Source organism: Rhodococcus sp. JCM 9793, from assembly GCF_055380405.1.
In genome coordinates this window covers 170,912-400,546 of record NZ_AP043721.1, presented here as the reverse complement: position 1 = coordinate 400,546, position 229,635 = coordinate 170,912, and the positions used below count along the sequence as shown (strand labels likewise).

The 229,635-nt window shown below is 65.7% G+C and carries 206 protein-coding genes, 3 tRNA genes, 2 rRNA genes, 2 pseudogenes and 1 riboswitch (2 of these 214 only partly in view); of the genes and pseudogenes, 112 read left to right on the top strand and 101 right to left on the bottom strand.

The window, feature by feature from the left end:
• The 6 genes from ACZ46K_RS03990 to ACZ46K_RS03965 form a co-directional block, all read right to left on the bottom strand.
• Positions 1-313: the 5' portion of a sigma-70 family RNA polymerase sigma factor gene (locus ACZ46K_RS03990; protein WP_464746788.1), read on the bottom strand. Its footprint begins 263 nt before the window's first position; 313 of the gene's 576 nt are visible here — the first part of the coding sequence; it begins with the start codon at positions 311-313; the stop codon falls past the left edge of the window.
• Positions 314-395: 82 nt separating this feature from the next.
• Positions 396-1,232, bottom strand: a complete 837-nt coding sequence (locus ACZ46K_RS03985) for a DUF1295 domain-containing protein (RefSeq protein ID WP_054810502.1) — start codon at positions 1,230-1,232, stop codon at positions 396-398.
• Entirely contained in the window at positions 1,229-2,536 is a 1,308-nt protein-coding gene (locus ACZ46K_RS03980) for a class I SAM-dependent methyltransferase (protein ID WP_054805253.1), read from the bottom strand. The genes ACZ46K_RS03985 and ACZ46K_RS03980 overlap by 4 nt, the downstream gene beginning before the upstream one ends.
• A complete protein-coding gene (locus tag ACZ46K_RS03975; protein WP_464746786.1) occupies positions 2,533-3,321 on the bottom strand; it encodes a DUF1365 domain-containing protein in 789 nt (262 codons plus the stop codon). The genes ACZ46K_RS03980 and ACZ46K_RS03975 overlap by 4 nt, the downstream gene beginning before the upstream one ends.
• Positions 3,279-4,592 carry an NAD(P)/FAD-dependent oxidoreductase gene (locus ACZ46K_RS03970; RefSeq protein ID WP_464746784.1) on the bottom strand — a complete coding sequence of 438 codons (1,314 nt, stop codon included), beginning with the start codon at positions 4,590-4,592 and terminating at the stop codon, positions 3,279-3,281. The genes ACZ46K_RS03975 and ACZ46K_RS03970 overlap by 43 nt, the downstream gene beginning before the upstream one ends.
• Positions 4,582-5,214: an alpha/beta hydrolase gene (locus ACZ46K_RS03965; protein WP_464746782.1), complete on the bottom strand. Its 633-nt coding sequence runs from the start codon at positions 5,212-5,214 to the stop codon at positions 4,582-4,584. The genes ACZ46K_RS03970 and ACZ46K_RS03965 overlap by 11 nt, the downstream gene beginning before the upstream one ends.
• Before the next feature lie 159 nt (positions 5,215-5,373).
• Between ACZ46K_RS03965 and ACZ46K_RS03960 the strand changes: the two genes are divergently transcribed.
• Positions 5,374-6,039, top strand: coding sequence for a fasciclin domain-containing protein (locus ACZ46K_RS03960; protein ID WP_054810829.1), 666 nt, complete (start codon positions 5,374-5,376; stop codon positions 6,037-6,039).
• A gap of 47 nt (positions 6,040-6,086) precedes the next feature.
• Positions 6,087-6,668 (top strand): lipocalin family protein, encoded by a 582-nt coding sequence (locus ACZ46K_RS03955; RefSeq protein WP_054807744.1) that lies wholly within the window; start codon positions 6,087-6,089, stop codon positions 6,666-6,668.
• Between the two features lie 41 nt (positions 6,669-6,709).
• Here ACZ46K_RS03955 and ACZ46K_RS03950 read toward each other — a convergent pair whose 3' ends face one another.
• The 3 genes from ACZ46K_RS03950 to ACZ46K_RS03940 form a co-directional block, all read right to left on the bottom strand.
• A complete protein-coding gene (locus ACZ46K_RS03950; RefSeq protein ID WP_464746780.1) occupies positions 6,710-8,209 on the bottom strand; it encodes an SDR family oxidoreductase in 1,500 nt (499 codons plus the stop codon).
• Positions 8,206-9,570 carry a TIGR01777 family oxidoreductase gene (locus ACZ46K_RS03945; RefSeq protein ID WP_464746778.1) on the bottom strand — a complete coding sequence of 455 codons (1,365 nt, stop codon included), beginning with the start codon at positions 9,568-9,570 and terminating at the stop codon, positions 8,206-8,208. Before ACZ46K_RS03945 ends, ACZ46K_RS03950 begins: the two co-directional genes overlap by 4 nt.
• Before the next feature lie 62 nt (positions 9,571-9,632).
• Positions 9,633-10,985 (bottom strand): cryptochrome/photolyase family protein, encoded by a 1,353-nt coding sequence (locus ACZ46K_RS03940; RefSeq protein ID WP_464746776.1) that lies wholly within the window; start codon positions 10,983-10,985, stop codon positions 9,633-9,635.
• Positions 10,986-11,027: 42 nt separating this feature from the next.
• Between ACZ46K_RS03940 and ACZ46K_RS03935 the strand changes: the two genes are divergently transcribed.
• Positions 11,028-11,252 carry an RNA-binding S4 domain-containing protein gene (locus tag ACZ46K_RS03935; protein ID WP_054807691.1) on the top strand — a complete coding sequence of 75 codons (225 nt, stop codon included), beginning with the start codon at positions 11,028-11,030 and terminating at the stop codon, positions 11,250-11,252.
• A gap of 12 nt (positions 11,253-11,264) precedes the next feature.
• Here the strand turns inward: ACZ46K_RS03935 and ACZ46K_RS03930 are convergent, their stop codons facing one another.
• The gene (locus tag ACZ46K_RS03930; RefSeq protein WP_054807690.1) at positions 11,265-11,717 is read right to left on the bottom strand and encodes a MarR family winged helix-turn-helix transcriptional regulator; all 453 of its coding nucleotides are present in this window, start codon (positions 11,715-11,717) and stop codon (positions 11,265-11,267) included.
• Between the two features lie 71 nt (positions 11,718-11,788).
• On the opposite strand from ACZ46K_RS03930, the gene ACZ46K_RS03925 reads away from it, so the two are divergent.
• Positions 11,789-13,051 carry a multidrug effflux MFS transporter gene (locus ACZ46K_RS03925; RefSeq protein WP_464746774.1) on the top strand — a complete coding sequence of 421 codons (1,263 nt, stop codon included), beginning with the start codon at positions 11,789-11,791 and terminating at the stop codon, positions 13,049-13,051.
• A gap of 41 nt (positions 13,052-13,092) precedes the next feature.
• Here ACZ46K_RS03925 and rraA read toward each other — a convergent pair whose 3' ends face one another.
• A complete protein-coding gene (gene rraA, locus ACZ46K_RS03920; RefSeq protein WP_054807183.1) occupies positions 13,093-13,581 on the bottom strand; it encodes a ribonuclease E activity regulator RraA in 489 nt (162 codons plus the stop codon).
• A gap of 134 nt (positions 13,582-13,715) precedes the next feature.
• Between rraA and ACZ46K_RS03915 the strand changes: the two genes are divergently transcribed.
• Positions 13,716-14,465: a FadR/GntR family transcriptional regulator gene (locus ACZ46K_RS03915; RefSeq protein WP_054807184.1), complete on the top strand. Its 750-nt coding sequence runs from the start codon at positions 13,716-13,718 to the stop codon at positions 14,463-14,465.
• Between the two features lie 17 nt (positions 14,466-14,482).
• Here the strand turns inward: ACZ46K_RS03915 and ACZ46K_RS03910 are convergent, their stop codons facing one another.
• Positions 14,483-15,733: an Nramp family divalent metal transporter gene (locus tag ACZ46K_RS03910; protein WP_464749231.1), complete on the bottom strand. Its 1,251-nt coding sequence runs from the start codon at positions 15,731-15,733 to the stop codon at positions 14,483-14,485.
• A complete protein-coding gene (locus ACZ46K_RS03905) occupies positions 15,709-15,837 on the bottom strand; it encodes a hypothetical protein (protein WP_464746772.1) in 129 nt (42 codons plus the stop codon). Before ACZ46K_RS03905 ends, ACZ46K_RS03910 begins: the two co-directional genes overlap by 25 nt.
• A gap of 121 nt (positions 15,838-15,958) precedes the next feature.
• Here ACZ46K_RS03905 and ACZ46K_RS03900 point away from each other — a divergent pair, with 121 nt between their 5' ends.
• Entirely contained in the window at positions 15,959-17,212 is a 1,254-nt protein-coding gene (locus ACZ46K_RS03900) for an IS256 family transposase (protein WP_054811053.1), read from the top strand.
• A gap of 18 nt (positions 17,213-17,230) precedes the next feature.
• On the opposite strand, the gene ACZ46K_RS03895 is transcribed toward ACZ46K_RS03900, so the two are convergent.
• On the bottom strand, positions 17,231-17,530 hold the full coding sequence (locus ACZ46K_RS03895; RefSeq protein WP_464746770.1) for a DUF5313 family protein: 300 nt from the start codon (positions 17,528-17,530) through the stop codon (positions 17,231-17,233).
• Between the two features lie 18 nt (positions 17,531-17,548).
• The gene (locus ACZ46K_RS03890) at positions 17,549-19,390 is read right to left on the bottom strand and encodes an AMP-dependent synthetase/ligase (RefSeq protein WP_464746768.1); all 1,842 of its coding nucleotides are present in this window, start codon (positions 19,388-19,390) and stop codon (positions 17,549-17,551) included.
• Between the two features lie 93 nt (positions 19,391-19,483).
• Here ACZ46K_RS03890 and ACZ46K_RS03885 point away from each other — a divergent pair, with 93 nt between their 5' ends.
• Both ACZ46K_RS03885 and ACZ46K_RS03880 read left to right on the top strand, forming a co-directional pair.
• Positions 19,484-19,852, top strand: a complete 369-nt coding sequence (locus tag ACZ46K_RS03885; protein WP_054807186.1) for a metalloregulator ArsR/SmtB family transcription factor — start codon at positions 19,484-19,486, stop codon at positions 19,850-19,852.
• Positions 19,849-20,478: an SRPBCC family protein gene (locus ACZ46K_RS03880; RefSeq protein ID WP_464746766.1), complete on the top strand. Its 630-nt coding sequence runs from the start codon at positions 19,849-19,851 to the stop codon at positions 20,476-20,478. Before ACZ46K_RS03885 ends, ACZ46K_RS03880 begins: the two co-directional genes overlap by 4 nt.
• A 6-nt stretch (positions 20,479-20,484) precedes the next feature.
• Here the strand turns inward: ACZ46K_RS03880 and ACZ46K_RS03875 are convergent, their stop codons facing one another.
• Positions 20,485-21,612: an FAD-dependent oxidoreductase gene (locus ACZ46K_RS03875; protein WP_464746764.1), complete on the bottom strand. Its 1,128-nt coding sequence runs from the start codon at positions 21,610-21,612 to the stop codon at positions 20,485-20,487.
• A 121-nt stretch (positions 21,613-21,733) separates the two neighbouring features.
• On the opposite strand from ACZ46K_RS03875, the gene ACZ46K_RS03870 reads away from it, so the two are divergent.
• The 4 genes from ACZ46K_RS03870 (at position 21,734) to ACZ46K_RS03855 (ending at position 28,167) form a co-directional block, all read left to right on the top strand.
• The gene (locus ACZ46K_RS03870; protein ID WP_464749230.1) at positions 21,734-22,345 is read left to right on the top strand and encodes a TetR/AcrR family transcriptional regulator; all 612 of its coding nucleotides are present in this window, start codon (positions 21,734-21,736) and stop codon (positions 22,343-22,345) included.
• Between the two features lie 737 nt (positions 22,346-23,082).
• Complete coding sequence (locus tag ACZ46K_RS03865) at positions 23,083-25,419, top strand: transketolase-like TK C-terminal-containing protein (RefSeq protein ID WP_464746762.1); 2,337 nt, start codon at positions 23,083-23,085, stop codon at positions 25,417-25,419.
• Between the two features lie 18 nt (positions 25,420-25,437).
• On the top strand, positions 25,438-26,493 hold the full coding sequence (locus ACZ46K_RS03860) for a 2-oxo acid dehydrogenase subunit E2 (protein ID WP_054810593.1): 1,056 nt from the start codon (positions 25,438-25,440) through the stop codon (positions 26,491-26,493).
• A gap of 120 nt (positions 26,494-26,613) precedes the next feature.
• The gene (locus ACZ46K_RS03855; RefSeq protein WP_464746761.1) at positions 26,614-28,167 is read left to right on the top strand and encodes a succinic semialdehyde dehydrogenase; all 1,554 of its coding nucleotides are present in this window, start codon (positions 26,614-26,616) and stop codon (positions 28,165-28,167) included.
• A gap of 4 nt (positions 28,168-28,171) precedes the next feature.
• Here ACZ46K_RS03855 and ACZ46K_RS03850 read toward each other — a convergent pair whose 3' ends face one another.
• Both ACZ46K_RS03850 and ACZ46K_RS03845 read right to left on the bottom strand, forming a co-directional pair.
• A complete protein-coding gene (locus ACZ46K_RS03850) occupies positions 28,172-29,719 on the bottom strand; it encodes an MDR family MFS transporter (protein WP_464746759.1) in 1,548 nt (515 codons plus the stop codon).
• Complete coding sequence (locus ACZ46K_RS03845; RefSeq protein WP_054807438.1) at positions 29,716-30,354, bottom strand: TetR/AcrR family transcriptional regulator; 639 nt, start codon at positions 30,352-30,354, stop codon at positions 29,716-29,718. Before ACZ46K_RS03845 ends, ACZ46K_RS03850 begins: the two co-directional genes overlap by 4 nt.
• A gap of 232 nt (positions 30,355-30,586) precedes the next feature.
• Between ACZ46K_RS03845 and ACZ46K_RS03840 the strand changes: the two genes are divergently transcribed.
• The 11 genes from ACZ46K_RS03840 (at position 30,587) to ACZ46K_RS03790 (ending at position 41,344) form a co-directional block, all read left to right on the top strand.
• Positions 30,587-31,963, top strand: coding sequence for an MFS transporter (locus ACZ46K_RS03840; RefSeq protein ID WP_054810645.1), 1,377 nt, complete (start codon positions 30,587-30,589; stop codon positions 31,961-31,963).
• A complete protein-coding gene (locus tag ACZ46K_RS03835) occupies positions 31,960-33,468 on the top strand; it encodes an aldehyde dehydrogenase (RefSeq protein WP_464746757.1) in 1,509 nt (502 codons plus the stop codon). Before ACZ46K_RS03840 ends, ACZ46K_RS03835 begins: the two co-directional genes overlap by 4 nt.
• Before the next feature lie 99 nt (positions 33,469-33,567).
• On the top strand, positions 33,568-34,497 hold the full coding sequence (locus tag ACZ46K_RS03830) for a VOC family protein (protein WP_464746756.1): 930 nt from the start codon (positions 33,568-33,570) through the stop codon (positions 34,495-34,497).
• Positions 34,494-35,288 (top strand): alpha/beta fold hydrolase, encoded by a 795-nt coding sequence (locus ACZ46K_RS03825; RefSeq protein WP_464746754.1) that lies wholly within the window; start codon positions 34,494-34,496, stop codon positions 35,286-35,288. The genes ACZ46K_RS03830 and ACZ46K_RS03825 overlap by 4 nt, the downstream gene beginning before the upstream one ends.
• A 13-nt stretch (positions 35,289-35,301) precedes the next feature.
• Entirely contained in the window at positions 35,302-35,808 is a 507-nt protein-coding gene (locus ACZ46K_RS03820) for a cupin domain-containing protein (RefSeq protein WP_054810292.1), read from the top strand.
• A gap of 2 nt (positions 35,809-35,810) precedes the next feature.
• Complete coding sequence (locus ACZ46K_RS03815) at positions 35,811-36,575, top strand: 3-oxoacyl-ACP reductase family protein (RefSeq protein ID WP_464746752.1); 765 nt, start codon at positions 35,811-35,813, stop codon at positions 36,573-36,575.
• Between the two features lie 19 nt (positions 36,576-36,594).
• Positions 36,595-37,377, top strand: a complete 783-nt coding sequence (locus ACZ46K_RS03810; protein WP_054806586.1) for an SDR family oxidoreductase — start codon at positions 36,595-36,597, stop codon at positions 37,375-37,377.
• Positions 37,370-39,037, top strand: a complete 1,668-nt coding sequence (locus ACZ46K_RS03805) for a thiamine pyrophosphate-binding protein (RefSeq protein ID WP_464746750.1) — start codon at positions 37,370-37,372, stop codon at positions 39,035-39,037. Before ACZ46K_RS03810 ends, ACZ46K_RS03805 begins: the two co-directional genes overlap by 8 nt.
• Positions 39,038-39,134: 97 nt before the next feature.
• Positions 39,135-40,085: a PDR/VanB family oxidoreductase gene (locus ACZ46K_RS03800; RefSeq protein ID WP_464746748.1), complete on the top strand. Its 951-nt coding sequence runs from the start codon at positions 39,135-39,137 to the stop codon at positions 40,083-40,085.
• Positions 40,086-40,097: 12 nt separating this feature from the next.
• The gene (locus ACZ46K_RS03795; RefSeq protein ID WP_054810291.1) at positions 40,098-40,313 is read left to right on the top strand and encodes a recombinase-like helix-turn-helix domain-containing protein; all 216 of its coding nucleotides are present in this window, start codon (positions 40,098-40,100) and stop codon (positions 40,311-40,313) included.
• Positions 40,314-40,315: 2 nt separating this feature from the next.
• Complete coding sequence (locus ACZ46K_RS03790; RefSeq protein WP_054806585.1) at positions 40,316-41,344, top strand: Rieske 2Fe-2S domain-containing protein; 1,029 nt, start codon at positions 40,316-40,318, stop codon at positions 41,342-41,344.
• A gap of 102 nt (positions 41,345-41,446) precedes the next feature.
• On the opposite strand, the gene ACZ46K_RS03785 is transcribed toward ACZ46K_RS03790, so the two are convergent.
• The 3 genes from ACZ46K_RS03785 to ACZ46K_RS03775 form a co-directional block, all read right to left on the bottom strand.
• Positions 41,447-41,968, bottom strand: a complete 522-nt coding sequence (locus tag ACZ46K_RS03785; protein ID WP_054810290.1) for a MarR family winged helix-turn-helix transcriptional regulator — start codon at positions 41,966-41,968, stop codon at positions 41,447-41,449.
• Between the two features lie 96 nt (positions 41,969-42,064).
• Positions 42,065-42,433 (bottom strand): RidA family protein, encoded by a 369-nt coding sequence (locus ACZ46K_RS03780; protein WP_464746746.1) that lies wholly within the window; start codon positions 42,431-42,433, stop codon positions 42,065-42,067.
• 76 nt (positions 42,434-42,509) lie between these two features.
• Entirely contained in the window at positions 42,510-43,319 is an 810-nt protein-coding gene (locus tag ACZ46K_RS03775) for a DUF427 domain-containing protein (protein WP_054806583.1), read from the bottom strand.
• Between the two features lie 88 nt (positions 43,320-43,407).
• Between ACZ46K_RS03775 and ACZ46K_RS03770 the strand changes: the two genes are divergently transcribed.
• From ACZ46K_RS03770 to ACZ46K_RS03760, 3 genes are read left to right on the top strand one after another with little or no spacing between them, the layout of a single operon-like run.
• Complete coding sequence (locus ACZ46K_RS03770) at positions 43,408-44,157, top strand: ABC transporter permease (RefSeq protein WP_464749229.1); 750 nt, start codon at positions 43,408-43,410, stop codon at positions 44,155-44,157.
• A gap of 52 nt (positions 44,158-44,209) precedes the next feature.
• Positions 44,210-47,422, top strand: coding sequence for an acetyl-CoA carboxylase family protein (locus ACZ46K_RS03765; protein ID WP_464746744.1), 3,213 nt, complete (start codon positions 44,210-44,212; stop codon positions 47,420-47,422).
• Between the two features lie 32 nt (positions 47,423-47,454).
• Positions 47,455-48,096, top strand: a complete 642-nt coding sequence (locus ACZ46K_RS03760) for a UdgX family uracil-DNA binding protein (RefSeq protein WP_054807699.1) — start codon at positions 47,455-47,457, stop codon at positions 48,094-48,096.
• A gap of 5 nt (positions 48,097-48,101) precedes the next feature.
• Here the strand turns inward: ACZ46K_RS03760 and ACZ46K_RS03755 are convergent, their stop codons facing one another.
• From ACZ46K_RS03755 to ACZ46K_RS03735, 5 genes are read right to left on the bottom strand one after another with little or no spacing between them, the layout of a single operon-like run.
• Positions 48,102-49,031, bottom strand: coding sequence for a CopD family protein (locus ACZ46K_RS03755; RefSeq protein ID WP_464746741.1), 930 nt, complete (start codon positions 49,029-49,031; stop codon positions 48,102-48,104).
• 5 nt (positions 49,032-49,036) lie between these two features.
• Positions 49,037-49,561 carry a copper resistance CopC family protein gene (locus ACZ46K_RS03750; protein ID WP_464749228.1) on the bottom strand — a complete coding sequence of 175 codons (525 nt, stop codon included), beginning with the start codon at positions 49,559-49,561 and terminating at the stop codon, positions 49,037-49,039.
• A gap of 14 nt (positions 49,562-49,575) precedes the next feature.
• Positions 49,576-50,262: a YcnI family copper-binding membrane protein gene (locus ACZ46K_RS03745; RefSeq protein WP_464746739.1), complete on the bottom strand. Its 687-nt coding sequence runs from the start codon at positions 50,260-50,262 to the stop codon at positions 49,576-49,578.
• 29 nt (positions 50,263-50,291) lie between these two features.
• Positions 50,292-50,786, bottom strand: a complete 495-nt coding sequence (locus ACZ46K_RS03740; RefSeq protein WP_464746737.1) for a hypothetical protein — start codon at positions 50,784-50,786, stop codon at positions 50,292-50,294.
• A 7-nt stretch (positions 50,787-50,793) separates the two neighbouring features.
• The gene (locus ACZ46K_RS03735; protein ID WP_054811026.1) at positions 50,794-51,480 is read right to left on the bottom strand and encodes a DUF6474 family protein; all 687 of its coding nucleotides are present in this window, start codon (positions 51,478-51,480) and stop codon (positions 50,794-50,796) included.
• A 112-nt stretch (positions 51,481-51,592) separates the two neighbouring features.
• On the opposite strand from ACZ46K_RS03735, the gene ACZ46K_RS03730 reads away from it, so the two are divergent.
• On the top strand, positions 51,593-53,188 hold the full coding sequence (locus tag ACZ46K_RS03730) for a TM0106 family RecB-like putative nuclease (RefSeq protein WP_464746735.1): 1,596 nt from the start codon (positions 51,593-51,595) through the stop codon (positions 53,186-53,188).
• A 44-nt stretch (positions 53,189-53,232) separates the two neighbouring features.
• On the opposite strand, the gene ACZ46K_RS03725 is transcribed toward ACZ46K_RS03730, so the two are convergent.
• The 8 genes from ACZ46K_RS03725 to ACZ46K_RS03690 all read right to left on the bottom strand — a co-directional run bounded on the left by ACZ46K_RS03725 (position 53,233) and on the right by ACZ46K_RS03690 (position 59,879).
• On the bottom strand, positions 53,233-54,045 hold the full coding sequence (locus ACZ46K_RS03725; RefSeq protein ID WP_464746733.1) for an alpha/beta hydrolase: 813 nt from the start codon (positions 54,043-54,045) through the stop codon (positions 53,233-53,235).
• Between the two features lie 74 nt (positions 54,046-54,119).
• Positions 54,120-54,887 (bottom strand): SDR family NAD(P)-dependent oxidoreductase, encoded by a 768-nt coding sequence (locus ACZ46K_RS03720; protein WP_054808017.1) that lies wholly within the window; start codon positions 54,885-54,887, stop codon positions 54,120-54,122.
• A gap of 71 nt (positions 54,888-54,958) precedes the next feature.
• Positions 54,959-56,203: an MFS transporter gene (locus ACZ46K_RS03715; protein ID WP_464746731.1), complete on the bottom strand. Its 1,245-nt coding sequence runs from the start codon at positions 56,201-56,203 to the stop codon at positions 54,959-54,961.
• A complete protein-coding gene (locus tag ACZ46K_RS03710; protein WP_464746729.1) occupies positions 56,200-56,661 on the bottom strand; it encodes a MarR family winged helix-turn-helix transcriptional regulator in 462 nt (153 codons plus the stop codon). The genes ACZ46K_RS03715 and ACZ46K_RS03710 overlap by 4 nt, the downstream gene beginning before the upstream one ends.
• Before the next feature lie 83 nt (positions 56,662-56,744).
• Positions 56,745-57,443 carry a TMEM165/GDT1 family protein gene (locus tag ACZ46K_RS03705; protein WP_054810808.1) on the bottom strand — a complete coding sequence of 233 codons (699 nt, stop codon included), beginning with the start codon at positions 57,441-57,443 and terminating at the stop codon, positions 56,745-56,747.
• Positions 57,444-57,696: 253 nt separating this feature from the next.
• Complete coding sequence (locus tag ACZ46K_RS03700) at positions 57,697-58,218, bottom strand: hypothetical protein (RefSeq protein WP_054810807.1); 522 nt, start codon at positions 58,216-58,218, stop codon at positions 57,697-57,699.
• Positions 58,219-58,310: 92 nt separating this feature from the next.
• Positions 58,311-59,159, bottom strand: a complete 849-nt coding sequence (locus tag ACZ46K_RS03695; RefSeq protein ID WP_464746727.1) for an SMP-30/gluconolactonase/LRE family protein — start codon at positions 59,157-59,159, stop codon at positions 58,311-58,313.
• Positions 59,160-59,255: 96 nt separating this feature from the next.
• Entirely contained in the window at positions 59,256-59,879 is a 624-nt protein-coding gene (locus ACZ46K_RS03690; RefSeq protein ID WP_464746725.1) for a superoxide dismutase, read from the bottom strand.
• Between the two features lie 246 nt (positions 59,880-60,125).
• Here ACZ46K_RS03690 and ACZ46K_RS03685 point away from each other — a divergent pair, with 246 nt between their 5' ends.
• The 3 genes from ACZ46K_RS03685 to ACZ46K_RS03675 all read left to right on the top strand — a co-directional run bounded on the left by ACZ46K_RS03685 (position 60,126) and on the right by ACZ46K_RS03675 (position 62,657).
• Entirely contained in the window at positions 60,126-61,271 is a 1,146-nt protein-coding gene (locus ACZ46K_RS03685; protein WP_464746723.1) for an acyltransferase family protein, read from the top strand.
• Between the two features lie 9 nt (positions 61,272-61,280).
• Entirely contained in the window at positions 61,281-61,949 is a 669-nt protein-coding gene (gene msrA / locus ACZ46K_RS03680) for a peptide-methionine (S)-S-oxide reductase MsrA (protein WP_054806765.1), read from the top strand.
• A gap of 114 nt (positions 61,950-62,063) precedes the next feature.
• Entirely contained in the window at positions 62,064-62,657 is a 594-nt protein-coding gene (locus tag ACZ46K_RS03675; protein WP_464746721.1) for an Rv1733c family protein, read from the top strand.
• 1 nt (position 62,658) lies between these two features.
• On the opposite strand, the gene ACZ46K_RS03670 is transcribed toward ACZ46K_RS03675, so the two are convergent.
• Positions 62,659-63,591, bottom strand: a complete 933-nt coding sequence (locus tag ACZ46K_RS03670) for an LLM class F420-dependent oxidoreductase (protein WP_054806766.1) — start codon at positions 63,589-63,591, stop codon at positions 62,659-62,661.
• Positions 63,592-63,855: 264 nt separating this feature from the next.
• On the opposite strand from ACZ46K_RS03670, the gene ACZ46K_RS03665 reads away from it, so the two are divergent.
• Genes ACZ46K_RS03665 through ACZ46K_RS03655 form a run of 3 tightly spaced genes read left to right on the top strand, consistent with a single transcriptional unit; the run spans position 63,856 to position 66,542 of the window.
• Entirely contained in the window at positions 63,856-64,848 is a 993-nt protein-coding gene (locus ACZ46K_RS03665; RefSeq protein ID WP_054806767.1) for a DUF4328 domain-containing protein, read from the top strand.
• Entirely contained in the window at positions 64,845-65,618 is a 774-nt protein-coding gene (locus tag ACZ46K_RS03660) for a glycerophosphodiester phosphodiesterase (protein WP_054810331.1), read from the top strand. The genes ACZ46K_RS03665 and ACZ46K_RS03660 overlap by 4 nt, the downstream gene beginning before the upstream one ends.
• A gap of 9 nt (positions 65,619-65,627) precedes the next feature.
• Entirely contained in the window at positions 65,628-66,542 is a 915-nt protein-coding gene (locus ACZ46K_RS03655; RefSeq protein WP_054807705.1) for a DUF5926 family protein, read from the top strand.
• Between the two features lie 76 nt (positions 66,543-66,618).
• On the opposite strand, the gene ACZ46K_RS03650 is transcribed toward ACZ46K_RS03655, so the two are convergent.
• The 5 genes from ACZ46K_RS03650 to ACZ46K_RS03630 form a co-directional block, all read right to left on the bottom strand.
• A complete protein-coding gene (locus tag ACZ46K_RS03650) occupies positions 66,619-67,170 on the bottom strand; it encodes a ferritin-like domain-containing protein (protein WP_054807704.1) in 552 nt (183 codons plus the stop codon).
• Between the two features lie 198 nt (positions 67,171-67,368).
• The gene (locus tag ACZ46K_RS03645; RefSeq protein ID WP_054807703.1) at positions 67,369-67,680 is read right to left on the bottom strand and encodes a hypothetical protein; all 312 of its coding nucleotides are present in this window, start codon (positions 67,678-67,680) and stop codon (positions 67,369-67,371) included.
• A 202-nt stretch (positions 67,681-67,882) separates the two neighbouring features.
• Entirely contained in the window at positions 67,883-69,184 is a 1,302-nt protein-coding gene (locus tag ACZ46K_RS03640) for an LCP family protein (protein WP_464749227.1), read from the bottom strand.
• A gap of 112 nt (positions 69,185-69,296) precedes the next feature.
• A complete protein-coding gene (locus ACZ46K_RS03635) occupies positions 69,297-70,103 on the bottom strand; it encodes a CPBP family intramembrane glutamic endopeptidase (protein ID WP_054807594.1) in 807 nt (268 codons plus the stop codon).
• Positions 70,104-70,146: 43 nt separating this feature from the next.
• Positions 70,147-70,914, bottom strand: coding sequence for a DUF2470 domain-containing protein (locus tag ACZ46K_RS03630; RefSeq protein WP_054810757.1), 768 nt, complete (start codon positions 70,912-70,914; stop codon positions 70,147-70,149).
• Positions 70,915-71,023: 109 nt separating this feature from the next.
• Here ACZ46K_RS03630 and ACZ46K_RS03625 point away from each other — a divergent pair, with 109 nt between their 5' ends.
• The 3 genes from ACZ46K_RS03625 to ACZ46K_RS03615 are packed head-to-tail and all read left to right on the top strand — an operon-like array spanning position 71,024 to position 73,330.
• Positions 71,024-71,701 carry a hypothetical protein gene (locus tag ACZ46K_RS03625; RefSeq protein ID WP_054807593.1) on the top strand — a complete coding sequence of 226 codons (678 nt, stop codon included), beginning with the start codon at positions 71,024-71,026 and terminating at the stop codon, positions 71,699-71,701.
• 37 nt (positions 71,702-71,738) lie between these two features.
• The gene (pheA, locus tag ACZ46K_RS03620) at positions 71,739-72,671 is read left to right on the top strand and encodes a prephenate dehydratase (protein WP_464746718.1); all 933 of its coding nucleotides are present in this window, start codon (positions 71,739-71,741) and stop codon (positions 72,669-72,671) included.
• Positions 72,668-73,330, top strand: a complete 663-nt coding sequence (locus tag ACZ46K_RS03615; protein ID WP_464746716.1) for a histidine phosphatase family protein — start codon at positions 72,668-72,670, stop codon at positions 73,328-73,330. The genes pheA and ACZ46K_RS03615 overlap by 4 nt, the downstream gene beginning before the upstream one ends.
• Positions 73,331-73,352: 22 nt before the next feature.
• On the opposite strand, the gene ACZ46K_RS03610 is transcribed toward ACZ46K_RS03615, so the two are convergent.
• Complete coding sequence (locus ACZ46K_RS03610) at positions 73,353-73,973, bottom strand: TetR/AcrR family transcriptional regulator (protein ID WP_054807180.1); 621 nt, start codon at positions 73,971-73,973, stop codon at positions 73,353-73,355.
• 135 nt (positions 73,974-74,108) lie between these two features.
• Between ACZ46K_RS03610 and ACZ46K_RS03605 the strand changes: the two genes are divergently transcribed.
• From ACZ46K_RS03605 to ACZ46K_RS03595, 3 genes are all read left to right on the top strand, one after another.
• Positions 74,109-74,351 carry a ferredoxin gene (locus tag ACZ46K_RS03605; protein ID WP_054807179.1) on the top strand — a complete coding sequence of 81 codons (243 nt, stop codon included), beginning with the start codon at positions 74,109-74,111 and terminating at the stop codon, positions 74,349-74,351.
• A 4-nt stretch (positions 74,352-74,355) separates the two neighbouring features.
• Positions 74,356-75,639, top strand: coding sequence for a cytochrome P450 (locus ACZ46K_RS03600; protein WP_054810404.1), 1,284 nt, complete (start codon positions 74,356-74,358; stop codon positions 75,637-75,639).
• Positions 75,640-75,733: 94 nt separating this feature from the next.
• Positions 75,734-76,573 (top strand): mycofactocin-coupled SDR family oxidoreductase, encoded by an 840-nt coding sequence (locus ACZ46K_RS03595; RefSeq protein WP_464746714.1) that lies wholly within the window; start codon positions 75,734-75,736, stop codon positions 76,571-76,573.
• A 43-nt stretch (positions 76,574-76,616) separates the two neighbouring features.
• Here ACZ46K_RS03595 and ACZ46K_RS03590 read toward each other — a convergent pair whose 3' ends face one another.
• Entirely contained in the window at positions 76,617-77,573 is a 957-nt protein-coding gene (locus ACZ46K_RS03590; protein ID WP_054807178.1) for a GlxA family transcriptional regulator, read from the bottom strand.
• A gap of 104 nt (positions 77,574-77,677) precedes the next feature.
• Here ACZ46K_RS03590 and ACZ46K_RS03585 point away from each other — a divergent pair, with 104 nt between their 5' ends.
• On the top strand, positions 77,678-78,316 hold the full coding sequence (locus tag ACZ46K_RS03585; RefSeq protein WP_054807181.1) for an HD domain-containing protein: 639 nt from the start codon (positions 77,678-77,680) through the stop codon (positions 78,314-78,316).
• A 282-nt stretch (positions 78,317-78,598) separates the two neighbouring features.
• On the opposite strand, the gene ACZ46K_RS03580 is transcribed toward ACZ46K_RS03585, so the two are convergent.
• Together ACZ46K_RS03580 and ACZ46K_RS03575 are read right to left on the bottom strand one after the other, a co-directional pair.
• Positions 78,599-79,081 carry an Lrp/AsnC family transcriptional regulator gene (locus tag ACZ46K_RS03580; RefSeq protein WP_464746712.1) on the bottom strand — a complete coding sequence of 161 codons (483 nt, stop codon included), beginning with the start codon at positions 79,079-79,081 and terminating at the stop codon, positions 78,599-78,601.
• A gap of 35 nt (positions 79,082-79,116) precedes the next feature.
• Positions 79,117-79,782 carry a FadR/GntR family transcriptional regulator gene (locus ACZ46K_RS03575; protein WP_464746710.1) on the bottom strand — a complete coding sequence of 222 codons (666 nt, stop codon included), beginning with the start codon at positions 79,780-79,782 and terminating at the stop codon, positions 79,117-79,119.
• An 11-nt stretch (positions 79,783-79,793) separates the two neighbouring features.
• Between ACZ46K_RS03575 and ACZ46K_RS03570 the strand changes: the two genes are divergently transcribed.
• Positions 79,794-81,011, top strand: coding sequence for an MFS transporter (locus ACZ46K_RS03570; RefSeq protein WP_054810403.1), 1,218 nt, complete (start codon positions 79,794-79,796; stop codon positions 81,009-81,011).
• Here ACZ46K_RS03570 and ACZ46K_RS03565 read toward each other — a convergent pair.
• From ACZ46K_RS03565 to ACZ46K_RS03550, 4 genes are read right to left on the bottom strand one after another with little or no spacing between them, the layout of a single operon-like run.
• Positions 80,948-82,858, bottom strand: a complete 1,911-nt coding sequence (locus ACZ46K_RS03565) for a bifunctional sugar phosphate isomerase/epimerase/4-hydroxyphenylpyruvate dioxygenase family protein (RefSeq protein ID WP_464746708.1) — start codon at positions 82,856-82,858, stop codon at positions 80,948-80,950. The two genes, ACZ46K_RS03570 and ACZ46K_RS03565, sit on opposite strands and share 64 nt — an antisense overlap.
• On the bottom strand, positions 82,858-83,724 hold the full coding sequence (locus ACZ46K_RS03560) for a shikimate dehydrogenase (protein ID WP_054807540.1): 867 nt from the start codon (positions 83,722-83,724) through the stop codon (positions 82,858-82,860). The genes ACZ46K_RS03565 and ACZ46K_RS03560 overlap by 1 nt, the downstream gene beginning before the upstream one ends.
• Positions 83,711-84,181: a type II 3-dehydroquinate dehydratase gene (gene aroQ / locus ACZ46K_RS03555; protein WP_054807541.1), complete on the bottom strand. Its 471-nt coding sequence runs from the start codon at positions 84,179-84,181 to the stop codon at positions 83,711-83,713. The genes ACZ46K_RS03560 and aroQ overlap by 14 nt, the downstream gene beginning before the upstream one ends.
• The gene (locus ACZ46K_RS03550) at positions 84,178-85,536 is read right to left on the bottom strand and encodes an MFS transporter (RefSeq protein ID WP_464746706.1); all 1,359 of its coding nucleotides are present in this window, start codon (positions 85,534-85,536) and stop codon (positions 84,178-84,180) included. The genes aroQ and ACZ46K_RS03550 overlap by 4 nt, the downstream gene beginning before the upstream one ends.
• Positions 85,537-85,640: 104 nt before the next feature.
• On the opposite strand from ACZ46K_RS03550, the gene ACZ46K_RS03545 reads away from it, so the two are divergent.
• Positions 85,641-86,663: a LacI family DNA-binding transcriptional regulator gene (locus ACZ46K_RS03545; protein WP_464746705.1), complete on the top strand. Its 1,023-nt coding sequence runs from the start codon at positions 85,641-85,643 to the stop codon at positions 86,661-86,663.
• On the opposite strand, the gene ACZ46K_RS03540 is transcribed toward ACZ46K_RS03545, so the two are convergent.
• The 7 genes from ACZ46K_RS03540 to ACZ46K_RS03510 all read right to left on the bottom strand — a co-directional run bounded on the left by ACZ46K_RS03540 (position 86,654) and on the right by ACZ46K_RS03510 (position 94,130).
• Positions 86,654-87,475 (bottom strand): SDR family NAD(P)-dependent oxidoreductase, encoded by an 822-nt coding sequence (locus tag ACZ46K_RS03540; RefSeq protein WP_464746703.1) that lies wholly within the window; start codon positions 87,473-87,475, stop codon positions 86,654-86,656. The two genes, ACZ46K_RS03545 and ACZ46K_RS03540, sit on opposite strands and share 10 nt — an antisense overlap.
• Complete coding sequence (locus ACZ46K_RS03535) at positions 87,472-89,214, bottom strand: FAD-dependent oxidoreductase (protein ID WP_464746701.1); 1,743 nt, start codon at positions 89,212-89,214, stop codon at positions 87,472-87,474. Before ACZ46K_RS03535 ends, ACZ46K_RS03540 begins: the two co-directional genes overlap by 4 nt.
• 1 nt (position 89,215) lies before the next feature.
• A complete protein-coding gene (locus ACZ46K_RS03530; RefSeq protein ID WP_464746699.1) occupies positions 89,216-89,509 on the bottom strand; it encodes a YciI family protein in 294 nt (97 codons plus the stop codon).
• A 36-nt stretch (positions 89,510-89,545) separates the two neighbouring features.
• A complete protein-coding gene (locus ACZ46K_RS03525) occupies positions 89,546-91,063 on the bottom strand; it encodes an FAD-dependent oxidoreductase (RefSeq protein WP_464746697.1) in 1,518 nt (505 codons plus the stop codon).
• A 75-nt stretch (positions 91,064-91,138) separates the two neighbouring features.
• Positions 91,139-91,972, bottom strand: a complete 834-nt coding sequence (locus tag ACZ46K_RS03520) for an IclR family transcriptional regulator (protein ID WP_464746695.1) — start codon at positions 91,970-91,972, stop codon at positions 91,139-91,141.
• A 37-nt stretch (positions 91,973-92,009) separates the two neighbouring features.
• A complete protein-coding gene (locus ACZ46K_RS03515; protein WP_054806373.1) occupies positions 92,010-92,741 on the bottom strand; it encodes an SDR family NAD(P)-dependent oxidoreductase in 732 nt (243 codons plus the stop codon).
• Positions 92,742-92,759: 18 nt separating this feature from the next.
• A complete protein-coding gene (locus ACZ46K_RS03510) occupies positions 92,760-94,130 on the bottom strand; it encodes an MFS transporter (RefSeq protein WP_464746692.1) in 1,371 nt (456 codons plus the stop codon).
• A 268-nt stretch (positions 94,131-94,398) separates the two neighbouring features.
• Between ACZ46K_RS03510 and ACZ46K_RS03505 the strand changes: the two genes are divergently transcribed.
• The gene (locus ACZ46K_RS03505) at positions 94,399-95,043 is read left to right on the top strand and encodes a TetR/AcrR family transcriptional regulator (protein ID WP_054806377.1); all 645 of its coding nucleotides are present in this window, start codon (positions 94,399-94,401) and stop codon (positions 95,041-95,043) included.
• 40 nt (positions 95,044-95,083) lie between these two features.
• Here the strand turns inward: ACZ46K_RS03505 and ACZ46K_RS03500 are convergent, their stop codons facing one another.
• Positions 95,084-95,878: an enoyl-CoA hydratase gene (locus ACZ46K_RS03500; protein WP_054806372.1), complete on the bottom strand. Its 795-nt coding sequence runs from the start codon at positions 95,876-95,878 to the stop codon at positions 95,084-95,086.
• A gap of 28 nt (positions 95,879-95,906) precedes the next feature.
• On the bottom strand, positions 95,907-96,878 hold the full coding sequence (locus tag ACZ46K_RS03495; protein ID WP_464746690.1) for an NADPH:quinone oxidoreductase family protein: 972 nt from the start codon (positions 96,876-96,878) through the stop codon (positions 95,907-95,909).
• Between the two features lie 169 nt (positions 96,879-97,047).
• Between ACZ46K_RS03495 and ACZ46K_RS03490 the strand changes: the two genes are divergently transcribed.
• From ACZ46K_RS03490 to ACZ46K_RS03455, 8 genes are all read left to right on the top strand, one after another.
• On the top strand, positions 97,048-97,848 hold the full coding sequence (locus ACZ46K_RS03490) for a crotonase/enoyl-CoA hydratase family protein (RefSeq protein ID WP_464746688.1): 801 nt from the start codon (positions 97,048-97,050) through the stop codon (positions 97,846-97,848).
• A gap of 104 nt (positions 97,849-97,952) precedes the next feature.
• Positions 97,953-99,146 carry a thiolase family protein gene (locus ACZ46K_RS03485; RefSeq protein WP_054806371.1) on the top strand — a complete coding sequence of 398 codons (1,194 nt, stop codon included), beginning with the start codon at positions 97,953-97,955 and terminating at the stop codon, positions 99,144-99,146.
• Between the two features lie 28 nt (positions 99,147-99,174).
• Positions 99,175-99,936, top strand: coding sequence for a 3-hydroxyacyl-CoA dehydrogenase (locus ACZ46K_RS03480; RefSeq protein WP_464746686.1), 762 nt, complete (start codon positions 99,175-99,177; stop codon positions 99,934-99,936).
• A 35-nt stretch (positions 99,937-99,971) separates the two neighbouring features.
• Complete coding sequence (locus ACZ46K_RS03475; protein ID WP_054806376.1) at positions 99,972-100,595, top strand: TetR/AcrR family transcriptional regulator; 624 nt, start codon at positions 99,972-99,974, stop codon at positions 100,593-100,595.
• Between the two features lie 25 nt (positions 100,596-100,620).
• The gene (locus tag ACZ46K_RS03470) at positions 100,621-101,604 is read left to right on the top strand and encodes an NAD(P)H-dependent flavin oxidoreductase (protein WP_054806370.1); all 984 of its coding nucleotides are present in this window, start codon (positions 100,621-100,623) and stop codon (positions 101,602-101,604) included.
• Positions 101,605-101,627: 23 nt separating this feature from the next.
• A complete protein-coding gene (locus ACZ46K_RS03465; protein WP_054806369.1) occupies positions 101,628-102,785 on the top strand; it encodes an acyl-CoA dehydrogenase family protein in 1,158 nt (385 codons plus the stop codon).
• Positions 102,786-102,808: 23 nt separating this feature from the next.
• Positions 102,809-103,567, top strand: coding sequence for an SDR family NAD(P)-dependent oxidoreductase (locus ACZ46K_RS03460; protein ID WP_464746683.1), 759 nt, complete (start codon positions 102,809-102,811; stop codon positions 103,565-103,567).
• Positions 103,568-103,651: 84 nt separating this feature from the next.
• A complete protein-coding gene (locus ACZ46K_RS03455) occupies positions 103,652-103,939 on the top strand; it encodes an antibiotic biosynthesis monooxygenase (RefSeq protein ID WP_054807193.1) in 288 nt (95 codons plus the stop codon).
• 44 nt (positions 103,940-103,983) lie between these two features.
• Here the strand turns inward: ACZ46K_RS03455 and ACZ46K_RS03450 are convergent.
• A pseudogene (locus tag ACZ46K_RS03450) lies at positions 103,984-104,391 on the bottom strand (enoyl-CoA hydratase-related protein); the annotation flags it as partial.
• A gap of 5 nt (positions 104,392-104,396) precedes the next feature.
• Here ACZ46K_RS03450 and ACZ46K_RS03445 point away from each other — a divergent pair.
• From ACZ46K_RS03445 to ACZ46K_RS03430, 4 genes and pseudogenes are all read left to right on the top strand, one after another.
• Positions 104,397-105,167, top strand: a pseudogene (locus ACZ46K_RS03445) (phosphotransferase family protein); the annotation flags it as partial.
• A 27-nt stretch (positions 105,168-105,194) separates the two neighbouring features.
• Positions 105,195-106,424: an acyl-CoA dehydrogenase family protein gene (locus ACZ46K_RS03440; protein WP_054807192.1), complete on the top strand. Its 1,230-nt coding sequence runs from the start codon at positions 105,195-105,197 to the stop codon at positions 106,422-106,424.
• A 61-nt stretch (positions 106,425-106,485) separates the two neighbouring features.
• Complete coding sequence (locus tag ACZ46K_RS03435) at positions 106,486-107,835, top strand: MFS transporter (protein WP_054807191.1); 1,350 nt, start codon at positions 106,486-106,488, stop codon at positions 107,833-107,835.
• Positions 107,836-107,859: 24 nt separating this feature from the next.
• Positions 107,860-109,398 (top strand): AMP-binding protein, encoded by a 1,539-nt coding sequence (locus ACZ46K_RS03430; protein WP_054810823.1) that lies wholly within the window; start codon positions 107,860-107,862, stop codon positions 109,396-109,398.
• Positions 109,399-109,408: 10 nt separating this feature from the next.
• On the opposite strand, the gene ACZ46K_RS03425 is transcribed toward ACZ46K_RS03430, so the two are convergent.
• Positions 109,409-110,365, bottom strand: coding sequence for an NAD(P)H-dependent flavin oxidoreductase (locus ACZ46K_RS03425; protein WP_464746681.1), 957 nt, complete (start codon positions 110,363-110,365; stop codon positions 109,409-109,411).
• Between the two features lie 389 nt (positions 110,366-110,754).
• Here ACZ46K_RS03425 and ACZ46K_RS03420 point away from each other — a divergent pair, with 389 nt between their 5' ends.
• Positions 110,755-112,593 (top strand): zinc ribbon domain-containing protein, encoded by a 1,839-nt coding sequence (locus ACZ46K_RS03420; RefSeq protein ID WP_464746679.1) that lies wholly within the window; start codon positions 110,755-110,757, stop codon positions 112,591-112,593.
• Positions 112,594-112,799: 206 nt separating this feature from the next.
• Entirely contained in the window at positions 112,800-112,961 is a 162-nt protein-coding gene (locus ACZ46K_RS03415; RefSeq protein ID WP_464746677.1) for a hypothetical protein, read from the top strand.
• Between the two features lie 31 nt (positions 112,962-112,992).
• Here the strand turns inward: ACZ46K_RS03415 and ACZ46K_RS03410 are convergent, their stop codons facing one another.
• Both ACZ46K_RS03410 and ACZ46K_RS03405 read right to left on the bottom strand, forming a co-directional pair.
• On the bottom strand, positions 112,993-113,331 hold the full coding sequence (locus ACZ46K_RS03410) for a metallopeptidase family protein (RefSeq protein ID WP_054807857.1): 339 nt from the start codon (positions 113,329-113,331) through the stop codon (positions 112,993-112,995).
• 13 nt (positions 113,332-113,344) lie between these two features.
• A complete protein-coding gene (locus tag ACZ46K_RS03405; RefSeq protein ID WP_464746675.1) occupies positions 113,345-114,394 on the bottom strand; it encodes a septum formation family protein in 1,050 nt (349 codons plus the stop codon).
• 47 nt (positions 114,395-114,441) lie between these two features.
• On the opposite strand from ACZ46K_RS03405, the gene ACZ46K_RS03400 reads away from it, so the two are divergent.
• Positions 114,442-114,834: an ankyrin repeat domain-containing protein gene (locus tag ACZ46K_RS03400; protein ID WP_054810610.1), complete on the top strand. Its 393-nt coding sequence runs from the start codon at positions 114,442-114,444 to the stop codon at positions 114,832-114,834.
• A gap of 11 nt (positions 114,835-114,845) precedes the next feature.
• Complete coding sequence (serS, locus tag ACZ46K_RS03395; RefSeq protein ID WP_464746673.1) at positions 114,846-116,108, top strand: serine--tRNA ligase; 1,263 nt, start codon at positions 114,846-114,848, stop codon at positions 116,106-116,108.
• A gap of 16 nt (positions 116,109-116,124) precedes the next feature.
• On the opposite strand, the gene ACZ46K_RS03390 is transcribed toward serS, so the two are convergent.
• Positions 116,125-116,622, bottom strand: coding sequence for a PaaI family thioesterase (locus tag ACZ46K_RS03390; RefSeq protein WP_054810609.1), 498 nt, complete (start codon positions 116,620-116,622; stop codon positions 116,125-116,127).
• A gap of 146 nt (positions 116,623-116,768) precedes the next feature.
• Between ACZ46K_RS03390 and ACZ46K_RS03385 the strand changes: the two genes are divergently transcribed.
• Positions 116,769-117,905: an MFS transporter gene (locus ACZ46K_RS03385; protein WP_464746670.1), complete on the top strand. Its 1,137-nt coding sequence runs from the start codon at positions 116,769-116,771 to the stop codon at positions 117,903-117,905.
• Positions 117,906-117,929: 24 nt separating this feature from the next.
• Entirely contained in the window at positions 117,930-118,889 is a 960-nt protein-coding gene (locus ACZ46K_RS03380; RefSeq protein WP_464746668.1) for a hypothetical protein, read from the top strand.
• 7 nt (positions 118,890-118,896) lie between these two features.
• On the opposite strand, the gene ACZ46K_RS03375 is transcribed toward ACZ46K_RS03380, so the two are convergent.
• The 4 genes from ACZ46K_RS03375 to ACZ46K_RS03360 form a co-directional block, all read right to left on the bottom strand.
• Positions 118,897-120,003 (bottom strand): alpha/beta hydrolase-fold protein, encoded by a 1,107-nt coding sequence (locus ACZ46K_RS03375; RefSeq protein ID WP_464746666.1) that lies wholly within the window; start codon positions 120,001-120,003, stop codon positions 118,897-118,899.
• Positions 120,004-120,009: 6 nt separating this feature from the next.
• On the bottom strand, positions 120,010-120,996 hold the full coding sequence (locus ACZ46K_RS03370) for an ABC transporter substrate-binding protein (RefSeq protein WP_464746664.1): 987 nt from the start codon (positions 120,994-120,996) through the stop codon (positions 120,010-120,012).
• Positions 120,997-121,094: 98 nt separating this feature from the next.
• Positions 121,095-122,690 (bottom strand): Rieske 2Fe-2S domain-containing protein, encoded by a 1,596-nt coding sequence (locus ACZ46K_RS03365; RefSeq protein ID WP_464746662.1) that lies wholly within the window; start codon positions 122,688-122,690, stop codon positions 121,095-121,097.
• 55 nt (positions 122,691-122,745) lie between these two features.
• A complete protein-coding gene (locus tag ACZ46K_RS03360) occupies positions 122,746-123,600 on the bottom strand; it encodes a hypothetical protein (RefSeq protein WP_464746660.1) in 855 nt (284 codons plus the stop codon).
• Between the two features lie 64 nt (positions 123,601-123,664).
• Between ACZ46K_RS03360 and ACZ46K_RS03355 the strand changes: the two genes are divergently transcribed.
• Positions 123,665-124,480, top strand: a complete 816-nt coding sequence (locus tag ACZ46K_RS03355; RefSeq protein WP_054807761.1) for a 1-acyl-sn-glycerol-3-phosphate acyltransferase — start codon at positions 123,665-123,667, stop codon at positions 124,478-124,480.
• A gap of 4 nt (positions 124,481-124,484) precedes the next feature.
• Complete coding sequence (locus tag ACZ46K_RS03350) at positions 124,485-125,306, top strand: HAD family hydrolase (protein ID WP_054810851.1); 822 nt, start codon at positions 124,485-124,487, stop codon at positions 125,304-125,306.
• 24 nt (positions 125,307-125,330) lie between these two features.
• Here the strand turns inward: ACZ46K_RS03350 and ACZ46K_RS03345 are convergent, their stop codons facing one another.
• Entirely contained in the window at positions 125,331-127,385 is a 2,055-nt protein-coding gene (locus ACZ46K_RS03345) for an N-acetylmuramoyl-L-alanine amidase (RefSeq protein WP_464746658.1), read from the bottom strand.
• A gap of 305 nt (positions 127,386-127,690) precedes the next feature.
• Here ACZ46K_RS03345 and ACZ46K_RS03340 point away from each other — a divergent pair, with 305 nt between their 5' ends.
• The 14 genes from ACZ46K_RS03340 to ACZ46K_RS03275 all read left to right on the top strand — a co-directional run bounded on the left by ACZ46K_RS03340 (position 127,691) and on the right by ACZ46K_RS03275 (position 151,015).
• Entirely contained in the window at positions 127,691-129,247 is a 1,557-nt protein-coding gene (locus ACZ46K_RS03340; protein ID WP_464746656.1) for a SpoIID/LytB domain-containing protein, read from the top strand.
• 174 nt (positions 129,248-129,421) lie between these two features.
• Complete coding sequence (locus ACZ46K_RS03335; RefSeq protein WP_054810234.1) at positions 129,422-130,177, top strand: TipAS antibiotic-recognition domain-containing protein; 756 nt, start codon at positions 129,422-129,424, stop codon at positions 130,175-130,177.
• Positions 130,178-130,251: 74 nt separating this feature from the next.
• Positions 130,252-131,472, top strand: coding sequence for a UDP-galactopyranose mutase (glf, locus tag ACZ46K_RS03330; RefSeq protein ID WP_464746654.1), 1,221 nt, complete (start codon positions 130,252-130,254; stop codon positions 131,470-131,472).
• Positions 131,469-133,391, top strand: a complete 1,923-nt coding sequence (locus ACZ46K_RS03325) for a glycosyltransferase (RefSeq protein WP_464746652.1) — start codon at positions 131,469-131,471, stop codon at positions 133,389-133,391. Before glf ends, ACZ46K_RS03325 begins: the two co-directional genes overlap by 4 nt.
• The gene (locus ACZ46K_RS03320) at positions 133,369-133,908 is read left to right on the top strand and encodes a phosphatase PAP2 family protein (RefSeq protein ID WP_054806580.1); all 540 of its coding nucleotides are present in this window, start codon (positions 133,369-133,371) and stop codon (positions 133,906-133,908) included. The genes ACZ46K_RS03325 and ACZ46K_RS03320 overlap by 23 nt, the downstream gene beginning before the upstream one ends.
• On the top strand, positions 133,905-134,810 hold the full coding sequence (locus ACZ46K_RS03315; protein WP_054806579.1) for a decaprenyl-phosphate phosphoribosyltransferase: 906 nt from the start codon (positions 133,905-133,907) through the stop codon (positions 134,808-134,810). Before ACZ46K_RS03320 ends, ACZ46K_RS03315 begins: the two co-directional genes overlap by 4 nt.
• A gap of 4 nt (positions 134,811-134,814) precedes the next feature.
• Positions 134,815-136,761, top strand: coding sequence for a flagellar motor control protein ZomB (gene zomB / locus ACZ46K_RS03310; protein WP_464746650.1), 1,947 nt, complete (start codon positions 134,815-134,817; stop codon positions 136,759-136,761).
• Positions 136,762-137,105: 344 nt separating this feature from the next.
• Positions 137,106-138,116 carry an alpha/beta hydrolase gene (locus ACZ46K_RS03305; RefSeq protein ID WP_054806578.1) on the top strand — a complete coding sequence of 337 codons (1,011 nt, stop codon included), beginning with the start codon at positions 137,106-137,108 and terminating at the stop codon, positions 138,114-138,116.
• 244 nt (positions 138,117-138,360) lie between these two features.
• Complete coding sequence (locus tag ACZ46K_RS03300; protein WP_464746648.1) at positions 138,361-140,280, top strand: alpha/beta hydrolase-fold protein; 1,920 nt, start codon at positions 138,361-138,363, stop codon at positions 140,278-140,280.
• A 136-nt stretch (positions 140,281-140,416) separates the two neighbouring features.
• On the top strand, positions 140,417-140,974 hold the full coding sequence (locus ACZ46K_RS03295) for a DUF732 domain-containing protein (protein ID WP_464746646.1): 558 nt from the start codon (positions 140,417-140,419) through the stop codon (positions 140,972-140,974).
• A gap of 47 nt (positions 140,975-141,021) precedes the next feature.
• Positions 141,022-141,978 (top strand): cutinase family protein, encoded by a 957-nt coding sequence (locus ACZ46K_RS03290; protein ID WP_464746644.1) that lies wholly within the window; start codon positions 141,022-141,024, stop codon positions 141,976-141,978.
• A gap of 631 nt (positions 141,979-142,609) precedes the next feature.
• Entirely contained in the window at positions 142,610-144,499 is a 1,890-nt protein-coding gene (fadD32, locus tag ACZ46K_RS03285; protein ID WP_464749226.1) for a long-chain-fatty-acid--AMP ligase FadD32, read from the top strand.
• Between the two features lie 50 nt (positions 144,500-144,549).
• Positions 144,550-149,466, top strand: coding sequence for a polyketide synthase Pks13 (gene pks13 / locus ACZ46K_RS03280; RefSeq protein ID WP_464749225.1), 4,917 nt, complete (start codon positions 144,550-144,552; stop codon positions 149,464-149,466).
• Positions 149,467-149,473: 7 nt separating this feature from the next.
• Positions 149,474-151,015 (top strand): acyl-CoA carboxylase subunit beta, encoded by a 1,542-nt coding sequence (locus ACZ46K_RS03275; protein WP_054806991.1) that lies wholly within the window; start codon positions 149,474-149,476, stop codon positions 151,013-151,015.
• Between the two features lie 88 nt (positions 151,016-151,103).
• On the opposite strand, the gene ACZ46K_RS03270 is transcribed toward ACZ46K_RS03275, so the two are convergent.
• Positions 151,104-151,514, bottom strand: a complete 411-nt coding sequence (locus ACZ46K_RS03270; RefSeq protein WP_054806992.1) for a RidA family protein — start codon at positions 151,512-151,514, stop codon at positions 151,104-151,106.
• Positions 151,515-151,584: 70 nt separating this feature from the next.
• Between ACZ46K_RS03270 and ACZ46K_RS03265 the strand changes: the two genes are divergently transcribed.
• Entirely contained in the window at positions 151,585-152,208 is a 624-nt protein-coding gene (locus ACZ46K_RS03265; protein WP_054806993.1) for a TetR/AcrR family transcriptional regulator, read from the top strand.
• A gap of 4 nt (positions 152,209-152,212) precedes the next feature.
• Here ACZ46K_RS03265 and ACZ46K_RS03260 read toward each other — a convergent pair whose 3' ends face one another.
• From ACZ46K_RS03260 to ACZ46K_RS03250, 3 genes are all read right to left on the bottom strand, one after another.
• Positions 152,213-152,854, bottom strand: coding sequence for a TetR/AcrR family transcriptional regulator (locus ACZ46K_RS03260; RefSeq protein ID WP_054806994.1), 642 nt, complete (start codon positions 152,852-152,854; stop codon positions 152,213-152,215).
• Between the two features lie 106 nt (positions 152,855-152,960).
• Positions 152,961-156,272: an arabinosyltransferase domain-containing protein gene (locus ACZ46K_RS03255; protein ID WP_464746642.1), complete on the bottom strand. Its 3,312-nt coding sequence runs from the start codon at positions 156,270-156,272 to the stop codon at positions 152,961-152,963.
• Positions 156,273-156,316: 44 nt separating this feature from the next.
• Entirely contained in the window at positions 156,317-159,607 is a 3,291-nt protein-coding gene (locus ACZ46K_RS03250) for an arabinosyltransferase domain-containing protein (RefSeq protein ID WP_464746640.1), read from the bottom strand.
• A gap of 82 nt (positions 159,608-159,689) precedes the next feature.
• Here ACZ46K_RS03250 and ACZ46K_RS03245 point away from each other — a divergent pair, with 82 nt between their 5' ends.
• A complete protein-coding gene (locus ACZ46K_RS03245) occupies positions 159,690-162,467 on the top strand; it encodes an FAD-binding and (Fe-S)-binding domain-containing protein (protein ID WP_464746638.1) in 2,778 nt (925 codons plus the stop codon).
• Positions 162,468-162,519: 52 nt separating this feature from the next.
• On the opposite strand, the gene ACZ46K_RS03240 is transcribed toward ACZ46K_RS03245, so the two are convergent.
• The 3 genes from ACZ46K_RS03240 to ACZ46K_RS03230 are packed head-to-tail and all read right to left on the bottom strand — an operon-like array spanning position 162,520 to position 165,097.
• Positions 162,520-164,505, bottom strand: a complete 1,986-nt coding sequence (locus ACZ46K_RS03240) for a hypothetical protein (protein WP_464746636.1) — start codon at positions 164,503-164,505, stop codon at positions 162,520-162,522.
• Positions 164,502-164,777, bottom strand: coding sequence for a hypothetical protein (locus tag ACZ46K_RS03235; RefSeq protein WP_054806171.1), 276 nt, complete (start codon positions 164,775-164,777; stop codon positions 164,502-164,504). The genes ACZ46K_RS03240 and ACZ46K_RS03235 overlap by 4 nt, the downstream gene beginning before the upstream one ends.
• Positions 164,774-165,097, bottom strand: a complete 324-nt coding sequence (locus ACZ46K_RS03230) for an SAV_915 family protein (RefSeq protein ID WP_464746634.1) — start codon at positions 165,095-165,097, stop codon at positions 164,774-164,776. Before ACZ46K_RS03230 ends, ACZ46K_RS03235 begins: the two co-directional genes overlap by 4 nt.
• 125 nt (positions 165,098-165,222) lie before the next feature.
• Between ACZ46K_RS03230 and ACZ46K_RS03225 the strand changes: the two genes are divergently transcribed.
• The gene (locus tag ACZ46K_RS03225) at positions 165,223-165,657 is read left to right on the top strand and encodes a DoxX family protein (RefSeq protein WP_054806169.1); all 435 of its coding nucleotides are present in this window, start codon (positions 165,223-165,225) and stop codon (positions 165,655-165,657) included.
• On the opposite strand, the gene ACZ46K_RS03220 is transcribed toward ACZ46K_RS03225, so the two are convergent.
• The 3 genes from ACZ46K_RS03220 to ACZ46K_RS03210 all read right to left on the bottom strand — a co-directional run bounded on the left by ACZ46K_RS03220 (position 165,635) and on the right by ACZ46K_RS03210 (position 169,823).
• Positions 165,635-167,515 carry a galactan 5-O-arabinofuranosyltransferase gene (locus ACZ46K_RS03220; RefSeq protein WP_464749224.1) on the bottom strand — a complete coding sequence of 627 codons (1,881 nt, stop codon included), beginning with the start codon at positions 167,513-167,515 and terminating at the stop codon, positions 165,635-165,637. The genes ACZ46K_RS03225 and ACZ46K_RS03220 overlap by 23 nt on opposite strands.
• A 122-nt stretch (positions 167,516-167,637) precedes the next feature.
• The gene (locus tag ACZ46K_RS03215; RefSeq protein WP_464746632.1) at positions 167,638-168,399 is read right to left on the bottom strand and encodes a decaprenylphospho-beta-D-erythro-pentofuranosid-2-ulose 2-reductase; all 762 of its coding nucleotides are present in this window, start codon (positions 168,397-168,399) and stop codon (positions 167,638-167,640) included.
• Entirely contained in the window at positions 168,399-169,823 is a 1,425-nt protein-coding gene (locus ACZ46K_RS03210; protein WP_464746630.1) for an FAD-binding oxidoreductase, read from the bottom strand. The genes ACZ46K_RS03215 and ACZ46K_RS03210 overlap by 1 nt, the downstream gene beginning before the upstream one ends.
• Positions 169,824-169,951: 128 nt before the next feature.
• Here ACZ46K_RS03210 and ACZ46K_RS03205 point away from each other — a divergent pair, with 128 nt between their 5' ends.
• A complete protein-coding gene (locus tag ACZ46K_RS03205) occupies positions 169,952-170,431 on the top strand; it encodes a GtrA family protein (protein ID WP_464746628.1) in 480 nt (159 codons plus the stop codon).
• 49 nt (positions 170,432-170,480) lie between these two features.
• On the opposite strand, the gene ACZ46K_RS03200 is transcribed toward ACZ46K_RS03205, so the two are convergent.
• From ACZ46K_RS03200 to rfbA, 3 genes are all read right to left on the bottom strand, one after another.
• Positions 170,481-171,329 carry a DUF559 domain-containing protein gene (locus ACZ46K_RS03200; RefSeq protein ID WP_464746626.1) on the bottom strand — a complete coding sequence of 283 codons (849 nt, stop codon included), beginning with the start codon at positions 171,327-171,329 and terminating at the stop codon, positions 170,481-170,483.
• A gap of 123 nt (positions 171,330-171,452) precedes the next feature.
• The gene (gene rfbC / locus ACZ46K_RS03195) at positions 171,453-172,034 is read right to left on the bottom strand and encodes a dTDP-4-dehydrorhamnose 3,5-epimerase (protein ID WP_054806167.1); all 582 of its coding nucleotides are present in this window, start codon (positions 172,032-172,034) and stop codon (positions 171,453-171,455) included.
• Between the two features lie 4 nt (positions 172,035-172,038).
• Positions 172,039-172,914 carry a glucose-1-phosphate thymidylyltransferase RfbA gene (rfbA, locus tag ACZ46K_RS03190; RefSeq protein ID WP_464746624.1) on the bottom strand — a complete coding sequence of 292 codons (876 nt, stop codon included), beginning with the start codon at positions 172,912-172,914 and terminating at the stop codon, positions 172,039-172,041.
• 33 nt (positions 172,915-172,947) lie between these two features.
• Between rfbA and rfbB the strand changes: the two genes are divergently transcribed.
• The 3 genes from rfbB (at position 172,948) to ACZ46K_RS03175 (ending at position 177,515) form a co-directional block, all read left to right on the top strand.
• Positions 172,948-173,955 carry a dTDP-glucose 4,6-dehydratase gene (gene rfbB, locus ACZ46K_RS03185; protein ID WP_464746622.1) on the top strand — a complete coding sequence of 336 codons (1,008 nt, stop codon included), beginning with the start codon at positions 172,948-172,950 and terminating at the stop codon, positions 173,953-173,955.
• 146 nt (positions 173,956-174,101) lie between these two features.
• Complete coding sequence (locus tag ACZ46K_RS03180) at positions 174,102-176,006, top strand: glycosyltransferase (protein WP_054806166.1); 1,905 nt, start codon at positions 174,102-174,104, stop codon at positions 176,004-176,006.
• 3 nt (positions 176,007-176,009) lie between these two features.
• A complete protein-coding gene (locus ACZ46K_RS03175) occupies positions 176,010-177,515 on the top strand; it encodes a glycosyltransferase family 39 protein (protein WP_464746620.1) in 1,506 nt (501 codons plus the stop codon).
• Here ACZ46K_RS03175 and wzm read toward each other — a convergent pair.
• The gene (gene wzm, locus ACZ46K_RS03170; protein WP_464746618.1) at positions 177,503-178,351 is read right to left on the bottom strand and encodes a galactan export ABC transporter permease subunit Wzm/RfbD; all 849 of its coding nucleotides are present in this window, start codon (positions 178,349-178,351) and stop codon (positions 177,503-177,505) included. The genes ACZ46K_RS03175 and wzm overlap by 13 nt on opposite strands.
• Before the next feature lie 149 nt (positions 178,352-178,500).
• Positions 178,501-179,631 carry an aminotransferase-like domain-containing protein gene (locus ACZ46K_RS03165; RefSeq protein WP_464746616.1) on the bottom strand — a complete coding sequence of 377 codons (1,131 nt, stop codon included), beginning with the start codon at positions 179,629-179,631 and terminating at the stop codon, positions 178,501-178,503.
• A 68-nt stretch (positions 179,632-179,699) separates the two neighbouring features.
• Between ACZ46K_RS03165 and ACZ46K_RS03160 the strand changes: the two genes are divergently transcribed.
• Positions 179,700-180,149 carry a MarR family winged helix-turn-helix transcriptional regulator gene (locus tag ACZ46K_RS03160; protein WP_464746615.1) on the top strand — a complete coding sequence of 150 codons (450 nt, stop codon included), beginning with the start codon at positions 179,700-179,702 and terminating at the stop codon, positions 180,147-180,149.
• 102 nt (positions 180,150-180,251) lie between these two features.
• Positions 180,252-182,495: a choline BCCT transporter BetT gene (betT, locus tag ACZ46K_RS03155; RefSeq protein WP_464746613.1), complete on the top strand. Its 2,244-nt coding sequence runs from the start codon at positions 180,252-180,254 to the stop codon at positions 182,493-182,495.
• A gap of 32 nt (positions 182,496-182,527) precedes the next feature.
• Here betT and ACZ46K_RS03150 read toward each other — a convergent pair whose 3' ends face one another.
• From ACZ46K_RS03150 to ACZ46K_RS03135, 4 genes are all read right to left on the bottom strand, one after another.
• On the bottom strand, positions 182,528-183,226 hold the full coding sequence (locus ACZ46K_RS03150; RefSeq protein WP_464746611.1) for a universal stress protein: 699 nt from the start codon (positions 183,224-183,226) through the stop codon (positions 182,528-182,530).
• A 49-nt stretch (positions 183,227-183,275) separates the two neighbouring features.
• Complete coding sequence (gene nhaA, locus ACZ46K_RS03145; RefSeq protein WP_464746609.1) at positions 183,276-184,568, bottom strand: Na+/H+ antiporter NhaA; 1,293 nt, start codon at positions 184,566-184,568, stop codon at positions 183,276-183,278.
• A 172-nt stretch (positions 184,569-184,740) separates the two neighbouring features.
• Entirely contained in the window at positions 184,741-186,525 is a 1,785-nt protein-coding gene (locus tag ACZ46K_RS03140) for an AMP-dependent synthetase/ligase (protein WP_054810281.1), read from the bottom strand.
• A 119-nt stretch (positions 186,526-186,644) separates the two neighbouring features.
• Entirely contained in the window at positions 186,645-187,757 is a 1,113-nt protein-coding gene (locus tag ACZ46K_RS03135; RefSeq protein ID WP_054806463.1) for a hypothetical protein, read from the bottom strand.
• A 140-nt stretch (positions 187,758-187,897) separates the two neighbouring features.
• Here ACZ46K_RS03135 and ACZ46K_RS03130 point away from each other — a divergent pair, with 140 nt between their 5' ends.
• Positions 187,898-189,334 (top strand): hypothetical protein, encoded by a 1,437-nt coding sequence (locus ACZ46K_RS03130; protein ID WP_464746607.1) that lies wholly within the window; start codon positions 187,898-187,900, stop codon positions 189,332-189,334.
• A gap of 36 nt (positions 189,335-189,370) precedes the next feature.
• Here the strand turns inward: ACZ46K_RS03130 and glfT1 are convergent, their stop codons facing one another.
• Genes glfT1 through ACZ46K_RS03115 form a run of 3 tightly spaced genes read right to left on the bottom strand, consistent with a single transcriptional unit; the run spans position 189,371 to position 191,731 of the window.
• Complete coding sequence (gene glfT1 / locus ACZ46K_RS03125; RefSeq protein ID WP_464746606.1) at positions 189,371-190,261, bottom strand: galactofuranosyltransferase GlfT1; 891 nt, start codon at positions 190,259-190,261, stop codon at positions 189,371-189,373.
• Entirely contained in the window at positions 190,254-191,093 is an 840-nt protein-coding gene (gene wzt, locus ACZ46K_RS03120; protein ID WP_464749223.1) for a galactan export ABC transporter ATP-binding subunit Wzt/RfbE, read from the bottom strand. The genes glfT1 and wzt overlap by 8 nt, the downstream gene beginning before the upstream one ends.
• 59 nt (positions 191,094-191,152) lie before the next feature.
• Entirely contained in the window at positions 191,153-191,731 is a 579-nt protein-coding gene (locus ACZ46K_RS03115) for a bacterial proteasome activator family protein (RefSeq protein ID WP_054807923.1), read from the bottom strand.
• Between the two features lie 155 nt (positions 191,732-191,886).
• On the opposite strand from ACZ46K_RS03115, the gene ACZ46K_RS03110 reads away from it, so the two are divergent.
• Positions 191,887-193,086 carry a cysteine desulfurase-like protein gene (locus ACZ46K_RS03110; protein ID WP_464746604.1) on the top strand — a complete coding sequence of 400 codons (1,200 nt, stop codon included), beginning with the start codon at positions 191,887-191,889 and terminating at the stop codon, positions 193,084-193,086.
• A gap of 16 nt (positions 193,087-193,102) precedes the next feature.
• On the opposite strand, the gene ACZ46K_RS03105 is transcribed toward ACZ46K_RS03110, so the two are convergent.
• Positions 193,103-194,089 (bottom strand): zinc-binding dehydrogenase, encoded by a 987-nt coding sequence (locus ACZ46K_RS03105; protein WP_054807700.1) that lies wholly within the window; start codon positions 194,087-194,089, stop codon positions 193,103-193,105.
• Positions 194,090-194,200: 111 nt separating this feature from the next.
• On the opposite strand from ACZ46K_RS03105, the gene ACZ46K_RS03100 reads away from it, so the two are divergent.
• Entirely contained in the window at positions 194,201-194,671 is a 471-nt protein-coding gene (locus tag ACZ46K_RS03100) for a MarR family winged helix-turn-helix transcriptional regulator (protein ID WP_464746602.1), read from the top strand.
• A 27-nt stretch (positions 194,672-194,698) separates the two neighbouring features.
• Positions 194,699-194,786, top strand: a tRNA-Ser gene (locus ACZ46K_RS03095).
• Between the two features lie 76 nt (positions 194,787-194,862).
• Here ACZ46K_RS03095 and ACZ46K_RS03090 read toward each other — a convergent pair.
• Together ACZ46K_RS03090 and ACZ46K_RS03085 are read right to left on the bottom strand one after the other, a co-directional pair.
• Positions 194,863-195,426, bottom strand: a complete 564-nt coding sequence (locus ACZ46K_RS03090) for a maleylpyruvate isomerase N-terminal domain-containing protein (RefSeq protein WP_464746600.1) — start codon at positions 195,424-195,426, stop codon at positions 194,863-194,865.
• 130 nt (positions 195,427-195,556) lie between these two features.
• On the bottom strand, positions 195,557-196,789 hold the full coding sequence (locus ACZ46K_RS03085) for an HNH endonuclease signature motif containing protein (protein WP_464746598.1): 1,233 nt from the start codon (positions 196,787-196,789) through the stop codon (positions 195,557-195,559).
• Positions 196,790-197,157: 368 nt separating this feature from the next.
• On the opposite strand from ACZ46K_RS03085, the gene ACZ46K_RS03080 reads away from it, so the two are divergent.
• Entirely contained in the window at positions 197,158-198,273 is a 1,116-nt protein-coding gene (locus ACZ46K_RS03080; RefSeq protein WP_464746596.1) for an LLM class flavin-dependent oxidoreductase, read from the top strand.
• Positions 198,197-198,616, top strand: coding sequence for an LLM class flavin-dependent oxidoreductase (locus ACZ46K_RS03075; RefSeq protein ID WP_464749222.1), 420 nt, complete (start codon positions 198,197-198,199; stop codon positions 198,614-198,616). Before ACZ46K_RS03080 ends, ACZ46K_RS03075 begins: the two co-directional genes overlap by 77 nt.
• On the opposite strand, the gene ACZ46K_RS03070 is transcribed toward ACZ46K_RS03075, so the two are convergent.
• Positions 198,520-198,936 (bottom strand): oxidoreductase, encoded by a 417-nt coding sequence (locus ACZ46K_RS03070; RefSeq protein ID WP_464746594.1) that lies wholly within the window; start codon positions 198,934-198,936, stop codon positions 198,520-198,522. The two genes, ACZ46K_RS03075 and ACZ46K_RS03070, sit on opposite strands and share 97 nt — an antisense overlap.
• Positions 198,937-199,210: 274 nt before the next feature.
• A riboswitch (SAM riboswitch) is annotated at positions 199,211-199,305 on the top strand.
• A gap of 183 nt (positions 199,306-199,488) precedes the next feature.
• On the opposite strand from ACZ46K_RS03070, the gene ACZ46K_RS03065 reads away from it, so the two are divergent.
• From ACZ46K_RS03065 to ACZ46K_RS03030, 8 genes are read left to right on the top strand one after another with little or no spacing between them, the layout of a single operon-like run.
• Positions 199,489-201,117 (top strand): ABC transporter substrate-binding protein, encoded by a 1,629-nt coding sequence (locus ACZ46K_RS03065; protein WP_054805319.1) that lies wholly within the window; start codon positions 199,489-199,491, stop codon positions 201,115-201,117.
• Positions 201,118-201,119: 2 nt separating this feature from the next.
• Positions 201,120-202,154, top strand: coding sequence for an ABC transporter permease subunit (locus tag ACZ46K_RS03060; protein WP_054805320.1), 1,035 nt, complete (start codon positions 201,120-201,122; stop codon positions 202,152-202,154).
• Positions 202,147-203,043, top strand: a complete 897-nt coding sequence (locus tag ACZ46K_RS03055; RefSeq protein ID WP_054809713.1) for an ABC transporter permease subunit — start codon at positions 202,147-202,149, stop codon at positions 203,041-203,043. Before ACZ46K_RS03060 ends, ACZ46K_RS03055 begins: the two co-directional genes overlap by 8 nt.
• Positions 203,040-204,647, top strand: coding sequence for a dipeptide ABC transporter ATP-binding protein (locus ACZ46K_RS03050; protein WP_054805321.1), 1,608 nt, complete (start codon positions 203,040-203,042; stop codon positions 204,645-204,647). Before ACZ46K_RS03055 ends, ACZ46K_RS03050 begins: the two co-directional genes overlap by 4 nt.
• Positions 204,637-205,746, top strand: coding sequence for an LLM class flavin-dependent oxidoreductase (locus ACZ46K_RS03045; RefSeq protein ID WP_464746592.1), 1,110 nt, complete (start codon positions 204,637-204,639; stop codon positions 205,744-205,746). The genes ACZ46K_RS03050 and ACZ46K_RS03045 overlap by 11 nt, the downstream gene beginning before the upstream one ends.
• Before the next feature lie 7 nt (positions 205,747-205,753).
• Positions 205,754-207,130 carry an NtaA/DmoA family FMN-dependent monooxygenase gene (locus ACZ46K_RS03040; RefSeq protein ID WP_464746590.1) on the top strand — a complete coding sequence of 459 codons (1,377 nt, stop codon included), beginning with the start codon at positions 205,754-205,756 and terminating at the stop codon, positions 207,128-207,130.
• On the top strand, positions 207,127-207,897 hold the full coding sequence (locus ACZ46K_RS03035) for a DUF1684 domain-containing protein (RefSeq protein WP_054805322.1): 771 nt from the start codon (positions 207,127-207,129) through the stop codon (positions 207,895-207,897). The genes ACZ46K_RS03040 and ACZ46K_RS03035 overlap by 4 nt, the downstream gene beginning before the upstream one ends.
• Positions 207,894-209,036, top strand: a complete 1,143-nt coding sequence (locus ACZ46K_RS03030) for an LLM class flavin-dependent oxidoreductase (RefSeq protein ID WP_464746588.1) — start codon at positions 207,894-207,896, stop codon at positions 209,034-209,036. Before ACZ46K_RS03035 ends, ACZ46K_RS03030 begins: the two co-directional genes overlap by 4 nt.
• Here ACZ46K_RS03030 and ACZ46K_RS03025 read toward each other — a convergent pair whose 3' ends face one another.
• Genes ACZ46K_RS03025 through ACZ46K_RS03015 form a run of 3 tightly spaced genes read right to left on the bottom strand, consistent with a single transcriptional unit; the run spans position 209,037 to position 212,099 of the window.
• Entirely contained in the window at positions 209,037-209,681 is a 645-nt protein-coding gene (locus ACZ46K_RS03025) for a hypothetical protein (RefSeq protein WP_054805323.1), read from the bottom strand.
• The gene (locus tag ACZ46K_RS03020) at positions 209,668-211,215 is read right to left on the bottom strand and encodes a hypothetical protein (protein ID WP_464746586.1); all 1,548 of its coding nucleotides are present in this window, start codon (positions 211,213-211,215) and stop codon (positions 209,668-209,670) included. The genes ACZ46K_RS03025 and ACZ46K_RS03020 overlap by 14 nt, the downstream gene beginning before the upstream one ends.
• Positions 211,212-212,099, bottom strand: a complete 888-nt coding sequence (locus ACZ46K_RS03015; RefSeq protein WP_054805326.1) for an ABC transporter ATP-binding protein — start codon at positions 212,097-212,099, stop codon at positions 211,212-211,214. The genes ACZ46K_RS03020 and ACZ46K_RS03015 overlap by 4 nt, the downstream gene beginning before the upstream one ends.
• Before the next feature lie 133 nt (positions 212,100-212,232).
• On the opposite strand from ACZ46K_RS03015, the gene ACZ46K_RS03010 reads away from it, so the two are divergent.
• The 3 genes from ACZ46K_RS03010 to ACZ46K_RS03000 all read left to right on the top strand — a co-directional run bounded on the left by ACZ46K_RS03010 (position 212,233) and on the right by ACZ46K_RS03000 (position 215,340).
• On the top strand, positions 212,233-213,567 hold the full coding sequence (locus ACZ46K_RS03010) for a sensor histidine kinase (RefSeq protein WP_464746584.1): 1,335 nt from the start codon (positions 212,233-212,235) through the stop codon (positions 213,565-213,567).
• Positions 213,552-214,223: a response regulator gene (locus ACZ46K_RS03005; protein ID WP_464746582.1), complete on the top strand. Its 672-nt coding sequence runs from the start codon at positions 213,552-213,554 to the stop codon at positions 214,221-214,223. The genes ACZ46K_RS03010 and ACZ46K_RS03005 overlap by 16 nt, the downstream gene beginning before the upstream one ends.
• Before the next feature lie 145 nt (positions 214,224-214,368).
• Positions 214,369-215,340, top strand: coding sequence for an alpha/beta hydrolase (locus ACZ46K_RS03000; RefSeq protein WP_054809715.1), 972 nt, complete (start codon positions 214,369-214,371; stop codon positions 215,338-215,340).
• A gap of 21 nt (positions 215,341-215,361) precedes the next feature.
• On the opposite strand, the gene ACZ46K_RS02995 is transcribed toward ACZ46K_RS03000, so the two are convergent.
• Both ACZ46K_RS02995 and hisC read right to left on the bottom strand, forming a co-directional pair.
• Entirely contained in the window at positions 215,362-217,050 is a 1,689-nt protein-coding gene (locus ACZ46K_RS02995; protein WP_054809716.1) for a bifunctional metallophosphatase/5'-nucleotidase, read from the bottom strand.
• A gap of 98 nt (positions 217,051-217,148) precedes the next feature.
• Complete coding sequence (hisC, locus tag ACZ46K_RS02990) at positions 217,149-218,228, bottom strand: histidinol-phosphate transaminase (protein WP_054809717.1); 1,080 nt, start codon at positions 218,226-218,228, stop codon at positions 217,149-217,151.
• A gap of 62 nt (positions 218,229-218,290) precedes the next feature.
• Here hisC and ACZ46K_RS02985 point away from each other — a divergent pair, with 62 nt between their 5' ends.
• The 4 genes from ACZ46K_RS02985 to ACZ46K_RS02970 all read left to right on the top strand — a co-directional run bounded on the left by ACZ46K_RS02985 (position 218,291) and on the right by ACZ46K_RS02970 (position 220,283).
• Positions 218,291-219,001, top strand: a complete 711-nt coding sequence (locus tag ACZ46K_RS02985) for a dienelactone hydrolase family protein (RefSeq protein WP_054805332.1) — start codon at positions 218,291-218,293, stop codon at positions 218,999-219,001.
• Positions 219,002-219,077: 76 nt separating this feature from the next.
• A tRNA-Ser gene (locus ACZ46K_RS02980) sits at positions 219,078-219,169 on the top strand.
• Between the two features lie 42 nt (positions 219,170-219,211).
• Positions 219,212-219,284: transfer RNA gene (locus ACZ46K_RS02975), tRNA-Arg, on the top strand.
• Positions 219,285-219,461: 177 nt separating this feature from the next.
• Complete coding sequence (locus ACZ46K_RS02970) at positions 219,462-220,283, top strand: class I SAM-dependent methyltransferase (protein ID WP_054805327.1); 822 nt, start codon at positions 219,462-219,464, stop codon at positions 220,281-220,283.
• Here the strand turns inward: ACZ46K_RS02970 and ACZ46K_RS02965 are convergent, their stop codons facing one another.
• Positions 220,284-221,180: a TIGR03619 family F420-dependent LLM class oxidoreductase gene (locus ACZ46K_RS02965; protein WP_054805333.1), complete on the bottom strand. Its 897-nt coding sequence runs from the start codon at positions 221,178-221,180 to the stop codon at positions 220,284-220,286. It lies immediately after the preceding gene.
• A gap of 295 nt (positions 221,181-221,475) precedes the next feature.
• Here ACZ46K_RS02965 and ACZ46K_RS02960 point away from each other — a divergent pair, with 295 nt between their 5' ends.
• Together ACZ46K_RS02960 and ACZ46K_RS02955 are read left to right on the top strand one after the other, a co-directional pair.
• Positions 221,476-222,708, top strand: a complete 1,233-nt coding sequence (locus ACZ46K_RS02960; protein WP_054805328.1) for an acyl-CoA dehydrogenase family protein — start codon at positions 221,476-221,478, stop codon at positions 222,706-222,708.
• Positions 222,708-223,862 (top strand): acyl-CoA dehydrogenase family protein, encoded by a 1,155-nt coding sequence (locus tag ACZ46K_RS02955; RefSeq protein ID WP_054805329.1) that lies wholly within the window; start codon positions 222,708-222,710, stop codon positions 223,860-223,862. The genes ACZ46K_RS02960 and ACZ46K_RS02955 overlap by 1 nt, the downstream gene beginning before the upstream one ends.
• Positions 223,863-223,899: 37 nt before the next feature.
• On the opposite strand, the gene ACZ46K_RS02950 is transcribed toward ACZ46K_RS02955, so the two are convergent.
• Together ACZ46K_RS02950 and ACZ46K_RS02945 are read right to left on the bottom strand one after the other, a co-directional pair.
• The gene (locus ACZ46K_RS02950; protein WP_054805330.1) at positions 223,900-224,313 is read right to left on the bottom strand and encodes a very short patch repair endonuclease; all 414 of its coding nucleotides are present in this window, start codon (positions 224,311-224,313) and stop codon (positions 223,900-223,902) included.
• A gap of 22 nt (positions 224,314-224,335) precedes the next feature.
• Positions 224,336-225,481: a DNA cytosine methyltransferase gene (locus tag ACZ46K_RS02945; protein ID WP_464749221.1), complete on the bottom strand. Its 1,146-nt coding sequence runs from the start codon at positions 225,479-225,481 to the stop codon at positions 224,336-224,338.
• A gap of 154 nt (positions 225,482-225,635) precedes the next feature.
• Here ACZ46K_RS02945 and ACZ46K_RS02940 point away from each other — a divergent pair, with 154 nt between their 5' ends.
• From ACZ46K_RS02940 to ACZ46K_RS02930, 3 genes are all read left to right on the top strand, one after another.
• Positions 225,636-226,202 carry an AAA family ATPase gene (locus ACZ46K_RS02940; protein WP_054719212.1) on the top strand — a complete coding sequence of 189 codons (567 nt, stop codon included), beginning with the start codon at positions 225,636-225,638 and terminating at the stop codon, positions 226,200-226,202.
• Between the two features lie 470 nt (positions 226,203-226,672).
• Positions 226,673-228,193: ribosomal RNA gene (locus tag ACZ46K_RS02935) — 16S ribosomal RNA — on the top strand.
• A gap of 304 nt (positions 228,194-228,497) precedes the next feature.
• A 23S ribosomal RNA gene (locus ACZ46K_RS02930) occupies positions 228,498-229,635 on the top strand (it continues 1,999 nt past the right edge of the window).
• Together the 16S and 23S rRNA genes form the textbook arrangement of a ribosomal RNA operon.

The window sequence follows — 229,635 nt, the reverse complement described above, 5'->3', positions numbered from 1 at the left end:
AGCGGGACTCCCGTTCGGCCCCGGACTGCTCGGCGCGCACCCGGTCGACGGCCCGGCGATGTGCCAGAGTGATCAGCCACGCGAGTGCGGACCCCTGCGTGCGATCGAACCCCGACGCGGTGCGCCACACCTGCAGGTAGACCTCCTGCAGCGTTTCCTCGCTGTAGCCGGGGTCGCGGAGTACCCGCAGCACCATGCCGTACGCCCTCGACCGCGTCAGGTCGTAGAACTCTGCGAAGGCAGCCGAATCCTCGGCCGCGACCCGAACGAGCAACGCCTCGAGTGTGTCGGTGCCGCCGCCGACGCCGGTCATGGGCTGTGTCCGCTCATCGGACGGAATCCTAGTCGGGCGAATCGGGCCGCTCAACCTGCCCCGGCAGAGATGGAGCCCGATGTCACGCCGAGGCGCCCGGGTGGGCACGCCGATCATCTCCCGAAACAGGGCGGGGTGGCCGCGGAAGGAAGTACGAGGTGCGCTCCTGATACTCCGGATAACCGGGCCGCTTGGACATCGATTGCTCGAGCAGCCGCGCGCCCGTCGCGTAGACCAGGAAGTAGGTCATGATCGCGGGTGAGGCCACAGTGATCGCTCCGGGCCATACGCTCGCCGCGATCAGCCATACTCCCCACCACACGGTGGCATCGCCGAAATAGTTGGGATGCCGCGTCCACGCCCACAACCCCCGGTCCATGATCCGGCCACGATTCGCCGGGTCCGACTTGAACCGTCGCAGTTGCAGGTCGCCGATCGCCTCGAACATCAGACCGGTGACCCACGCGGCGAGACCCGTCCAGAGCACTACCCAGCCGAAGCCGCGCGTCGGTCCGAGTACCGCCGAGACCTGGATCGGCAACGACACGAACCATTGCGCCGCGCCCTGGGTCACGAAGACCTTGCGGATGATCGTGGCGATCGAGTGGTCACCGGCGCGTTCGAGCATGTCCGTGTAGCGGGGGTCCTCACCTTTGCCCAGGGACTTGCGGTACATGTGCCACGTCAGCCGCAGACCCCACACCGTGACCAGTGCGAGCAGGAGGAACCGACGCGAGGCGTCACCGCTGCCGAGCACCGCTGCAGCTGCGGCCACCGCCACGAAGCCGAGACCCCACGAGACGTCCACGACGTTGTAGCGTCCGATACGGTGCCCGACGGTGAAGGTGATCGCCTGGATCAGCGTGAGCAGGACCAGGGCGGTCGCGGTGATGAGGAAGAACTCCGACCATGTGCTCATCGCTCGTTCTCCTTCCGGAACACGATCTGCTGGACGTCGAGATATCCCGACCGGAATCCGGCTTCCGAATAGGCCAGATAGAACTCCCACATGCGCCGGAACGTGGCGTCGAAGCCGATGTCCCCGACCCGGTCTCCGTGCGCCACGAAACGTTCGCGCCACAGCCTCAAGGTTTCCGCGTAGTGCTCGCCGAACCGCAACCGGTCGATGGTGCGCAGCGATGTCAGCGCGCGGGTGGTCACGTCGATCGATTCGGTCGACGGCAGCATCCCGCCGGGGAAGATGTACTTGTGGATCCACGTATAGGTGTCGCGGGTTTCCGTCATCCGATCATGCGGCATCGTGATGGCTTGCAGTGCAACGAGACCGCCGGGTCGTAGGAGCCGGTCGAGGCTACGGAAGTAGGTGGGCCAGTAGTCGTAGCCGACCGCCTCGACCATCTCCACCGACACGATCGCGTCGTATTCTCCGTCGACCGCGCGGTAGTCGAGGAGATCGATCTGCACCCGTTCGGACAACTTGGCCGCCGCGACACGCTCCCGTGCCAAGGTGCGCTGCTCCTCCGAGAGCGTCACCGAACGCACGACGGCACCGCGCTGCGCGGCGCGTACGCACAGTTCTCCCCAGCCGGTGCCGATTTCGAGCAAGCGCGTTCCCGGGCCCACGTTCGCGGCGTCGAGCAGGCGATCGATCTTACGGTCCTGAGCTGTCGCCAGCGCATCCCAGTGGGCGGGGAGCTCGTCGAACAGTGCGCTCGAATAGGTCATCGATCGGTCCAGGAACGTGTTGAACAACGCGTTCGACAGGTCGTAGTGACGAGAGATGTTGGATTGGCTATTCTGCTCGGTATTCCGTTCGGCCGCAGGCTGTTTTGTGACGAACAACCGCCGCAGGCGCTGAAGTCGAAGCGGGATCAGCGTGCCGATCTCGGCGGCGAACGGGGTGAGCACCGCGACCGGATCCGACGCGGTCCAATCACCCGCCATGTAGGCCTCACCGAAGCCGATGAGCCCGTCGTGGCCCAGTCTCCGGGCGAAGTTGTCGGGCCGGCGGATGATCATCCGGGGCAGAATCCGACAATCGGTGCCGGTGGTGCTTCCCGTCTCGCCGCCGGCTCCGAGCACGGTTCCGTCCGGGTATTCCACCCGCACGTCGAGACGGGCGGCGGCACGTCGGAACAATCGGTCGGCGACCACTGCCGCGACACGGGCGCGGAGTCCTCCGGGGACTCGTGCCACGTCGGGCCATCTCTGCGCGTCGACGCTCACCCGCGGGGCGGACAACTCGAGTTCGGGTGTGCTCATCGGGAAATCTCCTGGGGAAGTCTTGGGGAGGGGGCCGGATCCGGGTGCGGGACGAGTGGCAGCCTGCGCAACCACAGTTCGACGCCGTGCCTCCGGATACGAGCCGAAATCATCTGGGACGCGAGTGGGTGCGAGATCTGGGCGCGCACGACGGCGCCGATGGTGGCGGGCCTGCCGGACCCGCGCATCGTGGCGGTGAACGGCGGTTGTCCCTCGCGATGCAGGGCGACCTCGACATCGAGAAAGGGGCCTGGCTCCGCGACCCGCAGGGTGTAGCTGCCGGTGACCTCATTGAACGGGGAGACGTAGAAGACCTTGTCGGTCTCCGCGTAGCCCGAGGCATCCGGCCTCAGCAGATAACAGTGCCGGCCGCCATAGGTGTTGTGGACCTCTGCTACGACGCACACGAGCTCCCCGCCGGGATCGCGACACCAGAACAGCGTCAGCGGATCGAAGACGTGACCGAGTACCCGCGCGTTGAGCAGCGCGGTGACACGCCCGCCGCGAAGGTCGATACCTTCACTTGTGAGATACGCGTCGAGCCCTTCTCGGAGCGTCGTATCCGGGCGGGGGTCGTCGAAGTGATCGGCTGGGTCGAACCGAGCGAACGGGCGTAACCACCATGGCAGGACCGGCAGGTCGTCGAGGTCGATGTACCAGCTATAGCTTCGGTATTCGAATGCGTGCCGGATCGGTGCGCGCCGAACGTGTCCGATTCTGGTGCGGTAGATCCACGCCGTGGTCACGGGGACACCTCCGCCCTGATGGAGGAAGGCGCACCCCATTCGACGCCGAGCCGCCGAGCGGCCTCGACACCCGACCGGGCGCCGTCTTCGTGGAATCCCCATCCGTGGTACGCGCCGGCGAATGCGATTCTGCTGTCGCCGATCTCGGGCAGACATTCCTGTGCTGCGACCGATTCCGGGGTGTAGAGCGGATGTTCGTATGTCATCTCGGCGAGAACCGTGCTCGGATCGACGAGATGTGCGCCGCCGAGCGTCACGAGGAATCGCCGATCCGTCACATCGGTCAAGCGCATCAGCCGGGTCATATCGTAGGTCACGATCACCTCGCCGGAACCGCCACCCGCCGGGGTCAGGTAGTTCCACGAGGCTCGCGCACGTTCGGCGCGCGGGAGCAGCGAGATATCGGTATGCAATTGCACACGGTTCGTCGAATACGGCATCGCGCCGAGTATTCGGCGCTCCGTCTGCGTCGGCCGGGCAAGCATCGAGAGGGCCTGTGCGGGGTGCACGGCGATGACCGCGGCGTCGAACCAGCGCACATCTCCGTCGCCGTCGACCACGCACACACCGTCGTCGGTCCGTTCCACACTGTGTACCGGTGTATCCACGAGGACCTCGTCGAGCCGGCTCGCGAGAGCATCGACGTAGGTGCCGGATCCACCGGTCACTGTCCGCCACGTGGGGGAGCCGAAGACGGTGAGCATGCCGTGGTGGTCGAGAAATCGGAACAGGTACCGAGCAGGATAGCGGCCGGCAAAGGCCGGATCGCACGACCACACCGCAGCGACGAGAGGCGTCATGAAGTGCTCGATGAAGAACGGGGAGAATTTGTTCCGTGCGAGAAACGCCTCGAGCGGTTCGTCCGTCCCATGATCCCCGGCCTCGAGCAGCGCTCGCGCGGCGCGGTGGAAACGCAGGACCTCGCCGAGCATCCGCAGGTAGCGCGGTCGGGTGAGGGAACGCCAGGTGGGAAAGAGCCCCGAAACACCTTTTGCCCCGGCATATTCGAGTCCGGTGTCGTCGGATCGGATCGACATGGACATGTCGGATTCCTGCGTGACGACATCGAGTTCGTCGAACAGGCGCAGCAGCGTGGGATAGGTCCGGTCGTTGTGGACGATGAACCCTGTGTCCACCGACACCGGCGTTCCGTCTTCCAAGGTGAGGTGGTGGGTGTGAGCATGTCCGCCGAGGCGTGAGTCCGCCTCGAACAGGGTCACGCGGTCGTGCTGCGACAGCACGTGGGCAGCTGTGAGCCCCGCGATGCCGCTGCCGACCACGGCGATGGAACGGGATGCTTCACGCGTCATGGTTACCTCCGGTGTGGCTGGTCTCGGGTGTCAAGGAATCGATGAGGAAGTCGGCGGTGACGGAATGCCACCAGCAGGGGCGGGTCAGCATGAAATGCCCCGCGCCGGGCAGCGGACGCCACGTCGCGTCGACTCCGCGTCGCGATGCCTCAGCGGTTTGGGCTTCGGCCGAAGCGGGGTCCGTCCAGCGGTCTCCGGTTCCGTGCGCCACCAGGAGCCGACGTCCCGCAGGGATGAGTGCGGCGTCGTTGTCGGGCCACCAGGGGGCCAGTGCGACCACCGCTTCGACACCGTTCTGCGCGGCGAGATGTGCCGCGACCCGCCCGCCCATCGAATGCCCCACGAGGCCGATGCGTGTGTCGGGCCGCCGATCGAGTGTCGCGTCGAGTGCACGCAATGCGTCGTGCACCGGGCTCATCCGGTCGCCGTTCCAGCCGCGCACTCCGTACTGCACCTGGTCCACCGTGATGCCGTGACCCGTCAGCCTCGAACGTAACGCCTCGGTCAGCAGGGCCATTCGCACGCTCGTCAGATGCCACGGTCGTGTCCCCGCATGACTCGAGGGTTTGCCACCGGGCAGTACCAGCACGTGCGCGCGTCCCCGAGGTGAAGTGGAATCCATGCTCGGGCTTCGGTGCGGGCGCGATTTCGGATGGGTCACCGGCGCCGGAGAATTTTTCTTCCGATCGCACCCATCCCCCTGCCCCGCAGCGGCGAATGACTCTCCGACACACCTCATCGACGCGGTTCGAGGACCGCGCGTACCGAAGGGAACGAGACGATGGCGAATCGGACACGTAAGAGCTTGGCACTTATCGGTATCGGCGCTGCGGCGGTACTGAGCATCTCCGCCTGCACGTCGGACGACAGCTCCGACACCACGATGGATACGACCACCAGCACCATGACCGAAACCACCGCACCGATGGAGACGACCGAGTCCGCCGCGGCAATGCCGGCAGGCCTCGTCGGGCCCGGATGCGCCGCCTACGCAGAACAGGTGCCGACGGGCCCCGGTTCGGTCGAAGGGATGGCGCAGGAGAACGTGACCACTGCAGCATCGAACAACCCGATGCTCACCACGCTCACTGCGGCGGTCTCCGGGCAGCTCAACCCGGACGTGAACCTCGTCGACACGCTCAACGGCGGCGAGTTCACGGTGTTCGCGCCGGTGGACGACGCCTTCGCGTTGGTCGATCCCGCGACCATCGAGACGTTGAAGACCGATTCGGCACTGCTGACCGATGTCCTCACCTACCACGTGGTCCCCGGTCAGATCGCGCCCGCCGATATCGCCGGCGAGCAGACCACCGTTCAGGGCGGCAGCGTCGAGGTCGCGGGCTCCGGCGACGAGTGGACGGTCAACGACGCCAACGTGATCTGCGGTGGCATCGAAACAGCGAACGCGACCGTCTACCTGATCGACGGTGTCCTGATGCCGCAGTAGTCCGGATACTGCAGTAGCTCTGGCCTCGGCCGAAGAAGGGATATCTCGTGAGAAAGACGATCATCGGCCTCGCTGCGGCGCTTCTCGCCGCAGCGGGCTCGACGCTGGTGGCGGCGCCCGCTCAGGCCGCGCCACTGAGTCCGGTTCCGCAGCTCGATGTGAGCCGTTACCTGGGCGACTGGTACCAATTGGCCGCCAATCCGGCGCCGTTCAATCTCGACTGTGTGCGCGACACCACCGCGAACTACACGCTGATCGACGAGCAGAATATCCGCGTAGAGAATTCGTGCACCACCGTCGCCGGTGAACGACGGGGCATCGTGGGCAATGCCCGTGTCAACGACACCGCGGCACTTCATGTGTCGTTCCCCGGTGTGCCGTCACAGGATTCGCTCGACGGCCCGAGCAACTATGTCGTCGCGTATCTCGCGGACGACTACTCGTGGGCGCTGGTCGGCGATCCGAACCGGCTTTCCGGGTTCGTGCTGTCGCGGTCGCCGGTCGTGGATGCGGAGAGCTGGCAGGCGATCCGCGCAGTGGTGGAGGCACAGGGTTACAACTCGTGTCTGATGCTCACGTCGCCGACCACGGAAGGACTACAGGAGATCAAACCGCTCTGCACTGTGTGAGCTGAGCGGATCGAGACCCGGAAGACCGGTGGCGACGATCGTCACCGGTCCTTCCGCGCTGTTCCCGCGATGTTCTCGAGCATGCCGGCGAAGATGACTCCGTGGAACGGCAGCAGCGAGTACCAGTACAGCCTGCCGGCAAGACCTTTCGGGAAGAAGATCGCGCGCTGGTGTAGCCGGGTGCGGTCGGGACCGAGGGGTTCGAGCCGCCATTCGAGCCACGCCCCGCCCGGCGCGAGCATTTCCGCACGCAACCGCAGCAACTCCGGGCGGTCGATGCGCTCGACCCTCCAGAAATCGAGTGCGTCGCCGGTGTGCAGGGTGCGGGGGTTCCGCCGTCCACGGGCCAGCCCGACTCCGCCCACGAAACGATCGAGCCAGCCGCGAATCGTCCACGCCAACGGGAACGAGTACCACCCGTTCTCGCCGCCTATTCCCTCCACCACCTCCCACACTGCGGTCGCGTCGGTGTCGCAGTCGAGGCTGCGCTCGTCGACGAAGACGGCCTCTCCGGCCCAGTCCGGGTCCGATGGCAAGGGATCCGCGGGCGCCCCCACCGGTGACGCGTTCGCCCACGAGGTTTCCACCTCGCCGCGCTCGATGCGCCCCAGTGCCAGCCGCACGGCGTCGCGGTACCCGGTGAGTCCCTCGGACGGTGGCGCGATCACCTCGTCGACGTCGTGATCGTCCATCACCGCATCGTTTCCCAGGGATTCGATCAGGGAGCGACCCAGGGACGGTGGGATCGGTGTGACCAGCCCGATCCACAGGCCTGCCAGTTTCGGTGTGAGAACCGGAAGGACCAGGATCCTGCGACGATGCAACCCTGCAACGTCTGCGTAGACCTGCATCATCTCCCCGTACCGCAGCACGTCGGGCCCACCGATGTCGTAGATGCGACTGCGCGGCAGCGGGGCCGTTGCTGCCGCCACCAGGTAGTGCAGCACGTCGCGGATCGCAATCGGCTGGATCCGGTTGTTCACCCAGCGGGGTGTCGTCATCACCGGCAGACGATTGCTCAGATGGCGGATCATCTCGAATGATGCCGATCCCGAACCGATCACCACTCCGGCCTGGAACACCAGCGTCGGCACCTCGGACTCGAGCAGGATCTGCCCGACCTGCGCCCGCGATCTCAGGTGTGTCGACAACTTCGCGGACTTCGGGTGCAGACCACCGAGATAGACGATCCTGCCGACGTCGGCGCTGCGGGCTGCTACGGCGACGTGGTTCGCCGCGCGTCGTTCGGCGTCGAGGAACTCGCTGCGACCACCCATCGAATGCACCAGGTAGTAGACGACATCGATGTCCCGGCATGCTCGCTCGATCGATTCGGGATCGTCGAGGTCGCCGCGCAGCACCTCGACGTCGTCGGCCCACGGCACGTCGCGGAGTTTGTCGGGACTGCGCGCGAGAACCCGCACACGGTGGCCCGCTGCGACGAGGCGAGGTGCGAGTCGGCCGCCGATGTATCCGGTCGCGCCCGTCACGAGGATGTGCAGCGGTCGCCCGGGCGAGTGGGCGCGGCCTGTATCGGTCATGACGCCGCCAACAGGTGCCCGAGCTGATGGCGCAGGCAATCCTCGAGGGAGGCGCGGCGGAACGTGTGCCCCGCATCGAGTAGGCGCCGGGGCACGACGTACTGGTCTGCGGTGGCCAGCTCGCGGGCACCCTGCTCACCGAGCAGCAGCTTCGGGCCGAAGCCGGGCACCGGCAGCACGGCCGGACGACGCAGCACGCCTGCGAGAACGCGCGTGTATTCGTCGTTGCGTACCGGGTCCGGCGCGACGGCGTTGACGGGACCGGACAGTGCCGGGTCGTACAGGGCGCGATGGTAGACGTCGAGCAGGTCGTCGAGGTCGATCCACGACAACCACTGTCGTCCGCTGCCCAGGCGCCCGCCCAGGCCCGCAGCGAACAGGGGCCGCATCAGCTGCAGGGTGCCGCCGCGCGGCGTCTGCACCACGCCGGTGCGCACATTGACCACTCGCAGTCCCCCTTCCGAGGCGGGTGCGGTGGCAGCTTCCCACTCGGTCACCACGTCGGTGAGGAAACCCCCTCCACCCGAGGAGTTTTCGTCGAGCGGCTCGTCACCCCGGTTGTAGCCGTACAGGCCGATGGCCGACGCGCACACGAACGTGGCGGGTCCGTTCGCAGTACCGGCCGCGCATTCGGCGAGCCGTCGTGTCGGCCCGATGCGGCTGTCGCGTATTGCGGCCTTGTGCGACTCGGTGAACCGTCCGGCGATGGACGCGCCGGCCAGATGCACGACGGCGTCGACTCCCTCGAACAGGTCGGGGGCGGGTGACACGGGATCCCAGCGGCGCTCGTCTTCGCCGTGTGCAGGACGCCGCACGAGGCGGATCACGCGGTAGCCGCCGGTGCTCAGGAATGCGGTCAGCGCCGTACCGATGAGCCCGGATGCGCCCGAGATCGCGACGGTCACCGGTCGCACGCCCTGTTCGTGCGACCAGCGGTGGCTCGCGAGATCGTCGGCGAGTTGGCGGTGCCGGTACCGGAAGGTCTGGAGCAGCAGGCGCTCGGGGATCGGGGTGTCGACGAGATCGGTCACTCGGGTCCGGTGCCTGTCGACCTCCTCGAACCGGTGGTCGTGGCGCCAGGAGCGGATCAGCCCGGCCGGCAGCGACATCACGCCGTCGTGTCCGAGTGCATCGACGAAGCGTGACGGGGGATCGTAGGCGTCGGGTTGGTGATCGGCGATCCAGCGCAGGCCCCCGGGCAAGCCGAGTACGGCACGGCCGTCCGCGAGCGAGTCGGCCTCGGACACGACGCTCATGGGTTGCCACGGCGGAAGCAGCCGATGGATCGCGCCGCGCTTCGCGTGCCAGTCGAACACGTCGTCGCGGGTCGCCTCGACGACGCTGCTGTATTCGATACCCATGAATCCTCCGTGGATCGTGTTCCGCCTGCTCTTCATTCGGACCCCGCCCATCGGCGGATGGGTTATCGGCGGGTGGAGATCTCTCCGTATCGTGTCAGCGCAACCTGCCGTTCGTGGGCGTGATCGACGAGCGGTTCCGGATATCCGGCCGGCGGACCGTCCGGCAGCCGATGGACATTCCTGCCCGCGACGCCACGCAGTTCGGGTACCCAGCGGCGCACGTAATCACCCGCCGGATCGAACTTCTCTCCCTGCGAGGTCGGGTTGAACACGCGGAAGTAGGGCGCGGCATCGGTGCCGCACCCGGCAGTCCACTGCCATCCGTGCTGGTTGGATGCGAGATCGCCGTCGACGAGGTGTGTCATGAAGTGCTGCGCGCCCCACCACCACGGCAGGTGCAGATCCTTGGTGAGAAACGACGCGACGATCATCCGCAGCCGGTTGTGCATCCACCCTTCGGTGAGCAGTTGCCGCATGCCGGCGTCGACGATCGGGAATCCGGTGCGGCCCTGCTGCCATGCGGCGAAGGCGCGTTCGGCGTCGGTGCCCGTGTCGTAGCGGAGGGCGTCGAAGCGCTGGTTGTAGTTGCGGTACGCGGTGTCGGGGCGATGGTGAAGCACGTCGGCGTAGAAGTCACGCCAGCACAGTTCGCTGCGGAAGGTGGTGGCGCCCGAGTCGGAGCGGCCCCGCAGATCGTGCAGGAGGGTGCGGGGATGCACGCACCCGAACTTGAGGGCGGCAGACATGCGGCTCGTGCCGTCGAGATCGGGCCGGTCGCGGTCGGTGTCGTATCGTTCGAGCCCGTCGTCGAGGAACTCTCGCCACCGGCGCAGTGCGGCGTCCTCTCCGGCCGGTGGCAATGTGACGTCGGTGTCGTGCGGGATGTCCGGGATCTCGACGCGCAGATCGGCCCCGTCCGGGTCCAGCCACGCCGCGGTGGAAGCATCGGTCTTCGCGGGTGATCGCCACCCGTGGTCGAGCCACGCCCGCCGGAACGGCGTGAACACCCGATACGGTGTGCCGTCGTTCTTGAGCACACGCCCGGGTGAGACAGCGTAGGGCGATCCCGTCCGGACCATCGACACATCGCCCAGCGCGGTCTCGACCGCTCGGTCGCGGCGTGATCCGTACGGTGCGTGGTCCGCACTGACGTGTACGGCCCGCGCATCGAACTCTCGGGCGACTCTCGGTACCACGACGGCCGGGTCGCCGCGGACGACCAGCAGCCGACCGTCGAGGTCGTGGTCGAGCGCACGCAGACAGCGCAGCAGAAACGTCGAGCGGGGCCCGGGTGTGGCAAGCGTGTCGTCGAGCACGAAGAGGGCGACGACACGGTGTGCGTCGGCGGCACTCGACAGGGTGGGCAGATCATGTAGCCGCAGATCACGGCGGAACCAGACGACTTCTGTACTCACCCGTCCAGTGTGCGTGTAAGGGGATGGGTGACAATGGCGAACATGTCCGACGCGTTCGATGTCCCCATTCGTGACGACTCGATCAGGCTCGGTCAGTTCTTGAAACTGGCGAGCCTGATCGAGTCGGGTGCCGAGGCCAAAGAGGTGATCGCCGACGGTCTCGTCTCGGTCAACGGTGAGGTCGAGGTGCGTCGGGGCAGGCAGTTGCAGACCGGCGACATCGTCGAGATCGGCGGGATGAGCGCGCGGGTCGCGCGTTTCGACTGAGACGCCCCTGGGTCAGGATCCTGAGAATCCTTCTTTCAGCCGTTCGAGGGCGGGCGCCACGTCGAGGATCTCCGCCGCGTCGTCCGGATCCATGTCGGCGACGAGGCGTCGGACGCCGCTGATCCACATCTCGCGGATCTTCTCGCCGTTGTGTTCGGCCAGCGGTGTGCGGTGCAGCGTGTGCGAGCGCCGGTCGGTGGGGTTGGTCGTGCGTGTGACCAGTCCGCGTTGGATGAGGCTGCGGACGGTAGCGCTGACGTTGCTGCTCTGCAGTCCGAGCGTGCGGGCGATGTCCGACACCGTGTAGCCGGGGTGGTCGGAGAGGACGCGGAGAAGTTCGATCTCGGACTGGGGTAGGCCGGTGAGTCCGGCTTCCCGTTCGCCGAATCGTTGCAGCGTCCAGACGAGCGTTCGGATGCTGTCGGCGAGCCGTGTGATCGGTTCGTCGTTCGCGCTATTGGACACCCATCCATGATAGCGCGTACATTTATATATAAATTCAGATATATATTTGCATACAAGAGTGGGGTTTCTTCTTGGCACGATCAGACACGCCCGGCCTCACCGAGACGTCGGACGACACGCGGGCGACCGACGTCGAGGCGAACGGAGCCGACCGGAGATCCGTCGGCTCGCTGCCGATGGCGATGACCACGACACTCGCACTGCTCGCCGCGCTGGCGCCGCTCGCGGTAGACATGTACCTCCCCGGCTTCACCGGGATCGGTGAGGAGTTCGGTGCCACCGTGTCGGCGGTGCAGTTGACGTTGACCGCATTCCTCATCGGTATGGCACTCGGCAACCTCGTGATCGGGCCGCTGTCCGACAAGTTCGGTCGCCGGCCGTCGATGCTCGTGGGCACCTTCGTGTGCGCCGTCGCCAGTGTCGCGTGTGCACTCGCCCCGACCGTCGAACTGCTCGCCGTGTCGCGGTTCGCGCAGGGTTTCGCGGGTGCCGCCGGGATCGTCGTGGGCCGCGCTGTCGTCGCCGATCGCGTCGCCGGAGTCGCCGCGGCAAAGCTGTTCGGGCTGCTCGTACTGGTCAGCGGCATCGCGCCGATCGTTGCACCGTTGATCGGTGGTGCGATCGTGCTGTCGGTCGGCTGGCGCGCGGTGTTCTGGTTCCTCGCCGCGATGAGCGTGCTGATGCTCGTGGCCATCGTCGTCTTCGTCCCCGAGAGTCTCCCGGCCGACAAGCGCAAGGCCGGCGGAATCGGCGCGATGGCACGTGAGCTGGGTACCGTACTGCGCGACCGCGTGTTCCTGGGCAACATGTTGGCGCACACCTTTGCGTTCGGCGTTCTCTTCGCCTACATTTCGGCGTCGCCGTTCGTCCTGCAAGGCATCCACGGGCTGTCGACCGGTTGGTACACGATTGCCTTCGCGTTCAACGCGGTGGGCCTGACCGCCGCCAACATCGTCAACGCGAAACTGCTCGAACGAGTCGGTCCGCGGAAGTTGCTCGAGTTCGGTACCGGACTGCTCGTGGTGTTCGGCGCACTCCTCGTCGTCGATGCACTTGTCGGACCGGCACTGTGGGCAACCCTGGTTCTGCTCTGGTGCTCCGTCGCGAGTCTCGGTTTCGTGATCGCCAACGCCGCGGCGATCGCACTCGAACGGGTCCGCCACGCCGCCGGCACAGGCTCGGCGCTGCTCGGAGCTCTGCAGTTCCTTTTCGCTGCCGCCGTTGCCCCGATTGTGGGTATGTGGGGAGAGGCCACCGCCGTCCCCATGGCCGTCGCGATGGCCGCGAGCGCTGTGCTCGGTTGGGGCGCCCTCGTGGTAGCGCGACGTAGATGAGGCCGACCTGACCTGCCTGCGCAGACGTCCGTGTGCGGCTCTCAGTTCGCTGCGCGCACGACCACACCATCGCTGTCGCTGTAGACGATCTCGCCGGGGTTGAACGTCACGCCACCGATCTCGATCGGCACGTTCTTCTCACCCGACCCGGTCTGGGTGCTCTTGCGCGGGTTCGTGCCGAGCGCCTTGACTCCGATGCCGAGGGTGCGCAGAATCGCGGAGTCGCGGACGGCTCCGTTGACGATCACCCCGGCCCAGCCGTTGTCGACGCCGCGCCCGGCAATGATGTCGCCGACGAGTGCGGTGTGGATGCTCGCGTCGCCGTCGACCACCAGGACACCACCGTTGCCCGGCTCCGACAGGGTCTGCTTGACCAGCAGGTTGTCCTGGAAGCAACGGATCGTCGTGATCGGTCCGGCGAATTCGGCGTGCCCACCGAACTGAATGAACTGGGTGTCGCAGCTGCGGATGTCCGGGCCGATCTCGTCGGCGAGGTCGGCGGTCGCGGTGAATTCGATGGCTTCGCTCATGGGGCAGAGAATAATCCCTGCGCGTGCACCGCTCGACGATGGTGACGACGACCACGAGCCTGCGTCGCCGCAATTGGGTAGATTCTTGTATTCTTACGGGCCGGTTTCGACCATGACGGATACAGGACGGTGACATGCCTCTCGACGCCCGCCCGGCAGTTGTGCGCGTGCCGAAAGCCGGAGAGCTGATCGCTGCGAGCCTGCGTCGGCAGATCATCACGGGTGAGCTCCAGGCAGGTGAACCGTTGCCCAACGAGGCTGCGCTCATGGAGCGATTCGGTGTGTCGCGACCGACGCTGCGTGAAGCGTTCCGCATCCTCGAATCCGAAGGCATCATCACCGTGCTCCGCGGTGCTCGTGGGGGCGCCCGAGTGCAGGCCCCCGACGGATCGACGGCTGCACGCTACGCGGGCCTGCTCTTGCAGTACCGCGGTGTTCCGCTTGCCGACGTGTACCGCGCGCGCACCGAGCTCGAGGTCGCAGCAGTCGGGTTGATCGCCGCGAATCCCGACGACCGCATCGACACACTTGCCGAGGTCGTCGAACATGGCGGGGACGTGGTGGACGATCCACACGCGTTCGTGAAATATGTGAGCGAAGTGAACCGCACGATCATGGAACTCGGCGGCAATCGGACGATGTCGACACTCGCGAGCATGCTGCTCGACATCATGGACGCCCACAACGCGCTGTACCTGTCGACGCGGACCGAGCGGGACAGCCCGGGTGCTGCCGTCGCACTGCGTGCCAACCATAAACTCGTCGAACTGTTGCGCACGGGGGAACCGGGTGCGGCGCAAGCATTCTGGCGTCGTCATCTCGACAGTGTCGAGCGGTACATGACCGGTGATTCGACAACCACCCTCGTCGAAGTGTTGTCCTGAATCCGGCGCTGCCGTGATCAGCTGCCGGTTGCGGTAAGCCACACCAGCGCGCCGTTGAGCGCGACGATGAGGCCTGCGGTCAGCCACGCCGCCGCAGTGACCGGCAGGGCGTTGCGCATCCCGCCCATCACAGCGGGGTCGGACGTCAACCGCACGAGGGGAACGACCGCGAACGGGATGCACATGCTGAGCACTACCTGACTGAGCACGAGTGCGAACGTCGGATCCACACCGACGGCGAGCAGGATCAGGGCGGGAATCATCACGACCACGCGTCGGATGAACGGCCGGATCCGGATGTGCAGCAGGCCGGCCATGATCTCGGCGCCGGCGGCCGAACCCACCGCGGTCGACGCCAGCCCCGATGCGAGCAACCCGATTGCGAACACCGTTGCGACGGCGGGACCGAGTGCCCCCGAGATCGCGGCGTGTGCGCCTTCGATGGTGTCGGTGCCGGGAGTGTCGCGCAGGGCGGACGCGGCGAGCAGCAGCATGCCGATGTTGACGCTGCCTGCGACGAACAGGCCTCCGGCCACATCCCATCTCGTGGCGCGCATGACGCGGTCGAGCTTCGGTCCTGGTTCGACCTTGCCGTGTCGTCCGCGCGACAGGGCCGAGTGCAGGTAGATCGCGTGCGGCATCACGGTGGCGCCGAGCATCGACGCGGCGAGCAGGACGGTGTCGGTGCCTGCGAACCGGGGCACGAGACCGGCGGCGGCGTCGGCGGGGGAGATGTCGGTGAACAGCAGACCGCACAGGAACCCGATGGTGATGATCGCCAGCATGCTCACCACGACGTATTCGAAGGTGCGCTGACCTCGACGGTTGTGTACCGACAGGATCAGCATCGACACGGCGCCGGTGATGAGACCGCCGACGAACAGTGGAAGGCCGAACAACAGGTGCAGAGCGATCGCGCCGCCGATGACCTCGGCGACGTCGGTGGCGACGGCCATGACCTCGGCCTGGATCCAGAACGCGCGCCGCGAGGGGGTTCGGAGCCGGTCGCCGAGTAGTTCGGGGAGCGATCGTCCGGTGACCACGCCGAGTTTGGCCGACAGGTACTGGACGAGGATCGCCATGGCGTTCGCGACGACGAGTACCCACAGCAGCAGGTACCCGTAGCCGGCCCCGGCGGTGAGGTTGGCGGCGACGTTCCCGGGGTCGACGTACGCGACGGCTGCGACGAAGGCAGGGCCGAGCAGCGTGGCCAGACGCGGGGTTGTCGCAGTGCGCGTCGGCTTCAGCGGCCGAACCGACGCTCGTATTCGGCGCGTTCGCGGTCCGCGCGGGCGCGGGCCTTCGTGCCGAGGAGGGCGGGGTCGAGGCCGTGTTGCTGGAGGCGATGACGCTGCCAGAAGTAGTGCCCCATAGAGTGGTGTAACCCGGTGACCAGCACCACAACCGACAGCGTGTCGCTGCTGGACGTGAAACGGTCACCGCGTGATCCTTCGAGTCAACCTTCCACAGAATCCTCGAACGGAGTCATCACGATGACCGCACCCCACATTGTCGACCCTGCGGGCGTATTGCACCAAGCCCTGACCGACGCGTCTCCCGATCTGATGCGTGAACTGCTACAAACCATGATCAACGCCCTGCTGTCCGCCGAAGCCGACGCGGTCTGCGGCGCCGAATGGGGCCAACAGTCCACCGAACGAGTCAATCAGCGCAACGGATACCGGCACCGTCCGCTCGACACCCGTGTCGGCACCATCGACGTCGCCGTCCCCAAACTCCGATCCGGCACGTATTTCCCCGAATGGCTTCTCGAACGCCGTAAACGCGCCGAGGCCGCATTGATCACCGTGGTCGCCGACTGCTACCTGGCCGGGGTCTCCACCCGCCGGATGGACAAGCTGGTCAAAACCCTCGGTATCAACGCACTGTCGAAGTCCCAGGTCTCACGCATGGCCGAGGACCTCGACGAACAGGTCGCCGCGTTCCGGCAACGGCGACTCGATCACGCGGGCCCGTTCACGTTCGTCGCCGCCGACGCATTGACGATGAAAGTCCGCGAGAACAAGCAGGTCGTGAATGCAGTCGCGATGGTCGCCACCGGAGTCAACGCCGACGGGCACCGCGAAGTGCTGGGCCTGCACGTGGCCACCAGCGAGACCGGTCCGGCATGGAACACCTTCTTCGCCGACCTGGTCGCCCGCGGCCTGAGCGGGGTCCGGTTGGTCACCTCCGATGCACACCGTGGTCTGGTCGATGCGATCGCGGCGAACCTGCCCGGTACTGCGTGGCAGCGATGCCGGACCCACTACGCGGCAAACCTGATAAGTGTGTGTCCGAAGAGCATGTGGCCGGCGGTCAAAGCGATGTTGCACTCGGTCTACGACCAGCCGACCGCCGATGCGGTCGATGCCCAGTTCGATCGTCTTGTCGAGTACACCGAGGACCGGCTCCCGACGGTCGCTGAGCATCTGGGTAATGCTCGCCCGGATCTGTTGTCGTTCAGCGTATTTCCGAAGGATGTGTGGACTCAGGTGTGGTCGAATAATCCTGCCGAGCGTCTCAATCGAGAGATCCGGCGTCGGACCGATGCGGTGGGGATCTTCCCCAACCGTGACGCCGTCGTCCGGTTGGTCGGTGCTGTCCTGGCCGAGCAGACCGATGAATGGGCGGAGGGCCGGCGGTATCTCGGGCTCGAGGTGCTGGCTCGTTGTCGTGCTGTGGGCACCGCGCCGGAGAGTGTCGGGGAGGTGGTTACGGAACCTGCTGCCGCGATTCCTGCTGCATAGTCAGGACAGGAGAAGGGATCACCGTCCTACACCACCTTCTGGGGCTTGACCCTGCCAGATAGGCATGAGGGCGACCGAGAAGTAGATCCATGGCAGCAACAGGAGCAGCATCATCGACATCGGGATCCAGACCGGGCCGGGAATCAGCAGGAACAGGAGCAGGAGCGGGACGATGGGCAGGATCCATCGCAGCAGGTAACGCCTGGATCCCCCCGGACCGACGATGTCCTGACACACCCACTCGCGCATCTCGACGGGCAACGTGCGACCGAACATGTATCCGATTCTCTGGGGCAAATTAGGTCGCGCGCTACTCATATTGTCGAGGATAGAGTGTCACTCGTAGAGACGCATCAAGCTGTCCGAGAATGTATCCACAACCACTTTCCTGCGCAGCTTCATGCTCGGCGTCAGATCGCCCTCTTCCACAGTGAGTTCGCGCTCGATGATCGTGAACTTCTTGATCTGTTCCCATCGATTGAGCTGCAGGTTGAGTGAGTCGATGTCCTTCGAGATCAACTCGTGCGTCCTGTCGTGCTGTGCGATATCGGAGAACGACCGACCGTCGAGACCGTTCTTGCCCGCCCATTCGGTGACGGCCTCGGCGTCGAGTGCCACCAGCGCGACACAGTACGGCTTGCCCTCACCGTGGACGATGATCTCCGCCGCATACGGGGAGATGCCCTTGAACGTCGCCGCGATCGCCGACGGCGCGACGTACTTACCCTGCGACGTCTTGAACATGTCCTTCTTGCGATCGGTGATCCGCAGGTAGCCCTCTTCGTCGAGGCTGCCGATATCGCCCGTGTGGAACCAGCCGTCGGAGTCGAGTGCTTCGGCGGTCGCGTCAGGACGGTCGTGATAGCCGGTCAGTACACCCGGGCCCTTGATGAGGACCTCACCGTCGTCGGCGATCTTCACCTCGGTTCCGGGGAGTGGCCAGCCCACCGTCCCGAGCCGGTTGGCGTCGGGGCGGTTGACGCAGGACGCGGCGGAGGTCTCCGTCAGCCCGTAGCCCTCGAGGACGGGGATGCCGACGGCATCGAACCACTGCGCGACGTCGGGGTTCAGCGCCGCCGAGCCGGAAATGAAGAATCGCAACCGGCCACCGAATCGTTCGCGGATGGTCGAGAGCACCAATTTGTCGGCAATGGTGTGCTGCGCCTTGTCGAACAGGCCGGGCGAGCGGCCGTCCTGACGCGCCTTCGACACACTGGTGCCCACCCCCATGGCCCAGTCGAAGAGCGTCTTCTTGATGCCGCCTTCTTCCTTCATCATCCCTTCGACGCGCGCGTGGGCCTTCTCGAAGATCCGGGGTGCTGCACCCATGAATGTCGGGCGCACGACTGCGAGGTTCTCGACGATCTTGTCGACCCGCCCGTCGACAGCGGTGGGGAAACCCATCTGCAGAGGCAGCGTCAACAGAACCTTGCCGAACACGTGTGACAGGGGGAGCCAGAGGTACTGCAGATCGTCGGAGCCGAGCAGGCCGACGGAGTCGACTGCTGCCGCCTCGTAGGTCCACGCGGAATGCGGCAGCCGCACGCCCTTCGGTTTGCCGGTGGTGCCGGAGGTGTAGATGACGGTCGCAAGGTGATGCGGCTCGATGCCGTGGATGCGGTCGATCACCACACTCGAATCCTCGGCGAGGTGGGCCCGACCGAGTTCTGCGAGATCGTCGAATCCGATCACCCAGTCGCCGTCACCCGGGCCGTCGATCACGACGACCTTGGCGACATCCGGAAGCTCACCGCGATGCTGAAGGAGCTTGTCGACCTGCGCCTGGTCTTCTGCGATGACGACGCGGCTTCCTGAGTTCGCCACGATGAACGCGACATCCGGTGCGTGGGTGGTGGGATACACCGTCGTGGTTGCGCCGCCGGCGCACATCACCGCGAGATCGGACAGCACCCATTCGTAGCGGGTCGACGACGCCAACGCGACACGGTCTTCGCGGCCGAGTCCCAGCGACAGCAGCCCGGCCGCGAGGAGACGAACCTTGTCGCCCGTCTCTTCCCACGTGGTGCTCGTCCACCCGTCCTTGCCGTCGGGGTAGCGGAAGGCTTCTGAGTCCGGTGTCGCGGTGACGCGGTCGATGAACAGCCGGGCGACCGACGGTGCCCGATTCTCGATCTTGGTGTGATCGATCTTCTCCTCGGAAGCGCGCTTCGTGGTCATTGCCCCAGTCTAGGGAGAAGCGACGAAACGGGCAGTGCGTTTCCGGGGAGGCATTCCATTGCAAATATAAGCATCAACTTATATAGTGGCAACGTGCACGGATTCGAAGTACTCGCAGATCCCGTTCGGCGACGGATTCTGGAGCTGCTTGCAGCGGGTGAGTCCTCGGCGGGCGATATCGTTGCAGTGGTCGGATCCGAATACGGAATCTCACAACCGGCGGTGTCGCAACATCTGAAAGTGCTGCGCGACAATGGTTTCACGACTGTTCGTCGAATGGGAACCCATCGCATGTACGAGGTGGATCCGGCGGCACTCGTGGAGCTCGAGGACTGGCTGGCGCAGCTGAGGCCCCGCCCCGCTCCGGCGCTCGATGCGCTGGGCACCGAGATCGCCCGCGGAAAACGCGCGCGTCGCATGCATCCCGGCACTGCGGCCGACGAAACGAGGAGAACATCATGAAAGACGTGAAGACCAGGGCCGAGACCCTGCGTCGCACGATCGGGCATCGCATCGTCGACGGCAAGGACGCCGCCGTCATGACGGTGTCGCAGAGTTACCCCACCGACGCCGACGACCTCTGGGATGCCTGCACCGACCCCGAGCGAATCCCGCGCTGGTTCCTGCCGATCAGCGGGGAACTGCGTGTCGGTGGTCGATACCAGCTCGAAGGCAATGCCGGCGGTGAGGTCCTCACATGCGACCCTCCGAAGTCCTTCTCCGCGACCTGGGAGTTCGGCGGTGGCAAGAGTTGGATCGAGGTCGCGGTCATCCCCGAACCGGGCGGGTACGCGCGCTTCGAACTCGCGCACATCGCTCACCCCGAAGGCGACCACTGGGAAACGTACGGTCCGGGAGCCGTCGGCATCGGTTGGGATCAGGCACTTCTCGGTCTCGGCTTGCACCTCGATTCGGGTGCTTCGGTCGATCCAGCCGAGTTCGAGAAATGGTCCCTCTCGCCCGAGGGGCTCGCCTACGTCCGGGAAACGGGAAACGGCTGGTGCGACGCCGATGTGGCTGCGGGAACCGACCCGGATGCGGCACGCGCACGAGCCGATCGCACCATTGCTTTCTACTCCGGCACCTGAACGACACTACTCGAGGGTGCTGCTGAAGGCCTCGATGAATCCGAACGGTGCGCGGTCGCCGAGGCAGAGATCCAAAATTTCGTGCGCATCCGCGTAGTAAGTATCGCTGCGCAGAAAGAGCGCCTCTTCGTAGGAGGTGAGTGCAGCTTCGATGTCGTCGGGGTGAGCGGCGATCGCCTTGCCGAGCTCGGCGCCGTCGAACATCGCCAGGTTCGCGCCGTCGCCGGACGGCGGCACGAGGTGCGCGGCGTCGCCGAGGAGCGTCGCACCGGGCACGCGGTCCCATCGGTGTCCGTCCGGGAGTGTGTGGATCATGCGCGCAGTCGGAGGGGTCTCGCCGTCGGTGATCAGTGCTGTGAGCTCCGGAGCCCACCCTTCGAACTCGGCCGCGATCCGGGCGCTCGCAGCGGCGGGGTCGGTGAAGTCGATGTCGGCGATCCACTCTGCGGAGCGGTTCAGCTCGACGTAGGTGTGGAGGATGTTTCCCGACTCGCGGTGGGCGACGATTCCCTTTCCCGGGGTCAGTGCATACATGGCACCCTGGCCGACGGCCACGGCCGTCGCGGGATGCTTCTCGTCGGCGTCGTACAGGTAGGTCTCGACGAATGTGGTGCCGGCGTATTCGGGGGTGTCGTCGGAGAGTAGGGGGCGGATCTTCGACCAGGCGCCGTCGGCGCCGACGAGGAGGCCCGTCGTCACGTGTGCGCCGTCGGAGAGAGTCAGTTGGTGCCGGCCGTCGCCGAGAGGCCGGACATCCGCGACCTTGCGTCCCCACTGGACTGTGCCGTCGGGCAAGGAATCGAGCAAAATGCGGCGCAGGTCTCCGCGGAGCACTTCGGGGCGCGCCGTCGAGTCGTTGCTGGGCATGTCGAGGAGCAGGGTGCCGTGCTGGTCGAGCAGGCGTGCAGCGTCTGCGCCCTCGTGGATGATCGCATAGAACTCGTCGGTGAGTCCGGCTGCTTCGAGCGCACGCTGTCCATCCTGCTCGTGGATATCGAGTTGGCCGCCCTGCGTTCGGGACTCGGCCGAAGGATCGGTCTCGTAGATGGTCGTGGGGATGTTGTGGAGGTGCAGCACACGGGCGAGAGTGAGGCCGCCGAGGCCTGCGCCGACGATAGTGACTGGTGTCGTCATCGTGTCGAGTTCCTTTCAAGTGATCATGGAACGCTGTTCCAAATGTGTCAAGATGGTCCTCATGGCGACCAGAACACGGCGGACCGATCGGCGCACCGATGCTCTTTCGAAGGAGCGAATCGTGGAGGCGGCGATCGAGATTCTCGACGCCGAGGGCGAGAGCGGGCTGACGTTCCGAGCGCTCGCGGCTCACCTGGCCACGGGGGCCGGTGCGATCTACTGGCACGTCGCCAACAAGAGTGAGCTACTTGCGACGGCTGCCGACGACGTCATCGCCCGCGTCATGACCGATGTGGAGGAGGGCACGGAACCGCGGGAGGCGATCCGATCCATCACTTCCGGAGTGTTCGATGCGATCGACGCGCACCCCTGGGTGGGCACCCAACTCTCCCGTGAGCCTTGGCAATCCGCGATAACACAGATCCTCGAAGGTGTCGGCGGACAAGTCCAGGCGTTGGGTGTTCCCGAACGAGCGCAATTCGACTCCGCGTCCGCGCTCGTGAGCTACATTCTCGGTCTCGCTGCGCAGTACGCCGCTGCCGCTCGGCTCCTCGCGGAGGATACGGATCGCTCGGCGTTCCTCGCGACCGTCGCCGCACGGTGGGCTCAGCTGGACCGGGCGAAGTATCCCTTCGTGCATCAGGCGGCGACACAGATGCGCGACCACGACGACCGCGAACAATTCCTTGCCGGCATCGACCTCATCCTCGACGGCATGACCACCATCAGGTAGCGCTCCGATCCGAAATCCCGGTCGAGAGACCGCTGCTGCGGTGTCGTCCGTCGTGATGGATGCACGGCGGGCGGGCGAGTTGCCAACTCGAGGGAGGTGCTCCACCGGGTCTGCTGTGCACGCCGCCATGCCTGCGGCCACTCGTGTTCAGCGTCGTTCTCGTCGTCGAACAGAGGGCGAATATCCTTGGCCGCCATGATCTGATCGTTGATCTCCCGCGCCTGAGCGATGACACTGTCGATGTCTTCTTCACGCTCGCATTGCATCGCAGAGCTGCGCAGCCCAGTGCGTCGGCCAGCTTGACGAAGTCCGGGATCCGGCGTGAGTGAGCGTGTGCTCGGCGGTGGCGAGCTCGTGAGAAGGAGTCAAACACGACCGACGATCACCGGCAATCTGCAGCGATCTCATTCAGCATCTTGCCAACGTCTGAGAGCGAGCCGCAGGTAAAGATACGCAGAATGCTCAAATTCCGCTGGCGGTATTGCGTAAGTGTGCGTCGATAGTCGACTGTAATGAGAGAACTGCATAGTCGGTTCATCCGCTTCACTCACGACCTGAGCACGAGCGACCTGAGGACGAGCGAACACCATCACCGTCAGCCCACCCCTGCTCGCCCCCATCCCCGGCGAGCAGGGGCAATGGGATGCGGATCGTCGTCTGCGCAGGATTGTCGCCACAACATCGTGATGGCACTCTCCGGCCGACCAATCCACTCAGCTACCCCAGGAAGTGATGTCATGACTGCGAGTACCTCGTCCGCTGATCTGCACGCACCGGTGTCCGGTGTCAGCACGGACACGCTGGCTGAGATCGAGCAGCGTGTGCTGTGGCTCTCGACCTCGATAATCCACCACGCCAACCGTATTCGACCGAATCCCACTGGCCTCAAGGTCGGCGGTCATCAGGCGTCGTGCGCGTCGATGGTGTCGATCATGACGTCGCTGTGGTTCGAGCAGTTGCGACCGGGCGATCGGGTGTCGGTCAAACCACATGCCTCCCCGGTGCTGCACGGCATCAACTACCTCCTGGGGGAGCTGGACGAGAAGTACCTGACGACGCTGCGTGAGTTCGGCGGATTGCAGTCGTATCCGTCCCGGTCGAAAGACCCGGATCCGGTGGACTATTCGACCGGGTCGGTCGGCATCGGGGCGACGGCTCCGATCTGGGGTGCCATCGCCCGCCGCTACGTCGACACCGCCATCGGTGGCGCCGGGACGGGCAGGCAGTACTCCCTCGTCGGTGACGCCGAACTCGACGAAGGCGCGGTGTGGGAAGCGGTCCTCGATCACTCGGTCGCCGAACTCGGCGAGATCGTGTGGATCGTCGATCTGAACCGGCAGTCCCTGGACCGGGTGGTGCCGAACATCGCCGCCGGCCGGCTCGAAGCTATGTTCGCGGCCGCCGGGTGGCAGGTCATCACCGTGAAATTCGGGACCCTGCTGGAATCATTGTTCACCCGCCCGGGCGGCGCAGCGCTGCGTACCCGGATCCTGGACATGCCGAACCCCGAGTACCAGCGGATGTTGCGGCGTACCGCCGACGAGGTGCGCACGAGACTACCTGGTGACGGACCCGACGCCGCTGCGGTGGCGTCGCTGATCGCCGAGTTGGACGACGACACCCTGCTGCAGGCGATCCGCAACCTCGGTGGACATGATCTCGACGCACTGCGCGCAGCGTATGCGCAGATCGACGACACCCGTCCCACGGTGATCATTGCCTACACCGTCAAGGGCCGCGGGCTGCCCACCGAGGGCCATCCACAGAACCACTCGTCGCTGCTGACCGTCGATCAGTACACGCAGCTCGCAGCAGAGCTCGGCATGGATCCGACCGACCCGTGGGCGCGTTTCGGCGCCGGCAGTGCGGCCGACCATCTCTGCCGGGCCACTGCGAGCAGGTTGGCCCGCGACACGGTCGAACTCGGTACACCACCGGCCGTCCCGGCCGACATCGGACGCACCCCGTCGGGGACGTCCACCACCCAGGCTGCTCTGGGTCGGACGTTGCTGGATTTGAGCCGTGAAGCTCCGGATGCGGCGAAGCGCGTCATCACCGTCAGTCCCGACGTCTCGTCCACCACGAACCTGGCGGGCTGGTTGAACAAGGTCGGGGTGTGGTCGCCGAACGAACGCCGCAACTGGTTCGACGACGACGCCGAGACGATCATGCACTGGCGGGAGAAGCCCACCGGGCAGCACATGGAACTCGGTATCGCCGAAACCAACCTGGTCGGATTGATGGGTGAGCTCGGCGCCACATGGAGTCGCTGGGGGCAGCCTCTGTTCCCGATCGGCGTGATGTACGACCCGTTCGTCGAACGGGCACTCGAGCCGTGGTCGTACGGAATCTACGCGGGTGGCCAGTCGATCCTCGTGGGCACTCCCTCCGGTGTGACGCTTGCCGCGGAAGGTGGTGCGCACCAGTCGATCAAGACCCCGTCGATCGGATTGGAGCAGCCGGGGTGTGTCAGTTACGAACCGGCATTCGCGATCGACACCGAGTGGACGCTGCTCGACAGCATCTCCCGGCTCGGTCGGCCCGATGGATCGTCGTCGTATCTGCGACTGTCGACTCGCCCGGTGGATCAGACTCTGGCGAATGTGCCGACGGATCCCGCTGCCCGAGAACGTCGTCGTCGGCAGGTGGTCGCGGGCGCCTATACGCTTCGGCGCACCGAGGATCCGGCGGTGTCGCTGGTCGGTATGGGTGCGGTGATCACCGAAACTCTCGCTGCTGCTGACCGGTTGGCTGCGCAGGGTATTGCGACCGATGTCATCTGTGTCACGAGTCCGGGACGGCTGTTCGAGGCGGTGCAGGCGCGTCGTGGGCTTGCCGACGGGGCGTCGTGGATTCTCGATCAGGTGTTCCCCGCCGACCGGGCAGCACCGATGGTCACTGTTCTCGATGGTCACCCGCACACGTTGGCGTTCCTCACCGGCATCAACAATGTTCCGGGATCTGCTCTCGGCGTCAGTACTTTCGGGCAGGTCGGGTCGCTCGAGGATGTGTACAAGTACCACGGGATAGATACCGACAGCGTCGTCGGTGCTGCACTCGACCTCATCGCCTGACCCAAGGAAGACGAAGAAATGACGACGACACAAACAGGTATCTCGGTGACGTTGCCGTCTCTCGGCGAGAACGTCACCGAGGCGACCATCACTCGATGGCTCAAATCGGTGGGCGACAGCGTCGTAGAGGGTGAGGCGCTGCTCGAGGTCGCTACCGACAAGGTTGACACCGAGATCCCGTCACCCACTACCGGCACCCTCGTCGAACTCTTGGCCGCAGAGGACGCGGTCGTCGAAGTCGGTGCAGCGCTCGCGTCGATCGGCTCTGCAGATCCCGAGCCGCCCGCACCGGAAGTACCGACGCCCGCACCCGCTGCCCCGGTGGCTGCGGCGGTGCCCACTGCGCCGACAGACTCTGGGGACCGTGTCGAGAAGTTGCCCCGGATCCGGCAGACCATTGCGCGTCGCATGCTCGAATCTCTGCAGACCTCAGCGCAACTGACCACAGTGGTCGAGGTCGACATCACCGAGATCGCCGGACTACGTACCGCACACAAGGAAGAGTTCCACCGCCGGACCGGTACGAAACTTTCGTTCCTGCCGTTCTTCGTCGCCGCTGCCGTCGGCGCGCTCGCTGAGCATCCGGTGGTCAACTCGTCGCTCGATACCGACTGCACCGAGGTCACCTACCACGGGGCGGTGCATCTGGGTATGGCCGTCGACAGTGACAAGGGACTGATGGTGCCCGTCATCCGTCATGCCGACAGGTTGAGCATCACCGAACTCGCCCGTGCCATCGGCGATTCGGCGGACCACGTGCGGTCGGGAACGATTCGGCCCGACGATCTGTCCGGGGGCACATTCACGATCACCAACACCGGCAGCCGCGGCGCGCTGTTCGACACCCCCATCATCAACCAGCCCCAGTCCGCCATCCTCGGCATCGGGACCGTCGTCGAGCGCCTCGTTCCCTCTCGCGGCGTCGGCGGATCACTCCAGATCGAGGTGCGGGCGATGGCCTACCTGTCCCTCTCCTACGACCACCGCATCGTCGACGGCGCCGACGCGGCCCGGTATCTCGGTTCCGTCCGGCAGCGCTTGGAAGCGGGGTTCCACGTAGACGACCTTCGGTGACCGTAGGTGAGTCCTTCCGGCAGCGCGGGCCGACCGTGGAATGCCCGGACTGTGACAGGGACCATCCCGGCGCGGTAGTTTGGTGTAACTCCGAAAACTACTCACCGGTAGGGGTACGACATGCCTGCTCCGAGCGCTGCGACCTTCGCGCGACTCGCCGACCTCATCGCGATCGACGATGCGTCCGAGCGGCCCACGCGGCCCGTCGTCGAGGCCTTCACCGGCCGCGAGATCGCGACCGTGCCCGTCGGCACCGCCGACGACGCGAAAGCCGCGATCGACCGCGCACGCAAAGCGCAGGTCGCGTGGGCGCAGACGCCGGTCCAGGAGCGCGCCGAGATCTTTCACCGCTATCGAGACCTGCTGATCTCGAAGCGTGAGTCGCTCATGGACATGGCGCAGGCCGAAACCGGTAAGTCCCGGGTATCGGCGCAGGAAGAAGTGCTCGACATTGCGATGACCGCGCGCTACTACGCACGCACTGCCGCGAAACTGTTGCGCCCACGTAGTGCCACGGGAATGCTCCCGGTCCTGACGAAGACCACGGTGCGGCACCACCCCAAGGGCGTTGTCGGAGTCATTGCGCCATGGAATTACCCGATGACCCTCGCGGTCTCCGACGCGATCCCCGCGCTGCTCGCGGGCAACGCGGTGGTGCTCAAACCCGACAGTCAGACCCCGTACTGCGCGCTTGCGGTCGCCGATCTGTTGTACGAGGCGGGATTGCCGCGCGACCTGTTCGCCGTCGTCCCCGGGCCGGGTTCAGTGGTGGGCACCGCGCTCGTCGAGAACAGCGACTACCTGATGTTCACGGGTTCCTCACAGACCGGTCGGCTGCTCGCCGAGCAAGCCGGGCGACGTCTCATCGGCTTCTCCGCGGAACTCGGTGGCAAGAACCCCATGATCGTCACCGAGGGCGCGGATCTGCGCGAGGTGACCGAAGCCGCGATGCGTGCGTGCTTCTCGAACTCCGGTCAGCTGTGCATCTCGATCGAACGGATCTACGTCGAGAAGTCGATCGCCCCCGAGTTCCTGCGGATGTTCGGTGATCGGGTGCGCAAGGTCGCGCTCGGTGCGAGTTACGACTTCGGTACCGAGATGGGATCACTCATCAATGAGAACCAGGTCAAGACCGTGTCGGCGCACGTGGACGACGCCGTCGCGAAGGGCGCGACCGTCGTCGCAGGAGGTAGGCCGCGCCCGGACCTGGGACCGATCTTCTATGAACCGACCGTCCTGACCGGCGTTCCCGAAGACGCCGAGTGCTACGCCGATGAGACGTTCGGGCCGGTGGTGTCGGTGTATCCGGTGGACGACGTCGAGGACGCGATCCGTCGTGCCAACGACACCGAGTACGGACTCAACGCGTCGGTGTGGGCGCGCACCAAGGCCGAGGGCGAGGCGATCGCTGCGCGTATCCACGCGGGCACCGTCAACGTCGACGAAGGGTACGCGCCCGCGTGGGGCAGCACCGACGCCCCGATGGGAGGTATGGGTATTTCCGGTGTGGGCCGGCGGCACGGTCCCGATGGTCTGCTGAAATACACCGAGTCGCAGACCATCGCGACCACACGCCTGCTCAATCTGGACGGCCCCCGGGGGTTGCCGAAGAAGGCATGGGCGAAGATGCTGGCGCCGTTCGTGGCGGCGATGAAATGGCTGCCGGGGCGCTGACCCCTCAGGCGTCTGCGACCGTGGTCTTCCGCTCGATCGTTGTGGCGAGCGGCTTCTCGATCACGAAGAACAGGCACACCGCTGCGATGAGCGCGAGCGGAGCGATCGCGAGGTAGATCGGGGTGAGCGCCTCGTTGTACGACTCGATGACCGCGAGGTGCAGCGAGTCGGGTAGAGCTCTCACGATGCCGGGGGTGAGAGAGTCGGCGTGGATTCCGGCATCTGCCGCGTCGGGGATTCGTTCGGTGATCAGCGTGGCAACCCGGGTCGTGAACACGCTGCCGACGACGCCGACGCCGAGTGTCGCGCCGATCTGGCGGAAGTAGTTGTTGCTTGCCGTGGCGGTGCCGACCTCCTCGATGGGGAAGGAGTTCTGCACGACGAGGACCAGCAGCTGCATCGAGGTGCCCAATCCCAGACCGAGGAGCGCCACGAAACAGCCGAGAAGCCACAGCGGGCTGTCGACGGTGAGCGTCGACAGCGCGACCATGGCCGCCGCAACGATGACGGCGCCGAAGATCGGCCAGTTCTTGTAGCGGCCGGTGCGGGTCACGTATCGGCCGATGAGCGTGGAAGTGACGAACAGCGTGCCCATCATCGGGAGCATCATCAGTCCCGCGGCGGTGGCTCCCATGCCGGCGACCATCTGCAGATAGGTGGGCATGTAGGAGGCCACACCGAACAGCGAGACGCTGATGAGGAGCCCGGCCAGGGTGCACATGTTGAAGTTGCGGTCACGGAACAGGTGCAGGGGGATCACGGGTTCCGTGGTCCGAGTTTCGATGACCAGGAAGAGTCCTACCGCCGCGGCGGTCGCGGCGATCATCGTGAGAATGGTCGGTGACGACCACGCGAACTGCGCGCCGCCCAAGGTGGCGACCAACACGAGAAGTGTTGTCGCGACAGACAGGACGGCCATTCCGGCGACGTCGATCCGGGGGCGTGATCGACGCCGCTCGGGTAGGCGCAGGAAGAACGCTGCGGCAAGGAGGGCGAGCAGACCGATCGGGATGTTGATCCAGAACACCCAGCGCCAGCCGGGGCCTTCGGTGAAGAACCCGCCCAGCAGCGGACCGCTGACCGACGACAGTGCGAAGACACTGCTCATGATGCCCATGTACTTGCCGCGTTCACGGGCAGGGATGACGTCGGCAATTGTGGCCTGCGAGAGGATCATCAATCCGCCGCCGCCGAGTCCCTGGATGGCTCGGCCGGCGATGAGCCAGACGATGTTCGGAGCGGTCGCGCTGACCACCGAACCGAGAACGAAGATCGAGATGGCAACCATCAGAATCGGTTTGCGACCGAGAAGGTCTCCGAGTTTGCCGTAGATCGGCATCATGATCGTCGACGCGAGGATGTAGGCGGTGATCACCCACAGCATCAGGTCGGCGCCGTGCAGTTCGCCCACGATGGTGGGCAGTGCGGGGTTGAGGACGGTTTGGCTCAGTGATGCCGAGAGCATCGCCAGCAGCAGTCCCGCGAAGATGAATCCGATCCGGATGGGTGGTGCCGACGGTTCCTGTTCGGTCTTCGTGGATTCCGCCGTCATGGTCGCGTCACATTTCTGAACTGCGTGCATTTCCGACGCAGAATCGCATCGGCATCGGTTCCCTCGAGGTCTGCGCGCGTGAGGATCGGGCGCATCGCGGCCCGCATCACGGCACCGGCGACCGTGACGACCATCTGTGCTGCTTCCTCTGCGGATTCGTCGGGGTGGGCCGACGTCCACCCCTTGGACGTGACGAGTCGTTCGGTGACGAACTCGGCGACGAGTGCCTGTACGTCGTCGATGTATCGGAAGCGCCGGCGGGCGAGTTCGGGGTGACGATCCATCAGATCGGCGTATTCGGTCTGTGTGATCTGTTTGTGGTTGGTGGTGCGGAAGACGGTGAGGAGCAGGAACGCGACCTTTTCGACGAGGTCGTCACCGGGTGCGATCTGGAACTCGTCGACGACCGTGTCGCTGATGACGGCTGCGCGCAGGCCCAGTACCGCGTCTTCCTTCGACTTGAAGTAGTTGAAGAAGGTGCGGGGTGAGACGTAGGCGGCGTCGGCGATCGCTTCGATGGTGATGTCCGACAGGTGGTCGTGCGTCGCGGCTGCGTGCGCGGCGGCGAGGTGGATAGCCGTCCACGTGCGGGCGCGCTTGCGCTCGCGATGCGATACCTGGTCGGTTGCAGTCATGAATATTTACATTATGGCAAGTACTGGGGGATGCAAATCGGATTCTCGAATCTCGGAGGGTGGATGCAGGGGAGCGGTGTGCGGCCGACTTGCCTCGATGCGTCGTATTCTGGATTCCCATATGCGACCCCCTGTTCAAAGTCAATGGTTGACGAGATCGAGTGTTCGAGGTTACATCTTAGCGGTAAGTCTTTAAGGGCTTAAGTAATGGCCTCCGACACCGAGGATCCCGATGACACCGGTATCGACCACCATGTCCACTAGTGCCGAGATGATCAGCGCCCGCCTCGAGCGGCTGCCGATGAGCCGATGGCACATCAAGGCCCGCATCATCGTCGGCGCCGTCACCTTCTTCGACGGTTTCGACCAGCTGATGATCGCCTACTCGCTACCCGTCCTGATCCCCAAATGGAACCTGACCCCGGCGAGCGTGGCGTGGGTGATCGCTATCGGCGGCATCGGCATGCTTGTCGGCGCGCTCGGCGGCGGCTGGCTCGCCGACCGCATGGGTCGCCTCAACGTCATCATCGTCTCGCTCGCGCTGTATGCCGTGATGAGTCTGGGGATGGCCTTCACCGATTCGTTGATGCTGTTCCTGGTATTCCGATTCGTCCAGGGGATCGGGCTCGGAGCAGAAGTGCCCGTCGCGGCAACCTACATCGGTGAAATCACCAAGGCGCACAAACGTGGCCGCTTCGTCCTGCTCTACGAGGTGATCTTCCCGATCGGACTCGTCGCCTCCGCGGTCGTCTCGGCCTGGGTGGTACCCCGCTTCGGCTACCAGATCCTCTTCGCGCTCGGCGCCATCCCGGTCCTCCTGCTGCCGGCACTGTTCAAGCTTCCCGAATCGCCGCGCTGGCTCGCGTCCCGAGGGAAATACGACGAGGCAGACGCGTCCATGCGACGGATAGAAACCGAGATCACCGACCGCTACGGGAAGACCCTGCCGGAGCCGGAACCCGTCGCCACAGGTGTCACAGACACGAGTCGAGGCCGCTTCCGGGAGGCATTCCAAGGCGTATACCTGCGCCGCACACTGATGCTCGCCGCCATCTGGGGATGCGCCTACTTCGTCAACTACGGCATCGCGTCGTGGCTGCCGACCCTCTATCGCTCTGTGTTCGAGGTCAGTGTCGATACGGCACTTCACTACAGCATCTTCACGACGGTGGCCGGGCTCATCGGTTGTCTCGTGGTGGCGTTCCTGATCGACAACCTCGGTCGCCGCGTCTGCATCACGGCCTCGATGGTGCTGTGCTCGACGCTGTTGTTCCTGCTCGCTGCCACCGGAACGGGATCGGCCATGGCAGTGCTGGCCTGGTCGGCCGGAGCGGCACTGTTCGTCTTCGCCGTCAACATGGCCCTGTACGTCTACACCGCGGAGCTCTACCCGACCCGGATGCGTGCGATCGGATGCGCCATCGGCGGTGCCAGCGGCCGGCTCGGCATCATCGTCGGCCCCCTGGTCGTCGGTGGAATTCTCGGCGCCGGCGGAACCCTGGCGCTCGTGTTCGGAATGTTCGGTGTCGTCGCACTGATCGGTGCCGTCGTCGTCGGATTCTTCGCGGTCGAGACTCGCGAAAAGACCCTGGAGGAGATCTCCCAGTGACCACCGCACTACGTACCGCCACCGCACTCGGCTTCGTGCCCGTCGCCGACGAGATCCTGGTGGGCGGCACCTGGCGCCGCGCTACCGGACCCGCCTTCGCGGTCACAGATCCCGCCGACGGGGAAACCCTGCAGATCGTCCATCAGGCCACCGCCGACGACGTCGACGAGGCCGTCGCCGCGGGCCGTGTCGCCGCAGCAGACCCGGCCTGGCGCCGGATGCTCCCGCACGAACGCGCCCGCTACCTGCACCGCATCGCCGACGCAATCGAGCACGAAGCGTCGCGGCTCGCGCTCCTCCAGAGCTACAACACCGGCAAGACACTCACCGAGACGACCGCGCTTGTCGGCAGTGCCGCCGGCACCTTCCGGTACTTCGCGGCGGTCCTCGAAACCTCCGACGACGACCTGACGACGCAGCGCGGCAACTACCTCACGATGAGCATTCATGAGCCGATCGGTGTGATCGGCGCGATCGCCCCGTGGAATTCGCCGATCGCCAGCGACGCACAGAAGATCGCGCCCGCGCTGGCCGCCGGGAATGCCGTTGTGCTCAAGCCCGCAGAATGGACCCCGTTGGTCTCGATGGCACTCGCCCGCGCGATCCACGACTCGGGGTTGCCGCCGGGGCTGCTGTCGGTGCTCCCCGGCAAGGGTTCGATCGTCGGCGACGCCATCGTGCAGCATCCGCACGTCGGCAAGGTGACCTTCACGGGCGGCACCCGCACCGGGCGTGCCGTCGCGCATGCCGGCGCCGAGAAACTGATGCCGGTGTCGCTGGAACTCGGCGGCAAGTCGCCGACCATCGTGCTCGATGACGCAGACATCGAAGCCGCCGTGGCCGGTGTGATGTACGGGATCTTCTCGTCGACCGGTCAGAGCTGTATCGCCGGGTCGAGGCTGTTCGTCGACCGGTCACTGTACGAGGCGTTCATGGAGCGACTGGTCGAGCGGACCCGCGCGCTGCGGATCGGTAATGGGCGCGACCCGCGTACTCAGGTCGGGCCCCTTGTTCATCACACGCACCGCGCTTCCGTCGCCCGCTATGTCGACCTCGCCCGTTGTGAGGGCGGCCGCGTGCTGTGCGGCGGCACTGCCCCCGACGACCCGGAGCTGGCAGACGGTGCGTACTACCTGCCCACCGTCATCGACGGACTGAGCAACGACGCCGCGGTGTGTCAGGACGAGATCTTCGGCCCCGTCCTCATTGCGCTGCCGTTCGATGGTGAATCGGATCTTCTTGCGCAGGCCAATGATTCGGTGTTCGGATTGGCGTCGGGTATATGGACGCGTGATTACCGTCGGGCCTGGCGGCTGGCGCGACAGCTCGAGGCGGGCACCGTGTGGGTCAATACCTACAAGCGGTTCAGTATCTCGACCCCGTTCGGCGGTATCAAGGAGAGCGGTCTCGGTACCGAGAAGGGGCGCGCCGGTATCGCTGCGTATTCGCGCCAGAAGAGCATCTACCTCGGGTTGGACGACGAGCCCGATCGCTGGGTGGATTGAGCTGCCGTAACGGCCGATTCATCGGATATTGCCGCGGGTCTGTACAAGCAAATATCTTAGCGCTAAGATAATATCCATCGCTCCATCGGAGGAATTCTCGTGAATCAACCCATCGCCCGGCTGCGGCGCCTGCGCTCGGTCGAACTACGCACCCACGCTGCTGCCGACTCCGCCGAGTTCTATTCCGAGGTCTGGGGCCTGAGTGTCGTCGAATCGGGCCGGGAAGGCGCCTGGCTGCGCGGGACCGGCGACCAGCACCACGCCCTCCAGCTCACCCAGGCGGACCGAAACGGTCTCGGGCGCATCAGTTTCGCAGTGTCCACGCCGGCCGAGGTCGACGACGCGGCACGCCGTGTCGCGGAGCGCGGAATCCTCGTCGTGCAGGGACCCGGACCGGTGGACGACGCCGGAGGTGGATACGGTCTGCGCATCGTCGATCCCGAGGGGCGCATCATCGAGCTCATCGCCGACACCCTCGCGGTTCCGGCCCTCGGCGGCGACGACGCCGTGCCGGTGGGCGTCACCCACGTCGTCCTCAACACCGTCGACATCGACGCCGCGGTGCGGTTCTACTGCGATGTCCTCGGAATGCGTGTCTCCGACTGGTCGGAACACCAGATGGCGTTTCTGCGTTGCAATTCCGACCACCACAGCATCGCCTTCAACCAGGCGGAATGGGCATCGGTCAATCACGTCGCCTACGAGATGCCGAGCGTCGACCACTTCATGCGCGGTATCGGCCGTCTTCGCCATCACGGACAGCTCCCGCTGTGGGGTCCTGGCAAGCACGGCCCGGGCGACAACACCTTCTCGTACTTCGCCGACCCCGCCGGCCTCGTATGTGAGTACACCTCGGGGATCGCGCAGATCGACGAAGACCGCTGGCTGTGCCGTGTGTGGCGGCGCGTGCCCGAGCTCTCCGACCTGTGGGGAACTGCCGGTCCGCCGTCCCGCCAAGTGCGGGAACACATGGCAGGCATCCCGGACCCCGGCGCGTTCGAACGCCACGATCTGGAACGAGCATCATGACGTACACCGTCGACTACGGGACCGGACCCGCCGTGCTGATGCTGCACGGAATCGGCGGTAGCTCCGACAGTTTCGCACCGCAGGTCGCCGGGCTCGGCGATTCACTCCGGGTGATCGCCTGGGATGCACCGGGATATGCCCGAAGTGAAGACCCATCCCGGGAACTCGATCTCGACGACTATGCGGACGCTGCGGCAGAACTCATCCGTGAAAAGTGTTCGGATGCGGGCGCACACGTACTCGGTATGTCGTGGGGCGGAGTGATCGCGACGCGATTGGCGCTGCGACACCCGGAACTCGTGCGCAGCCTCGTCCTCGGAGCCTCGACGGTCGGGTCGGGCGCCGACGCCGACAGCGCCGCAACCATGCGATCGCGGATCATCGATCTGGGCCGCAGCGGGCCTCAGGACTTCGCCGTCCGCCGCGCGCCACGGCTGCTGTCCCCGAACGCATCCGACGACCTCGTCGAGCGCGCGACCGGAATCATGACAGACGCGGTTCGACTGCCCGGCTACGGCTACGCCGCCGAATCGATGGCCGCGACCGATCACACCGACGATCTGGAGAAAATCGACGTCCCGACCCTGGTCATGTGCGGCGACGTGGACACCGTGACGGGGACTCCAGCGAGTCAGGAGCTCGCCGGCGGAATCCCGGGCGCCGTCTACGTCACCCTCCGCGGCGCCGGGCACCTCGCCAACCAGGAACAGCCCGACGCCTTCAACGCCTGGACCGAATCATTCGTGCAGATCACCGAACGTCTGCGCATCCACAGCACCGTCACTCACTGAATTGGAGACAGCAATGACACTCGACTACGAGACCGCGGACCTGAAGGAATTCACCGATTCGCTGATCCTCGGCCGCGGCACCCGTCATGAGGACTGGGACACACTCGGATTCCAGGCCAAGGCCGGCGATCGCTTCAAGCGCGCACAGATCCGCTACGTCGGATCGGGCGCCACCGGTAACCACGAGAACGACAACCGCACCATCGCGTCGCAGGGGTTCACCTTCTCGAACATGCTTCTGCCTGCCGGTGCGGAAGGCCCCGAGCACACGCACCACGACGCCGAGGAGGCCTTCTTCGTCCTCGAAGGTGAGGTCGAGGTGGGCGTGCACCGCGACGGCGTCGTCGAGAAGCGCACCCTCGGCTACCGCGACATGATCGTCGTCCCCGCCGGGGTCCCCCGCAGCCTGAAGAACACCGGAAGCACCGACGCGCTGTTCTGCGTGATCATCGGGACGCAGAAGCCTCAGGTGCCCACCTACCCGGAGACGTCCGCAGTCTTCGGTATCTCCCGGGACTGACCGTGGGTGCCCTGGACGACCGCGTCGTCGTCGTCACCGGTGCGGCACGCGGACTCGGTCTCGCGATCGCCCGCCGGCTCGGCGAGGACGGGGCGAGTATCGCGCTCTGCGATATCGATGTTCGCCGCGGCGAGGACAGCGCCGAGAAATTGCGCGCCGACGGCATCGCCGCCCGATACGTGCGCGTGGATCTCGCCGATGCGGACTCGGTCGACGAGATGGCAGTGTCCGTCACCGCGGATGGGCCGATCTACGGCCTGGTCAACAATGCCGCGCTCGCCGACGGAGTGGGCGGCAGGGCAGTGCACGAACTTGCGGTCGACGAGTGGGATCGCGTGCTCGATGTGAACCTTCGCGGAACGTTCCTCGTCAGCCGTGCGCTGATCCCTTCGATCATCGAGCACAGCGACGAGCGTGGGGGAGGGCGGGTGATCTCGATCGGATCCGATGCGGCGCTGTACGGTTCACCGAAGCTCACCCACTACATCGCCTCCAAGGGGGGTGTGTCGGCATTGACGCGCACCATGGCGCGCGATCTCGGGCCCTATGGGATCACCGTCAACACGGTGTCGCCCGGTCTGACGGAAAGCGAATCAGCACAGCATGTTCCGGGTCACCGTCACGAACTGTACCGGCTCAACCGGGCGCTCACCCGGCCACAGCAACCGGCGGACCTCGTCGGCGCCGTCTCCTTCCTGATGGGTGACGAGGCGTCGTACATCACCGGACAGGAACTCGTCGTCAACGGCGGATTCGTCCTGCACTAGACCATGGGAGGACCGGGTCGTGGACCTGAACCTGAAAGACCGCACCTATCTGGTCACCGGCGGCAGCTCCGGTGTCGGACTCGCGACCGTCGCGATGCTGCTCGACGAAGGCGCGCAGGTCGTGACGTGCGCGCGCGACGTCGACCGACTCGATGCCGCACTGAGCGAACTTCCCGGGCGTGATCGTGTCCTGACCGCCGCGTGCGACGTACGCGACAGTGAAGCCGTGGCCCGCCTCGTCGAGGCCGCTCAGGACAGGTTCGGGGGTCTCGATGGGCTGGTGAACAATGCGGGAAGCTCGCGGATGAAGCCGCGCGCCGAAACCACGCTCGACGATTGGCGTGATGAGTTCGATCTCAAGTTCTCGAGCGTGCTCAATACGGTCGAGGCCGCATTGCCTGCGCTGCGCAAGTCGTCGGCGCCGTCGATAGTCAACATCTCGGCCGTCCTCGCGCGCCAGCCGGAGACACGTCTGGTCACGACGAGTGCGGCACGGGCGGGCCTGCTCAATCTGAGCAAGTCGCTGTCGTTGGAACTGGCCGCCGACGGTATCCGCGTGAATTCGGTGGCGCTCGGACTCGTCGACACAGGTCAGTGGCGACGACGCTACGAGAACTCCGGCCATGCGGGAAGTTTCGAGGAGTGGGAAACCGAGATCGCCGCCGATCGCGGTATCGCGCTCGGACGATTCGGCCATGCAGACGAGGTGGCCCACATGATCGTCACCCTGCTCTCACCCCGCTCGTCGTATGTGACGGGCACCAGCATCGATGTGTGCGGCGGTGTCGCGCGCTATGTCTGAAAGGACTCTCACAATGTCCAGCGAAACCCGGGTCGGCAACGGCGGCGATCTTTTGGTGCAGGTGCTGCGTGAGGCGGGTGTCGACACCGTGTTCGGCATCGTCAGCGTGCACAACCAGCCCCTCGTCGAAGCGGTCAGCAGGGAACTGCGGTTCGTGCCGGTACGACACGAGGCGACCGCTGTGAACGCAGCCGACGGATATGCCCGGGCCACAGGCCGGCTCGGTTGCGCACTCACGAGCACCGGCACCGGGGCGGGTAATGCGGCGGGCTCCCTGATCGAGTCGCTGAGCGCCGGGACCTCCGTCCTGCATGTCACCGGGCAGGTCGAATCGCAGTATCTCGGTTCGGGGCGCGGATTCATCCACGAGACCAAGAATCAATGGGGGATGCTCGACGCGGTATCGGTCCACGCCGAGACCGTGCGAGATGCGGACACCGCAGGAAAGGTGCTGCGGGAGGCCGTCGCCCGGTCTCTGTCCACCCCCGGCGGCCCGGTGAGCGTCGAGTGGCCGATCGATCTGCAGTACGCGCAGTGCGACCTCGAATCGGTCCCGGTGACCGAACATCATGTCCTGCCGCTGGATGCGGCACAGGTCGCCGCAGCACTCGCGGCGATGGCAGGTGCCCGTCGTCCCGTGATCTGGGCGGGTGGTGGTGTGGCCCGCGCAGGGGGCGAGCTCACCGCGCTGGTCGAGACATGGGGCGTGCCACTGCTGACCAGCAATTCCGGTCGAGGTGCGGTGCCGGAGGATCACCCGCTGTGCATCGGGAACTACGGGTCGTCGCCACTCGTGCGTGCCCTGCTCGCCGAGGCGGATCTCGTGCTGTCGCTCGGGACGCACTTCCGCTCCAACGAGACGGGCGACTACTCGATCCCGATGCCGCACAATCATATCCAGGTCGATCTGGATCCGGCAGCGCCGGGCCGAGTGTTCCCGGCCGATCTACCCGTGGTCGGCGAGATCGGGGCCTTCCTCGACGCGGTATCGGGTGTCGAGGGACTCGGTGAATCGGTGGACACTGCATGGACCGAACGCGCTCGCGAGACCCGCGACCGGGTCCGCGCGACCCAACGTTCCGGACTCGGCGACCATGCCGTCCTGTGCGACGCAGTGCGCGCAGCGTTACCGCGGGAGGCGGTGATCGCGCGTGACGTGACGATTGCATCGAGTTCGTGGGGAAACCGGCTGCTGCCGATGTTCGATCCGCGCTCGAACATCTTCCCGCGCGGTGGTGGCATCGGCCAGGGACTCGGCATGGCGATCGGTGCTGCGATCGCAGACGAGACCCGGCCGACGCTCGGTTTGGTGGGCGACGGTGGATTGGCCGTGCACCTCGGCGAGATCCTCACGATGGCGCAGGAGAAGCCCTGGCTGGTGCTGCTCGTGTGCAACGACGGCGGCTACGGCGTACTCCGCAACATGCAATCCGGTGCAGGTCGCGGCACCTACGCTGTCGATCTGACGACACCGGACTTCGCGCTTCTCGCGCAGGCCGTCGGTGTCGAGTACCGGCGGATCGGTGGAGCCTCCGAGGCGCACGCGGTGCTCGAGGACGCGGTGTCGTTGCGGGCGCCTGTCATCGTCGAAGTCGATCTCGCGTCGTACGGCGAGATGCCCACGCCGTTCACGCCGCCGGTGACCGTTCCGTCGTCGTAGACGACCTGCGGAAAGAAAAACCCCCGCGACTGTGGCGCAGATAACATCTTAGCGCTAAGATAATGAGCACTGAAGTAAAGCGTCTTCGAGGAGAATCATGACCGCAGACACCGTCGACCTCCTGGTCCGTCAGATGAGGGTCGAGTCCGCCGGCGTCGTTTCGCTCCGACTCGAACATTCCGACGGTGCGGCCGTCGACCGCTGGACACCGGGTGCCCACCTCGACCTCCATCTCGGCGGCGGGGTCGTCCGCCAGTATTCGTTGTGCGGCGACCCCGACGACAAGACCGGATACCGCGTGGCCGTCCTGCACGAGCGTGCGGGGCGGGGTGGATCTCGTCGCGTGCACGAGACCCTTCGCCCCGGCGACTCGGTCGCGGTGAGTGCCCCGCGCAACAACTTCGAACTGGTTCCGTCGCCGCGCTACGTGTTCATCGCCGGAGGCATCGGGATCACTCCGATACTCGCGATGATCGGCGAGGCCGAACGTGCCGGCGCCACATGGGAACTCCACTACGGTGGGCGCGACCGCACGTCGATGGCCTTCATCGACGAGCTCGAACGCTACGGCGACCGCGTCCATATCGTCACCGAGAGCGTCGACGGAATCCTCGATCTCGCGACCCTGCTCGGCACCGCCGAGCCCGACACGCTCGTGTATGCGTGCGGCCCCGACGGATTGCTCACGGCGATCGAATCGTATTCCGAGGCCTGGCCGGCGGATGCGATCCACCTCGAGCGTTTCAAGGCGAAGGAACGTGTCGCGGATGCCGGAGGGGACGCACCGTTCCGGGTCGTGTGCGAGCAGTCCGGCGTATCCGCGACCGTGTCGCCGGAGAAGACGATTCTCGAAACACTCGAGGAATCCGGTGTGAACGTCCCGAATTCGTGCCGTGAGGGCATCTGCGGCACGTGCGAGACCCGCGTTCTCTGCGGCACTCCCGACCACCGCGACTCCCTGCTCACAGCCTCCGAGCAGGAGTCCGGCGCCACCATCATGCTCTGTGTCTCCCGCGCCGGCTCCGACGAGCTGGTGCTGGATCTGTAGAAAGGATTCGCGATGACTCGGTATCTCGAGATCCATCAGGCCCGGACGGCCGACCCCACTCCCTACGAGATCAAGCTGGCCAAGGCCATAGAGCAGGTCTTCGGTACGGGCGCTCACGACCTCGAAGGGCTTGTCCAGGGCCTCAACGGTTCCGGAATTCACGCGCCCGACGGGCAGCCGTGGACGCCCATCTCGTTCACCACCGAAATGCAACGGATCGGAGCGTAACCATGGTGAATCGACTTCGCACCGCGTCACTGACCGCCGACGAGATCTTTGCGACCGGCATGCGCGACCAGTGGCATGCGGTCTGCCCGTCCGATTTCGTCGAGCGCGGAGGCATCAAGAAGTTGCGACGCCTCGGCGAGGACTGGGTGCTGTACCGAGGGTCCGACGGTGACGTGCGGATGCTCGCGGATCGCTGCCCACACCGCGGCGCTCCTCTGTCGCAAGGCGTGCACCTCGGCGACCGCATCGCATGCAAGTACCACGGTGTCGAGGTCGACGGAACCGGTACCGTCGCGAAAGTTCCCGGGATGCCAGGCTGCAACCTCGAGGGGAAGCGACTGGTCACCTCGCTACCAGTCCGCGAGGTCGGCGGCGCGATCCTTGCGTGGTTCGGAACCGACCCGGATGCCGAACCGGGGCCGCTCGAACTCCCCGATCCACTCGTCGACGACGAGGTTTCCGCGTTCCTCTGCTACGCGGAGTGGGAGGCGCCATGGCGATTCGCCCTCGAGAACCTCCTCGACCCGATGCACGGCGCATTTCTGCACCACGAATCGCACTCGATGTTCGGTGGTGAGACGACGGCACGCTTCCGGATCCGCGAGACCGACAGGGGATTCTTCTTCGAGAAGACCGACCAGCGCGGCGTCAACTTCGACTGGGTCGAGTACTGCCGGACCGGCGCCGACTGGGTCGACCTCGAGATTCCCTACCCGGCCACCGCCGGGCCCGGTGGTTCGTTCGGCATCGTCGGCATGGGCACCCCCATCGACGCCGAGACCACCGCGGTGTTCTTCTGGCGATACCGGCGCGTGGCGGGCTGGGAACGCGACGTGTGGCGCTTCCTGTATCGCACCGTGCTCGAAGAACGGCACTGGGAGGTGCTCGAACAGGATCGGGTCATGCTCGAAGCCATGGCACCCGACGCAGACCAGGCCGAGAACCTCTACCAGCACGATCTGGGTGTCATGCGGTTGCGGCGCCTGTATCGGGGTCGCGCCGAGGAGCTGGCGAAGCAGATGGCCGGGTAACCGGCCCCTGCGGGAAACCGCGGCACGAAAAGACAGAAACACCCTCTCCGGAGGTGTGTTTCTGTCTTTTTCCGAGGTATGGACCTTTTTCCGAGTGCGCCCCTACCCGCCCTGGTGCTGGGCGAGTGAATGCTCGAGTTTGCGCAACAGCTGCACCAGCTCGGCCTGGTCGTCCGCCGACATGCCGGAGAGCATGCGGGTCTCGTTCTCGAAATGAGCGACCGCCACCTCGTCGATGAGCTTCTTCCCGGCATCGGTGAGCTCGGCGTGCACGATGCGCCGGTCGTCGGCGTCGCGTTCACGTCTCACCAATCCCGCCTTCTCGAGACGGTCGATGCGGAGGGTGACGCCACCGGTGGTCACGAGGGAACTCTCGGCGAGTTGCCCGGGCGTCATCCGGTAGGGCGTGCCGGAGCGGCGCAGCGCGGCAAGGACGTCGAACGAGGCCATGTTCAGGTCGTACTCGTCGAAGATCCGCCCGATGGTGCTCTGATAGCGCAGGTAGGTGCGGTGCAGGCGTCCGAGTACCTCGAGGGGTGTGACGTCCAGGCCGGGCCATTCGCGAGTCCACTGATTCACGATGTCGTCGACGGCGTCATGGTCGGGAACGTTGTCGCGCCCCACGCGGGCCTCCTCGTGTCTTCGGCTTGCCGCTCGATTGTTGAGCGCCAAAGCATTGTTCACGATACGGCCTGCGCGGGGCGCGTGGGGATGTCGGTATCAGTGTGGCGCGGTGGCAGTGGCGACTGCGTCGATCTCGACGGTGGCGCCGTACGGAAGCGCGCTCACCTCGACGAAGGTCCGGGCCGGGCGCGGTTCGGCGAAGAGTCGCTCGAACTGGCGGTTGGCTTCCTCTCGCAGCGACAGGTCGGTGACGAAGTAGGTGAGTTTGACGACGTCGGAGAGCTTTCCTCCGACGACGGCGAGCCGGTCGGTCATGCGGTCGATCGCGGCGTCGAGGGCTTCGGTGCGGCCCTCGACGGCAATGCCCTCGGGGTCGATGGACAGCGCGCCGGAGACGAAGACGAGACCGCCTGCGATGTACGCCGGGCTGTACGGATGGTGGGTGCTGACGGAGGTGAGTGACATCGGTGATCGCTCCTGGGGTCGGGTCGCGGTTCACCAACTATCTTAGCGCTAAAATATTGTCTGTGAAGAGGGATCGTCACACCGATACGGACACGTCCACCGCGTCGTCGTAGAAACACACGTGCCCCGCGATCGGCTCCATCCCGGCGAGAGGTTCCTCGTACGACCACGCGACGTTCTCGGCCGACAGCTGTCCCGACGACGGTTGCCCTGTGAACGACTGCTCGGTGAACGACCAGTACCGGGCCGTGCCCTTGTACGGACATCCCGTGCGCAGCACCGATTCCTCGAGATGGGAGAAATCCACATCGGCAGGGGGAATGTAGTAGCGCGTCGGCAGGCCGGTCTCGAAGACCAACACCGGTGTGCGGGTCTCGGCGACGACGGTGTCGCCCACCGTGACGCGGACGTGGCGGGAGCTGGGGAGCGCGTCGACACGATGGTGCGGGTCGCGCGGGTGGGTGAACACCTCGGCCTCCTCCTCGAACCAGTGCTCGTCCTCATCGACGTAGACCGTGTCGCCCGGCTCGGGTTCACCCTGCCGGAACCATGCGAACGCCAACCGGTCGTCGAGACCGTCGATGTCCAGTTGGAACACCGGCGAATACGCGCGCTCGTCGTCTACGACGATGTCGTACCACTGCCACACGTCCGGGCGGCTACGGCTCGGAGACAGCGATGCGGACAGCAGATCGAAGCGCACGTCGTCTCGCGGGAACGCATAGAACGGCACGGGTTTGCCCGGCGCCCACACCAGCACCGCGCGGGTGCTGTCCACCACCGTCCGCCCGAACCACTTCCCCCGGATCCTGCGTTCGCTGGGTTCGTACAGGTAGTTGTCGGATTCGAGGGTGGGCCGGGGCGCAGCGATCTTGCGGGCAGACATACATCGACCGTATCGCGCATGAACACGCCGCGGCCGTATCCTGCGACGTCTTGGCGAGGCGATCGGCGGGATACGCTGCTCGGCGATGATCGACGACCCGCTCGAACTCATCCGGACACTGGTGGGAGTCACCGCGCTTGCCGCCGTGGCCACCGCCGCCCTGTGGGCGTTCGGTGTTCCGCACCGGTTCGCGCCGGTGTACGCAATCGCGCGCGGTGCAGGGCAACTCGCATTCGTCGCTGCCGTGCTCACGGGAGTCATCGCCGACGTCCGCTGGGTAGCCCTGGTGCTCGTGGTCATGTTCGGCGTTGCGGTGTGGACCGCGTCGCTGCGGGTCGGGCGAGGAGTCGGCACGACAGTGATGGTCGGTGCGTCCATGTTCTTCGGAATCGGTATCGCCCTCGCCATCGTGTTCGTCAGCGGTGCCATCGAGCCGACACCCCGCTACGCACTCGCGCTCGGCGGAATCGTGATCGGCGGTGGGATGACGGTCGCGGGACTTGCCGGTCGGAGATTCACCGAGATCGTCGACGACCGGTGGACCGAGGTCGAAGGATGGCTCGCACTCGGCGCAACCATGCGACAGGCAACACTCGGTCACGCCCGGCTCGCAGTGCGGGCAGCGCTGATCCCGTCCCTCGACCAGACGAAGACGACCGGACTGGTGACGCTGCCGGGGGCCTTCGTCGGCGCGATCTTCGGCGGGCTGTCGCCCATCGAGGCCGGTCGTTTCCAGGTGGTGGTGCTCGCTGCGATCATGGCGGCGGGATCGATCACCGCGGTGGTTCTCGCGATCGGTCTCGGACGTCTTCGGGTGCGTCCGGTGCCCCAGGAGTGAGCTGCGGTATGAATTGAGGCCGACGTCAATTTCGACCTGGGGGTGCGTAGACATGCTGCTCGTAGCCAACCGTGGTGAGATCGCCCTGCGAATCATCCGAACGGCCACCGAACTCGGCCTCGCCACCATCGCCGTGTATGCCGAGGACGACGCCGGGTGCCCGCATGTCGGGGCCGCCACCAGAGCCGTTGCACTCGCAGGTTCCGGTCCCGCCGCCTACCTCGACCAAGACGCGATCCTCCGCATCGCCCGCGACACGGATTGCACCCTCGTCCATCCCGGCTACGGCTTTCTCAGCGAGAACGCCGCGTTCGCGGACCGTTGCGCGGACGCGGGCGTGACGTTCGTCGGACCCGATCCGGACGCGCTGCGGACCTTCGGCGACAAGCAGACCGCCCGTGCCACCGCGGCAAGCCTGGGCATTCCCGTGGTGCCGGCCTCCGGCTCGGGAACCCCAGAGGATCTGCGGGCCTTCCTCACACAGCACCCCGACGGCATCGTCGTCAAAGCTCGCGCCGGAGGCGGCGGCCGCGGCATGCGGATCGTGCACGACGTCGGCGACCTCGTCGACGCCCATCGGTCGGCCGCGGCCGAAGCGCTCGGCGCTTTCGGCGACGACCGCCTCTACGCCGAAGCGCTGATCACCCGGGCCCGACACATCGAAGTGCAGATCGTCGCGGCACCGGACGGTGTCGGCGGGACCGTCGCGCGTGCACTCGGCGACCGGGACTGCAGCGTGCAGCGCCGCCACCAGAAACTCGTCGAGATCGCTCCCGCCCCCGCGCTGAGCGAGGCGCTGCGACGCGACCTGCACGTCGCGGCCGCCCGACTCGGCGCCGGCACGCACCTGCGCGGGGTGGCGACGGTCGAGTTCCTCGTGTCCGGCTCGGGCATGGTGTTCCTCGAGGTGAACCCGCGGATCCAGGTCGAACACACCGTCACCGAAGAGGTCGCCGGCATCGATCTCGTGGCCGTGCAGATCGCGGTCGCGCGCGGAGCCTTGTTCGACGAACTCGAGCTCTCCGACGGTGTCACCGCCGACTCCCACGGTGTCACCGGAGCGCCCACCCGTGTCCGGGGAGTGGCCGTGCAGGCACGCATCAACACCGAAACGCTGCGTCAGGACGGACAGGCCGTCCCCGCGACCGGAACCCTGTCCGCATTCACCCCTCCGTCCGGCCCCGGCATTCGCGTCGACACCCACGGCCGCCCGGGGCTCGAGGTGGGTGCCCGCTACGATTCCCTGCTCGCGAAGGTCATCGCACACGTGCGGGTCGGGGCGAGCGAAGCGACCGGGGATTTCACGCGTGGAGTCGGCGCCGCGATCCGGAAACTCGAGGTCTCGCTCGGCGAGTTCGTCGTCGACGGTGTCGCCACCAACCGGAATGTGCTGCGGAAGATTCTCACCGACAGGGAATTCCGGTCCGGTCCGGTCACCACGTCGTGGCTCGGTGAGCGTCTCGAGGAGTTCGTCGACCCGCACGCGGAGACATCGGTCGCGGCGGAAGCGCCCGAACTGAGCGCCGGTGAGTATGCGGTGCGCGCCGAAATGGTCGGCACAGTAGTCGAATCCGCTGCGGAGGGCGGCACCGCGCCCGCCGGTTCGCCCATCGTGATCCTCGACGCGATGAAGATGCAGCACGCGGTCACCGCGCCGGGAACCGCCACCGTGACTCGGATGCTCGTACAGCCCGGGCAGACCGTGCAACCCGGAACGGTGCTCGCCGTGGTCCACCTCGACGACGAAACCGGAGCAAGCACTGCCGCAGACGCATTCGACCTCGATGACGAGCGCGCCGACCTCGACGAGATCCACGCGCGGCACTCAGCCACCCTCGACGCCGCCCGTCCCGACACGGTCGCCCGACGGCACAGCCGCGGCCGACGCACCGCCCGAGAGAACATCACCGATCTCGTCGACGCCGGCAGCTTCGTCGAGTACGGCGGTCTCGTCCTCGCGGCGCAACGCGCACGGCGCAGCGAAGAAGACCTCATCGCGAACACCCCCGCCGACGGACTTGTAGGAGGCACGGCACGTATCGACGGTGCCGACGTGGTCGTCATGTCGTACGACTACACCGTGCTTGCCGGAACTCAGGGCAGGTACAACCACAGCAAGACCGACCGGCTCCTCGAACTCGCTGCGCGCCGCGAGGTGCCGCTGGTGCTGTTCGCCGAGGGCGGCGGCGGACGACCGGGCGATGTCGACGTAGCGCACGGTGCCGGCCTGGACCTGTCGACGTTCCGGTCGATGGCAGCGTTGCGCGGTCGCGTGCCCACTGCGGCTGTGGTGTCGGGCCGGTGTTTCGCGGGCAACGCCGCACTCGCCGGTGTGTGTGATGTGCTCATCGCGACGCCCGACGCCAACATCGGGATGGGCGGGCCCGCCATGATCGAGGGCGGCGGACTCGGAGAGCACCGACCCGAAGAGATCGGTCCGATCGATGTGCAACGCCGTAACGGCGTCGTCCACCTCGCCGCGCGCGACGAGGAGCATGCCGTCGCGCTGACCCGGCAGTACCTGTCGTATTTCACCGTCCGGACAACCGAATTCGAGGCACCCGATCCGCGTCTCGCGCGACACGTGGTCCCCGAGAATCGGCTCCGCGCCTACGACGTGCGCACGGCGCTCACCGCGATCGCAGACGTCGATTCGGTGCTCGAGCTGCGCGCGGACTACGGGGTCGGCATCGTCACCGCCCTCGTGCGGGTCGAGGGCAAGGCCTACGGTGTGCTCGCCAACAGCAGCCACCATCTCGGAGGCGCGATCGACGCCGAAGCCGCCGACAAGGCCGCGGACTTCCTCGAACTGTGCGAAGAGCACCGGATTCCCGTGGTGAGTCTGTGCGACACACCGGGTTTCATGGTCGGTCCGGAATCGGAAAAGCAGGCGACCGTGCGGCGATTCGGCCGGTTCTTCATCGCGGGGGCGCGGTTGACGGTGCCGTTCGGCACGATCATCCTCCGTAAAGGATACGGGCTCGGTGCCATGGCGATGGCCGGTGGATCGTTCCACTCACCGCAGTTCACGGTCGCGTGGCCGACCGGCGAAATCGGCGGGATGGGACTCGAAGGCGCGGTGCGACTCGGCTTCCGCAAGGAACTCGATGCCGCGCCCACCGCCGAAGCTCGCGAGGAACTGTTCGGGAAACTGGTCGCGGCGGCGTATCAGCGCGGTAAGGCACTGCAGGCGGCGACGATCTTCGAACTCGACGACGTCATCGACCCCGCCGAGACCCGCACGTGGATCTCGGAACTGCGATGATTTCACGGCGCTGACAGGGGTACTTCTTCGACATGGTCACCTATCGCGGAGCACAGAATTATCTTCCCGACACCCTCGACCTCCTCTCACTCGAGACAGCGGCCCGGGGGTGTCGCGGGTGTGACCTGTTCAAGGCTGCCGAGCAGACGGTCTTCGGCGCAGGCCCCGCCGACGCGGGTCTGATGCTCGTCGGCGAGCAACCCGGCAACGAGGAAGACCTCGAGGGGGAGCCGTTCGTCGGCCCCGCAGGCCGATTGCTGGACAAGGCGCTCGCAGCCGCCGGTGTCGAGCGCGACGCCGTGTACGTCACCAATGCCGTCAAGCATTTCCGGTTCGACCGGGCCGCGGGCGGAAAGCGTCGCATCCACAAGAAACCGTCGGGCGGGCAGGTCACCGCGTGCCGACCGTGGCTGGCCGCGGAGCTCGACGTGGTTCGTCCCGACGTCGTGGTGTGTCTCGGTGTGACGGCGGCCCGCGCGTTGATCGAGAAGAATTTCACGCTCACCGCGCATCGTGGCGAGGTGCTGCACCTCGACGAAGAATTGCGGGGCACGCTCGATCCGAGAGTGGTCGCCACGATCCATCCATCCGCGGCGCTGCGTGCCCACGTCGACCGCACCGCCGCGTTCGAATCACTCGTGCGCGATCTTCAGCGCGCCGCCGGGTTGCTCTGACCTGATCATGCTGTCGTGGCGAGCGCGGCTGCGAGCCCGAATGCCACCGACATTGCACATACTTCGATGACGGCATTGCGCAGGGAGACGTCGGCGGTGCTCCGATGGGCGCCTGCCGCGGGCACCCACGTGCGCCGCCAGATCCACGCCAGCGCGAGCAGCGCCACGAGCACCGCGACCTTGGCGAGCAGGACGCGCCCGTAGCCGGTATCGACGAGTGCGGCCACCGACTCGAGACGCACGGCCGCGTCGATCACACCGGTCACCCCGAGGACGACGACGCATTTCGTCGCGAGTTCCGAATAACGCGGCAGCAGCCGGGACCACGGCCCGCGACCCCGGACCAGCAGGGCGAGTGCCGTGAGAACCCCCAGCCAGACGGCGGCCGCGAGGACATGCGCCGCGTCGAGCAACGACCCGAACGGCTGCTGCGACATGTGCCCGGTGACGGGTCGCGCGACGAGAGCGAGGGCCGCCACGACGAGCACCGGCGCCGTCGACCACGATGCCTCGCGCCGGTAGGCGAGGGCTGCAGCGACGGTGAGCGAAGCGACGCATACCCACGCGGCGCCCGCGACCCGGCCTGACCCGGCGGTGCCCAGATATTCGGCGAAGAGACCGGAGCTGAGCCGGGCCACGGGCACGTCGACGGTCGCGGCGGCTTCGATGACGAGTTGAACGGTTTCGAGCAGCAGCCACACCCCGCCGAGGACGGTGATCGCGCGCCACACGTCTTCGTTGGACACATCGGGGCGTCGCTGAGTGCGCATCATCGCGGCGAGCACGGCGACGCCGAGCACGGTCGAGCCCACCACCAGTGACAGTGCGCGTATCCACGCCGACAACTCCGGGGTCGCCAGCAGCACGCCGATCGCGACCCCCGCGACGGCGCCGGCGGCGGCTCCGAGGAGCCACCGCCGGCGAATGTTCGGCACGAGTGTCAGGCCTTCGGCTTGCGCAACACGAACCACAAGGCAGCGACGACCACGATCACACCGGCGACCACGAACCACCAGACGGCGGGCCCCCCGCCGTCGTCGGTGGCGACATCGGATGCCGGCGCGGCGTCGCCCGCCGCAGCCTCACCGGGAGTACCGGTGCCTTCCTGCGTGAGGGTGAAGGTGCGCGTCCCGCTGACGGGATGCCCGTCGGCCGACGTCACGCGGTAGGCGATCGTGTACTCGCCGACCGGGCCGAGCCCGTCGATTTCGACACTGACGGTGGGGCCGTCGACGATCGGGTCGCCCTTGGACCACAGATTGCCGTCGGGGCCGACCACAGTGAGCGCTGCGAACTGCTCCTGCAGCGCCTCGTTGAACGTCACGCTGACCTGCTCGGGTGCCTCCGCGATCTCCACGCCCTGTTCGGGAGTGCTGCTGAGGACGACCGAGTGCGCCGCGGCGGGGCCTGCCGCGAGCATCAGTGCGCCGACAAGAGCGAGGAGTACGGTGCCGAGACGCTTCATGCCTGCTGTGCCGTTCATGCTCGCCGTCCCCGGATCACTGCGCCGAGGCCCAGCGCTGCGCCGAGCGCGCCGAGGACGAGACCGATGCCGCCGAGCCACCGCGCGGTGTTGTCGGTGCTGCTGCCCGACTCGGCTGCGGCCGTGGTGTCGGTGTCCTCGGTGCTGTGGGCTGCGCCGCCGCTGTCGGCACCGCCTCCGTGCCCGTCACCGCTGCTCGCGGCGAGGGTGAGGGAGGGCGCCGGCTTCTCGGGCTCCTCGTCGCCGGTCGCGGCCTGATCCCAAGCGACGATCTCGCCGTCGCTGTAGGTCTGGGTAGCCGGGAACGCGACTTCGTCCTCCTCGGGGAGCGGTCCGGCGGAGAGCACGAACTGCTGGAACTGGCCGGGGCCCACCTCGATGCCGGGGTCGGCCGTCCAGGTGACCGAGGTTGCGAGCTGTTCGGGGTTCTTCTCGATCGTCGCACTCCAGCCGGGCATCGGCTCTGTGCGCGCCGATCGCAGACCCGGCAGTTCGACGGTGAGCGCCGTGGTGCCGGCGGTCTCGGATTCGGTGGGGACGCGGAACGTCAGGACGGAGTATCCGCCCTGCTCGGCGCCCGGTGCGACGACGGAGACGTGCGCAGCGGCAATGCCGGAACCGGTCAGCAGGAGCGCGGCGGTGGCACCGGAGCCGACGAGGACTCGGGTGAGGTTCTTCTTCATGAAGATGTGGGTGCTTTCTCGTACGAGGGTCAGGACACGGAGAGCCGTGCCGCGGGCGGACCCCGTCGAGAAATGCCGGAGGGAAGAAGCCTGATGATGTGCGGCTCGGGATCGATGCACGGGATGAGAAATGTGGGCGCGGGAACCGTGGGACGCCATGGCCGCGCACACTGGACCACCGATGTACATGCAGCGTAGAGGTGGTCGGCGATGCCGATCAGTAGTGCGCACCCGATGATGGCGGCGATGTGCGCCGCCAACATCGACGCCGAGATGTGGAGGTGCCCGTCCGTCAGCGTGGACAGGACGAGGTGGGTGCCGAGCTGGCCCACGGCGAGCAGCGCGACCGGTGGCATCGTCGGTCGCCCGGCTCCCACGATGCCGACCCCGACGGCAACTGCCGTCAGCAACGCCACGGCCGGGTTCGTCGGCACCGAACCTCCGGCCGCGCCGTGTGCTGCGACGGCGAGCACCGCGGTGGAAACCCCCGCGGTGCCGCCGAGCAGGGCGGGGCTCGTTGTCACGGGTGTGTCAGCGCACACCGAGGCGGGCCAGCAGGTCCGCCTCGATTCCGTCGAGCTCGTTGCCGATAGAGATGTGCGCGGCCTTGCGACGCGCGGCCGGCATCTGCTCGGCGGCAGACACCGCGGCGGTGAGGTCGGTGAGTCGACCGCGGATGGCTTCCGCGAACTTCTTCGTCTCGGCGTCCTTGGGATGCAGCTCCTCGGTCTTCGTGACCGACTGCTCGGCCGCCGCGATGCGGGCGCTGAGCCGCGCACCGTGTCCGGTGAACTCGCCGAGCTGCTCGACGCCGACACCGAGTTTCTGGGCGCGGCGGACGTCGAGCTGTCCGCGGATGGCAGTCGCGGCCTGGTAGGCGAGAGGCGCGAGCACAGGTATGAGCAGGCGTGCGACCCCCAGGTAGCGACGGACCTTCGCCGCGGTCAGACCCTGGTTCTCGGCGGCCTTCTTCTGAGCCTTGAGGGTGGCGATCTGCTCTTTCTCGACCTTGGACTGTGACTTCACGAGCTCTTTGTCGAGCTTGGACTGTGACTTGGCGAGCTTCGCGGCGAGCTTCTCCTGGGACTTCGCTGTGCGTCGATCACTCTTGAACTGGTTCTTCGCGCCGAGCTTGGCCTCGAGCTTCGCCTTGTGCTTGAGCGCTTTTGCCTCCGCCTTGCGGGTGGCACGCCGCTTCCGCCGTGTGAACAACCCCATCGAACAGCACCCTCCATCCGGTACGACCGCAGCGTGCCCGCGCTCGTCGGCAAGCCTAACTCGACGGTGCTGCTGAGAGGTGTCCCGCATCGAGCGAATACCCTGGGATGTTGTGGAGGTGACCGGTGAGCAACGACGCAGGCCCGTTTCGATAGAGGCGAGCGCGTTGACGCGGTGCCGTCACCGGGTGTTTCTCGACGCGACGTATCCCGACGAACTGGTCGCGGCTCCCAAGAATCCGGGAGCTACCCAACGTCAGGAAGCTGCCGCAGCGCACCGCGAGGCGATCCGGCAGCGGATGTTCGATGCCGACCCGGACGGATGGGTGCACATCGTTGCGGAAGGGACCATGTCGCAGCGCGCCGACCGGACCCTCGACGCGTGCCGTTCCGGCGCCGACCGAATCTGGGGCGCGGTCCTGCCCGTCGAATCCGACACCGGCCGGCGCGGCCGATCCGAGATCCTGCTCCGCGACACGGAACGCGGCGGCTACATTCCCGTCATCGTCGTCAACCACAAGGTCACCGACCCGGGACGGGGCGCCACCACCACCGACCTGTTCGAGTGGGCACCCGCGGTCGACGAGAATCGCAAGGTGCGGGCGCACTCGGGTGACCAGATGCGGGTCGCGCATCTGTACCGGATGCTCGAACGACACGGGCTGGCCAGTCCTGCACAGGTGGCAGGAGCGATCGGATACAACGCCGACTGCATCCTCGTCCACGATCTGAGCGCCGTCCTCGACGACTACGACGCGCGGCTCGCCGACCGTCTCGACATCGCGCGCGGGAACGTGCCGACCGTGCCGTCGCAGATCGGGGAGTGCCGTACGTGTCCGTGGTGGGAACGTTGCCGTTCCGAGCTGGCCGAGCGGCACGATGTGTCGCTGGTCGCGCCGGGGCAGCGCGCCGACGTGCTGCGCGAACTCGGCGTCACCACCATCGACGGGCTCGCCGGATGGACGGGTCGACAACCCGAGGTATGGCCCCAGGGGCCGTTCGAGGACGCGGTCGTGGTCGCGAAGGCGTGGCTTGCGGGGGCGCCGCTGGTGCGCCGCTACCGGCAGGTGCATGTCGCGCGCGCCGATGTCGAGATCGACATCGACATGGAGAGCTATCACGAACACGGCGCATATCTGTGGGGGACGCTGCTCAACACGGATGTGCAGTCCGTGTACCGACCGTTCTCGACATGGCAGCCGGTGCCCACGACGGACGAGGCCCGATCGTTCGGTGAGTTCTGGACGTGGTTGTCGGCAGAACGTCGCGCCGCTGAGCGTCGCGGGAAAACGTTTGCTGCATACTGCTATTCGCGGTCTGCAGAGGACAAGTGGTTGTTGTCGTCGGCCCGGCGTTTCCACGGCTATCCGGGGGTGCCGTCCGAGGCGGAGGTCAAGGAGTTCATCTCGTCGCCGCAGTGGGTGGATATCTACCAGGCAGTGACCGACCAGTTCGTATGCCCGAACGGTAAGGGTCTCAAGAAGATCGCACCGATCGCGGGTCACCACTGGCGCGACGACGAGGCCGGGGGTGAGGCGTCGATGGCCTGGTACCGCGAGGCCGTCGGCTACGACCGGGGTGAGCCGGATCTGTCTCAACGCACTCGACTGTTCGAGTACAACGAAGACGACGTGATCGCCACCAAGGTGCTGCGTGAGTGGATGAGCGACCGTGCCGTGCTGGATATTCCGCACATCGATGATCTCTGACCCGTGCTTTGTACGACGACGATCGAGAGTTGTCGAGTACGCGCCTAGCGTAGGGCGTCGGCGAGTCTGCCCAGCGCGTCGATGACGGGTGTTCCGAACATCGCTGGATCGTTGTGTTCGAGCCCACGAAGTTCGACGCGTTCGACGAGGTTCCGTGCACTGTCCGCAACCACTGCACTCTGCTGGGCCGGCACGATGCTGTCGGCAGTGCCGTAGACCACAGTGAGGGGCACATCGAGTTGCGCGACGATGTCGGCGACCGGAAACCTGTCCTTCAGGACGAAGGTCGGCACGATCCGGTAGTGGTGACGCGCCACCGATCCGAGGTCGGTGAACGGCGAGCGCAGAAGCATTCCGGCCGGCGGTGATTCGGCGGCGAGTGCGGTCACCACGGCGCAGCCCAGACTCTCTCCGAAGTACAGCACTCGATCCGAGTCGACATCCTCTCGGTCCAGCAGATGCTGCAGGGCGGCGCGGGCGTCGCGGTCCACCCCGTCTTCCGACGGTCGACCGGGGTTGCCGCCGTATCCGCGGTAGTCGAACAACAGCGTCGAGAATCCTGCGGCGGAGAGATCGGCGGCGGTCTGCGCGCGCCCGAGCCGGTTCCCGCCGTTGCCCGGAGCGAGAAGAACCGTGAAGCCGGCGCCCGGCCCGGTCGGGTTGCGCCCGGGGACGAACCAAGCCCCGAGCTCGAGGCCGTCCGACGTCGTCAGAACCACGTCCTCGGCGTCCGGCAGCAGCGTCGCGGCAGCGGGTGGAGTCGATGTATCGGGCAGGAAGATCAACCGTCGTTGCAGCGCCCACGCCGCGACACCGGCGATCACGGCGACCAGTACGACGACGAGAGCGATCCGCACAACCTCTGTGTAACCGATCGTGCGCGGTTTCGGTAGTGGGTCCTACCGAAACCGCGCACCGGCAGCGAAGCTGCCTATCGCGGTGCCATGCGCAACGCACCGTCCATGCGGATGGTCTCGCCGTTGAGGTAGTCGTGCTCGACGATCATCTGCGCGAGCTGTGCGTACTCGGTGGGCTGTGCGAGCCGCGACGGGAACGGCACACCGGCCTCGAGCCCCTTGCGGTAGTCCTCGGTGACACCGGCGAGCATCGGGGTGTCGACGATGCCGGGAGCGATGGTGTTGACTCGGATTCCGAACTGCGCGAGGTCGCGTGCCGCGGGCACCGTCATGCCGTGCACGCCGCCCTTCGATGCCGAGTAGGCGATCTGCCCGATCTGGCCTTCGAACGCGGCGACGGAGGCGGTGTTGATGATGACGCCGCGCTGACCGGAGTCGTCGACGGTGTCGGTCTTGGAGATAGCGTCGGCGGCCAGCCGCATGACGTTGAACGTGCCGAGCAGATTCACCGTGATGACCGTGCGGAACAGCTCGAGGTCGTGCGGGCCGTTCTTGGACAGGATTCGACCCGCCCAGCCCACGCCGGCGCAGTTGACGACGATGCGCAGCGGCACCCCGGACTCGACGATGCGCGTCACGGCGGCCTGGACTTCGTCCCCACTGGTGACGTCGGTGGGAATGAGGGTGACGCCGGCGGGTGCATTGTCGCCGACCCGTTCGATGGACTGCTCGAGGTCGAGTCCGAATACGGTGGCTCCGGCGTCGGCGAGGCGGCGTGCGGTTGCTGCGCCGAGTCCGGATGCGGCACCGGTGACCAGCGCGGCAGAACCTTGAATTTCCACAGTCGTACTCCTGTTCCAGGGGACACGCGTTCGCGTCGAACCCTAGCGCGAGTTCGGCCCCTGATCGCGGCTTACTCGACCCGGGTCGCAATGGGCGAACGGTCGCGCGTGCGTCGCAGTACCGCCGTGCCGATCAGCGCGGCCGCGACGCAAGCGGCGGCGCCGAGCAGCAATCCTGCGCGACCGCCCCACTGTTCGACGACCCATCCGGCGATGGGGCCGCCGATCGCGGTGGACCCGAGGAACGCGACTGCCCACAACGCCATCACCCGTCCGCGCATCTGTGGCGAGGCGGCGAGCTGCAGCGTGCTGTTCGCGCTCGTGGTGAAGGTGACGCTCAGGGCGCCGACGATCACCATGAGTGCGATGAGGACCGGCAGGGACGGTGCCGCGGCCGCGACGGCCATGGCCACACCGAAGGCGAGGGCGGCGAACACGAGTGGCTTGATACCCGTGCGGCCCCACGTGGCAACGACGAGGCCGCCGACCACGGAACCTGCACCCATCGCGGCAGTGAGGAAGCCGTATGCGCCGGCGCCGGACTCGAAGGTGTGGTCGGCCAATACGGGGAGCACCACCTGGAATTCATAGGCGAGGCAGCCGACGAGCGCCATCATCGCCAGCGGTACCGCCAGGTCGGGCATGCTCCGTACGTAGGCGAGACCTTCGCGCAGTTGACCGCGGGCACGCGCAGTCGGGGGAGAGGGCCGCAGCTTCGACACATCCAGGGTGAGCAGCGATGTCACGACCGCGACGAAACTCGCGGCGTTGAGCAGGAAGCAGATGCCGATACCACCCGCAGCGATGACGAGACCCGCTACTGCGGGACCGATCATGCGTGAGACCGACGCGAGTGTCGACTGCAGGCTCACCGCGTTGCGCAGATCTTCGGGTCCGACCATCTCGAGCATGAACGCCTGCCGCGCAGGGTTCTCGAAGCATTGGTTGAATCCGAGCGCGAGGGCGAGGACGTACACGTGCCACAACTGCACGGTGTCGGTGATGACGAGCAGTCCGAGGGTCAGCGCGAGCAGACCCATCATCGATTGCAACCCGATCATGAGTTTGCGCTTGTCGGAACGGTCGGCGATGACCCCGCCGTACGGTCCGAGAAGCAGCATCGGGACGGTTTGCAGGGCCAGCACGATTCCGATTGCGGTGGCCGATCCGGTCAGCTGGAGAACGAGCCACGACTGCGCGACGGTCTGCATCCAGGTGCCGACGAGGGAGGTGGCCTGCCCGGTGATGTAGCGCCGGAAGTTGGGGCCGCGCATGGCGGCGAACGTGGTTCCACGGATATCGGCGAGGACGGTCACTTGCGCGCCTCGCTTCTGCCGCAACCCATGCTGTCGGCGAGGGCCTCGAGTGCGGGGAGCGCGTCGTGCAGTGCGTCGACGTGGTGTTCGCTCAGTTCGGTGAGGTGTTCGGTGAACAGGGCTGTGCGTCGGATCCGGAGTTCTTCGGCGAGTGCAGCGCCGTCCGTGGTGATGTAGGCGAGGACGACGCGTTTGTCGTCGGCGTCGGACGAACGTGACACGAGTCCGGCGTCTTCGAGTTTGCCGAGCATGCGTGAGCACATCGTGGGGTTCAGGCCTTCGAGGTCGGCCAGTTCGCGTACTCCGATGGTCTTCCGTCGCGCGACCGTGCCGAGCAGGGATGCTTGCGACGGTGTCAGGCTGCCGTCGCCTGCCGGCCGGGACACTCGGCGTGCGATGCGGCCGAGTGCGATGCGGAGGCGATTCACCTCGTCGGGATCGAACGACTCTCTGCTCATCGGTTCCGCGCCTCCTCAAGTATTTGCCTATCGGCAAGCATATACCTGGGTGCGCAGCAGGACCGTGGTTCTGCGGGGGGGGGTCACACGGACGCGTTGTGCGCAGGCTCCGTGGTGTCGGCCTTACGGGTGCGACGCGTGAACAGGTACATGGCCAGCGCGGTGACCACGAGGGTGACGCCGCCGGAGATAGGTCCGACCGCGGGTGCGTCGGGAGCGATACCGGCCCCGAGCATCCACGCGCCGAATCCGAAGAACAGCGCCGAGGCGCCGAAGCGGATCGCGTTCTCCGGCAGGTGCCGCCCGAGAACGACGCCGGCGATGATCGCCAGTGCGTCGGCCGCGACCATGCCGACCGTCGACCCGACCCAGACGCCGATCCAGTCGTAATCGGTCGCGAGCGTGATGGTCGCGAGCATCGTCTTGTCGCCGAGCTCGGCGAGGAAGAACGCGGAGGTGACGGCCAGGAACGCCGACCGCGTGACGCGACCGGCCTTGGACTGCTCGTCGTCGTCGAGGGAATCGCCGCGCAATGTCCACGCGCCGAACAGCAGGAAAGCGATGCCGCCGACGAGTGAGATGGCTGCGGTCGGGATCGCGACACCGAGATAGTGGCCCACCGCGACCGAGACGAGGTGCACGGCGGTGGTGGCGAACAGGATCCCCGACAACACCACCCACCAGCGGTAGCGCAGCGCGAACGTCATGGCCATCAACTGGGATTTGTCGCCGAGCTCGGCGATGAAGATCACTGCGAAACTCAATACGACTGCGGACCACATGAGCGGCATTTCCTCCTTCGCCTGTGGAGGAAACGGGCTTCCTCCGGACGCCGTACGCGTGATGCGTCGACGACCGAAGGTCTCGCCCACCGGAGGTCATCCGGTTCGCCGTGCCGGGCCGATGGCGGCCAGTGTGTCGACAGGGCGATTGGGGGCTACTCCCCTTCGCTTTCCCGACATTAGCCCGCGAGAGTGCCCGATGTAAAGGTAATGCTAAGTTTAGTAGAACCGAACTCTCATTTACGGCATAGCGTCACGCCGCAAGCAGCATGGCCAGAATTGCGGTGTCGGGATCGCTGCCGGGATCCACGTTCACCTTACTGACCAGCGACGTCACGGTTCCGTCCGCTTCGGCCTCCACCCACGCGGCGCGATGGTCGAGCCCGAGGTACGGCAACCCGGGCAGGAGCACACACCCCGAGGCCGCACCCGCATTCTCGGGCAGTGACGTCGTCGTCTCCGATGGAGGATGCAGCATGATCAGCGCCGGCGGTTGATGCTGGGCGAAGCACCCCGGCTCCACCGCCGTCTCGCCGAGCACCGGTCCGGCGGCGAGGACCAGGCCGACAGTTCCCGGCTCCGGATCGTCCGGCAGTTCCTCGCGGACCCCGAACACCGTCGAAGTCGGCAGCAGTCCCGGCAACGATGCGACCCGCACGGTCAGCGCGAGCAGTTGTGCCCACTCGCGGGTGGTCGAGGGCCACCGTCCCGTCACCACGAATCCGCGCAACGACCCACCCGAATGAAACGCGGCAATCCCGACCGAATCCCTCATGGCGTCTCTCCGATCCCTCGCGGGGCGATGAGGGAAGAATGCCCGTTTTTCCGGCTGGCACACAAGAGGCGTCGAGTGCCAGCTGTGGTTCGTCAGCCCGGCACAGAGACACGCAGCCGCACGATGGCCCCGGTGCGTTCACGCGCCGCGACCTCGGGTTGCCAGTTCTCGGCGGTGCAGACGAACAGGTCGCGGCCGTCGTGACCCCCGAGCGCCACCGCGTACGGATTCGCGACGGAGACCCGGTCGGTGATCGTTCCCGACTGCGACACCCGGATCACCTCGTTGCCGAACGGCGACGCGACCCAGACGGCGTCGTCGCGGTCGATGGCGAGCCCGTCCGGGAACACCGACCGATCGAACTCGATCAGCGTGCGACGGTCGGCGAGGGAGCCGTCGTCGCCCACCGTGAACGCGGTGAGCCGGCCCGGAATCGCGCGGGTCTCGGCGACGACGAGTGTGCGACCGTCGGCCGTCGCGACCATCCCGTTCGCGAACAACAGGTCGTCGGCGACGGCCCGCACGGTTCCGTCCGGTCCGACGAGGGTGAGCACAGCGGGAGTGATCGGGTCGGGTGGGGCGCTGCCGTCGCCGTAGTTGCCGACGTACGCGCGGCCGGCACCGTCGACGTACATGTCGTTGAGATGCCAGGTTGCGAGGCCCGACAGATCTGCGTGCAGGGTGAGCATGCCGTCGGATTCGCGCCGCATCACCGTGCGGGTGTGCCCGACGGCGATGAGCAGGCGACCGTCGGGAAGGAACCCGAGCCCCGCGGGATGCCCGTCGATGTGGGCGACGACCTCGGAAGACCCGGTGGCCGGATCGAGGCGATACACGTCGTTCGCGTACACGTCGGAGAACCACAGACTGCCGTCGTGCCAGCGTGGACATTCGGGAAAGGCTAGGCCGGAACACACGGTGTCGAGCGGCAGAGTCGTCATGGCCGCACAGGTTAACGGTAGGAGGGAGGAACGGCGTCCCGAAACGCCGAAGAGGGCCACCCCGCGGGGTGGCCCTCTTCCGCATGGTGCCGGTGACTAGACGATCAGGCCGGCGGTCTGGGTGCGTGCGCGCTCGAAGCGAGCCTGCACGTCGGCCCAGTTGACGATGTTCCAGAACGCCTTGACGTAGTCGGCCTTCACGTTCTGGTACTGCAGGTAGAACGCGTGCTCCCACATGTCGAGCATGAGCAGCGGGGTCAGACCGATGGAGATGTTGCCCTGCTGATCGTAGAGCTGGACGATGATCAGACGCTGTCCGATCGAATCCCATGCCAGGATCGACCAGCCGGAGCCCTGGATGGAGTTCGCGTTCGCGGAGAAGTGCTCGCGGAACTTGTCGAACGAGCCGAATGCGTCGTCGATCGCTGCTCCGAGGTCACCCGTCGGCTTGTCGCCACCCTCGGGAGAGAGGTTCTGCCAGAACACCGAGTGGTTGGTGTGACCACCGAGGTGGAATGCGAGGTCCTTCTCGAGCTTGGTGGCCTGGGCCGCCAGCGTGCCGTTCTCGCGGGCCTCGGCGAGCTTCTCGAGGGCGGTGTTGGCGCCGGCGACGTAGGTCGCATGGTGCTTGTCGTGGTGCAGCTCCATGATCTTCGCCGAGATGTGCGGCTCGAGCGCCGCGTAGTCGTATGGCAGTTCCGGAAGCGTGTACTCAGCCACGAAGGGTCCCTTCTTTGCGGGCCTGGTGAGCCCGTTCGATTTTTTCCGTGCCTATATGGGTATCCACCCAAACCCATAACTACACGTCGCGCAACATTCGGGCTCACGCGGGACGTCATGCCCTACCGGCCGCCCGGCGAAGCAGGTATGCGCAAGAAACCGAGCTGTATCGCCTCTACCTGCACCGACTCGCCCCAATAGGTGTGCGATTGGAGTCGATTGTGAACGGGACCTTAACATTGCGGAGTGTCTCGGCCGCTGTTCGACGTTCCGACACGAGGAGCCGAGGCACCACGTGTCGAGCTGCCGGGGCTCGACCTGCTGAGATTTCTCGCCGCGTTCGCGGTCGTGTACTCGCACATCTGCTTCTATCTGATCGACGATCTGGGCACCGGTTGGTGGTTCATCGACGTGGTCCACGCGGTGTTGACCCAAGGCGCCGGTCTGAACATGCACCTGTCGTTCGTCGGTGTCGCGGCATTCATGATGCTCACGGGACTGCTCATCACGCGCTCTGCGATACGCCAGCCGCGGGGACAATTCCTGATCGCCCGTGCGGCGCGTCTCGTCCCCGCATTCTGGGTGTGCATCCTCGCGGCGGTCCTGTTGGTCCGTTTCGGCATCAACGGCATGTTCAGCGGCCACACCACCGTCACCGGAGGCGAGGCCGCACTCAGTTTCTTCCTCGGTGGGTTCTTCCTGAAACCGCAGGTCGCGGTACTCGGTGTCGCGTGGACGCTCGCCGTGCAGATCGTGTTCTACCTGTTCTGCGTGAGCGGGCGGTCGCTGTTGCGCGCCAAGCCCATCGTCATGCCGCTGCTCGGCGCCGCTCTGTGCATGCTCGTGATCCTCTACAACCTGTACGTGCCGGAGCCGTACACCGTGCCGTTCCTGTCGAAGATCGCCGCGACGCTACCCACCGTGTTCCTCGGGCAGATCGCCTATCTTGCGTGGGCTCGACTGATCTCCGTCCGCGGTCTGTTGGTGGCTCTGATCGCCCAGGTCCAGGTGATCGTTCTCGCCACCGACACCCAGGTGTATTGGGCCGGTACCCACTATCTGTGGACGATCAGCGTGGTGTTCGCTGTCGTGGTTCTGCTGTCCCGATACGACGGAAGGATCGGTCGCCTGCGCGTCGTGCACTGGGTTTCCACCCGCAGCTACGCGATCTACCTCGTGCACACCCTCGTCATGTACCGGATCTACGAGAACACCGTCGGATTTCTCGGAATGACAGGTGCCGTGATCTGTCTGCTCATCGGTGTCGCGCTCGTGTCCGAGCTGGTGTATCGCGGCGTCGAAGTGCCTGCGGCCCGCTGGATCAGCAACCGGTGGCTCCACCAGAAGCGGCCCGCGGTCGAGGAAAAGGTCACCGCGCGGACACACGCGTAGCATCAGGTCATGTCCTGGTTCGACGACATCCTCGCCCATGCCGGCTCGAAGTCCCAGATGGTCGCAGCCGAAGAATCGCTGCCCGGACGGCCGGAGGCCATCCCGGTTCCCGAGACGCATCACGTCAACGGTCATCGCATCGTCCCGCCATTCCCTGAAGGTCTGGCCACCGCGGTGGTCGGCATGGGGTGTTTCTGGGGTGCCGAGAAGGAGTTCTGGCAGCTCGACGGCGTGTATTCGACCGCTGTGGGATACGCCGGTGGCTACACCCCCAACCCCACTTACGAGGAAGTGTGTTCCGGTCGCACCGGGCACACCGAGGTAGTGCTGGTCGTCTTCGATCCCACCGTGATCGACTTCGAGGGGATCCTGAAGCAGTTCTGGGAGAACCACGACCCCACCCAGGGCATGCGACAGGGCAACGACCACGGAACCCAGTACCGATCCTCGATCTACACGTTCGACGAATCGCAGATCGAGGTCGCCGAGGCCACCGCGGAATCCTTCGCGACGCGCCTCGCGGAGGCAGGATTCGGCAAGATCACCACGGAAATCGCACCGCTCACCCAGTTCTACTACGCCGAGGACTATCACCAGCAGTACCTCGCGAAGAACCCCAACGGCTACTGCCCGGTTCACTCGACCGGCGTGAGCTGCCCGGTCGGTCTCGGAGCGTAGCGCTGTGCGCCACCGCACAGTGTGAGATGGGTTGGGATTCCTTGAATTTCGCCCGGTCGGCGAGCACTCTGGAAAGTAAGAGTGTCGACCGGGGGAAGGGATCGGGGTACCGAGATGACGTCCACAGGGGGATATCTACGGCGAACCCGCCGGAGTCTGCGTGGGCGTAGCCCCCTCGTCCGCCGCACCGATCGCTTCGAAGCCCGCATCTTCTCGTTGCTCGTCGCCGCGATGCTCATCATGGTCCCTGTCTCCGGGGTCGTCATCGCGAACGTCCAGAGCACCCAGGTCGCCGTGGCTCAGCAACAACTCGCCGAACGCACCATGGTCACCGCCACGCTCGACGCCGACCCCGTGATGGCCGACGCGGGCTGGGGAGAGTTCTCCTACATCGCACCGTCCACCACCTCCGCCACCTGGCAGTTCCGCGGCGTCGAACACCACGGAGACGTGCAGATCACCGGCTCCGAGGTCGCAGGCGACGAAGTGCAGGTGTGGGTCGACCGCGCAGGCGCTGTGACGTTGCAGCCGATGAGCGTGTCCGCCGCCGAGTTCTCCTCCGTGCTGGCCGGTGTCGCGGTGTACATGTTCGCGCTGATCATCGCGTGCGGCCTGTTCGCTCTTGCGCATTGGGGCATCGACCGTGCCCGCAGCCGCGAGTGGAGCCGGGACATCGAAGCGTTCCTCGGCTCCACCAGCAGCCACTGACCTACAACTCCGCGACCGCCGGCATGACCTCCTGCGCGACGAGTTCCAGGTGCTCGAGGTCCGCGAGATCGAGAACCTGCAGGTAAATCCGCTGCGTTCCGATCTTCGCGTAGGTGCGGATCTTCTCCACGACCTCCTCGGGGGTTCCCGCCAGCCCGTTCTCACGAAGCTCGGAGACCTCGCGACCGATGCGCGCGGCACGACGAGCGATTTCCGCTTCGTCCCGTCCGCAGCACAATACGAGCGCATTCGACAAGGTCAGCTCGGCGGGATCACGGTCCGCGTCGCGGCAAGCCTGCCGCACCCGTTCGAAGAGGGTCGCCGACCCCTCCACCGAATTGAACGGAACATTGAATTCGCTCGCGTAGCGCGCCGCCAATGCCGGCGTCCTTTTCTTCCCGGCACCACCGATCACCACCGGGATCTTCTGCTGGTGAGGCTTCGGTAGGGCCGGTGAATCCACGATCCGGGTGTGCGCGCCGTCGTACGAGAATTTCTCACCGACCGGGGTCTCCCACAGGCCCGTGATGATGGCCAGGGCGTCCTCGAGGCGGTCGAATCGTTCTTTCAGCGGCGGGAACGGGATGCCGTACGCGGAGTGCTCCTCCTCGAACCAGCCGGCGCCGAGTCCGAACTCGACGCGGCCGGAGCTCATCGCGTCGACCTGGGCGACCGAGATCGCGAGTGAGCCGGGATAACGGAAGGTCGCCGAGGTCACGAGGGTGCCGAGCCGAATCGTCGAGGTGTCGCGGGCGAGTCCGGCGAGCGTGATCCACGCGTCGGTGGGGCCGGGGAGGCCGTCCGCATTCATCGCGAGGTAGTGGTCGGAGCGGAAGAATGCGCCGTAGCCGAGCCGCTCGGCAGTCTGCGCGACCGCGAGCAGATCGTCGTAGGTCGCTCCCTGCTGTGGTTCCGTGAAGATCCTGAGTTCCATTCCTCGATTGTTTCAGGAACCCACTCAACGCGAATTGTGAGCGGTCTCGAGCGATGAATTCGACCGTCGACGATCCCTGGGGATAAACCTGTGGAAACTGTGGATAACTCCTGCGCGTGGGCATTGTGGATATTCAGCGCGACGAGCTGCGCGGCTGCATCGCATATCGACGCGTGCCACTATTGGAATCGTGAGTGTTTCCGATGTGCCCACCGTGTCGGTGGACGAGGTTCTCGGCGCCGTCGACCCGGCAAAGATTTTTTGATGGCCGCATATCAGATCTGCGTTCGCTGCGAGACCCGCTGGCCGGTGTCGTACCAGGCACGACAGTGGTGCCCGTCGTGCCGCGGGTTGCTGCTCTCACCTGTCGACACCCACGTCCCGGTCCCGCCGGATCGGCGGAACTTCCGCTGGGTCGTCCGGCCACCGCAGAGCGACCTCGCGGAAGACATTGCGCCTCACGCCACTCAGTCCACGGCGACACCCGCCTACGACGAGATTCCGCGGTGGGGACTGCTCGACCGGACGCGACCGCATGATGAGGAGCCGTCCCGCGCCGAGACACTCGCAGACCTGGCACCCACGTTGCTCGTCGGCACGGCAGCGGTGTTCGGGCTCGCGGCCGTCGCTGAACTGGTCCGATACGTGTTGCTTCTGGTCAACCGCACGCGGCTCATCGAACCGATGGTCCTGGCCTTGTCGGACTCGGCCGTGTGGGCTACTCAGATCGTCGGTCCGCTCGTGGCGCTCGCTGCCGCGGTCGCGTCGGGTCTACGCCTGATCGAAGTCCGCCGACGCATGTTCGCGGAACACGGCACCTCGGATCCCCGCTCGCCGGGTTCGGTGTTGTTCGGTGTGGTGGTGCCCGGCATCAACCTTGTGTTACCCGGCGTGTTCCTCACCGAGATCGCCCACGACAAACCTCGGATCCTGCGTGCCGTCCGGATCTGGTGGGTGCTGATCGTGTCGAACGCGGTGCTGTTCGTGTTCGTCCTGTTCTGGCGTCAGCGCGATGCGCTCCAGGCCAGGGCCGACGCGGTGCTGTTGACGGCCCTCGTCGCAGCCCTCGCCGCGGTGGTCGCTGTGGCGACACTGCACATCCTGCGTTTGTTCGACGGCGCCGACCTGCAGGGCAGGCCCCTCGCGCAGCGTCGGTTCACCACGGCCACCGGGCCGGCGTATGCGCCGATCGCTGAGATCGTGCCAGCGCCTGCCGTTCAGGAGGACGAGCACCGGACTCCGGCGGTGGCGTCATGACCGAGTTCTCCGTGCCGCGCGTCGTCGCCCACCGGGGGTCGTCCGCGGCCAGGGCGGAACACACCCTCGCCGCCTACGAACTCGCGCTCGAGGAAGGTGCCGACGGGCTCGAATGCGACGTGCGGCTGACCCGCGACGGTCACCTCGTGTGCATTCACGACCGCACGATCGACCGGACCTCGACGGGAACCGGTGTCGTGAGCGAGATGACGCTCGCGGAGCTGTCCGAATTCGACTACGGGCGGCCGGGGGAACCCGCGGGGCTGCTCACTCTGGGCCAACTCATCGAATTGATGATGGACTTCACGAGCGTGCCGGTGAAGTTGTTCGTCGAGACCAAACATCCGGTGCGGTACGGCGCTCTCGTCGAGGCGAAGGTACTCGCCGAACTGTCGCGGTTCGGTCTGGCAACCCCGCCGTCGGCGGATTTCTCCCGGGTCGTGGTGATGTCGTTCGCCGCGAGTGCCGTCTGGCGGATCCGTCGGCAGGCACCGCTGCTGCCCACGGTGTTGCTGGGGGAGACGTCCCGCTATCTCGGCGGCAGTGCCGCCACGACCGTCGGCGCCACCGCGATCGGCCCGTCCGTCGCGACGTTGCGTGAGCATCGCGATCTCGTCGACAGAGCCGCCCTCGCGGGTCGGGCCACGTACTGCTGGACCGTCGACGAGCCCGACGACGTGGAGTTGTGCCGCACGCTCGGCGTCGGCTGGGTGGCCACCAATCATCCCGGACGCACCAAGGCTCAACTCGAGACAGTGCCCGGCGTGTAGTTTTGCGCCGTGGCGAAGAAGAGCAAGAGAAACAGCGGACCCAAACCCGGCAGCAATCGCGCGGCCAAGCTCGAGCAGCGCAGGCTCGAACGGGAAGCGTCGTCCGGCGCATCGTCCCGACCGTTCGAGGGACTTGCCCTCGAACTCGATCTCGTGGCGTTGCGGGAGTTCGTGCCGTCTGCGCTCGTCGATCTTCCGGTCGAGGGTGGCGGACGCCGGGTGGTCGGCGCGACGATCCTCCCGGGCGGTGTCGCGGCACTTGCGCGTGAGGAAGGTGACGAGGTCGTCGGATACGTCGGGTTGCAGTTGGCGACGTTCGGTCCCGACCCGGCCGGGGAACTCGGTGCGGCAGTCGAGTGGGTTCTCACCGCAGAGCCCGGGACGTCGCTGAAGGTGGCGGAGACTACTGCGGACTCGGCGCGTCTGCAGGATCTGCTCGTTGCCGACGAGCTTCCGTCGATCACCGTGCACCAGGATTTCCAGTGGTGGATCCCGGAAGGCGTCGAGGCCGCTCCCGATGTCGCGCAGACGCTGCAGCAGGCCAACGCCGCAGTGATGCCCTCGGCGCGTCTCGACGGCGAGGATCTCGTCGCGGCATGGTGGGTCGATACCGGAGAGAAAGCCCACCTGCGGTGGATTCGCCCCGAGGACGAGGACGCGCTGATGACGGCCCTGTCGCGCGTGCACGCTGCCGGTGGACTGCACCTCGGTGACGGTTCGCGATTCGCGGGTTCGTTCCGCACGCACGGCCTGTTGGTGCCCGTATTCGACCTCGATCGTGAGAAGCATCCCGACGAATGGGCCGCGGCGACACGAGAGCTCGGTGCGCGAATCGATGCGGCACTCGCCGACGATTCGCCGCTCACCGTCGCCGAGCGAGGCTCCCGCGACGGCCTGCGCAGCCGTCAGGTCACTCTGCGCTGACCCCCGAACGGCCGAACGTCACCTTCACGCTGTTGAAGCATGAAGGTGACGTTCGGCCGAGGGGCAGCGGGGCTGATCAGATGCTGCCGCCTGCGGCGAGCGGAGCGTTGTCGCTCGAACGCTCCTTCGAGTTGAGCTCCCGCGCAACGAAGTCCTCGAGATTGAACAGGTTGCTGCCTGCGCGATCGGCGACGGTCAGCAGCGTGGTCACCGTCGCGACCTCTTCGACCTGCTCCTGCAGGAACCACTGCATGAACTGCTCGCCCAGGTAGTCGCCGTCCTCGCGCGCGGTGCGGGCGAGCTCGACGATCTGCTCGGTGACGCGCTTCTCTTGTTCGAGTGCCAGCGCGATGGGCTCGCGGGCGCTCTCGAAAAACGACTGCACAGCGTCGACGCCGGTGAGGTCGACGGCGATGTCGCGATCCAGGAAGTACTGGACGATCATCATGGCGTGATTGCGCTCTTCGACCGCCTGCGCGTAGAAGTGCTTTGCGAGCTGCGGGAGATCGGCGTTGTCGTAGAAAATTGCGGTGGCAATGTACTGGTGCGACGCATTGAATTCGTTGCGAATCTGATCGTGCAGCAGCGAATGGAATTTGGTTTTGCGAGTGTCGCCCATTGTTGTCATGCCGACGACGTTAATGCAGGTCAGCGATATTTTCATCGAAGCTATGGCTAGGCTGATTAATCAGAGTGTTGCCTACACTTCGTCGTTTCAGGGTTGGCTTACCCAAGATCATCGAGGGTGATCGGAACGCGATTCCGCCGCTATTTCTTCGCCCTGTCGTGGAAATTCGGATCATTTTCCGGGGGAGCGGCGGGGCGCTCATCTTCTCCGGTGCCTCGGTAATTCCGGCGCCGCGAAGTTCTCGAGTTCGACAAGGTCATCGCCCGCTCGGGGCGTGGCCTTTGCAAGGGTGTTCATGGTCGCGACTTCGCTCACCTGCTCCTGCAGGAACCACTGTTCTTCGAGGTAGAAGCCTTTTTTGGGGGCGTTGCGGGCGAGTTCGGAGACCTCGTAGGTCATGCGGTTCTCGTTCTCGAGGGCTGCGTGCACGTGTGCGGATCCCGATACGGTGGGGTCGACCGCAGAGAGTTCGGTGGCCGTGTTCCGGTCGACGAAACAGCGGATCACCATCAGTTCGCTTCGGCGTTTCTCCTTCGCCTGCGAATCGAAATAGGCGCCCCGACGGGGGCAGCTGCGCGTTGTCGAAATGCACTGCGATCGCCATGTGTTGGTGGTATCCCCCCGAGAAATTCCCGATCTCCTCGTGGAGTCTGGTGTGAAATCACGTCGAAGGTGTCGTGGTTGTGCCCATTATCACACGCCGGCCCGATGGTTACGGCGCGGGCGCGAGAAGGTCTGCGGGGATCTGCTGATCCTGCTCGAGTGCCCCGAAGAACTCGATCGCGCGCTCGCGATCCCACAGAAGTACGTTGCCGACTCCGTAGACATCCTCGAATCCGCCGACCGGCACGGTGGCCGTCACCGTCTCGCCGCGCATCGCCCATGCGAGCCGGCCGAGGTTCCACAGGTGATCGTCGTCGTCGACGCGTACGGAGCCTGCTGCACCCGATACGAGCGGCCACAGCCGGAACGGATTGAGGAAGGTGGTGGGGCCGGTTGCCTTGCTGAGCAACGCCGACATGAACAGCCGCTGGTTGTTCATCCGGTCGAGATCGGCGAGCGGTGTGGCGCGGGTGCGCACGAATCCGAGCGACTGCGCGCCGTTCAGTTCCTGGCAGCCTGCTTCGAGTTGCAGGCCCGCGAGAGGGTCGTCGATCGGATACGGGACGCAGATGTCGACTCCGCCGATTGCGTCCACGATCGACGCGAATCCACTGAAGCCGATCTCGGTGTAGTGATCGATGTGGATTCCCGTCGCTCCCTCGACTGTCTGGACGAGGAGTTGTGGCCCACCGAGCGCGAACGAGGCGTTCAGTTTGTCCTGTCCGAATCCGGGAACGGGAACGTACGAGTCGCGGGGCAGGCTCACCATCGTGGTTGCGCCACCTCCGCTGGGGACGTGGACGAGCAGGATGGTGTCGGTGCGATCGGGGCCGACGTCGCCGCCGGTCGCGAGTTCCTGTTCCTGTTCGGGGGTCAGCCCGATCCGACTGTCGGAGCCCACCAACAGGAAATTGGATCCGGGTGTGTCGCCGATACGGCCCTCGTAGTCGGCGAGCGCATCGATCCGGGCGAGCTTGCCGTCGAAGTAGACGACGCCCGCGACCGCCGCGACCAGCAGTACGGCTATCAGCGCACCGATCCGGCGCAACGCACGCCGGGCTCCGCCGGGACGTGTGCGGCGAGGTTCCGGTTCTGCGACAGGGCGCGGCCGGTTGCGCGGGGGAGCGGGGGGTGGTGCTGCAGCACCGCGCCGCGGCTCGCGGTAGGGCTCGGGTTGCTGTCGAGGCTGGTGTTGTTGCTGAGATGGTTGCCGACGTGGTGGGGCCGGTTGCTGCTGAGGCGGCTGCCGACGCGGCGGGGGTTGGCGTCGAGGCGGTGCCGGAGCAGCGCGGTACTCGGACCCGGGTGCCTGTGACCAGGCCTGCTGCGGCGGCGCGGCCGGGTTGCGCCGGATCACCTGGGGGCTCTCCGCGGGCGGTGGCCCTGCAGGTGGCTGAACGGGTCGGCGCATCGGCGGTTGCCGACGCGGCGGCGGCCCTTGTGGTGGGCGCGGCCGGTTCCGGGGATCGGGTTGGTCGCCGTTCACCCGGACAACTGTACGTTCATGGCAGTCGACTGCGCGTTCACGACAACCATGACACGTGCCCCCGCAATGCTTGGTACCCGATGAATGCGACGCAGTCGATCAGCGCGTGCGCGATCACGAGGGGCCACAGTTTCGAGGTGCGTTGCCAGTACCGGCCGAACACCAGGCCCATGATGACGTTGCCGAATCCGCCGCCGAGCCCCTGGTAGAGGTGGTAGCTGCCGCGAAGCAGAGCCGACGCCAGCAGCGAGCCGTTCTCCGACCATCCGAGCTGCCGTAGGCGAGTGATCAGATACGCGACCACCAGGATTTCTTCGGCACCGGAGTTGGCGACAGCCCACAACACTTCGGTGGGCAGGCGCCACCAGTAGTCGGCGAGGATGCTCGGTGCCACGTTGAGATTGAGTCCGGCGGCACGCGCCACGAGGTAGAGCCCGAGACCCGGCAACCCGATGAGTGCGGCGAGTCCGGCGCCCGGGAGCCAGTCGCGGCGCAGCAGTGGACGCGCGAAGCCGATGATCTTGGGTCCGTGGCCGCTGCGCCACAGGAGATAGAGGCCGAGTGCGCCCCATGCAAGCAGGCGGACGATGCCGAGGAGCTGTCGCGCGAGGTCGATGAACTCCTGTGACGACCTCGGCGCATTCAGCGCTACCGTCTGATCGGACAGTGGTTCCGGGGCGAGGGCGGCTTCCAGCAGTGACAGGATCGACGACAGTCCGCTGAGTCCGAAGGTGACCAGCAGGACGATCGCAATTTCGATCCACAACGCTCGGCGTTCGGAACCTTCGAGTGGTGTGCCGGGATTCTGCCGGGGTGGAGTGAGCCAGGCTCGGATCGTCGTCACGGGAGCGATTGTGCCCGAAGGTGCTGCGAAGCCGGTCGTGCGATCAGTGAGTGGCGCGCATCCCGTTCATGAAGGGGCATCCGACGAGCAGGCGCAGCGCCTTGCCCAGTCCGTTCGGCTCGTCGACAGGGTCCTGGAAGGGGATGCGGACGTCGTGGTCGCCGTCGCCTGATTCGATGCGCAGGCGCAGTCCGTACCGGTCGAGACCGAGGGGGCGGATCCGGCCGGTGCGTGCAGACGGCGGGATTCGCCGCGCGATGCGGGCGAGAATGTCGGCGTGATCCTGCTCGAGGTGTTCGAGCCATGCGGTTTCGTAGGCCGCGAAGGGATCGGGGGCGGCGTCGAAGACGTCCGGTAGGTCGACGGATTCGGCTCCGGTGGTGTCTGCAGCGACCACGGACGTGAGTCGGAGGACGAGCAGTTCGGAATCGTGGCCGACGTCGAGGAGTTCGGGGTGCGGGAGGATCTCGGCGATCTCGGCGGCGACCTGTCGCGGTTCGTCGACGGGGAACAGGTTGCCGCTGAGCCAGATCAGCGACCGGACGGGGTTGCGCAGATTCAGGGGAGAGTGGTCGGTCAGCTCGAGCATCGCGGGCAGGCCTGCAGCGCCGGACTGCCAGGTGAGTGCGACCGCCGCGATCTCGCCCGGCACGACGATGGCGACGGTGCCGTCTTCCTGCAGGTAGTGAACCGAGGTCGGGACGGGGTCGCATCCGTCGATCGCCAGGTAGGTGGTGTCGGCGCGGATGAGAGCGGTACGCACGCGTTCCGCCGTGGTCGGCGCCGGAATGTCGGTCGTGGTGGTCTGCATGCGGACCCTCCTTCTCATGTAGGTGAGGCAAACCTAAGTCATTGTGACGACGGTCGCAAGAGGCAGAAGGATTAGTCTGGGCGTCGTGTCGATCCCACTTCCCCTCGGAATGCCGCCATCGCGGGAAGAGCCGCGCGGATTGCTCGACGCACTTCTCGCTCGTCGCCACGACACGATGGACTCTGCGCTCGAGTCGTCCGGGCAGGCTCTTGCAGCGCCGATCGTTCCCGCGACCTCGGTCATCGCCATTCCCGGTCGCGACATCGTCGTCGAACTCGACGTGTCCGCCGAAGCGCCGTCGCCCGCGGGCCGGCGACCCGTCCGCTACCAACTCGACTGTTCACCCGACGACCTCGACGACGTGCTTGCGTTCACCGCTCCGGCACCGCTGGCGGTCTACGTGCAGGTCGACGACCCGGTTCTTGCCGATGCAGCCCTCGCCGACACGGCCCGCGCACTGACCGAGGCCGGGCACATTCCAGGGTTGCCGACCGGCCACGGTCCGGGCGCCGTGGCGGATTTCCTCGCCGTGCTCGCACACGCCGACACCGGCTTCGTCGCCCGTGCAGAAACAGCCTCCGACGTGCTTGCGCTGCTCTCCGGCACGGCGGCGGCACTGAGTGGATTCGACGTCCGCGACGCCCTGGTAGCACCCGACGCCGATCGCCTGGGTCGCTTGATCCCCGAGGCGGCCGAAGCGTTGCGCGAGATCCTGCTCGCCGTCGAGGTCGACGACCCCGACGCGGTGCTGAGTGGGTTACGAGAGGCAGGTCTCACCTCGCGCTGAGGCGGTTCACCTTTCCGACGCATCCAGGAAAGGGACGATGCGTAATCTGGAAGCCGTGCCTCGTATCGCGTATTTCGGCCCGACCGGAACTTTCACCGAAATGGCCCTCGCCCGTTTCGAGGACCTGGGTGTCTTCGCCGAAGCCGTCGAGCGTGTCGCGGCGGCCAGCCCGCCGGCCACGCTGCAGTTGCTGCGCGACGGTGAGGTGGACGCCGCGGTCGTTCCGATCGAGAGTTCCGTCGAAGGGTCTGTGCCTCCGACGATGGATGCGCTCTCGATGGGGCCTCGCTTGCAGATCGTGGCGGAGACCGAACTCGACATCGCGTTCACTGTCGTGGTGCGCTCGGGGATGGCATTCGACAAGATCGAGACCATCGGCGCGTACCCGGTGGCGGCGGCTCAGGTTCGGCAGTGGGTCAGCGACACGTTGCCGAACGCCACGATCGTGACCGCATCTTCCAATGCGGGTGCGGCCGAGGACGTGGAGGCAGGCAAGGTCGATGCGGGAGTGTCGACCGCACTCGCCGGTGAACGACTGGGTCTCGAGGTCTTCGCGGATGGCGTCGCGGACTTCGCGGGCGCCCGAACACGTTTCGTCCTCGTCACTCGTCCGGCGCCGGTGCCGAAACGCACCGGTCGCGACCGCACCTCGGTGATCCTGCAGCTTCCCCACGAGCCAGGGTCGCTGGTCCGTGCGATGACGGAGTTCGCGACGCGCGGCATCGACCTGACCCGTATCGAGTCGCGCCCCACGCGAAAGGAATACGGCACCTATTTCTTCCACTTGGACTGTGTGGGGCACATCGACGACGCGCTCGTCGCGGAAGCACTCAAGGCACTTCACCGTTTCGCCCAGGTGCGGTTCCTCGGTTCGTGGGCGGCAGTGTCCGAGCCCGGCGTCGCCCCGGTGTCGGACGACGACGATGCACAGTGGCTGGAGCAATTGCGGCGCGGAGAGGAAATCAGTTGAACGGGAAATTGATCCTGGCACGGCACGGCCAGACGGTGGCGAATGTGGAGAAGCGACTCGACACGAAGCTTCCCGGCGCGGAGTTGACCGAACTCGGTGTCATGCAGGCGAAGACACTCGGTAAGAACCTCATCGAGCGCGCACCGGCGCTGCTCGTGTCGTCGCAGGCGGTCCGTGCCAAGCAGACCGCGCTGCACGCGTCCGAGCCGGTCGGATTGCAGGCGTCTGCCCGCGAGGGGCTGCACGAGGTGCAGGTCGGAGAGCTCGAAGACCGCACGGATGAAGAGTCGCACGCGATGTTCGTGAAGGTCTACCAAGCGTGGCACGAGGGAGACCTCCGCGCGAGGGTCCCAGGCGGCGAGACCGCATTCGACGTTCTCGACCGATTCGTACCGGTGCTCGACGAGTTGCGCGCCGACTACCTCGAGGCGGGATCGGGCGACATCGTCGTGGTCAGCCATGGTGCCGCGATCCGTCTCGTCGCGTCGTACCTCGGCAAGGTGCCCGGCGGTTTCGCGAGCGGCAACCACCTGGCCAACACCGACACCGTCGAACTCGTGCCGGTACCCGGCGGCGGGTGGGAGTGCGTGCGGTGGGCGGCGGTCCACGCACCGTTCCGCGACACCGCGCGCGCCGGGGCCGACGACCCGATGGGCTGATACTCGCCGAAAGCGATCATGATCACTCGCTTCGAGGCGCGAACTCGGAGGTCGCGCCTCGAAGCGAGGCCTGGTAGCCGGTCGTCAGCCAGAAGACGGTGCGATCGATCGTGGGCACGATGTCGGTGATCTCGATGTGCCCTTCGCGGCAGCGCCCGACCAGACCGTAGATGACGCTCGACAGAATCGATGTCGCCTCCGCGACGAATTCCGGGTCCACGTCGGACAGAACTGCCATGCCGACGGGCACGACAGAATCGAAGCCGCGCACGGCGAGAGTTTCGCCCCCCGGTGCAGAGCGCACGCGGAAATACGCGAAGAGCATCTCCGGATGCTGTTCCCAAGGCTCGAAGATCGCACGGATCACCCGCATCATCGCCGGGTGCAGGGGCTCGCTCGGATCGCGACTCTGCGTCACGATCCCGGAGTAATTCGCGTTCATCCAATGTTCGATCGCGGCAAGGATCAACTCTTCCCGCGTGGCGTACCGCTTGTAGATGGTCGACAACGAGGTGCGGGCCCGACGCGCCACCTCGCGTAGCTGCACCGCGTCGTAGCCCTCGTTCTCGAGAAGGTCGACGACGGTGGTCAGAAGTCGCTCCCGGGTCGGATCGACCGCGCCGGCCGAATCATTGTTCTCCATGTTCGCGAATTTCCTTGCCGTATGAGGATAACGGGGTTATCGTCTCGTCAGTAACGTTGTTACTCAGCCTACCCCGGCACGCGGACATGGTCCGTTGTGCCGTCGGAACCCGACCTCTTCCCTGGGGAGTGCCCGATGACGGGATCGACGAAGCGACTGCACATCGATCGCGAGATGTGCGAAGCCCATGCCCTGTGTATCGAGATCGCACCGGAGATCTTCGAACTCCCGGACGACGACATCGCAACCTGCGACGAACACCCACCGGAAGCGCTGTGGTCCAAAGCGCACTCCGCAGCCAGCGCGTGCCCGCGCCAGGCCATCAGCATCACCGAGGACGTGCCTGTCGCGTCACCTCGTTCACCGAAAGGCCCGTGATTCGATGACCGATCTCGCATCAGCCGACTACTTCTCCGACGGAGAGCTTGCGCAGAACCCCTTCGAGTACTTCGACGACCTCCGAAGCCGGAACCCGGTCTTCCGCGAGCCGAACTACGGCGTGGTGGTCGTCACCGGCTACCAGGAGGTGGTCGAAGGTTTCAAGAACTCCGACGCGCTCTCGGCCGTCAACGCAATCGGCGGGCCGTTTCCGCCGTTGCCGTTCGAGCCTGAAGGTGACGACATCACCGAGCAGATCGAAGCGCACCGTCACCTGTTTCCGATCTCCGAACACATGGTGGTGATGGATCCCCCCGAGCACACACGGGCACGATCCCTGCTGGGCCGACTCCTCACTCCGAAGCGGCTGAAAGAGAACGAGGAGTACCTGTGGACTCTCGCAGATCAGCAACTCGACGAGTTCATCGACAACGGTAGCTGCGAATTTCTCGGCGAGTACGCCAAACCGTTTGCGACGTTGGCCATCACGGATCTGCTCGGGGTACCGGAGGGAGACCGTGAAGAGTTTCGCCGAGCTCTGGGCGCTGGCGAACGCCCCGGCACTCGGGTGGGGTCGCTCGATCACGAGCCGGTGGGCATCAACCCGTTGGAGTATCTCGACGAGCGGTTCAGTGGCTACCTCGCTGACCGGCGGCGTGATCCTCGCGGCGACATCCTCAGCGGTCTGGCCACAGCGACGTATCCGGACGGGTCGACTCCGGAACTCATCGAGGTGGTGCGACCCGCGACCTTCCTGTTCGCCGCCGGCCAGGAAACGGTGACGAAACTCCTCAGCTCGGCGCTGCGGGTGCTCGGCGAACGCCCGGAGTACCAGAAGATGCTGCGTGAAGACCGCAGTCTCATCAAACCGTTCATGGAGGAATCGCTCCGCTTCGACAGCCCGACGAAGATCGACTTCCGCCTCGCCCGGAAGACGACGACACTCGGCGGCGTCGACATCCCTGCAGGGACGATCATCATGCTGAGCCTCGCCGGAGCGAATCGAGATCCCCGAAAGTTCGATAACCCGAACGAGTTCCGTCTCGACCGCAGGAACTCGCACGATCACATCGCATTCGGCCGAGGGCTGCACACGTGCGCAGGTGCGCCGCTCGCTCGCATGGAAGGCCAGGTGACCCTGAACCGACTTCTCGACAGGATGGACGACATCAGGATCAGCGAGGGCCGGCACGGGGCGACGGACGACCGGAGCTTCGTGTACGAGCCCACCTTCCTGCTGCGTGGTCTCGTCGATTTGCACATCGAGTTCGAGCGGATCTTGAAATAGGCCCGATCCTCTTGGGACAGTTCGGAAAATATGTAGACAGTTCGGATAACTCTGCACCGAGCAGTCGCTCGATGCGCAACGCGAGAGGTGGATCATGGCAGGGAGAGTTGAAGGAAAGGTCGCGCTCGTCACTGGGGCGGCTCGTGGTCAGGGGCGTAGTCACGCGGTGCGGCTCGCGCAGGAAGGCGCGGATATCATCGCGCTCGACATCTGCGGTCCGATCCGGGAGAACGCGCAGATCGCCCCGGCAACACCGGAAGACATGGCCGAAACGGTCGAGCTGGTCAAGGGTTTCAACCGTCGGATCGTGACGCTCGAAACCGACGTCCGTGACTTCGACGCGGTGAAGGCCGCGGTGGACGCCGGCGTCGAGCAGTTGGGTCGACTCGATATCATCGTGGCCAACGCCGGAATCGGAACCGGTGGTACACCACTGCACGAGACCGACGAGTTCGACTGGCAGGAAATGCAGGACATCAATCTCTCGGGCGTGTGGAAGTCGGTGAAAGCCGGTGTACCCCACATGATCGCGGGAGGCCAAGGTGGCTCGATCGTCCTGACGAGTTCGGTGGGGGGATTGAAGGCCCATCCCAATATGGGTCCGTACATTGCCGCGAAGCACGGCGTGGTCGGATTGATGCGCTCGTTCGCTGTCGAACTGGGGCAGCACTTCATTCGCGTCAACACCGTTCACCCCACGAACGTGAACACGCCGATGTTCATGAACGAGGGCGCGATGAAGATGTTCCGCCCCGACCTCGAGAACCCGGGCCCGGAAGATATGAAGGTGGTTGCGCAGCTCATGCATGTGCTGCCGATCGGCTGGGTCGAACCCGAGGACATCAGCAATGCGGTGTTGTTCTTGGCATCCGACGAATCCCGTTACGTCACAGGGCTCACCCTGTCGGTCGACGCGGGAAGTGCACTCAAATAACGCCCAACTCGGCGCCGGGTCCTGCTCCTGCTTCAGCGGGATGTCAGGCTCCGGCGCCTGCCGTGGTGAACCGTTGCCGGAACGTCGTCGGTGTGAGGCCGAGGTGGCGCGCGAAGACTCGCCGGAGGGTTTCGTCACTACCGAATCCGCTGCACTGAGCCGCCGACGTGACGTTGTGTCCGTCGAGGAGGAGCTGCTGGGCGTAGTCGAGGCGCACGCGCTCGACCCAGCGCGCCGGTGTGGTGCCGAGTTCGGTCCGGAACAGCCGGGTCAGATGGCGGGTGCTGACCGCGGCGGTGCGGGCCATGGCGGGTATCGCGTGATCCGCGGTGGGGTCCGCGGAGACGGACTCGAGCACTGTCCGCAGGGCGTTGTTGCGCGAAGGCGGAATGGTCGCGGTGGTGAACTGTGACTGCCCGCCGGGTCGTCGGAGGAAGACCACCAATTCCCGGGCGATGCTGCGCGCAACTTCGGCGCCGTGATCGTCCTCGACGAGTGCCAGAGCCAGGTCGATGCCGGCGCTGATACCGGCCGAAGTGACGAATTGCCCGTCCCGAATATGAATCGCGTCGGGCTCGACGCGTATCCGGGGGTGGCGACGGGCGAGAGTGGCAGCGTGACGCCAGTGGGTCGTTGCCCGGTGCCCGTCGAGCAGGCCCAGTTCCGCCAGCAGGAACGCCCCTGTGCACACCGATGCGACCCGTGTCGCTCGATTGATCACCGCATCGGTCATCTCCAGCAGCGCGCCCTCGATCGGCTGTTCTACGAGCCGCTCGCCTCCGGCGATGAGCGCCGTATCGATCCGGCCTGCTGCGCTCACCTGGACCGTGCCGCCCATCGGCATGCCTGTCGCCGTGGCCACTGTGCCTCCGTCAGGCGAGATCAGGACCAGTTCGTAGCGGTGGCCGAGCCGGCCCGCCTGGTGCAGCACCTCCGCGGGGCCGGTCACGTCGAGCATGGTGACACCGTCGAAGACCACGAAACCCACGCGATGAGTCATGTCTGAATCTGTGGTTTCTCTGTCTTGAAGGACATGGCGTCATGGTACGTGTTCGGGAAGTCTGGACTCGGGAAGCCAAACCGAGAAGCAGGAGAGGGATGACGATGGTCGAGTCGATTGCAGGAGTTCGGATACCGGACAGCATCCTTGCGCGTGAGGCGACCGAAGTGGTCCGTGATGCCGCATCGCCGCTGCTGTTCGATCATTCACGGCGCGTATTCGTGTGGGGGTCGCTGCGCGGCCTCGAACAGGGCATCGAGTTCGATCCCGAACTGCTGTACGTCGGGGCGATGTTCCACGACCTCGGGCTGACCGAGAAATTCGGTCGCACCGACCAGCGTTTCGAGATCGACGGTGCCGACGAGGCGCGGAAGTTTCTGAACTCGCACGGCATCACCGGTGAGGCCGCCGACCGCGTATGGACGGCGATCGCCCTGCACACCACCCCGGAGATCCCACTGCACATGGCTCCCGAGATCGCCCTTGTCACCAGGGGAGTGGAGTTGGACGTGTTGGGCATCGGGTACGACGCGGTGTCCGACGAGCAACGCGACGCCGTCGTGAAGGCTCACCCGCGCCCCGACTTCAAGAACCGGATCCTCGCCGCATTCACCGACGGCATCAAGGACCGTCCGGAGACGGCTTTCGGCAACGTCAAGGCCGACGTGCTAGCCCATTACGTACCCGGATTCGTGCGTGGCGACTTCGTCGAAGTCATCAAGAACTCCGACTGGTCCGAATAGTCAGAGACACTCCGTACTCGGTTACGACGTGTGTTGTGCTGCGCCCGGTCGCGATTTCGGGTGTAGTGGTGCATCGCACGGAGCGGTCGGTCAGGCAGCAAGGTGCTGTTCGGTGACCTGCACGTCGTTCTCGTCGAACTCGTACTTCTCCGGTTTCGTCGTCATCTGCTGCAGCGAGCTGATCGGTCGGTCGGTGTGGAGCACCGCACGGCTTCAACAATCTGCACGCGAGGAAGGCTGCAAGTGTGAGTGGCGTGAGCAGAATGCCTATCCGGCTCGGGCTCAGGAGCGTTCGGCGATCTGGGACAGGAGGGGCGTCAGCCGGTAGTCGAGCAACTGTCGCATCACGAGCGAAGTCGTGGTCTGTTCGACGCCGTCGATGTCGAGGATGCGCCCGGCGATGCGGTAGAGGTCGTCGGCGTCGCGAGCGACGACATGGACGAGAAGGTCGGTGACACCGCTGAGCCCGTGTACCTCGACGACCTCGGGGACCCCGTCGAGGGCATCGGCGATCTGCGAGAGCTTGCGCTGGGCGACGTTGGTGAGGATGAATGCGGTCAGCGGATATCCGAGCGCGCCGGGATCGATGCGGCGTTCGAACGAATGAAGCACACCTCGCTGTTCGAGCTTGCTCAAGCGGGCCTGGACGGTATTTCGGGACAGTCCGGTCACGTCGGCCAGGGCGATGACGGTGGCTCGAGGTTCCGCGGTCAGGGCGGTGAGGATCTTTGCATCGATCGGATCGATGACGGTCTTGCTCGGCATTCTGCCAACCTCCAGTAGACGCGGACGGACCACCCTCATTCCATCACTTCGGCGAAGAGTGCTCGTGCAGCTGCCGTCGCGGCGGCCTCGTCGCCCTCGATCACCGCGGTCACCAGGGCGGTGTGCTCGTAGTGGAATCCTCGTCCGGTCGTGTGGACGTGCCGATCGACGGTCTGCCGGATCGAGGGCAGCAGCGAATCGTAGAACTCGAGGTACACGGCGTTGTGACTGGCTTCGACGATGGCCCGGTGGAGCGCGATGTCTGCTTCGACCGCGGCACCGGTGTCGGATTCGGCGAATCGGTTGTCGCGTTCGGTGAGCAGTTTCTCGAGGCGCGCGACATCGCCGGAAGTGCGCCGGCGCGCCGCGAGGACGGCCGCGGTGACGTCGAGTGTCTGCCGTAGTTCCTGCACGTCGCGCTCGTGCGCGGTCGCGAAGTACTTGCCGAGGGTGCCGCCTATGTCGGAGGTCGCGACGACGTAGGTACCCGAACCTTGTCGGCGTTCGAGGAGCCCGGTGTGCACGAGTGCCTGTACGGCTTCGCGGACGGTGTTGCGACTCGTTCCGGTGAGAGCAGTCAGTTCCGGTTCGGTGGGGATCCGGTCTCCGACCGCCCAGCGACCGCCGCAGATCTCGCTGCGTAGTTGTTCGGTGACCTGCGAGATCAGGCTCGCGCGTCGGACCGGTTGTCCCAAAGTCATCCTTTCATCCTATGATTTCTGGCGTGAGTCTTCTACGCGGCCGTCTACTTGTCTTCTGTGCGATCGCGATGTCTGCACTCGTGCTCCGGCTTGCCGTCACCTCGTTCAGCCCGCTGGCATCGCAGATCCGAGAGGACATCGGCTTCTCGCCGACGATCGTGGGCGTGTTCGGCATGGTGCCGACCGCCATGTTCGCGCTCTTCGGGATCGTCACCCCCTTCCTGGCTCGGTGGTGGGGACTCGAACGGACAGCGCTGGTCGCGATGCTCATGGCAGGCATCGGCATGGCGACCCGGGCGTTCATGGACGAAACATGGTCGTTGCTCGCGCTCTCGGCACTTGCCCTCGGAGGGATGGGGATCGGCAATGTCGTCATCCCGCCGCTGGTGAAGCGGTACTTCTCCGACCGGCTCGCGCTGATGAGTTCGGTGTACATCGTCGGTGTGCAGATCGGCACGATTGCACCGGCTTTCGTCGCGGTGCCTCTTGCGGATGCGTTCGGATGGCGCGTGTCGATCGGGATCTGGGCGGTTGCGGGTTTCGCTGCGGCGGTGCCGTGGATCGGAATTCTGGCCCGCCGCCGCGGCGTCGACGCAGCGCAACAGCCCGGGACAGCAGCGCAGGCGCAGGGCAAGGCCTGGCGTTCGCCGGTGGGGTGGGGCATGGCCGGAATGTTCGGCATGACCTCACTGGTCACCTACTCGATGTTCACGTGGATCCCCGACATCCTCACCGACGCGGGTGCCACGCCCGCGTTCGGCGGTGCAATGGTGGGGCTGTTCTCCTTCATGGGGCTGGTATCGGCTTTCGGCGCCCCGTCGCTCTGCGCACGGATGCGCAACCCGTTCCCCGTCGTGCTCATCGCCGCCACGTGCTTCTTCGTTTCGTTCCTCGGGCTGTGGCTCGCTCCGATGAGCGCGCCGATCCTGTGGATCGTGTTGCTGGGTCTGGGGCCGAGCACCTTCCCCATGGCGTTGACCTTGATCAACCTTCGGACCCGCAGCCACATCGGATCCTCCGCCTTGTCGGGCTTCACGCAGGGTGTGGGCTATGCAGTCGCGTGTGTCGGTCCGTTCCTGTTCGGTGTGCTCCACGATGCCACGTCGGGATGGGGCGCGTCCTTTGCACTGCTCGGCGTGGCCGTCCTCGTACTGGTCACCGGTGGCTACCAGGCATGCAAGCCGCGCGTGCTCGAAGACAGCTGGCATGCAGTGGAGTCACGTGTGTGAGTGACCGGACGGTCTCGACGCGGAGCGGCGAGCCGGACATGAGTATTTGCTGCTCCGTATCCGTCGTAACCGCCGCGCCGCTCGAGCAGTTCGACCTGGAACCCGCCGGGGACGGGCAGCGTGTAGGCGTGGAGGAGTTCGCCGTCGCCGACCCGGTCGTACAGCAGACCGTGCTCGCGCAATGTGTCCAGCAGGGCGGGCTCGAGCATGAACCGCGCGTCGAGGTCGACGTAGTAGTTCTCCGGGGGAGTCAGGAACCGGACACCCCGAGACCTCGCGCGGCGGACTTCGGCGACGACATCGGCCGTCGCGAACGCCAGCTGCGAAATGCCGTGCTGCTGAGGAATATCCGGACCGGTTTCGGAGACGTTGAGTGCGACACGCAGATTCCCCTTGTGTGCGCGGAGTGCGCGGATCCGTAACCGGCCCTGCGGCTGGATGTACTCCTCGGGAGTTTCCGGTTCCAGTCCGAACAGGGTGCGGAAGAACGAAAGCTCCTGGTTCAGCTCGTCGGCGGGCACGGTCATGTCGACGTGGTCGAGACCGAGCCAGCCGTGCTCCTGCGCGGAGTCGCCGAGCGGGACGAAATCGGTGCGCCAGTCGTCGGTACCTCCGGGCTCCGAACTGACGAACACGTGCAGACCGGAAGGTGATGTGATGCCCGGCAGATCGGCCTCACCTGCACCGCGCGTGCGGTCGACCGCGGGCCACAGCAGAGCCGCGGCGCGTTCCGCGATGTCGGACACCGGTGGTGCGACGAGCCCCAGGGCGGTGGCGGCAGGTCCGGGCGCGGGTTGCTCGTTGAGCACTACGTCGGCGCCGCCGTTACGCCACCGGACCACCGGCTTGCTGCGATGCCGCCCGGCGATGTGGAAGCCCAGTCCCGTCAGCAGTTCGACATAGGCGGAGCCGGCCGGCGCCGCGAACTCGACGAACGCGGCATCGGTGCGCTGCGGTACGGGCGGAGCAGCGGAGATCTTCTCGCGGACCGGTCCGGACAGGCGCTCACCGAGCTGGTCTTCGAGGAAGACCAGCGATCGCATCGCGTCGCGCGCGGTCACGAACGGATCGGCCTCGCGCACCACGTCACTGAAGATCTCCAGCGACACCGGACCGGTGTACCCGGATTCGAGTACCGCGGCGACGACGCCTGCGACGTCGAGGGTGCCTTGTCCCGGGAAGCATCGGAAATGTCTGCTCCACTCGAGCACGTTCATGTCCAGCACGGGTGCGTCCGCGACCTGCAGGAATCCGATCCGGTCGCCGGGGATGCCGGTGAGTGCGGCGCCGTCGTCCCCCCGCGCCAGCATGTGGAACGTGTCGACGGCCAGGGTGATCGCCGGGTGGTCGGCGCGTTCGACGACCGCCCATGCCTGCCCGACTCGATCGATGTGCCGTCCCCACGCCAGCGCTTCGAAGGCGACGGTGACACCGAAGGACGCGGCGAGCTCTCCGACGGCGTGCAGCTGCTCGGCCGACAGATCGGTGTCGTCGACGGCATCGGGCAGAGCATTGGAACATGCAAGGAACACCGTGGCCCCGAGCTCTGTCATCACCTCGAGCTTACGTCGCACACGGTGTAGTACGGCGGGGAATCGTTCGGGAGCAACACCTTCGATGTCTCGCACCGGCTGGAACAGGTCGATCGACAGACCGAGATCGGCGCAGCGGGTAGCCACTTCGCGTGGTGAGAGCGGCGACGCGACGAGATCGTTGTCGAAGATCTCGATGCCGTCGAAACCTGCGGCGGCGATGGCCTCGAGCTTGTCGCTGAGCACACCGGACAGCGAGACGGTCGCGATGCCCTTCCGTATGCGACTGTCCTTCCGTATGTGACTGCTGTGCATCAGTGGGTCAGCTCCTCGAAGTACCGCACCATCCGCTCGGCGTCGGGGATGTGGCCGGTGAAGTACTCGAAAGCGCCGACCGCCTGGAACACCGCCATGCCGCCGCCGGGGACGACGCGGCAGCCGCGTGAGCGCGCGAGCCGGATCAGTTCGGTCTCGAGCGGGAAGTAGACGACGTCGGAGACCCACAGGTCGTCGCGGACGAGTTCGGCGGGTAGGGGCAGTCCCGGGTGTCCGGTCATGCCCGTCGGGGTTGCGTTGACGAGTCCTTGCGCGTCGCGGAGAGCTTCGGCGAGATCGTCTGTTGCGGAGACGCGCTCGTCGCCGAACCGGGTGGCCAGCCGGGTCGCGCAGTCCTTCGCTTTCTCCGTGTCGGTATCGATGATCGACACGTGTGCGGCTCCCTGATCGAGGAGTGCGTACCCCACCGCGGCTCCGGCGCCGCCTGCACCCACGAGAACCGCTCGATCGGCGAGGGCGTTGGGTAGCCTGCGGCGGAAGGCCCGTCCCCAGCCGGACCAATCGGTGTTCCTGCCGAGCGCCTTGCCGTCGCGGAAGACGACGGTGTTGACCGCGCCGAGATCGTGGGCATCGTCGGAGAGTTCGTCCAGGAGCGGGATGATGTGCTGCTTGAACGGATGAGTGATATTGAGCCCGTCGAATCCCAGGCGCTGTGCCCAGGACAGTATTTCGGGAAGGTCATCGGCGCCGAATCCGATCCGCTCGGCGTCGAGCGGCCGGTAGGTCAGATTGAATCCGGATTCGAGACCTTCTCGTTCCTGCATGGCGGGAGTGAGCGACCCGCCGATTCCGGCACCCACGAGACCGAGGAGGAACGAGGTGCGGTCGGGGCTACTGGTGGACACGGTGGATCTCCCGGTGGATGTCGAGCGAGGCAAGGCGGCGGATGGCGAATTCGTAGCCGGAGGCGCCGCAGCCGGCGATGACTGCATGAGCGACCGGTGTGACGTACGAGTGGTGTCGGAAGGGTTCGCGGGCATGAACATTGGTCAGATGGACCTCGATGATCGGTGCGACGACGGTGACCAGCGCGTCGTGCAGAGCAGCCGAGGTGTGGGTGTACGCGCCGGCGTTGACGATGAACCCGGAGGTGGTCTCGCGCACCTCGTGGACGAAGTCGATCAGGTCGCCTTCGTGGTTGGACTGCCGGAAGTCGAGGTCGTAGCCGAGTTCGTCGGCGACCCGTGCACAGAGCGCTTCGACGTCGGCGAGGGTGGCGGTGCCGTAGAGCGCGGGTTCGCGCGTGCCCAGCAGGTTGAGATTGGGGCCGTTGAGCACTGTGAAGGTAGGGCGGCCGGTCATCCTGCGACTCCGGCCGGGATGCGGGTGTCTGCGTCGGTGGTGTGTGTTTGTCCGAGGTCGCGAGTGAGCACCTTGTGGGTGGCCTTCGGGCCGGACAGGACGGCGATCAGCGAGATCAGCACGGCACCGAATGCGAACAGCGCCACGCGGTACCAGTTGTCGGCGTTGCCGCCCATCAGGGCACCGGCGATGGCGGGGGTGAATCCGGCGAGAGCGAACCCGAACTGTGTTCCGATAGCCATTCCGGAGAGCCGGACGCTGGTGGGGAAGTACTCGGCGTATGTCGAGGGCCAGCAGGCGTTCGGCATGCTGTAGATGATGCCGGCCAACAGGATGCCGGTGATCAGTATGAGCGCGACATTGCCGGTGGAGATCGACCATAGGAAGACGGTCACCATCACTGCGGTGCCGATCAGCCCGGAGATGAACACGGGTTTGCGGCCGACCCGGTCGGACAGTGAGGCCCAGAGCGGGATCGTGCCCACCGCGATGACGTTGGCGACGATCGCGAGCCACAACATGGTGGTCGAACTGATGCCGATGCCGTATTCGTCGGATGTCGCAAAGTTCAGGGCGAAGACCTGGAAGACGGTGTTGACCATTGCGATGAACGAGGCGAAGAAGACGCGCAGTACACCGCGCCAGTGGTGGCGGAACAGCAATGCCAGCGGTGCGGGCGGCACCTCGGCCTGCTTCTTCTCGGCGTGGAACTCGGGGGTCTCGTCGAGGGTGCGGCGGATGACGAACCCGACGACCAGAAGCGCGGCGCTGATCCAGAACGGGATTCGCCAGCCCCATGCGTGCAGTTGTTCGTCGGACAGCAGAGCGATGACCGGCAGGAACACCATCGGTGCCAGGACTTGGCCGCCCTGGGTGCCGCTGAGAGTCCAGCTGGTGAAGAACCCTCGACGATTGTCGGGTGCATGCTCGAATGACATCGAGTTGGCGCCGGCTTGCTCTCCCGCGGCGGAGAGTCCCTGCAGAAGCCGCAGCACCACCAGGAGCGCGGGTGCGACCAGGCCGATCTGATCGTAGGTCGGTAGGCAGCCGATGAGGAACGTCGAGACGCCCATGAGCAGCAGTGTGCCGATGAGGATCTGCTTCCGCCCGAACCGGTCGCCGATGTGGCCCATCAGGAACGATCCGAACGGCCGGGCGACGTATGCGACACCGAAGGTGGCGAGGGACGCGACGGTGGCGACGGCCTGGTTGCCTTCGGGGAAGAAGATGGTGGGGAAGACGAGAGCGGCGGCTGTGCCGTAGATCGCGAGGTCGTAGTACTCGAGAGCACTGCCACTCCACGCCGCCAACGCCGCCTTGCGCGGCGTGCGCTGCACGGTGGTCGTTTCTGCCATGGGATAGCCCTTCGGGATTGCTACATCAATTGTCGGTGCATTCGAAGGTAAGGGTGTCGGCCATCACACGGCAATCGTTTGCCATTTTTTGCCATAATGATCTCATGTCTCCGGAACCCCGTAGTGTGTCGCCGCGTAAGCGAGCCACCATCACCGATGTCGCACGCGCTGCGGGCGTGGCGGCGTCCACCGTGTCGCGCTCGTTCACGAACCCCGACCGGGTCAACGTCACCACCCGGGAACATGTCCTGGAGATCGCCGCCGAACTCGGATACACCCCCAACCCGATGGCGCGCGCGCTCGAATCGGGACGCACCAACACCTTCGCCCTGCTGGTCCCCGACATCACGAATCCGTACTTCGCGGGCATCATCAACGGAGCGGAGCGCGCGGCTGCGGCGGCAGGCCGCACGCTCGTCATCGGCAACACCAAGGAAAGCGCCGCCACCGAACAGCACCTGGTGGCGCGGCTCGGCCCGGCAGTCGACGGCTTCGTCCTGGCCGCCTCCCGGCTACCTGACGACGACCTCCGGAAGGCGGCCGAACTGAATGCGGTCACGCTGGTCAACCGGGCTGTTCGCGGAGTCTCGTGCGTCGTCGCCGACTACGCGTCCGGGACTCGACAGATCGTCGACCACCTCGCATCGCTCGGCCACCGGTCGTTCCTCGTGCTCGGCGGGCCGCCGGAATCGTGGTCGGGCGCGCGCCGCTGGGCGGGTCTGCAGGCCGCGGCCGGACTGCACGACATGCAGGTTCGTCGATTCGGGCCGTACTCGCCGACGCTGGGAAGTGGGCCTGCAGCTGCCGACGCTGCTCTCGCGGCCGGCGCCACCGCGGTGATCTGCCACAACGACATGCTCGCGATCGGGGTCCTGCGCAGGTTGCAGGAGCGCGGCGTCTCAGTGCCGGAACAGGTGAGCGTGGTCGGATTCGACGACATGTTCGGATCGGCGATCTGCACGCCCACCCTGACCACGCTTGCGGAACGAACCGAGGACGCAGGCGCACAGGCGATCGAGATGCTGGGCCGTCTCGCCTACGAGCGGGTCTCCGAGCCGGGCTCGCTCGTGCTGCCGACGCATCTGGTGGTGCGTGAATCGTCAGGGCGAGTGGCGGCTTACTCGTAGCCGGGGCGGGGGATGTGGCTCATCAGCGTCTGGGTGAACCCGCCGTCCACCTGGATCTCCTGGCCGCTGACGTAACCGGCGCGGTCGCTCGCCAGCCACACTGCGGCGTCGGCGAGATCTTGTGGGGTGCCGACGCGACGTAACGGGACGACGCCACTGCGGGCTTCGAGCACTCCCGGGGTGGTGTAGAAGCTCTCGGTCAGCGGTGTGCGGGTCATGCCCGGCGCAAGCACGTTGGAGCGGACTCCGTAGGGGCCCCACTCGAACGCGAGAGTCCGCGAGAGCATCGACACCGCGGCCTTACCGGGAGAGTACGCACCGGACGACGGCTGCGGATGCGACGCCGAGATCGACGAGATGTGCACGATCGACCCTCGGCCTTGCTCGCGCATGGAGGCCCCGAACGCCTGCGAGCACAGCAGGTATCCGGTGAGGTTGACGTCGAGGACCCGTTGCCAGTCGTCGAGTGCCACGGTCGCGAGATCGCCGGCGCGCATGATGCCTGCATTGTTGATCAGTACGTCGGCTCCGCCGAACTTCTCGGTCACGAGCTCCGCGGCGGAGCCGACGCTCGCGCTGTCGGTGATGTCGATACCGAGCCCGACCGAAGCGACACCGAGATCGGCTGCTCGATCGGCGGTCTCGACTGCACCGTCGCGGTTCAGATCGAGCACTGCCAGACGCATTCCGTTACGCGCCAGCTCGAGCGCGATGGCTGCGCCGATCCCACCCGCGGCACCGGTCACGACGGCGACTCGATCGCGCAGATCCAGCCAGTCCGTGACGGATTCGGGTGCAGATGTCGTGGTCATTCGGCCTTCTCCTCTGTGGCTGTGGCTGTGGCTGTACTTGCGGCCGCGGTTGTGGTGACCCCACGCGCACCGATGTCACGTCCGACGCAGTAGCCGAACACCATGGCGGGTCCGATGTTCGCCCCGTAACCGGGATAACCTCCGCCGAAGACGCTCACCGCTGCTGTACCCACGGCGTACAGACCGGGTACGGTTTCTCCGGATTCGGTGACGACCTCACATCGCGGGGTGACAGCGAGACCAGCGTAGGTACCGAGGTCGCCCACCCCGATCTTCACCGCGTAGTACGGGCCGGTGTCGATCGGTGCGAGATTCGGGTTCGGTTCGTGCTTCATGTCGCCCTTGAAATGGTGGAACCATGTGGAACCGCGTGCAAATCGGGTGTCGACACCGCGCTGAGCATCGACGTTGAATTCGTCGAGAGTCGCCTGCAGGGTGTCTGCCGGGACGCCGATCCGACCCGCGAGTTCCGCCACCGTCCTCGCACGGGTCAGGAACCCGACTCTCCGGTAGTACCAGGTGGGCAGCGGCCACGGCTTTGCATATCCGATTCCATAACGGCGCATGGCTTTCCGGTCCGCGATGATGTAGGCGTAGGTGCCTTGCTCGTTCGCGTTGTCTGCAATCATCGCAGCACCGAAATCGTGGTACGACAGGGATTCGTTGGCGAATCGCTTCCCATGCCGGTTGACTGCGACCAACCCGGGCAGGCCGAAGGCGCGCAGATGTGGGAACACCCGTCGCTTGCCGCGTAGCGTGCGGAAGTATGTGACCGGGCCCCACGAAGCAGGCTGATGCGGGCGGGTGTCGAGGACACCGCCGACCGCGGAAGCCAGCCGGTGGCTGTCGCCGCCGTGCCCGACCGTCGGCGTGACGTGGTCGTCGCCGCCACCGTCGTGTGTGAACACGGTGCGACGCAGTGTCGGATCTCCACCGAATCCGCCGGCGGCCAGCACAACTCCCTTGTCAGCGGTCACCACGGTGGATACGGGTCCACCGAGCCGGGCCCCCGAGACGGTGCCGTCGTCGTCGCGGAGCAGTTCGATGGCCGGCGAGGACGTCCACATCGGGATCCCGAGTTCGCGTGCGGTCGCGACCAACCGGGTCATCAGCGCGTTACCGTTGGTGCGGGTGAACGACCGCTTGTGCGCCGAACTCTCGTACCAGGTGCGCAGCAGACGCTTCGTGACGTAGGCGAATGCTCGCGGTGAGCGATTCACGTCGAGGAACGTCGCGAGGTCTTTGCCGATCTCCGGCATGTACCCGAACACGGTGTAGGTGTACAGATACGGTTGCAGCCGGAGCCTGTCGGCGCCGAGAATCCTTGCATCGGTGCGTTCTACCGTGAGTGCCCTTCCGGATCGGCGCGCGCCGGGCGCTTCCATCCGGTAGTCGGGTGCGGTCTCCGGGTACACGAAGTCGACGGCGGTCTCACGTTCGAAGAAGTCGAGCGCCTCCGGCACCTCGTCGAGGAACGCGTCGACGGCGGCCTGGTCGAAAGCGTCGCCCGCCAATGCCCGAATGTAGGTTTCGGCATCGGCGCGGGTGTCGCCTTCCGCGACACCCTGTTTGTTTCCGGGAGCCCACAGCCAACCGCCGGAGATGGCGCTGGTGCCGCCCAGGTGGTCGTCCTTCTCGACGACGAGCACCCGGTGGCCGTGTTTGTGTGCCGAGATCGCAGCGGACAGCCCGGCTGCGCCGGACCCGACGACGAGGACATCGGTGTCATAGGTGCGCATCTCAGATCTCCTGCGTCAGGCGGCCGAGCATCGGAATCCATTCGGTGGCGGTCACGGTTGCGACGAGCCCGTGCACGCGGAACGGGTCGGCGTCGGTGTGGGCGAGTGCGGACGCTTTGTCGTCGGCGCGCACGACGATCAGTGCGCCCGGAGCCTCGTCGGGGCCGAGTGGGCCGGACATCAGCACGACATCGTTCGCGGCAAGGCCGGAAATGTGGTCCTTGTGCGCGGGGCGATGCTCGTCGCGACCCGCGTCGTCGTCGGTGTAGATGTACGTGAGTGCGAAAATTCCCATGGAAATGTGCCTTTCGTGAGTCAGGACGTTCAGGTTTCAGGAGCGGGTTGCAGAGGCGACGGATCCGGTCTGCGCGCCGGCAGCGATGCGTCCGGCGAGTCTGCCGGATGTGAATGCCCAGCCCAGGTGATGACCGTGGCCGAACAGGGCCAGCCCGCCCTGTCCGGCGTTGCCGACGGCGAACAGCCCGGGGATCGAGGTGCCGTCGGAGCCGACCACTCGCAGTTCGCTGTCGATCGCGAGTCCGCCGTTGGTCTGCAGTAGATACGCGCGGACGGGCCCGAGGGCGAAGTAGGGAGCCTGGCCGTTCAAGGTTCCGGCAGCGGCAGCCGATTTCGTGAGGTGTTCTGCGGGAACACCGATTCGGTCAGCGAGCGATTCCAGAGTCGGAGCTTCCGCGTACACGTCGGGTCGAGCCCGACGGAAATCGGGCATGTATGCGAACGCAACACCGGGGGCAGTGGCGACGTGATATGGGTCGGTCGAGAACTTCTCGTACAATGCCCGGTCGCCGATGATATAGCCGCCTGCCTCGCCGAGCGAGGCGACCGTCAGGTTGATGTTCTCGTCGGTTCCCGACCGTAGATCACCGGAAGCGTCCACGAGCAGTGCACCTTCATCGAACATTACTTCGCGTGGTGACAGATAGGTCGTGACGAATCCCATCATCAGTGTGCGAATCATGCGGTCGGGCAGGTGATCCAATCCCCATCGGACCGTCCGTGTGAGGATCCGTCGCGGCGGCAACTTCTGAAGGAGACCGAAAAGCCCGTCCGACGGGGGAGGTGCGAGGCGCATGCTCGGCACATCGAACACGTCCGCGTTGAGGACCTGTCCGCCGAGTTCGAGCGCCATCGTCTGGGCGTCACCGGTCGCGTGCGGGTTGACCGGCACGAATTCGGCGACCTGCTCGTTGATCCAGCGGGCCTTGAGATCCCGTCCTGCGGAGAAATCACCGGCCGCGAGGATGACACCGCGCGATGCCTGCACCTGCATCTCCCTGCCTCCGTGATGCGCGACGACGCCGGTTACCCGTCCATCCTCCACCTCCAGCCGCGTGACAGGGCAGTCGAGCACTATCCGGACGCCGAGCACGCGTGCCCGTCGCTCGAGATGGTAGATGTACGAGCGTGACCCGGGAAGAACGTTGTGCAGCCGAGGGGCGGAGTGCGGGGGTTCCCCGACCGGGCCGAAGAATTCCATGCCCATCTCGCGCAGCCACACCAGCGTGTCCGTGACGTTGTGGGTGAGGAGTCGGGCGAGTGCGATGTCCTCGGTGTCGGTGAGGGAACCGGACAGCGTCCGGTAGTCGCGCAGGTGCGCGTCAGCGTCGTCGACGATTCCCTTTCGTTCTTGGTCGGGCGTCCCCGAAGCCGCGATCGAGCCGACCGATCGTCCTGTGCTGCCGCGGAGTTCGCTGCCCTTCTCCAGGACGACGACGCGAGCGCCGTGTTCGGCTGCCGAGATGGCCGCGGCCAGTCCGGAGCCGCCGCCACCAACGACGACGACGTCTGATCCGCTGATATCGAGTGCTGGAACTGTGCTGTCGGGCACGTCGATTCCTCCGATTCCGAGAGAGACGGTCCGGGAGTGAACCGTGTCGCTGTACGGGATCGAGAGTGCCCTGAATCACTCGTGGTGGCGGCGTTTTTCCCGATGAATGGCAAAGAACCTCGGATCGCTCACCGGCGCAGAAGAATCGACGAGGGAGGCGGACACGCCCATCGCGCGCGAGATGCCCCGGGCCGCGGTCATAAGAGCGGGAACGTGTCCGACGATCCGTCCTGCCTCGGAAGGCAGCACGATGGTGAGAGCGGCAACCACATCGCCGTTCGCGTCGAAGATCGGCGCGGCAGCGCCGGTCGCCGAGGGAATCACCATTCCCTCGGCGATGCAGTGCCCTTTCGAGCGGATGTCCGTGAAGATCTTTCGGAGCCGGTCGGGATCGACGATCGTATCGGCCGTATACCGGTCGAGTGAGCCGGCGAGGAACGCTTCACGGGCGTCTTCCGGTGCATACGCCAGGAGCACCAGCCCGGCCGAGCATGCGTGCGCGGGCAGCCGGCCGCCGACATGGGTGGCGTTGATCATCGAGCCGGGTACCGACAGGCGTTCGATGTGCAGCACTTCGTCGCCGTCGAGCACACCGAGCTGAGTGTGCTGCCGTACGACGGCATGCAGGTCGTCCATGAAAGGAAGCGCGACGTCACGCAGCCGCATCACCCGCGACGACCTGGTTGCCAGCTCCCAGATTCGGACCCCCACGCGGATACCGCGGCCCTCGGTGCGTTCGAGGAGTCGCAGTTCGAGTAGTTCCGAGACCAGCCGGTACGCGGTTGTCACCGGTAGATCGGCGCGACGAGCTATGTCGGAGGCCGTCAGAACGGGGTTGTGCGCGTCGAACGCCTCGAGGATGCGCAACACTCGTTCCATGACCGACTCGCCGGACTGTGATCGAGCCATCGTTCGCTCCTCTCTCCGAGTCGCAGCGTACGACGGATCACCCACCCCACACGTAGCCTCCGTCGACGTAGATCGTTTGACCGGTCACGAACGCCGCCGCGTCGGACAGCAGGTACAGGGTCGTCGATGCGACGTCGGCGGTCGTGCACATGCGGCCCAGCGGTGCCCGTGAGCTCAGTTCGTCGCCGTCGAGGGCGCCATCGGCGACCATCGTCCGGATCAGGGGTGTGTCCACCCAGGACGGACCCACAGCATTCACGCGGACGCCGTGTGGTGCCCACTCCGTTGCCAGCGCTCTCGTAAGGCCGACGACCCCGGCCTTTGCTGCGCTGTAGGCGACACGACCCGGAAGTCCCCGGGCCGCGGCTATCGAGGCGACGTTGACGATAGCTCCGCTGTCCGGGGAGAGATGCGGGAACACGGACCGGCACACGAAGTAGGTGCCGTTGAGATCGACGTCGACGACGAGCCGCCAGTCGTCGACGTCCATCGTGGCGGCGGGAGCAGGACGGGTCAGTCCCGCACTGTTGACCACTCCGCCGATCGGTCCGTGTTCGGACACGAGCTGCGCGACGGCCCGGTCGAGTTGGTCGGGTCGGGTGACGTCGGCAGTGACCGGAATGCCGCCGACTCGGTCGGCGGCATTCCGGACGGCATCGGCGTCGCGGTCGAGGAGTGCGACGGCTCGGCCGGCGGTGATGGCTGCGGAAGCGATGTCGTGGCCGAGGCCGGATGCGCCGCCGGTGACGAGCAGGATGTCGGAGTTCATGGATGTCCTGTCGGAAGGTCAGCGGTTGACGGGACCGAGTTCGTCGAGTGGCACGAGGTGGGTCTCCCTGGCGGTGAACACGGCGATTGCCGATGCCAGTCCGCACACGCACGCGAAGATCGCCACAGGGACCCAGCCGGTGGGTCCGTCACTCATGATCGCGTAGCCGATCGCCGGTGCGAATCCTGCAAGCAGGAAGCCGAACTGGCTGCCGATCGCGAATCCCGAATAGCGGACGGGCGCCGCGAACAGCTCGGAGAAGTATGCCGGCCACAGGGCGTTGACTCCGGAGTAGAAGAATCCGAGCAACAGCGAACCGACGACGTAGATCAACGGCAGCGACGTCGTCGAGACAGCCCAGAAGTAGACGAAGACCAGTCCCGAACACACGGCGATGGATGTGATCCACACCGGTCGACGGCCGACCCGATCGGAGAACATCGCTGCAATCGGGATCGCAACGACCGCGACGATGTTCGCAATGACGGTGACCCACAGTATATCTGGCCGGGAGATGCCCACATTGTCGGAGGTCGCGTAGGCCACGCCGAACACCGTGATGACGGTCTGGAAGATCGCGAAGACGGAGGCGAACACCACCTTCAGTACGTCGCGCCACTGGGTGCGCATCAGCTCCACGACCGGCAGCGACTTGACCTCTCCATGCTCGACTTCTTCCTGGAAGACCGGGGTCTCGTCGAGTCGGGAGCGGACGACATATGCAAGCAGCAGCACGACCACACTGCTCCAGAACGGGATGCGCCAGCCCCACGACATGAGGAAGTCGTCGGGCATTGCCGCGATCGGAATGAACACCAGGGTTGCCAGCAACGTGCCCGCCTGGCAGCCGGACATGGTGAAGGAGGTGAATAGTCCGCGCTTACCTTCGGGGGAATGTTCGAGAGTCAGGGTGCTCGCGCCGGCCGCTTCGCCGCCGGCCGAGAAACCTTGGCCCAGCCGCATGAGAACCAGCAGGATCGGCGCGAGCATGCCTGCCTGCTGATAGGTCGGGAGCAAGCCGATCCCTATCGAACAGACGCCCATCAGGATCAGTGTGATGAGCAGGACGCGCTTGCGTCCGATCCGGTCACCGTAGTGTCCGAGCACGATGCCGCCGACCGGCCGCGCCACGTAACCGACACCGAACGTGGCGAGGGCCGCGATCGTGGCGACGGTGGCGTTGTCGCCAGGGAAGAACAGGGCGGGGAACACGAGAGCCGCCGCGGACCCGTAGATCACGAAGTCGTAGTACTCGAGCATGCTGCCCAAGAAGGCCGCGGTGGCGGCCTTCTTCCCGGCGGTGTGCTGGCCGCTGGTGCCGCCATCGTCGGGTTCGGCGGGGTCGCGCCCCGCATCACTGCGACCTGTGTCGTACATGGTTGTGGTCATTGTTACCTGCCGTTCGTGTATCCGTGACCGCGTGGCCTGGAACGTCATCTGGCAAGAGTGTGAGCCGGGCAACACGTCGGGGGCAGGTCACGTGCCATTGAATGGCAAAGCTTTTTCACGTGGGACGTGCACGGCGCCCCTGATGCGCGTGCAGGCCACCCGATTGCGCGGCGTGGCGTCCGGGGCAGCGGCAGTCCGTCATCTCCGGGCGCACGCACGGGTATCCTCGAGCCGTCCGGGTATAGCGATCGATAGGTTGGATGCGTTCATGGGGAGTTCCACCGACGACACAGTCGCCGCGGAAGAAACGGCGGCTCCGGACTGGCGCACACTCGAGCCGATGGAGCTCACCCCGATCCTGTCGGCGAGTCTCGATGCGTTCTACGAAACCGGCTTCCACGGCACGTCCGTGCGGGAGATCGCGAGGCGGGTCGGCGTGACCGTGCCGGCCCTCTACTACCACCACGAGAACAAAGAAGGCCTGCTCATCGCGCTGCTCGAGTTGTCGACGAGCGACGTGCTCTGGCGCTCGGACGCCGCCGACGCCGACGGTGGCACCGACCCGGTGCAACGCCTGTCGAATGTCATCGAGGCGATCGTGCTGCGGATGACGATGCGCGCGCGTCTCGCCGCGCTCGAAGGTGAGGCGCGATACCTGAGCCCGGAGAATCGTCAGCGATACCGAGCGGTTCGCAAGGGGATCGAACAGATCGTGCGGCAGATCGTCGAGGAAGGAACCGAGTCGGGAGCGTTCGACGTCGAGGATTCGGCCGAGACCACTCGCGCACTACTGGGGATGTGCCAGTCGATTCCCCGCTGGTACCACTCCGAGGGAACACTGAGCCCGCAGGAAGTCGCGAAGAAGTACGTGAAGATCGCGCTCAAGATGGTCGGGGCTTCGCCCCGCACCTGACGGACCGTTGTCGTCGCCGCGACAACGGTCCGTGACGTGCTCAGTGCGCGCGGAAATTCGCAGGCCGCTTCTCCTGGAACGCGGAAACGCCTTCCTTGAAGTCCGGACCGGCGAGCAACTTCATCTGCCCGTCCCATTCGCGGGTGAAGGCGTTGTCGAGCTCGGTGAGCGTCGCGTCGTTGATGGCATGTTTGGTGGATGCGAACGCAGGCGTCGGGCCGTCCCCGAGTCGTTTCGCGAGTTCCTCGACCTTGCTGTCGAATTCGTCGTCCGGGTAGGTGTCGGCGATGAGTCCCGCTGCGAGCGCTTCGGGAGCAGGGAGGCGCTCGGCGAGCAACGCCATCTTCAGCGCGCGGGCGCGTCCGACGGACGCGGCGACCAGGGCTGTGGCACCGCCGTCGGGCATCAGGCCGATCTTCGTGAACGCGAGGAGGAAGTAGGAGGACTCCTTCGCGACGGTGAGATCGCACGACAGTGCCAGCGACACACCGATTCCGGCTGCGGCACCGTTCACGGCACCGATGACGGGCCGGGGGAACGCGCGCAGCAGTGCGGCGAGCCGGTTGCCGGCGTCGATGGTCTCGCTGTTCGGCGGTGCAGACAGGTCGCGACCGGCGATGTCGGCGCCAGAGCAGAACGCCCGGCCCGTGCCGGTGAGGATGGCGACGCGGATGGAGTCGTCGTCCGCATGCTTCTCGAAGGCATCGCCGATAGCGTTGAGGGTGTCGGCCTTCACTGCATTCATCCTGGCGGGACGGTTGATCGTCACGCGCAGGATGCCGTCGGTGACGGCGACATCGACCTCGGGTCGATCGCCGGGCAGGTTCTCTGTCATGGGTGTCCTTCGGATTCGTCGGTCGGTGTCAGGGGCGCAGTGCGAGTGCGACTTTGCCTGTCGCAGAACGTGTTGCGAGTGAGCGGAGCGCGCCTGCGGCTTCGCTCAGGGGGTAGACGGTGGGTTCGGGGATCTGCAGTTCACCCGAGCGCAACAGGGGTTCGAGTGTGTTCCACTGCTGGGCAGGGTAGTCGGGGAGCATGCGGATGTGTTCACCCCATCCCGCACCGACCACCGAGATGTTCTTCAAGAGAAGGCGATTGACCTTGACCGTGGGGATCCCACCGCCGGTGAAGCCGAGCACCACGGCGCGACCGCCCGGCGCGAGGCTGCGGAGACTGTCGGTGAACCGGTCCCCGCCGACGGGGTCGAGCACGATGTCGACGCCACGGCCCCGGGTGAGTTCGAGTGCCTTGTCCTTGAATCCGTCGACGGCGACGGTGTGGGTTGCCCTGTTGGCCTTGGCTACTGCCGCCTTCTCGTCGGTGCTGACCACGGCGATGGTCTCGAGGCCGAGCGCCGCGGCAACCTGGAGCGCGGCGACGCCGAGGCCGCCTGCGGCGCCGTGGACGAGCACGGTCTCGCCGGGACGGAACCGTGCGCGTTCCTCGAGTGCGAAGTGGGCCGTCAGATAGTTCAGGGGCATGCCGGCCGCCGCTGTGAGTGACACACCGTCTGGAAGGGGGAACACCGAGCGGGGATGGACGGCAACCGTCTGCTGCCACGAACCGGTGTTGGCGAGGACCGCGACCCGCTGGCCGGCGGTGAACCCACTGCCTTCGGGTGCGGAGCGGACGATTCCGGCGCCTTCGGACCCGAGGACGCAGGGGAGTGGGCGGACCACCTGGTAGCCCGCGCTGGTCTGGAGGAGATCGGGGAACGAGACACCGGCCGCGTGCAGGTCGACTACGACATCGCCGGCCCCGGGCGTGGGTTCCGGTATCTCGACAGCGTGTACACCGTCGGGGCCGGTGTTCTCGGTCAGATGTGCAGCATGCATGGGTCTCCCGCCGTGTGGTCGCCGAATGGGTATCCGCGCTCACGGCCAATCATTACCAGACGAAACTGATCGGGCGCTAGATAAAGCCGGGCTATTGCCCGAGCGCTCGTTCCGTGATACTCCTTTAGCGATCGATAAGTAATGATTTCCGGATTCGAGAGGGACACGCATGGCCGACGACACGAGCGCCACCGAACCCGCAGCACTGTACGAACAGCGCGGTGGGGTTGCGATCATCACTCTCAACCGGCCCAAGGCGCTCAACGCGGTCAACAGTGCATTGTCGACCGCCGTCGGCACGTTGCTCGAACAGGCCGAGAACGACGACGACGTCCGCGTCATCGTCATCACCGGATCCGGTCGCGCGTTCTGCGCGGGCGCCGACCTCAAGGCTCTTGCCGCCGGCGAGGCCACGTCCGCCGACGGCCACCCGGAGTGGGGCTTCGCGGGGTACGTCCAGCACTGGATCAACAAGCCCACGATCGCCGCGGTCAACGGATTCGCCCTCGGCGGCGGCACCGAACTCGTACTCGCCAGCGACCTCGCCGTCGTCGACGAGGAAGCCAAGCTCGGACTGCCCGAGGTCAAGCGCGGACTGTTCGCCGCCGCAGGTGGCGTAATCCGCATGCAGCAGCAGATCCCCCGCAAGGTCGCGCTCGAACTCGCTCTCACCGGTGAACCCATCTCCGCGGCGCAGGGCAAGGAACTGGGCCTGGTCAACCGCGTCGCTCCCGCCGGCACCGCCCTCGAGGTCGCACTCGAGATCGCCGAGACCATCGCCGCAAACGCGCCGCTGTCGGTCCGCGAATCGAAGGCGATGATCTACCGCACCGCGAACCTTCCCGACTGGGAAACCGCCGCGTGGGACGCCAACAACGAAGCGCTGAAGATCGTCTTCACCAGCGAGGACGCCAAGGAAGGCCCCACCGCGTTCGCTGAGAAGCGCCAACCCGTGTGGAAGGGCCGCTGACCCGGAAGCGCCCGGCCGAGAATCCCGGCCCGGTGTCGCGGCGACCACTCCTGTGACACCGGGTCGCACCAACCACTCGAAACCTCTCGACATCAGGAGTCACCATGACCAACGCAGTCATCGTCGACGTCGTCCGCACCGCGGTCGGCAAAGGTAAGCCCGGAGGCGCACTCTCGGGTACTCACCCCGTCGAGCTTCTCGCGCACGTGCTGCGCTCGCTCGTCGAGCGCAACGGAATCGACCCCGCCCAGGTCGACGATGTCATCGGCGGGTGCGTCAACCAGGCGTCCGAACAGTCGCTCAACATCTCCCGCACTGCGCTGCTCGCGGCCGGCTTCCCCGAATCCGTGCCCGCCACCACCATCGACCGCCAGTGCGGTTCGAGCCAGCAGGCCGCGCACTTCGCCGCGCAGGGCGTCATCGCCGGTGCATACGACATGGTCATCGCATGTGGCGTCGAGTCGATGAGCCGCATTCCGATGGGCACCTCCTCGATGGGTAAGGACACGCACGGCCCGAGCATCCGCGCCCGCTACCCGGAGGGTCTGGTCAACCAGGGCATCTCCGCCGAGTTGATCTCCGCGAAGTGGAAGTTCGACCGCGACGCCCTCGACGCGTTCTCCGCGCAGTCGCACCAGCGCGCTGCCGCCGCGATCGCCGCCGGCCACTTCGACAAGGAAATCGTGCCGATCGAGGTCACCAACGCCGCGGGCGAGCAGGTGCAGCACACGGTCGACGAGACCGTGCGTGCCGCCACCACCGCAGAGGGCCTCGCCGGCCTGAAGCCGTCGTTCTACACGGAGGACTACGCTGCCCGCTTCCCCGAGGCGCAGTGGATCATCACCCCCGGCAACTCGTCGCCGCTCACCGACGGGGCCTCCGCGGCGCTGATCATGAGCGAGGAGCTCGCGAACAAGCTCGGTCTCACGCCGCGCGCCCGTTTCCACTCGTTCTCCGTCGCAGGCGACGACCCGGTCTTCATGCTCACCGCGCCGATCCCCGCCACCCAGAAGGTCCTCGCCAAGTCGGGTCTGAGCATCGACGACATCGACGCCTACGAGGTCAACGAGGCGTTCGCGCCCGTGCCGCTCGCATGGGCCCACGAGTTCGGTGCCGACCCGGCCAAGCTCAATCCGTGGGGTGGCGCGATCTCGCTGGGCCACGCGCTCGGGTCGTCGGGCACCCGCCTGCTGAGCACGCTCGTCAACCACCTCGAAGCGACCGGCGGCCGTTACGGTCTGCAGACGATGTGTGAGGGCGCGGGCATGGCCAACGCAACCATCATCGAACGTATCTGACACACAACACTATTCGGAAGGACATTCAATGATCGTCAATGACAGCGTTGCCGTCGTCACCGGAGGCGCCTCGGGTCTCGGCCTCGCCACCACCAAGGCGCTGATCGCCGACGGTGCCACCGTCGTCATCATCGACCTCCCCTCCTCCAACGGTGAAGCTGTTGCCAAGGAACTCGGCGACCGTGCGCGCTTCGCGCCGGCCGACGTCACCGACGAGGCGGCCGTCGTCGCCGCACTCGATCTGGCCGAGTCTCTCGGGCCGCTGCGTGTCGCGGTGAACTGCGCCGGCATCGGCAACGCGGTCAAGACCGTCAGCAAGAAGGGTGCATTCCCGCTCGACGGCTTCAAGAAGGTCATCGACGTCAACCTGATCGGCACGTTCAACGTGATCCGCCTGGCGGCCGAGCGCATCTCCAAGACCGAGCCGGTCGACGGTGAGCGCGGCGTCATCATCAACACCGCCTCCGTCGCCGCATTCGACGGCCAGATCGGCCAGGCCGCGTACTCTGCGTCCAAGGGTGGCGTCGTCGGCATGACCCTGCCGATCGCCCGCGACCTCGCGTCGCTGCTCATCCGCGTCGTGACCATCGCTCCCGGCCTGTTCAAGACGCCACTGCTCGGTTCGCTGCCGGAAGAAGCACAAGCCTCGCTCGGCCAGCAGGTTCCGCACCCGGCCCGCCTCGGTGATCCCGCCGAGTACGGCGCTCTGGCCGCGCACATCGTGTCGAACGCGATGCTCAACGGCGAGGTCATCCGCCTCGACGGTGCCATCCGCATGGCACCGCGCTAGACACCGCACGACGCACACGCGAGAGGATGGGATCGATGACCGCACAACCGGAGATCAAGGCCGCGGATTGGCGGGTATTCGAGCAGCTGCGGTACGATCCCATTCTCGAGCATGCACTGGAAGCCTTCAGCGAGAACGGCTTCCACGGAACCACCGTGCGCGACCTGGCCCGGCGGGTGGGTGTGACGGTTCCCGCGCTGTACTACCACTTCGAGAACAAGGAAGCCGTTCTCGTGACCCTGCTCGACGCCGCCGTCCTCGACCTCATCGACCGTGTCCTGGCCGCGGTCGCGGACGGTGGCGCCGACCCGGTCGCCCGATTCTCCAATGCCGTCGAGGCGATCGTGCTCAACATGACGTTCCGCGCCATGCGTTCCGGACTGGATTCCGAACTGCGACACGTCTCTTTCGAGAACCGCCGCACCTACGCCGCGACGCGGAAACGACTCGAACTCATCATGCTCGACCTCGTCCGCGAAGGTGCGGAGGCCGGAGTCTTCGACGTCGACGATGCCGAGGAGACCGTGCGGGCCATGCTCGGCATGCTCCAATCCATCGCCCGCTGGTACCAACTCGACGGACCACTCACCCCGGCGCAGGTCGCCGACCGCTACATCGTGATCGCCCTGCGCATTGTGGGCAACCACGCCACCACCTGAACGTCTCACTGCGAGGAGATCTTTAGTGCTGTCCACAGCTTTCACCGAAACCTTCGGAGTTCGTCACCCCATCGTGCAGGGCGGAATGCAGTGGGTCGGCCGCGCCGAACTGGTCGCCGCCGTTGCCAACGCCGGTGCGCTCGGCATGATCACAGCGCTCACCCAGCCCACCCCCGAAGATCTCGCGAAGGAGATCGCCCGCACTCGCGAGCTCACCGATCAGCCGTTCGGTGTCAACCTCACGATCCTGCCGTCGATCACTCCGCCGCCCTACGACGAGTACCGACAGGTCATCATCGACTCCGGCATCAAGATCGTCGAAACCGCGGGATCGAACCCCGCGCCGCACCTGCCCGACTTCCACGCTGCCGGAATCAAGGTGCTGCACAAGTGCACCAGCGTCCGCCACGCCGTGAAGGCACAGGATGTCGGCGTCGACGGCATCAGCATCGACGGATTCGAATGCGCCGGCCACCCCGGTGAGGACGATATCCCCGGCCTCGTGCTGATCGCGGCGGCGGCAGAGAAGATCACCATCCCGATGATCGCCTCGGGCGGCTTCGGTGACGGTCGCGGGCTCGTCGCCGCTCTCGCGCTCGGCGCCGACGGCATCAACATGGGCACCCGCTTCATGTGCACCGTCGAGTCGCCGATCCACCAGAAGATCAAGGAAGCGATCGTCGCGGCCGACGAGACCGACACCGAGCTGATCTTCCGCCCGCTGCGCAACACCGCGCGCGTGGCCAGCAACACCGTCAGCCGCGAGGTCGTCGAGATCCTCGAGCGTGGCGGCCAGTTCCCGGATGTGCAGGAACTTGTTGCAGGTGCGCGTGGTCGTCTGGTGTACGAGAACGGCGACCCGGAGGCCGGCATCTGGACCGTCGGTACCGTGCAGGGCATCATCCACGACATTCCCACCGCCGGTGACCTTGTCGAGCGCATCGTCGCTGACGCGGAGGCTCTGATCTCGGAGCGGCTCGCGGGCATGATCAACCGCGTGAACGCCTGACACGTCTCTCATCAGGAGAACCCATGAAGCGCACCCATTTCGACAGTGATCACGAAGCGTACCGGGAAACGGTGCGCGAGTTCTACACCCGCGAAGTCGTACCGAACTACGAACGCTGGGAAGAGGAACGGCTCATCGACAGGTCTGTGTACCTGGCTGCCGGCAAGGCGGGGATACTGGGACTCGGAGTCCCCGAGGAATTCGGTGGATCGGGCGTCACCGACTATCGGTTCCGTCAGATCGTCCAGGAAGAGACTGCCCGCACGAACACCACGTCGTTCGGGGCGACCCTGGCACTGCAGGACGACATCGCCATCCCGTACCTCCTGCACCTCGGAACCGAGGAGCAGAAGGCCCGCTGGCTGCCGCGTATGGCTTCCGGCGAGATCATCGGCGCCATCGCGATGACCGAACCGGGTGCCGGTTCAGACCTGCAGGGCGTCAAGGCCACGGCTGTCCGTGACGGCGACGACTGGGTCATCAACGGCCAGAAGACTTTCATCACCAACGGTATTCACTCCGATCTCGTGATCGTGGTGTGCCGTACCGATCCGAGTGCCGGATCGAAGGGGTTCTCGCTCATCGTCGTCGAGCGTGACACCCCCGGATTCAGTCGCGGACGCAAGCTCGACAAGGTCGGTCTCGCCGCCCAGGACACCGCCGAGCTGGTGTTCGAGGATGCACGGGTGCCCGCCGAGAACCTGCTCGGCACCGAAGGACGCGGTTTCATCCATCTCATGGAGAACCTGCCGCTCGAGCGGATCGGCATTGCCGTCAGCGCCATCACGTCGGCGCGTGCGGCCTACGAGTGGACCAAGCAGTACGTGTTCGAGCGCAAGGCATTCGGAAAGCCGATCGGCGACCTGCAGAACACCCGTTTCGTGCTCGCCGAGATGCTCACGGAGATCGAGGTGACCGAGTCGCACGTCGACCGGTGCATTCTCGCGCTCAACGCCGGCGAACTGACCGCGGTCGATGCGTCGAAGGCCAAGTGGTGGGCCAGCGAGCTGCAGAAGCGTGTCGTCGACCGGGGCGTGCAGTTGCACGGCGGCTACGGCTTCATGATGGAGTACCCGATCGGTCGCGCCTACCGGGACGCACGGATCCAAACCATCTACGGCGGCACCACCGAGGTCATGAAGGAAATCATCGGCCGTGACATCGCTGCCGAGTTCAGGTAGCGAGGTCACGCATGGGGAGCGGCATGTTCGATCTGACCGGTAGAAGGGCTCTGGTGACCGGCGGATCGGCAGGTCTCGGACTCGGCATGGCGCGCGGACTCGCCCGCGCCGGCGCCGACGTGGCGCTGTGGGGGCGCGGCACCGACAAGCTCGAGGCCGCTGCGGCCGAACTCGCCGACTTCGGCACTACGGTGTGCACGCGGTCGGTCGATGTGGCAGACGAGCAAGCGGTGATCGACGGCGTCGTCACCACCGCCGACGCGCTCGGCGGCCTCGATATCGTCGTCGTCAACGCGGGTATCACGGGGCAGCTGCAGAAGTTCCCCGAATCGTCGACGGAGCAGTACAGGAAGGTGATGGCGACCAATCTCGACGGTGCCTACTTCACGTTGCGGGAAGCGTCGAAGATTCTCGTTGCGCAAGGCACCGGTGGTTCGATGATCGTGACGTCGAGCCTGGGCGCGCTCCAGGGTGCCGGTCGTAATCAGGCGTACGGCGCGACCAAGGCTGCAGTACTCGCCATGGCCAACGGCTGTGCTGTCGAGTTCGCGCGGTTCGGTATCCGGGTGAACAGCGTCCTGCCCGGTTGGATCGCGACCGATCTCACCGGGCAGTTGCAGGAATCCGAGGTGTTCAACAGCAACGTGATCTCCCGCGTTCCGCTCGGTCGCTGGGGCACGCCCGAGGATTTCGAGGGCATCGCTGTCTACCTCGCCAGTGATGCGTCGCGCTTCCAGACCGGGAGCACGACCCTCATAGACGGCGGATACAGCATGTTCTAGCTTTCCTCCGGACCGGCCTGTTGCGCGGCCCGGAGCGATCGGGAAATGTAGAGCGTGAAAACCGCATTCTACGAAAGGGAGAACATGGCGCTCACTGCCCTGCTCGAGCTCGAATTCAAGGCAGATTCGCTCGACGATGCCAAGAAGGTCATGACGCGAGTCCTAGACGAGACCCGGGCATTCGACGGCTGTGTCGGTATCGAGATCCTCGTGGACCAGAAGAACGAGGCACGCTGGGTCGTCGTCGAGAAGTGGCAGTCGCAGGAGCACGACACCGCGTACCGCAAGTTCCGCGCGGGCGAAGGCGCGATCACCGATCTCGGGCCGCTGCTCGCAGGAGCGCCGAAGCTGACGCACTACAGCGCGCTCTGATACGCGAATTCCCAGTGGGGGCGCGCCTTGGTGCGCCCCCACTTTCACGCGAAGAACGTCAGGGTGGGTAGATCGTCGCCGAACAGGTCGGGTGAGTCGGTGCCGACGCGATCGGGGAACACCGCCGGATGTTTCTCGAGGAACGCGGCGATGCCCTCGCGGGCATCCGGTCCCACACCGCGGAGGTTGATGCCTCTGGATTCGGCCCGGTGGGCGAACATCGGATGGTCGGTTCCGAGCATGCGCCACATCAACTGCCTGGACAGCGCGGCGGACACCGGGGCCGAATGTTCGGTGATTCTGTGCGCCAGGGCAAGCGCTTCGTCGAGTACGGATGCCTTCGGATGGAGTGCGTAGAAGAGGCCCGACCCGTATGCTTCCGCGGCGTCGATGAGCCGACCGGAGTAGACCGAGTCCAGCGCGCGTTGCATCGGCACCAGTTCGGGCAGGAACCCCGGAGGACGTGCATGTCCTCGGCGCACCGTTCTACCTCATGGAGCTCGTCGACGGCGGATCCGTCGGTACTGTCTCGCAGGCCGAGGCCCTCACTTCCGGGCAGCGTCACCGTCTCGGTCTCGATCTCGCGGACACGCTGGCCGATCTACACGACATCGATCCCGCGTCGGTCGGTCTGAGCGAATTCGGCAGGCCGGAAGGGTATCTCGAGCGTCAGCTGAATCGCTGGGAGAGGCAGTGGGCCTCGTCCAAGACCTCGGAGCGTTCGGAGGTGTCCGCTCTGCTCGGCAAACTGAGCAGAGCGCTGCCCCGCACTCGATTCCCTGGCATCGTGCACGGCGACGTCAAGCTCGACAACGTGCTGGTCGCTCACGAAGACCCGGCGAGCATCGTCGCCGTACTGGACTGGGAGATGGCGACTCTGGGCGACACTCTCGCCGACGTAGGCGTCATGCTCAGTTTCTGGGATGTGCCCGGCCTACCGTTCAACCCTGTCACGAAAGGTCTCGCGACCCTCGACGGCTTTCCTACCAGAGGGGAGCTCGTCGAGCGTTACGCGACCCGGCGCGGGATCGAACTCCCCGAAATCGACTGGTACACCGTGTTCGCCGACCTCAAGATTGCGGTCATCCTCGAGGGAATCCACGCTCGACATCTGCAGGGAGACACCGTCGGCGAGGGCTTCGAGGGTATCGCGGACATGGTCGGGCCGCTGCTGCAGCGCGCGCTCGAGCTCGCCGAGACGTCGTCGCTCCATGAACTTCGCCAATAGGCGCACACACCGATCGGAGACAGCACAATGGATTTCGCATACAGTCCGAAGGTCGACGAGCTGCGGGAGAAGCTGGCCGAGTTCGTGCAGGACCGAGTCCTTCCTGCCGAGACGATTGCGGCGCAACAGCTCGCGAGCAAGCCCGACTTCTGGGGTGCGCCGCCGATCATGGCGGACCTCAAGGCTACGGCCAAGCGGCGGGGACTGTGGAATCTCTTCCTGCCGGAGGGTGGTGGCGCCGGCCTGACCAACCTCGAGTACGCGCCGCTCGCCGAACTCACGGGCTGGAGTCCGCAGCTCGCTCCCGAAGCACTGAACTGCAACGCGCCGGACACCGGCAATATGGAATTGCTCGCCCGCTACGGCACCGAGAATCAGAAGCAGCGGTGGCTCGCACCGCTCCTCGCGGGCGAGATCCGCTCCTGCTTCTCGATGGCCGAACCCGATGTCGCGAGCTCGGATGCCTCCAACGTGCGGCTCGACATCGCCGAGGACGGCGACGACTGGGTGCTCACCGGCAGAAAATGGTGGACCACTGCCGCGCTGCGCGAAGACAACCGGGTCGCAATGGTCATGGGGGTCACCGATCCCGATGCTCCGGCCGGCTCGCGTCACTCGATCGTGCTGGTACCCACCGATGCCCCCGGCGTGAGAATCGAACGCTCCACCACGGTCCTCGGATTCGACGACCGGCACGAAGGTGGTCACGGCGAGATCGTCTACGACCGCGTTCGGGTTCCGAAAGCGAACCTGCTCGGTCCGCGTGGCAAGGGTTTCGCGGTCGCCCAGGCCCGCCTCGGTCCGGGCCGCATCCATCACTGCATGCGCCTGATCGGCATGGCCGAGCGGGCGATCGCGCTGACGACCGAACGCGCGCGCACTCGGGTCGCATTCGGCAGGCCTCTCGCAGACGAAGGCGTCGTGCAAGCGACGATCGCCGACGCTCGGATCAAGGTCGACGCAGCACGTCTGATGGTGCTGCGCGCGGCATGGAGAATGGATGTCGAGGGCCCCAAAGCGGCCCGCCACGACATTGCTGCTGCAAAGGTCATGGTGCCGTCGACGGCCAAGTGGATCATCGACGAAGCAATGCAGATCTTCGGCGGTGCCGGATTGTCCGAGGACACTCCACTCGCCATGCTGTACTCGCAGGCCAGATTCCTTCAGATCGCCGACGGCCCCGATCAGGTGCACCGGCGTTCGCTCGCGCGTGCCGAATTCACTGCCACACCGGTCATTCGAGAGGTTCGACGATGACCGGCGAACACTGACGCTCCCACCCCTCCCACTTCCCCTGGTTCGAAAACGAGGACCTACGATGTCCGAAATACAAACCCACGAACAACCTCTCGGTGCACCGGCGGGTCCGGCCCCTCGTGCCGGACGCGCCGCGGTTGCAGCCGCGATCTCGACGTCGCTCGAATGGTACGATTTCTTCATCTATTCGACGGCCGCTGCGCTCGTATTCAACGTGACCTTCTTCGCTACGGGCAACGAAGTCGTCTCGGCAGTGAACTCATTCGCGACCGTCGCGGTCGGATTCATCGCGCGGCCCATCGGCGGTATCCTCGCCGGGCACTTCGGTGACAAAATCGGGCGTAAACCCGTGCTCGTGACCGCCGTGGTGCTCATGGCGGTCGCGACGTCGCTGATCGGTTTCGTGCCGAACACCGAGATCGTCTGGCTTGCACCGATGCTCTTGGTCACCCTGCGCGTCTGCCAGGGATTGGCGGTCGGCGCTCAGTGGGGCGGCGCAGTCCTGCTGGCCACGGAGAACGCCCCCGCGAATCGTCGCGGATTCTTCGGCAGTTTCGCCCAGCTCGGAGTCCCGATCGGCGTCGTCCTCGGCAACGTCGTCTTCCTGGTACTCACCGCAACCGTGGCCCAGGACTCGTTCCTGTCGTGGGGCTGGCGCATCCCGTTCTGGATCAGCCTCATCATGCTGCCGGTGGCGTTCGCGATCCATCGCTACCTGGAAGAGACCCCGGAGTTCAAGAAGATCGCCGCGAAACTCGAGGGAGCTCCGTCCGCTCGTCGCTCTCCGATCGTCGAAGTGCTGCGCAAGAATCCGGGCACGGTACTCATGGCTGCGGGTTCGAACGCGATCGGTGTCATCTTCTTCTACACGATGATCACCGGTTCGGTGCAGTACGCGACGACCTATCTCGGCCTCGGCCGCTCGACCGTGCTCACGTTCATCCTCATCGCATGCCTTCTCCAGATTCCGTTGGTGCCGTTGTTCGGTCACCTGTCGGACCGTATCGGTCGCAAGCTCGTCTTCGGTGCGGGTACCGTCGCCATGATGGTGTGGGGCCTGCCGATGTGGCTGCTGATCGGAGCGTCCGGGCCGGGCAAGGTGTGGCCGTTCGCGGTTGCGGTGATCGTCGGCGTCGTCGCGATGTCGCTCCAGACAGGAACACAGGGAACGTTGTTCTCGGAGCTGTTCCCGCCCGAGGTGCGCTTCTCCGGAGCATCACTCGGCTACCAGATCTCGGCGATCATCGGTGGCTTCGCTCCGATGGTCATGGTGTTGCTCATCAATGGCGAGGCCGGCAATGCGTGGAAGGTGGGCGTATTCCTTGCCCTCTCCGCCGCGATCGGACTGCTGTGCCTGATCGCAATCGTGCGGAGGTATTCCCGGCCGCACGAGTCCGTGGACGCAGCCTGACCCGACACGACCAGGAGTAGAAAGATGCTGGAATTCCCGGATACCCACGCTGAGGCCGACCCCGGTCGTCCCGCGTACATCATGGCGGACACCGGTGCCGTCGTGACCTACGGCGAACTCGTCGTCGACTCGCGAAGTATTGCAAAAATGTTGTGGTCCAAAGGTCTTCGACACGGCGACTGTGTGGCTGTGTTGATGGAGAACAGTGCGTCGTTTCCGAAGATCGCGTGGGCGGCACAGCGCATCGGACTGCGCTACGTCACTCTGTCGACGCGTCTACTGCCGGATGAAATCGCATACATCCTGAGAGATTCCGGAGCACACGCGCTGTTCACCAGCGGCCGCCATCTCGACGCGGCAGCAGATGCCGCGGACCTGACACCGGGAGTGCAGCATCGCTTCACCGTGGACGAGGCTGCCCGGGGATTCGCGAATCTGGCGATCGAATCGGACTCCGTTCCGTCGACAGTGGTTCCGGACGAGCGCGAGGGAGTGGATCTGCTGTATTCGTCCGGAACCACGGGTCGACCCAAGGGTGTCGTGGCAGACCTGCCGCTGCACCCGCTCGGGACACCGCCGGGTGTGGCCGGCCTGTTGCACGCCCAGTGGGGGATCGGTCGAGACAGCGTGTACCTGTCCCCAGCACCTCTGTATCACGCTGCGCCACTACGTTTCACCATGACCGTGCATCGGTACGGAGGCACCGCAATCGTGATGGAGCGGTTCGACCCGGAAAAGGCGCTCGAACTCGTCGAGCGCTACCGGGTGACCCACACTCAGATGGTGCCCACCATGTTCATCCGGATGCTCAAACTCTCGGAGGCGCAACGAACCGCATTCGATGTCTCGTCGCTGCAAGTGGTCATCCACGCTGCAGCGCCGTGTCCGCCGGACACCAAGCGAGCCATGATCGACTGGCTCGGACCGATCATCCACGAGTACTACTCGTCGACAGAGAACAGCCTGTTCACCGCTCTGGATTCGCACGAGTGGCTGGCCCACCCGGGATCGGTGGGGCGATCGATCCTGGGTATCGCACACATCCTCGACGAGTCGGGGGAGGAACTTCCACCGGGGGAGTCCGGCACGATCTGGTCGGACGGCGGGCTGATGTTCGAGTATCTGAACGATCCGGAGAAGACCGCGGCAGCCCGCAACGAGATCGGTTGGACGACGGTGGGCGACCTCGGCTATCTCGACGAGGATGGGTACCTCTACCTGTCGGATCGGCGAGCCGATCTCATCCTGTCGGGTGGTGTCAACATCTACCCGCGGGAATCGGAAGACGTACTCGTCGTACATCCGAAGGTCGCCGATGCCGCGGTGTTCGGGATCCCACACGACGAACTCGGTGAAGTCGTGCACGCGGTCGTGCAGCCGGCACCGGGCGTGCAGAGCGGCAGTGCGCTCGAGGAAGAACTGCTCGCGTTCCTCCGGGCGAAGCTGTCGACCTACAAATGCCCGCGTCGGATCGATTTCGTCGACGAGTTGCCTCGTCATGCCACAGGCAAGCTGTACAAGCGGCTGCTGCGCGATCGCTACTCGCAGAAGATGGTGTCGTGACCGAGGATTGCTAGAGCGACAAGCGTCGGCGGGCCCCCGCGTACTCGGCGCTCAGGCGCGCGACGACGTCTGCCGCGGGCACCACCGAGTCGATCGCGCCCACACCCTGGCCGGCGCCCCACACGTCACGCCACGCCTTGGCGCTGTCGTCCGAGCCGAAGCTCATTGCCGACGGATCCGACTCGGCGAGGTGATCAGGGTCGAGGCCCGCGGCCTCGATGCTGCCGCGCAGGTAGTTTCCGTGCACCCCGGTGAACAGATTCGAGTAGACGATGTCCGATGCGGTGGAGTCCACGAGCATCTGTTTGTAGCCGTCAACGGCGTTCGCCTCGTCGGTGGCGATGAACACGGACCCGGCATACGCAAGATCAGCACCGGCTGCCTGCGCCGCGAGGATCGCGTTGCCGTGTGCGATCGACCCCGAGAGCAGCAGCGGCCCGTCGAACCACTCTCGGATCTCCTGGAGCAGAGCGAACGGCGCCTGGGTACCGGCGTGCCCGCCCGCGCCCGCGGCGACCGCGATCAGGCCGTCGGCGCCCTTCTCGATCGCCTTCCGTGCGAAGCGGTTGTCGATGACATCGTGCAGCACGATGCCGCCGTACGAGTGCACGGCGTCGTAGACGTCGGTGCGCGCACCGAGCGAGGTGATGACGATCGGTACCTCGAACTCGACAACTGTCGCGAGATCCTGCTCGAGACGGTCGTTGGACCGGTGCACGATCAGATTCACCGCGTACGGAGCCGACGGCATGTCCGGATTGTTCGCATCGTGCTTGGCGAGCTCCTCGGTGATTCGGGTGAGCCATTCACGCAGCTGCGACTGGGGTCGCGCGTTCAGCGAAGGGAACGAGCCGACGATGCCCGAAGTGCACTGTGCGATGACCAGGTCCGGGTTCGACACGATGAACATCGGCGACGCCACGAGCGGCAGACGAAGCCGGTCTTGCAGGACAGGTGGCAGACTCACAGGCTCACAACAGTCGACGAGAAATCTGGTACTCCCTCACACTCACGGACACTTCCTTCCACCTCATCCGCCACGCGAGGAGACCGTGGAATACCTCGACATCCTGCGTAGCGCAGATCCTCACACACCGCGGCGGAGCCCCGGGTCACTGCTTGCTGTACCGGCTCCGATCTCCGCATCCTCGACGAAGCGAATCTTCGACCGGACCCGACAACCACGAAACGACCCGCAGTGCACACCCCAGAACGATGCTGCGGCACGGACCGAACAGAGCATGTCGGTGGCCCGCGTTATCGTCACCGCCGAGACCTGACACCGGCACCGCCGGAAAGGAACACGTGCGGCACCCATCGGTGCTGCCCGCACTCGGGCGGAAAAGGAGGGGTGTGATGACCGGCACCGAACTGGCCGAGCGACGCCGGTTCTCGTTCACCACCCGCCCCCATGCGGCGGTCGACGACACCAGCGGTGAACCGATCGGACTCGGCGACCTCGATGTTCGCGTCGGGTGGCTGCTCGACCTGATCACCAGTGCCGAAACAGAACTACTCACCAGGCTGTGGCACCCCGACACTTTCGACATTCTCGCTGCCGGTCGCGACAGCGGCGGCCGGGCACTGCCGAAACACGGGCACGTCGTCGCCGCTCGCCTCGGCTGGACCCCCACCTACCCCGACGGGTGTTATGTGCCGTCGCGGGTGTCGCGGGTGGTCACCGCACACGCCACCGCGACGCTACGGACCTTGACCTACCGCGACACGGCGATCGCGTCGCTGTCGGCCCGGTTCGATCCCGCCACCGGACGTATCGCCCCGCCGGCGAGTGGGGAGCTGTCTGTGCCGCCGGGGTTCGCCCGCGGTGTGCGGCGGCAATTGGTCGCCTGTATCGGCCGCTCGGACGCGGCTGTGGGTCAGGACATCTCGAGCAACGCGCGACCCGGTACCTCGGCGTCTGCGGAGGAGACACAGTCCACGCGGCTGCGGATCACCGACATTCAGGCTCCACCGCAGGTCAGCCCGATGGCCCGCCTCGCTGCCGCCGATCGGCAACTCGCCGAGCTCACCGTCACCGCCGACACGATGGTGTTGACGGTGAAGCTCCCGACCACAGCGACCCCCGCCAGGCGAGCGCACTGGCGGGCGGTGCGGTTGACCGCCGTTCTTCCACCTCACTTGCACGGCCGCCCGATTACTGCGTGGCATCTGCCGACTCTGGCCCTCGACGGTCGAGGTCTGTTGCTGCAGTGTGCTGCCACCGAAGCCGTCCCCACCAGCGAACTGAGTACCGCGACCGTGGCGGTGGGGGTGGACTGGTCACCGTCGACTCTCGGCGCTGCCGCGATCGTCACCGACACCGGCGATGGGCTGGTCTCCGATTTTCGGGGTTACACCTACGACGACCGCGGACTGGGTATCAAGCTGGCCCGGTTGCAGACCGAAGGCCAATTCCTGCATCGCAAGGCCGCCCGCCTGACTCGGCTCGCTGAGAATGCTCCGCCGCAGCTGCGGGCGGAGTTGGACGCGACGATCGCGGTGCTCGAGGCGAACCGCACTGCGGTCGGTGTCAAGCGCGGGAAGATCAATCGGGAGTTGGCGTTTCATTTCGCTCGTCAGGTCACCGACTACGCGGTCGCCGCCGATGCGACGGTGATCGCGGTCGAAGATCTCGCGAGTCTCGAACCGCGTGGGCGGGGCCGGGTGAACAACACTCGGGCGGCGCAGTCCGCGCGCCGTAAAGCCGCCGACGCGCTGGCTCATACCGCCGCTCGGGTGGGTGCGGTGGTGGTGACGGTGCCGGCGAAGGGGTCGTCGGCGTTATGTCCGGGCTGCAACGAGGAACTGGCCCGCCCGGGTGGCTATCACACTGCGTGGTGCGAGTCGTGTCGACTGGGTGGGAATCGTGATCGTGTGGCGGGGGTGAACCTCGCCAAGCGTGCTCTCCTCGGCCGAGGTGCTGCGGTCCGCACCCGTGCTGGGGGTCTGGAGATCCGGACCATCGAGCATGCTCCGGTGCGCAAGTGCCGGGACAAGACCGGTCCGACACCCGGGAGGCCGCGGCATCGGCGTGTCCGCCGTAGTGTTCCGACCCCGTCGGCCTCTGAGGGGGTGAACGAGGTGAAGTCTTGTCCTGCGTCTGAAGCGTCGGTGTGGGGCACGGTCGAGCCCGCGGTGTCGCAGGATGTTTCGGGTAGCCATGAGGGACGTGGATCTGGACCGCCTGGCATGTAGGTGACAGGAAGTATCAGGTTTACGTAGACGCTCTCCCTCTCAGTTCGGACCCCGAATGCGCTGAGCGTAGAACTTCGGGTGATCGACCGGAAATCGTGGCGTTCCGACGCCGGTCTCCGCGGTGCCGGGGCCGGCGGTTAAGGTGAACGTCGGAGTGCCGTGTTCACTGCACTTCACTGTTACGTCGAGTGTGGAGGTAATCGGGCATGTTGGAACTGATCGGCATGGTCATCGTGGTCGCTTGTGTTGCCGTCGTCGTCGCCTGCTGCCTGCTCCTGCTCGTGGCATCGACCGTCGGCCCGCACTTCCTCCTGGCCTCGGACAAGAAGAACGCCGAGGTCGAGCGGAACACGCCCGCTCGCGTCTGACCTCGATACGACCTCGTAGGAGTCCGAGCGCCTACCCCCAGCCCAGCTGGTGGAGGCGCTCCTCTTCGATTCCGAAATAATGCGCAATCTCGTGAACGACCGTCACCGCGACTTCGTGCACCACGTCGTCGTCGGTGTCGCAGATGTCGAGGATCGCGTCGCGGTAGATCGTGATCGTGTCGGGTAGCGACCCGGCGTAATGACTGTCGCGTTCGGTCAGTGCGATCCCGTGGTAGAGACCCAACAGATCCGGCTCGTCCTCGTGCCGCGGCTCGACGAGCACCACCACGTTGTCGATCGCCCGCGTGAGTTCCGAGGGAATCTCGTCGAGCGCATCCGAGACGAGTCCCTCGAAGCGCTCGTCGCTCATCTTCACCATCGATTCACGCCCCCGGCAGGGGAGCAGCACCGGGGAGTGGTGTGGGGAGCGACCGGCCCTCGGGCTGCGGCGGCGGCGGAACCGGCGGCTGGCCGTCGATGAGGATGTCGCCCTTCGCGCTGCCCGTGATGGAGGCGAAGCCGCCACCGTCGACCTGCTTGCCGACCGAGCAGTTGACCTTGCGGCTTCCCGCCAGCCAACTGTCGAAGTTCACGTTGTCCCAGAACAGTGTGAGCGTCTTGCTCCGTAATCCGTCCGGGTCGTTCAGGTACTCGTTGACCCGCTCCGTGCAGGTCCGCTCGAGGTAGGCGTCCTGGTCCTCGACGCTCGGCAGTCCGCCCGGGAAGTTCTCGGAGAGGTCCACTGTCGCCACCACTTCGAATGCGTGCGGCTTCGAGCATTCGACGGGATCGGCCGGGACGCCGTTGTTGATGCCGATGCACAGGCCCACGTCCCACGCGCGCGACTGGTCCTGGTCGGCGACCGGGCCCTTGATGGGCAGCAGATTGCCCGTGGTCGACGAGAACTGCAGTCCACAGCGCAATGTGCGTTCGCCGGCGGCCCAGCCGGCTTCACCGGGATTGATCAGTCCGATGCTGAATTTGCCGTGCGGATCGAAGTGGCCGCCCAGGTAGTCCATCGCCGCAGGCGCGCATTGCTCGTCGCGGAGTTCGGTGAACCGCATCACCGACGGGAAACGCGACCCCGGACCCCACTCGGCGCCGGGAAACACGCTCAGGTCGATGTCCTGGACCACCTCGAACAGATGGGACTGCTCGCAGTCCACCTGCGTGAGGTCGCTCGCATCGAGCGCAGTCCAGCTCAAACAATCCCCGCTGGTGGAGGTACCGAACGCTTCACCGGCGACGGCGCCGGTCGACGGGGACGCGCCGCTGTTGCTTCCGTCGGTGGCGTCGGTGCCTTCGAAGCCCGCGACGACGAACGTCGCGATCGCGGCGAGGACCGCGCCTGCAGCTACGAACACCAACGCGCGTCGCGTCAGCGTCGCTGACGGTGGACGCCGTACCGGCTTCTTCTTCTTGTCTTCGGCCATCGCCTTCCATCATGCCCTGGCCCGGTCTCTCCGGGTAACGTCGGTTCATGGCCGACGACCAGATCGATCCCCGCATCCAGGAGATCGCGCAGCGTTGCTTCGACGCAGCGCGCGCAGGCGACAGCGAGACTTTGTCGACGTATATCGAGGCAGGTGTCCCCGCGAACCTGACGAACGGAGCCGGCGACACCCTTGTCATGCTCGCCTCCTACCGAGGGAACGCCGCTGCCGTCCGCGTCCTCATCGACAACGGCGCGGACGTGAACCGCGCGAACGACCGCGGCCAGACTCCGCTCGCCGGCGCGGTCTTCAAGGGCGAGGAAGAGGTCGTGCGGATGCTCACCGAGGCGGGCGCGGATCCGCTGGGCGGGCACCCCACCGCGGTGGACGCGGCGCAGATGTTCGGGCGTGAGGACTACCTGCAGCTCTGGCAAAGGTAGGCTTCACCTTCGTGATCGACCTCAAGTTCCTCCGCGAGAATCCCGACACCGTTCGCGCCTCGCAGCGCACCCGAGGCGAGGACCCAGGTCTCGTCGATGCGCTGCTCGATGCGGATGCCTCCCGTCGTGCCGCTGTGCTGGCGGGCGACAACGCCCGCGCCGAGCAGAAGGCGCTGGGCAAGAAGGTGGGTAAGGCGTCCCCGGAGGAGCGGCCAGCGCTGCTCGACGGTGCGAAGGAACTCGCGGCCGAGGTCAAGGAACTCGAGGCCACGCAGAACGCCGCGCAGGAGGCGCTCGAGCTGGCGCACATGGCGATCTCCAACATCGTCCAGGAAGGTGCTCCGGCTGGCGGCGAGGACGATTTCGTCACTCTCGAAACGGTCGGTGACCTGCCGACGTTCGATTTCGAGCCGAAGGATCACCTCACCCTCGGTGAGTCGCTGGGCCTGATCGACATGGAGCGCGGCGCCAAGGTCTCCGGTGCGCGCTTCTACTTCCTCACCGGCTACGGCGCGCTGCTGCAGCTCGGTCTGCTCCAGCTCGCTGCGCAGAAGGCCACGGCCAACGGTTTCACCATGATGATCCCGCCGGTGCTGGTGCGCCCCGAGATCATGCGTGGGACCGGTTTCCTCGGGCAGCATGCCGACGAGGTGTACCACCTGGAGGACGATGACCTGTACCTGGTCGGCACGTCCGAGGTACCGCTGGCGGGCTATCACTCGGGCGAGATCCTCGATCTGTCGAAGGGGCCGAAGCGGTACGCGGGCTGGTCCTCGTGCTTCCGCCGCGAGGCGGGCAGCTACGGCAAGGACACCCGCGGCATCATCCGCGTGCACCAGTTCGACAAGGTCGAGATGTTCGTCTACTGCAAGCCCGAGGAAGCGACCGCGGAGCACCAGCGGCTGCTGGCGTGGGAACGCGAGATGCTCGCCGCGATCGACGTGCCGTACCGCGTCATCGACGTCGCCGGCGGCGACCTCGGCTCCTCGGCGGCCCGCAAGTTCGACTGCGAAGCATGGGTGCCGACGCAGGACCGATACCGCGAGCTGACGTCGACGTCGAACTGCACCACTTTCCAGGCGCGGCGTCTCGGTGTTCGTTACCGCGACGAGAACGGCAAGCCGCAGACTGCCGCGACCCTCAACGGGACGTTGGCGACGACGCGGTGGCTTGTTGCGTTGCTCGAGAACCACCAGCAGGCCGACGGCTCCGTCAAGGTTCCGGCAGCGCTCGTTCCGTTCGTCGGGCGTGAGGTGCTCGAGCCCGTCGGCTGACCGGCGGCGGGTGTGCTCAGCTCAGGATGAGGCAACTCGTGGAGCCGGTGGCCAACAGTTTCCCCTGATCGTCGCGAGCTTCACCGCGCGCGATCGCAGTGCGGCGACCGGTGTGCTCGCAGAACCCCTGCACCCGCACCACGTGGCCCGGCTGCACTGCGCGCAGATAACGTACCTGCAGGTCGAGAGTCGTGTAGCCGACACCCGCGTCGAGTGTGCTCGACACGGAGAAGCCCATTGCAGTGTCGAACAAGGTGGCGAGCACCCCGCCGTGCACGCTGCCGACTGCGTTGGCGTGGAACTCCTGCACCTCCAGGGTCACCTCGACGAACCCTTCCCGGGCGTCGGTGACGGTGAAACCCAACGTCCGGGACGTGGGGTGATGGGGGATGCTGCCGTCCATCAGTCCGCGCAGGAACTCGAGTCCCTGCATGTCGCGGTTGGCGGCCGATGTCGGTGCCGGATCGTCCCACGAGTAGGTGCGTTGCCGGTGCAGTTCGTTGTCCTCGCTCACAACTGACGACGGTATCGGACGGTCACGTCGTTCGTGACACACGCGAGCAGTAGTGCCATGCTGGACCCATGCGTCGACGATGTTGATCCAGCCGTTCGACCTCGCTGTCCGTCCGGGCGGTCGCCTACGCGGCCACCCGCGAGTTGGTGCCGCTCTACGGGCTCTATGCGCTTCTGTTCGAAGAACACGGACTGAGCACAGGCAGTATTTCGTCGCTGTTCGTGCTGTGGTCCGTTGTTGCATTCGTGTCGGAGGTTCCGTCGGGTGCGTGGGCCGATACGGTGTCGCGCCGGGGTCTGCTTCTCGGCAGCGGCGTCCTGTTCACGGCGACCTTCACGATCTGGATGCTCTGGCCCACCGTCTGGGGTTTTGCGCTGGGCTTCGTGCTGTGGGGGATCAGTGAATCCCTGAAATCGGGCACATTCGAGGCGCTCCTCTACGACGAACTCGCGGCGCTCGGCGCGGAACGTCGGTACGCAACGGTCTCGGGGTACGCGAATGCCGGCGAGATGGTGTGCGCGTTCGTCGCAATCCTGTCGGCGGCACCCCTGTTCGGGCTGGGCGGCTACGCACTCGTCGGATGGTTGTCCGTTGCGCTCACCCTCGCGAACGGGCTGTTGGTCCTGACATTGCCGTCCACACCCCGGGCGAGGGACACCGACGATGCCGGCGGTGGCCCGGTGCTCAGCCGTTATGTGTCGGTGCTGCGCGAGGGCACGGCCGAGGTCCGCACCGACAAGGTGGTGCGCCGCGCGGTGGTGCTCGCTGCCGCTCTGCTCGCCGGTCTTGCGTTCGACGAGTACTTCGGCCTACTCGCGAGGGAGGGCGGTGCACGCGTCGAGCAGGTGCCGGTTCTGGTGGCGCTCACGGTGATCGGTCAGGTGCTCGGTGCCGCGACCGCGGGCCGGACGGCCTCGATGAGCGGCCGGGTGATGGGCGCGGTGGTGACCGTGGGTGCAGTTCTCCTCGCCGTCGGTGCGATCGCCGGTGGTGTCGGCGGCTTCATCGCGATCGGGCTCGGGTACGGCGCAATCCACAACACCGCCATCGTCGCCGAGGCCAGGTTGCAGGACACGATGTCGGGGCGCGCTCGCGCGACGGTCACCTCGGTAGTGGGGCTGACGAGCGAGGTCCTGTCGGTGGGTGTGTTCGCGGGGTTCGCGGTGGGCTCGACATGGATTCCGTTGTCCGGACTGGTCGTCGCAACGGTGTTGCCGCTGCTCGTCGTGGGTTTCGCAGCAGGCCGGTGGCTGCCCGGTCGGGGCTGCTCAGCAGCCTCTTAGCTGGATGTTCTAGCGTCGACGCACATGCGTGCACGTCTGCTCACCATGATCACCGCCGTGTCCGGGCTCGCCCTTGTGGGTGCCGGATCGGCCTTCGCCTACCTCGATTCACCCGACACCACCGTGACCGTTGCAGAGCAGGAAGTCGGCGACGGCGTCGCCGATGCCCGCAGCACACTGCAGCAGGCCAGTCTGCCCCTCTCGGTCCTCGGCGGTGGGGTCGGCCAGCTCACGGACGGCAGCCGTCAGCTCGACGACGGCGCCAAGCAACTCGCCGACGGACTCGGTCAGGCCCGCAACGGCGGACAACAGCTCGCCGACGGGCTCGACCAGCTCCACGGTGGTGTGGGGCTGCTCGGCGACGGAGCTTCCCAGATCAGTGGCGGCGTCGAAGAGGTGGTCACCCGGCTCAGCGGTTTCGGGGAGATGCAGGGCAGCGTCACCGCGCAGCTCACGACCGTCGCCGACACCCTCGACCTGTCCGGCGACCCGGTGTCGCGTTCGGCGTCGCGGGAGATCCGGGAACTGGTCGGCATGCTGGACACCCAGGGCCTCGGGCCCGACACCATGGACCAGCTCGGGCAGCTGCGCGACGGGGCGCAGCAGCTCGCCTACGAGCTCACCGACCCGAACGCACAGTTCGTCGCAGGTATGTCCCAGGCCTCGGACGGATCGCGGCAGCTGCTCGACGGCCTGATCCTGCTCGACGACGGTGGCCGGCAACTGACCGACGGCACCGGCCAGCTCGTCGCGGGTGTCGGACCGGTCAGCAACGTCGTAGAGAGCATCTCGGGCAACGTGCGGGAAGCGACTGAGGCCCTGCCCAAGGGCGGCACCGCGCAGGCCGCCGAACCCACCGTGCACACCGGGGGCCGTCAGTGGTGGCCGTTCGGGCTGATCGCGGTCGGCGCGGTGCTATTGCTCGTGCCCGTGTTCGCTCCGCGGCCCGCTGTGGCACGGATTCCGAGCGACGCGACGGTGTGACCAGCAATTATTGGTTCAGCAGCTCGGTGATCAGCACAGGCAATCGCTCGCGCCATTGCACCCAGTCGTGACCACCCGCGAACGTCCCCGAACGGATCGGGTGTCCGGCCGCGGCCAGTCGATCGGCGGCGGCGGCGACCTCGTCGAGCATCATCCACTCCAGTGAGCCCACCTCGCTGAGGATGGGCACGTCGCCGCCGTTGTCTGCCTCCGCGAGTGTCGGCACATCGCGGCCCTGCTCGTCGTGCCACCACATCGACGGTGACAAGCACGCCGCGCCCCGCACGGCATCGGGTCGGGTCAATGCGAAGAACATCGACGCGAGTCCGCCGTACGAGCAGCCGCCCACCGTCACGGGCTCACCCGCGAACGCGAGGAGATCGTCGCGGAAGCGCGGATTGGCGGTCAGGTCGGACGCCCGCACAGTGCGTGCCTGACCGTCGGCGCTCACGTGGTCGACGACGAGTACCCGCGCGGGGGCGTTCTCGGGATCGTCGAACGCGGCGAGCACCCGGTGACGGCGGATCTCGTCACCGTCGAACAATACGACGGTGCCGTGACCCGGCACGGGCGGTACGTAGGTGCCGACTCGACGCGGGATGCCGTCGAATTTCACCGTCTCGGTCGTGAGGATGCCTTCCGGAAGCGCACCCGTCCGGAGTCGCTGCGGCTCGGCGTCGGGGGCAGCGGCTTCGAAGGATCCGATGGCGCTGCGGCGGAAGTCGATCCACCAGTCCCGCTGGTTCTCGTCACCTTCCGGAATTGTGAGCGGTGCGCTCGACGGAATGAACGTGTACCCGCCGCGCCAACCGGCCGGGACCCGTACGGACAGGATCCACGACCGTGAGTCCGGGTCGCGGTGCATGCTTCCTGCGGGAATCAGGCTCCGGTCGGTGACGCAGTTGGCGTCGAGGAAGACGGCGGTCGTCGAGGGCGGCAGTGCGGCGTCACCCACGGCGAACGTCGCAATCCAGTCACTGCCGTCGGAGGTGAAGACCACCGTTCCGTCACTCTGCAGCGACTCCCGGGCGGCAGCCGGAGTGGGGACGGAACGATCGGGGGCCGGTCGTCGCTTCCTCGGCGAGGGTGCGGGAACGGTGGTGCTCTTGGTCAAGTCCGATCAGCCCTCTCCGCGGATCGCGGCCGCGATCTTGTCGGGCAGTTCCTGGCCGAGCCACGCCATGCTCAGCAGGCTGGTCGAGCGGAAACCGCGCCATTCTTCGTCGGTCGGCTGGTAGTGATGCCCGCCCTCGACCACGTTCAGCGAACTGAACACCGGCATCGCGTAGTACGTGTCGCGCAGACCGGTGTCGGGGAAGTAACCGATGAGCACATCCGCCTCGAGGAGACGGAGGTTCTCGGGGCTGAGCTGGTTGTCCTTACCCTCCTCGACGTACTTCTCGGTTTCCGGCGCGGGGACGAGACCGAGGCTGCCGAGCAGCTGACTCGTGGCAGAGTCCGGTCCGGTGAGCAGACCTGCCTGATCGGCGGAGTGCAGCAGGGACACGACGTACGTGGCGCCGTTCAGTTCCGGATTGCGTTCGGCGGCGGCCTCTAGTTCGGATTCGGTGGCCTCGATCCGGGCGTCGATGTCCTCGCGGGTGCCGAACAGCTCGGAGACGCGTTGGGACTGCTCGGCCCACGTGTCGGCCTGCTCGGCTTCGGCGCGGGCCAGGGTGGGAGCGATGGCTGCGAGCTGCTCGTACACGGTGTCGGTGAGCTCGAGACCGGTCGCGAGGATCAGATCGGGCTCGTAGGACGCGACCTCCTCGACCGGGACCTCGGTGCCGAAGTCGAGCAGCGGTGGGACCTCGCGGCCGAGTTCCGTGATCGCTCCTTCGGTCCAGGGCATGACCGGCTTGACCACCGACTGGGCCATCGCGACCGGAACGACACCTGACGCGAGGGCTGCGTCGTTGTCGGACACCGACAGGGTGACCACTCGCTCGGGCGCGCTCTCGACCGTGGTCTCGCCGAAGAGGTGGCCCACCGTGACCGCCGCTGCGTCGTCGGCCGACGACGCAGCGTCCGACGAACCCGACGAACATGCTGCGACGAACAGCAGCGGGACCGCGGCGAGTGAGACGGCAATCCGACCGAATCTCATGTGGACCTCCTCGATGACCAACAAATGGGAGGCAAGCCTAACCTGAGCAGATCGTGCGTGGTTCCGGTAGCTGGAGCTACCGGAACCACGCACCGGTGTCAGAGTCTGCTGCTGCGCAGTTCGTGACCCTTCGACGTCTTGCAGCGGCCGGACTCGAGATCCCACTGCCAGCCGTGGAGGTTGCAGGTGAGGGTGGTGCCGTCGACCACGCCGAACTTCGACAGATCTGCCTTCAGGTGCGGGCAGCGACGCTGAATCTCGTAGCCGCCCAGCTCGATCGACGCCGTGTCGTCGTGTGCCTCGGCGAACCAGCCGTCCGCGTAGGCGATTCGCTCATCGGTGAGGCACTTGAAGAACGTGTACAGGAACTCGTTGTACCCGCCGATGCGCCACGCCGTGAAGCGGGTGGACAGGAAGATCGTGTTGACCCAGTCGGGTTCGTCGTCGCGCAGGACCGTCCGCACCAGCTCCGGTGCGATGCGGAATCCGTAGCGGTACTTGCCTTCTCCCTCGATGGGCTCGCGCACGACCCGCTTCGGGAAATCCAGCACGACGGTCTCGGCGTCGTCGCCCGAGCCCATGACCAGACCCACGGGGTAACCGATGCCGTCGCAGATCAGGTCGGACTGCGCCATGATCGGCTCGAACTTCGCCTTCAGCGCGGGCAGCAACGGCTCACCCTCGGCGGGTGCCCACGTGGCCTTCTCCGCTGCGATGATCGGCGCGAACCGCTGTGCCATGTCCTCGATGTACGCGGCCTTGTCGGTGAAGATCGCATCGACCTGCTCGTCCGGGATCGGATGCGTGAGTGCCATCTGATCCTTGCCGGCCAGATCCACGGTCGACCCCGGAATCATCAGCAGGCCACCGTCGCGCCCGTGGATGCGCAGCTGCTCGAGGAACACGTGCTGATCGGGGAAGATGTTCCCCTCGTCGCCGTGGTCGTCGTTGAGGTCGCGCAGATCGTCGTCGAGGAACACCGGAGGCCCGGCCGACGGCACGATCCAGGTGGCGCCGACCTGCTCGATGTAACTGCGGCAGCGGTCCATCCCGCGCTGGCGCTTCTGTTTACCGAAGTTGGCCTTGGTCTTCTTCGGGATGTCGTAGACCATCGGGTACCAGATGGCACCGGAGTACTGCAGCAGGTGGATGTCGATGTGGCCGAACGCCTCGTGCATCGGATCCATGTCGATCGGGCGCGCGTCGTTCATGTTGAACACGGTGGTCTCGCCGTCGGAGACGACCAGGCCGGAGTCGCCGATCGGTCCGTCGGCAGGGGCACGCATTGCGATGATCATGATGTCGAGCTCGCCCGGCCGGAGCGGAGCCTGCGGAGCGACCTCAATTCCGGCAGCCGAGATCCGATGCTTGACGGAGTCGGTGGTCTCGAAGAACTTGGTGAAGCCCAGTGCCTCGAGTTCACGCCGCAGATCCGGCACCGGATAGTCCGGCAGCAGCACCGTCGCGTCCTTGCTGACGTGCTTGCTCAGCGTGCCCGGATCGAAGTGATCCTTGTGCAGGTGCGACACGTACAGGTAGTCGACGTTGCCGAGCGCTTCCCAGTCGAGTCCGGTGTTGTCGGGAAACGGCACCCACGACGCGAAGTAGGCGGGGTTGACCCAGGGGTCGCACAGGATGGACCCGGCTTCGGTCCGGATATGGAACCCTGCGTGTCCGACGCTGGTGATCTGCACTGCGTTGCCTCCTGACGAAGCTGGCCGACGTGGTCTCCAGGGTAGGCGGAGCCGATCAGTCCACTGCGCCCAGGCAGTATCCGTTCGATGCGATTGTGACGTAGACAACCAGGTCACGAGCTGTTCCGTCCTCGACGACCGGGATCGTCACAGTCCCGTAGACGTCGTCGACAGGAGCGAAGGTCGCCGAATCCGCGTCGAAGGTCGTCACGCCGTCGAGGATGTCCGGATCGGTCGACAACGGCGGCACGCCCGGGTTTCCGGTGCCCCACGGATCCCAGATTCCCATCCCGGGGCAGATCAGGGGATAGTCGTCCTCGGTGTCTTCCGGGGCCACCGGATCGCCCGCGGCGCGTCCGAGGAACCGCTCCACCGCGTAGATGGCGTCGTCATCGGTGTAGATGTCGGAGTCGCCGGTCGGGTGGACGTAGGGGCAGGCGTAGCCGGAAGAAATCTCACTGCGCAGCACCGATACGTCGGTGCCGTCCGCGGACCACGTCACCGCGAACTGGCCGTCGAGTCCGGGCTGCTGCACCGCAGTGCTGATCGCGTCGACGTCGGTGTACATCTCCTCGGCCCGTTCGGGCGCGATCGTCCAGCACCTGCCGGTCACGTCGCTACCCGCCAGCAGATCGTTCGTCCACGCCTGCAGTGCCGTGCCGGCTGCGGCGTTGCCGGGCACGTCGCCGACCGTGACCGCAGCCGGGGCGACCTCTGCCGGTGCAGCCGGGGCGGCCGTCCCGTCACCTGCGTCGCCCTCGGTGCCCGACGAGGACACTGCGGGCGGTTCGGGGGCCTCGGTGGGGATGCCGGACTGCCCGTCGCCGGCACATCCCGTCGCGGTCAAGGCCAGTGCGACAGCCGCGCCTGCAACGACGAACAGACGGGATTTTCTGGTGGTGCTGGTCAATACTCTCGCCCCTGATGTCGATCGCGGTCGGTCCGATGCGGTGGACCCGGCTACGCTAACCGACGTGGAACCCTTCTACCGGACCATTATCGGCGTGGCACGCACACTGTTCGCAGCGCAAGGCCTGAAATTCACGATTTCAGGGGCGGAACACATCCCGGCGACCGGGGGTGCGGTCGTCGCGATGAACCACACGGGCTACATGGACTTCACCTACGCGGGCATTCCCGCGCGCGAAACCAAGCGGTACATCCGGTTCATGGCGAAGAAGGAAGTCTTCGACAACAAGATCTCCGGGCCGATGATGCGCGCCATGAAGCACATCCCCGTCGACCGCGGCGATGCCGGCGACTCGTATCGGCTTGCGGTCGAGGCACTTCGCAGGGGTGATCTCGTCGGTGTGTTCCCAGAGGAGACGATCAGCCGCAGTTTCGAACTCAAGGACTTCAGGTCCGGCGCGGCGCGGATGGCACTCGAAGCCGGCGTGCCCGTCGTCCCGATGGTGCTGTGGGGGTCGCAGCGGGTGTGGACCAAGGGACATCCGAAGCGACTCGGTCGAACGAACACCCCGATCACCATCATCGTCGGGGCTCCGATCGAGCCGTACGAGCCTGCCTCCGAGATGACCGCACAGCTGCACACCACCATGGAGCAGATGCTGCAGGAAGCCCAGGAGAAGTATCGCCACGAGCAGGGCGCCTACTGGGTGCCGAAGCGGCTCGGTGGTTCGGCCCCGAGCCTCGAGGAAGCGAACCTCGAGGACGCTCGCGTCGCGGCGGAACGTCGTGCCCGCAAAGAGCAGGAACGTGCCCGACGTGAGGCCGGTGGAAACAGTGGGGGAGAGCCGGGCGCGACCGGGAATGGACCTTCGGCACAATGACGGAGTGAGCCCTCAGCGTCCGAGTCTTGTCGCGACCGATGTCGACGGCACCCTGATCGACGATACGGAACGGATTTCCGACCGCACCCGCAGTGCAGTGCACGCGGTGATCGATTCCGGGACCCCGTTCGTCCTCGCGACCGGTCGCCCGCCGCGGTGGATCGCGCCGGTGGTCGAGCAACTCCGCTACGCGCCGCTGGCGGTGTGCGCAAACGGCGCGGTCCTCTACGACAGCGCCACCGACCGGGTACTCAGCGCCGCGGTGCTCGGCACGGACGAGTTGTCGTGGCTCTCCGACCTCGCGGCCACCGTGCTACCGGGAAGCGGCCTCGCCGCCGAACGGATCGGGGCCAGCGCACACGATGCAGCGACACCCCAGTTCGTGAGTTCACCGGGTTACGAGCACGCATGGCTCAATCCGGACAACACCGAACTTGCCGAGCACGACGTGATCGCCGAGCCGGCCATCAAGTTGCTGATCCGGCAGCCGGGCGTCAGTAGCGCCGAGATGGCCGAGGTGCTCCTGCCGGAACTCCACGGTCTCGTCGACCTGACGTACTCGACCGACAACGGCCTCGTCGAGATCTCCGCGGCGGGCATCACGAAGGCGTCGGGGCTGCAGGAAGTTGCTCGGCATCTCGGGGTGACGGTCGATCATCTCGTCGCATTCGGTGACATGCCCAACGACATTCCGATGCTGTCGATGGCGCGTCACGGTGTCGCGATGGAGAACGCGCATCCCGAGGCCAAATCGGTGGCAGACGAAGTCACTGCCACCAACGTCGAGGACGGGGTTGCCCGCATCCTCGAACGCTGGTGGCAGTGACTCGTATCCGCCGGTGATCGAAGGTCAGCCTGCAGGCACCGGTTCGGGTGCCGGCGCGGCTTCCGGTGCCGGTGCAGGACCCGGCGCGGCCGCAGGTTCCTGCATCGACTCCTCGTAGGCGTCGTTGTAGGCGCGGAGCACCTTCGTGACGACACCGGTGACCTCGTTGAAGATCAGCGAACCGAACTCGAAGTCCGACCGCCAACCGTCCGGCACCCGGTACTCGTCGCTGGTGGGCAACCCCAGCTCACCAGCGTCGAGGCCGGACTTCTGCCACGCCTTGTAGATCTCGCCGAGCACCGTCCACACACCGCCGTTGGGTGAGGTGTAGATGGCCCCGTTGATGAACTGGGCGCTCTCGAATCCACCCCTGGCGGGAAGGATCGATGTCATGGCCGTACCCAGACGTCCGGTCTCGCCGCCTTCGGCGATCCACTTCTGGGCCAACGGATGATTGTCGGCGAGACGGATCAGTTCCTGCACGAGGTTCTGGACGTTCTCGGCCGACCCGGTCGCCGGTGTCCCGGCATCTGTATCGGGTACTGCACCGCGCGCTGCCGGCGGGTTGTCCGTCGCGAGATCGGTGCTCGGGCTCGTGCCCTTCGCTGCGTCCGCGGCGATGTTGCGGATCTTGTCCATCTGGGCGTATCCGCCGTCGCCGGGGCAACTGGTGCTGCCGACGTCGCGGTGCGCGAAGATGATCGGCAGGTCGACGGCCGCGCCACGCGGGTACGGGGTGAACGAGGTGCCCTCGGAGTACATCGTGGTGCGACCCTTGGGATCGAGGCCGGCCTTCGCGAGTCGCCAGCCGAGGAACTTGCCCACGGCGTTGACGGTCGCCTCGGGCGGTGTCGCCGACGAGAAGTCTCCCATCATGGCGATACCCATCGTGTTCTCGTTGAAGCCGCCGGCGTGGGCGCCCTGCACGTTGCGGTCGAGACCGCCGGCGCGACCTTCGAAGACCTGGCCGTACTTGTCGACGAGCACGTTGTATCCCACGTCGCACCAGCCGAGCGTCTGCGCGTGGTACGCGTAGATCGCGCGGACGATCTCGGCGGATTCCGCCTTGGAGTAGTCGTTGCTTCCCGCGGTGTGGTGGACGGTGGCGCCGCCCAGCGAGTCGTCGTAGGTGGGTTCTTCGCACCGGATCGATTCGTCGGCGCCCCACTGCGAGCGGGTGATGACCTTGAGACCGGAGTCGCCCACCGGGCCCGCGATGTCTTCGAGGGTGGCATCGGCGGGGCTGGTGCCCGGATCGATGAGCACAGCGCTGACGCTGTCGGCGAGGGCCTGGGCCGGGTCTTGGCCGTGCAGCGGGCGTGACGACGACGCAGGCACGTAACCGAGTTCGGGCGCGTCGTCCGCGGGTGCCGCGACGGGGGCCGGTGCTTCAGCGGGCACGGGTGCGGGCGCTTCAGCGGGTGCGGGAGCGGCCGGAGTCTCGGGAGCAGCCGGAGCCTCGGGAGCGGCCGGTGTAGGCGCTGCCTCCGGCGGCGCTTCGGCGCCGGCGAGGTTCGGCTCCGGACCCGGCCGCGGGGTCAGCAGGACCTGCACGGCCTTGGTCGCACCGACGAAGATCGGCTCGGTGCCGCTGCGTGTGTCTTCGGCGGAGTCGTTGCGGGCGCTGTCGATCGGTTCGGTCGCAGCCCACGGACGCCACGTGCCGTCCTCGTTCTGCGCGCGGATCATCGCGTCGGTGTCGGCGATGTCGCTTGCCGTGAGGGCGATGAGGCTGAAGGGCGTGTCCTGGGTGAGTTCCTTGACGACTGCGCCCACGGGGCCGATCGGTCCACCGTTGGGGTCGGGTGCCGTCGAGATCTGCGGGAGGCCCTGAACGATCTCCTTGAGGCTCATGTCGGGCAGGTTGAGCCCGGTCAGTTCTTCGAGTGGGATCACGAGGTCGGGTACCGACGCGAGCACTACTTCGGCGATCGTGGGCGCGACGGCTTCGACGGAATCGCTGGTTCGACGGATCTCGGTCTGGTCACTGGTGAAGCCGGACACCGCGAAAGGTGTTGCGACGGCCAGGGCGGCGACGGCACCCAGGACGATCGACGGCTTCGGGCGGCGATGCGGCACTGTTTGCTACTCCCTGTTGGTGTGCGCGGGTTCGGACGGTCGATATCACTGGTCGAAATCCAACATCCTCGAGCCCTATCCGTGCCGGAACGGCCCGCTGATGAAGGCAACTTGTGATGCCATTGTTGCTGTTGTGACATTTGTTGCGATACCTCGCCACTCTTGTCACACTAGACACAGCAAACCATAACCCTCAACCTGAGCTTGAGCATCGGTCTCGAGATGTCCGATCCGTGAGAGCGGGCGATCACATGGACGACCGTCCGCGTGATCAGCGGAAATGCGAGAACAAGGGAGCACAGCGCATGGCACGACAGTCGATTCGGCGCAGAGGAAAAATTCGTAGACGGCGTGTCGTCCTCGGTCGGCCGCTGCGCAACGGATGGCGCCCGACCGCGACACGTGCCGCTGTGATCGGCATCGCGCCGGCTTTGCTGGCCGGGGCTGTCGTCGGCGTTCTCGTGAGCGGCGGATCGGAGGATCCCGAGGTCCGGCAGGCCGTCTCTGCCGACACCCCCTTCACTTTCAGCGGTCAAGGCCACGGACACGGGCGTGGCATGGGCCAGTGGGGTGCCTACGGTTACGCGCAGGAGGGTTGGACGGCCGAGCGCATCGTCGGCCATTACTACGGTGGCACCACCCTGGGCACCGTCCCGGACTCCGCGATCGCCGTGCGTCTCATGGGTCTCGACGACCACAGCCTCGACGTCTACTCCGATGCCGGGCTCACCGTTGCGGGCCGCCAGGTCGGCCCCGGCGAAGCCGCCCACCTCACCCCGAACGCCGACGGCGGCGCGAACGTCGTGGTCACCGCCGGGTGCAGTGGTGACGTGCTGTGGCAGGGCGCCACGGATCTGCCGTGGGTCGACCCCGTCGATCTCGGTGAGGACCGCCCCAAGGACGAGCACCTCAAACTGTGCTCGGGCGACACCACCTACCGCGGCGCGATCGGTGTGGTGCTCGAAGGAGATGCCGCACGCACTGTCAACCGCCTGAACGTCGAGGACTACCTGCGGAGCGTCGTCCCGGCCGAGGCCGTGCCGGGCTGGGCCGACACAGGCGGAGCCGAAGCATTGCGCGCGCAGGCGATCGCAGCCCGCTCGTACGCACTCGCGGAGAAGCGTGACGAGAAGTGGCAGACCTGCGACACGACGAGCTGCCAGGTGTACGGAGGTTCGGGGACGGAGGATCCCCGTACCGATGACGCCGTTCGCACCACCCGCGGTCAAGCGCTGATGAAGGACGGCGCGGTGGTCCGCAGTGAGTTCTCCGCATCGACCGGCGGATACAGCGCGGGCGGCACCTTCCCGCCGGTCGAGGACCTCGGAGACAAGGTCGCACCCAACCGGCAGTGGGCGAAGACGATCACCGCCGGCGAGATCGGTACGGCATTCGGCGTCGGCGAACTCCAGAACATCGAGGTCATCGCCCGCAACAACCTCGGTGACGCGGGAGGCCGCGCTACTCAGGTGCGCGTGATCGGCTCCGACCGGACCATCGAAACCACCGGTGCCGAGGCGCGTGCCAAGCTCGGATTGCGGTCCGACTGGTTCAGCGTGCAGGAAGGTACCGAAGCGGCGGTGCCGCCGCCCACGCCGGCACCGGAGATCGACACCGAGGTCGGAGCCCTGCGGTTCGAGACCGGTGACAGCTCGGAGATCCAGTCGAAGTACCTCGAACTCGGCGGGGTCGACGGCATCCTCGGCACGCCCGTCGGACCCGAACTGATGCTTCCGGACGAGCGTGGCAAATTCCGGATCTTCACCGGTGGTGCGATCGTCTGGACTCCCGATCTCGGTGCCCAGGTCATCGAGTCGAGCTTCCTGCGTGACTGGTTCCCGAGCAGCGGCAGCGCCGAATAGAGCTCGACCACCCGACACAGTGAGCAATGCCGTCCACGGAATCCGTGGGCGGCATTGCTGTGCGTAGGGCGTTGGTTCTTCTCGGCATGCCGCAGCGTTGACATTGACGCAACGTCAAGATGCACGCTGGGTATCGAGCAGAACGGAGGGACGAACATGCGGCGTCGATCGGACATGCAGGGCGAATGGTCGATCCAGGAGCTTTCCCGGGCCGCTGGCGTCACCAGCCGCACTCTGCGGCACTACGACGACGTCGGGGTGCTCGCACCGAGCCGCACAGGGCGGAACGGGATGCGCTTCTACGACTCGGACGCCCTGGTCCGGCTGCAGCGAATCCTGCTGTTGCGCGACCTCGGTCTGGGACTACCCGCGATCCGCGAGGCCCTCGACGACCGCCACGACACCGCAGGTGCGTTGCGTACCCACCTCCAGCTGCTCGAACACGAGCGAGACCGACTCGAACGCCGGATCCGGGCGGTTCGCACGACCCTCGAGAAGACAGAGAACGGAGAAGATCTCATGGCGAACGAAGTGTTCGACGGATTCGATCACACGCGGTACCGGGACGAAGTGACAGAACGCTGGGGCGAGCAGGCGTACGACACCGGCGATCGGTGGTGGCGCGGCATGAGCGAGCACGAACGGCGCGACTGGCAGTCGCACGTTGCCCAGCTGAGCGCAGACTGGGCGGCTGCGGCGCAGGCGGGTCTCGACCCGCACGGAGAGCAGGCCCAGGACCTCGCCCGCCGCCACGTCGAATGGTTGTCGTCCGTTCCGGGCACGCCCGCTCACGGTGCGGACGAGTCCGGCCTACGTGATTACGTGCTCGGCCTCGCCGATATGTACGTCGAGGACGACAGGTTCGCGGCGAACTACGGCGGGACCGCCGGCGCCGAGTTCGTACGCGCGTCCCTGCAGCATCACCTCTGATCACCCGGCCCTTTCGGGACCCGCCGACGGTCCGAAAGGGCACCGGGGTGACAAGGTCGTTACCCTGGTTCTCCGTGACTGCTGCATCAGCGCCCCAGCCCTCTCCCGGTGAGTACGACCTGATCGTCGTCGGCTCCGGATTCTTCGGACTGACGATTGCCGAGCGCGCGGCCACGCAGCTCGGCAAGCGGGTCCTCGTGGTCGAACGCCGCCACCATCTCGGTGGCAACGCGTACTCCGAACCCGAACCAGAGACAGGGATCGAGGTCCACAAGTACGGTGCCCACCTGTTCCACACGTCGAACCAGCGAGTGTGGGACTACGTCACCCAGTTCACCGAGTTCACCGGCTACCAGCATCGCGTGTTCGCGAAGCACAACGGTCAGGCCTACCAGTTCCCCATGGGCCTCGGCCTGATCTCCCAGTTCTTCGGGCGCTACTACAGCCCGGACGAAGCGCGGGAACTGATCAAGGAACAGTCCGCCGAGATCTCGACCGCCGACGCCCAGAACCTCGAGGAGAAGGCGATCTCCCTGATCGGACGTCCTCTCTACGAGGCGTTCATCCGCGACTACACCGCAAAGCAGTGGCAGACCGATCCCAAGGAACTGCCCGCAGGCAACATCACCCGCCTGCCCGTGCGGTACACGTTCGACAACCGCTACTTCAACGACACCTACGAGGGCCTGCCCGTCGACGGCTACACCGCGTGGCTCGAGAACATGGCGAAGGATCCGAAGATCGAGATCCGGCTGAACACCGACTGGTTCGAGGTCCGCGACGACATCCGCGGCGCCAGCCCCGACGCCCCCGTCGTCTACACCGGTCCGCTCGACCGCTACTTCGACTACTCCGAAGGCAAGCTCGGCTGGCGCACCCTGGACTTCGAGACCGAGGTCCTGCCCACCGGTGATTTCCAGGGCACCCCGGTCATGAACTACAACGACGCCGACGTGCCCTTCACCCGCATCCACGAGTTCCGGCACTTCCACCCCGAACGCGACACGTACCCGGCGGACAAGACCGTCATCATGCGTGAGTTCTCGCGTTTCGCGGAGGACGCGGACGAGCCGTACTACCCGATCAACACGTCCGACGACCGCACGAAGGTCGCTGCCTATCGCGAGCTCGCCAAGAATGAAGCCGTGGAGAACAGCGTGCTGTTCGGTGGCCGTCTCGGCACCTACCAATACCTCGACATGCACATGGCCATCGCGAGCGCGTTGACCATGTTCGACAACACGGTCGCGCCGCACTTCGAGTCGGGCGCGCCGATTGCAGGGGACGCTTCATGAGCCGGCTCACCGCTGCCGTAACGACCGCACCCGACGCGCCGGAAGGCGAGGAGCTCGGCAAGACGCTGCTCCAGCGGATCATCCTGCCGCGACCCGGCGAGCCTCTCGACGTGCGGACCCTCTACATCGAGGAATCGACCACCAACGCGCGGCGGGCACATGCGTCGAGCCGCACCGAGCTGAACATCGGCGCGGAGTCCGAGGTGTCGCTGTGCACCTACTTCAACGCGTTCCCGGCGAGCTACTGGCGTCGCTGGAGCACGCTGAACTCGGTGGTGCTGCGACTCGAGCTCACCGGTCACGGGCGCATCGACATCTACCGAAGCAAGGCAGATTCGAGCCGCATCCACGTGCAGGGCCGCGAATTCCAGGGCACCGGCGTCGTCCTCGAACTCGAGACCGACCTCGGCCCGTTCGAGGACGGCGGGTGGATCTGGTTCGACGTCACCACCGACACCGACGTCACGGTCCATTCCGCCGGCTGGTTTGCGCCCGTCGAGGCACCCGGCAAGGCGTCCGTCGCGGTGGGTATCCCTACGTTCAACCGCCCGGCCGACTGTGTCGCGGCGCTGCGCGCGCTCGCGTCGGATCCGCTGGTCATGGATGTCATCGACGCGATGATCATCCCCGACCAGGGCACCCGCAAAGTCCGCGACCAGGACGGCTTCGCGGAGGCAGCCGAGCCGTTCGGCGATCGGCTCGTCATCCACGACCAGGCCAACCTCGGTGGATCCGGTGGCTACAGCCGCATCATGTACGAGGCGCTGAAGACCACCGATGCCCCGTACATCCTGTTCATGGACGACGACATCGAGATCGAACCCGACTCGATCCTGCGTGCACTCGCGTTCTCGCGGTTCGCCAAGTCCCCGACACTCGTCGGCGGGCAGATGCTCAACCTGCAGGAACGCAGCCACCTGCACACGATGGGTGAGGTCGTCGACCGGTCGGTCTTCATGTGGACGGCCGCCCCGAATGTCGAGTACGACCACGACTTCTCCACGAATCCGCTGCGCGATCGCGAGAACTCGAAGCTGCTGCATCGACGCATCGACGTCGACTTCAACGGCTGGTGGATGTGCATGATCCCGCGCGTCGTCGCGGAGGAGATCGGGCAGCCGCTGCCGTTGTTCATCAAATGGGATGACGCCGAGTACGGGCTGCGTGCCCGCGCCGCCGGGTACTCGACGGTGACGATGCCCGGCGCCGCGATCTGGCACATGGCGTGGAGCGACAAGGACGACGCCATCGACTGGCAGGCGTACTTCCACCTGCGCAACCGTCTCGTCGTCGCGGCCCTGCACATGCCGGGCGACGGCAAGGGCATGGTGCTCGACACGGTCAAGGCCACGATCAAGCACCTCGTGTGCCTCGAGTACTCGACCGTCGCGATCCAGAACAAGGCCATCGAAGATTTCCTCGCCGGACCCGAGCACCTGTTCGAACTGCTCCCCAAGGCGCTCGGCGACGTGCACGCGCTGCGGAAGAACTTCTCCGATGCCCGTGTGCTCCCGTCGTCGACCGACCTGCCGTTGCCCTCGGGCGCGGAAGTCGGGGCCGTCGGGCAGCCCGAAGGAAAACTCGCGAAGATCTCACGACTCGCGAAGGGCGTGCTGCACAGCGTGCGCTCCGAGAACCCCGAGCATCACACCCGTCCGCAGCTCAATGTGTCGACGATCGATGCCCGCTGGTTCCTGCTGTCGCAAGTCGACGGAGTGACCGTCACCACCGCAGACGGCCGCGGGGTCGTCTACCGTAAGCGCGACCGTGCGCAGGCCCAGGCTCTGCTGACCGAGGCCCTGCGCTTGCGGCGCGAACTCGCACAGCGCTTCCCGGAACTCAAGCAGCGTTACCGGGATGCGGTTCCCGCCCTGACCAGTAAAGAGGAGTGGGAACGTGTCTTCGGCATCGACGGATAGCAGCGCTGTTCCGCCCGAAGTACGGATTCTGCAGACGGTGCAGGGCACCGTCGGTGCACTGCCCGGTGCGACCTCGGTCGCGCGCGGTATGTCGCACTTCGGTGAGCACGCGCTCGGCTGGATCGCGATCGGCGCCGTGGGCGCTCTCGTGGATCCGAAGCGACGCACCCGGTGGGCAGGGGTCGCGGTCGGAGCGGTCGGAGCGCACGCCGCATCGATCGTCATCAAGCGCATCGTCCGCCGTAAGCGCCCGGACCACCCGTCCGTGCAGGTCAACGTGTCGACGCCGAGTCGGCTGAGCTTCCCGTCATCGCACGCGACGTCCACGACGGCAGCGGCCGTGTTGATGGCGCGCACGACCGGGCTACCCTTTCCGGCGATGCTCGTGCCGCCGATGCTGCTGTCGCGTCTCGTTCTCGGTGTGCACTATCCGACGGACGTCCTGGCCGGTGCGGCGCTCGGGGCGGCGTCCGCTGCTGTGGTGGCGCGGGCAGAGAAGAAGTTTGGAGAGCGATGAGCGAGGAACCGACCGTCGTTTCGGAGGCCCCCAAGAGCCTTCCAGCGGCAATCGTCAAGGCAGTGCGCCCACGACAGTGGGTCAAGAACGTGCTCGTGCTCGCGGCGCCGATGGCCGCAGGGTCCGTCACGGAATCCTCCGTGTTGTTGCCGGTTGCACTCGCGTTCGTGGTGTTCTGCATGGCGGCGTCCGGGATCTACCTCGTCAACGATGCGCTGGACGTCGAGGCCGATCGGGCACACCCGACCAAACGGTTCCGGCCGATCGCGGCGGGCGTCCTGCCGATCCGACTCGCGTACATCCTCGCCGTCGTTCTGCTCGTCGCATCGATCGCGCTGTCGTTCCTCGCGAACTGGCAGCTCGCGGTGGTGATCGCCGTCTACATCGCGATCCAGCTCGCGTACTGCTTCGGTCTCAAGCATCAGGCCGTGCTCGACATCTGCATCGTCTCGTCGGGCTTCTTGATCCGCGCGATCGCCGGTGGCGTGGCCGCCGAGATCCCGCTCTCGCAGTGGTTCCTGCTGATCATGGCGTTCGGGTCGCTGTTCATGGCAGCCGGTAAGCGGTACGCAGAGCTGCGGCTCGCGACGCGGACAGGTGCGAAGATCCGCAAGTCGCTCGAGTACTACACCGAGACGTACCTGCGGTTCGTGTGGACGCTCGCGGCGACGGCGGTGGTGATCTGTTACGGGCTGTGGGCATTCGAGCAGGACACGATTGCAGGTTCCAACTGGTACGCGATCTCGATGATCCCGTTCGTCGTCGCGATCCTGCGGTATGCGGTCGATGTCGACGGTGGCGATGCCGGCGAGCCCGAGGAGATCGCCCTGGGCGATCGCGTCCTGCAACTCCTTGCGGTGGTGTGGATCGTGGTGGTCGGCGGTGCTGTCTACCTCTTCTGACGTCGTGGACGGCGTCGACGACAGCGTGGCGGGCAGGTCGATCACCGACCCGCCCGCTCGGTCGGGTCGCCTCGCGACGGGGGTGTTCGCCGGCGGTGTCGTGATCGCGGCACTGCTGATGCTCTTGGGGGCGTGGGAACGCCGCTGGATTGCGGACGACGGCCTGATCGTGTTGCGAACCGTGCGCAACCTGATGGCGGGCAACGGCCCGGTGTTCAACAGTGGCGAGCGGGTCGAGGCCAACACGTCCACTTTGTGGACGTACATCGTCTACGCGGCAGGAGAGCTGAGCGGGGCTCGCCTCGAATACGTGGTGCTCACGATCGCTCTGTTCCTGTCGACCGGTGCGATCGTGCTGGCCATGCTCGCCGCCGCGCGGATGTACCGGTGGCGCCTACGGGGCGCCGGGGGCACGGTTCTGCTGCTACCCGCGGGAGTGCTCGTCTACATCGCCGTGCCGCCCGCGCGTGACTTCGCGACGTCCGGGCTCGAAACCTGCCTGGTGATCTGCTGGATCGCACTGCTGTGGCTGCTGCTCGTGCGGTGGGCGACACCCGACCCGAAACGCGGCGCTCTGCCCGGGACCACACAGATCCTCGTCACTGCCTTCGTTGCGGGACTAGGTCCGCTCGTGCGCCCCGAACTCGCCATTCTGGCGGCCGGAGCGCTGGCCATGCTGTTCCTCGCGCAAGGACTGACCTGGCGGGTGCGGGTCGCGATGGTCGTGGTGGCCGGGCTGACGCCCGTGCTGTATCAGATCTGGCGGATGGGCTACTACGCGCTGCCGTATCCGAACACCGCCGTGTCCAAGGACGCGGGCGGAGCCAAGTGGTCCCAGGGATTCGAGTACCTCGGCAATCTCGTGAGTCCGTATCTGCTGTGGTTGCCGGTCCTGTTCCTGGCGGTCGTCGCCGCTGTGGTGCTGTGGGCCACACGGTCCCCGGCCGGTGGCGGTGCCGTGGCGCCGGAAACGGCAACGGCAACGGACCTTCGGGCGTGGGCTCTCCGAGGGCAACGGGCGCTGCGCACTCCGACGACGGTCGTATTCTTCGCCCTCGGTGCCGGCCTGCTGTTGATGCTCTATTCGATGCGGGTCGGCGGCGACTTCATGCACGGTCGTGTGCTGTTGCCGCCGTTGTTCTGCTTCCTGCTTCCCGTCGCCGTCGTGCCTCTGCGAGTGCCCGACCGGTCGGTGATCGGCAACAACAAGACCACTCGCATGGCGGGAGCGATGGCGCTGCTGTGGATCGGGACGGTGGTCTGGGCGTTCTTCGCGTCCAACACCACGGGGATGCCGGAAGGCGCGGTCGTGGGCCGCTCCGGGATCGTCGACGAGCGCGCGTTCTACGTACTCAACACCGGCCATTCGCATCCGATCCTCGCAACGGACTACCTCGACTACCCCCGCATGCGCGCGATGGTCGAGGCGATCGACAACACTCCGGACGGTGGGCTGCTGCTGTCGACGCCCTCGTACGACGTATGGGATGTCGTGCCACCGCCTCTGCCGATCCCTCCGGGCGGTGCCGGGCACACGGTGTACTTCCTGAACCTCGGTATGACGAGCATGAACGTCGGGCTGGATGTGCGGGTGGTGGATCAGATGGGGCTCGCCTATCCGCTCGCTGCCCACACCGAGCGGCTCGAGGACGGCCGCATCGGACACGACAAGATCCTGTATCCGGACTGGGTGGTCGCCGATTCGGGGATGGTCGACGTCCACCCGTGGATGCCTGCGTATCTCGACGAGGACTGGGTCGCCATGGCCCAGGTCGCCTTGACGTGTCCTGAAACACAGGAACTGCTCGAATCGTCGAGCGCGGAGCTCACGTGGCCTCTGTTCAAGCGGAATCTGCGAAACGCATTCGAATATTCCGGGTATCGCATCGAGCGCGTGCCGAAATATGAGATTCAACGCTGTGATCTGGAAATGCCCGCGCCGCGAGGCTAGAATTCCGCCGTTTTTCACAGAAATGTCGCATTCGTCCTGTTGACCTGGATGGATGCGACATTTCTGCGTCGGGGGCCGTTCGGGTGGCCCGGCGTGTGGCGACGGTGAAGGTCTCGCTAAGATCACGCCGGGTAACGGAGATGTAACGTTCCGACCCCTGTGACGCGACGAAGTAGTCAAGGCAAGCTCAAGACCTTGGGAATCGGGGTTTGTCAGAGATCACGCTGTCCTTTACAGTCTTGACCGCAGTGTGACTTGAGGCGGCCTTCACCGGGTCGCCGCCGCCGAAATCCGTCGGGGGACGCAGACGCGGACGCCGCAGATCGAGAAAGTGAGCATTGTTCATGCGTTTTGTCCCTAGGTTGTCGCAGGGCCTTCGCAGGCGCCTGCTCGGCACCGCCGCCGTAGCGCTTGTGCTACCTGTCGCTGCAGGTGTTGCCGGAACGACCGCGGCAGTTGCCGCACCGGCCCAGGCCGCGCCGGTTTCGCACCGCGCGCCCGCCGGAGGCTTCGAAGAGGTCTTCGTCGATTCCGACATGGGTCCGATCAAGGTCCAGATCCAGTGGGCTGCACGCGGTGGCGACGCCGCTCTCTACATGCTCGACGGACTGCGTGCCCGCGACGACGCGAACGCATGGACCTTCGAGACCAACGCCCTGCAGCAGTTCTCGCAGGACAATGTCAGCCTGATCATGCCGGTCGGCGGCCAGGCGAGCTTCTACACCGACTGGTACTCGCCGAGTAATTTCAACGGCCAGGACATCACCTACAAGTGGGAGACGTTCCTGACCGAGCAGCTTCCGTCCTACCTCGAAACCCGCGGTGTCTCGCGTAGCAACAACGGCATCCTGGGCCTGTCGATGGGCGGCTCCGCTGCACTGACCCTGGCCGCGTACCACCGCGACCAGTTCCAGTTCGCGTCGTCGCTGTCGGGCTACCTGAACCTGTCGGCTCCCGGCATGCGCGAGGCCATCCGCATCGCGATGCTCGACGCCGGCCGCTTCAACGTCGACTCGATGTGGGGCCCGCCGTGGAACCCGGCATGGCTGCGCAACGACCCGTTCGTGTTCGCGCCCAAGCTCGAGGGCCTGTCCATGTACATCTCGTCGGCCAGCGGCCTGCCCGGTGAGCACGACAACCCGAAGGGCCTGACCGGTTTCTACAACACGGCCAACGCTATGGGCCTCGAGGCGCTGTCCCTCGTCCAGACCCGCGCGTTCCAGGTGAAGCTCGCGACCCTGGGTATCCCGGCCACCTTCGACTTCCCGTCACGCGGCACCCACGCGTGGAAGTACTGGGAGGACGAGCTGTGGAAGGCACGCCCGCAGATTCTGGACGCACTCAACGCGCACTGATCTGACTGCCTGGCCAAGCACACTGTTCTGACGTCGCCGCCCGATTGCTCCTCACGGAGCGACCGGGCGGCTTCGTGCATTCGATAACAATTTCCCCACCTGTCACAGCGCGGCTCCCTCACATCACGTCGCTCGACGTGTAGAAACAGGATTCGGGCCCGGCCGATCCGATCGACGGACGGCTCCCGCGATACCGAGTCCGCTCGGCGGACGATCTGCAATACCGCAATGCAGGAAGTGAGCGATGTCGATGCGAACTGTGCATGGTGGCCATCGGGGGAGGCCGAACGAGGAAGCTGTACGACGAGTACCGCGGCCGGGCTCGAGGACGAAGCGACGCCTGCTGGGGCTCGTCGCCGCAGCACTCGTGGCTCCGGTCGGCGCGGGATTGACGACCGTCGCGGTGGCAACGGCACAGCCGTCGGTCGCCGAATCCGGCCCCGCAACGACACAGGATTCCGCCGGTGCGACTGTGCGTAAGGTCGACTGGCTCACCGATCGCCGGGTCGCGCTCTGGATCGATTCGCCGTCGATGGGCACGCCCATCCAGGTGCAGCTACTGCTCGCGCGGGATTGGAATCTCACTCCCGACGCTCGGTTCCCGTCGGTGTTCATGCTCGACGGACTCCGCGCTCGCGACGACGAGAACGGCTGGACTATCGAGACGGATGCCGAGCAGTTCTTCGCCGACAAGAACGTCAACGTGGTCCTTCCCGTCGGAGGCCAGTCGAGCTTCTACGCGGACTGGGTCGACCAGAACAACGGTCAGACCTACAAGTGGGAGACGTTCCTGACCGAGGAACTCCCGCCCATCCTCGAAAAGGACTGGCGCACCACCGACAAGCGCGGTGTGGTCGGCCTGTCGATGGGTGGCACGGCAGCGATGTTCCTCGCGGCCCGAAACCAGGGATTCTTCCAGTTCGCGGGATCGTTGTCGGGGATTCTCACCACCACGACGCTCGGTATGCCCGAGGCCATCCGCTATGCGATGCAGGACGCCGGCGGTTTCGACGTCGACGCAATGTGGGGCGAGCCCGGCAGCGAGAATTGGGAATCCCACGATCCGTACCTGCTTGCCGAGAAACTTCGCGGTGTGAGCATGTACGTCTCGAGCGGCAGCGGCAGTACCGGTCCGTACGACCAGCCGACCGCAGTTCCCGGCGTGAGCACGAACTACGCGGGAATGGGACTCGAGATCCTGTCGCGCCTGACATCGCAGGCGTTCGCGACGAAGCTCAACAAGAACGGTATCCCGGCGCAGATCGTGTACCGGCCGTCGGGCACGCACTCGTGGCCGTACTGGGAATTCGAACTGCATCAGCTGTGGCCGCAGTTGGCCAACACGCTCGGTGTCGAGATCCAGAAGCCCGAGTGTGCCCCACTCGGAGCGTTCGGTGACGCCGCGGCCGCGAATCCGTGGCTCGGTGACTGTCTGACGCGGGAGTATCCCGTCGCAGGGGGGTCCGTCCAGGACTTCCGTAACGGCCGGGTGTTCTCGTCCGGCGGCACCGCGGTGCCTGTCGCAGGAGCCATCGGCGGTAAGTACCAGGCCGCAGGTGGTCCCGCCGGCCGGCTCGGTTACCCGACGACGGAGGAACGGGGGTCCGCCGACGGTCGCGGCCGCTTCAATCATTTCCAGCACGGAGCCATCTACTGGACTCCCGAGCACGGTGCACGCACAGTGCAGGGCGCGATCTTCGAGGAATGGAAGCAGCAGGGCTGGGAAGCCGGGCCGCTCGGATATCCGGTGCTCGACGAGGTCGGTACCCCGGATCAGCGCGGCAGCGTTCAAGGGTTCGAGATCGGCGCGATGTACTGGACGGAGGCGACCGGCGCGAACGCTGTGCTGGGGAAGATTCTGGCCAAGTACGGCGAACTCGGCTACGAGACCGGTGCGCTCGGCTATCCGAAGTCGAGCGAGCACGTGATCAAGGATGACGGGCGTTTCTCCGAGTTCGAGCACGGCAGTATCTACTGGACCCATCAGACGGGTGCGTGGCCGGTGAGGGGCCGCGTGTTCGAGGCCTGGGTGGCGGAGGGCGCCGAGAACGGCCGGCTCGGTTATCCGATCGGCGATGAGACGCCGATCGAGGGTGGAATCGAGCAGAAGTTCCAGCACGGGTCCGTTACCGTCGTGGGTGATGTCCCCACGGTTCACTCGTGATTCCGTTCGACAGGTGACCCCGTAGCGCACGCGGTGCCGGTCGGAGCAGGCGCTCCGACCGGCACCGCGTGCGCTCTGTAGCCTGGAGCGAGCCCAGTTCAGATCGACTCGAATTCCGGATGTGAGGACACCCCAGATGCCTGCACGGACCCGCTCGCGCTCGACCCGCGTCCTCGGAGCGATCGCCGCAGCCCTGACTTCCGCGGCTGTCCTGGCCGCGTGCGGTAGCGACGATTCGACCGCCACGAACACTCCGTCGGCCACGACGACGACCGCTTCCGCGACGACCTCCGCCGAGGCGACCACCTCGGAGGAGACGGCGGACGACACCACCACACCTGACGCCTCCGGATCCGAGGGCACCGGCACCGACGCTGCTCCGACGAGCCCGGGCGAAGCAGCGACCGCGCCGCCGCCGGGATCGCAGCCTGCCCCGAGTGAGAGCGGTGAGGCGTTCCTCGCCGCGCTGCGTGACGAGGGCGCCGAGCCGTCCGACGAGGCGAGCGCGATCGCGATCGCGGATTACGTCTGCGGCGCCGAGGCCCAGGGCGGAAATCCCGACGAGATCAAGACCATGGTGACTGCTCTCGTGGGCAGCGGATCCGTCGCTGCCGGTGAGGAGATCACCGAAGAGGAGGCGTCCGCAACCGCCGACACCTACATCTCGGTCGCCCACGACACGTACTGCAGCTGACACGTACTGCAGCCGACAGGTATTTCGGGTAGAGGGAGAAACGCTTGATGGCCAGAACGAAGCGGCGTCGCGGGCGCAAGGTCGTCGTACTCGGGGCGCTTCTGCTTCTGGTCCTGGTGCTGGCTCTCTGGTACATGCTGGCGGGGCGCCTGGATGTTCCCGGGCCCATCACACCCCCCGGGCCGGAGGAACCGCAGTCGCAGCCTGCGTCGTGCCCTGACGTCCAGGTGGTTGCGGTGCCCGGTACGTGGGAGTCCGCGGTCGGTGACGATCCGTACAACCCGACGGCCAACCCGGCGTCGTTGATGCTGAACGTGACGCGACCGCTGCAGGAACAGTTCGACGCGCAGCGCGCCGACGTCTACACGGTCCCGTACGTCGCTCAGTTCTCGAATCCGGTCGCGCTGCCGCCGGACGGCCAGCAGTCGTACAACAACAGCCGTAGCGCCGGTACCGCCGCGATGAACGATTTTCTCGCGGGACGGTCAGCGGAGTGCCCGCTGACCACCTATGTCCTCACCGGGTTCTCGCAGGGCGCTGTCGTCACCGGTGACGTCGCGGCCCAGATCGGTGCGGGCAACGGGCCGGTCTCTGCGGATCGGGTCCTCGGTGTCGCGCTGATCGCCGACGGCCGTCGTGACGGGGTATCCGGTATCGACATCGGCCCTCCGGTCATGGGCGTCGGTGCCGAACTCTCGCTCGGTGGTCTGAGGCTTCCCGGGATCACGATGACCGGCGAGCGTCCCGGTGGATTCGGTGTGCTCGACGATCGCACGTTCCAGATCTGTGCGCCGTCCGACAGCATCTGCGATGCACCGCTCGATGCGCTCAACCCGACGAACTGGATGACTGCGGCGCCGCGAGTTCTCGAATACGTCAACAATCCGATCCACGCGATGTACAACACGTTCGTAGTGGACGAATCGGGCACCACCGCAACGCAGTGGGTCGCGGGATGGGCGTCGGAGAAGATCGAGTCCGCACCGCATCCTCCGGAAGAGTGACGGATCACGGTTACCGGCGGGTAGTGTTCGGGGTCACGTACCCGGTACACTCTACCGATTGTTGCGTACGGGCCCGCCTGCGACCGATGCTCGTGGGGCCGGGGGAGAGCGGGCAGTTCCACCGTAGTGACCGGAGGGGATGGATGTGTGCCGTCACCGGGGTGAGGCATGGGTGAACGGTGGGCCGATCGGAATGATCCTCGTCACGAAGTGTCGTGCCGAGGAGGCGGTCGGCCGGCAACCGACCGACACTTCGGAACGGGAAGTTCGGGCCGTGTGCACTGCCGACGCGTCGGTGTCGCCAGTGGCGACTCGTCCTGTCCCGCAATTGTCATGTCCGAACAGATCGCCGAACGAGACGGTATTTCGCGGATGACAGACCGGGTGTCGTATCTTTGGTGCTTCCCATCTCGGACGGAAAGGTTCGCGCCACAGGATCCGCTGCTCGCGGGGGAGCGAGCTGAGCCGATCTGTAACATATTCGTGATCTCGGATCGATGGACAGTACTGGCGGGTTGATTGCCGGAGGCTGTCAGTGCTGTACAGGCACCTCGATCCGGTAGCGCGAACAACGAAAATGGAGCGCAACCATGTCGAGTGGTTGTGGGATCGCTTCGACAGGGAGAAGGAATTGAGCGTCGGGTTCGAAGAGTTCATCGATGAGAACGGGCAGATCGCACTGCCGGAGGGCAGTACGTTGCTCGATCACCTCGAGCAGCACACTGCTTCCAACGGTGACGAGCTGGCCTACCGGTACATCGATTACTCACGTAACCGTGACGGCGATGTGGACGAGCTCACCTGGGCGCAGTTCGGCGTGCGACTCCGCGCGATCGCTGCTCGGCTGCAGCAGGTCACCAATCCCGGTGACCGTGTTGCGATCCTTGCGCCCCAGGGCCTCGACTACGTGGTGTCGTTCTTCGCGGCGATCTACGCGGGTGTCATCGCGGTGCCGCTCTTCGACCCGGACGAGCCGGGTCACACCGATCGCCTGCACGCCGTCCTCGGCGACTGCACGCCCACTGCGATCCTCACGGCCACTTCGTCCGCCGCAGGCGTGCGTCAGTTCTTCAGGCCGCTCCCGGCTGCACAGAGGCCCAGGGTGATTGCCGTCGACGCGATCCCCGACACCGTCGCCGACTCCTGGAAGCGTCCCGTCGCCACCAGCGACGACATTGCGTACCTCCAGTACACGTCCGGTTCGACGCGTGTGCCCGCCGGTGTGGAGATCACCCACCGGTCGGTGCTCACCAACGTGGTCCAGATGGCCGACTCGATGGAGCTCAACGAGAACTCGCGGGGCGTCACCTGGCTGCCGCTGTTCCACGACATGGGCCTGCTCACCGTCATCCTCCCGGCGATCGGCGGCAAATACATCACGATCATGAGCCCCCGCGCCTTCGTGCAGCGACCGGGCCGGTGGATCCGTGAACTCGCCGCCGTCTCCGACGGAGCAGGAACCTTCGCGGCAGCGCCGAACTTCGCGTTCGAGCATGCCGCCGCGCGCGGCGTGCCCAAGAGCGACGAGACGCTCGACCTGAGCAACGTGATCGGTCTTATCAACGGCAGCGAGCCGGTGACTACGTCGTCCATGCGCAAGTTCAACGAGGCGTTCGCGCCCTACGGGCTGCCGAAGACCGCGATCAAGCCGTCCTACGGCATGGCCGAGGCCACGCTGTTCGTGTCGTCGACCAGGAACTCCGAAGAAGCCAAAGTCCTCTACGTGGACCGGAACGAGCTCAACGCCGGTCGGATCGTGCTGGTCGACCGCGATGCGCCGGGCGCCATCCCGCAGGTGTCGTGCGGCCATGTCGCACGCAGCCAGTGGGCTGCGATCGTCGACGCGGAGACCGGTGTGGAGGCCCCGGAAGGCCGCGTCGGTGAGATCTGGCTGCACGGCGACAACATCGGAATCGGTTACTGGGGTCGCAAGGACGAGACGGCCGAGACCTTCCACAACCGGATCACGAAGCGCGTCGAGGAGGGAAGCCAGGCCGAGGGCACACCCGAGGACGCCAACTGGCTGCGCACGGGTGACTACGGCGTCTACGTCGACGGCGAGCTGTACATCACGGGACGCGTCAAGGACCTCGTGATCGTCGACGGCCGCAATCACTACCCGCAGGACCTCGAGTTCTCTGCCCAGGAAGCGAGCTCCGCGTTGCGTCCGGGTTTCGTCGCCGCGTTCGCGGTACCTGCGAACCAGCTGCCGAAGGTCGTGTTCGACAACTCGGCGTCCGGTCTGCAGTTCGACGTCGACGATTCGTCCGAACAGCTCGTGGTCGTCGCCGAGCGCGCTCCGGGAGCAGGTAAGGCCGACCCGCAGCCGATCGCCGACGCCGTGCGCGCCGCGATCTCCGCGCGACACGGTCTGACCGCGCGCGATGTGCTTCTCGTACCGGCCGGATCCATACCCCGCACATCGAGTGGGAAGATTGCGCGGCGGGCATGCAAGGCCGCCTACATCGAGGGAACGCTGCGTGGTGGGTACCAGCAGCAGGCGTTCCCCGACAGCATGTAAGAAATTGTCCTCTGTCCGGGTAGCGTGGTGGGTTGATGGCTGACATTGAAATGACCGTTGCGCAGCTGCGCGAATGGCTGCGGAACTGGATTGCCGACGCAACCGGCCAGCCGGTCTCCCAGATCTCGGACGACCGTCCGATGGAGGAGTTCGGGCTGGCGTCGCGAGATGCTGTCGCACTCAGCGGCGACATCGAGGATCTCCTCGGTGTCACGCTGACCGCGACGGTCGCGTACCAGCACCCGACGATCGCTTCGCTGGCGACTCGCATCATCGAGGGTGAGCCGGAGGCGCCGGAGGGCGCCGATGACACGTTCTACGTCACCGGTGGCGCTCTCGGCTCGAAGGACGTCGCGATCGTCGGTATGTCGACGCGCCTTCCCGGGCACGTCGACACCCCGGCCCAGATGTGGGATCTGCTCGCTTCCGGGCGCGACGGCATCACCGAACTGCCTGAGGGCCGCTGGTCCGAGTTCGACGGCGATCCACTCGTCGCCGAGGCGATCGCCAACGCGAACACGCGGGGCGGCTACCTCGACGACGTCAAGGGCTTCGACGCCGAGTTCTTCGCGATGTCGCCACGCGAGGTCAAGATGGTCGACCCGCAGCAGCGGCTCGCGCTGGAGCTGACGTGGGAGGCGCTCGAGCACGCCCACATCCCCGCCAGCGACCTCAAGGGCGGCTCGGTGGGTGTGTTCATCGGCTCGTCCGCGAACGACTACATGCTCATCGCGGCGTCCGACCCGACGGCCGCAGACCCGTACGCGATCACCGGCACATCCACGTCGATCGTCTCCAATCGCGTCTCGTACTTCTTCGACTTCCACGGTCCGTCGATCAGCATCGACACGGCGTGCTCGTCGTCGCTCGTCGCGGTCCACCAGGCCGTGCGTGCACTACGCGGTGGTGAAGCGAACGTCGCGATCGCCGGTGGCATCAACATGCTGCTCGCCCCCGCCGGGACGCTCGGCTTCGACGAAACCGGCATGCTCACCGCCGACGGAAAGATCAAGGCGTTCTCGGCGGACGCCAACGGCATCGTCCGCGCGGAGGGCGGCGGTCTCGTCGTCCTCAAGCGACTCGAGGACGCCGAACGTGACGGCGACAATATCCTCGCCGTGATCGCCGGATCGGCCGTCAACCAGGACGGACGTTCCAACGGCCTGGTGGCGCCCAACCCGGACGCGCAGGCGGACGTGCTGCGTCGCGCCTACCGCGACGCGCAGATCCTGCCGTCGGGCGTCGACTACATCGAGGCGCACGGCACCGGCACGGTGCTCGGCGACCCGATCGAAGCCGACGCGCTGGGACGTGTCGTGGGCCGCGGTCGCGACTCCGACAAGCCTGCGTTGCTCGGATCGGCGAAGACGAACTTCGGGCACCTCGAGGCCGCCGCGGGTGCCGCGGGCCTGATCAAGGTCGTTCTCGCGATGCAGGAGAACGCGCTCCCGGCCACGCTCAACTACACCGCACCCAACCCGTACATCGCATTCGACAAGGCCAATCTCCGGGTGATTCCGGAGGGTGCCGAGTGGCCGCGCTACTCGGGTCGCGCTGTCGCGGGCGTCTCCGGGTTCGGTTTCGGTGGCACCAATGCGCATGTTGTGGTCCACGAGTACACCGGGCCGGAGGGTCAGAGCGACTCCGAGGCCGAGGTCGAGGTCCTGCCCGACAGCGCAGAGGCCGCGGAGCATGCTGTTCCGTCGGACTCTTCTCTGATCTCCGGGCCCGCGCGAGAGTTGCCCGTCGTGCTCGCGGTGTCCGCATCCATGCCGTCGCGTCGTCGTCGTGCCGCGGCGGATCTCGCCGACTGGCTCGAGACCGAGACGGGGAGCACCACCGAGCTGGCCGACGTGGCCCGTTCGCTGTCGCGTCGCAACCACGGCCGGTCCCGCGCCGTCGTCATCGCTGCCGACCGTGCCGAGGCGATCGCCGGGTTGCGTGCCGTCGCGGCAGGCAAGCCCGCGCAGAACGTCTTCACCGCCGACAGTCCCGCCTCGACCGGCCCGGTGTGGGTGCTGTCCGGATTCGGTGCGCAGCATCGCAAGATGGCCAAGCAGCTGTATCTCGAGAACCCGGTGTTCGCAGCCTCGGTCGACGAGGTCGACGAGTTCATCTTCGACGAGTCGGGTTTCTCCATGAAGGAGAAGTTCCTCGACGACGCGCAGGACTACGACGTCGAGACCGCGCAGGTCGGAATCTTCACCATCCAGGTCGGACTCGCGGCGGTACTGCGGCACCACGGTGCAGAGCCTGCAGCGATCGTCGGCCACTCGATGGGTGAGGCCGCCGGTGCGTACATCTCGGGCGGTCTGTCGCTCGAGGAAGCTGTGCGCGTGATCTGCGCCCGGTCGCGCCTGATGGGCGAGGCGGAAGGTCAACTCGAGGGTGACGACATCCGCCTGATGGCGCTCGTCGAGTACACCTCCGACGAGATCACCTCGGTTCTGCCCGACTTCCCGCAGCTCGAGGTGTGCGTCTATGCGGCGCCCACCCACACCGTGATCGGTGGACCGCAGGAGCAGGTCAACGCCATCGTCGCGCGCGCCGAGGCGGAGGAGAAGTTCGCCCGGGTCCTCCAGACGAAGGGTGCGAGCCACACCTCGCAGGTCGATCCGATCCTGGGCGAGCTCGCCGCCGAGCTCGCGGGCATGGAGCCGCAGCGACTGAAGGTGGACGTGTACTCGTCCGTCGACCAGGAAACGCTGTACCGCGCAGGTCACGAGGGCATCCACCCGGTCGAATACTGGACGAAGGGCATGCGGCACAGCGTGTACTTCACCCAGGCGATCCGGAAGGCGCTCACCGACGGTTACACGACGTTCGTCGAGCTCAACGCGAATCCCGCCACGCTGATGTCGGTCGCTGCCACCGCGTTCGACGCCGGTGTGCAGGACGGCGTGTTCATCCAGACGCTCAAGCGTAAGGAAGACGAGTCGCTCGGTGTGCTCACCGCGCTCGCGCAGCTCTACGTCCACGGACACCAGGTGGATCTGCGCAGTCTGCTTCCCGAGGGTGACTACGCCGACATTCCGCGTACCGCGTTCCTGCGAAAGCCGTACTGGGTCGACGCCCGTATCGGCGGCAGCGGTGGCCACGGTCGGGTCCCCGGTGCGCACGTCGCGCTGCCCGACGGCAGGCACGTGTGGGAGGTGCAGGCGGGGGCGGTCACCGACCCCGCGGAGCTCGTCGTCGCTGCTGCATCGCAGGTGCTCGCCGATGTCACCCTGACCGCATCCATCCGGCATGCAGAGTTGCCCGCCGCAGCCACGGTGACCACGACCCTCACGCCGCACCCGGGTGGTGCTTCGGTGCAGGTGCACGCCCGCACGGAGAGCGGTTTCACGCTCGTGCTCGAGGGTGTCGTCACGTCCGGTGAGGCTCTTCCCGCCCCGGTGATCGCCATCCCGGCTCGGCTGTCCGACGACGTCGAGGAACTGCCGGAGGTCGTCGAGACCTTCGGTGACAAGTGGGATCCCGAAGGATCGCAGACCCTCGAAGATCGTTTGACGCTGATCGTCGCCGAATCCATGGGCTACGCACCCGAGGATCTGCCCGCCGAGATCCCGCTCATGGAGCTGGGCCTCGACTCGCTGATGGCGGTGCGTATCAAGAACCGCGTCGAGTACGAATTCGACATCCCACAGTTGCAACTGTCGGCGGTCAAGGACGCGTGCCTGCGCGATGTTGCGACGTACCTGCGTTACGCGGTGGACAACCGTGAAGAGGTCGCGCAGCTCGCCGAGCAGCAGGCCGCGGAGAAGGCCGCCGAGCGCGCCGAGACCGAGCCGTCGCTGAAACCGATCGAGGACACCACCGTCCTGGGCGAAGCCGAGCAGATCCTGTCGGAGGCCGACGCTCAGGAAGAGCCTGCCCCCGAGTCGTCCGGGCCGGACGTTCCTCCCCGCGACGCCGCGGAACGCCTGACATTCGCCTCGTGGGCTGTGGTCACCGGGAAGTCCGCCAAGGGCATCTTCAATTCGCTGCCGACCCTCGATGCCGCCGCGGCCGAGCGACTCGCCGCCCGGCTCACCGAGCGGTCCGGCGGGGAGGTCACCGTCGACGACGTGCGCAAGGCATCGACCATCGAACAGCTCTCGGAGACGGTCCGGCAGTACCTCGAATCCTCCGACAAGATCGACGGGCTCGTGCGTGCTCTGCGACCGCGTCCCGAGGGGTCGACGGCAGTGCCCGTGTTCGTGTTCCATCCCGCGGGTGGCTCGACCGTCGCGTACGAGCCGCTGCTGCGGCGTCTGCCTGCCGACACTCCGATGTACGGCTTCGAACGCACCGAGGGCCCGATCGACGAGCGTGCCAAGGTTTATCTGCCGCTGATCGAGGAGATTCAGGGCGACGGCCCGTATGTGCTGTACGGCTGGTCGCTCGGTGGAGTGCTGGCCTACGCGGTCGGTCGACTGCTGCGGGCGGAGGGCAAGGACGTGCGGGTCATCGGTCTGCTCGACACGGTCATGGCCGGTGAGCAGATCGAGGACACTCCCGAGGAGATCCGCAAGCGCTGGCAGCGGTACTCGGCATTCGCGAAGAAGACCTACGGTATCGAGGCGCCGCTCCCGTACGACCTGCTTGCAGAGGCAGGCAGCGACGAGGAGCAGATCAAGATCCTCCTGGGCCTGCTCGAGATGAGCGGCGCAGAGATCCCCGGCGGCATCATCGAGCATCAGCGCACGTCGTGGCTCGACAACCGGGCGATCCAGACTGCGAAGCTCGAACGGTACGACGGCGATGTCGTGCTGTACATGGCAGACAAGTACCACGATGACGCAATCGACCTCGAGCCGGCGTTCGGTACCCGGCAGCCCGACGGCGGGTGGGGCGATGTGGTCGCGAATCTGGAGATCGTCCCGGTGGGGGGAGATCACCTGCAGATCGTCGACGAGCCGTACATCTCGAAGGTGGGGACCGACCTGACCCGCAAGCTGGCCGACATCGAGGCCTCGAGGAGCTGAGCAAGTAGTGACCACCACGGCAGAGAAGCTGGCCGAGCTGCGCGCAAAACTGGAGATCGCGAACGAACCCGCGGGGGAAGCTGCGATCGCCAAACGCGCTCAGAAGGGCATTCCCAGCGCTCGGGAGCGCATCGACATGCTCCTCGACAAGGGCACCTTCGTCGAGATCGGCGCGTTGATGAAGACGCCCGGGAACCCGAATGCGTTCTACGGCGACGCGGTCGTCGTCGGACACGGCCTGGTCGACGGCCGGCCCGTCGCAGTGTTCTCGCACGACCAGACGGTTCTGGGCGGCAGTGTCGGCGAGATGTTCGGCCGCAAGGTGTCTGCGGTACTGGAACATGCTTTGAAGATCGGTTGCCCGGTCGTCGGTATCAACGACTCCGGTGGGGCTCGCGTCCAGGATGCAGTGACCTCGCTCGCCTGGTACGGAGAGATCGGCAAGCGGACCGAACCGCTGTCCGGGTTGGTCCCGCAGATCTCGGTCATCGTCGGTAAATGCGCCGGCGGTGCGGTGTACGCGCCGATCAACACCGACGTCGTCGTGGCGACCGAAGAGGCGTACATGTTCGTCACCGGCCCCGACGTCATCAAGGCGGTCACGGGTGAGGACGTCAGCCTCGAGGAACTCGGCAGTGCCCGTAAGCAGGCCGAATACGGCAACGTGCACCACGTCGCGCCCGACGAGAAGGCAGCGTTCGACTGGGTGCGGCAGTATCTGAGCTACATGCCGTCGAATGCGCAGGAGAAGCCTCCCGTGATCAACCCGGGTCTCGAGCCCGAGATCACGCCCGACGACATCGAGCTCGACTCGTTCATGCCCGACGCCGACAACTCCGGTTACGACATGCACGACGTCCTGCTCAAGATCTTCGACGACGGCGACTTCTTCGAGGTGCGGTCGCAGACGGCACCGAACATCATCACCGGATATTCGCGCGTCGACGGACGCCCTGTCGGTGTGGTCGCGAACCAGCCGCTGTACCTGTCGGGTGCGCTCGACGCTGCGGCAGCAGACAAAGCCGCGCACTTCGTGCGGGTGTGCGATGCCTTCGACATCCCGCTGGTGTTCGTCGTCGACACCCCCGGCTTCCTGCCCGGTGTGGAGCAGGAGAAGATCGGCGTCATCAAGCGGGGCGGCCGGTTCCTCTTCTCGTACGTGGAGGCGTCGGTGCCGAAGGTGACCGTTGTGGTGCGCAAGTCGTACGGCGGCGGTTACGCGGTGATGGGATCGAAGCAGCTCGGCGCCGACATGAACTTCGCCTGGCCGACCGCGCGTATCGCGGTGATGGGTGCGGAGTCCGCGGTCGCGGTGATCGGCCGCAAGCAGATCGCCGAGGCGGGCGACAATGCTCCGGTGGTGCGTCAGCAGCTCATCAACTTCTACAACGAGCATGTCGCGACACCGTACATCGCGGCCGAGCGCGGCTACATCGATGCCGTGATCGAGCCGAAGACCACGCGTCTCGAGATCCGGAAGGCGCTGACCCTTCTCCGCGACAAGAAGGTGTTCAAGAACCCGCGCAAGCATCACCTGCTTCCGCTCTGAGGTTGTGACCGAGAAGTCCCACCGGCCGTCTTCGTGACTGTGCCGGTGGGACTTTCGCGTTCGCGGTGGTGAAGTCGGCTGTCGCGGATCAGTCGAGGACGACGGTGGCTTCGACCTCGACCAGGAGGTCGGGTTCGGCCAGCGCTGAGACGCCGATGCCCGTGAGCGGAGCCAGCGGAGCGGGGGTGCCGAGTTCGGCGGTGGCTCGGCCGAGGCCTTCGCCGATCAGGGCCATCTTGTCGGGTGTCCAGTCGACGATGTACGCCGTCAGCTTGGCGACGTCGTTCCAGGTGGCGCCGACCTCGGCCAGTGCTACGGCGATGTTGAGATAGCACTGCGCGGTCTGTGCGGCGAGGTCGCCCTCACCGATTCTGTTGCCGGCGGCATCGCGCGCGACCTGCCCGGCGATGAAGACCAGTTTCGAGCCGGTGGCAATGGACACCTGCCGATACATGTCGACCTGCGGTAGTCCTGCGGGATTCACAAGGGTGACGGCCATGGTTCCTCCGGGGATGGGGTTCGGTGGGTTATCCAAACTATAGCAATGCAATGCTATGTAAAGTGGTTGCATGGTCAGGTTGAAGGATCCGGCGGTTCGCACGCGCCTCATCGAGCGGGCAGCCCAGATGCTCCGGGCCCGTGAGCCCATCACGCTGCGCTCGCTGGTGGCCGGCACGGGTGTGTCGACAATGGCCGTCTACACCTACTTCGGCGGCATGGACGGGTTGTGGAAAGCCTTGCGGCAGGAGGGTTTCACGCGTCTGGCTGACAGGTTCGCATCGGTAGCGGTGTCGAACGACCCGGTACAGCATCTGGCGGCATTGTCCGCGTCGTACGTCGACAACGCTCTCGATCATCCCGACCTGTATCGGGTCATGTTCGACGCGAGTGTCGACCTCGAAGACCTCGGGGCGGCAGATGCGACCCTGGAATACCTGGTGCAGGCCGTGCGGGGGGCACGGGACGGGGGACGCTTCCACGCCGACGTCGATCCGCTCGAACTGGCGACCCAGAGCTGGGTCATCGACCACGGACTCGTATCGCTCGTCGCCAACGGCCCGCTACCGCACAGCACCCTCGATCAGGGGATCCCCCTTCTCACCGCGCTGTTCGTCCAGGCGGGGGACGAGCCCGACCGGTGTCGAGTGTCGGTCGAAAAGGGATGGGAGCAGCGGGCGCCTCGCGAAGCGTAGGAGATCAGGCGGTGTGGAGAGCGCCCAGGATGTAGCTGAGGATGTGCTCGACCTCCACTGCTGCATCGAAGCCCGTCGTGTCCTTCCACAGCAGATGTTCCATCTGCGCCAGCAGCAGGATCGCTGTCGTGATCGAATCACGCTCCGGATCGGTGGAACCCAGATCGGAGATGGGCCCGGCGAGGATGCGGGCGAGAGTGAGTTCGAGTTCCTCGCGCACCTTCGGAGCGTGGGTCCGGCCACCTCCTCCGATGACGTTGCGGGTCGCGGCAGCAATCTCGGGGTCGACGCCCTGCTTCAGGATCACGGTCGCGCCTGCGCGCAACGCCGCTTCCGGTGTTTCGGCGGCGTCGATCTTCCTGCGCAGATGGTTGACCAGGCGGTGTCCGCCCTCTTCCACCACGGCATCGACGAAGTCGCCCTTGCTGCGGAAATAGCGGTAGAACGCGTCGTTCGACAGACCGGCGGCCGCCACGATGTCGGCGACGCGCGCGGGCGATCCGGCGGTCAGCAGGTCTCGGCCGGCCTTGATCAGGCGGTCGACGTCGCGACTCGCTGCCTCCTGCCGCGGAGTGAGGCTTCGCTGTACCGCTTCGGTGGCGCGGGCCGACATGGCGCTGGTGCCGGTGATGTCTTCGGTGGTCACCCTTGCCATTCTAGAGAGTCGGAACCGAATTCTGTGCGCCGGTGGGACATGGCCGAACGTCACTGTGAGTATGAAGGTGACGTTCGGCCATGCGCGGGCGTGCAGCCTACTGTTCGTAGACCCGCAGCGTGCCCGGATTCCACAGGCCCGACCGGGTGACCTGCTCGGTTGCGACATCGGCGGGCTCGGCGTTCGGGTAGTAACGCACGTAGCGTTCGAGCGAACCCCAGTCGCGGGCCCAGTCTCCGTCGAGATACGTCGGGATCGCTTCGGGGCGGGCGAGCACCTCGGTGAAGCCGAGCGGTCCGCCGAATTCGGCTGCTTGCCAGGTGTCGGTGGACGACACGGCCAACGGGCGGTCGGGGAGGATGCGGTAGTTCGGCATCTCCGCGACCCCGTACCGATGGTCGAACGGACGCTGACACGGGAACTGGAGGCCAACGGCCCAGTCCAGCAGCACCGGCTGCTCGGAGCCGATCACCGACTCGAGCGTGTCGAGTTGGGGTACGCGCGGCGGGGTGAAAGCGAGCCACTGGTCGCCGGTGAGGTTGGGGTCGTTCGCGACGATGCGAACGACGTCGGCGTCCTCGGGCAGATCCGCGATCGGGACCCGCAGGTTGCGCCACGACGGTGCGGGGCCGATGTCACGCGGCAGGTAGCTGCCCTTCGCTTCGAAGGTGCCGTCGGGATTGCTGGTGCCGTACTCGAGCATCAGCGACTGCCCGTAGGTCAGCGCGCCGGTGTCGTCGTACGACCAGATGCGCCCGGCCGCGGAGATGACGATCAGCGGGGCGTTGTCGCTGCGTTCGGGCAGTTGGTACCAACTCGAGGTGAGCATCGCGGGTTCCTGGACGCCGTCCTGGTAGCTGCCGAGGATCGGGGTCACCGCGGGGTCGAGTCCGAACGGCAATTTCACCGTGCTGCCGTTGACGGTCTCGGCGCCCGAACCTCCGGTGGTTCCGCCGCCGGCACCCGTCTCGAAGGTCGTGCCGATGCTTTGGGTATCGGTGTTGCCCTGCCCGGGCTTGACTTCCACATAGTCGGCGGTCAGGTCGCTCGGAACACCGTTGGGCGAGAAGCCGACGGGTCCGCCGCCGGCAAGGGCGTCACCGCCGGAGGGCGGGTTGGCGGGGTCGATGACCGGTTCGAGCCGTCCGGAGTTGGGATCGCTCTCGACGAGCACATCGTTTGCGAGGCCGCACGACGACCCGGTGATCGCCTCGATATTGGACCGGGCCAGCGAGTACGCCGGATACTGCGACACGGCACCCTTGACCAGCGACAGCACCTCGAACAGCACCATCGCCGCCGCGACGACGGTCAGAGGTGCCGCGGCGAACGCGCGGATCCGCCGGCCCTTCGCCGACGTCGGTTTCTCCGGTGGCGGTGCATAGCCTTCGCGCAGGTACTGCCAGGCGACGAGGGCGAGGGCAAGCCCGAACAGGACGAGGAACAGGCTGCTCGACTGGTATCCCGACAACGACACCGTCTTGTCGAACCACGGCACCCCGTAACTCGACACGTACCACCAGCCGTTGATACCCGCGAAGGAGACCGCGAGGACGAACAGCAGTCCGGCGAGGAAGATCGTGCGGTTGCGTCGCGACCGCAACGCCTGCGCCGACACGACCACCGCGGTCAACGCGGCCAGAGATCCGGCGATGCCCGCATACGCCCCGAAGTGATGGGTCCACTTCGTGGGGTTGAACATCATGAAGAAGATCGTTCCGAACACGATTCCGATCAGGCGCCACGACGGGCTCACCGCGATACCGGGGATGCGACGGCGACGCAGCAGCACGAGCAGTGTCGTGAACAGACACAGGATCATGACGAGGAACGCGAAGCGGCGCGGCAGCGACCCGTCGACGGTCTGCACCATCAGGTAGTAGTAGCGGAGGAAGTCGTTCCACCACTCCTCATTGGGGCCGATGATGGTGCGCACGCGGGTGGCTTCGAGCACCGCGGACAGAGTCTGGTCGGAGAACACGACGACCAGGACCAGCAGTCCGGCGGCGCCGATCGGGGCGAGCAGCGGCAACGTGCCGACCTCGCGGTGCTTGCGGACGATGATGCGCGTCATGGGCCGGATACCGGCGATCAACGCGGCGATACACATCAGGCCCGTCGGGGCGGCAGCGAGCGTGAACGCGCCGATGATCACGGCCGTGGCGGCGGGAAGCAACCGTCCGGTGGCGATGGCACGTTCGATCGAGCACCACGTGAGCAGGGCGCCCACAGCGACGATCGGCTCGGGACGCAGACCGTTGTTGTAGGGCAGCCAGAACGCGAGGAACACGAGGCCGCCGGTCCACAGGGCGATCTGGTTGTGCCGCACTGCCCGCCCGAGGCGCGGCACGACCTCGCGGCTGATCACCATCCAGCACAGGATCCCGGCGATCAGCGCGGGCAAGCGCATCCAGGGGCTCGCCGTCGAGATCTTCGCGAACGTGGCCAGTACGTCGTAGTACCAGCCGAACGGTGCCTCCGGGACACCGAACCAGCGGAAGTAGTTGGCCATGTACCCGGCGTGATCCGACACCCTTGCCATGGTGAGCAGGTAGCCGTCGTCGGAGGTGTTGGCGCCGAAGAAGTGCCATCCGATCAGCGTTCCCACCACGACGAAGTCGATACCGCTGAACTTCCACCAGTGTGACGGGAAGAACCGTCGGTGCCCCCGGCCGTCGGTGCCGTCGAGCTTCGCGAGCGCGCCCAGAGCGAGTGCCGTCGACAGCACCGCGAGGATCATTGCGAGGGACTTCACGAGGGTCGGCGACGACGAGAACCGCGAATCCACGTCGATGTGCACTTCGAGGCCGGGAACATCGGTGCTCAGGTCGCTGAACACGCCGACGACGAGTGGCCTCAGGTCGCCGGTCAGTTCACCGGCGCGCGGATTGCCGTTGTCGTCGGTGAGACCGACGAACTCGGCGGTGGTGCGGTCGACGTCGGAGAAGATCCGGATCTCGGTGCAGGCGCCGGATGCGACATCGGCGCGCGGCGCGGTCGCGACCACGACATTGCGATCGAGAACATCGACGTTCTGCGGCCCGACCCGCACGAACATCGCGTTGAGTGCGGCGTCCTGCCCGCTGGAGGGCGCGGTCGCGAGGAGCATCCCGCCGCTGTCGGGGAGCTGGGCGATCGCGGCGCACGGCACCGTCGCGGTCAGTTGCAGCGGCACCTGCGACATCAGCGGTGCCTCGACGTCCGTCATCGAGCCGTTCTGCGGCCACGACACCGTGGCCTCGGTGACCTTGACGGGCAGGAACGGTGTCGCGAGTGCGAGCACCATCCCGATGATTCCTGCGACGACCGCGATGAGTCGCGCGGTGCGGTACTGCGCGCGCAGGTCCTCACCGACCGGCCGTGTGGCGGTCACCGTCGGGGAGGGGTCGTTCGTCGAGGCGTCGGGCACGGATGTCGATGGTATCGGGCCGTGACCTGTGCGGTCACTCACCCTCATTCGAGCAGATCGGGCACTCCGTCACGGATCGCTCCCGGACTCCACAGACCGGACCGGGTGATCTCGTCGACATCGACGGTCGCGGTGTCGGCGTCCGGGTCGATCCGTCGATACCGCTCCAGCGACCCCCAGTCGCGATCCCAGTCGTTGTCCAGGTAGGTGGGCACGGTCTCCGCGGTGAGCAGCAGCGGGATCCATCCGAGGGGCCCACCGCCGATGGAGTCCTGCCACCCGTTGGTGGCATCGGCACCGACCCGGTCGGGGAGGATGCGGTACTCGGGGACCTCGGCGACACCGTAGTGATGCCCGAAGGGCCGCTGGCACGGGAAGGCGAGCCCGACCGACCAGTCGAGGAGCCCGGGCGCGTCGGAGCCGACGACGTTCTGCAGGGTGTCGAGTTGTGGCATCCGCGGCGGGGTCACCGCGACCCACTGGTCCGGCGACAGATCGCCGTCATCGACGACGAGCCGCACCGCGTCGGCCTCCGCGGGGATCGCGTCGCTGGGCACGCGGAGGTTGCGCCATGAGGGGGCCGGTCCGATGTCGATCGGTGCGACCCGCCCGAGCGCCTCGACGTCCTCACCTGCGGTGACACCGAACTCGAAGAGCACCTCCTGGCCGGGGCTGATGACACCGTCCGGGTCGACGTAGTGCACGCGACCCGCGGCGGTGACGACGAGCAACGGTGTATCGGCGGTGCGTTCGGGCAGCGCATACCACCCGGATTCGAGCTCGGCAGCGTGCTGTGTGCCGCTCCGGTAGCTGCCGAGCACCGGGGTGCGTGCCGGGTCCAGCCCGAACGGGAGCTGCACCGTGCTGTCGTTGATCCCCGCGTCGCCACGGCGTCCACCGCCGGTGCCTGCCGTCGTCGAAGTGGTGGTGCCGCCCTCGTCGGCCTCGAGGGAGTTCGCGCCACCCCTGGTGGAGATCTCCGCGTCCGCAGTCAGATCCAGTGCGACGCCGTCGGGAGTGAACCCGTCGGCGCGTCCGGCGCCGAGAGCATCGGCGACGGGATCGTCGAGCGGATCGAGCATGGTGGCGTTCGGATCGGTCTCGACGAGAACATGATCGGCGAGTCCGCACCCGCCGCCCGTGAAGGTGGCGACATTCGACCGCGCAATCGAATAGGCCGGGTACTGCGACACGGCGCCCTTGACGAGGGAGAGCACCTCGAAGAGCACGACGCCCGCCGCGACGACGGTCAGCGGCGCCGAGGCCAGCGTGCGGACCCGGCCGTTTCGCGCAGGCTTCTGCTTCGCGAACGGCTCGCGCAGGTGGAACCATGCCGCTACGGCCAGCGCCAGCACCGTCAGGGCGAGCAGCGCCGTCGAGAACCCGTACCCGGAGATGGACGGCGGCTTGTCCCACCAGGGGACGCCGTAGCTGGACACGTACCACCAGCCGTTCGAACCGGTGAACGACATGGTGAGGACGAACAACACACCCGCGGTGAACAGGGCACGGTTGCGGGCCGAGCGGATACCGACTGCACCCACGCCGACGGCGGCGAGTGCTGCGAGGGCCGCGGCCAGACCCGCGTACACACCGAAGTGGTGGGTCCACTTCGTGGGCGTGAGCATCATCAGCAGCATCGATGCGAAGACGATGCCGAGGATGCGTCTCGACGGACCGATCGCGGTACCGGGGATGCGACCTTTCCTGAGGATGAGCATCACGCACACCACGAGGCACAACAGCATGACGAACACACCGAATCGGCGAGCGAGCGACCCGTCCGGTGCGACGGTGAGCAGCGCGTCCCAGCGCAGCCGCTCGTCGAACCACGGCACGTTCGGTCCGACCGCAGACCGCACCCGGGTGGCTTCGAGCACCGACGCGAGCGTCTGATCGGCGAACACGGCGATCATGACGACGGTGCCCGACGCGAGAACCGGGGCGAGCTGCGGGAGTACCCCGACCAGATGTCGCCGGGCCACCAGCACCTTCACGAGTGGGCGTGCACCCGCGAGGAGCGCCGCCACGCAGATCAGTCCGGTAGGTCCGGCGGCGAGCGAGAACGCGGCGATCAGGACAGCGATCGCCGCGGGCAGCATCCGACCGGTCGCGATGGCACGTTCGATCGAGCACCACGTGAGCAGGGCACCGACGGCGATGATCGGTTCAGGACGCAGACCGTTGTTGTACGGCAGCCAGAATGCGAGGAACACCAGCCCGGCCGTCCACAGGGCCACCGTGCTGTGCCGGACAGCGACACCGAGACGTGGAATCACCTCGCGGCTGATGACCATCCAGCAGACGATCGCTGCAATGAGCGTGGGCAGCCGCATCCACATGCTGGCGGTCGACACTTCCGACATCGGCACCAGCACGTCGTAGAACCAGCCGAACGGCGCCTCCGGGACACCGAACCAGCGGAAGTAGTTGGCCATGTACCCCGCGTCGGTCGACACGCGGGCCATGTTGAGGATGTAACCGTCGTCGGAGGTGTTCGCCCCGATCACGTGCCACAGGAGCAGGACCCCGACCACGACGGCGTCGGCGAGTGTGAACCGCCACCAGTGCGACGGCAGGAACCTGCGTGCCCTGCGGCGATCGACCCCGTCGATGCGGTGCAGCGCAACCAGCGACGACAACGTCGCCAGGGCGCACCCGATCATCGCGACGAGCTTGATCATCGTGGGCGTGGAGGTGAACCGCGAATCCAGTTCCGCCTGTACGGACAGTCGCTCGGAAGCGCCTTCGCCCGAGACCAGAGGCGCGGAGGGACCGTCGAGATCGGAGAAGACGCCCACCATCTGCGGACGGACATCGCCCTCGATGGTGACGTCGACGGCAGGGTCGGCGCCGACGATTCCGGCTGCGGTCCGCTCGGAGTTGGCCGCCACGGTCACAGCGGTGCACCGATCGTCGAGCGGGGCCGAGACCAGCACGGAATTCCTCAATACCGCCTCGACGGTGCCGGGTAGGCCGTCCTCACCGGGGACGACCCGGATCACGAGCGCGTTGCCGGTGGCATCCGGCGCACCGGGCGGCACTGTCGACACGAGCGTGCCGCTGTCCTCGCCGAGCATCCCGGCGGCCACACACGGAACGCTCACCCGCAACGTGAGCGGTGTGTACGTCACGAGCGGCGCTTCGACACTGGCGAGGCTGTCGTTCTGCGGCCACTGAACGGTCGCGGCTTCCTGCTTCACGGGGAGAAACGGGAGGGCCAAGGCCAGGACGAATCCGAGCAGACCCGTGACGACAGCGATGAGTTGCGCGGTACGGACGCTCGCGTTCGAGGAGGAACCGGGCGTAGCGGGCGAATGGGAATCGTCTGGCACAGGGGTCGATGCTAGGCGAGTGGTGCACTGTTCTGCTCGACCTGATCCGGCGACCGGCGCATCACCACTAGCATCGGTCGATATGGAGATTTCGTCGGCGATCGGCAGTCGCCTCCGCCAAGCAGGGATCTCCGATGTCCGCGACGACAGCACCACTCGCGCGATGTATTCGTCCGATGCCTCGCTCTATCGGGTACCGCCGCAGGTCGTGGTCCTACCGCGAAGCGTCGACGAGGTTGCCGCGACCCTCGACGTGTGCCGCCGCGAAGGCGTGCCGCTCACCTCGCGCGGTGCAGGCACTTCGCTGGCGGGCAACGCAGTCGGAACCGGGGTGGTGCTCGACTTCTCCCGGCACATGGGGCGCGTGCTCGAGATCGACCCGCAGCAACGCACCGCGCGCGTGCAACCCGGTGCCGTCCAGGCGACCGTGCAGCGCGCCGCGGCGCCCCACGGGCTTCGATTCGGTCCCGACCCGTCGACCCACAACCGCTGCACGATCGGCGGGATGATCGGCAACAACGCGTGCGGTGCGCGTGCCCTCGGCTACGGCCGCACCTCCGACAACGTGGTCGGCATCGAGGCCCTCACCGGCACCGGGCATCCGCTCTCGCTCCCCGGGAACGACCCGATGCTCGAGCCGCTCCGCGGTCTCGTCGATGCGAACCTCGCGACGATCCGTACCGAATTCGGCCGGTTCGGGCGGCAGGTCTCCGGCTACGGCCTCGAACACCTCCTTCCCGAAAATCGCTTCGACGTGCGCAAACTGTTCGTCGGCAGCGAGGGAACACTCGGCGTGCTCACCGAGGCGACCGTGCAGCTCGTGGCCGATTCGCCGGTGCGCACCATGGTGGTCCTCGGCTACCCCGACATCGTCGACGCAGGCAACGCAGCCCACACACTGCTCCGTTTCCGCCCCACGGCGTGTGAAGGCCTCGATTCGCGCATCGTCGACATCGTCCGTACCCGGCGCGGGCCGGGGGCGGTTCCGCCGTTGCCGCGCGGTGCGGCGTGGCTGTTCGTCGAACTCGTCGGCGACGACTACGGCGAGGTGCACGACCGTGCAGTGTCGATGGTCGACGTCTCCGGCGCGATCGACGCTCTGCACGTCGACGATCAGGCACGTGCCGCGGCGCTGTGGCGGATCCGGGAGGACGGCTCCGGCTTGTCGGCGCGTAGCCCCCGGGGCCTGCCCGCGCACGCAGGATGGGAGGACGCTGCGGTCCCGCCGGAGCGCACCGGCGACTACCTGCGCGATTTCGAGCAGCTCACCGACAGCTACGGCATCACCGGCTACCCGTACGGACACTTCGCCGACGGCTGCATTCACATCCGGCTCGATGTTCCGCTCGAGATGCCCGGACTGTTCCGGGAATTCCTTTTTGCTGCAGGAAGGTTGGTGGCGTCCTACGGCGGGTCGATGTCGGGGGAGCATGGCGACGGGCGAGCCCGCAGCGAACTGCTGCCCCTGATGTACTCGGCCGACGCACTACGGTTGTTCGGGGCCGTCAAGTCGGTGTTCGACCCAGAGGATCTGCTCAACCCGGGTGTACTCGTCGATCCGCGTCCCGTCGACGCCGACCTGCGCGTGACCGCCGCGCCCGCCGTCCGCACCGGTCTCGCGTTCCGGTACCGGGAGGACGGCGGCAACTTCACCCAGGCTGTGCACCGGTGCACCGGCGTCGGGAAGTGTCGCGCCGACACCACCGCCGTCGGTGGGGTGATGTGCCCGTCGTATCTCGCCACCCGCGAGGAGAAGGATTCGACGCGCGGCCGGGCCAGGGCCCTGCAGGAAATGCTGAACGGGTCGCTCGTCACCGACGGGTGGTCGTCGCCGGAGGTGCACGAGACCCTCGATCTGTGCCTGTCGTGCAAGGGCTGTGCTTCGGATTGCCCCACCGGTGTCGACATGGCGACATGGAAGTCGGAGGTACTGCACCAGACGTACCGCGGCAAGCGTCGCCCGATCAGTCACTACACTCTGGGTCGGCTACCGCAGTGGGCTGCGCTCGCCTCACGAATCCCGAAGGTAGCCAACGCGATCACGAAGGTGCCCGGCGTGGCGTCGGTGGGCCTGCGGCTCGGAGGAATGGACAGGCGCCGGAACGTGCCCGCCTTCGCGCCCCGCACCTTCCGTCGATGGCTCGCCGACACCGCCGGACAGCGTGCCCGCACAGGCGAACCCGTGCTGCTCTTCGTCGACACCTTCACCGACTACTTCACGCCCGAGGCCGGTATGGCGGCGGTGGAAGTGCTCGAAGCCGCCGGATATCGCGTTCGCGTGACCGAGAAGCAACAGTGCTGCGCGCTGACCTGGATCACCACGGGGCAGCTCGACGAAGCACGAAAGATCCTGGGCCGCACCGTCACCGAACTATTCCGTGCCGGAACCCCGATCGTGGGAATCGAACCGTCGTGCACGGCGGTATTGCGTTCCGACACCGTCGAACTGCTCGGATCCGAGCCGGCGCGTGTCGTGGCCGATTCCACACGCACACTCGCCGAATTACTCGGCGACTGGGAACCGCCGTCGCTGGCCGGCACCACCGTGGTCGCCCAGCCGCACTGTCACCACCACGCGATCATGGGGTGGGATGCCGATGCGGCGCTGCTGAAACGTGCCGGCGCGGAGGTCACCCGGCTCGGCGGCTGTTGCGGTCTCGCCGGAAATTTCGGAGTAGAGCGTGGCCACTACGACGTGTCGGTCGCGGTCGCGAACAACCAGCTGATTCCCGCCGTCGAATCCGCCGACGCCGACACGGTGGTGCTCGCCGACGGCTACTCGTGCCGCACCCAGCTCAGCGACCTCACCGATCGCCGAGGCACTCACCTTGCGGAGTTGCTCGCTTCCCGGCTCCCATAGGTTCGGCAGGTCGAACCACCAGGGCCTGATGTCTCGACGGATGGGTGGCACATCAGTGAGTGTCGGAATCCTTTGGCGGTTCTGGCGGGAGTGCCCCACCTTCATTGGCCCATCGATCGAGCTGCTTGGGTGCGGGCTCTGCATTCCGCCGCCCGCGCCTGATGATCCCTTCCATCGCATCCCTGAATTTGCCCATGTCAGGGACTATACCGAATCGGCCACGGCATCCCTGTTGTTCTGGAGTGCGCAGCGGTGGCTGCGTCATTCCGGCGGGTTCGCAGGTCTGGGTTCGCCGGTGGCAGAGGCGAGGATCGGGGGGTAGTCGCGGGTGTTCACCGTCCGCGCCGTCGTCCCTTACTGCGTTTGTCGTTGACCGGCGTGGTCCGAGTTCGTAGGGGATTTTCAGGATGCGGCGGGTTTTGGCGTCGATGTCGCAGTTGCCTGATGCGACGGAGTGGAGGATGCCGTTGTAGACGAGGTCCCACAGGTCGGGGTTGCCCTGGATCTGGCTGATCTTGAACGAGTGGATTTCGTTGCCGTGTGCGTCTTTCAGTCGGAGGACGCGGTTGGTGCCGTCGGCGGAGAAGCGGATGCGGGTGAGGTGGTAAGTGTCGACCCAGCTGCCACGCCACTGCACCCAGATGGCTCCCGCGGCGGTCCAGTGGTTTCCAGTGGCGCGAAACATGACCCAGGCAGCCGCGGCAATGAGCAGCCAGGCGGCCCACCAGTGGGTCCAGCGGAGGTCTCCGTTGGTGAGGGTCATGTACGCGACTGCGATCCCGACCATCATGAGTGCGGAGATGTACGGGTCGCGGGCGGTTGGTTGGATCCATTCGAGGGTGGGACCCAGATGGCCCGGCGCTTCCGGGGGGTTCCGTGGGTGCCGGTCGGAAGGTGTGTGCCTGGTTCCCCGATGGATGCGTGGTGCGTGGGGCGGGCGGGGTTCGCCGGTGATCGGGTCGGGGCTTGGAGGCAGGTCGGGTGTGTGCATTCCTGGCCTCAGAACAGCGCCAGCAGCACTTGCGAGGATCAATTCGGTTGCTACGGTTCCCGCAACAAATCCGCCAACATCTTTTGCAACTGCTTTCACCGCGTCGCCGGTGGTTTCGGCATTCATGACATCACTGACAGTCTGAAGACCGGTTGTAGCTGCTCCGACGACAGGGACCTTCGATCCGATATGTGATAGCGCCGATCCTTTCGGGAGGTAGTCGTCTGCGGTACGGCCGAGAAACTGGACGAACTTGTTGTCACCGAGCCCCGCGAGCAGCCGGGAGTTCTCCGCGGCGAATCGCGCCGCGTCGTCGGCCCCACCTTGGAAGGTCCGAACAGCTCTGGCTGCGGTGGCTTCCGGGTACGGGTCGCCCAGCCGGGCTGCTTCCGCGGCGAGTTCGTGTAGCCGGGCCAGATTCGCGCCTCGGGTATCGGCGATCGGGCCCCATTTCGACAACTCGGCGAATGCGGTGCCGACATATCCGGTGACTGTGAACGCGGCCAGCCAACCCCACTGGGCTTCCGCATTCTTCAGGATTGTCGTCGGCCCGCGCAGCGCTTCCGCGAACGTGCTGTGCGCAGCGACCTCGATTCCGCGACCTTCCGCGACGAGTCCAGCCGCAGTTTCGTAGGCCACAACCTGCTTTGCTCGAAGAATTTGGGGTGCAACATCATACGAGGACTGATCGACCTCGACCGTATCGCCGATCCCGGTACCGAACTCCACGGGAATACTGGCTTCCGACGCTGTCTCCTCGGCCTGCGACATTCGTGCTCGTGCGGTGACGAACTCATCGGCAAGTACGCGCAGGGCCGCGGCAATCACGGCGATCCGGTCTGCGGCCTCGGTGGTTCCGGTGATGATGCGGTCGAGCGTTGACCGGAACTTGTCACCTGCCGTGCTTTTGAACTCGTACTCGGACTCTGTGCGGCCATCGCGTGCCGACTTCAGCTGATCGTTCACACCGGCTGCGAGGGAGGCGAGCGAATCCGCGCACACGTAGCACGAGGCGGGGTCGCCGAATACATGGGTGTCGAGGCTCATTGTTCACCGGCCTTCGCGATTTCCTGCGCGTTGCGATCATCGGTTTCCTGGTAGGCGCGCAGACTGTCCTGGGTGAGGTCCGCTGAATTGGCCCGCGACCGGACCGCCACGTCCAACGCGGATGCGATCGATCCGAGAGTGTCTACGAGCAGCACGGTGGATGCACCGGCGTCGGGTATTTCGGCGGCTTCGGATCCGAGGTCGTTGATTCCGATCGCTCCGGTTGTCAGACGCCTCGCGACTGCGTTGAGGTCGCCGATTTCGATGCTCACCGGGTTCCTGCTCGTCCGATGGGATCGTGCAGCAGGTTTGGAGACCGCAGGTACTCGTTTTCGGCAGCATCGGGTGGTGGCGGCGGTGGTTGTCTGGCGTCGAGCAGGTCCACGTGATATCCGGTGGTGCGGTGGATTTCCTGCAGTCCGGCGCTGTCGACGCCCATCCATGCTTGCCGCGGTCCGCAGCAACGGACCAGTTCCTGCAGTGACGTGTAGGCGGGCATTGCCAGCCGGCCGTCGGGCAGGGTGCGCATCTCCAACCGAACCTGCCCCGACCCGTCGCGGCGTCGAGTCGGCACGTACAGAATCTCACTCATCGAATCCCCCCGATCCTGTCGCACCCCCGTACGACCCGCTGCGAGATTACCGCAGCGGTGATGAGTTTCCGCGCGACGCCGGGTCGGTATCGGTGCCATCACCGCATCGAATCCAGGAGATCGTCATGACCACCCATTCCGCCGCCGATCGCGACACTCACGCCCACACCGACACGCCCGGTCGGGGCGCCCACATCGCCGGCCTGATCGTTAGCGGCCTCGTCGTCCTGTTCCTGCTCTTCGACTCCGTCATTCACATCATGAACACGTCGCAGGTGCAGGAAGCCATGGCCGACCTCGGCTTCGATCCGAGCCTGAACAGAGTGTTCGGGATCGTCCTGCTCATCTGCCTGGTGCTCTACGTCGTGCCGACGACCGCGATCCTCGGCGCAGTGCTGCTCACCGGATACCTCGGCGGAGCGGTCGCGACCAACCTGCTCACCGAGCAACCGATCGTCAGCACCACGCTGTTCCCGATCTACACCGGAATCTTCGTGTGGGGTGGATTGTGGCTGCGCGACAACGGGGTTCGGAACATCATGCCCCTTCGGCGCGCGTGACCACGGCGAACGGCCCCACCTCGGTGATCGTGAAACGAGGGTCGTCGAACAGGTTCTCGGGGAAGGTGACCGTGTATCGGCGAACGTTCGGGTCGTTCGGGTAGACATCCTCGGCCAAGCGAAGTGTGTAGCCCTCGGCGCCCTGTCGGAAGACGACGGCGTCGGGGGCTCGCCACGGCAGCGAATCCCATGCGGCGAGCAGGTCGTCGGTGGACTCGAGCTCCGACCACTCCTCGATCGCTGCTGCGCGACCCCCGAAGTCCGCGAGCGGATTCGCGTAGTGCGACGTCAACGCCTGGAAACCGAAGTAGGGGTAGTACGCGAGGAATGCAGTGTCGGCGGTGAGGACCACGTGGTCGTCGCGCTCACCACCGAGTTGCGAGCGCAATGTCTCGTCGATCTCCGAGTAGTACGACGCGGCGCCCGGCGGCCGTTGGTCGGCACGCTCACCGTTGCCGTCGGTGTCGGTGTAGGCGACGGTGATCTCGCTCGCGAGAACCTGCGGAACGTTCTGGGTGAATGCGAGCGCACCGAGTGCACCCACCGCGACGAGCACGCGCCGCACGTTCGGGTTGTCACTGGAGGCGAGGCTGATCCACCGTGAGAATTCCACGAACGCGAACGCACCCGCCGTGCCCAGCAGCGCCAGCAGGATCACTTCGAGCCGGAACGCGAGCAGCGTGTTGCCCAGAGCCGTGAACGCCATCGACCCCAGGAACCACAGATACACCGCGACGACGCCGAGCCCGAGTGCCTGTGCGCGCCGCGACGTCGTCGCCCGCCCGATCAGCCACACACTGCCCAGCAGGCACAACAACCCGATCAGCGACATGTGGAACATCGGCAGCGGCAGACTCGCGCCCGTGTCGGGCAGATAGTGGGTCGCGGAGCCGGAACCGGCGGACGAGCCGCCCCCGAGCACATCGAGCAGGAACGGTGCCCACACGATCAATGCGACGAGCCCTGCGATCACTGCGATGGCAACGAACCGCACGAGCACTGGCACCGTACTGCGCCACGATCCTTCGGTCCGCTTCGCGAGTAGTGCCGCGGCCACCGCCATCACCGTCACCGCGAACGCGGCCAGGCCGAGGTAGAGCGTGTAGAACGTCGCGGCGACTCCTAGGAACAGGCCGGTGCCCACCACCGCGCCCCACCCCTGCCGTGCGCGTTTCTGGTAGTCATCGCCACCAGAAGCACGCACGGGGTCGAGGGCGCCCCAGGCCAGGACCAGGGCCGGCGCGATCAGCAGAGCGATCACCGCGCCGTACGGCTCCGGCGAGCCGTAGGCGAGCACGATCACCGTCGACGCTGTAGCCACCAGCACCGCGAGATCCGACCGGACAAGTTCCGACCACAGCACCAGCGCCACGACCGCCGCGACCGCCAGTGAGGCGATGGCATAGGGCTTGAAGGCCTCCCACCCATCCATCCCCAGCAGGTTCGCGACACGGCCACCGATCCAGAACCAACCTGCCGGATAGAACGGCGGCATGTCGGCGTAGTTCATGTCGCGCAGAGCCGCGCTGTCGGTCAGTCGCGTGAGGAACTGGGTGCGGAACTCCTGGTCGACGGAGATTCCGTGCAGATACAGCTTCGTCGCGGCCAGCGGCATGCCGAGTGTCGCCGTGACCAGGCCCGACAGCGCCGCCCACGACAGCACGCGTGCTCCCGTCACCCACTTGCCGCGACGTAACAGGTAGATCGAGCACCCGAGCGCAGCCAGTGCGACGAACTGCAGGACCGTCGTGACGGCCTGCGTGACGTTCGACGAATTGAACGCCGGCCACTGCACTCGCGCGAACGCGAACAGTCCCACCCCTGAAACGACGATCGCGACGACCACGGCCGCAACCATGCGACCGACGGTCGTCGCGACCTTCCGAAACGGAGCGACGGGGATGGCGGTGGAACTCGCGGCGACTGTCACGGGACCCGAGCCTAGTGAAGCTGTGGGCTCCGGCGGTGTAGCCGGTGCCGTCAGATCGGCAGCTTGCGGAAGATGGCGCGCGGAATGTGCCGCAGCACGATCATCACGAACCGGAACGGGCCCGGCGCCCACACGATTTCCTTGCCCTTGTCGGACGCGGCAACCGCGAGCGCGGCGACATCTTCCTTGTTCACGGTCAGCGGCGCTTCGTCGACGTGCGCGCTGAACTTGGTGCGAACCTGGCCGGGCCGGACCACGGTCACGCGCGGTCCGAACGGGCGCAGCGCCTCTCCGAGGCCCAGGTAGAAGCCGTCGAGGCCGGCCTTCGACGAGCCGTACATGAAGTTGGCTCGCTTGACGCGCTCACCGGCCACCGACGACATCACGATTATCCGGCCGAAGCCCTGCGCCTTCATCTTCTCGCCGATGAGGACACCGACGGACACCGACGCCGTGTAGTTCACGTTCGCGACGCGGACGGCCTTGACCTGGTTCTGCCACAGCTCCTCGGAGTCGCCGTCGAGGCCGAAGGCGACGATCGCGACGTCCACGTCGCCATCCGCCCACGCCTTGTCGATGACGGCGGGGTGGCTTTCGGTGTCGAGCGCGTCGAAGTCGATGACGTCGACCTTCGTCGCACCTGCAGCATTCATCTGAGCGACGGATGCATCGCGCAGCGGGTCGCCGGGCAGTGTCGCGAGGATGACGCGGGCGGGTGCCTTGCGCAGGTACTCCTCGACGATCGTCAGGCCGATCTCGGAGGTGCCACCGAGAAGCAGCAGGGTCTGGGGATTGCCGACGGCGTTGATCATCAGTGGAGTTCCAACCTTCTGGACATATCGGAGGCGAAGACGTTGGTGGGATCGACCGTGCGGCGCACCTTGAGCCACTCGTCGATCCGCGGGTACATCGAGTGGAAGGTCTCCGCGTCGGTCCGCGAATCCTTCGCGGTGTAGAGGCGACCACCGAATTCGAGGACGCGCTTGTCGAGTTCACGGACGAACTCGTTCAGCCCTGCTTTGATCGGGAAGTCGACGCAGATGTTCCACCCCTTCATGGGGAAGCTCAGCGGCGCCTTGTTGCCGTCACCGAACAACTTGAACACGTTGAGGAACGAGTAGTGCCCCGATGCTTGGATGTCGATGATGATCTTCTTGAACTCGTCGACGGCTTCGGGCGGGACCACGAACTGGTACTGGAGGAACCCACCTGGGCCGTAGCCGCGGTTCCACTCACCGAACATGTCGAGCGGGTGGTAGAACTGCGTCAGATTCTGGACCTTGCCCTGGTAGTTGCCCGCTTTGCGGTACCAGAGTTCACCGATGGTGGAGAACGTGTACTTGTTCGCCAGGCCGTTCGGGAAGATGTCCGGCAACGTCAACAACTGAGGTGCGTCGAACTTCAGGGGGTTCTTCTGCAGCTTCTTCGGAAGCTGATCGACCGTCGCGAGTGAACCCCGGGAGATCGCAGCACGACCGAGCTTCGGCAGCGGCGCGACCGCGTCGAACCACGCGCTCGAGTAGTCGTACTTGTCCTCGGAGCCGTCGCTGTGTGCCGCGATTGTCTCGTCAAGGGTGGAAGTGACGACACCGTCGGCGATGAAGTACGCCGTCTCCGTGGCTGTCATCTCGATGGTCGCGCGCAGGATGATGCCCGTCAGACCCATACCGCCGACGGTCGCCCAGAACAGTTTGGCGTTGCGCCCGCTGGGCGTGCACGTGCGGATCTGACCGTCTGCGGTGAGCAGATCGATCGAGCGCACGTGGTTGCCGAAGCTGCCGGCGCTGTGGTGGTTCTTGCCGTGGATGTCGGATCCGATGGCACCGCCGATCGTGACCTGGCGTGTGCCCGGAAGCACCGGCACCCACAGGCCGAACGGCAGCGCGGCGCGCATCAGCTGGTCGAGGTCGACGCCGCCGTCCACCACGACACGACGCGATTCGCGGTCGATGCTGTGGATCTTGTTCAGCGCCGTCATGTCGACGACGAGCCCACCTGCGTTCTGTGCGGGGTCGCCGTACGAGCGGCCGAGACCGCGCGCGATGACACCGCGACGCAGATGTGCCGGCTTCGACTCGTTCTGCTCTGCGACCTGCGCGACGGCCTTCGCTATGAGCTCGACGTCGGGTGTGGAGAGCACCTCTGCGGTGGTCGGCGCGGTGCGCCCCCATCCGGTCAGGGTGCGTGTCTGGGTGGGGAGAGGCTCGCTCGCCTGCTCTTCAGCTGTCGTAGACATCGGGGTAGAGGCTACCCGCGTTCGCTCACTACCCGGCAAGATGCCGTAGGTCACTCGTCGCGTTTCGGTGAAAATCTCCATGTCGTGGCGGTACGGGTTGTGGCGCGGCGGGCGTTACCCTCGACTCCGTGCCCGAACCCCACGACCACGTTCAGCCGCTGCCGGAACACCACGCTCCGCTCGCTCCCGAGCTGCCGCTGACCGACTCGACCGCCGACGACGCGCTCGATCTCAAGACGCAGCTGGTGCGGTTCGTGCTCACAGGCGGACTCTCGGCAATCGTCGACTACGGCCTGTATGTGCTGCTCATGGCGCTCGGCGTCACCCGCGATCTCGCGAAGGCGCTGTCCTTCATCGCGGGAACCACGACCGCGTACCTCATCAACCGACGCTGGACTTTCCAGGCACCGCCGAGCCGAGTGCGATTCGTCGCGGTCGTGATCTTGTATGCGGTGACATTCGCCGCTCAGGTGGGTATCAACCGGCTGCTCAACGAGTCGCTGGGCGACGACTGGTGGGTGACCCCGTTCGCCTTCGTGGTCGCCCAGGGTGTTGCGACGGTGATCAACTTCGTGGTGCAGAGACTCGTCATCTTCCGCATCCGCTGAATCTTTGGTGGATCCTTGTCCGCTCAGCGAACCGTTTCCTACCAAGGATTCACCGGTGTCGCGACATCGCCGTCCGAATCTGACGAAGTACACCTTCGGGATCCTGGGTCAGCGTGTGCCACGTGAATCGCAGGACGTGCCAGCCGGCGTTCACCAGGACGTTCTGTCGTTCCGCGTCGCGCCGGTGCCGCTGCGCGTCGCGGTGCCAGGCCCAGCCGTCGATCTCGATGGCGACGCGCTCGGCGTCGAACACCACGTCGATTTCGTAACCGCAGCTCCTCGCGTGGGCACGCCACCCGATCAGGCCGGCAGTACGTAGAAGACGATGCAGGATCCGTTCGGCTTCCGAGTGCCCACCATCGCCGGCAGAGCACAGCAGTCGCGCCGCCGCACGTGCCCCGTGCCGTCCCGAGTTTCTACGATGCACCCGGTGGAGGACCTCGAGTGACGTGTGGCGCTGCAGCGCACGGTCCATGAGCACGGATCCGTTCGGTAACTCGACCGCAGCCTCGAGAACGGTCAGCGGTAGGGCAGTGGTGGGCAGGCTGCGGACCACAACGGTGTCTTTCCAGTGCAGGTCACGGCGTCGAAGGCGAACGTCATGTCTTCGCGGAAGCGCTCGACGATGAGTCACCGTGACGTAGTGGTGGCCGGGTGGACGATCGAGGAGTCCGTGCCACCACGCGGCACTCGGTCCCCAAGCAACGGCATCCCGTCCTGCGCAGTACACCGCCGCGCGAAGGCTCACGCTTTCGGTGTGTTCGCGGTCGGCGCGCAGGTATATGCCAGGTGCGAGGGTGGACCACTCGCCGGACCGGACCTGCCGGGTCACAGTCGACGAGCTCATGCCACATTCGAGGGCTTGCGTGCGTGTGATGATCCCGTCCTGGCGAGACATGATCGCGTGGATCGCTTTACGGCTCATATTTCGTTCGACGCAGCATCGCTCGAAGCGGTTCCACTCACACGCAATGTTGGTGAGATATTGCCCGGAATACGGACAATGATCCACCAAAGTCGATCAGGCGTGGGGCAGCTGCCCGGCCGCACGCGCGTCGGCGAGCGTCGGCGCGACACGGTCTTTGGCCGACAGTTCGTATTCGAGTGGCCGCCCGTCGCGCCCGACCGTCGGCCACTCGATCCCGATTTCCGGATCCAGCGGATACACTTCGTGTTCTCGCTCCGGGTTGTAGCCCGTCGAGCAGAGGTACATCACCGTCGAATGGTCTTCCAACGCCAGGAACCCGTGTCCCAAACCCTCGGACAGGAAGATCCCACGACGATCGACAGTGTCGAGCAGCACTGAATCCCACTGGCCGAACGTCGGCGAACCGACACGCAGATCGACGACGACGTCGAGCACCGAACCCGACACGCACGTCACGTACTTCGCCTGCCCCGGTGGGACATCCGCGTAATGGATCCCACGCAGGACCCCTGCCGCCGACACCGAGCAATTGGCCTGCGCGAGATCGAGTTCCCGACCGGTTGCCTCGGCGAAGGTGGACTGCTTGAACCATTCGAGGAACACCCCGCGGTCGTCTCCGAACTGCTTCGGCGTGATCTCCCACGCGCCCGCAACCTTCAGTTCGCGATACTGCATTCGCTCAGAAATCCCTTCCCTGTGCCAGCAGGTCCAGCAGATACCTGCCGTAGCCCGACTTCATCAGCGGTTCGGCCAGCACCCGGAGTTCGTCGTCGGTGATGTAGCCGCGACGCCACGCAACTTCCTCCGGCACCCCGATCTTCAAACCCTGACGTTGTTCGATGGTGCGCACATAGTTCGACGCATCGAGCAGAGAATCGAATGTGCCCGTGTCGAGCCATGCGGTACCACGAGGCAAGACCTCGACCTGAAGTTTCCCCGCCTCGAGATAGGCGCGGTTGACGTCGGTGATCTCGAATTCGCCACGCGCAGAAGGCTCCAGCGACCGTGCGATGTCGACGACGTCGTTGTCGTAGAAGTACAGTCCGGGCACCGCATAGCGTGATTTCGGATCCGACGGTTTCTCCTCCAACGACAATGCGCGACCGTCGGAATCGAATTCGATCACCCCGTACGCCGACGGATCGGATACCCGGTAGGCGAACACGGCACCGCCGTCGACGTCGGCGAACCTCGTGAGCTGTGTGCCGAGTCGGGGTCCGTAGAAGATGTTGTCGCCCAATATCAGAGCCACCGAGTCGGTGCCGATGTGGTCGGCTCCCAGGACGAAGGCCTGCGCCAATCCGTCGGGCCGATCCTGGACTGCGTAGGTGATCTCGATCCCGAACTGTGATCCGTTGCCTAGTAGATGCCGGAACTGGGCCGCGTCGTGAGGGGTGGTGATCAGCAGGATGTCGCGGATGCCTGCGAGCATGAGCGTCGAGAGCGGGTAGTAGATCATCGGCTTGTCGTAGACGGGAGTGAGCTGTTTGCTGATCCCCAGTGTGATGGGGTGCAGCCGCGAACCGGCGCCGCCTGCCATGATGATTCCGCGCATGCCGGTCAGTGTCCCATGGGTAGGGTTGGCGCAATGAAGCTGCTCGTCACCGGCGGCGCCGGATTCATCGGCGCGAACTTCGTCCACCAGACCGTCGCCGAACGCCCCGACGTCGAGGTCACCGTCCTCGACAAGCTCACCTACGCGGGCAACCTCGACTCGCTCGCACCGGTGAAAGAGTCGATCACCTTCGTTCACGGCGACGTCACCGACACCGACCTCGTCGACCGGCTCGTCGCCGACACCGATCTGGTGGTGCACTTCGCGGCCGAGTCCCACAACGACAACTCCCTGGCCGATCCGTTGCCGTTCGTGCAGACCAACCTCGTCGGCACGTTCGCGCTGCTCGAGGCGGTCCGTAAGTACGACGTGCGATACCACCACATCTCCACCGACGAGGTGTACGGCGACCTCGCGCTCGACGACCCGGCGAAGTTCACCGAGGCCACGGCCTACAACCCGTCGAGCCCGTACTCGTCGACAAAAGCGGGCTCCGACCTGCTCGTCCGCGCCTGGGTGCGCTCGTTCGGAGTCCGCGCCACGATCTCGAACTGCTCGAACAACTACGGTCCGTACCAGCACGTGGAGAAGTTCATTCCCCGCCAGATCACGAACGTGCTCACCGGGGTGCGGCCGAAGCTGTACGGCACCGGCACCAATGTGCGCGACTGGATCCACGTCGACGACCACAACCGCGCGGTGTGGACGATCATCGACAAGGGTGGGATCGGTGAGACCTATCTCATAGGGGCCGATGGTGAAACGGACAATCGCACGGTCATCGAGACCGTTCTCGAGCTGTGCGATCGGGACGAAGCGGATTTCGATTTCGTGTCCGATCGGCCGGGACACGACCTGCGCTACGCGATCGACGCGACCCGTCTGAAGACCGAACTCGGTTGGGAGCCGGTCTACCGGGATTTCCGCTCCGGTCTGCAGGCGACCATCGAGTGGTACCGGGCGAACGAGGCGTGGTGGCGTCCCCACAAGGAGACGACCGAAGCTGCCTACCGACGAACAGAATGCACCCTCGAGGCGTGAGTAAAGGTCCTGCAATAGGCAAAAGGTGTATTTCTCGTGATCCTCACCAATCGGTCGCAACTGTCGCGTGATCGGCGGGCGGCGCTGTTCCCGCTGATAATGTCGCATCCGGACCAACGGGATCGACGAGATCGGGGAGTTACTCGATGGAGCAGGCATCTGCCGGCGACGCGACAACTATCGGAAGCAATGTCGACGCGCTGGAGGACGCCCTCATCGAGCCGGTACGTCGCGATCGGCTGATCGTTCAGCGCGGACTGTTCGGGTCGCTCTCGTCGCGCGTCCCCGAGAAGATGTACGTGATCACCAAGGGTGACGCCGCCGCCGACCGGCACGGGCTGCAGCTCGCCGAGGGCGCGACCGCTCAGACCAACACCTATTTCGGCCGGTTCGCCGCGACTTTCTGGCAGCGCTGGACCGATGTGAAGACGGTGAACCTGCAGCTCACCTACGCCTCTTCGGGTAGCGCGAGCTTCACGGTGTGGGCATCCGACGCCCGCGGCCGCGAGCGCATCGTCACAACCTCGAAGGTGTCGGGTTCGGGCGACCTCGATCTCGAACTTCCCATCGAGCGGTTCGTCGATGGTGGCGCAATGTGGTTCTCCGTGGAGTCCGGCAACGGCTCACTGCTCATCTCCGATGCCCGCTGGACTGTCGCCGCTCCCGAGCGCCTGCGACCGGCTGCAGTCGTCATCTGCACGTTCAACCGCGCCGACGACTGCACCATCACGGTCGGCACCCTCGCCTCCGACGACGACGCGATGTCCGACATCGACGCGGTGTGCATTGTGGACCAGGGCACTGACCAGGTGCGTTCACGTCCCGCGTTCGCGGAGGTCGAGGAGAAGCTCGGTAAGAAACTCGTCTACCTCACGCAGCCGAACCTCGGTGGCGCGGGCGGATTCTCCCGCGGCATGTACGAGATCACCGGCTCGCCGAACTCGGCGCACGCCAACGTGATCGTCATGGACGACGACATTCTGTGCGAGCCGGAATCCGTGCTGCGGCTCAATGCGTTCGCGAACATGACGGTGCAGCCCACGATCGTCGGCGCGCAGATGCTGTCGCTGAGCAACCCGCAGATGTTGCATGTCAGTGCCGAGCGTGAGGTGCTCGACGAGATCACCGCGGGTGAGCTCACCCCTGGCGCGAAGATGGGCATCGACCTCGTCAAGAAGAAGCAGGACGCCCGCTTCGACGCAGGCTGGAACGGCTGGTGGACGTGCCTGCTGCCCGCCGAGATCATCGCCGAGTGCGGCCTGCCGATCCCGCTGTTCTTCCAGTGGGACGACATCGAGTACGGGATTCGCGCCCGCTTCGCCGGGCACCCGACGGTCACGCTGCCCAACGCGGGTGTGTGGCACGCGGACTTCCACCTCAAGGACTACGACGACTGGGCGCGGTACTTCAGCATCCGCAACGGCCTCGTCGTGTCCGCGCTGTACGGGCGGTTCGACGGCAACGACATCTCGAAGTACCTGTTCCGCAAGATCAGCGAGCTGATCGTCTCGATGCAGTACGGGCTGGCCGCCACGTTCATCAAGGCCGCCGAGGATTTCCTCGCCGGACCGGACTTCCTCTACGACGGCGGTCAGACGGTGCTGAAGGAACTGCGCGAGCTGCGCGACCGCTACCCCGAGACGAAGCCGCTACCCGCGTCGCAGGTGGGCAAGGAATCGGATCCGCACACTCAGATGAAGGTGTGGGAGTTCGAGCCCGACAAGAAGCGTGAGGGTCTCGTTCTCGTCAAGCGGGCGGTGCAGCAGTTCCGGGGCAAGGTCGATCGCAGGCAGGTCACGGTTCCGGCGCACTTCGCGAACTGGTGGCACGTGTCGTTGTTCGACACGGCCGTGGTCACCGACGCGTCGCAGAACGCGGTGCGGGTGCGTCGCCGCGACAAGGACACCGCCGTCGACCTCGCGAAGCACGCCGCGAAGGTGTGCTGGCGACTCCGCAAGGAAGCCCCACAGATGAAGAAGGTGTGGCACGACGCCATGCCCAAGCTGACCAGCCGCGAGAATTGGGCTCGTCTCTACGGTATCGACGAGTAACTCATGAGGACATGGCCGCTCCCGCTGTTCATCGGGGGAGCGGCCATGTTCATCGGTGCAGCATTCTCGTGGGTGCCGTCTTTCTGGTGGGACGAGGCTGCCACGATCTCCGCGGCGAATCGTTCTGTCGGGGCACTGTTCGACCTGCACGCTCTGCGCGACGCCGTGCACGGGCTCCACAACCTGCTCCTGCACTGGTGGTTCGCGCTCGTCGGCATCAGTGAGTTCACCGCCCGGATCCCGGGTGCGGTGGCGGTGGGTGTCGGCGCGGCCGCTGTCACCGCGACCGGGCAGAAGCTCGCCGGACGACGCGTCGCTGTCGCGGCGGGTGTGCTGTTCGCCATCACTCCGCGAGTCACGTGGGCGGCGACGGAGGCGCGCTCCTACGCATTCGCGCTCGCCGGTGTCGCGGTGCTGACGCTGCTGCTGGTGACGGCGCTGACGACGGGCAAGGCGCGCTGGTGGGTGCCGTATGCACTGCTGGTGACGGTGTCGACGGTGATGTTCGTGTACACCGCGACCGTGATCCTCGCGCACGCGGTGACGGTCCTCGTGATGAAGCGCGACAGGGTGCGGTTCGGTGTAGCCGCGGTGGTGGGACTCACGCTCTCGGGTCCGTTCGTGGTGCTCGCGGCGTCCCAGGTGCGGCAGGTGTCGTGGATTCCGCCGCTCGACACCGCGGTGGTGCGCACGATCTTCGTCGACCAGTGGTTTCCGCAAGCGCCGTGGGCAGCGGCGTTGTGCGCGGTGATCGTCGTCGCGGGTGTCGTCGTCGCGGTGCGGAAGGGCGTGATGCCGGGTGACCGGATGCTGCTGTGGGTGGCGGTCCCCGGGTTTGCCGTGCCGATGACGGTGTTGCTCGTGTATTCGCTGGTGTCGCGCAATCTCTACCTCGACAGGTACCTGTCGTTCACGGTGCCGGCGATGGTGCTTCTGGTGGGCTGGGCGCTCGCTCGGATCGTGACGCGGTGGTGGACGATGTTCGTCGTGTTCGTTGCGCTGGTCGTGGCCGTGTCACCGGCGTACGTTGCGCAACGTCAGCCGTTCGGGAAGGCCGGCGGCATGGACTACAGCGCAGTTGCAGACCGGCTCGTCGAGCGGTCGGAGGCGGGGGATTGCGTCGCGTTCGAACCGACCATCTCATGGGCGCCGACCTCCCCGCGAGCGGTGATGGACGCGCGACCGGATTCGGTGGCGGGCCTCGACGACGTCGGGCTCGGTGTCAGCGCGGTCGAGCGAACTCAGTTGTGGTCGACCGATGTGTCGCCGTCCGAATTGGCCGAACGCGCGTCCGGTCGGTGCACGGTGCTGTGGGTGATTGCCGACCGGGACCGCGACATTGCGTGGCGGCTGTGGCATCCCAACAACGTGTGGTGGCGATTCGAGCCGTACCGCTTCACCAGCACCGATACGTATCGTGAACTGGCTGCGGCCGGCTTCGAGATCACCGGCCGCGAACAGATCCACCGATTGCAGATGATCCGGCTCGAACCGACTCAGACCCAGTAGGCGACGCGTGCGCGGTAGTTGCGCATCGCGAGGAGTGCGAGGCCCCAGCCGAGCACCGTGATCACCAGGACGATGACCCAGTGGTAGAGCTGCTGGTCGCCGCCGAGCAGCGGGGTCCGGACGATGTCGAGGAAGTGGTAGAGCGGGTTGATCTCGGCGATCCTGGCGCGGCCTTCGTTGCCCGTGCCGACGAGGGTCTGCTCGGTCCAGATGATCGGAGTCATGAAGAACAGCAACTGCACGATGCTGCCGAGCAGCGGAGAGATGTCGCGGTAGCGGGTGGAGAGGATGCCGAACACCAGCGACACCCACACCGCGTTGATCGCGATCAGGAACAGTGCTGGGATCGCCGCGATCGCCGTCCAGTGCAGCGGCTGCGGAAACACGATGAGGATGCCGACGTAGATGACGATATTGTGCGCGAACAAGATCATCTGACGCCAGACCAGGCGGTACACGTGCACGCTCAGTGGTGTCGGGAGCTGTTTGATCAGACCCTCGTTGGACATGAACACGTCCGCGCCTTCGAGAATCGAACCGCTGATCAGGTTCCAGATGATGAACCCGAGTGCGACGTACGGCAGGAACGTCGGGACGTCGAGGTTGAACAGCGTTCCGTACAGGATGCCCATCGCGATCGCGGAGACACCGGTCGCGATCGTGATCCAGAACGGGCCGAGCACCGAGCGCCGGTACCGCTGCTTGATGTCCTGCCACCCGAGGTGGAACCACAGCTCACGATGCGAGAAACCATCGCGGAGATCCTCGAATGCACGCTTGAATGTGCGGGAGGACGATTCGATCGGCTCGTCATCGATAATGAGGGCATCAGACACGGGTCCCGAGCCTACCCGCGTCGAAAACATGCCTATTGCGGTGTGGTGGTCGGCGTCTGTTCACATCCCCCAGGTGTGGCGGCCGAGTACGCGGTGGACGTAGTTGTAGACGTCGACACGGCTCGCGACGAAGAAGGCGAATCCGAAGCTCACGTGTTGCTCACGCCCTCGTGCTTCTCGGTGCCGTCCCTCAGGAGCTGCGCGAGTGTCCGGAGTCCGCGTTCGGTGGCGTCCGCGTCGGCATGGCTGAAGTTCAGGCGCATGGTTCCGAGCTGTGGTCGGTCGGGAAAGAACTCCTCGCCCGGCATGAACGCGACACCACGATCGATTGCTGCCGCGAGCAGTGCGCGGGTATCGACCGGACGAGTGAGGCGAAGCCAGAAGAACAGCCCGCCGGCGGGAGTCTCCCACTCGGCGAGACCGTCGAGGTGACGGTGCAGTGCCGCGTCGAATCCATCGCGGCGCTTCCGGTAGAACGACGCGAGTTCGTCGAGGCGGTTCGACCAGCTCGGGTCGGTGATGGCGCTGCGCACGAGTTGCTGCGACAGGGTGGAGCTGTGCAGGTCGACGGCCTGCTTGAGAATCACCAGGCTCGGGAACAGATCTTCCGATGCTGCGAGGAACCCGAGCCGCAGACCGGGTGCGAACGTCTTCGAGAACGAGCCCTGGTACACCCAGGAGCCGCCGTGCATTCTCGCAGCGACGGGCTTCCGATCGCACGGTCCGTACGCGAGTTCGCGGTACGGGTCGTCCTCGAACAGAGTGACACCGCCGTCCTGGCACGCGCGGGCGAGGCTGTCGCGTTCGTCGTCCGTCGCGCAGCGTCCTGTGGGGTTGGCGAACGTGGGCACGACGTAGGCGAGCGGTGCCATCGGTGCGTTGTTCCAGTTCAGGCTCGTGAAGTCGGCGCCATACAGGCGGAACACCTGTAGTGCCGCGAGGTAGGTGGGTGATTCGACGGCGACAGGTGTGCCGGGGTCGACGAACAGCTTCGCGACGAGATCGATTCCCTGTTGACTGCCGGAGAGGATCATCACGCGCTCGGTGGGTGCGTCGAGGCCCAGTATGCGCAGCTGCTCGGACACGACGGCCCGAAGTTCGGGATCGCCTTCGCTCGGCCCGTATTGCAAGGAGGTGGGTGCAGCCGAGAGGGACAGGGGCGGAAGCATTTCCGGCGCGGGGAGACCACCCGCGAACGAGACCATGTCGGGCCGATCGAGGACGGAGAGGATCTCGCGGATGGGTGACGGCCTGAGCGATCCGATTCGTCGGGAGAACACGAGAAGACTCCGTTCAATAGGTCAACAATGTTGACGTACTGTAGGGCGTGAACAAAGGGAAGGTCAAGATGATTGACTCAAATCGCGAGATCGAGCTCCGGAAGGCCATCGAGGACTTCTTCTTCGGATACCGCGCCTTCACGGCGTTGCCCGATCGGTTGCTCGCCGAACGCGGACTCGGCCGGACGCACCACCGCATCCTTCATTTCGTCCGCCGCGACGACGGCCTGTCGATCGGCGCGCTCCTCGACATCCTCGATATAACCAAGCAGGCGCTGCACCGGCCCATCAAGGACCTCGAGTCGCAGGGGCTGATCATCAGCGCACCCGACGCGACCGATCGGCGAGTCCGCCGACTCACCGTCACCGACGAGGGGCGCGCGCTCGAAGCCGAACTGGTCGACGCCCAGATGCGACTTCTCGACGACGCGTTCCGCCGGGCCGGACACGGGGCGGAAGCGTCGTGGCGTGCGGTGATGGAGTTGCTGTATGCGCAACCGCGCGAGCCCGACGCGTGAGCGCCCGACATTCAGAACAACGACTGCATCCGCCCACGTACAGGGGGATAGTAAGAAATCGGCCCGAGCGGCCGAGGAGTCACTGCAGGTAAGGAGTCATGGTTGACTGACGCAGAACCACCGCAGCCGAGAATCGAACGCAGCCAATTCGGAGTGCCCGACCGGCGCAGGGAGCTCGATTTCGAGGACCTGCCCCCGATCTCCAGCACAGAGTTGAGCAAGGGGCCGACCGAACTCGCCGAACACAGGGAACCCCGGGTCAATTGGCGCGTCTTCCTCATCGCGGCGGGCGTTGTCCTGGCGTTCTCGATCTGGGCGATGCTGATGCCCGACCAGGCCAAAGAAACCATGCATACGGTCGTGACGTGGATTGCCACCAACCTCGGCTGGTTCTACGTCGTCACCGTCACCTTGGTCATCCTCTTCGTTCTCTGGGTTGCACTCTCGAAGGAAGGCAGCGTCCGGCTCGGGCCCGATCACTCGCGCCCCCAGTACAATCTGTTCACCTGGGTGGCGATGCTCTTCGCCGCGGGTGTGGGCATCGACATGCTCTTCTACTCGGTCACCGGGCCGATCACCCAATTCATCACTCCACCGTCGGCAACCCCGGAGTCCACGGAAGCGATCCAGGACGCCGTTGTCTGGACGATGTTCCACTACGGCATCGCCGGCTGGTCCATGTACGCACTCCTCGGCATGGCCATGGGTTACTTCGCCTATCGCTGGGGCATGCCGCTGTCCATTCGCGCCGCGCTCTATCCGCTACTGGGCAAGCGGGTCCGCGGTACGACGGGTGACGTCATCGACATCTTCGCGCTCGTCGGCACAGTGTTCGGCGTGGCCACCTCGATGGGAATCGGCGTCGTCCTGCTCAACGTCGGATTCTCGATGCTGTTCGGGCTGCCGGAAGGTCTCGCGCTGCAGATCGCGCTGGTGCTGGTCGCCGTGCTCATGACTGTCGCCGCGTGCACCTCGGGTGTGGACAAGGGCATCCGCCTGATCTCCGAACTCAACCTGTGGTCTGCGGGCGCGATGATGCTGTACATCCTTGTCACCGGCAAGACTGCATTCCTGCTCAACGCCATGGTCGAGAACGTCGGCCGCTTCGTGTTCACCCTCCCCGAACGAACCCTCGCGACCTTTGCCTACGAGAGCGACGGCTCCGCGTGGATGGCGAGCTGGACGTTGTTCTTCTGGGCGTTCTGGCTTGCATGGGGACCATTCGTCGGACTGTTCCTGGCTCGGATCTCCCGCGGTCGCACCCTGCGCGAGTTCGTCATCGCCGCGATCACCGCCCCGGTGCTGTGCGACTTCTTCATCGTCTCGATCTTCGGCAACAGCGCGATGAGCGAGGTGCTCGGCGGAAACGACGAATTCGCGGAGCTCGCCGTCGAGAGTCCGGAACACGGTTGGTACAACCTGCTGGAGATGTTCCCTGGCGCGACGTTCCTGATCGGTCTGGCCACGCTGTCCGGTCTGTTGTTCTATCTCACCAGCGCCAATTCCGGTGCCATGGTGATGTCGAACTTCTCGTCGTCGATCCCCGACCCGTCGGTCGACGGCGCGAAGTGGCTGCGAATCTTCTGGGCCTTGGTCACCGCGATCCTCACGATCGCCATGCTCATCGCCGGTGGCGTGACGACGATGGAGTATGCAACCTTGATCTTCGCTCTGCCGGTGACGATCATTGCCTACCTCGTCATGGCGTCCTTCTCGAAGGTGCTGAGGATGGAACGGGCCGAGCGCGAAGGTCATATGCTGCGCCGCAGGTCGATGGCCGTGCACGGGGGACAGACGCCGGAGAAGACCTGGCGGCAGCGCCTGGGCAGCTTGCGGTCGTACCCATCGAACAAGGCGGTGGCCCAGTTCTCGACGCGCGTGATCCAGCCGGCCCTGCGCGAGGTGGCCGACGAATTCGCCGTGCTCGGATACGAAGCCGACCTCACCACCACACCCGACGCGGACACCGGCATCGACGCGCACACACTCGTCGTCAACATGAACGAGCACCGCGACTTCCAGTACCAGGTGGCCGGTGTCGAGGCGCCCGTGCCCACATTCGGCGGGCGCAGCATGTCCAGGCAGATCGACGTCTACTACCGGCTCGAGGTGTTCACTCAGACCGGGTCGGAGGGCTACGACCTGATGGGGCTGACCAAACAGCAGGTCATCAACGATGTCCTCGACCGCTACGAGGCCCACCTCGGTTTCCTGAGCTACTCGGCGGAGCGTGACTACGCGTCGAGTTTGACCCCGCCCACGATTCCCGCCGTGGAGGAGACTCCGTCGATCCCCATCACGGCCGACGACGTCGAGCGCATCGACGACGACAAGCCGGACGGGTAGCACCCTGCGCGCAGACGTGATCTGTGAAAGGTCTACTGAGTCGACCCGTCGATGTCCTCGGCGGGAACACGCAGCGCCACCGGCGCAGCCGGATTCTCGCCGGTAGGTGCATTCTGTGTCGGATCGACGACGAGGACGGGCACCGGGCAGTGCTCGGTGAGATACGCCGCGACACTGCCCATCATTTGTTTGGACAGACCGCGACCGCGTTTGCCGATCACCAGCACGTCGGCGTGCTGTTCGGTCGCGAACCAGCGCAGGCTCCGGCCCGCAGGACCGGCGATGACGGCGTAGCCGACCGGCACCTCTCCGGCATCCGATGCCGCTGCCTCCAGGCGTTCCTTCGCCCTGCCGAGTACCTCCGAGTCGACGTCGGCTCCGTCGTCGTACGACACCACCGCGACGAGCTCGAGCACCCCGCCGCCAGGGGCGAACAGTTGTCGCGCGGTGCGTAGCGCCTGCTCGGCCTCCTTCGAACCGTCGAATCCCACCATCACCCGCAGACCATCGGACCCTTCGCCACCGGCACCCCACATCGCGACCGGTTCCGACGCCACGGACCGGGGATTCTGCTCGATACGTTCGAACGCAATCGGTACGAACAGGGGGCCGAGGATCACCGCGATGATCGTCCAGCGGGCGTCGTGCCCCTTGCGGGCCATCCACAATCCGGTCGCGAGCCCGGTGAGCACCCACACACCGATGAAAACCCACAGTGCCGTCCAGTTCACGGCGTCCTCCTCCTGAGGTATGACGGAACGAAGCTCAGCCGGGTTCTGCTCATCGTCCCTGATAGACGTCGGGGATGCCGTCGCCGTCGTCGTCGATCTGCTCGCGTTCGGCAACGCGGCGGTACGCACGGTTACGGATGGTGAGGACGATCGAAGCGAGGACGGCACTGAGTACAGATCCGCACAGCACGGCGACCTTGGCGTGGTCGGCCTCGAGCGATCCCGCACCGAACGCGAGATCGCCGATCAGCAGGGAGACCGTGAAACCGATACCACCGAGCAGCGACACGCCGAATACGTCGATCCACCGCACATCGTCGTCGAGTCGGGCTCGCGTGAATTTCGCCATCAGGTAGGTGGTGCCGAAGATCCCGACGACCTTTCCGACGACGAGTCCGGTCGTCACACCCACGGAGACCGGATCGGTGAGCGTGGAGGTGAGGCCGGAGAGGCCTCCCACCGTGACCCCGGCGGCGAAGAACGCGAAGATCGGCACCGCGATGCCGGCGGACAGAGGCCGGATCCGATGTTCGACACGTTCGGCGACGGCGATCTTCTTACCGTTGACGTGCCGCGACACGGGAACGAGGAAGCCGAGCAGCACACCAGCGATGGTGGCGTGCACTCCGGACTGATGGACGAGCCACCATGTGATGATGCCCAAGGGCACCAGAACCCACCATGCCGTCACACCGCGTTGCATGGCGAAGCCGAACGCGGCCAGCGGAATCAGAGCGACGCCAAGGTACAGCAGGTTCAGTTCGTCGGTGTAGAACACGGCGATCACCGTCACCGCGAGCAGGTCGTCGACCACTGCCAGGGTGAGCAGGAATGTTCTCAACGCTGTCGGTAGATGCGACCCGATCACTGCGAGAACGGCCACCGCGAACGCGATGTCGGTGGCGGTCGGTACCGCCCACCCGTTCAGGGCCGCGGCGCCTCCTTGCAGGTTGATCGCGACGAAGATCAGTGCTGGGGCTGTCATCCCGCCGACCGCGGCGACGATGGGCATCGCTGCTCGACGGAGATCGCGTAGGTCGCCCTCGACGAATTCGCGTTTGAGTTCGACACCGACGATGAAGAAGAAGATCGCCAGCAATCCATCGGCCGCCCAGGTGCCCAGCGACAGGTGCAGATGCAACGACTCCGGGCCGAACGTGGTGTCGCGCAGCGCGTGATACGAGTCCGACCACGGGGAATTCGCCCAGATCAGCGCCGCGAGCGCAGCAAGCAACAACAGGACGCCGCCGACCGTCTCCTTGCGGAGAATGTCCGAGATGCGGCGTGATTCTTCCCAGGAACCGCGTGACAGCAACGGAAGCGACGAGAAGATTCCGGGCATCACACGCCTCCGGACACGGAGAAGGAATCGTTGCGATGGCACGACGGAATCATGAGACCTCCGGTTCGACAGCAGAAAACACTCGCCGACCAGACTTCCCGGCACACCGCTGGTAACCGTACCGCACCGGTGGCTGCCGGTGCGGTACGAGAGGGACGACGACGCGAGAAATCTACGAGGCGGACTCGTACAGACCCGTGATCTGCTCGGCGTACTTCGCATCGATCGGCTTGCGCTTGAGCTTCATCGTGGGTGTCAGTTCGTCACCCGACGGCTCCCAGATAGTCGGGAGCACCGTGTACTTCTTGATCTGCTCGACGCGGGACAGCTTCGAGTTCGCCACCTGTACCGATTTCTCGATCGCGTCGAGCACGACGGGGTTCTCGGCGAGTTCCTCGTGGGACCCGGACAAACCGTGTTCCTGTGCGAAGGCCGCAAGTGCGTCGGGGTCGAGAGCAAGTAGCGCGACGTTGTACGGCCGGTCGTTGCCGATGGCGACGGCCCCGCCGAGCATCGGGCACGCCGCGCGGAGCACACCCTCGATGTTTGCGGGCGACATGTTCTTACCCGCGGCGTTGACGATCAGTTCCTTCTTGCGGTCGATGAGCCGGACGTAGCCGTCAGCGTCGATCTCGGCGATGTCGCCGGTGTGGAGCCAACCGTCGGCGTCGATGGCGTCGGCCGTCTTTGCGGGGTCGTTGCGGTATCCCTTCATGACCAGGGGGCCTCTGACGAGGAGTTCGCCGTCATCGGCGAGGCGGATCTCCACACCGGGGAGCGCCTGTCCGACGGTGCCGATTCTGATGGCGTCGGGCCGGTTCATGGTGACCACGCAGGACGTCTCCGACATGCCCCACACCTCGGAGCATGGAATACCCAGTCCCAGAATGAATTCGAGTACCTCGGGTGAGATCGCGGCGGCGCCCGTGACGGCGGCGCGGACCTGATCGAGACCGAGTTTCCGACGGATCGCAGAGAGTACCAGTCTGTCGGCGACCGCGTGCTGTATCTCGAGGGTCTTCGGGATGGGCTTGCCGTCGGACTGCAACCGTGCGCGCTTGCGTCCGACGTCGATCGCCCAGAGTGCCAGCTTCTTCTTCACCGGGCTGGGCTCATCGGCGAGGGTCTTGTCGATCGCGGCCTTGACCTTGTACCAGACCTGCGGGACCGCACCGAATATCGTCGGGCGGAGACCCGGCAGCACGGCGATGGCCTGCTTGAGATCATCGAGGGTGGTGATCTGGATTCCGCTGTAGATGCTCGAATAGTGGGAGCCCCAACGGTTGGCGATGTGCGCGTCGGGCAGGTACGAGATGATCCGATCGTCGGCGCTCGTCGGCAGGAACGAGCTCGTCATCGTCAGTTCGGCGAGCAGGTTGGCGTGCGTGAGTTCGACGCCCTTGGGTGGGCCGGTGGTGCCGGATGTGTAGATCAAGGTGAGGAGATCGGACGGCTGCACTGCCTTCCATGTCGCCTCGAAATCGAACGAGGGGTCGGCAGCTGCTTCGAGATCGGCGAGAGAGAGTGTGTCGTCGGGCTTCGCGTCGATGCAGATCAGATGCTCGACTTTCGTGGTGCCGATCGCCTTCTGCAGCACGGGAACGAACTGCTCTTCGCAGATCATGACCCGGTTTCCGGCGTTGCCGAGGACATGCGAGATCTGTTCTGCGGTAAGTGAATTGTAGATCGAGAACGATGCCGTACCCAGATGGAACGCCGCAGTGTCGAGGAGGTGGAACTCCGGGCGGTTGGTGAGCATCAGGCCGACGGTGTCGCCGTGCCGGACACCGAGTCCGGCGAGCCCCGCGGCGAGTCTCTCGACGCGGTCGGCGTATTGGCGCCAGGTGTACCGGACGGAGTCGTCCGGTGTGCGGAGCGCGACGCTGTCGGGATACGTCGCGGCGGTGGTCTGGAAGGCATCGCAGAGGGTGGACGGTGCACTGTCACGAGGTGTCATGATCGCTCCCACGAGGAATGGTGCGAAAAGTGTAAAGCGGACTGCACACATCCGTGGCCGGATTGGTGTGAATCCCTGGGACACTGTGGATTCGCGCGACCTCTCGCGTCGCACCAGGGTCAGGGTGCGCTGGCACCGGGTCCGAGCGCCAGGCGCACCTGCGTTTCGATCGCCGAGACGACCGGTCGTGGTAGATGGACCCGCCCGCGGCGGTCGAGATCCTGGGTGATCTGTTGTACCTTGCGCAGATATGACGCCTTTTCCGCGGCATTGTCGGTGGACTGGGCGTGGTTGTAGAGCTTGGCGGCGGTGTCGAGGTCCGAACCGTCCTCACCGGGGAGGTATCCGGTTCCGGCGACCTTGCCGTCGCGTTCGCACCGTGCCCACGTTCGACGCAGGGCATCGACGGCCGACCGGTAGCGGCCCGCGAAGGCGGCGTCTCCCGGGTAGGTGTCGGTGGCCAACGCCTGTGCCCCGTCCAGCGCGGTGTGGAAGTCCATCACCGCCTCACGGGTGATGTCCGTGACGCCGGGGTACTGCAGATAGAGAGCGGGATCGAGCTCGTACGCACCGTACTCCGACAGCACCCGATTGTGGACGACGCGGGCGGCTTCCCACAGGCGGACGTCGGCGGCCGGAGACGCGCTCGTCTCGACCCGCTCGGGGGCGGTGCGGTGCCCGGCGGGTTTCTTCTGCTGGTGGGCGCGCGGCCTCTCGGGTGCTGTGCGCCGCAACCGTCGCATGATCTCGATCGCCACCGGATCGGTCTCCGACAACGCAACCGCGTAGACGGCGCCGTCACGAAAAGTGAGCTGCAGCGACCGGACTCCCCGGACACGAAGGTCCCGTTCGTCGGGTGCGATGCAGGTCGTGGGTGACTGCTCATTCGAGAGCTCGACATCGGTGAGTTCGGACAGTGGGCGCACGTCGTCGGCCGTGTCCTCGGTACCGATGAGTATCTGCTCGTCGACGATCCCGAGCCGGACCGCTGCGCGGTGCTGAGCGAGCGAGGCGAACGAACGCAGTGCGAGTGCACCGGTCACCGATGCACCGACAACCACCACGATGACCGTTGAGGGCACCCCGACGAGCGCAAGAACGAGGAGAAGCGGTATCGGCGCGAGCAGGAAAGTCACACCGAGTAGCTTGCGGATCAAGGCGGGGCCGTCCGTGTACTCGGTGCGTGTGATCAGAGCGGGCGCCGTCTCGGGCCGCGCATCCGTCGCTGTCATGTCGGGAGAACCGTTCCATGCATGGCGGAAACGCTACCGTGCGGATGCCGTCGGGTCTTGCGCTGGTTAAAGTCGATCCGTGCCCGAGGTTCGCACTGTATCCCGCGGTCCTCTCCGATCGGACGCGTAGAGGCGGTGCTGTGAGTTCGACGGTTCGTGGGGTAGCAGGTGGCATGCTCATCGGCGGTGGCGTTGCGATAGGTGCGTACTCCGGTGGGTGGTTCCTGATTCTTGCGGTGCTGTTCGTCGTGCTCGGTTCGGGCCTGATCGTCACTCTGTCCCGTTCGCCCCTCCCCGCGGCCGGCGGGGATCCGGTGCCCGTCGACGTAGATCTGATCGATCGGTCCGCCCCGAACCCGGCTTTCTCGTCCACGCTCATTTCGGGTCGAGCACATCCCCGGGGAGACGCTCCGTTCGCATTCCAGACCCGTGCGGCTCTGTCGAGCTCCCAGGTCGCGGAGATCGTCGCCGACGGGCAGGGCACGCTGCCATCGGAGGCGGTCGGTGAACCCGGGGCAGCACCGGTGATCGAGCATGGCGGTGCGCGAGCGCACACATCCGCAGCGGTGACGGCACTGGTGGCGATGTGGGCGACGATGCTGTTGCCGCCGAGCGACTTCTGGGATTTCACACCGGAGATCGCGGCCGCAGTGTCCGGGCAACCCGTCGACGAGGTCGCCGGGACCGACGCGCTATCGCTGGGGGATCTGTACGACGACGCGCTCGCCCACATGCGGTCCGAATCTCCCGAGTCGCTCGAGTCGCTTCTGCAGATCCAGACCTATGACGGCTACGCGATAGTGGATGTCTACCTCGGGGGTGATCGCGCGCGCACCTACACGGGTTGGGACGGCAGGTGGATCATCCTCGACAGCAGCACCGATCGACGCACTGCAGATACGTTCACCGCCGACGAACTGCAGGATTTCTCGGCGCAGCAGTTTCTGGAGGAGGCCGCGGCCATGGTGCCGGCGGAGGTCGCCACACCTCAACGGTTGATCGTCTCACGCTCCGACGACGACATCCTCGGGGAGGCCCGGCCGATCGTCGCCGAAAGCTGGTTCGACGGGTCGTCGACCCGGATTCATGCAACGGCGGACGGCACCGTTGCACCGTGGTGGCCCGCCGAGGATCTCCCCGCCGGGTTACAGCAGGTCGAGGCCGCCCTCGCCGCGCGGGGCATCGCCGCCGCCGACCCACTCGTCAAGGAGATCTCGTTCGATTCCGGTAGCACTCCCGGATTCATGCTCGATTACTACCGCGGCGACACGTACTACCGAACGTGGCTCCGTGCGGGCCGGTTCAGCGAGGCCGACGAGGCCATGAGCGACAGCGATCTTCCTCGGTTCCGGCTGGCGGACGTCACCGCGGACACACTGGAACGGGTGCGCGACGACGCGATGAGCCGATTCGGTATCGATCCCGTCGACCGAGGTGCTGCCGGTGTGGACATCGGATTCTGGGGCAGTGATGGCGGCGAGCGCAGCGACGAAATCGTGATCGTCGTCGACTACAGCAGCGCACGCGGTGGTGGTGAAGCTGTGTACACGCTGGGCGGCGATTTCATCACGGAGTGAGTGACGGCGATTCTTGGCAGGACGAATTCCCCGGGATCAGGGCCGGGTGAACTTCTCCTCACGCCCCAACTTGCGTAGCCGCACCCACTCACGCAGACCGGACGGGTCGCGACGGGTGACCAGGAAGTACCAGCCGAACCGCACCCACTCCTGCGGCAACAACCGCCGCAGACCCGGCTGCGACAGCAGGTAGCCGCGGTTGCGGTAGGTGAAGTACCGCTTGACGTCGTTGTCGGGGAACTGGGTGTGCATCCGGCCGCCGAGGATCGGCTTGAACTCGTCGGCGCCGTCGGGATGGAGATACGCGGTCTGCAGGCACGTCCCGAACGGGAGACCCGAGCGCACGAGCCGACGGTGGACTTCCACCTCGTCGCCGCGCACGAACAGTCGCAGGTCGGGCACGCCGACCGCCTCTATCGCCGCCGCAGTGAACAGGGCACCGTTGAACAGCGACGCAATGCCCGGAAGCAGGTCCTCGTCGCCGAGTTCGTGCCGCCACCGCCGCCACACCACACCGCGACGCAGCGGGAACGCCAACCGGTCGGGCTCGGCGATGTCGCACACCACCGGCGACACCTCGGCCAGGCCGTTGCGCTGCGCGCAGTCGAGCAGCGTCGCGAGGACTTCGTCGCCGTCGGGGCGTCCGTCGTCGTCCGCAAGCCACACTCGGTCGGCGCCCAGCGACAGCGCGTACAGGATGCCGAGCGCGAAACCACCCGCACCGCCCAGATTGTGCTTCGACCCGAGATACGTCGTGGGCATTTCGACCGCGTCGACGAGGGCACGCACCTCGTCTTCGTCTGCGTTGTCCACCACGACGAGGTGGTCGAGCGGGCGCGACTGCGTCGCCAGCACCTTCAATGATTCGGCCAGCAGTTCGCGTCGGCGATGGGTGACGACGACGCCGATGATGCGTTCGTCAGGCACCGTTACCGCCCGTCGACGACGATTCGGTGGTGGTGCGTTCACGCGCGAGTTCCTCGAGGACGGTGCGCACATGGTCGCCTGCGTCGTCACCCTCGTAGGCGCGCACCACGTCCTCGATGCCACCCTCTTGGCGAATCTGGCCATGATCGATCCACATGGCCCGGTCGCACAGCTGCGCGAGGAACTCGTTGGAGTGGCTCGCGAAGACGAGGATGCCGGAACGCGCCACCAACTGCTGCAGCCGGACCCGCGCCTTCTTCATGAACTCGGCGTCGACAGCACCGATGCCCTCATCGAGCAACAGGATCTCAGGATCGATGCTCGTGACCACACCCAGCGCGATGCGCACCCGCATACCCGTCGAATAGGTGCGCAGCGGCATCGACAGGTAGTCACCGAGCTCGGTGAAGTCGGCGATCTCGTCGACCTTCGTGAGCATCTGCTTGCGGCTCATGCCGAGGAACATGCCGCGGATGAGGATGTTCTCGTAGCCGGAGATCTCCGGGTCCATGCCCACACCGAGGTCGAAGACCGGCGCGACCCGCCCACGCACCCGCGCCGCACCGCGCGTCGGCTCGTAGATACCCGACAACAGACGCAGCAGCGTCGACTTGCCGGCACCGTTGTGCCCGACCAGTCCGACACGGTCGCCTTCCTTCAGCGACATCGTGATATCGCGAAGCGCTTCGACGACGACGACGTCGGAGTCGTTACGGCCGATCGCGCCGCCGGCCTTGCCCAGGAACGCCTTCTTCAGCGACCGGGTCTTGGCGTCGAAGATCGGAAAGTCGACGCATGCGTTTCGGGTTTCGATGCTGACTCGGCTCACGATGCTGCTCCAGACGCTGACACGAGTTTCGAGCCTACCGGTCCGCTTCCAGCGCCCGACGACTACAGGTACTGCCCGGTACCCGTGTGGCCGTGACCCTGCTGATCATCCGGCCCGCCCTGAATGTTCAATCCCGGCGGCAGTGCACCCTGACGCATCTGCTCGAGCTGCGCGCGGGCCGCCATCTGCTGGGCGAACAGCGCGGTCTGGATTCCGTGGAACAAGCCTTCCAACCAGCCGACAAGCTGAGCCTGAGCGATGCGGAGCTCAGCGTCGGACGGTACGGATTCTTCGCTGAACGGCAACGCGAGCCGCTCGAGTTCGTCGCGCAACTCGGGAGCGAGGCCCTGCTCGAGCTCCCGGATCGACGAGTGATGAATCTCCTTGAGCCGGGCACGGCTCGCATCGTCGAGGGGAGCGGCCTTCACCTCTTCGAGCAGTTGCTTGATCATCGTGCCGATGCGCATGACCTTCGCGGGCTGCTCGACCATGTCGGAGAGCGTCTCTCCGGTGCCCGCCTCGTCCTCGGACGCTTCCCTCGGACGTGGTGCATCGGACTGTGCCTCGTCACCACGAGGAACACGGACGGGCCGGCCGTCCGGGCCGATCACCACAACATCGTCATTCTCGGGATGCATCATGAGTCAATTCTGGCCTTTCCCGGCGATCGCTGTGGCGCCGACCCGATACGAAGAGCGGAATGTCCGCAATTTCCCTGTCCCGAGCCTACCGATCGGTAGATGGTTGCCCGGGAGCGAGCAACCACCGATTGACTCCAAGATTTAGAGTGTCTGCCATGGCTTACGACGTTGCCCGGATTCGGGGGTTGATCCCCTCACTCGGCGACGGTTGGATCCACCTCGATCCTCAGGCCGGCATGCAGATCCCCGACGCGGTGTCCCGCACCGTATCGACAGCGTTCCGAAATGCTGCAGGATCTGCGGCGGGCCGACACATCTCGAACCGTCGAAGCGCAGGGATTCTCGACGAGGCGCGCACCGCGATCGCCGACGTCGTGGGCGGCAACCCCGCTGCCGTGGTCCTCGGACCGAGCCGCGCGGTGCTACTCGCGTGGCTGGCCGAATCGCTGAGCCCGCGGCTCGGGCTCGGCACCGGCATGGTGCTCTCGCGTCTCGACGACGAAGCGAACGTGGCGCCGTGGCTACGGGTGGCCAGTCGTTACGGCGCGCAGGTGCGGTGGGCCGAGGTCGAGATCGAGACATGCGACATGCCGGCCTGGCAATACGAAGAACTGATCACACCCACGACGCGACTGGTCGCGTTGTCCGCGGCCTCGTCGATCGTGGGTTCGGCGCCCGACGTCCGTGCAGTGTCCGACCTCATCCACGAGGCGGGCGGTCTCATGGTCGTCGATGCCGCAGGTGCCGCACCGTACGCCCACCTCGACATGTCCGACCTCGGCGCCGACATCGTCACCATCGACGCGGCCGCCTGGGGCGGACCGCAGATCGGGGCGCTGGTCTTTGCCGACCCTGCGCACCTCGACCGGGTCCCCGCGATGTCGCTCGACCCGCAGGCGCGCGGGCCGGAACGTCTCGAAGTGGGTGGTCATCAGTACGCGCTGCTGGCCGGAGTCACCACATCGATCGACTTCATAGCTTCGCTCGACGACGAAGCCACCGGTACTCGACGAGAACGGCTCGAGATTTCCATCAGCTCGATGCAGCACTACCAGGACAAGCTTTTCGATCGGCTCCTGCGCCAACTCGACAGTCTCAGCGGTGTCATGGTGCTCGGCCGCGCGTCGAGTCGGGTACCCACGATCAGCTTCACGATCGACGGTGTGCCCGCCGACAAGGTCGCCGCGCACCTGGCGGATCGTCGCATCGCGACAGTCGCAAGCACTCGCGGGACGAGCCGGTTGCTCGACTCACTGGGTGTGAGCGACGAGGGTGGCGCCGTCAGCGTCGGCCTCGCGCCCTACACCACAGCGTTCGAGATCGACCAGCTCGTCCGCGAACTCCGCAACTTCTGATCTCGGTTCGCGTGGCCTACCGACGGTCGATCTTCAGCACGACCTTGCCCACCGTCTCGGGGGAGTCGAGCAGCTCGTGGGCTTTGGCGGCTTCCGTGATCGGAAGTTCGGCGTGTACGACGGGCTGAATCTTGCCCTCGGCGACCAGCGGCCAGAGATGTTCACGGACCGCGGCGACGATCGCGCTCTTGCCCGATTTGCCGGTGTCGGGTCGGCCGCGCAGGCCCGTCGCAGTGACATGGCCGCGTTTGGCGAGCAGTTTGCCGAGGTTCAACTCGCCCTTGGTTCCGCCCTGCATACCGATCACCACCAGAGTGCCGTCGGGTGCGAGGACGTCGATGTTCCGCGACAGGTAGGCAGCGCCCATGTTGTCGAGCACCACGTTCGCGCCGCCGTAGGTCTTCTTCACCTCGACGACGAAATCCTGGTTGCGGTAGTCGATCGCCAGGTCGGCGCCCAGTTCACGGCAGCGATCGAGCTTGCCGGCGGACGCTGTGACCACCACCGTCGCACCCAGGGCCTTGCCGACCTGGATGGCGTGCGTACCGATGCCGCCACCACCGCCGTGCACGAGCAGGACATCCCCACGGCTCAGGCCGGCGCTCATGACGACGTTCGACCACACCGTGCACGCGACCTCGGGCAGTGACGCTGCCACAGCGAGGTCCATGCCTTCGGGTACCGGAAGCAGCTGTGATGTGGAAACCACCACCTGTTCCGCGTATCCGCCGCCGGTCAGTAGCGCGCAGACCCGGTCACCGATCTTCCACCCGGACACTCCCTCACCGAGTTCGGCGATCACACCGGAACATTCGAGCCCGAGGATCTCGCTGGCTCCGGGAGGTGGCGGATACAGGCCTCGACGCTGCAGCAGGTCGGCTCGGTTGACCGCGGTAGCGGCGACATCGAGGAGAACCTGTCCGGGACCGAGTTCCGGGTCCGGCTGCTCGATCCACTGGAGAACTTCGGGCCCACCGGGTTCGGTGGCGACGATTGCGTGCATGTCGACGACGTTATCGTGAGGGGCTCGAGATATGGCAATGACTCGCGCAGAGGCACTCCTCGGAGTACCTGGCGGTAACTTCCCCGGCACGTCCGTGATTACACTTCCCGCGTGACCGGCGAACATGACACACCGAACTGGCTGACCGCGGAGGAACAGGACGCCTGGCGGCGGTATATGGACGGCAACAGTCGGCTGATGGAAGTGCTCAACCGTAACCTGCAGGATCAGCATGGGTTGTCTCTCGCCGAGTACCGGATCCTGGTCATGCTGACCGAAGCAGCCGACGGTTCGCTGCGGATGAGTGAACTGGCCGACGGTGTGCTGTCGTCCCGCAGTCGCCTCACTCACCAGATTCGGCGCATGGAGACGGACGGAATGGTCGTGCGGAGTTCATGTCCCGACGACGGTCGTGGTGTGCTGGCCACCGTCACCGATGAAGGCCGACGTCGTCTCGCGGAGGCTGCTCCCACCCACGTCGACGACGTGCGCACCAACCTCATCGATCTGTTGAGCAAGAGCGAGCTGAAGACCCTCGCCCGGATCTTTGCGCGCGTCGACGAAGCCCTCGTCGACAAGTAGATCGGCGATGCAGTTAAGATTTGGCACGGAAGCGTGGCAGAGCGGCCGAATGCACTCGCCTTGAAAGCGAGCGTCGTGAGAGCGACCGGGGGTTCAAATCCCTCCGCTTCCGCCAACGACCCCGACCTGGTGACTACAGGTCGGGGTCTTGTTTCGGCCCTGGAGGCTGCCGAGACGACGGGTCAGGAATGTCACCCGCGGCCCCACTCGGCAAGCACCTCGGCGGTGAGCCGGCCACTTACCGGTGTTGTCGCATGCCCGAGGGCCCCAGCTGTGCGGAGGATCGTGCGAACTGTCTCACCCCGGTCGAGAAGGAAACGACAGAGGGACGGATCCAGCTCGATATCGGGCTCGGCTACGGAAGCAATGTCCCAGCTGTGCAACACCAGCTCCTGTACACGCATTACCAGCAGGGTTGGCGCGTCGACGTCCTGGATCGGATGGTGCAGGACGATGCCGTCGTCGCGATGGTCGACGAATTCGCGGCGAAGTGCGTCGGCAAGCGTTCGATGGGCCCGGGCCGGGTCGCGGCCGACATGGTCGGCCGTTCGTGTCCAGGCGATCTCGGCGGGGTCGCCACCGGAAAAATAGTGCGTGTACCGGATGGCACCGCCGAGTACGTGGTTGGCGACGTCACGCGTGCTCCATCCCGGGCAGCGGCTGAGTTGGGTCCCGATCAGGTCCTCGTCGCTCAGCACTCTCTCGAACGCGTCGGTCGCTAGGTCGAGCTTCTGCAGATCGTCCTCGGAGATCATTCGGCGCGTCCTCTCACTCGTCTGGGTAGGCCCGCATCTTGTCACGTTCCGAGTCTCGAGCCACCGATGCCAGGGCACCCAAGTGCCCTGGTAACGGTGGCTGTGTTCTCTTGGTTCTTTTGCGTGTGGGTCAGACGATCAGATCCGGCCTGTTCCCGGGTATGGACTTCCGGAACAGATCGATGCTCGCGGGCGGAATGAACTGCGGCCGACGCTCTTCGGTCATCTCGACTTCCCACTCGGCGTGATGCATCAACCGGTGATGATGTCCGCAGGGCAGCACCAGATTGTCGAGGTCGGTATCACCACCATCGACCCAGTGGTCAATGTGGTGGGCATCCGCCCACGCCGGTGGGGTGGTGCACCCCGGGAAAGCACATCCGCCGTCTCGCACTGCGAGGGCGCGGCGTTGCGCGACCGTCGCGGAACGGTGCGTCCGGCCGTGCGCCAACGGCACGCCGTGTTCGTCGAGCAGGATCCGGGTGACCTGGCAGTCGCAGGCGAGCATCCGGGCGGTGTCGATCGACAACGGTCCGGCCCACGGTTCGGTGACGTAGCCCTGTTCCGGGGAGTTCGCGAAGAGTTCTTTGACGGCGGTGTTCTTGGTCAGATCCGTGATCGACGCGGTGACCGTCACGTGCGGTTTCACACCACCTTCGACGGGGACGAGCCCGGCGGCTTCGACGCACTGCAAGAGTTGCTCGAACGCATCGGCGGTGCGTTTGGAGGCCGGTCGGTCGTCGGTGATGCCGTTCGTTTCGGGCCTCGGTGCCGACAGTGGTGAGAGCAGGTGGCGCAGGCGGGCGCCGGTGACGGCATCGAAGTCGCCTGCGATCACCACACGCCCGCGCAGGGTGGTGGAGACGAACAGTTCGTTGCGTGTGGAATCCTCACCGGGTGGTGGTCCGTCGCCGGTGCCGTAGAGGTGTTCGAGTCGGCGGATCAGCGCTCGGACGGTGGCTTTGGTGGCGACGGTCTTGCTGGCGTGGTCGATGAGGATGGTGCGGGCTTTCTCGAAGTCGCAGGGGTTCATATTCCGTGGGTAGTGCTGGCAGAAGTACGCGATCTGGCGAGCTTTGTCTGCATCGAGCAGCCCCGAGCTGTATGCCTCACGCACTTCCGGTTCGAGTCGTAGTAGACGAGCCAGTGATTCGATGCGGTGGCATTCACCGAGTTCGAGGTTCGTTGCTGCGGCGAGCCAGTGGGCGGGGCTGCGGTAGCCGTGGTCTTTGACGGTGTCGCGTTCGAACATCGCGATCATCAGATCCACTCGCTGCACCTGCGACGCATGGATTTCGGCGGAGACGGCGAGTGCCTCGGCCATCAGTTGCTTGTCGTCGAGTTTCCAGAGTTCCCCACCCATGACCGAATTCTATAGAACTGACATTCGAATTTCAATAGTCCTTGGAACGCATATTCGATATGGGGGATGATGATCTCGGATCGAAGTCGAGGTGGTGGAACCTCCGACCGGCGCAGAATTCAGATCAGTGCGATTCTAATTGTGTTCCAACATAATTCAACGGCCAGTAACGTGAATCAACCGTTGACCGCATGTCCGAATCGCCTTACAGTTCGAGGCGCAATCCAGAGCGATCGAGAGACCTGGCTCAATGACGTCGCAGTACCCCCCGCATTCGGGTGCGGGTGCTACCGCCGGACGACACACCCCGCCGAGGAGATCGGCCCGCATCCATTCGAGAAGCGCTTGACCCGAAAGGCGGAGTCCGCGTGAAATTCCTGCTCCTGAGCCTGATCACCCACCAGCCGGACCCTGTGACCGGAGAATTGCTCAGCCCCTCCGACCGACTTCGTGAGGTCGTCGACACCGCAGTACTGGCCGAGCAACTCGGCTTCGAAGGATTCGCGGTTGGTGAGCGTCACGAGCATCCGTTCCTGTCGTCATCGCCTCCGGTGGTGTTGAGCAACATTGCGGCGCGGACATCGAACATCGAACTGTGGACCGGTGTAACGACACTGAGCCTGCTCGATCCGGTGCGCGCCTACGAAGACTATGCGACTCTCGACAATCTCTCCGGAGGTCGCTTGCAGCTGATAATCGGCAAGGGTAACGGCACAGCGCAGGCCGACCTGTTCCACGTCACGCCCGACGACCAGTGGGATCGTAACCGTGAAGGCTACGAACTCTTCCGGCTGTTGTGGGAGAACGAGCGGGTCACATGGGAAGGATCCTTCCGGCCCTCGCTCACCGACGCGGTCACGGTTCCTCGTCCGCTGCAACCACGTCTGACGATGTGGCATGGCAGCGCCACGAGCCGCGAATCCGTGGATGCAGCAGCACAATATGGCGATCCGGTGTTCTCGGCCAACGTCACCAACCCGATCGAGCCATACGCCGAACTGATCGAGTACTACCGCGACAGATGGGCGGCATACGGGCACGACCCCTCGGATGCACGGGTGGGAGCGGGCACGGCGGGACTGTACGTCGCGCCGACGTCACAGGAAGCAGTCGAGCGGTTCCGGCCGTTGTTCGAGCAGCGGCAGCAGTTCGCGCGGGGCTCGGGGCTGCCGGTGGTCTTCGAGAGTGTCGAGGACTTTGTCGAACGCAGTTCCGCGCTCGTCGGCGGCCCGCAGCAAGTGATCGACAAGGTGCTCCGCTATCACGAGCGTCTCGGACATGAAGTCATGCACGTGACAGCCGACCGAGGTGGGCTGACTGCAGCGGAGCAGCGCGCGAGCCTCGAGCTTTTCCAGGCGGAGGTGGCTCCCGTGTTGCGGAAGGAGATTCAACACCGCCGGCCCGTCGATCATCGATCTCGTTCGTCGCGTCGAGCGGGCCGGATTCGCGATCGCGACATTCGCCGACCCGGCAACTCGAGGTGACCACCCCATGATCACAGGTCGTCTCGACCCCGTGGAGGTCGTGGCATTCGCGGCCGCTTTCACCGAGACAATCGGATCGGTCCCCGCCGTGGGCGCGATCCATGCCGAGCCGTTCCACCTGGCGAATCAGCTTGCCAGCGCAGGTTTTGCGTCGCACGGTCGTGCAGGATGGGTCGCGGAGACCACCGATAGCCCGACTCGGGCAGGTACATACGGCGCTACTCAGGTGACCGACCCGGAAGCGCTTCACCGCGAAGCCGACGAGGTGACCGGTGCGGTGCGTTGCGCGGCCTGGAGTTCGAGCAGATCGAATCCGCCGCGGTCGGCCCGGCGGGCGGAGTAGCCGAATGCATCGTCGATGTCCCCGATCTCCCCGGACGTGAGTCCGTTCGGCTCCGCGAGCCCTGGAAACGCTGAAGAGTCGGGGGCGACGCCGGGCCAACCGCCCTCGGACGGAGAGATGCTGCCCTGCTCGGTATCCCAGGGGCGGTGGATCGATGCTTTGCGTCCCGCGTGAGTGAGCTGAATGCCGGCGCGGGTGCCGCGCTCGTGAACGAAGTCGACGATGCGAGACCATGCGCGAGTCTGCTCGTCGTTCCACAGCCCGGTGTCCTGCGGACTGATCCGCCCGCCCGGTGTGACGGCGGTGGCCTCGGCGACCACCGCACCGAACCCTAGGTGCGTGCCGCCGACTTCGGTGCGCTCGATTACCGAAGGTCACCTCGCGCAGTGCGAGGGGCTCGAACAGGATCTGGGCCGATGTGGCGGTGTCGAGTGTGGATTCGGTTCGAACGGTCATGAATCGGCCTCGCGGGGGGGGCGGATGCACAGTCGCGGATTCGGTGACGATAGTGGCTACTGCTGCAGCCTCATAAGACTTTCAATCACCGTGAGGGGAACGGTTCATCCGGGGGCCGGGAATGTCTAGCATCGACAACGACCATCCAGAGCGACCGAGAGACCTGGCTCGACGACGTCGCAGCAACCCCCCTACCTCGTGGGTGAGGGTGCTACCGCCGGGAACGATGGAGGACTGTTCATGACACACGAAGATGTCGTGGTGACGTGGTCGTGCCTGCATATCGACCTGTGCCGGCACAGTGCCGACATCTGTCGACGGTCGACCCGTCCAATTCTCATCCGGCCGCATCGCTTCGGTTCGATGCTGCCGCTGTCATGTAGAGATCGCTGTCATGTAGAGACCACGGAGTTCAGGTGTCCTTCTCGTTCATTCATGCATCCCGTCGTGTGATTCCGGTGGTGGGTGTCGCTGCGGTGCTGGTCGTCGGTTTGTCCGCGTGCGGATCCGAGTCGGCCGCCGCGCCGGGTGGTGGTACCCCGCAGGCCGGGGGCACGCTCAGGTACGGCCTGTCGCAGGCCCCCACGTGCGCAGATCCCGCGCAGGCCGGCAGCAACCAGACCATCTACGTCGCTCGTCAGGTTGTCGACTCACTCACAGATCAGGACCCCGAGACCGGTGAGATCACGCCGTGGCTCGCCGAGAGCTGGGACGTCAACGAGGACTCCACACAGTTCACCTTCCACCTGAAGGAAGGCGTGACCTTCAGCAACGGAACACCTTTCACCGCAGAATCGGTGCAGAGCAACTTCGATTCCATTGTGAACACTCTCGGCGGAGTCAAGGCTCCGCAGGCCACCGGATACCTCGCCGGTTACACCGGCACCACCGTGATCGACGAGCACACGGCCAGCGTCGATTTCTCGGCGCCCAACGCGCCGTTCCTCCAGGCCACCTCGACTCATCAACTCGGGTTTCTCTCCGCAGAGGACGTCGCGAAGAGCGCCGAGGAACGGTGTGCAGGCGAACTCTCCGGCACGGGACCGTTCACGTATGAGGACTACCAGCAGGACCGGTCGGCAACCCTGGTCAAGCGTGCCGGGTACGCCTGGGGATCGGACGTCTTCGCGCACGACGGTGAGGCGTACCTCGACCGCATCGAATTCACGATCGTTCCCGAATCCGGTGTTCGCACAGGCTCTCTTGCCTCCGATCAGCTCGACGCGGTCTCCGATGCCCTTCCGCAGGATGCCGCGCAGATCGAAGGGGTCGGTGGCCGCATTCTCACCACGCCGAACCCTGGCCTCCCGTTCGGGTTCCAGCCCAACGTGAGCCGCGGCGTACTCTCCGATCCCGCCGTCCGCAGTGCGCTGATCCCTGCGATCAACCGCACCGAGCTCGTCGACACGGTTCTCGGTCCCGACTTCGAGCCTGCGACGAGCGCCCTCGCCTCGGTGACACCCGGGTACGTCGCGGTGGACGAGGTCACGTACGACCCCGACGCTGCGACGAAGATCCTCGACGACGCCGGATGGGTGCCGGGCGACGACGGCATCCGCGTCAAAGACGGCCAGCGGTTGAGCTTCTCGGTGCTGTTCAGCTCGGTGTTCGCGGGGAACCAGGCGATTCTCGAACTCGTCCAGCAGCAACTGCGGGAGGTCGGTGTCGACCTGCAACTCGATCTTGTGTCGACACCCGAGACCACTGCCCGCCAGACTTCCGGAGACTACGACACCACCTACTACAACAGCACTCGAGCCGATGGCGACATTTTGCGCACAGCGTTCGGTACGGAGGGCCGGAACCTCAACCAGCGTGGTCCGATTCCGGAACTCGACGACGTACTCACGGCGCAGCTCACGACGACCGACCCGGCGGCACGGAACGGCTACATCGGGGAGGCTCAGCAACTCGTGATCGACAACGCCCTGTTCATTCCGACGGTGGAGTTGTCGCAGGCGATCGGTGCCGGACCGAAGGTACAAGACCTGTTGTTCGAAGCGTCGGCACGCCTGCAGTTCTTCGACACCTGGCTCAGCGAGTAGACATGATGAGCTACCTCGCTTCCCGCTTCCTCCAGGCCGTCGGCGTCCTGTGGGCCGCCTTCACCGTCTCGTTCGGCGTTCTGTTCCTCCTACCGTCCGATCCGGTGAGCATGGTGGCCGGCTCCGACAACGGAACACCGGTCGACGCTGCCGCAATCGAGCAGCTGCAGGCGCGCTACGGCCTGGATCAGCCGGTGTGGGTTCAGTACTGGAATGCTCTGAGCAATGCGGTCCGCGGTGATTTCGGAATCTCGATCTCCACCGGCAGGCCGGTGACGGAGGCGATCGCCGACGCGTTGCCGAGTACCTTTGCCCTCGCATCGTTCGCGCTGGTACTGGCGGTGGCCTTCGGTACCGTCGTCGCTTTTTTCGCCACGTACACGCGTATCGGCTGGTTGCGGAACGTCTTGTTCTCGTTGCCTCCATTGGGTGTCGCTGTGCCCACATTCTGGGTGGGACTTATTCTGCTCCAGTTGTTCTCGTTCCGGTTGAAGCTGTTCCCCGCGTTCGGTGAAGGCGGCATCGGACACCTGCTGCTCCCCGCGATCACACTGGCGCTCCCCACGGGCGCAGTCATCGCGCAGGTGCTTGCGGTGAGCCTGCAGACCACAGCGCGTCAGCCCTACATCGAGGCTGCCAGGGCGAAGGGTGCATCGAGGTGGCGCGTCCAGACGCGACACGCTCTGCGGTTGTCCAGTATCCCGGCCTTCACGATTGCCGGTGTGATCGTCGGCAATCTGATCGCAGGATCGGTTGTCGTGGAGACGGTCTTCTCCCGTGCAGGTCTCGGGCGCTTGACCCAGATGTCCGTTATGGCACAGGACATTCCGGTGGTGCTGGGCATCGTGGTGTTCGGTTCGGTCGTGTTCGTGATCGTCAACCTCGTTGTGGACCTGTGCTACCCACTGATCGATCCGCGGATCGTCGATGGAAGACGCGGTGCCGGCGGTGCCTCGGGGCGTGGCGAATCGGTACGTGCTCGGGCAGACACGGGCCCGGCGATCGACGAGGACACGAAAGTGGGTATCCATGTCTGACACACTGATTCGAGACCCGATTCGAGCCGGTTCCCAGGTCCGGGTAGCGAGACCAGCGAAACCCTTCGCCCTCCGTAGTGCGGTGAGAACGGTGCTTCGCAACTGGGTCGTGGTGATCTCCGCCGCCGTGCTGCTGATCGCTATCGGGTTCGCGGTGTTCCCGGCTTTCTTCGCGTCCGGCGACCCCCTGCAGGGCGTGCCCGCAGACAAACTGCAGGAGCCGAGTCTCGCGCACTGGTTCGGCACCGACAACATCGGCCGAGACGTCTACACCCGAGTCGTGCACGGCGCTGCACTGTCGTTGACTGCGACACTGGTTGCGGTGGGCATCGCCATCGTGATCGGCTCGCTCATCGGTCTGCTGTCCGGTGCAGCGGGGAGCCTCGTCGACGCGGTGTTCATGCGGATCGTCGATGTGCTGTTGTCCATCCCCGCTCTGCTGCTTTCCCTCGCCCTGGTCACCGCTCTCGGCTTCGGCACTCTCAACGTCGCGATCGCCGTGGGTATCGGGCTTGTCGCGAACTTCGCGCGCGTCATGCGTTCGGAGGTGCTGCGGGTGCGCCATACCTTGTACGTCGAAGCGGCCTTCGCCTCCGGTGTCCGCTGGCACACCGTGCTGTTCCGTCATGTGCTTCGCAACGCGTACGCTCCGGTGATCGCACTGGCAGCGGTGGAATTCGGGATGGCGGTCCTGGCCGTGTCGTCCCTGAGCTTCCTCGGGTTCGGTGCAGTTCCGCCCACCCCCGAATGGGGATCGCTGATCTCCGAGGGGCGCAACTATCTGGCCACAGCGTGGTGGATGACGACCTTGCCCGGTCTCGTCATCGTCGCCGTCGTTCTGGCTGCTCACCGCATCGGTCATGCCGTCGACGATCGGAGTGGCCGATGAGCACCCACACCGCACCGCTTCTCGAAGTCGACAACCTGCGGGTCGCCTATGGCAGCGACGACGATCCGGTCGTGGCAGTCGACGGTATCGGATTCACGGTCGCCCGTGGCGAAGTCGTCGCTGTGGTCGGAGAATCCGGTTCGGGCAAGTCGACGACCGCACACGCCATCATCGGTCTGCTCTCCGGTAGTGGACGCATGGTGGGCGGCACCGTCACGTTCGACGGACAACGCCTCGACGCACTGCCGGAACGCGCCTTGGAGAAGGTGCGAGGCGCGCGAATCGGCTTGGTCCCGCAGGATCCGACGACATCGCTCAACCCGGTGATCCGGATCGGCGACCAGATTGCGGAGACATTGCGTATCCACGGGCGTGCAGACCGCCGGGCCGCGAAGCTCGAGGCGCTGCGCATCCTCGACGAGGCCGGACTCGACAACCCGGAATTGCGAGCGAAGCAATACCCTCAGGCCCTGTCCGGGGGACAGCGTCAGCGGGTGCTCATGGGGATTGCCCTGGCCTGCGGCCCCGACCTCGTCATCGCCGACGAACCGACGAGTGCACTCGACGTCACCGTGCAGCGCCGCATCCTCGATCACCTCGAAGCGCGCATCGCCCAGACCGGTACCGCGGTGCTGCTCATCACCCACGATCTGGGTGTGGCGGCCGACCGCGCCGATCGCATCGTCGTCATGCAGAACGGTCGGGTGGTGGAGTCGGGTCCTGTGCTGGACGTGCTCGACAACCCGAGACACGAATACACGCGGGCGTTGCTTGCGGCAGCTCCGAGCCTCACGGCTACCGTACGGCCCGATCGCGTGTCTGCGGAGCCGCTGCTCACTGTGACCGATGTGTCGAAGACCTTCCGGATCGATCGACGAACCTCGCTCGACGCGGTGCGGACAGTCTCCTTCGAGGTTCCGCGGGGGCGTACGTTGTCGCTGGTCGGTGAATCGGGGTCGGGCAAATCCACCGTCGCGCGCATCGCGATCCGGCTCGAAACACCCACCTCGGGTCGGATCCGGTTCGACGGCAACGACATCACCGGGCTTCGGGGACGGGACCTGCGGGTACTGCGCAGGCGGGTGCAGATCGTGCACCAGAATCCGTACGCCTCGCTCAACCCGAAGCTGAAGATCCGCGACATCGTCGCCGAGCCGCTCGGTGCGTTCGGTATCGGGTCGAAGGCCGAGCGGGCGACGCGCGTCGCCGAGCTCCTCGATCAGGTCGCACTGTCGAGCGTGCATCTCGATCGCACACCGGCAGAACTGTCCGGTGGGCAACGACAGCGAGTGGCGATTGCACGTGCGATCGCACTGCATCCGGAGCTGCTGGTGCTCGACGAGCCCGTTTCGGCGCTCGATGTGTCCGTCCAAGCTCAGATCCTCGGTCTGCTCACCGACCTGCAGAACGAGCTCGGGCTCAGTTACCTGTTCATCTCCCACGACTTGGCGGTGGTCCGGCAGATCAGCGACACCGTAGCGGTGATGCGGTCCGGCGAGATTGTGGAATTCGGCACCACCACACAGATTTTCGACAACCCACAGCATGAGTACACCCGAGTGCTGCTCGATGCTATCCCCGGGAAGGTTCGGCATGTCCGATAGTTCACAGTTCTTGTTGGCCCTCGAGTTCGCGGGCACCGGTGCTCATCCGAGTTCCTGGCGCCGCGACGACTCCCGCGCCGAAGACCTCTTCGCCGCCCGCTACTGGGTAGACCTCGTCGGAAGTGCCGACCGTGCAGGCGTCGATCTCGCTTTCCTTCCGGACGACTTCGGCGTGGCGTCGACAGGACGCGAAGTACGCGGCCGCTTCGAAGCGGTCGGCATCGCGGCACGGCTGAGTGCCGCTACCTCGCGGATCGGTCTGGTTCCCACCGCGACCGTTACCCATACCGAGCCGTTCCATCTTGCCAAGGCGATCCAGACGATCGATCACACCACCGCGGGCCGAGCGGTATGGGAGGTCGCGGTGACCGAGAACTACGATGTTACAAAATTGTTCGGTCGCAAGGAGGCACAGCAGGACACCGCCTCGCTGTGGGCGGAGGCGCACGAGGCCGCCGAGGTTGCGAGTCGGCTGTGGGACAGCTGGGAGGACGACGCCGAGATCCGCGACGTAGCGACCGGCCGTTTCATCGACCGCGACAAGCTGCACTACATCGACTTCGCGGGCGAGTATTTCTCCGTCAAGGGCCCGTCCATCACCCCGAGGTCGCCGCAGGGGCAACCGCTCGTCGCAGTGACCGTCGACGGTGGGGAGTCCTTCGAATTCGCCGTGGCACGAGCAGATCTCGTGCGCATTCGCGCGAAGACGGTTGAGGAGGCCGCCGCGCTGGCCGCGCGTCTCCGCGATGCGGTAGGCAGTCGTCCGGTCCGGGTGCTGCTCGATGTGGATGTTCTCCTCGCCGCCGATGAGGACGCCGCAGTGGCAGCCCTCGCAGCGCTCGATGGTTGGACCGAGCGCACATACACCCCGGACACGGTGTTCTACCGTGGCGGCCCGGATGGGCTTCGCGAACTGATCGAGAGCCTGCAGGGTGTCGACGGCGTCACCCTCCGGCCCCTTGCGCTTGCATCGACCGTGCACCGGCTGGTCGACGACGTACTGCCCGCACTTCGCCCCACCGCGGCGCCGACGCCGGGAACACTGCGCGAACGCCTGGGCTTGGCCCTCCCCGCCAACCGCTATGCCACGTCGAACTGAAGGAACGATGACGTTGTCCGGAAACGAAATCCGCAAGCAGATCCATCTGGCCGCCCATTTCCCGGGGGTCAACAACACCACCGTCTGGGCCGACCCCTACTCCGAGAGTCAGGTCGATTTCTCGTCGTTCGTGCACCTCGCCGAGACGGCGGAGCGCGGTAAGTTCGACTTCTTCTTCCTGGCCGAGGGATTGCGCCTGCGTGAACACCGCGGCCGTATCCATGATCTCGACGTCGTCGGTCGTCCCGACACCCTCACGGTGCTCGAGGCCCTCGCCGGAGCCACCACCCACCTCGGTCTGGCGGGCACGATCAACACCACATTCAACGAACCGTACGAGCTGGCCAAACAGTTCGCGACGCTCGACCACCTCTCCGACGGCCGGGCGGCCTGGAACCTGGTGACCTCGTCGGACGCGTTCACCGGTGAGAACTTCCGACGCGGGGGATTCCTCGAGCATTCGCAGCGGTATGTGCGGGCAGGCGAGGTCGTCGACGTCGTCCGGCAACTCTGGGACAGCTGGCGCGCGGGAGCGCCCGTGCTGGACCGGCAGAAGGGAATCTTCGCTGCAGACAGCGATATTGCGCCGTTCGATATTCATACCACCCAATTCGACATCGCCGGTCGCTTCGAAGTGCCGAGGAGCCCGCAGGGGCACCCGGTGTTACTCCAGGCCGGCGACTCGGATGAGGGCCGGGAATTCGGAGCCGCGAAGGCGGACGCCATCTTCAGCAGGCACGGCACACTCGAGGAAGGGCGCGCCTTCTACACCGACGTGAAGAGCCGACTCGCGAAATACGGACGCGCCTACAACGACCTGAAGATTCTTCCCGCCGCGACGTTCGTGCTCGGCGACACTCGCGAGGAGGCCCACGAGAACGCGGGACGCATCCGCCTGCAGCAGGTCGGTCCTCGGACGGCGATCGCGTTCCTCGAACAGGTGTGGGGCAAGGACCTGTCTGCGTATGACCCCGACGGTCCACTACCGGACATCGAACCCGAGGACAACGTGAACATCACGCGCGGGCGGGTCCGGCACGCGAAGGATCCACTCGCCGTCGCGAAAGAATGGCGTGCGAAGGCGGAGGCGGAGAACCTCAGCATTCGTGAACTGATCATCGAGGTCACCGCCAGGCAGCAGTTCATCGGGACCCCCGCGGACGTTGCCGCCGAGATCGACGAGTACGTGCAGACCGACGCCAGCGACGGCTTCATCCTGGTTCCCCACCTGACCCCCGGTGGTCTCGACGAGTTCGTCGACAAGGTGGTGCCGCTGCTGCAGGAACGCGGCAGCTTCCGCACCGAATACGAGGGCACAACCCTGCGCAGCCATCTCGGGTTGCAGCACCCGCACAGCACGAGCGAAGGAGTCCGCGCATCATGACCACCACACTCGATCGTTTCATCGAGGAGTGGCAGCAGTGGCACTCCGAACGCGACGAGTCGTTACGGCAGCCGCTCGGCTGGTCGAGCCTGACCGCGCTGTACTGGCTCGACGACACCGCCGCCGACTACGGAGACGTCCCAGGTCTCTGGCGGGTCGACGGTGACGCAGTGGTTCGGGAACTCGGCGGTGAGACCACCGAATACCGTCCGGTGGAGGGAGCCCCCGGGGTCGACGTGGAGTTCGGTCGCGGACATATCGAGATCATCCAAAGGACAGGACGTTTCGCTATTCGGATCCACGACCGGACCGCGCCGGCACTCACGGCCTTCCCGGGGATTCCGACATACGAACCGGACCCCGCATGGGTGGTCACCGGGCAGTTCACGGCGTTCGACCCGCCGCGCACCGTCACCACGGGTGCCGTGGTGGACGGACTCGAACACCACCATCGTGCGCTCGGTCTGATCCGCTTCGTGCACGACGATGCCGAACACGAACTCGTTGCGTTCGGCGAGTCGGAGGCGTCCCTGCGCATCCTGTTCACGGACGCCACGAGTGGTGTCACGACGTATCCGGCCGCACGAATCCTGCAGGTCGGAGCGGTCGACGACGGCCTGGTCACTCTCGACTTCAACCGTGCCTCGAACCTTCCGTGCGCGTTCACCGATGCCGCAACCTGCCCGATCGCACCGTCGGAGAATCGCCTGGCGTTCGCTGTCGAAGCCGGTGAGCGCACTCCCCACGGAAGGGGAGCGGGCGCATGAGCGCGTCGAATCCGACTCCGCTGTCGGTCCTCGATCTGTCACCGGTCAGCGAGGGTTCGAACGTGGCCGCGGCGCTGCACAACACCCTGGACCTTGCACGTCGTGCCGAACGCTTCGGGTACAAGCGCTACTGGGTCGCGGAGCATCATTTCGTCGCCGTCGCGTCGTCGTCGCCTGCTGTCCTGATCGGAGCGATCGCCGCTGCCACCGACATGATTCGGGTCGGTGCTGCGGCGGTGCAGCTCGGTCACCACACCGCGATCGCCGTCGTCGAAGCGTTCGGCACTCTCGACGCGCTGTACCCGGGGAGGATCGACCTCGGGCTGGGACGATCCGGACAGCGGCGCGCCGAAGCGCTGAAAGCCGCCGCGTCGCAGGGAGACGAGCCGGCACCACGAGCTACGGAGATCCGAGACGGTCTCGTCATCCCCGCTCCGTTTCCGACGGCGAAGCTGCTCACGTCGTCGCGGCTGGCATCGAGCCTGGCGGTGTTGCAGCAACCGGGTGCCGACGCCCCGAACTTCGCGCACCAGGTCGAAGACATCCGTGCCCTCCTCGACGGCAACTACAAATCCGCGGATGGAACGGCTCTCCAGGCGAGCCCCGGTGAGGATGCTGATGTGGAATTGTGGGTATTCGGTTCGAGCGCTGGCCCATCCGCGGATCTCGCGGGACGATTCGGGCTGCCGTTCGGCGCGAACTACCATGTCAGCCCTGGTACGACAGTAGAGGCCGTCGAGGCTTACCGTGCGGCGTTCCGTCCGTCTCGGATTTTGGCGGAGCCGTACGTCGTCGTGTCCGCGGATGCGGTTGTGGCCGACGACGACGCGACCGCACAGGAACTCGCATCGACCTACGGTCATTGGACGCACAGCATCCGGTCCGGACACGGCGCCATTCCGTATCCAGATCCGACGACGACGCCACCGCTGACCGACACCGAACGCGAGCTTGTCGACGATCGGCTGATCACCCAGTTCGTCGGGTCCCCGAGCACTGTCGCGGAATGCCTCGAGACGTTGCGACGAGTGACCGGCGCCGATGAACTGGTGATCACCTCGGTGACGCACAAGCACGACGATCGGATCCGTTCGTACGAACTGCTGGCACGCGAGTGGGGGATCGTCACGCCGCAGTAGCTATCCGATCGAGGTCGTCGCAGAGACCGATCCGTCCCCGGACCGCAGTCGCACCGGGATACCGGCAGGATCCTGCGGCACCTCGACGGTGCTCGCGCCCGTTGCGGACACGGCGTCGACCGAGTAACTACCCGGACCCACGACCAACGCGACGTCACCGTAGCGGGAATTCAGGTCGACGGCGGCACGGGTATCGGTCACCGTCAGGCCGCCGAACTTCGAATTTCCCTGGACCACAGTGCCGTACGGTACGGAGATCTCGTAGCGGGCGACGCAGGTGGGGCTGCCCACGGCGAACCTGTCGGGGCAACGCGCGCTGATCGTCAGACCGGATGCGTCGGTGTCGATGCTCTCCTCGGGCTTGTCGCCGTCGGTGAACTCCAAGGTGCGCCGGATCTCGATGTCGTCGCGATCGGCGCCGATCACCTGTGCGCTCAGCGACGCGGTGGTGACACCGAGTTGTTTCGCACCCGCATCATCGAGATCGAGTGTGACGGAGGTGATCGCGCCGCTGTAGTTGTCGCTCTGCTGTTCCTGGCTCGTGGAGCCGGCGGTGCATCCGGTGAGTACAAGAGTCGAGAGTGTCAGTGCCGCAACACCGGCAGAGAAAAGGGATTTCCGAGGCAGGATTTCAACGACGGGCATGACGAATCTCCAGTACGAGTAGGGATGCGGCGATCAACACAGCACTGATGCCGAGGGAGAACAGGGGAGACGGGCCACTGAGCGACCCGTCGGTGCGGAGCACGCCCATGACGTCGACGGCCGCGACCCCGTTGAGAACGGCGTACCAGATCACCAGGTAGACCGCCTGGAATACACGTGCGCCCCGTCCGATCGACCCGATCAGCAGCGCAAGGGCAGGGATCAACGCGGCACCCGCAACCCACGCGGTAACGCCGGTCAAGTCCAGTGCAAGGAGCATCTTCACCAACGGGCCCACACCGGCGACGGCCGCAATGAGCACCCCCGCACCCCACTCGGCGATAAGACGGCTGCGCGGCGAGACACCGCACTCCACAAGGGGGTCGACGCCCTGTTCGTAGGTGAGCGTGCCGAGACGCGACCACAGCAGCACCGGCAGCAACCACGCGAAGAGCAGTGCGGTGCCGACGCGATCAGCAGGAACCGCGAGGGCCGCGACCGTCACGATCGCGAGCGTGAGCCACCACCACCGCGACACACTTCCGAGATGGATACGCACTTCGCCGATCAACAGCCCGAGGAACGCGTGTCCACGCTCGGCCGGGGACAGTCCTCGTACGGTTCGTGAGAATGTCGGTGTAGCCGACGGTTCCGGTGTTGCCGAGGGCTGCTGTGTGGAAGTCTTCGAGAGGGAAGTCTGCAGCCGCGACGGATCGAACCGAGTGAACCAGAACGACGGTATGACGGCGACGAGCGTCGATGCCGCGATCAATCCCACACTCGCTGCAACGAGGGTCGGGCCGACGTCCATTCCCGACCACGTGAACTGCCCGAGCGCACCGGGTTCCGCGGTGAGCCCGATCGAGATCGCGTCGTCCATGCCGGGGTGCTGTGCGGCCAGGTCGGCCTGGAACCCCGCGGTGATCGTGCCGTAGATCAGCGGAATCCCAGCGAGGAACATCGAAGGATATATGAAGAACCACAGGATGTTTCCCGCACCACCACGCAGGAGCGGGATCGTCTCGAACACCACAGCGGCTGCTGCGGCCACGGTCAGGACCGGAAGACAGAACAGCACGATCGGAAGCCAGAGCGCCGTCATGTCGAGGCCCGTGGATTCCCCGCGGAGAAGCTGCATCACGGGTGCGATCAGGGCGAGTGCGGCAGCCATCGCTGCCAGCACCATCAGGTTGCTGAGGTACTTACCCAGCAGATACATCGGAGTACGCAGCGGGGATGCGGCAAGCGTTTCTCCTACGCCGGTTGAGATGTCGCGCGCGATGCTGCTGCGGACGACGTAGAACCCGAACAGTGGCAGCCACAGACTGCCGATCATCGCGAGCATCATGCCGATGTACGCGCTGTCGTACATTCCCCGGAACGACCCGACCTTGACCATCGCGTACGTGGCGGAGGCGGGCGGGATGGCAACATACCCGAGCGCGATGGCGCCGAGCGCCGTGACCAGGAACGCGGGACGCCGAGAACGGTCCCGGAAATCTGCTGCCGCGACGGCAGCAACGGCGCGTGTCATCGGGTCACCCCGGCAGGTGTGATCGGAGTATGGACCGCATTGACGTACGCGTCTTCGAGGTCGGGTTCGACAGGGCGAGCCCCTGGAACCGGAGGCGTGTGCGCGACCGCGCGAACACGCACGCCCCGTGATGTTCGGACGGTGCGGGTGATCGTCGCTCGCTGCCGGATGTCGGCGACGGCATCGACGGGGACGATCGCTTCCCAGACCAGGCCGTCTGCAGAACGGAGAAGTTCCTCGGGGGTGCCGCGCCGACGCAGTTCGCCGGCGGTGAGGATCGCGATGTCGTCGGCGATCGCTTCGATATCCGACACGATGTGGGTGGACAGGATGACGATCCGGTCGGACGCCAGATCCCCGAGCAGGTTGCGGAACCGCATGCGTTCTTCGGGGTCCAGCCCGACCGTCGGTTCGTCGACGACGAGAAGCTCAGGGTCGTTGAGAAGCGCCTGCGCGATCCCGACGCGCTGGCGCATGCCGCCGGAGAACTTGCCCACCGGCCGCGATCCCGTGTCGGTGAGGTTGACCAGTTCGAGCAGTTCGTCGACCCGCTCCTTGGCAGACCGCGTGCTCAGACCCTTGACTGCGGCGAGATACCGGAGGAACTCGCCGGCGCTGAGATTCGGATAGACACCGAAATCTTGTGGGAGGTAGCCGAGGACGCGTCGGAGCGGTTCAGGCCGAGCGACGATGTCGGTACCGTTCCACGTGACCGTCCCGGAAGTCGGCCGGGTGATCGTGGAGAGAATGCGCATCAGCGACGACTTGCCGGCTCCGTTGGGTCCGAGGAGGCCGAGAACTCCGGGTCCGATCCGCATGCTGACGTCGGTGACGGCCTGTCTACCTCGATAGGTCTTGGTGACGTTGTTCAGCTCCAGTTGCATGACTACAGCCGACCATTCCGCCGGTGGTGCGGTCACTGGGTCCACGCGGCGGATCGGAGGTGGTGCCAGCACCACCCTTCGGCTGCACCTCACCTCATCCCGAAACAGCGGCAGCGTCGATAGGCTCACCCGAGTGTCCTCTGCTGAACCGACCACGGTGCTCGCCGCGATCACACGACGACGCTTCCTGCTGACGGGGTGGTTGTGGCGCGCGCTCGGCTATCTGCTGACCACCGTCCCGGTGGCGTGTGCGGTGGCGCTGCCGTTCGCAGCGTTCTGCGTCCCGTGGTTGGTCCTGATCGTGTGGGCGGGCGACGGCATGTATCCGCAGCCGCTCGGCAGGGTGCTGTTCCTCGGTGTTCTCGGTGCGGTGCTCATATTCGGGCTCGGCCCGCTCGTGGCGATACCGCTGGCGACCTTGGAACGAACGCGGCTGCGTCTGGTGAGCAGCGATCGGGCGCTCTCGGCGCACCGCGCTCCTCCTGCCGCGGGCCTGTGGCCCTGGGTGCGCACCCGCTACACCGAGGCCGCGACATGGAGGGAACTCGGCTACGCCGTCCTGCTGCTCACTTTGGTTCCCGCGTTGTTGCTCCTGGCCGCGGTGATCGTCGGACTCATCGTGGTGATGGTGGTCAGCCCCCTGGTGGTGGGTGACGGTGACGAGGCGGTGGCGCTCGGCTTCAGTCAGATCACCTCGGTCGATCAGGCCCTTCCCTACGCGATCGCAGGTCTGCTTCTGCTTCCGACGATCCCGTATGTGATTGCTCTGAGTGCGGGTCTGCACGGTGCACTCGCCCGGTCGTTACTGTGCGGCGACGACCCTGACGCGCTTCGCGCTCGACTTGTCGAGGTGTCCCGGTCTCGGGCCCGGCTGGTCGATGCTTTCGAGGCGGAACGCCGCAGGATCGAGCGCGACCTGCACGACGGCGCGCAGTCGTTGCTCGTCAATCTCACTCTGCAGTTGGGCATGGCCAAACTCGACCTCCCACCGGATTCCGCCGCCGCGAAAAGCGTGTCGCAGGCGCATGACCAGGCCAAGGACCTGATGGCGGAACTGCGGCAACTCATTCGGGGAATCCACCCCAGGGTGCTCACCGACCGCGGTCTACCCGACGCCCTACGTGAGCTGACCGAGAACTTCGCGATCCCGGTCTCCGTCACCGCGGAGATCTCGCCGCGCCCGTCGCCGGACGTCGAGGTCGCAGCCTTTTTCGTGGTGGTCGAAGCACTCAACAACATCGCCAAACACGCGGGTGCGACGGAAGTCGACGTGACCGCCCGGCGGGCCGGGGATCTGCTGGTCGTCGAGGTCGTGGACGACGGCTGCGGCGGTGCAGATCCGGAACAGGGGAGCGGTCTGACGGGCCTGGCCGACCGGGTCGCTGCAGTCGACGGCAGAATGCTGCTGTCCAGCCCGCCCGGCGGGCCCACCGTCGTCCGAGTGGAGTTGCCGTGGATCGAGAACTGACTGCCGTGCGAGTGGTCCTCGCCGAGGACGGCGCACTGCTGCGCGAAAGTCTTGCCGCGATGCTCGAGCGATTCGGGTTCGAGATCGTGGCGTCGGTCCCCGATGCCGTGGCATTGGAATCGGCTGTCGCCGAGCACCGTCCGGACCTGGTCGTGACCGATGTGCGGATGCCACCGGGGTTCACCGACGAGGGGTTGCGCGCGGCAGTGGAATTGCGGCGAACCTACCCGGAGCTCGCCGTGGTCGCGCTGAGCCAGTACGTCGAATTGAGTTACGCCGACGAACTTCTGGGGGCAGACGGCGGGCGCGTCGGTTATCTGCTCAAGGATCGCGTGGTCGATGTCGAGGAGTTCGTCTCCACGCTGCGCCAGGTGGTTGCCGGTGGCACGGTGATCGACCCCATGGTCGTCCAGCAATTGTTCCGGCGCCGGCGGGATCCGTTGGCACAGTTATCGCCGCGAGAGCGTGAGGTGCTCGCCTTGATCGCTGAGGGACATTCGAACGCGGCTATCGCCGCCCAGTTGTTCATCACGGAGTCGGCCGTGGGTAAGCACGTCGGCAACATCTTCAACAAACTGGTGCTGCCGCCCACCGACGACACGAATCGTCGTGTGCTCGCTGTGCTCGCGTATCTGCGTCGGAATGAGCTCGACTGAGCGCCTTTTACGCCCGAATCGTCCGAGATGGGAAGAATTCGCACGGTGTGCGGCGCCGACTACTAGGGTCGCTTCCAGTTGACTTGACCCGGACATGCCGGACGGGTTGAGATCGAACTCCGGTCGTCGGGGGACGAGGAGCTGTATGCACAAGAGGTCGATCGCCGCCTTTGCCGTGGCGCTGTTGTTACCACTGTCCGGCCCTGCGGTCGGACACGCTCAGCCATCGCCACAGGCTGCGGTGATCGATCGCGCCGAGAGCATCACCGACACTCGCACGGCGCTGTTCGTCTTCTCGCCTTCGATGGGGAAGGTCATCCAGGTCCAGGTGTTGCACCCGGCGTGGGACGGACCGCGCCCGACGCTGTATCTCCTCGATGGTGTCGGCGCGGGTGAAGAGAGCGAGTACCGCGAGAGCACCTGGACGAAGGAGACCGACATCGTCGACTTCGTTGCGGACAAGAACGTGAATGTGGTGCTTCCCGTGGGTGGGACGGGCAGCTACTACACCGATTGGCAGCAACCGGACCCGGTCCTCGGGGTCAATCGGTGGGAAACGTTCCTCACCGAAGAACTCCCTCCGATCATCGACGCGCGGTTCAACGGCAACGGAACCAACGCGGTTGCCGGGCTGTCGATGGGTGCGACCGCAGCGATGATGCTGATCACCCGCAATCCGGATCTGTACGAGGGCGTCGCGGCATTGAGTGGCTGCCTCGACACACAGCAGGACTCGACCCGTAACTCGGTGCGCGCCACGGTCGTCTACAAGGGTGGCAACCCGAACAACATGTGGGGTCCACCGGACGATCCGGACTGGGCTGCGCACGACCCGTACGTACACGCCGATCAGTTGCGCGGCAAGGAAGTGTTCATCAGTACCGGCAACGGGCTGCTGGGGCCACACGACTTCGCGGTGGCCAACGAGCCGATGTCGACGGGCGTCCCTCTCGAGATGGGTGCGTTCATCTGCACCCTCACCTTCGACCGCAGACTCCGCGAGCTGCAGATTCCTGCGTCCGTCGTGTACCGCCCGTGGGGCACTCACTCGTGGGGGTACTGGGAAGACGACATCAAGACTGCATGGCCCACGTTGGAGGATGCGCTCGGGCTCTGACAGTCGAAGCGTCGGCGGATCTCAGTGCACATGTATGCGGTCTCGATCCGGAGGCAGACACGGCGTCGGGTGCGACAGGAATGTGGTCAGGGATGCGAGTTCCTCGCCTGCCCCGACACGTGACCGGGCCTCGGCGAACACGGAGAATCCGTCGCTGCCACCAGCGAGATAGTCGTTGACGACCACGGAATAGGTGGCTTCGGGGTCCAGCGGCGCATCCGAGACAGTGATGTCGCGGATGCGCTGCCCGGCCGGTGCAAGCCGGTCGAGGGTGTAGTGCAGGTTGTGAGACGGCGCCAGGATCCGTTCGTGGGCGGCTCCGGCGGCGTCCGTCTGGAACTGCTGTTCGAGCACAGCTGTGAGCTGAGCACCGGTCAGTTCGAGGATCTGGAGGAGATTTCCGAACGGCTGTACTCCGTAGGCCTCGCCGTAGGTGACGACACCGCTGTTGTCGAAGTGCAGGTCGCCGCGGAGCCCACCCGGATTGGTCAAGGCGATCTGCGCTCCGAGCGGTGCGGTCGCGGCGAGTTGGGCGTCGGCGACGAGATTTCCGAGCGACGATTCGCCGCTGGGGGACTGGTCACGCGTGATGTCGGCTGCGATGCGCCCGACCTCCTGCGCGGCCGTGTCGGAGGACTTGTCGGCGACCCGGGCCACGAATTCCTCGGTGCGCGGATCCGGGGTGATGTCGTGGGTTATCACCTGGTTGAACGCGACAGTCCGGTCGCGCACGACGTCGCGGGTCGCCCGGTCGATCGTGAGATCGGCGACAGAGAGGATCCGCCCGTGCGAGGCGCCCTGCAGGACCGTGCGCTGTCTTCCTGCAGGGTCGGGGTAGCTGCAGTTGAACTGCCCGTCACCGTCGGACGTGACGATGAGATCGACGTGGGGGGAGACGGTGGTGGTGACCTCCTTGGCACGACCGTTGTCGAGGCTGCACGGATCGGCCTCGCTCCCGGCGGCGATATCACCCTTGTACAGCAGGATGATGGAACGGATCCCGAGCGCGTCGAGTGTGTCGGCAGTGCGGTTCACTGCTTCGATCTCGTCGCCGAAGTTCAGGTTCTCGATTGCGTCGCCGCGAATGTATTCGGGGGTGTTGCGGGGCAGGACCCCGATCGCGCCGACGGGGATTCCTTCGACGTAGCTGATGTCGAAGGGCAGTGCTGCAGGCGAGCCGTCGGTGTTCGTGACGTTGGCTCCGAGGAAGGGGAACTTCGCGCCTTCGTACGACTCGGTGAACCGACAGCCGTCTTCGGGGTGACATCCGCCGTCGCGCAGTCGTTGCAGCTCCGCGAATCCGTTGTCGAACTCGTGGTTGCCGAGCGCGGCGGCCGTCACATCGAGATCGCCCAGGAACTCGATGGTCGGTTCGTCGTGGAACATCGCCGATTCGATCGGTGACGCCCCCCACGAATCGCCCACTGCGTACAGCACCGAATCATCGGCTTGACCGCGGAGTTGACGGACATATGCCGCGAGGTACGCGGCGCCACCGGCCGCAACGGACTGGCCATCCGAGCGGACCACCTCGCCGCGAGAATCTTGCGGCGGCAGAAGATTGCCGTGGAGGTCGCCGAAGGCGATCAGACGTAGCGGGACCGTGTCGGGAGGGAGCGCTCCGGCCTGCCCGACGGCGGTAGCAGTGACCACGGCGGCGACCGTCGCGACGATGGACAGGGCACGCCGCCCTACCGCGCGTCCGCCCATCCGTTCCTCCGTACTCGCCTGTCAGTGCAACCGGTCGAGTCTGACAGCGGCGAATAACGCGTCCGATACCCAGCGATAACGGTTGAGTCTCGCCAAGATCAGGCGATGCCCGCGATCTCGCGACCGGACCCTGTCGCGAAGGCCAGGACCAGGTCGTTCTCATCCGGATCGCCGATCGAGATGCGGGTGCCTTCTCCCGTGAAGTTGCGCAGGATCACACCCGCATCGACGGCGGCGGCAGCGAAGGCGGCCGAGTTCTCACCGAGCGGAAGCCACAGGAAGTTCGCTTCACTGGGCTGCACCGGGTAGCCGGCGTCCAGCAGCGCACTCCGCACGCGCTCGCGCTCGGCGACCACGGCGTCGGTACGGGCGAGCAGTTCGTCTGCAGCCTCGATCGAGGCGATCGCAGCCTTCTGCGCGAGCGAGTTCACGGAGAACGTGGTGTGCACCTTGCTCAACGCGACGATGATCTCCGGGTCGGCGACGGCATAGCCGACTCGCAGCCCGGCGAGTCCGTAGGCCTTGGAGAACGTACGGAGCACCACGACGTTGGGTCGACCGGCGGTGAGTACGAGACCGTCCGCGAGCTCGTTGTCGGGGGTGCTGCGCGCGTACTCGAAATAGGCTTCGTCGAGCGCGACGATGATGTGGTCGGGGACGGCATCGAGGAACTGCTCGAGTTCGTCCTTGCCGAGATACGAGCCCGTCGGGTTGTTGGGGTTGCACACGAAGATCAGCCGGGTGCGGTCGGTGATCGCCGCGAGCATGGACTTCAGGTCGTGTCCGTGTTCCGGAGTGTTCGGCACCGGTACGGCGGTGGCGCCCGCGACCGCACAGACCACGGGGTACGCCTCGAACGATCGCCACGAGTAGATGACCTCGTCACCAGCGTTGCACGCGATCTGCACAAGTTCTTGACACAGGCTCACCGATCCGCATCCCACTGCGATGCGATCGGCCGTCACGTCGAGGTGTGCCGACAGCGCCGCAATCAGCTCGGCAGAGCCGTTGTCGGGATACCGGTTGACGGTGGCTGCCGCCTCGAGGATCGCCTCGCGAACACTGGGGAGCGGACCGAAGGTCGTCTCGTTGCTGGCGAGTTTCACCGTGTTCGGAACAGTGCGTCCGGGGACATAGGCGGGTACCGATGCGAGGTCGGGGCGGATGCGGGGAGTCACCAGCCGATTATGCTCCTGACGTTTACGTGCGCGACTCGGATGGTCGTGTCATCGTGGACACCATGCCGGAAATCAGCAAGGCTGCTGCACCGTTGGCGGGGAATGCAGGCGAGTTGCCGCTCACCGTGGTACGTCCGGATGTGAGTCCCCGAGGGTGCATCGTGCTGCTGCATCGCGCGCGTGTGTTCTCTCCGACGCTCCTCGAGTTCATGCAGGCGCTGGCCGACGAACGTTGGTTGATCGTGGCACCGGACCTCCACAGTCGAGGTCCGGGTTCCGACGAGGCGGCCCTGTTCGCAGAGGCGGCCCGCGTCAATGCTGACGCCACCTTCGCGTGGATCACCGATGCCGGTATCCGGATGGACTTGGTCGGTCTCCTCGGCTTCGACGAGGCAGGGACCGCAGCGATGTGGGTCGGGACCACGCGTCCGGTCGGTGCGGTCGTCAGTGTCGCAGCGTCGGGCATCGTCGAGTCGTTGCGTCCCGTCGTCCCGCCACTCGTTGATCTGGTGAGGTCGCTGCGCGCGCCGTGGCTCGGCCTGTACGGCATCGACGACCCGAACACTCCCCGGCAGGACGTCGAGCAGTTGAGCGACTCCGCAGCCAAGGCGGATGCGCCGACCCTCGTCGTGAGCTACGACGGTCTCGAGCATCGTCCCGACGAGCCGCCGGCGACGCACTCGACCGTCGACCCTGACGAGGACCCGCGTGAGGCCGCGATCGTCGACGCGAGGCGCAGAATCTTCGATTGGTTCGACAGTAACCTGCGTTGACCAGGCGTTTTGCTTTTCTGTGGAGTGGTTGTGTAATGTTTTGCCCCGGCGGTTCGAGAGAATCGAAACCCCGCAAGGAGGCGTGCCAGAGCGGCCGAATGGGACTCACTGCTAATGAGTTGTCCCCCTTACAGGGGACCGGAGGTTCAAATCCTCTCGCCTCCGCCACGGTGATGTAGCGTCACCGAAGGTAGAAAACTGAATAGACATGCGCCCGTAGCTCAACGGATAGAGCATCTGACTACGGATCAGAAGGTTAGGGGTTCGAATCCCTTCGGGCGCACAGCGGAAACCCTCGTCACCAGCGGAAACAATGGTGACGGGGGTTTCTTCGTTCCTGTGTGATAGGGGTGTACTCGACACTTACTCGACAGATTGGTGCGGAACCGGCCCGCGGCGGGGGATCTTCACGTTGAAGGAAGCTGTTTCCATTAAGGGTCGCCTAACTTATATTGGGGCGATGGGTGAATCCATCACGCTCGGCGAAGTCCAGGAAACTCTGTTGATACCGCTGTACGGCCGGGCGCTCGACGCACGAAAGCGTCGCAGCATGCTCAGCGATACGAAGGCTGCCGAACTCGTCGAGGCCATCGACTACGACTTCGCCAAATTCCGCGGCCCCTCGTTGTCGGGGTCGGCGATGAGGGCGTCGATTTTCGACGGCTACGTGCGCAGCTTCCTGGCGGACCACCCCGACGGGACCGTCGTCGATCTCGGGTGCGGCTTGTCGACGCGGTTCCAGCGGGTCGACAACGGTCGCGTGCGCTGGTTCGATCTCGACGTTCCCGACACCATGGAGCTGCGGAAACGTTTCTTCGACGACGGTGAGCGATACACGATGATCACCGGGTCCATCCACGAGACGGACTGGTTCGATCGGGTACGCGAGCGTGGAGCTCCGGTGTTTCTGCTCAGCGAGGCGGTCCTCCTGTACTTCCCGGCGGAACAGGTGCATGCGACTCTCGCCCGGCTCGCGTCGTCGTTCCCGTCCGCGGGTCTGGCATTCGATACCGGTGGCCGGAGCATGATGAACAGTCAGGATCGCAATCCGGTGTTCAAGGCGCTTCCCGCCCGGATGCAATGGACCTGCGACGAGCCGCGGAGCCTCGAACCGCTGGGGTTGACCCTGCTCGAATCCCGTACGTTCGGCTCGCCGCAAGCCGACGTGGCACGGTCGTGGCCCGTGCGGTTCCGGTTCGGGATGAAAGCGGTCCGGTATCTGGTGCCGCCGGTGGCCGGCTACAGGATCAACCTGTTCGAGACGGCGGCACCGGCGTCGTGATCACTCGGCGAGTGCGGAGATGACCTTGTCGTGGAAGTCCTCGATGGATGCGCGGTAGTGCTCCGCTGTCCCGCGTAGATGGTCCTGGTCTCCAGAGTGTGTTCGCTCCCAGTTGGCCCACGGCGACACCATGACGCCCGTGATGCCGATCTTCTCGGCCTGTTTGTACAGCTCGAGCGACGGGGTATCGCGCAGTCCCATGATGAACTCGAACGGTTCGTTCTCACGGCCGTACTCACGGCGGAGAGCGTTGATGCGGGTGATCCACTGTTCGGCGTCGTCGAGTGTGTAGGCCGTGCCGACCCAGCCGTCGCAGTAGCGCGCGGCGCGCCGCAGCGCGGCCTTCGATTCGCCGCCGCACAGGATCGGGACCGGCTCGGGCGGATGGGGCTCGATCATCATCTCGGGAATGTCGTAGTACTCGCCCTTCCATGACACCCAACCGCCCTTCCAGAGTTCACGCAGGGCCTGGATCATCTCGTTGAGTCGAGGGCCGCGGTTGTCGAAGTCCTGGCCGAGGAGTTCGAATTCTTCGCGCATCCATCCCGCGGACAGCCCGATCGAGACGCGTCCGCCGGCGATCGTCGCAGCGGTGCCGACCTGCTTGGCGACCTCGATGATGGGGCGTGAGGGTGCGATGTAGACGTTGTTCCCGAAGTGCAGGTTCTCGGTGACTGCAGCCATGGCGCCGACCAACACCCACGCATCCGGCCATTCGGTGTCGGCGGGCCAGAACATCTTGCCGCTCTCGTGGCCCGGATAGATCGTCTTCATTTCCTTGGGGAAGACAAGGTGGTCGGAGATCAGCATGCCGTAGAACCCTGCTTCGTCGAGCATTCGTGCGACCGCCGGCATCTCCGCGGTCTTCATGAACGCTGTGCCGCTCCAGAACTTCATGTATTCGGCTCCCGTGTCGTATGTGCTCACCTGGCAAGATGTGAAATCTTCGTGACGAGAGTCAATATAGATGGTTTCGAGAATGCTGTTCTGGGAGCGCTGTGGATGCTCAGGTGTCGACGGTGGTTACGTGAACGCGGGGTCGCAAACACCCGGACGGTCGTATCTTCTTCAGCACCCACAGATTCCCAGTTGACGTTCGGGTATGCGCACCAGTAGCCTCCATCTCACCTTTAAAAGTTAACGGAGATTCTCACGAAATCGGTTGCGGCGAGCGACCCTGCTGGGAGGCGACATGGAACTTGCGTGGTCAGCGGCCGAAGCCGCATTCAGAGACGAGGTCCGGGCGCTTCTCGACGAGAAGCTGACACCCGAATTGCGTCGTGCCGGCACGCTTGCGACGAGCGTGTACTCCGATCACGAGGCGAGTATGGAGTGGCAGCAGATCCTGCACGAACGTGGTTGGGCCGCGCCCGCGTGGCCGGTAGAGCACGGCGGCTGCGATTGGACGCAGACACAGCACTACATCTTCGGCCGCGAGTCGGTACTCGCCGGCGCTCCGACGCTGTCGCCGATGGGGATCAGGATGGTCGCGCACGCGATCATCGCCTACGGAACGCAGGAACAGAAGGACTTCTTCCTCCCCGGGATCCTCACCGGTGAGGTGTTCTTCTGCCAGGGCTACTCCGAACCGGAGTCCGGGTCGGATCTGGCGTCACTCACGATGGCAGCGGTCGACGACGGCGACGACCTCGTCGTCACCGGCAGCAAGATCTGGACGACGCACGCCACCGAAGCGAACTGGATGTTCGCGCTCGTGCGTACGACGAAGTCCGACAAGAAGCAGCACGGAATCACGTTTGTGCTGATCGACATGTCGACACCGGGCGTCGAGATCCGTCCACTCGTGATGACCTCCGGCGAAGAGGTGCAGAACCAGGTCTTCTTCGACGAGGTGCGGGTACCCAAGAGCAATGTCCTCGGCAAGATCGACGAGGGATGGTCGGTCGCCAAGTACCTGCTGGTCTTCGAACGCGGTGGGGCAGCAGCAGCACCGGCCCTGCAGGTCATGGCCGAAAGGATCGCGACTGCCGCAGCGGAGCAACCGGGCCCGGCCGGCGGCAAGCTCATCGACGATCCCGCGTTCTCCGCCGCGCTCGCCGAGGCGCGCATCCGAACCGAGGTGCTCGAGATCCTCGAATATCGCACGCTGGCAGCATTGTCGGCGGGTAAGGACCCGGGGCCGGCGTCGTCGATGCTCAAGGTACTCGGCACCGAACTCAGCCAGACGATCACGCGACTTGCGCTCGAAGCAGCCGGTCCTCGCGGCCGCGCCTACCAGCCACACGCAACCAAGCCCGGCGGTCCGGTAGCGGATTTCCTACCTCCGAGCGACGGATATCTGAGCGGCGACGATTGGCAGGCGGTCGCGCCGTTGCGCTACTTCAACGACCGCGCCGGCTCGATCTACGCCGGTAGCAACGAAATTCAGCGAAATATTCTCGCCAAATCAGCATTGGGGCTCTGATGGACTTCGGTTTGAGTAAGGAGCAGGAGCTCCTTCGCGATTCGGTCGCCAACTTCCTTGCGAGCCGGTACGACCTGGCCCGCAGTAGGAAGGCCGCGACCACAGGAGCAGGCTGGCAGCCCGAGGTGTGGCGCGCATTCGCCCACGAACTCGGCATCCTCGGCGCGACCCTCCCCGAAGACGTCGGCGGCATGGGCGGTGGCCCGGTCGAGCTCATGGTGGTGGCGGAGGAGCTCGGCCGTGCGCTCGTCATCGAACCGTACGTCGACGCGGTGGTTCTCGGGGGCGGACTTCTCGGCCGCGCAGGGGGCGACCGTGCGAGGTTCGTCCTCGAGGCCATCGCGGAGGGTGAAGCCGTCACCGCGTTCGCTGCCACCGAGCCGACATCCGGATACGTGCTGCACGACGTCACGACGACTGCGCGACGCGACGGTGAAGAATGGGTGCTCGACGGCGCCAAGATCGTCGCCGGGAGCGCACCGCTGGCCACGCATCTTCTCGTCACCGCGCGCACCGAAGGTGAGCGTCTCGACACCGACGGGATCTCGCTGTTCCTGATCGACTTCGACGCAGCGAACCCGCCCGCCGGAGTCGAGGTGCACTCGTACCGGACGATCGACGACCGCCGTGCCGCCGACCTCGAGTTCACCGGGCTGCGGCTGCCGGCCGATTCGCTCCTGGGCGAGCAGGGCCGGGCCTGGAGTTCGATCTCCCGGACGGTCGACGAGGCGATCACCGCTGTCGCGTCCGAATCCGTCGGGCTCATGCGCAAGGTGCTTGCCGACACCGTCGAGTACTGCAAGCAACGTCAGCAGTTCGGCCAGGCAATCAGTAGCTTCCAGGTCCTCCAGCACCGCATGGTCGACATGTACATGGAGCTCGAGCAGGCCGTATCCGCGGTGTATCTCGCGGTGCTGCACCTCGATTCCGATGACGCAGACCGGGCGCGTGCCGTCTCGGCCGCGAAGGCGACGACCAGCCGCGCCGCGCGATTCATCGGCCAGAACGCCGTCCAATTGCACGGCGGCATGGGCATGACCGAGGAACTCGCAGTCGGTCACTACTTCAAACGACTGACAGCGATCGAGTACGAGTTCGGCAGCGCCGAACAACACATCGCTCGATACGCAGAGCTCACCAAGGTTTCGACGTAGGCAGTAGGTAAGGGCGGCCGGCCGCGACGGCGCGTCCTCACTCGAGGAAGCGCTGGACGCGGTCGGCCGCCGTCGTCGCGTCCTCGTGTTCCCACACCCGCACGACGATCCATCCCGCGTCGGTCAGTCGTGCGTCCGTGTCGCGGTCGCGGCGAACATTCGCCGTCAGCTTCGCGTCCCACCACTCCGCGTTGTTCTTCGGCGCGGTCGCGTGCAGAGGACACCGATGCCAGAAGCACCCGTCCACGTAGACCGCAACGTGTCGCCGGGGGAAGACGAGGTCGGCGCGTCGTCGCATGCCTGCAATCGGAGCGCGATCGACGAAGAACCGCAGCCCTCGGCGGTGCAGTTCCCGACGCAGGGCCATTTCGGGGGCCGTGTCGCGCCGACGCTGTCGACTCATCCGTGCACGCGTGCGCGGATCGGTGGCCGGCCGGTCGGACGACGCCATACTGACTCCCTGCGCTCGGTCTCTATGCCGCGACGGTCGGGAACCCGCCCATGCGGTCGAGGTGGTTCTCCACGTCGTCGAGGAACCCGGGAGGAAAGCGCAGCTTGCCGGAGCGCGCGCGGCGCAGAAACCCGGCGGTGGCCCTGGCCGACAGCAACCGCGACTCTTCGAGGAATCCGCCCAGGTCCTCGTACGGAGCGTTCACCGGCCACAGTGATTCGTGGACGCGGAACGTCCTACCCTGCACACCCCATGCGGCGCTCGGCCAGCTATCGCCCGGTGCCAGGGGCGTCTCGTGATCGGCGGAGTACTCGATCTGATGGCTGAGCCGATGACCCACCCACGACGCCATCCGCACGCTCACTGCGTTGCCGACGAGCCGCCACCGATGCCCGGGCCGGACGCCGACAGCCTGGACCGCCGGTGCCGTCCAGTCCGGATCGAAGCCCTGGAGTCGTTCGGAGTCGATCAGCCCGGGGGTGACGATCTCTCCCGACGGCAACCGCACCGCCGGAGGACTCGCGATGCCCAGGGTGGAGCCGCCCTTCAACGTGGGGACTGCATTGACCGCCCACCCCAGGCCCCGAACACCCTCGGTCCAGTAGAAACCGCATGGATAAAGGTCGGGGTTTCCTTCGACGGGCATGCCGGCGTCCTCGCCGAACAGCACAGTGCGGGGGTCGTCGGTGCGGGAGGCAACCATCAGTACCCGCTGGCGACGCTGGGGGAGACCGAAGGCGCGAGCATCGACTACCCGGTAAGCCCACGCGTAGCCGAGGTCACCCAACGCGTCCGTGATGTGTCGCATCGCAGCGCCCCGCCCGAGCTGCAGCATGAAGGGCACGTTCTCGATGACCAGCCAGCGGGGACCGTTCTTCCTCTTCACGAGGCGGAAGACCTCGTCGACGAGGCTCGACTTCGATCCGGTGATGCCCGCTGTCCGTCCGGCCTGGGACAGGTCCTGGCAGGGGAAGCCGGCCGCGACCAGGTCAGTGTTCTGGGGGAGGGAGCGCAGTCGTGTCACATCAGGATGTAGAGGAATGTCGGGGAACCGGCTGCCGAGGACGGCTTGAGCTCCGGGGTCCACCTCGCACAGAAGCTGGGTGTTCCAACCGTGCTCCGTCAGCCCCAGTTCGAGGCCGCCGATTCCGGCGAACAACCCGACCATGTTCCCCGTCGACGTCACGGCACCCTTCCTCGATCGGCTCAACCGAGAACGTTACTCGAGAGTTGTGGTGATCCGTGAGCCGACGCATGAACACGGTGTCGTACAGCGATGAAGTCCCCCCCCGACGCTCAGATCATTCGCTTACGGTGATTCCGTGGTTGCACAACGCGCCGAACCCCCACTCGTGGTGATCCGTGGTGCTTCGGGGTCGGGTAAGAGCACGGTGACCAAGGCGCTGCGACACCGCTTCGGTAAGGCGGAGTGCGCGGTCGTCGCCCAAGACAACGTTCGTCGCACAATTCTGCGTGAGCGCGATGAGCCGGGAGGTTTCAACATCGACCTCATCGAGATGATCGCGATGGAATGCATGAAGAGAGGGCGGCTGACCATCATCGAGGGGATTCTCGACACCGACCGGTACGGCGAGATGCTCGAGCGACTCATGACGTCGACCGACCGCCCCTTCTTCTATGCCTTCGACCTGTCGTTCGCGCAGACCCTCGACCGGCATGCCACGCGTCCGGAGGCGGCCGAGTTCGGCCCCACAGACATGCGCACCTGGTTTCGAGGGCACCAGCCGCTGCCTTTCGTCGCGGAGACCGTGTTCGACGTGTCCTGGTCTGTGGAAGCGGTGGTGGGCCGCATCTACGACGACCTGCGGTCCTCCATCGGCCGATTCGGTGCCGATGACGGCCGCGCTTCCGGAAGAAAATTCCTTTGACCTGGCGATTTGGTGTTCCCGCGAACCGTCGCGTAACTTATTCCAAGTCAGAGCGACACGGACACCGACCCGGACCGCAAGGTCAGGGACAACGAGGTTGGACGAAGACGCCTGAATTTCACTGGTACGACACCTTCTGGTAAGGTTTCGCACCGCCCCTGGTTCCGGAAGCCACACGGATTTGCGTCCGTGAGTGAAACGAACTAGGCTGGAACAGTTGCCTCAGAACGGGCCGGGAGTATCCGGTGAGTGATGATGTGTGCGTGTTCTTTGAGAACTCAACAGTGTGCCGATGAATGTCAGTGCCAATATTATTTGGTGCGACCAACCGATTTTGTCGGTGGTCGATTGCTGATCATCACATTCTTCCGTCTGTGGTGGTCAGTGTTTTGCTAGTTTGAGTTTGAATGCTAGTGATTTGGCTCTTTTGTCTATGACCGATTAGCTCTTCGGAGTGAAATCAAGAGTCTTTTACGGAGAGTTTGATCCTGGCTCAGGACGAACGCTGGCGGCGTGCTTAACACATGCAAGTCGAACGATGATGCCCAGCTTGCTGGGTGGATTAGTGGCGAACGGGTGAGTAACACGTGGGTGATCTGCCCTGCACTTCGGGATAAGCCCGGGAAACTGGGTCTAATACCGGATACGACCACGGGATGCATGTCCTGTGGTGGAAAGGTTTACTGGTGCAGGATGAGCCCGCGGCCTATCAGCTTGTTGGTGGGGTAATGGCCTACCAAGGCGACGACGGGTAGCCGGCCTGAGAGGGCGACCGGCCACACTGGGACTGAGACACGGCCCAGACTCCTACGGGAGGCAGCAGTGGGGAATATTGCACAATGGGCGAAAGCCTGATGCAGCGACGCCGCGTGAGGGATGAAGGCCTTCGGGTTGTAAACCTCTTTCAGCAGGGACGAAGCGCAAGTGACTGTACCTGCAGAAGAAGCACCGGCTAACTACGTGCCAGCAGCCGCGGTAATACGTAGGGTGCGAGCGTTGTCCGGAATTACTGGGCGTAAAGAGTTCGTAGGCGGTTTGTCGCGTCGTGTGTGAAATCCCGCAGCTCAACTGCGGGCTTGCAGGCGATACGGGCAAACTTGAGTACTGCAGGGGAGACTGGAATTCCTGGTGTAGCGGTGAAATGCGCAGATATCAGGAGGAACACCGGTGGCGAAGGCGGGTCTCTGGGCAGTAACTGACGCTGAGGAACGAAAGCGTGGGTAGCGAACAGGATTAGATACCCTGGTAGTCCACGCCGTAAACGGTGGGCGCTAGGTGTGGGTTTCCTTCCACGGGATCCGTGCCGTAGCTAACGCATTAAGCGCCCCGCCTGGGGAGTACGGCCGCAAGGCTAAAACTCAAAGGAATTGACGGGGGCCCGCACAAGCGGCGGAGCATGTGGATTAATTCGATGCAACGCGAAGAACCTTACCTGGGTTTGACATATACCGGACGACTGCAGAGATGTGGTTTCCCTTGTGGTCGGTATACAGGTGGTGCATGGCTGTCGTCAGCTCGTGTCGTGAGATGTTGGGTTAAGTCCCGCAACGAGCGCAACCCTTGTCTTATGTTGCCAGCACGTAATGGTGGGGACTCGTAAGAGACTGCCGGGGTCAACTCGGAGGAAGGTGGGGACGACGTCAAGTCATCATGCCCCTTATGTCCAGGGCTTCACACATGCTACAATGGTCGGTACAGAGGGCTGCGATACCGTGAGGTGGAGCGAATCCCTTAAAGCCGGTCTCAGTTCGGATCGGGGTCTGCAACTCGACCCCGTGAAGTCGGAGTCGCTAGTAATCGCAGATCAGCAACGCTGCGGTGAATACGTTCCCGGGCCTTGTACACACCGCCCGTCACGTCATGAAAGTCGGTAACACCCGAAGCCGGTGGCCTAACCCTTGTGGAGGGAGCCGTCGAAGGTGGGATCGGCGATTGGGACGAAGTCGTAACAAGGTAGCCGTACCGGAAGGTGCGGCTGGATCACCTCCTTTCTAAGGAGCAACTTCCTGTCTCGGATCGACACGTTGGTGTCGGGGGAGCAGGCAGAGCCATTTCGGATTCATATGTAATCCGGTGGTGCTCATGGGTGGAACGCTGACAAGTATCACTGCAGTAGAAGCGGGCTCAGTCTTGTTTCGTGGTGGTTATATCGGTGCGCTGTTGGGTCCTGAGAGAACACGTTGTTCGTGTTTGATCAGCGACGATGATCTACGAAAGTTCTTCGCTTGTGGGCGGGTTCCGGTAGGGGTTGTTGTGTGTTGTTTGAGAACTGCACAGTGGACGCGAGCATCTTTGTTGTAAGTGTTTATGAGCGTACGGTGGATGTCTTGGCACCAGGAGCCGATGAAGGACGTGGGAGGCTGCGATATGCCTCGGGGAGCTGTCAACCGAGCTGTGATCCGAGGATTTCCGAATGGGGAAACCCAGCACGAGTGATGTCGTGTTACCCGCCGGTGAATATATAGCCGGTGTGGAGGGAACGTGGGGAAGTGAAACATCTCAGTACCCACAGGAAGAGAAAACAACATGTGATTCCGTCAGTAGTGGCGAGCGAACGCGGAAGAGGCTAAACCATGGGTGTGTGATACCTGGCAGGGGTTGCACTTGTGGGGTTGTGGGGTTCATTGTGTCGGCGCTGCTGAGCCGGCCAACAGTAAGAAATCATCGTGTTAGTCGAAGTGGTCTGGAACGGCCTGTCGTAGAGGGTGAGAGTCCCGTAGACGAAAACATGGTGACTGTTGATGTGAATACCCAAGTAGCACCGGGCCCGTGAAATCCGGTGTGAATCTGTCGGGACCACCCGATAAGCCTGAATACTCCCTGGTGACCGATAGCGGACAAGTACCGTGAGGGAAAGATGAAAAGTACCCCGGGAGGGGAGTGAAATAGTACCTGAAACCGTGCGCTTACAATCCGTCAAAGCCGTCGAGCAGTTTGGTCTGCTGGTGGTGATGGCGTGCCTTTTGAAGAATGAGCCTGCGAGTTAGCGGCATGTCGCGAGGTTAACCCGTGTGGGGTAGCCGTAGCGAAAGCGAGTCCGAATAGGGCGTTGCAGTGGCATGTTCTAGACCCGAAGCGGAGTGATCTACCCATGGCCAGGGTGAAGCGACGGTAAGACGTCGTGGAGGCCCGAACCCACTTAGGTTGAAAACTGAGGGGATGAGTTGTGGGTAGGGGTGAAAGGCCAATCAAACTCCGTGATAGCTGGTTCTCCCCGAAATGCATTTAGGTGCAGCGTCGCGTGTTTCACTCTGGAGGTAGAGCTACTGGATGGCCGATGGGCCCTACAAGGTTACTGACGTCAGCCAAACTCCGAATGCCAGGGTGTGAGAGCGCGGCAGTGAGACTGCGGGGGATAAGCTTCGTAGTCGAGAGGGAAACAGCCCAGATCGCCGGCTAAGGCCCCTAAGCGTGTACTAAGTGGAAAAGGATG

What these genes read in the sequence shown, in the direction of transcription:
- ACZ46K_RS03985 (WP_054810502.1), bottom strand. Translation starts at nt 1,232, where the DNA reads ATGAGCACATGGTCGGAGTTCTTCCTCATCACCGCGACCGCCCTGGTC.
- ACZ46K_RS03980 (WP_054805253.1), bottom strand. Translation starts at nt 2,536, where the DNA reads ATGAGCACACCCGAACTCGAGTTGTCCGCCCCGCGGGTGAGCGTCGAC.
- ACZ46K_RS03975 (WP_464746786.1), bottom strand. Translation starts at nt 3,321, where the DNA reads ATGGGGTGCGCCTTCCTCCATCAGGGCGGAGGTGTCCCCGTGACCACG.
- ACZ46K_RS03970 (WP_464746784.1), bottom strand. Translation starts at nt 4,592, where the DNA reads ATGACGCGTGAAGCATCCCGTTCCATCGCCGTGGTCGGCAGCGGCATC.
- ACZ46K_RS03965 (WP_464746782.1), bottom strand. Translation starts at nt 5,214, where the DNA reads ATGGATTCCACTTCACCTCGGGGACGCGCGCACGTGCTGGTACTGCCC.
- ACZ46K_RS03960 (WP_054810829.1), top strand. Translation starts at nt 5,374, where the DNA reads ATGGCGAATCGGACACGTAAGAGCTTGGCACTTATCGGTATCGGCGCT.
- ACZ46K_RS03950 (WP_464746780.1), bottom strand. Translation starts at nt 8,209, where the DNA reads ATGACCGATACAGGCCGCGCCCACTCGCCCGGGCGACCGCTGCACATC.
- ACZ46K_RS03945 (WP_464746778.1), bottom strand. Translation starts at nt 9,570, where the DNA reads ATGGGTATCGAATACAGCAGCGTCGTCGAGGCGACCCGCGACGACGTG.
- ACZ46K_RS03935 (WP_054807691.1), top strand. Translation starts at nt 11,028, where the DNA reads ATGTCCGACGCGTTCGATGTCCCCATTCGTGACGACTCGATCAGGCTC.
- rraA (WP_054807183.1), bottom strand. Translation starts at nt 13,581, where the DNA reads ATGAGCGAAGCCATCGAATTCACCGCGACCGCCGACCTCGCCGACGAG.
- ACZ46K_RS03915 (WP_054807184.1), top strand. Translation starts at nt 13,716, where the DNA reads ATGCCTCTCGACGCCCGCCCGGCAGTTGTGCGCGTGCCGAAAGCCGGA.
- ACZ46K_RS03905 (WP_464746772.1), bottom strand. Translation starts at nt 15,837, where the DNA reads ATGGGGCACTACTTCTGGCAGCGTCATCGCCTCCAGCAACACGGCCTC.
- ACZ46K_RS03900 (WP_054811053.1), top strand. Translation starts at nt 15,959, where the DNA reads ATGACCGCACCCCACATTGTCGACCCTGCGGGCGTATTGCACCAAGCC.
- ACZ46K_RS03895 (WP_464746770.1), bottom strand. Translation starts at nt 17,530, where the DNA reads ATGAGTAGCGCGCGACCTAATTTGCCCCAGAGAATCGGATACATGTTC.
- ACZ46K_RS03890 (WP_464746768.1), bottom strand. Translation starts at nt 19,390, where the DNA reads ATGACCACGAAGCGCGCTTCCGAGGAGAAGATCGATCACACCAAGATC.
- ACZ46K_RS03880 (WP_464746766.1), top strand. Translation starts at nt 19,849, where the DNA reads ATGAAAGACGTGAAGACCAGGGCCGAGACCCTGCGTCGCACGATCGGG.
- ACZ46K_RS03875 (WP_464746764.1), bottom strand. Translation starts at nt 21,612, where the DNA reads ATGACGACACCAGTCACTATCGTCGGCGCAGGCCTCGGCGGCCTCACT.
- ACZ46K_RS03865 (WP_464746762.1), top strand. Translation starts at nt 23,083, where the DNA reads ATGACTGCGAGTACCTCGTCCGCTGATCTGCACGCACCGGTGTCCGGT.
- ACZ46K_RS03860 (WP_054810593.1), top strand. Translation starts at nt 25,438, where the DNA reads ATGACGACGACACAAACAGGTATCTCGGTGACGTTGCCGTCTCTCGGC.
- ACZ46K_RS03855 (WP_464746761.1), top strand. Translation starts at nt 26,614, where the DNA reads ATGCCTGCTCCGAGCGCTGCGACCTTCGCGCGACTCGCCGACCTCATC.
- ACZ46K_RS03850 (WP_464746759.1), bottom strand. Translation starts at nt 29,719, where the DNA reads ATGACGGCGGAATCCACGAAGACCGAACAGGAACCGTCGGCACCACCC.
- ACZ46K_RS03845 (WP_054807438.1), bottom strand. Translation starts at nt 30,354, where the DNA reads ATGACTGCAACCGACCAGGTATCGCATCGCGAGCGCAAGCGCGCCCGC.
- ACZ46K_RS03840 (WP_054810645.1), top strand. Translation starts at nt 30,587, where the DNA reads ATGACACCGGTATCGACCACCATGTCCACTAGTGCCGAGATGATCAGC.
- ACZ46K_RS03825 (WP_464746754.1), top strand. Translation starts at nt 34,494, where the DNA reads ATGACGTACACCGTCGACTACGGGACCGGACCCGCCGTGCTGATGCTG.
- ACZ46K_RS03820 (WP_054810292.1), top strand. Translation starts at nt 35,302, where the DNA reads ATGACACTCGACTACGAGACCGCGGACCTGAAGGAATTCACCGATTCG.
- ACZ46K_RS03805 (WP_464746750.1), top strand. Translation starts at nt 37,370, where the DNA reads ATGTCTGAAAGGACTCTCACAATGTCCAGCGAAACCCGGGTCGGCAAC.
- ACZ46K_RS03800 (WP_464746748.1), top strand. Translation starts at nt 39,135, where the DNA reads ATGACCGCAGACACCGTCGACCTCCTGGTCCGTCAGATGAGGGTCGAG.
- ACZ46K_RS03795 (WP_054810291.1), top strand. Translation starts at nt 40,098, where the DNA reads ATGACTCGGTATCTCGAGATCCATCAGGCCCGGACGGCCGACCCCACT.
- ACZ46K_RS03790 (WP_054806585.1), top strand. Translation starts at nt 40,316, where the DNA reads ATGGTGAATCGACTTCGCACCGCGTCACTGACCGCCGACGAGATCTTT.
- ACZ46K_RS03780 (WP_464746746.1), bottom strand. Translation starts at nt 42,433, where the DNA reads ATGTCACTCACCTCCGTCAGCACCCACCATCCGTACAGCCCGGCGTAC.
- ACZ46K_RS03775 (WP_054806583.1), bottom strand. Translation starts at nt 43,319, where the DNA reads ATGTCTGCCCGCAAGATCGCTGCGCCCCGGCCCACCCTCGAATCCGAC.
- ACZ46K_RS03765 (WP_464746744.1), top strand. Translation starts at nt 44,210, where the DNA reads ATGCTGCTCGTAGCCAACCGTGGTGAGATCGCCCTGCGAATCATCCGA.
- ACZ46K_RS03760 (WP_054807699.1), top strand. Translation starts at nt 47,455, where the DNA reads ATGGTCACCTATCGCGGAGCACAGAATTATCTTCCCGACACCCTCGAC.
- ACZ46K_RS03750 (WP_464749228.1), bottom strand. Translation starts at nt 49,561, where the DNA reads ATGAAGCGTCTCGGCACCGTACTCCTCGCTCTTGTCGGCGCACTGATG.
- ACZ46K_RS03745 (WP_464746739.1), bottom strand. Translation starts at nt 50,262, where the DNA reads ATGAAGAAGAACCTCACCCGAGTCCTCGTCGGCTCCGGTGCCACCGCC.
- ACZ46K_RS03735 (WP_054811026.1), bottom strand. Translation starts at nt 51,480, where the DNA reads ATGGGGTTGTTCACACGGCGGAAGCGGCGTGCCACCCGCAAGGCGGAG.
- ACZ46K_RS03710 (WP_464746729.1), bottom strand. Translation starts at nt 56,661, where the DNA reads ATGAGCAGAGAGTCGTTCGATCCCGACGAGGTGAATCGCCTCCGCATC.
- ACZ46K_RS03705 (WP_054810808.1), bottom strand. Translation starts at nt 57,443, where the DNA reads ATGTGGTCCGCAGTCGTATTGAGTTTCGCAGTGATCTTCATCGCCGAG.
- ACZ46K_RS03700 (WP_054810807.1), bottom strand. Translation starts at nt 58,218, where the DNA reads ATGAGGGATTCGGTCGGGATTGCCGCGTTTCATTCGGGTGGGTCGTTG.
- ACZ46K_RS03695 (WP_464746727.1), bottom strand. Translation starts at nt 59,159, where the DNA reads ATGACGACTCTGCCGCTCGACACCGTGTGTTCCGGCCTAGCCTTTCCC.
- msrA (WP_054806765.1), top strand. Translation starts at nt 61,281, where the DNA reads ATGTCCTGGTTCGACGACATCCTCGCCCATGCCGGCTCGAAGTCCCAG.
- ACZ46K_RS03675 (WP_464746721.1), top strand. Translation starts at nt 62,064, where the DNA reads ATGACGTCCACAGGGGGATATCTACGGCGAACCCGCCGGAGTCTGCGT.
- ACZ46K_RS03670 (WP_054806766.1), bottom strand. Translation starts at nt 63,591, where the DNA reads ATGGAACTCAGGATCTTCACGGAACCACAGCAGGGAGCGACCTACGAC.
- ACZ46K_RS03665 (WP_054806767.1), top strand. Translation starts at nt 63,856, where the DNA reads ATGGCCGCATATCAGATCTGCGTTCGCTGCGAGACCCGCTGGCCGGTG.
- ACZ46K_RS03660 (WP_054810331.1), top strand. Translation starts at nt 64,845, where the DNA reads ATGACCGAGTTCTCCGTGCCGCGCGTCGTCGCCCACCGGGGGTCGTCC.
- ACZ46K_RS03650 (WP_054807704.1), bottom strand. Translation starts at nt 67,170, where the DNA reads ATGACAACAATGGGCGACACTCGCAAAACCAAATTCCATTCGCTGCTG.
- ACZ46K_RS03645 (WP_054807703.1), bottom strand. Translation starts at nt 67,680, where the DNA reads ATGGTGATCCGCTGTTTCGTCGACCGGAACACGGCCACCGAACTCTCT.
- ACZ46K_RS03640 (WP_464749227.1), bottom strand. Translation starts at nt 69,184, where the DNA reads ATGCGCCGACCCGTTCAGCCACCTGCAGGGCCACCGCCCGCGGAGAGC.
- ACZ46K_RS03630 (WP_054810757.1), bottom strand. Translation starts at nt 70,914, where the DNA reads ATGCAGACCACCACGACCGACATTCCGGCGCCGACCACGGCGGAACGC.
- ACZ46K_RS03625 (WP_054807593.1), top strand. Translation starts at nt 71,024, where the DNA reads ATGCCGCCATCGCGGGAAGAGCCGCGCGGATTGCTCGACGCACTTCTC.
- pheA (WP_464746718.1), top strand. Translation starts at nt 71,739, where the DNA reads ATGCGTAATCTGGAAGCCGTGCCTCGTATCGCGTATTTCGGCCCGACC.
- ACZ46K_RS03610 (WP_054807180.1), bottom strand. Translation starts at nt 73,973, where the DNA reads ATGGAGAACAATGATTCGGCCGGCGCGGTCGATCCGACCCGGGAGCGA.
- ACZ46K_RS03605 (WP_054807179.1), top strand. Translation starts at nt 74,109, where the DNA reads ATGACGGGATCGACGAAGCGACTGCACATCGATCGCGAGATGTGCGAA.
- ACZ46K_RS03600 (WP_054810404.1), top strand. Translation starts at nt 74,356, where the DNA reads ATGACCGATCTCGCATCAGCCGACTACTTCTCCGACGGAGAGCTTGCG.
- ACZ46K_RS03595 (WP_464746714.1), top strand. Translation starts at nt 75,734, where the DNA reads ATGGCAGGGAGAGTTGAAGGAAAGGTCGCGCTCGTCACTGGGGCGGCT.
- ACZ46K_RS03590 (WP_054807178.1), bottom strand. Translation starts at nt 77,573, where the DNA reads ATGACTCATCGCGTGGGTTTCGTGGTCTTCGACGGTGTCACCATGCTC.
- ACZ46K_RS03585 (WP_054807181.1), top strand. Translation starts at nt 77,678, where the DNA reads ATGGTCGAGTCGATTGCAGGAGTTCGGATACCGGACAGCATCCTTGCG.
- ACZ46K_RS03580 (WP_464746712.1), bottom strand. Translation starts at nt 79,081, where the DNA reads ATGCCGAGCAAGACCGTCATCGATCCGATCGATGCAAAGATCCTCACC.
- ACZ46K_RS03575 (WP_464746710.1), bottom strand. Translation starts at nt 79,782, where the DNA reads ATGACTTTGGGACAACCGGTCCGACGCGCGAGCCTGATCTCGCAGGTC.
- ACZ46K_RS03570 (WP_054810403.1), top strand. Translation starts at nt 79,794, where the DNA reads ATGATTTCTGGCGTGAGTCTTCTACGCGGCCGTCTACTTGTCTTCTGT.
- ACZ46K_RS03565 (WP_464746708.1), bottom strand. Translation starts at nt 82,858, where the DNA reads ATGCACAGCAGTCACATACGGAAGGACAGTCGCATACGGAAGGGCATC.
- aroQ (WP_054807541.1), bottom strand. Translation starts at nt 84,181, where the DNA reads ATGACCGGCCGCCCTACCTTCACAGTGCTCAACGGCCCCAATCTCAAC.
- ACZ46K_RS03550 (WP_464746706.1), bottom strand. Translation starts at nt 85,536, where the DNA reads ATGGCAGAAACGACCACCGTGCAGCGCACGCCGCGCAAGGCGGCGTTG.
- ACZ46K_RS03545 (WP_464746705.1), top strand. Translation starts at nt 85,641, where the DNA reads ATGTCTCCGGAACCCCGTAGTGTGTCGCCGCGTAAGCGAGCCACCATC.
- ACZ46K_RS03540 (WP_464746703.1), bottom strand. Translation starts at nt 87,475, where the DNA reads ATGACCACGACATCTGCACCCGAATCCGTCACGGACTGGCTGGATCTG.
- ACZ46K_RS03535 (WP_464746701.1), bottom strand. Translation starts at nt 89,214, where the DNA reads ATGCGCACCTATGACACCGATGTCCTCGTCGTCGGGTCCGGCGCAGCC.
- ACZ46K_RS03530 (WP_464746699.1), bottom strand. Translation starts at nt 89,509, where the DNA reads ATGGGAATTTTCGCACTCACGTACATCTACACCGACGACGACGCGGGT.
- ACZ46K_RS03520 (WP_464746695.1), bottom strand. Translation starts at nt 91,972, where the DNA reads ATGGCTCGATCACAGTCCGGCGAGTCGGTCATGGAACGAGTGTTGCGC.
- ACZ46K_RS03515 (WP_054806373.1), bottom strand. Translation starts at nt 92,741, where the DNA reads ATGAACTCCGACATCCTGCTCGTCACCGGCGGCGCATCCGGCCTCGGC.
- ACZ46K_RS03510 (WP_464746692.1), bottom strand. Translation starts at nt 94,130, where the DNA reads ATGACCACAACCATGTACGACACAGGTCGCAGTGATGCGGGGCGCGAC.
- ACZ46K_RS03505 (WP_054806377.1), top strand. Translation starts at nt 94,399, where the DNA reads ATGGGGAGTTCCACCGACGACACAGTCGCCGCGGAAGAAACGGCGGCT.
- ACZ46K_RS03500 (WP_054806372.1), bottom strand. Translation starts at nt 95,878, where the DNA reads ATGACAGAGAACCTGCCCGGCGATCGACCCGAGGTCGATGTCGCCGTC.
- ACZ46K_RS03495 (WP_464746690.1), bottom strand. Translation starts at nt 96,878, where the DNA reads ATGCATGCTGCACATCTGACCGAGAACACCGGCCCCGACGGTGTACAC.
- ACZ46K_RS03490 (WP_464746688.1), top strand. Translation starts at nt 97,048, where the DNA reads ATGGCCGACGACACGAGCGCCACCGAACCCGCAGCACTGTACGAACAG.
- ACZ46K_RS03485 (WP_054806371.1), top strand. Translation starts at nt 97,953, where the DNA reads ATGACCAACGCAGTCATCGTCGACGTCGTCCGCACCGCGGTCGGCAAA.
- ACZ46K_RS03480 (WP_464746686.1), top strand. Translation starts at nt 99,175, where the DNA reads ATGATCGTCAATGACAGCGTTGCCGTCGTCACCGGAGGCGCCTCGGGT.
- ACZ46K_RS03475 (WP_054806376.1), top strand. Translation starts at nt 99,972, where the DNA reads ATGACCGCACAACCGGAGATCAAGGCCGCGGATTGGCGGGTATTCGAG.
- ACZ46K_RS03465 (WP_054806369.1), top strand. Translation starts at nt 101,628, where the DNA reads ATGAAGCGCACCCATTTCGACAGTGATCACGAAGCGTACCGGGAAACG.
- ACZ46K_RS03460 (WP_464746683.1), top strand. Translation starts at nt 102,809, where the DNA reads ATGTTCGATCTGACCGGTAGAAGGGCTCTGGTGACCGGCGGATCGGCA.
- ACZ46K_RS03455 (WP_054807193.1), top strand. Translation starts at nt 103,652, where the DNA reads ATGGCGCTCACTGCCCTGCTCGAGCTCGAATTCAAGGCAGATTCGCTC.
- ACZ46K_RS03440 (WP_054807192.1), top strand. Translation starts at nt 105,195, where the DNA reads ATGGATTTCGCATACAGTCCGAAGGTCGACGAGCTGCGGGAGAAGCTG.
- ACZ46K_RS03435 (WP_054807191.1), top strand. Translation starts at nt 106,486, where the DNA reads ATGTCCGAAATACAAACCCACGAACAACCTCTCGGTGCACCGGCGGGT.
- ACZ46K_RS03430 (WP_054810823.1), top strand. Translation starts at nt 107,860, where the DNA reads ATGCTGGAATTCCCGGATACCCACGCTGAGGCCGACCCCGGTCGTCCC.
- ACZ46K_RS03420 (WP_464746679.1), top strand. Translation starts at nt 110,755, where the DNA reads ATGACCGGCACCGAACTGGCCGAGCGACGCCGGTTCTCGTTCACCACC.
- ACZ46K_RS03415 (WP_464746677.1), top strand. Translation starts at nt 112,800, where the DNA reads ATGTTGGAACTGATCGGCATGGTCATCGTGGTCGCTTGTGTTGCCGTC.
- ACZ46K_RS03410 (WP_054807857.1), bottom strand. Translation starts at nt 113,331, where the DNA reads ATGAGCGACGAGCGCTTCGAGGGACTCGTCTCGGATGCGCTCGACGAG.
- ACZ46K_RS03405 (WP_464746675.1), bottom strand. Translation starts at nt 114,394, where the DNA reads ATGGCCGAAGACAAGAAGAAGAAGCCGGTACGGCGTCCACCGTCAGCG.
- ACZ46K_RS03400 (WP_054810610.1), top strand. Translation starts at nt 114,442, where the DNA reads ATGGCCGACGACCAGATCGATCCCCGCATCCAGGAGATCGCGCAGCGT.
- ACZ46K_RS03380 (WP_464746668.1), top strand. Translation starts at nt 117,930, where the DNA reads ATGCGTGCACGTCTGCTCACCATGATCACCGCCGTGTCCGGGCTCGCC.
- ACZ46K_RS03370 (WP_464746664.1), bottom strand. Translation starts at nt 120,996, where the DNA reads ATGAGATTCGGTCGGATTGCCGTCTCACTCGCCGCGGTCCCGCTGCTG.
- ACZ46K_RS03340 (WP_464746656.1), top strand. Translation starts at nt 127,691, where the DNA reads ATGGCACGACAGTCGATTCGGCGCAGAGGAAAAATTCGTAGACGGCGT.
- ACZ46K_RS03335 (WP_054810234.1), top strand. Translation starts at nt 129,422, where the DNA reads ATGCAGGGCGAATGGTCGATCCAGGAGCTTTCCCGGGCCGCTGGCGTC.
- ACZ46K_RS03325 (WP_464746652.1), top strand. Translation starts at nt 131,469, where the DNA reads ATGAGCCGGCTCACCGCTGCCGTAACGACCGCACCCGACGCGCCGGAA.
- ACZ46K_RS03315 (WP_054806579.1), top strand. Translation starts at nt 133,905, where the DNA reads ATGAGCGAGGAACCGACCGTCGTTTCGGAGGCCCCCAAGAGCCTTCCA.
- ACZ46K_RS03305 (WP_054806578.1), top strand. Translation starts at nt 137,106, where the DNA reads ATGCGTTTTGTCCCTAGGTTGTCGCAGGGCCTTCGCAGGCGCCTGCTC.
- ACZ46K_RS03300 (WP_464746648.1), top strand. Translation starts at nt 138,361, where the DNA reads ATGTCGATGCGAACTGTGCATGGTGGCCATCGGGGGAGGCCGAACGAG.
- ACZ46K_RS03295 (WP_464746646.1), top strand. Translation starts at nt 140,417, where the DNA reads ATGCCTGCACGGACCCGCTCGCGCTCGACCCGCGTCCTCGGAGCGATC.
- ACZ46K_RS03290 (WP_464746644.1), top strand. Translation starts at nt 141,022, where the DNA reads ATGGCCAGAACGAAGCGGCGTCGCGGGCGCAAGGTCGTCGTACTCGGG.
- pks13 (WP_464749225.1), top strand. Translation starts at nt 144,550, where the DNA reads ATGACCGTTGCGCAGCTGCGCGAATGGCTGCGGAACTGGATTGCCGAC.
- ACZ46K_RS03270 (WP_054806992.1), bottom strand. Translation starts at nt 151,514, where the DNA reads ATGGCCGTCACCCTTGTGAATCCCGCAGGACTACCGCAGGTCGACATG.
- ACZ46K_RS03265 (WP_054806993.1), top strand. Translation starts at nt 151,585, where the DNA reads ATGGTCAGGTTGAAGGATCCGGCGGTTCGCACGCGCCTCATCGAGCGG.
- ACZ46K_RS03245 (WP_464746638.1), top strand. Translation starts at nt 159,690, where the DNA reads ATGGAGATTTCGTCGGCGATCGGCAGTCGCCTCCGCCAAGCAGGGATC.
- ACZ46K_RS03240 (WP_464746636.1), bottom strand. Translation starts at nt 164,505, where the DNA reads ATGAGCCTCGACACCCATGTATTCGGCGACCCCGCCTCGTGCTACGTG.
- ACZ46K_RS03230 (WP_464746634.1), bottom strand. Translation starts at nt 165,097, where the DNA reads ATGAGTGAGATTCTGTACGTGCCGACTCGACGCCGCGACGGGTCGGGG.
- ACZ46K_RS03225 (WP_054806169.1), top strand. Translation starts at nt 165,223, where the DNA reads ATGACCACCCATTCCGCCGCCGATCGCGACACTCACGCCCACACCGAC.
- ACZ46K_RS03220 (WP_464749224.1), bottom strand. Translation starts at nt 167,515, where the DNA reads ATGGTTGCGGCCGTGGTCGTCGCGATCGTCGTTTCAGGGGTGGGACTG.
- ACZ46K_RS03215 (WP_464746632.1), bottom strand. Translation starts at nt 168,399, where the DNA reads ATGATCAACGCCGTCGGCAATCCCCAGACCCTGCTGCTTCTCGGTGGC.
- ACZ46K_RS03210 (WP_464746630.1), bottom strand. Translation starts at nt 169,823, where the DNA reads ATGTCTACGACAGCTGAAGAGCAGGCGAGCGAGCCTCTCCCCACCCAG.
- ACZ46K_RS03200 (WP_464746626.1), bottom strand. Translation starts at nt 171,329, where the DNA reads ATGTCTCGCCAGGACGGGATCATCACACGCACGCAAGCCCTCGAATGT.
- rfbC (WP_054806167.1), bottom strand. Translation starts at nt 172,034, where the DNA reads ATGCAGTATCGCGAACTGAAGGTTGCGGGCGCGTGGGAGATCACGCCG.
- rfbA (WP_464746624.1), bottom strand. Translation starts at nt 172,914, where the DNA reads ATGCGCGGAATCATCATGGCAGGCGGCGCCGGTTCGCGGCTGCACCCC.
- rfbB (WP_464746622.1), top strand. Translation starts at nt 172,948, where the DNA reads ATGAAGCTGCTCGTCACCGGCGGCGCCGGATTCATCGGCGCGAACTTC.
- ACZ46K_RS03180 (WP_054806166.1), top strand. Translation starts at nt 174,102, where the DNA reads ATGGAGCAGGCATCTGCCGGCGACGCGACAACTATCGGAAGCAATGTC.
- ACZ46K_RS03175 (WP_464746620.1), top strand. Translation starts at nt 176,010, where the DNA reads ATGAGGACATGGCCGCTCCCGCTGTTCATCGGGGGAGCGGCCATGTTC.
- ACZ46K_RS03160 (WP_464746615.1), top strand. Translation starts at nt 179,700, where the DNA reads ATGATTGACTCAAATCGCGAGATCGAGCTCCGGAAGGCCATCGAGGAC.
- nhaA (WP_464746609.1), bottom strand. Translation starts at nt 184,568, where the DNA reads ATGCCCGGAATCTTCTCGTCGCTTCCGTTGCTGTCACGCGGTTCCTGG.
- ACZ46K_RS03140 (WP_054810281.1), bottom strand. Translation starts at nt 186,525, where the DNA reads ATGACACCTCGTGACAGTGCACCGTCCACCCTCTGCGATGCCTTCCAG.
- ACZ46K_RS03135 (WP_054806463.1), bottom strand. Translation starts at nt 187,757, where the DNA reads ATGACAGCGACGGATGCGCGGCCCGAGACGGCGCCCGCTCTGATCACA.
- ACZ46K_RS03115 (WP_054807923.1), bottom strand. Translation starts at nt 191,731, where the DNA reads ATGATGCATCCCGAGAATGACGATGTTGTGGTGATCGGCCCGGACGGC.
- ACZ46K_RS03110 (WP_464746604.1), top strand. Translation starts at nt 191,887, where the DNA reads ATGGCTTACGACGTTGCCCGGATTCGGGGGTTGATCCCCTCACTCGGC.
- ACZ46K_RS03105 (WP_054807700.1), bottom strand. Translation starts at nt 194,089, where the DNA reads ATGCACGCAATCGTCGCCACCGAACCCGGTGGGCCCGAAGTTCTCCAG.
- ACZ46K_RS03090 (WP_464746600.1), bottom strand. Translation starts at nt 195,426, where the DNA reads ATGATCTCCGAGGACGATCTGCAGAAGCTCGACCTAGCGACCGACGCG.
- ACZ46K_RS03085 (WP_464746598.1), bottom strand. Translation starts at nt 196,789, where the DNA reads ATGGGTGGGGAACTCTGGAAACTCGACGACAAGCAACTGATGGCCGAG.
- ACZ46K_RS03060 (WP_054805320.1), top strand. Translation starts at nt 201,120, where the DNA reads ATGATGAGCTACCTCGCTTCCCGCTTCCTCCAGGCCGTCGGCGTCCTG.
- ACZ46K_RS03055 (WP_054809713.1), top strand. Translation starts at nt 202,147, where the DNA reads ATGTCTGACACACTGATTCGAGACCCGATTCGAGCCGGTTCCCAGGTC.
- ACZ46K_RS03050 (WP_054805321.1), top strand. Translation starts at nt 203,040, where the DNA reads ATGAGCACCCACACCGCACCGCTTCTCGAAGTCGACAACCTGCGGGTC.
- ACZ46K_RS03045 (WP_464746592.1), top strand. Translation starts at nt 204,637, where the DNA reads ATGTCCGATAGTTCACAGTTCTTGTTGGCCCTCGAGTTCGCGGGCACC.
- ACZ46K_RS03040 (WP_464746590.1), top strand. Translation starts at nt 205,754, where the DNA reads ATGACGTTGTCCGGAAACGAAATCCGCAAGCAGATCCATCTGGCCGCC.
- ACZ46K_RS03035 (WP_054805322.1), top strand. Translation starts at nt 207,127, where the DNA reads ATGACCACCACACTCGATCGTTTCATCGAGGAGTGGCAGCAGTGGCAC.
- ACZ46K_RS03030 (WP_464746588.1), top strand. Translation starts at nt 207,894, where the DNA reads ATGAGCGCGTCGAATCCGACTCCGCTGTCGGTCCTCGATCTGTCACCG.
- ACZ46K_RS03025 (WP_054805323.1), bottom strand. Translation starts at nt 209,681, where the DNA reads ATGCCCGTCGTTGAAATCCTGCCTCGGAAATCCCTTTTCTCTGCCGGT.
- ACZ46K_RS03020 (WP_464746586.1), bottom strand. Translation starts at nt 211,215, where the DNA reads ATGACACGCGCCGTTGCTGCCGTCGCGGCAGCAGATTTCCGGGACCGT.
- ACZ46K_RS03015 (WP_054805326.1), bottom strand. Translation starts at nt 212,099, where the DNA reads ATGCAACTGGAGCTGAACAACGTCACCAAGACCTATCGAGGTAGACAG.
- ACZ46K_RS03000 (WP_054809715.1), top strand. Translation starts at nt 214,369, where the DNA reads ATGCACAAGAGGTCGATCGCCGCCTTTGCCGTGGCGCTGTTGTTACCA.
- ACZ46K_RS02995 (WP_054809716.1), bottom strand. Translation starts at nt 217,050, where the DNA reads ATGGGCGGACGCGCGGTAGGGCGGCGTGCCCTGTCCATCGTCGCGACG.
- ACZ46K_RS02985 (WP_054805332.1), top strand. Translation starts at nt 218,291, where the DNA reads ATGCCGGAAATCAGCAAGGCTGCTGCACCGTTGGCGGGGAATGCAGGC.
- ACZ46K_RS02970 (WP_054805327.1), top strand. Translation starts at nt 219,462, where the DNA reads ATGGGTGAATCCATCACGCTCGGCGAAGTCCAGGAAACTCTGTTGATA.
- ACZ46K_RS02965 (WP_054805333.1), bottom strand. Translation starts at nt 221,180, where the DNA reads ATGAAGTTCTGGAGCGGCACAGCGTTCATGAAGACCGCGGAGATGCCG.
- ACZ46K_RS02960 (WP_054805328.1), top strand. Translation starts at nt 221,476, where the DNA reads ATGGAACTTGCGTGGTCAGCGGCCGAAGCCGCATTCAGAGACGAGGTC.
- ACZ46K_RS02955 (WP_054805329.1), top strand. Translation starts at nt 222,708, where the DNA reads ATGGACTTCGGTTTGAGTAAGGAGCAGGAGCTCCTTCGCGATTCGGTC.
- ACZ46K_RS02950 (WP_054805330.1), bottom strand. Translation starts at nt 224,313, where the DNA reads ATGGCGTCGTCCGACCGGCCGGCCACCGATCCGCGCACGCGTGCACGG.
- ACZ46K_RS02945 (WP_464749221.1), bottom strand. Translation starts at nt 225,481, where the DNA reads ATGGTCGGGTTGTTCGCCGGAATCGGCGGCCTCGAACTGGGGCTGACG.